Source organism: Streptomyces sp. NPDC052064, assembly GCF_055585925.1.
Map to the genome: position 1 here is coordinate 283,613 of NZ_JBVJJE010000003.1, position 227,474 is coordinate 511,086.

General features: G+C 71.2%; 205 protein-coding genes, 1 tRNA gene, 4 pseudogenes and 1 riboswitch (2 of these 211 running past the window's edge). Of the genes and pseudogenes, 126 read left to right on the forward strand and 84 right to left on the reverse strand.

The annotated features are described in order from the left end of the window. From ACZ6TU_RS09150 to ACZ6TU_RS09175, 6 genes are all read left to right on the forward strand, one after another. Window positions 1–440: the 3' portion of a metallophosphoesterase family protein gene (locus tag ACZ6TU_RS09150; protein WP_467674286.1), read on the forward strand. Its footprint begins 358 nt before the window's first position; the window shows 440 of its 798 coding nt (coding positions 359–798); the start codon falls outside the window, past its left edge; it ends in the stop codon at window positions 438–440. Between the two features lie 111 nt (window positions 441–551). Beyond that, entirely contained in the window at window positions 552–989 is a 438-nt protein-coding gene (locus ACZ6TU_RS09155) for an SRPBCC family protein (RefSeq protein WP_467674284.1), read from the forward strand. A gap of 125 nt (window positions 990–1,114) precedes the next feature. Continuing rightward, window positions 1,115–2,290, forward strand: a complete 1,176-nt coding sequence (locus tag ACZ6TU_RS09160) for an ArsA family ATPase (protein ID WP_467674282.1) — start codon at window positions 1,115–1,117, stop codon at window positions 2,288–2,290. A 44-nt stretch (window positions 2,291–2,334) separates the two neighbouring features. Then, window positions 2,335–2,835 carry a DUF5304 domain-containing protein gene (locus ACZ6TU_RS09165; RefSeq protein ID WP_469547602.1) on the forward strand — a complete coding sequence of 167 codons (501 nt, stop codon included), beginning with the start codon at window positions 2,335–2,337 and terminating at the stop codon, window positions 2,833–2,835. A gap of 133 nt (window positions 2,836–2,968) precedes the next feature. Next, window positions 2,969–3,922, forward strand: coding sequence for an ROK family glucokinase (locus ACZ6TU_RS09170; RefSeq protein ID WP_354748958.1), 954 nt, complete (start codon window positions 2,969–2,971; stop codon window positions 3,920–3,922). A gap of 106 nt (window positions 3,923–4,028) precedes the next feature. Beyond that, window positions 4,029–4,775, forward strand: a complete 747-nt coding sequence (locus tag ACZ6TU_RS09175; RefSeq protein ID WP_469547605.1) for an endonuclease/exonuclease/phosphatase family protein — start codon at window positions 4,029–4,031, stop codon at window positions 4,773–4,775. An 11-nt stretch (window positions 4,776–4,786) separates the two neighbouring features. Here ACZ6TU_RS09175 and ACZ6TU_RS09180 read toward each other — a convergent pair whose 3' ends face one another. After that, on the reverse strand, window positions 4,787–5,437 hold the full coding sequence (locus tag ACZ6TU_RS09180) for a hypothetical protein (protein ID WP_469547606.1): 651 nt from the start codon (window positions 5,435–5,437) through the stop codon (window positions 4,787–4,789). Next, window positions 5,430–6,227 (reverse strand): alpha/beta hydrolase, encoded by a 798-nt coding sequence (locus ACZ6TU_RS09185; RefSeq protein WP_467674274.1) that lies wholly within the window; start codon window positions 6,225–6,227, stop codon window positions 5,430–5,432. The genes ACZ6TU_RS09180 and ACZ6TU_RS09185 overlap by 8 nt, the downstream gene beginning before the upstream one ends. 202 nt (window positions 6,228–6,429) lie before the next feature. On the opposite strand from ACZ6TU_RS09185, the gene ACZ6TU_RS09190 reads away from it, so the two are divergent. The 4 genes from ACZ6TU_RS09190 to ACZ6TU_RS09205 are packed head-to-tail and all read left to right on the forward strand — an operon-like array spanning window position 6,430 to window position 10,243. Continuing rightward, a complete protein-coding gene (locus ACZ6TU_RS09190; protein ID WP_469547609.1) occupies window positions 6,430–7,221 on the forward strand; it encodes a lysophospholipid acyltransferase family protein in 792 nt (263 codons plus the stop codon). Window positions 7,222–7,248: 27 nt separating this feature from the next. Next, window positions 7,249–8,475, forward strand: coding sequence for a MacS family sensor histidine kinase (gene macS / locus ACZ6TU_RS09195; RefSeq protein WP_467674272.1), 1,227 nt, complete (start codon window positions 7,249–7,251; stop codon window positions 8,473–8,475). Then, entirely contained in the window at window positions 8,472–9,161 is a 690-nt protein-coding gene (locus ACZ6TU_RS09200; protein WP_467674270.1) for a response regulator, read from the forward strand. The genes macS and ACZ6TU_RS09200 overlap by 4 nt, the downstream gene beginning before the upstream one ends. Window positions 9,162–9,214: 53 nt before the next feature. Then, window positions 9,215–10,243, forward strand: coding sequence for a 6-phosphofructokinase (locus tag ACZ6TU_RS09205; protein WP_467674268.1), 1,029 nt, complete (start codon window positions 9,215–9,217; stop codon window positions 10,241–10,243). A 51-nt stretch (window positions 10,244–10,294) separates the two neighbouring features. Here ACZ6TU_RS09205 and ACZ6TU_RS09210 read toward each other — a convergent pair whose 3' ends face one another. Together ACZ6TU_RS09210 and ACZ6TU_RS09215 are read right to left on the reverse strand one after the other, a co-directional pair. Then, on the reverse strand, window positions 10,295–12,199 hold the full coding sequence (locus tag ACZ6TU_RS09210; RefSeq protein ID WP_469547612.1) for an anthranilate synthase family protein: 1,905 nt from the start codon (window positions 12,197–12,199) through the stop codon (window positions 10,295–10,297). Between the two features lie 115 nt (window positions 12,200–12,314). Next, window positions 12,315–12,371, reverse strand: coding sequence for a trp operon leader peptide (locus ACZ6TU_RS09215; RefSeq protein WP_076973970.1), 57 nt, complete (start codon window positions 12,369–12,371; stop codon window positions 12,315–12,317). Window positions 12,372–12,467: 96 nt separating this feature from the next. On the opposite strand from ACZ6TU_RS09215, the gene ACZ6TU_RS09220 reads away from it, so the two are divergent. After that, entirely contained in the window at window positions 12,468–13,820 is a 1,353-nt protein-coding gene (locus ACZ6TU_RS09220) for a class II 3-deoxy-7-phosphoheptulonate synthase (RefSeq protein WP_467674264.1), read from the forward strand. A 148-nt stretch (window positions 13,821–13,968) separates the two neighbouring features. Further along, on the forward strand, window positions 13,969–14,202 hold the full coding sequence (locus ACZ6TU_RS09225; protein ID WP_020272981.1) for a (2Fe-2S)-binding protein: 234 nt from the start codon (window positions 13,969–13,971) through the stop codon (window positions 14,200–14,202). Here the strand turns inward: ACZ6TU_RS09225 and bfr are convergent. Next, a complete protein-coding gene (bfr, locus tag ACZ6TU_RS09230; RefSeq protein WP_059423254.1) occupies window positions 14,199–14,675 on the reverse strand; it encodes a bacterioferritin in 477 nt (158 codons plus the stop codon). The genes ACZ6TU_RS09225 and bfr overlap by 4 nt on opposite strands. A gap of 175 nt (window positions 14,676–14,850) precedes the next feature. Here bfr and ACZ6TU_RS09235 point away from each other — a divergent pair, with 175 nt between their 5' ends. After that, window positions 14,851–15,501, forward strand: a complete 651-nt coding sequence (locus ACZ6TU_RS09235; protein WP_469547615.1) for a sulfite oxidase-like oxidoreductase — start codon at window positions 14,851–14,853, stop codon at window positions 15,499–15,501. A 14-nt stretch (window positions 15,502–15,515) separates the two neighbouring features. On the opposite strand, the gene ACZ6TU_RS09240 is transcribed toward ACZ6TU_RS09235, so the two are convergent. The 5 genes from ACZ6TU_RS09240 to thiO all read right to left on the reverse strand — a co-directional run bounded on the left by ACZ6TU_RS09240 (window position 15,516) and on the right by thiO (window position 20,773). Then, window positions 15,516–16,394 (reverse strand): deoxyribonuclease IV, encoded by an 879-nt coding sequence (locus tag ACZ6TU_RS09240; RefSeq protein ID WP_467674259.1) that lies wholly within the window; start codon window positions 16,392–16,394, stop codon window positions 15,516–15,518. Between the two features lie 59 nt (window positions 16,395–16,453). Further along, window positions 16,454–18,388, reverse strand: coding sequence for a Stk1 family PASTA domain-containing Ser/Thr kinase (pknB, locus tag ACZ6TU_RS09245; protein ID WP_469547617.1), 1,935 nt, complete (start codon window positions 18,386–18,388; stop codon window positions 16,454–16,456). 218 nt (window positions 18,389–18,606) lie between these two features. After that, window positions 18,607–19,404 (reverse strand): thiazole synthase, encoded by a 798-nt coding sequence (locus tag ACZ6TU_RS09250; protein ID WP_467674255.1) that lies wholly within the window; start codon window positions 19,402–19,404, stop codon window positions 18,607–18,609. 2 nt (window positions 19,405–19,406) lie between these two features. Beyond that, the gene (thiS, locus tag ACZ6TU_RS09255; RefSeq protein ID WP_467674253.1) at window positions 19,407–19,607 is read right to left on the reverse strand and encodes a sulfur carrier protein ThiS; all 201 of its coding nucleotides are present in this window, start codon (window positions 19,605–19,607) and stop codon (window positions 19,407–19,409) included. Next, on the reverse strand, window positions 19,604–20,773 hold the full coding sequence (gene thiO / locus ACZ6TU_RS09260; protein WP_467674251.1) for a glycine oxidase ThiO: 1,170 nt from the start codon (window positions 20,771–20,773) through the stop codon (window positions 19,604–19,606). The genes thiS and thiO overlap by 4 nt, the downstream gene beginning before the upstream one ends. Beyond that, a riboswitch (TPP riboswitch) is annotated at window positions 20,771–20,882 on the reverse strand. It overlaps the preceding gene by 3 nt. Window positions 20,883–20,937: 55 nt before the next feature. On the opposite strand from thiO, the gene ACZ6TU_RS09265 reads away from it, so the two are divergent. From ACZ6TU_RS09265 to ACZ6TU_RS09290, 6 genes are all read left to right on the forward strand, one after another. Continuing rightward, window positions 20,938–21,288, forward strand: coding sequence for an avidin-fold protein (locus tag ACZ6TU_RS09265; protein WP_467674249.1), 351 nt, complete (start codon window positions 20,938–20,940; stop codon window positions 21,286–21,288). Between the two features lie 32 nt (window positions 21,289–21,320). After that, window positions 21,321–22,562 carry an NAD(P)/FAD-dependent oxidoreductase gene (locus ACZ6TU_RS09270; protein WP_469547621.1) on the forward strand — a complete coding sequence of 414 codons (1,242 nt, stop codon included), beginning with the start codon at window positions 21,321–21,323 and terminating at the stop codon, window positions 22,560–22,562. Between the two features lie 77 nt (window positions 22,563–22,639). Next, entirely contained in the window at window positions 22,640–23,005 is a 366-nt protein-coding gene (locus tag ACZ6TU_RS09275) for an Rv2175c family DNA-binding protein (protein ID WP_467674245.1), read from the forward strand. A gap of 424 nt (window positions 23,006–23,429) precedes the next feature. After that, entirely contained in the window at window positions 23,430–24,086 is a 657-nt protein-coding gene (gene thiE, locus ACZ6TU_RS09280; RefSeq protein WP_469547623.1) for a thiamine phosphate synthase, read from the forward strand. Window positions 24,087–24,182: 96 nt separating this feature from the next. Next, on the forward strand, window positions 24,183–25,106 hold the full coding sequence (metF, locus tag ACZ6TU_RS09285; RefSeq protein ID WP_467674242.1) for a methylenetetrahydrofolate reductase [NAD(P)H]: 924 nt from the start codon (window positions 24,183–24,185) through the stop codon (window positions 25,104–25,106). 56 nt (window positions 25,107–25,162) lie between these two features. Next, window positions 25,163–26,113: an SCO2102 family sporulation regulator gene (locus tag ACZ6TU_RS09290; RefSeq protein ID WP_467674240.1), complete on the forward strand. Its 951-nt coding sequence runs from the start codon at window positions 25,163–25,165 to the stop codon at window positions 26,111–26,113. A gap of 27 nt (window positions 26,114–26,140) precedes the next feature. Here the strand turns inward: ACZ6TU_RS09290 and ACZ6TU_RS09295 are convergent, their stop codons facing one another. The 4 genes from ACZ6TU_RS09295 to ACZ6TU_RS09310 all read right to left on the reverse strand — a co-directional run bounded on the left by ACZ6TU_RS09295 (window position 26,141) and on the right by ACZ6TU_RS09310 (window position 31,688). Continuing rightward, on the reverse strand, window positions 26,141–27,634 hold the full coding sequence (locus ACZ6TU_RS09295; RefSeq protein WP_469547626.1) for a phytoene desaturase family protein: 1,494 nt from the start codon (window positions 27,632–27,634) through the stop codon (window positions 26,141–26,143). A gap of 514 nt (window positions 27,635–28,148) precedes the next feature. Next, window positions 28,149–28,778 (reverse strand): TetR/AcrR family transcriptional regulator, encoded by a 630-nt coding sequence (locus ACZ6TU_RS09300; RefSeq protein ID WP_467674237.1) that lies wholly within the window; start codon window positions 28,776–28,778, stop codon window positions 28,149–28,151. Between the two features lie 71 nt (window positions 28,779–28,849). Continuing rightward, window positions 28,850–30,934, reverse strand: a complete 2,085-nt coding sequence (locus tag ACZ6TU_RS09305) for a YhgE/Pip family protein (protein WP_469547628.1) — start codon at window positions 30,932–30,934, stop codon at window positions 28,850–28,852. Beyond that, a complete protein-coding gene (locus ACZ6TU_RS09310) occupies window positions 30,906–31,688 on the reverse strand; it encodes an ATP-binding cassette domain-containing protein (protein WP_469547853.1) in 783 nt (260 codons plus the stop codon). The genes ACZ6TU_RS09305 and ACZ6TU_RS09310 overlap by 29 nt, the downstream gene beginning before the upstream one ends. Window positions 31,689–31,881: 193 nt before the next feature. Between ACZ6TU_RS09310 and ACZ6TU_RS09315 the strand changes: the two genes are divergently transcribed. From ACZ6TU_RS09315 to ACZ6TU_RS09325, 3 genes are all read left to right on the forward strand, one after another. Next, a complete protein-coding gene (locus ACZ6TU_RS09315) occupies window positions 31,882–32,445 on the forward strand; it encodes an SAV_6107 family HEPN domain-containing protein (protein WP_467674233.1) in 564 nt (187 codons plus the stop codon). Window positions 32,446–32,639: 194 nt separating this feature from the next. After that, window positions 32,640–33,437, forward strand: a complete 798-nt coding sequence (locus ACZ6TU_RS09320; protein ID WP_467674231.1) for a methyltransferase — start codon at window positions 32,640–32,642, stop codon at window positions 33,435–33,437. A 279-nt stretch (window positions 33,438–33,716) separates the two neighbouring features. Beyond that, the gene (locus tag ACZ6TU_RS09325) at window positions 33,717–34,118 is read left to right on the forward strand and encodes a DUF3040 domain-containing protein (protein ID WP_010039328.1); all 402 of its coding nucleotides are present in this window, start codon (window positions 33,717–33,719) and stop codon (window positions 34,116–34,118) included. A 199-nt stretch (window positions 34,119–34,317) separates the two neighbouring features. On the opposite strand, the gene ACZ6TU_RS09330 is transcribed toward ACZ6TU_RS09325, so the two are convergent. From ACZ6TU_RS09330 to ACZ6TU_RS09345, 4 genes are all read right to left on the reverse strand, one after another. Continuing rightward, complete coding sequence (locus tag ACZ6TU_RS09330; protein WP_469547630.1) at window positions 34,318–36,711, reverse strand: transglutaminase TgpA family protein; 2,394 nt, start codon at window positions 36,709–36,711, stop codon at window positions 34,318–34,320. Beyond that, a complete protein-coding gene (locus ACZ6TU_RS09335; RefSeq protein WP_467674227.1) occupies window positions 36,711–38,072 on the reverse strand; it encodes a DUF58 domain-containing protein in 1,362 nt (453 codons plus the stop codon). Before ACZ6TU_RS09335 ends, ACZ6TU_RS09330 begins: the two co-directional genes overlap by 1 nt. Beyond that, window positions 38,072–39,100, reverse strand: a complete 1,029-nt coding sequence (locus ACZ6TU_RS09340; protein ID WP_467674225.1) for an AAA family ATPase — start codon at window positions 39,098–39,100, stop codon at window positions 38,072–38,074. The genes ACZ6TU_RS09335 and ACZ6TU_RS09340 overlap by 1 nt, the downstream gene beginning before the upstream one ends. A gap of 278 nt (window positions 39,101–39,378) precedes the next feature. After that, on the reverse strand, window positions 39,379–39,930 hold the full coding sequence (locus ACZ6TU_RS09345; protein ID WP_467674223.1) for a beta-class carbonic anhydrase: 552 nt from the start codon (window positions 39,928–39,930) through the stop codon (window positions 39,379–39,381). 375 nt (window positions 39,931–40,305) lie between these two features. Between ACZ6TU_RS09345 and rsmH the strand changes: the two genes are divergently transcribed. The 16 genes from rsmH (at window position 40,306) to ACZ6TU_RS09425 (ending at window position 58,093) form a co-directional block, all read left to right on the forward strand. Further along, entirely contained in the window at window positions 40,306–41,262 is a 957-nt protein-coding gene (gene rsmH, locus ACZ6TU_RS09350; RefSeq protein ID WP_467674221.1) for a 16S rRNA (cytosine(1402)-N(4))-methyltransferase RsmH, read from the forward strand. A 54-nt stretch (window positions 41,263–41,316) separates the two neighbouring features. Continuing rightward, a complete protein-coding gene (gene ftsL, locus ACZ6TU_RS09355) occupies window positions 41,317–41,766 on the forward strand; it encodes a cell division protein FtsL (protein ID WP_467674220.1) in 450 nt (149 codons plus the stop codon). Window positions 41,767–41,771: 5 nt separating this feature from the next. Then, window positions 41,772–43,730 carry a peptidoglycan D,D-transpeptidase FtsI family protein gene (locus tag ACZ6TU_RS09360; protein WP_467674428.1) on the forward strand — a complete coding sequence of 653 codons (1,959 nt, stop codon included), beginning with the start codon at window positions 41,772–41,774 and terminating at the stop codon, window positions 43,728–43,730. Between the two features lie 180 nt (window positions 43,731–43,910). Then, window positions 43,911–45,431, forward strand: coding sequence for a UDP-N-acetylmuramoyl-L-alanyl-D-glutamate--2,6-diaminopimelate ligase (locus ACZ6TU_RS09365; RefSeq protein ID WP_467674218.1), 1,521 nt, complete (start codon window positions 43,911–43,913; stop codon window positions 45,429–45,431). A 28-nt stretch (window positions 45,432–45,459) separates the two neighbouring features. Beyond that, window positions 45,460–46,875 (forward strand): UDP-N-acetylmuramoyl-tripeptide--D-alanyl-D-alanine ligase, encoded by a 1,416-nt coding sequence (locus tag ACZ6TU_RS09370; RefSeq protein WP_469547634.1) that lies wholly within the window; start codon window positions 45,460–45,462, stop codon window positions 46,873–46,875. Next, window positions 46,875–47,966, forward strand: coding sequence for a phospho-N-acetylmuramoyl-pentapeptide-transferase (gene mraY / locus ACZ6TU_RS09375; RefSeq protein WP_467674426.1), 1,092 nt, complete (start codon window positions 46,875–46,877; stop codon window positions 47,964–47,966). Before ACZ6TU_RS09370 ends, mraY begins: the two co-directional genes overlap by 1 nt. A gap of 8 nt (window positions 47,967–47,974) precedes the next feature. Next, window positions 47,975–49,408 carry a UDP-N-acetylmuramoyl-L-alanine--D-glutamate ligase gene (gene murD, locus ACZ6TU_RS09380; RefSeq protein ID WP_467674214.1) on the forward strand — a complete coding sequence of 478 codons (1,434 nt, stop codon included), beginning with the start codon at window positions 47,975–47,977 and terminating at the stop codon, window positions 49,406–49,408. Window positions 49,409–49,543: 135 nt separating this feature from the next. After that, window positions 49,544–50,908: a putative lipid II flippase FtsW gene (gene ftsW, locus ACZ6TU_RS09385; RefSeq protein ID WP_469547636.1), complete on the forward strand. Its 1,365-nt coding sequence runs from the start codon at window positions 49,544–49,546 to the stop codon at window positions 50,906–50,908. A 6-nt stretch (window positions 50,909–50,914) separates the two neighbouring features. After that, entirely contained in the window at window positions 50,915–52,012 is a 1,098-nt protein-coding gene (gene murG / locus ACZ6TU_RS09390; protein ID WP_467674210.1) for an undecaprenyldiphospho-muramoylpentapeptide beta-N-acetylglucosaminyltransferase, read from the forward strand. Between the two features lie 25 nt (window positions 52,013–52,037). After that, window positions 52,038–52,832 carry a cell division protein FtsQ/DivIB gene (locus ACZ6TU_RS09395; protein WP_469547637.1) on the forward strand — a complete coding sequence of 265 codons (795 nt, stop codon included), beginning with the start codon at window positions 52,038–52,040 and terminating at the stop codon, window positions 52,830–52,832. 288 nt (window positions 52,833–53,120) lie between these two features. After that, window positions 53,121–54,314: a cell division protein FtsZ gene (gene ftsZ, locus ACZ6TU_RS09400; protein WP_467674206.1), complete on the forward strand. Its 1,194-nt coding sequence runs from the start codon at window positions 53,121–53,123 to the stop codon at window positions 54,312–54,314. Window positions 54,315–54,324: 10 nt separating this feature from the next. Further along, the gene (gene pgeF / locus ACZ6TU_RS09405; RefSeq protein WP_469547639.1) at window positions 54,325–55,056 is read left to right on the forward strand and encodes a peptidoglycan editing factor PgeF; all 732 of its coding nucleotides are present in this window, start codon (window positions 54,325–54,327) and stop codon (window positions 55,054–55,056) included. A 6-nt stretch (window positions 55,057–55,062) separates the two neighbouring features. Next, a complete protein-coding gene (locus tag ACZ6TU_RS09410; RefSeq protein ID WP_467674202.1) occupies window positions 55,063–55,782 on the forward strand; it encodes a YggS family pyridoxal phosphate-dependent enzyme in 720 nt (239 codons plus the stop codon). Between the two features lie 129 nt (window positions 55,783–55,911). Beyond that, a complete protein-coding gene (locus ACZ6TU_RS09415; protein ID WP_059416514.1) occupies window positions 55,912–56,553 on the forward strand; it encodes a cell division protein SepF in 642 nt (213 codons plus the stop codon). 59 nt (window positions 56,554–56,612) lie between these two features. Continuing rightward, entirely contained in the window at window positions 56,613–56,897 is a 285-nt protein-coding gene (locus tag ACZ6TU_RS09420) for a YggT family protein (RefSeq protein ID WP_007448661.1), read from the forward strand. Window positions 56,898–56,950: 53 nt separating this feature from the next. Then, window positions 56,951–58,093, forward strand: coding sequence for a DivIVA domain-containing protein (locus ACZ6TU_RS09425; protein ID WP_467674198.1), 1,143 nt, complete (start codon window positions 56,951–56,953; stop codon window positions 58,091–58,093). A gap of 186 nt (window positions 58,094–58,279) precedes the next feature. Here the strand turns inward: ACZ6TU_RS09425 and ileS are convergent, their stop codons facing one another. Beyond that, the gene (gene ileS, locus ACZ6TU_RS09430; RefSeq protein WP_467674196.1) at window positions 58,280–61,432 is read right to left on the reverse strand and encodes an isoleucine--tRNA ligase; all 3,153 of its coding nucleotides are present in this window, start codon (window positions 61,430–61,432) and stop codon (window positions 58,280–58,282) included. Between the two features lie 643 nt (window positions 61,433–62,075). Here ileS and ACZ6TU_RS09435 point away from each other — a divergent pair. From ACZ6TU_RS09435 to ACZ6TU_RS09455, 5 genes are all read left to right on the forward strand, one after another. Then, window positions 62,076–63,422, forward strand: coding sequence for a TraR/DksA family transcriptional regulator (locus ACZ6TU_RS09435; RefSeq protein WP_469547643.1), 1,347 nt, complete (start codon window positions 62,076–62,078; stop codon window positions 63,420–63,422). A gap of 89 nt (window positions 63,423–63,511) precedes the next feature. Continuing rightward, the gene (gene lspA / locus ACZ6TU_RS09440; protein WP_467674192.1) at window positions 63,512–64,204 is read left to right on the forward strand and encodes a signal peptidase II; all 693 of its coding nucleotides are present in this window, start codon (window positions 63,512–63,514) and stop codon (window positions 64,202–64,204) included. A gap of 64 nt (window positions 64,205–64,268) precedes the next feature. Next, window positions 64,269–65,213: an RluA family pseudouridine synthase gene (locus ACZ6TU_RS09445; RefSeq protein ID WP_467674190.1), complete on the forward strand. Its 945-nt coding sequence runs from the start codon at window positions 64,269–64,271 to the stop codon at window positions 65,211–65,213. Next, window positions 65,210–65,689 (forward strand): GNAT family N-acetyltransferase, encoded by a 480-nt coding sequence (locus ACZ6TU_RS09450; RefSeq protein WP_469547646.1) that lies wholly within the window; start codon window positions 65,210–65,212, stop codon window positions 65,687–65,689. The genes ACZ6TU_RS09445 and ACZ6TU_RS09450 overlap by 4 nt, the downstream gene beginning before the upstream one ends. A gap of 95 nt (window positions 65,690–65,784) precedes the next feature. Further along, window positions 65,785–67,371, forward strand: a complete 1,587-nt coding sequence (locus tag ACZ6TU_RS09455; protein ID WP_467674186.1) for a Na+/H+ antiporter — start codon at window positions 65,785–65,787, stop codon at window positions 67,369–67,371. A 161-nt stretch (window positions 67,372–67,532) separates the two neighbouring features. Here the strand turns inward: ACZ6TU_RS09455 and ACZ6TU_RS09460 are convergent, their stop codons facing one another. Continuing rightward, on the reverse strand, window positions 67,533–68,654 hold the full coding sequence (locus ACZ6TU_RS09460; RefSeq protein WP_467674184.1) for a mechanosensitive ion channel family protein: 1,122 nt from the start codon (window positions 68,652–68,654) through the stop codon (window positions 67,533–67,535). A gap of 107 nt (window positions 68,655–68,761) precedes the next feature. Between ACZ6TU_RS09460 and ACZ6TU_RS09465 the strand changes: the two genes are divergently transcribed. Continuing rightward, window positions 68,762–69,331 carry a dienelactone hydrolase family protein gene (locus ACZ6TU_RS09465; RefSeq protein WP_467674182.1) on the forward strand — a complete coding sequence of 190 codons (570 nt, stop codon included), beginning with the start codon at window positions 68,762–68,764 and terminating at the stop codon, window positions 69,329–69,331. Between the two features lie 18 nt (window positions 69,332–69,349). Here the strand turns inward: ACZ6TU_RS09465 and ACZ6TU_RS09470 are convergent, their stop codons facing one another. The 5 genes from ACZ6TU_RS09470 to ACZ6TU_RS09490 all read right to left on the reverse strand — a co-directional run bounded on the left by ACZ6TU_RS09470 (window position 69,350) and on the right by ACZ6TU_RS09490 (window position 74,581). Continuing rightward, window positions 69,350–69,706 (reverse strand): hypothetical protein, encoded by a 357-nt coding sequence (locus ACZ6TU_RS09470; protein ID WP_467674180.1) that lies wholly within the window; start codon window positions 69,704–69,706, stop codon window positions 69,350–69,352. Between the two features lie 105 nt (window positions 69,707–69,811). Then, window positions 69,812–71,482 carry an alkaline phosphatase D family protein gene (locus tag ACZ6TU_RS09475; RefSeq protein ID WP_467674178.1) on the reverse strand — a complete coding sequence of 557 codons (1,671 nt, stop codon included), beginning with the start codon at window positions 71,480–71,482 and terminating at the stop codon, window positions 69,812–69,814. A gap of 93 nt (window positions 71,483–71,575) precedes the next feature. Further along, window positions 71,576–72,391, reverse strand: coding sequence for a thioredoxin domain-containing protein (locus tag ACZ6TU_RS09480; RefSeq protein ID WP_467674176.1), 816 nt, complete (start codon window positions 72,389–72,391; stop codon window positions 71,576–71,578). 77 nt (window positions 72,392–72,468) lie between these two features. Continuing rightward, the gene (locus tag ACZ6TU_RS09485) at window positions 72,469–73,164 is read right to left on the reverse strand and encodes a hypothetical protein (RefSeq protein ID WP_467674174.1); all 696 of its coding nucleotides are present in this window, start codon (window positions 73,162–73,164) and stop codon (window positions 72,469–72,471) included. A gap of 91 nt (window positions 73,165–73,255) precedes the next feature. Beyond that, on the reverse strand, window positions 73,256–74,581 hold the full coding sequence (locus ACZ6TU_RS09490) for a DUF2252 domain-containing protein (RefSeq protein ID WP_467674172.1): 1,326 nt from the start codon (window positions 74,579–74,581) through the stop codon (window positions 73,256–73,258). 216 nt (window positions 74,582–74,797) lie between these two features. On the opposite strand from ACZ6TU_RS09490, the gene dnaE reads away from it, so the two are divergent. Further along, window positions 74,798–78,337, forward strand: a complete 3,540-nt coding sequence (gene dnaE / locus ACZ6TU_RS09495; protein WP_467674170.1) for a DNA polymerase III subunit alpha — start codon at window positions 74,798–74,800, stop codon at window positions 78,335–78,337. Between the two features lie 100 nt (window positions 78,338–78,437). Here dnaE and ACZ6TU_RS09500 read toward each other — a convergent pair whose 3' ends face one another. After that, window positions 78,438–78,602: a hypothetical protein gene (locus ACZ6TU_RS09500; protein ID WP_467674169.1), complete on the reverse strand. Its 165-nt coding sequence runs from the start codon at window positions 78,600–78,602 to the stop codon at window positions 78,438–78,440. 222 nt (window positions 78,603–78,824) lie between these two features. Between ACZ6TU_RS09500 and ACZ6TU_RS09505 the strand changes: the two genes are divergently transcribed. The 4 genes from ACZ6TU_RS09505 (at window position 78,825) to ACZ6TU_RS09520 (ending at window position 82,880) form a co-directional block, all read left to right on the forward strand. After that, window positions 78,825–80,033 (forward strand): NYN domain-containing protein, encoded by a 1,209-nt coding sequence (locus ACZ6TU_RS09505; protein ID WP_467674167.1) that lies wholly within the window; start codon window positions 78,825–78,827, stop codon window positions 80,031–80,033. A gap of 123 nt (window positions 80,034–80,156) precedes the next feature. Continuing rightward, entirely contained in the window at window positions 80,157–81,131 is a 975-nt protein-coding gene (locus ACZ6TU_RS09510; protein WP_467674424.1) for an ABC transporter ATP-binding protein, read from the forward strand. A 151-nt stretch (window positions 81,132–81,282) separates the two neighbouring features. Continuing rightward, the gene (locus tag ACZ6TU_RS09515) at window positions 81,283–82,104 is read left to right on the forward strand and encodes an ABC transporter permease (protein WP_467674165.1); all 822 of its coding nucleotides are present in this window, start codon (window positions 81,283–81,285) and stop codon (window positions 82,102–82,104) included. 56 nt (window positions 82,105–82,160) lie between these two features. After that, window positions 82,161–82,880, forward strand: coding sequence for an AAA family ATPase (locus tag ACZ6TU_RS09520; RefSeq protein ID WP_467674163.1), 720 nt, complete (start codon window positions 82,161–82,163; stop codon window positions 82,878–82,880). 37 nt (window positions 82,881–82,917) lie between these two features. Here the strand turns inward: ACZ6TU_RS09520 and ybaK are convergent, their stop codons facing one another. The 4 genes from ybaK to ACZ6TU_RS09540 all read right to left on the reverse strand — a co-directional run bounded on the left by ybaK (window position 82,918) and on the right by ACZ6TU_RS09540 (window position 86,940). Further along, window positions 82,918–83,421 (reverse strand): Cys-tRNA(Pro) deacylase, encoded by a 504-nt coding sequence (gene ybaK / locus ACZ6TU_RS09525; RefSeq protein WP_469547652.1) that lies wholly within the window; start codon window positions 83,419–83,421, stop codon window positions 82,918–82,920. Window positions 83,422–83,432: 11 nt separating this feature from the next. Beyond that, window positions 83,433–84,173 (reverse strand): LON peptidase substrate-binding domain-containing protein, encoded by a 741-nt coding sequence (locus ACZ6TU_RS09530; protein ID WP_467674159.1) that lies wholly within the window; start codon window positions 84,171–84,173, stop codon window positions 83,433–83,435. An 11-nt stretch (window positions 84,174–84,184) separates the two neighbouring features. After that, the gene (locus tag ACZ6TU_RS09535) at window positions 84,185–85,216 is read right to left on the reverse strand and encodes a hypothetical protein (RefSeq protein WP_467674157.1); all 1,032 of its coding nucleotides are present in this window, start codon (window positions 85,214–85,216) and stop codon (window positions 84,185–84,187) included. Window positions 85,217–85,362: 146 nt separating this feature from the next. Further along, window positions 85,363–86,940 (reverse strand): oxidoreductase, encoded by a 1,578-nt coding sequence (locus ACZ6TU_RS09540; RefSeq protein ID WP_469547654.1) that lies wholly within the window; start codon window positions 86,938–86,940, stop codon window positions 85,363–85,365. 178 nt (window positions 86,941–87,118) lie between these two features. Between ACZ6TU_RS09540 and hisD the strand changes: the two genes are divergently transcribed. Genes hisD through hisF form a run of 8 tightly spaced genes read left to right on the forward strand, consistent with a single transcriptional unit; the run spans window position 87,119 to window position 92,880 of the window. Continuing rightward, the gene (hisD, locus tag ACZ6TU_RS09545) at window positions 87,119–88,444 is read left to right on the forward strand and encodes a histidinol dehydrogenase (protein WP_469547656.1); all 1,326 of its coding nucleotides are present in this window, start codon (window positions 87,119–87,121) and stop codon (window positions 88,442–88,444) included. After that, on the forward strand, window positions 88,441–89,583 hold the full coding sequence (locus ACZ6TU_RS09550; RefSeq protein WP_469547658.1) for a histidinol-phosphate transaminase: 1,143 nt from the start codon (window positions 88,441–88,443) through the stop codon (window positions 89,581–89,583). Before hisD ends, ACZ6TU_RS09550 begins: the two co-directional genes overlap by 4 nt. Continuing rightward, window positions 89,580–90,173, forward strand: coding sequence for an imidazoleglycerol-phosphate dehydratase HisB (hisB, locus tag ACZ6TU_RS09555; protein WP_059416503.1), 594 nt, complete (start codon window positions 89,580–89,582; stop codon window positions 90,171–90,173). Before ACZ6TU_RS09550 ends, hisB begins: the two co-directional genes overlap by 4 nt. Next, entirely contained in the window at window positions 90,170–90,334 is a 165-nt protein-coding gene (locus ACZ6TU_RS09560) for a hypothetical protein (protein WP_010039417.1), read from the forward strand. The genes hisB and ACZ6TU_RS09560 overlap by 4 nt, the downstream gene beginning before the upstream one ends. Further along, on the forward strand, window positions 90,331–90,984 hold the full coding sequence (gene hisH / locus ACZ6TU_RS09565; RefSeq protein WP_467674149.1) for an imidazole glycerol phosphate synthase subunit HisH: 654 nt from the start codon (window positions 90,331–90,333) through the stop codon (window positions 90,982–90,984). The genes ACZ6TU_RS09560 and hisH overlap by 4 nt, the downstream gene beginning before the upstream one ends. Further along, the gene (gene priA, locus ACZ6TU_RS09570) at window positions 90,981–91,703 is read left to right on the forward strand and encodes a bifunctional 1-(5-phosphoribosyl)-5-((5-phosphoribosylamino)methylideneamino)imidazole-4-carboxamide isomerase/phosphoribosylanthranilate isomerase PriA (RefSeq protein ID WP_467674147.1); all 723 of its coding nucleotides are present in this window, start codon (window positions 90,981–90,983) and stop codon (window positions 91,701–91,703) included. Before hisH ends, priA begins: the two co-directional genes overlap by 4 nt. A 15-nt stretch (window positions 91,704–91,718) precedes the next feature. Next, entirely contained in the window at window positions 91,719–92,111 is a 393-nt protein-coding gene (locus tag ACZ6TU_RS09575; protein ID WP_467674145.1) for a RidA family protein, read from the forward strand. Window positions 92,112–92,124: 13 nt separating this feature from the next. Next, complete coding sequence (hisF, locus tag ACZ6TU_RS09580) at window positions 92,125–92,880, forward strand: imidazole glycerol phosphate synthase subunit HisF (protein WP_467674143.1); 756 nt, start codon at window positions 92,125–92,127, stop codon at window positions 92,878–92,880. Between the two features lie 54 nt (window positions 92,881–92,934). Here the strand turns inward: hisF and ACZ6TU_RS09585 are convergent, their stop codons facing one another. After that, window positions 92,935–93,570 carry a TIGR03085 family metal-binding protein gene (locus ACZ6TU_RS09585; RefSeq protein ID WP_467674141.1) on the reverse strand — a complete coding sequence of 212 codons (636 nt, stop codon included), beginning with the start codon at window positions 93,568–93,570 and terminating at the stop codon, window positions 92,935–92,937. Window positions 93,571–93,654: 84 nt separating this feature from the next. On the opposite strand from ACZ6TU_RS09585, the gene hisI reads away from it, so the two are divergent. From hisI to lgt, 11 genes are all read left to right on the forward strand, one after another. Continuing rightward, entirely contained in the window at window positions 93,655–94,050 is a 396-nt protein-coding gene (gene hisI, locus ACZ6TU_RS09590; RefSeq protein ID WP_467674139.1) for a phosphoribosyl-AMP cyclohydrolase, read from the forward strand. Window positions 94,051–94,061: 11 nt separating this feature from the next. Further along, window positions 94,062–95,543, forward strand: coding sequence for an anthranilate synthase component I (locus ACZ6TU_RS09595; RefSeq protein ID WP_469547662.1), 1,482 nt, complete (start codon window positions 94,062–94,064; stop codon window positions 95,541–95,543). Window positions 95,544–95,584: 41 nt separating this feature from the next. Continuing rightward, complete coding sequence (locus tag ACZ6TU_RS09600) at window positions 95,585–96,226, forward strand: TIGR02234 family membrane protein (protein ID WP_467674135.1); 642 nt, start codon at window positions 95,585–95,587, stop codon at window positions 96,224–96,226. Between the two features lie 119 nt (window positions 96,227–96,345). Next, the gene (locus ACZ6TU_RS09605) at window positions 96,346–96,597 is read left to right on the forward strand and encodes an HGxxPAAW family protein (protein ID WP_467674133.1); all 252 of its coding nucleotides are present in this window, start codon (window positions 96,346–96,348) and stop codon (window positions 96,595–96,597) included. Window positions 96,598–96,689: 92 nt separating this feature from the next. Next, window positions 96,690–97,124 carry a DUF2752 domain-containing protein gene (locus ACZ6TU_RS09610; RefSeq protein WP_467674131.1) on the forward strand — a complete coding sequence of 145 codons (435 nt, stop codon included), beginning with the start codon at window positions 96,690–96,692 and terminating at the stop codon, window positions 97,122–97,124. A gap of 139 nt (window positions 97,125–97,263) precedes the next feature. After that, window positions 97,264–98,073, forward strand: a complete 810-nt coding sequence (trpC, locus tag ACZ6TU_RS09615; protein WP_467674129.1) for an indole-3-glycerol phosphate synthase TrpC — start codon at window positions 97,264–97,266, stop codon at window positions 98,071–98,073. 22 nt (window positions 98,074–98,095) lie between these two features. After that, window positions 98,096–98,263 carry a tryptophan biosynthesis modulator TrpM gene (gene trpM, locus ACZ6TU_RS09620; protein WP_467674127.1) on the forward strand — a complete coding sequence of 56 codons (168 nt, stop codon included), beginning with the start codon at window positions 98,096–98,098 and terminating at the stop codon, window positions 98,261–98,263. 108 nt (window positions 98,264–98,371) lie between these two features. Then, window positions 98,372–99,658: a tryptophan synthase subunit beta gene (gene trpB, locus ACZ6TU_RS09625; RefSeq protein WP_467674125.1), complete on the forward strand. Its 1,287-nt coding sequence runs from the start codon at window positions 98,372–98,374 to the stop codon at window positions 99,656–99,658. Further along, window positions 99,655–100,473, forward strand: coding sequence for a tryptophan synthase subunit alpha (gene trpA / locus ACZ6TU_RS09630; RefSeq protein WP_469547666.1), 819 nt, complete (start codon window positions 99,655–99,657; stop codon window positions 100,471–100,473). The genes trpB and trpA overlap by 4 nt, the downstream gene beginning before the upstream one ends. A gap of 86 nt (window positions 100,474–100,559) precedes the next feature. Next, on the forward strand, window positions 100,560–101,336 hold the full coding sequence (locus tag ACZ6TU_RS09635) for a DsbA family protein (RefSeq protein ID WP_467674121.1): 777 nt from the start codon (window positions 100,560–100,562) through the stop codon (window positions 101,334–101,336). A gap of 84 nt (window positions 101,337–101,420) precedes the next feature. Further along, window positions 101,421–102,383 carry a prolipoprotein diacylglyceryl transferase gene (gene lgt, locus ACZ6TU_RS09640; protein WP_467674119.1) on the forward strand — a complete coding sequence of 321 codons (963 nt, stop codon included), beginning with the start codon at window positions 101,421–101,423 and terminating at the stop codon, window positions 102,381–102,383. Between the two features lie 71 nt (window positions 102,384–102,454). Here lgt and ACZ6TU_RS09645 read toward each other — a convergent pair whose 3' ends face one another. The 6 genes from ACZ6TU_RS09645 to ACZ6TU_RS09670 are packed head-to-tail and all read right to left on the reverse strand — an operon-like array spanning window position 102,455 to window position 109,366. Then, on the reverse strand, window positions 102,455–103,276 hold the full coding sequence (locus ACZ6TU_RS09645) for an HpcH/HpaI aldolase/citrate lyase family protein (protein ID WP_467674117.1): 822 nt from the start codon (window positions 103,274–103,276) through the stop codon (window positions 102,455–102,457). After that, window positions 103,273–104,460, reverse strand: a complete 1,188-nt coding sequence (locus ACZ6TU_RS09650; protein ID WP_467674115.1) for a CaiB/BaiF CoA transferase family protein — start codon at window positions 104,458–104,460, stop codon at window positions 103,273–103,275. The genes ACZ6TU_RS09645 and ACZ6TU_RS09650 overlap by 4 nt, the downstream gene beginning before the upstream one ends. After that, window positions 104,457–105,953 carry an ADP-ribosylglycohydrolase family protein gene (locus ACZ6TU_RS09655; protein ID WP_469547669.1) on the reverse strand — a complete coding sequence of 499 codons (1,497 nt, stop codon included), beginning with the start codon at window positions 105,951–105,953 and terminating at the stop codon, window positions 104,457–104,459. Before ACZ6TU_RS09655 ends, ACZ6TU_RS09650 begins: the two co-directional genes overlap by 4 nt. Beyond that, window positions 105,941–107,110 (reverse strand): ADP-ribosylglycohydrolase family protein, encoded by a 1,170-nt coding sequence (locus ACZ6TU_RS09660; protein ID WP_467674112.1) that lies wholly within the window; start codon window positions 107,108–107,110, stop codon window positions 105,941–105,943. Before ACZ6TU_RS09660 ends, ACZ6TU_RS09655 begins: the two co-directional genes overlap by 13 nt. Before the next feature lie 7 nt (window positions 107,111–107,117). Further along, on the reverse strand, window positions 107,118–108,326 hold the full coding sequence (locus ACZ6TU_RS09665) for an ADP-ribosylglycohydrolase family protein (protein WP_469547671.1): 1,209 nt from the start codon (window positions 108,324–108,326) through the stop codon (window positions 107,118–107,120). Beyond that, a complete protein-coding gene (locus tag ACZ6TU_RS09670; protein ID WP_469547673.1) occupies window positions 108,323–109,366 on the reverse strand; it encodes an ADP-ribosylglycohydrolase family protein in 1,044 nt (347 codons plus the stop codon). Before ACZ6TU_RS09670 ends, ACZ6TU_RS09665 begins: the two co-directional genes overlap by 4 nt. A 228-nt stretch (window positions 109,367–109,594) precedes the next feature. Between ACZ6TU_RS09670 and ACZ6TU_RS09675 the strand changes: the two genes are divergently transcribed. The 3 genes from ACZ6TU_RS09675 to ACZ6TU_RS09685 all read left to right on the forward strand — a co-directional run bounded on the left by ACZ6TU_RS09675 (window position 109,595) and on the right by ACZ6TU_RS09685 (window position 116,780). Next, on the forward strand, window positions 109,595–110,326 hold the full coding sequence (locus ACZ6TU_RS09675) for a VIT1/CCC1 transporter family protein (RefSeq protein WP_467674106.1): 732 nt from the start codon (window positions 109,595–109,597) through the stop codon (window positions 110,324–110,326). Window positions 110,327–110,707: 381 nt separating this feature from the next. Further along, entirely contained in the window at window positions 110,708–115,324 is a 4,617-nt protein-coding gene (gene gltB / locus ACZ6TU_RS09680) for a glutamate synthase large subunit (RefSeq protein WP_467674104.1), read from the forward strand. Beyond that, window positions 115,317–116,780 (forward strand): glutamate synthase subunit beta, encoded by a 1,464-nt coding sequence (locus ACZ6TU_RS09685; protein ID WP_467674102.1) that lies wholly within the window; start codon window positions 115,317–115,319, stop codon window positions 116,778–116,780. Before gltB ends, ACZ6TU_RS09685 begins: the two co-directional genes overlap by 8 nt. Window positions 116,781–116,884: 104 nt before the next feature. Here ACZ6TU_RS09685 and ACZ6TU_RS09690 read toward each other — a convergent pair whose 3' ends face one another. From ACZ6TU_RS09690 to ACZ6TU_RS09705, 4 genes and pseudogenes are all read right to left on the reverse strand, one after another. Next, the gene (locus ACZ6TU_RS09690; RefSeq protein WP_086564554.1) at window positions 116,885–117,340 is read right to left on the reverse strand and encodes a hypothetical protein; all 456 of its coding nucleotides are present in this window, start codon (window positions 117,338–117,340) and stop codon (window positions 116,885–116,887) included. Then, window positions 117,337–117,678: a hypothetical protein gene (locus tag ACZ6TU_RS09695; protein ID WP_467674099.1), complete on the reverse strand. Its 342-nt coding sequence runs from the start codon at window positions 117,676–117,678 to the stop codon at window positions 117,337–117,339. The genes ACZ6TU_RS09690 and ACZ6TU_RS09695 overlap by 4 nt, the downstream gene beginning before the upstream one ends. Further along, window positions 117,675–122,852: an HD domain-containing protein gene (locus ACZ6TU_RS09700; protein WP_469547674.1), complete on the reverse strand. Its 5,178-nt coding sequence runs from the start codon at window positions 122,850–122,852 to the stop codon at window positions 117,675–117,677. Before ACZ6TU_RS09700 ends, ACZ6TU_RS09695 begins: the two co-directional genes overlap by 4 nt. Before the next feature lie 32 nt (window positions 122,853–122,884). Continuing rightward, window positions 122,885–123,214 (reverse strand): annotated as a pseudogene (locus ACZ6TU_RS09705) (ABC transporter ATP-binding protein); the annotation flags it as partial. A 192-nt stretch (window positions 123,215–123,406) separates the two neighbouring features. Between ACZ6TU_RS09705 and ACZ6TU_RS09710 the strand changes: the two are divergent. The 3 genes and pseudogenes from ACZ6TU_RS09710 (at window position 123,407) to qcrB (ending at window position 126,667) form a co-directional block, all read left to right on the forward strand. Continuing rightward, window positions 123,407–124,139: pseudogene (locus tag ACZ6TU_RS09710) on the forward strand (ABC transporter ATP-binding protein). 12 nt (window positions 124,140–124,151) lie between these two features. Further along, complete coding sequence (locus tag ACZ6TU_RS09715) at window positions 124,152–124,886, forward strand: vWA domain-containing protein (RefSeq protein ID WP_469547675.1); 735 nt, start codon at window positions 124,152–124,154, stop codon at window positions 124,884–124,886. 122 nt (window positions 124,887–125,008) lie between these two features. Beyond that, window positions 125,009–126,667, forward strand: coding sequence for a cytochrome bc1 complex cytochrome b subunit (gene qcrB, locus ACZ6TU_RS09720; RefSeq protein WP_469547677.1), 1,659 nt, complete (start codon window positions 125,009–125,011; stop codon window positions 126,665–126,667). Here qcrB and ACZ6TU_RS09725 read toward each other — a convergent pair. Both ACZ6TU_RS09725 and ACZ6TU_RS09730 read right to left on the reverse strand, forming a co-directional pair. Then, window positions 126,639–127,610, reverse strand: a complete 972-nt coding sequence (locus tag ACZ6TU_RS09725) for an acyl-CoA dehydrogenase family protein (protein ID WP_467674089.1) — start codon at window positions 127,608–127,610, stop codon at window positions 126,639–126,641. The two genes, qcrB and ACZ6TU_RS09725, sit on opposite strands and share 29 nt — an antisense overlap. Beyond that, complete coding sequence (locus ACZ6TU_RS09730) at window positions 127,610–128,749, reverse strand: acyl-CoA dehydrogenase family protein (protein WP_469547679.1); 1,140 nt, start codon at window positions 128,747–128,749, stop codon at window positions 127,610–127,612. The genes ACZ6TU_RS09725 and ACZ6TU_RS09730 overlap by 1 nt, the downstream gene beginning before the upstream one ends. 47 nt (window positions 128,750–128,796) lie before the next feature. Here ACZ6TU_RS09730 and ACZ6TU_RS09735 point away from each other — a divergent pair, with 47 nt between their 5' ends. Genes ACZ6TU_RS09735 through ACZ6TU_RS09745 form a run of 3 tightly spaced genes read left to right on the forward strand, consistent with a single transcriptional unit; the run spans window position 128,797 to window position 131,414 of the window. After that, window positions 128,797–129,582 (forward strand): SDR family oxidoreductase, encoded by a 786-nt coding sequence (locus ACZ6TU_RS09735; protein ID WP_467674085.1) that lies wholly within the window; start codon window positions 128,797–128,799, stop codon window positions 129,580–129,582. 12 nt (window positions 129,583–129,594) lie between these two features. Then, on the forward strand, window positions 129,595–130,239 hold the full coding sequence (locus ACZ6TU_RS09740; RefSeq protein WP_467674083.1) for a TetR/AcrR family transcriptional regulator: 645 nt from the start codon (window positions 129,595–129,597) through the stop codon (window positions 130,237–130,239). Between the two features lie 17 nt (window positions 130,240–130,256). Further along, window positions 130,257–131,414: an acetyl-CoA C-acetyltransferase gene (locus ACZ6TU_RS09745; protein WP_467674081.1), complete on the forward strand. Its 1,158-nt coding sequence runs from the start codon at window positions 130,257–130,259 to the stop codon at window positions 131,412–131,414. Here the strand turns inward: ACZ6TU_RS09745 and ACZ6TU_RS09750 are convergent. The 4 genes from ACZ6TU_RS09750 to ACZ6TU_RS09765 are packed head-to-tail and all read right to left on the reverse strand — an operon-like array spanning window position 131,398 to window position 134,847. Then, window positions 131,398–132,447 carry an NAD(P)H-dependent flavin oxidoreductase gene (locus tag ACZ6TU_RS09750; RefSeq protein WP_467674422.1) on the reverse strand — a complete coding sequence of 350 codons (1,050 nt, stop codon included), beginning with the start codon at window positions 132,445–132,447 and terminating at the stop codon, window positions 131,398–131,400. The genes ACZ6TU_RS09745 and ACZ6TU_RS09750 overlap by 17 nt on opposite strands. Then, window positions 132,447–133,166 carry a CoA-transferase subunit beta gene (locus ACZ6TU_RS09755; protein WP_467674079.1) on the reverse strand — a complete coding sequence of 240 codons (720 nt, stop codon included), beginning with the start codon at window positions 133,164–133,166 and terminating at the stop codon, window positions 132,447–132,449. The genes ACZ6TU_RS09750 and ACZ6TU_RS09755 overlap by 1 nt, the downstream gene beginning before the upstream one ends. Continuing rightward, window positions 133,163–133,999 (reverse strand): CoA transferase subunit A, encoded by an 837-nt coding sequence (locus ACZ6TU_RS09760; RefSeq protein WP_467674077.1) that lies wholly within the window; start codon window positions 133,997–133,999, stop codon window positions 133,163–133,165. Before ACZ6TU_RS09760 ends, ACZ6TU_RS09755 begins: the two co-directional genes overlap by 4 nt. Beyond that, window positions 133,999–134,847 (reverse strand): enoyl-CoA hydratase family protein, encoded by an 849-nt coding sequence (locus ACZ6TU_RS09765; protein ID WP_467674075.1) that lies wholly within the window; start codon window positions 134,845–134,847, stop codon window positions 133,999–134,001. Before ACZ6TU_RS09765 ends, ACZ6TU_RS09760 begins: the two co-directional genes overlap by 1 nt. 54 nt (window positions 134,848–134,901) lie before the next feature. Between ACZ6TU_RS09765 and ACZ6TU_RS09770 the strand changes: the two genes are divergently transcribed. Both ACZ6TU_RS09770 and ACZ6TU_RS09775 read left to right on the forward strand, forming a co-directional pair. Next, entirely contained in the window at window positions 134,902–135,642 is a 741-nt protein-coding gene (locus ACZ6TU_RS09770) for an SDR family oxidoreductase (RefSeq protein WP_467674073.1), read from the forward strand. Window positions 135,643–135,667: 25 nt separating this feature from the next. Next, on the forward strand, window positions 135,668–136,591 hold the full coding sequence (locus ACZ6TU_RS09775; RefSeq protein WP_467674071.1) for an SDR family oxidoreductase: 924 nt from the start codon (window positions 135,668–135,670) through the stop codon (window positions 136,589–136,591). 5 nt (window positions 136,592–136,596) lie between these two features. Here the strand turns inward: ACZ6TU_RS09775 and ACZ6TU_RS09780 are convergent, their stop codons facing one another. Beyond that, the gene (locus ACZ6TU_RS09780) at window positions 136,597–137,484 is read right to left on the reverse strand and encodes a hypothetical protein (RefSeq protein ID WP_467674069.1); all 888 of its coding nucleotides are present in this window, start codon (window positions 137,482–137,484) and stop codon (window positions 136,597–136,599) included. Window positions 137,485–137,606: 122 nt separating this feature from the next. Between ACZ6TU_RS09780 and ACZ6TU_RS09785 the strand changes: the two genes are divergently transcribed. From ACZ6TU_RS09785 to ACZ6TU_RS09810, 6 genes are all read left to right on the forward strand, one after another. Beyond that, complete coding sequence (locus ACZ6TU_RS09785) at window positions 137,607–138,059, forward strand: GNAT family N-acetyltransferase (protein WP_467674067.1); 453 nt, start codon at window positions 137,607–137,609, stop codon at window positions 138,057–138,059. Between the two features lie 45 nt (window positions 138,060–138,104). After that, entirely contained in the window at window positions 138,105–138,455 is a 351-nt protein-coding gene (locus ACZ6TU_RS09790) for a chorismate mutase (RefSeq protein ID WP_467674066.1), read from the forward strand. 141 nt (window positions 138,456–138,596) lie between these two features. Then, window positions 138,597–139,148: a response regulator gene (locus tag ACZ6TU_RS09795; protein WP_467674064.1), complete on the forward strand. Its 552-nt coding sequence runs from the start codon at window positions 138,597–138,599 to the stop codon at window positions 139,146–139,148. Window positions 139,149–139,215: 67 nt separating this feature from the next. Further along, window positions 139,216–141,744 carry an aminopeptidase N gene (gene pepN / locus ACZ6TU_RS09800; protein ID WP_467674062.1) on the forward strand — a complete coding sequence of 843 codons (2,529 nt, stop codon included), beginning with the start codon at window positions 139,216–139,218 and terminating at the stop codon, window positions 141,742–141,744. A gap of 185 nt (window positions 141,745–141,929) precedes the next feature. After that, window positions 141,930–143,336: a pyridoxal phosphate-dependent decarboxylase family protein gene (locus ACZ6TU_RS09805; RefSeq protein WP_467674060.1), complete on the forward strand. Its 1,407-nt coding sequence runs from the start codon at window positions 141,930–141,932 to the stop codon at window positions 143,334–143,336. After that, the gene (locus ACZ6TU_RS09810; protein WP_467674058.1) at window positions 143,333–144,799 is read left to right on the forward strand and encodes a lysine N(6)-hydroxylase/L-ornithine N(5)-oxygenase family protein; all 1,467 of its coding nucleotides are present in this window, start codon (window positions 143,333–143,335) and stop codon (window positions 144,797–144,799) included. Before ACZ6TU_RS09805 ends, ACZ6TU_RS09810 begins: the two co-directional genes overlap by 4 nt. Window positions 144,800–144,847: 48 nt before the next feature. On the opposite strand, the gene ACZ6TU_RS09815 is transcribed toward ACZ6TU_RS09810, so the two are convergent. Further along, window positions 144,848–146,653 (reverse strand): bifunctional metallophosphatase/5'-nucleotidase, encoded by a 1,806-nt coding sequence (locus ACZ6TU_RS09815; RefSeq protein WP_469547685.1) that lies wholly within the window; start codon window positions 146,651–146,653, stop codon window positions 144,848–144,850. A 161-nt stretch (window positions 146,654–146,814) separates the two neighbouring features. On the opposite strand from ACZ6TU_RS09815, the gene ACZ6TU_RS09820 reads away from it, so the two are divergent. Beyond that, window positions 146,815–147,531 (forward strand): SIMPL domain-containing protein, encoded by a 717-nt coding sequence (locus ACZ6TU_RS09820; protein WP_467674055.1) that lies wholly within the window; start codon window positions 146,815–146,817, stop codon window positions 147,529–147,531. Between the two features lie 68 nt (window positions 147,532–147,599). Here ACZ6TU_RS09820 and ACZ6TU_RS09825 read toward each other — a convergent pair whose 3' ends face one another. Beyond that, on the reverse strand, window positions 147,600–149,084 hold the full coding sequence (locus tag ACZ6TU_RS09825; RefSeq protein ID WP_467674053.1) for an alpha/beta hydrolase: 1,485 nt from the start codon (window positions 149,082–149,084) through the stop codon (window positions 147,600–147,602). A gap of 314 nt (window positions 149,085–149,398) precedes the next feature. Here ACZ6TU_RS09825 and pyk point away from each other — a divergent pair, with 314 nt between their 5' ends. Further along, window positions 149,399–150,835: a pyruvate kinase gene (gene pyk / locus ACZ6TU_RS09830; RefSeq protein WP_467674051.1), complete on the forward strand. Its 1,437-nt coding sequence runs from the start codon at window positions 149,399–149,401 to the stop codon at window positions 150,833–150,835. A gap of 7 nt (window positions 150,836–150,842) precedes the next feature. Here the strand turns inward: pyk and ACZ6TU_RS09835 are convergent. Then, a pseudogene (locus tag ACZ6TU_RS09835) lies at window positions 150,843–151,629 on the reverse strand (helix-turn-helix domain-containing protein). An 86-nt stretch (window positions 151,630–151,715) separates the two neighbouring features. Next, a tRNA-Leu gene (locus ACZ6TU_RS09840) sits at window positions 151,716–151,799 on the reverse strand. A 102-nt stretch (window positions 151,800–151,901) separates the two neighbouring features. On the opposite strand from ACZ6TU_RS09840, the gene ACZ6TU_RS09845 reads away from it, so the two are divergent. Continuing rightward, window positions 151,902–152,558, forward strand: coding sequence for an ANTAR domain-containing response regulator (locus tag ACZ6TU_RS09845; protein ID WP_467674049.1), 657 nt, complete (start codon window positions 151,902–151,904; stop codon window positions 152,556–152,558). Window positions 152,559–152,623: 65 nt separating this feature from the next. Here ACZ6TU_RS09845 and ACZ6TU_RS09850 read toward each other — a convergent pair whose 3' ends face one another. From ACZ6TU_RS09850 to ACZ6TU_RS09885, 8 genes are all read right to left on the reverse strand, one after another. Then, entirely contained in the window at window positions 152,624–153,340 is a 717-nt protein-coding gene (locus ACZ6TU_RS09850) for an ABC transporter ATP-binding protein (protein ID WP_392030901.1), read from the reverse strand. Further along, window positions 153,337–154,212 carry an ABC transporter ATP-binding protein gene (locus ACZ6TU_RS09855; protein WP_467674047.1) on the reverse strand — a complete coding sequence of 292 codons (876 nt, stop codon included), beginning with the start codon at window positions 154,210–154,212 and terminating at the stop codon, window positions 153,337–153,339. Before ACZ6TU_RS09855 ends, ACZ6TU_RS09850 begins: the two co-directional genes overlap by 4 nt. A gap of 5 nt (window positions 154,213–154,217) precedes the next feature. Then, window positions 154,218–156,005 (reverse strand): branched-chain amino acid ABC transporter permease, encoded by a 1,788-nt coding sequence (locus ACZ6TU_RS09860; RefSeq protein WP_467674045.1) that lies wholly within the window; start codon window positions 156,003–156,005, stop codon window positions 154,218–154,220. Window positions 156,006–156,010: 5 nt separating this feature from the next. Continuing rightward, window positions 156,011–156,940, reverse strand: a complete 930-nt coding sequence (locus ACZ6TU_RS09865) for a branched-chain amino acid ABC transporter permease (protein WP_351404554.1) — start codon at window positions 156,938–156,940, stop codon at window positions 156,011–156,013. Window positions 156,941–157,078: 138 nt separating this feature from the next. Next, window positions 157,079–158,311, reverse strand: coding sequence for a branched-chain amino acid ABC transporter substrate-binding protein (locus tag ACZ6TU_RS09870; protein WP_467674420.1), 1,233 nt, complete (start codon window positions 158,309–158,311; stop codon window positions 157,079–157,081). A gap of 767 nt (window positions 158,312–159,078) precedes the next feature. After that, window positions 159,079–159,951: a trypsin-like serine protease gene (locus ACZ6TU_RS09875; protein WP_467674043.1), complete on the reverse strand. Its 873-nt coding sequence runs from the start codon at window positions 159,949–159,951 to the stop codon at window positions 159,079–159,081. A gap of 196 nt (window positions 159,952–160,147) precedes the next feature. Further along, window positions 160,148–160,636 carry a PaaI family thioesterase gene (locus tag ACZ6TU_RS09880; RefSeq protein WP_467674041.1) on the reverse strand — a complete coding sequence of 163 codons (489 nt, stop codon included), beginning with the start codon at window positions 160,634–160,636 and terminating at the stop codon, window positions 160,148–160,150. Window positions 160,637–160,693: 57 nt separating this feature from the next. Next, window positions 160,694–162,985 (reverse strand): FdhF/YdeP family oxidoreductase, encoded by a 2,292-nt coding sequence (locus tag ACZ6TU_RS09885; protein ID WP_467674039.1) that lies wholly within the window; start codon window positions 162,983–162,985, stop codon window positions 160,694–160,696. A gap of 144 nt (window positions 162,986–163,129) precedes the next feature. Here ACZ6TU_RS09885 and polA point away from each other — a divergent pair, with 144 nt between their 5' ends. Continuing rightward, window positions 163,130–165,856, forward strand: a complete 2,727-nt coding sequence (gene polA / locus ACZ6TU_RS09890; RefSeq protein ID WP_467674037.1) for a DNA polymerase I — start codon at window positions 163,130–163,132, stop codon at window positions 165,854–165,856. Between the two features lie 654 nt (window positions 165,857–166,510). Here the strand turns inward: polA and ACZ6TU_RS09895 are convergent. Further along, window positions 166,511–167,368, reverse strand: coding sequence for a DUF4184 family protein (locus tag ACZ6TU_RS09895; protein ID WP_469547692.1), 858 nt, complete (start codon window positions 167,366–167,368; stop codon window positions 166,511–166,513). A gap of 315 nt (window positions 167,369–167,683) precedes the next feature. Between ACZ6TU_RS09895 and ACZ6TU_RS09900 the strand changes: the two genes are divergently transcribed. The 3 genes from ACZ6TU_RS09900 (at window position 167,684) to pgfA (ending at window position 170,757) form a co-directional block, all read left to right on the forward strand. Then, window positions 167,684–169,447, forward strand: a complete 1,764-nt coding sequence (locus tag ACZ6TU_RS09900; protein WP_467674034.1) for a lytic transglycosylase domain-containing protein — start codon at window positions 167,684–167,686, stop codon at window positions 169,445–169,447. Between the two features lie 157 nt (window positions 169,448–169,604). Beyond that, window positions 169,605–169,739, forward strand: a complete 135-nt coding sequence (locus tag ACZ6TU_RS09905; protein ID WP_010039541.1) for an SPW_0924 family protein — start codon at window positions 169,605–169,607, stop codon at window positions 169,737–169,739. A gap of 25 nt (window positions 169,740–169,764) precedes the next feature. After that, a complete protein-coding gene (pgfA, locus tag ACZ6TU_RS09910) occupies window positions 169,765–170,757 on the forward strand; it encodes a cell envelope lipid trafficking protein PgfA (protein ID WP_467674032.1) in 993 nt (330 codons plus the stop codon). Here the strand turns inward: pgfA and hrpB are convergent. Both hrpB and ACZ6TU_RS09920 read right to left on the reverse strand, forming a co-directional pair. Continuing rightward, window positions 170,747–173,287 carry an ATP-dependent helicase HrpB gene (hrpB, locus tag ACZ6TU_RS09915; RefSeq protein WP_467674030.1) on the reverse strand — a complete coding sequence of 847 codons (2,541 nt, stop codon included), beginning with the start codon at window positions 173,285–173,287 and terminating at the stop codon, window positions 170,747–170,749. The two genes, pgfA and hrpB, sit on opposite strands and share 11 nt — an antisense overlap. A 4-nt stretch (window positions 173,288–173,291) precedes the next feature. Next, window positions 173,292–174,101: a class I SAM-dependent methyltransferase gene (locus ACZ6TU_RS09920; protein ID WP_037672112.1), complete on the reverse strand. Its 810-nt coding sequence runs from the start codon at window positions 174,099–174,101 to the stop codon at window positions 173,292–173,294. A 366-nt stretch (window positions 174,102–174,467) separates the two neighbouring features. Between ACZ6TU_RS09920 and rpsA the strand changes: the two genes are divergently transcribed. From rpsA to ACZ6TU_RS09940, 4 genes are all read left to right on the forward strand, one after another. Next, on the forward strand, window positions 174,468–175,964 hold the full coding sequence (rpsA, locus tag ACZ6TU_RS09925) for a 30S ribosomal protein S1 (RefSeq protein WP_467674028.1): 1,497 nt from the start codon (window positions 174,468–174,470) through the stop codon (window positions 175,962–175,964). A gap of 156 nt (window positions 175,965–176,120) precedes the next feature. Then, entirely contained in the window at window positions 176,121–177,059 is a 939-nt protein-coding gene (locus ACZ6TU_RS09930) for a PAC2 family protein (protein ID WP_467674026.1), read from the forward strand. A 53-nt stretch (window positions 177,060–177,112) separates the two neighbouring features. After that, a complete protein-coding gene (gene coaE, locus ACZ6TU_RS09935) occupies window positions 177,113–177,733 on the forward strand; it encodes a dephospho-CoA kinase (protein WP_467674024.1) in 621 nt (206 codons plus the stop codon). A gap of 50 nt (window positions 177,734–177,783) precedes the next feature. Further along, complete coding sequence (locus tag ACZ6TU_RS09940; protein ID WP_086852684.1) at window positions 177,784–178,164, forward strand: tetratricopeptide repeat protein; 381 nt, start codon at window positions 177,784–177,786, stop codon at window positions 178,162–178,164. 19 nt (window positions 178,165–178,183) lie between these two features. Here the strand turns inward: ACZ6TU_RS09940 and ACZ6TU_RS09945 are convergent, their stop codons facing one another. After that, window positions 178,184–178,447 carry a DUF6343 family protein gene (locus ACZ6TU_RS09945; RefSeq protein WP_467674022.1) on the reverse strand — a complete coding sequence of 88 codons (264 nt, stop codon included), beginning with the start codon at window positions 178,445–178,447 and terminating at the stop codon, window positions 178,184–178,186. A 75-nt stretch (window positions 178,448–178,522) separates the two neighbouring features. On the opposite strand from ACZ6TU_RS09945, the gene ACZ6TU_RS09950 reads away from it, so the two are divergent. The 4 genes from ACZ6TU_RS09950 to ACZ6TU_RS09965 all read left to right on the forward strand — a co-directional run bounded on the left by ACZ6TU_RS09950 (window position 178,523) and on the right by ACZ6TU_RS09965 (window position 181,902). Continuing rightward, the gene (locus ACZ6TU_RS09950; protein ID WP_467674021.1) at window positions 178,523–179,434 is read left to right on the forward strand and encodes an acyltransferase domain-containing protein; all 912 of its coding nucleotides are present in this window, start codon (window positions 178,523–178,525) and stop codon (window positions 179,432–179,434) included. Window positions 179,435–179,571: 137 nt separating this feature from the next. Further along, entirely contained in the window at window positions 179,572–180,270 is a 699-nt protein-coding gene (locus ACZ6TU_RS09955) for a class I SAM-dependent methyltransferase (protein ID WP_467674019.1), read from the forward strand. Continuing rightward, the gene (locus ACZ6TU_RS09960; protein ID WP_469547696.1) at window positions 180,267–181,322 is read left to right on the forward strand and encodes a protein kinase family protein; all 1,056 of its coding nucleotides are present in this window, start codon (window positions 180,267–180,269) and stop codon (window positions 181,320–181,322) included. Before ACZ6TU_RS09955 ends, ACZ6TU_RS09960 begins: the two co-directional genes overlap by 4 nt. Before the next feature lie 115 nt (window positions 181,323–181,437). Further along, the gene (locus ACZ6TU_RS09965) at window positions 181,438–181,902 is read left to right on the forward strand and encodes a DoxX family protein (RefSeq protein WP_467674015.1); all 465 of its coding nucleotides are present in this window, start codon (window positions 181,438–181,440) and stop codon (window positions 181,900–181,902) included. Between the two features lie 18 nt (window positions 181,903–181,920). On the opposite strand, the gene ACZ6TU_RS09970 is transcribed toward ACZ6TU_RS09965, so the two are convergent. Continuing rightward, window positions 181,921–182,514: an RNA-binding S4 domain-containing protein gene (locus ACZ6TU_RS09970; protein ID WP_467674013.1), complete on the reverse strand. Its 594-nt coding sequence runs from the start codon at window positions 182,512–182,514 to the stop codon at window positions 181,921–181,923. 144 nt (window positions 182,515–182,658) lie between these two features. Between ACZ6TU_RS09970 and ACZ6TU_RS09975 the strand changes: the two genes are divergently transcribed. From ACZ6TU_RS09975 to ACZ6TU_RS09985, 3 genes are read left to right on the forward strand one after another with little or no spacing between them, the layout of a single operon-like run. Then, entirely contained in the window at window positions 182,659–183,276 is a 618-nt protein-coding gene (locus ACZ6TU_RS09975; RefSeq protein WP_467674011.1) for an ArsR/SmtB family transcription factor, read from the forward strand. Further along, a complete protein-coding gene (locus ACZ6TU_RS09980; RefSeq protein ID WP_467674009.1) occupies window positions 183,273–184,601 on the forward strand; it encodes an MFS transporter in 1,329 nt (442 codons plus the stop codon). Before ACZ6TU_RS09975 ends, ACZ6TU_RS09980 begins: the two co-directional genes overlap by 4 nt. 52 nt (window positions 184,602–184,653) lie before the next feature. After that, window positions 184,654–185,358 (forward strand): uracil-DNA glycosylase, encoded by a 705-nt coding sequence (locus tag ACZ6TU_RS09985; protein ID WP_467674007.1) that lies wholly within the window; start codon window positions 184,654–184,656, stop codon window positions 185,356–185,358. 9 nt (window positions 185,359–185,367) lie between these two features. On the opposite strand, the gene ACZ6TU_RS09990 is transcribed toward ACZ6TU_RS09985, so the two are convergent. Beyond that, complete coding sequence (locus ACZ6TU_RS09990; RefSeq protein WP_467674005.1) at window positions 185,368–186,033, reverse strand: GntR family transcriptional regulator; 666 nt, start codon at window positions 186,031–186,033, stop codon at window positions 185,368–185,370. Between the two features lie 176 nt (window positions 186,034–186,209). On the opposite strand from ACZ6TU_RS09990, the gene ACZ6TU_RS09995 reads away from it, so the two are divergent. Continuing rightward, window positions 186,210–187,673 carry an NCS1 family nucleobase:cation symporter-1 gene (locus ACZ6TU_RS09995; protein ID WP_467674003.1) on the forward strand — a complete coding sequence of 488 codons (1,464 nt, stop codon included), beginning with the start codon at window positions 186,210–186,212 and terminating at the stop codon, window positions 187,671–187,673. Window positions 187,674–187,678: 5 nt separating this feature from the next. Next, window positions 187,679–188,401 carry an aspartate/glutamate racemase family protein gene (locus ACZ6TU_RS10000; RefSeq protein ID WP_467674001.1) on the forward strand — a complete coding sequence of 241 codons (723 nt, stop codon included), beginning with the start codon at window positions 187,679–187,681 and terminating at the stop codon, window positions 188,399–188,401. Window position 188,402: 1 nt separating this feature from the next. On the opposite strand, the gene ACZ6TU_RS10005 is transcribed toward ACZ6TU_RS10000, so the two are convergent. Together ACZ6TU_RS10005 and ACZ6TU_RS10010 are read right to left on the reverse strand one after the other, a co-directional pair. Further along, window positions 188,403–189,023, reverse strand: a complete 621-nt coding sequence (locus ACZ6TU_RS10005; RefSeq protein WP_469547701.1) for a gamma carbonic anhydrase family protein — start codon at window positions 189,021–189,023, stop codon at window positions 188,403–188,405. Between the two features lie 17 nt (window positions 189,024–189,040). Further along, entirely contained in the window at window positions 189,041–189,454 is a 414-nt protein-coding gene (locus ACZ6TU_RS10010; RefSeq protein WP_467673997.1) for a RidA family protein, read from the reverse strand. A 156-nt stretch (window positions 189,455–189,610) separates the two neighbouring features. On the opposite strand from ACZ6TU_RS10010, the gene ACZ6TU_RS10015 reads away from it, so the two are divergent. Next, window positions 189,611–190,387 (forward strand): nucleotidyltransferase domain-containing protein, encoded by a 777-nt coding sequence (locus ACZ6TU_RS10015; RefSeq protein WP_467673995.1) that lies wholly within the window; start codon window positions 189,611–189,613, stop codon window positions 190,385–190,387. A gap of 87 nt (window positions 190,388–190,474) precedes the next feature. On the opposite strand, the gene ACZ6TU_RS10020 is transcribed toward ACZ6TU_RS10015, so the two are convergent. Then, window positions 190,475–190,804, reverse strand: coding sequence for an ArsR/SmtB family transcription factor (locus ACZ6TU_RS10020; RefSeq protein ID WP_467673993.1), 330 nt, complete (start codon window positions 190,802–190,804; stop codon window positions 190,475–190,477). A 177-nt stretch (window positions 190,805–190,981) separates the two neighbouring features. Here ACZ6TU_RS10020 and ACZ6TU_RS10025 point away from each other — a divergent pair, with 177 nt between their 5' ends. Then, window positions 190,982–192,598, forward strand: coding sequence for an MFS transporter (locus tag ACZ6TU_RS10025; protein WP_467673991.1), 1,617 nt, complete (start codon window positions 190,982–190,984; stop codon window positions 192,596–192,598). A gap of 320 nt (window positions 192,599–192,918) precedes the next feature. Then, window positions 192,919–194,943, forward strand: a complete 2,025-nt coding sequence (locus ACZ6TU_RS10030) for an FUSC family protein (RefSeq protein ID WP_467673989.1) — start codon at window positions 192,919–192,921, stop codon at window positions 194,941–194,943. Between the two features lie 407 nt (window positions 194,944–195,350). Here the strand turns inward: ACZ6TU_RS10030 and ACZ6TU_RS10035 are convergent, their stop codons facing one another. Further along, the gene (locus tag ACZ6TU_RS10035) at window positions 195,351–196,298 is read right to left on the reverse strand and encodes an endonuclease/exonuclease/phosphatase family protein (RefSeq protein WP_467673987.1); all 948 of its coding nucleotides are present in this window, start codon (window positions 196,296–196,298) and stop codon (window positions 195,351–195,353) included. Window positions 196,299–196,432: 134 nt separating this feature from the next. Here ACZ6TU_RS10035 and ACZ6TU_RS10040 point away from each other — a divergent pair, with 134 nt between their 5' ends. After that, window positions 196,433–197,797, forward strand: a complete 1,365-nt coding sequence (locus tag ACZ6TU_RS10040; protein ID WP_467673985.1) for an amidohydrolase — start codon at window positions 196,433–196,435, stop codon at window positions 197,795–197,797. A 265-nt stretch (window positions 197,798–198,062) separates the two neighbouring features. Next, window positions 198,063–198,245, forward strand: coding sequence for a hypothetical protein (locus ACZ6TU_RS10045; RefSeq protein ID WP_037674458.1), 183 nt, complete (start codon window positions 198,063–198,065; stop codon window positions 198,243–198,245). 24 nt (window positions 198,246–198,269) lie between these two features. Here the strand turns inward: ACZ6TU_RS10045 and ACZ6TU_RS10050 are convergent, their stop codons facing one another. From ACZ6TU_RS10050 to ACZ6TU_RS10060, 3 genes are all read right to left on the reverse strand, one after another. Further along, window positions 198,270–200,234: an ABC transporter ATP-binding protein gene (locus tag ACZ6TU_RS10050; protein WP_467673983.1), complete on the reverse strand. Its 1,965-nt coding sequence runs from the start codon at window positions 200,232–200,234 to the stop codon at window positions 198,270–198,272. A gap of 202 nt (window positions 200,235–200,436) precedes the next feature. Then, window positions 200,437–200,871 (reverse strand): hypothetical protein, encoded by a 435-nt coding sequence (locus ACZ6TU_RS10055; protein ID WP_467673981.1) that lies wholly within the window; start codon window positions 200,869–200,871, stop codon window positions 200,437–200,439. After that, entirely contained in the window at window positions 200,868–201,557 is a 690-nt protein-coding gene (locus tag ACZ6TU_RS10060; RefSeq protein ID WP_467673980.1) for an ATP-binding protein, read from the reverse strand. The genes ACZ6TU_RS10055 and ACZ6TU_RS10060 overlap by 4 nt, the downstream gene beginning before the upstream one ends. 246 nt (window positions 201,558–201,803) lie before the next feature. On the opposite strand from ACZ6TU_RS10060, the gene ACZ6TU_RS10065 reads away from it, so the two are divergent. The 3 genes from ACZ6TU_RS10065 to ACZ6TU_RS10075 all read left to right on the forward strand — a co-directional run bounded on the left by ACZ6TU_RS10065 (window position 201,804) and on the right by ACZ6TU_RS10075 (window position 203,820). Next, entirely contained in the window at window positions 201,804–202,664 is an 861-nt protein-coding gene (locus ACZ6TU_RS10065) for a helix-turn-helix domain-containing protein (RefSeq protein ID WP_467673978.1), read from the forward strand. Next, window positions 202,665–202,919: a DUF397 domain-containing protein gene (locus ACZ6TU_RS10070; RefSeq protein ID WP_057580268.1), complete on the forward strand. Its 255-nt coding sequence runs from the start codon at window positions 202,665–202,667 to the stop codon at window positions 202,917–202,919. Between the two features lie 88 nt (window positions 202,920–203,007). Continuing rightward, window positions 203,008–203,820 (forward strand): SAM-dependent methyltransferase, encoded by an 813-nt coding sequence (locus ACZ6TU_RS10075; RefSeq protein WP_467673976.1) that lies wholly within the window; start codon window positions 203,008–203,010, stop codon window positions 203,818–203,820. A gap of 43 nt (window positions 203,821–203,863) precedes the next feature. Here the strand turns inward: ACZ6TU_RS10075 and pdxR are convergent, their stop codons facing one another. After that, window positions 203,864–205,276, reverse strand: a complete 1,413-nt coding sequence (pdxR, locus tag ACZ6TU_RS10080; RefSeq protein ID WP_467673974.1) for a MocR-like pyridoxine biosynthesis transcription factor PdxR — start codon at window positions 205,274–205,276, stop codon at window positions 203,864–203,866. Between the two features lie 47 nt (window positions 205,277–205,323). On the opposite strand from pdxR, the gene ACZ6TU_RS10085 reads away from it, so the two are divergent. Further along, the gene (locus tag ACZ6TU_RS10085) at window positions 205,324–205,809 is read left to right on the forward strand and encodes a carboxymuconolactone decarboxylase family protein (protein ID WP_467673972.1); all 486 of its coding nucleotides are present in this window, start codon (window positions 205,324–205,326) and stop codon (window positions 205,807–205,809) included. A gap of 29 nt (window positions 205,810–205,838) precedes the next feature. Here ACZ6TU_RS10085 and ACZ6TU_RS10090 read toward each other — a convergent pair whose 3' ends face one another. From ACZ6TU_RS10090 to ACZ6TU_RS10100, 3 genes are all read right to left on the reverse strand, one after another. After that, window positions 205,839–207,329: a glutamate synthase subunit beta gene (locus ACZ6TU_RS10090; protein ID WP_467673970.1), complete on the reverse strand. Its 1,491-nt coding sequence runs from the start codon at window positions 207,327–207,329 to the stop codon at window positions 205,839–205,841. A 117-nt stretch (window positions 207,330–207,446) separates the two neighbouring features. Then, window positions 207,447–207,926, reverse strand: coding sequence for an anthrone oxygenase family protein (locus ACZ6TU_RS10095; RefSeq protein ID WP_467673968.1), 480 nt, complete (start codon window positions 207,924–207,926; stop codon window positions 207,447–207,449). A 185-nt stretch (window positions 207,927–208,111) separates the two neighbouring features. Next, entirely contained in the window at window positions 208,112–208,810 is a 699-nt protein-coding gene (locus tag ACZ6TU_RS10100; protein ID WP_467674418.1) for a DUF2293 domain-containing protein, read from the reverse strand. Between the two features lie 172 nt (window positions 208,811–208,982). On the opposite strand from ACZ6TU_RS10100, the gene ACZ6TU_RS10105 reads away from it, so the two are divergent. Then, entirely contained in the window at window positions 208,983–209,615 is a 633-nt protein-coding gene (locus ACZ6TU_RS10105; RefSeq protein WP_469547708.1) for a nucleoside/nucleotide kinase family protein, read from the forward strand. Window positions 209,616–209,743: 128 nt separating this feature from the next. Continuing rightward, window positions 209,744–210,172, forward strand: coding sequence for a CBS domain-containing protein (locus ACZ6TU_RS10110; protein ID WP_467673964.1), 429 nt, complete (start codon window positions 209,744–209,746; stop codon window positions 210,170–210,172). Window positions 210,173–210,211: 39 nt separating this feature from the next. Here ACZ6TU_RS10110 and corA read toward each other — a convergent pair whose 3' ends face one another. Further along, a complete protein-coding gene (corA, locus tag ACZ6TU_RS10115; protein WP_467673962.1) occupies window positions 210,212–211,339 on the reverse strand; it encodes a magnesium/cobalt transporter CorA in 1,128 nt (375 codons plus the stop codon). 286 nt (window positions 211,340–211,625) lie between these two features. Here corA and ACZ6TU_RS10120 point away from each other — a divergent pair, with 286 nt between their 5' ends. After that, window positions 211,626–212,420, forward strand: coding sequence for a methyltransferase (locus ACZ6TU_RS10120; protein ID WP_467673960.1), 795 nt, complete (start codon window positions 211,626–211,628; stop codon window positions 212,418–212,420). A 26-nt stretch (window positions 212,421–212,446) separates the two neighbouring features. On the opposite strand, the gene ACZ6TU_RS10125 is transcribed toward ACZ6TU_RS10120, so the two are convergent. Both ACZ6TU_RS10125 and ACZ6TU_RS10130 read right to left on the reverse strand, forming a co-directional pair. Beyond that, a complete protein-coding gene (locus ACZ6TU_RS10125) occupies window positions 212,447–213,391 on the reverse strand; it encodes a carbohydrate kinase family protein (RefSeq protein ID WP_469547710.1) in 945 nt (314 codons plus the stop codon). Further along, a complete protein-coding gene (locus ACZ6TU_RS10130) occupies window positions 213,388–214,293 on the reverse strand; it encodes a pseudouridine-5'-phosphate glycosidase (protein ID WP_467674416.1) in 906 nt (301 codons plus the stop codon). Before ACZ6TU_RS10130 ends, ACZ6TU_RS10125 begins: the two co-directional genes overlap by 4 nt. Before the next feature lie 102 nt (window positions 214,294–214,395). Between ACZ6TU_RS10130 and ACZ6TU_RS10135 the strand changes: the two genes are divergently transcribed. Beyond that, window positions 214,396–214,824: a VOC family protein gene (locus ACZ6TU_RS10135; RefSeq protein ID WP_467673957.1), complete on the forward strand. Its 429-nt coding sequence runs from the start codon at window positions 214,396–214,398 to the stop codon at window positions 214,822–214,824. 13 nt (window positions 214,825–214,837) lie between these two features. Here ACZ6TU_RS10135 and ACZ6TU_RS10140 read toward each other — a convergent pair whose 3' ends face one another. Both ACZ6TU_RS10140 and ACZ6TU_RS10145 read right to left on the reverse strand, forming a co-directional pair. After that, complete coding sequence (locus ACZ6TU_RS10140; protein WP_467673955.1) at window positions 214,838–215,392, reverse strand: methylated-DNA--[protein]-cysteine S-methyltransferase; 555 nt, start codon at window positions 215,390–215,392, stop codon at window positions 214,838–214,840. Window positions 215,393–215,458: 66 nt separating this feature from the next. Further along, window positions 215,459–216,328 carry a glycerophosphodiester phosphodiesterase gene (locus ACZ6TU_RS10145; protein ID WP_467673953.1) on the reverse strand — a complete coding sequence of 290 codons (870 nt, stop codon included), beginning with the start codon at window positions 216,326–216,328 and terminating at the stop codon, window positions 215,459–215,461. Between the two features lie 287 nt (window positions 216,329–216,615). On the opposite strand from ACZ6TU_RS10145, the gene ACZ6TU_RS10150 reads away from it, so the two are divergent. From ACZ6TU_RS10150 to ACZ6TU_RS10180, 7 genes and pseudogenes are all read left to right on the forward strand, one after another. Beyond that, window positions 216,616–217,482, forward strand: coding sequence for an MHYT domain-containing protein (locus ACZ6TU_RS10150; RefSeq protein WP_467673951.1), 867 nt, complete (start codon window positions 216,616–216,618; stop codon window positions 217,480–217,482). Window positions 217,483–217,522: 40 nt separating this feature from the next. Continuing rightward, on the forward strand, window positions 217,523–219,667 hold the full coding sequence (gene uvrB, locus ACZ6TU_RS10155; RefSeq protein ID WP_467673949.1) for an excinuclease ABC subunit UvrB: 2,145 nt from the start codon (window positions 217,523–217,525) through the stop codon (window positions 219,665–219,667). Window positions 219,668–219,806: 139 nt separating this feature from the next. After that, a complete protein-coding gene (locus ACZ6TU_RS10160; protein WP_467673947.1) occupies window positions 219,807–220,385 on the forward strand; it encodes a TerD family protein in 579 nt (192 codons plus the stop codon). A 76-nt stretch (window positions 220,386–220,461) separates the two neighbouring features. Next, window positions 220,462–222,480 carry a TerD family protein gene (locus ACZ6TU_RS10165; RefSeq protein WP_469547713.1) on the forward strand — a complete coding sequence of 673 codons (2,019 nt, stop codon included), beginning with the start codon at window positions 220,462–220,464 and terminating at the stop codon, window positions 222,478–222,480. Window positions 222,481–222,702: 222 nt separating this feature from the next. Next, window positions 222,703–223,692, forward strand: coding sequence for a TerC/Alx family metal homeostasis membrane protein (locus ACZ6TU_RS10170; RefSeq protein ID WP_467673943.1), 990 nt, complete (start codon window positions 222,703–222,705; stop codon window positions 223,690–223,692). Between the two features lie 129 nt (window positions 223,693–223,821). Beyond that, complete coding sequence (locus ACZ6TU_RS10175) at window positions 223,822–224,124, forward strand: hypothetical protein (protein WP_469547715.1); 303 nt, start codon at window positions 223,822–223,824, stop codon at window positions 224,122–224,124. Between the two features lie 181 nt (window positions 224,125–224,305). Next, window positions 224,306–224,585 (forward strand): annotated as a pseudogene (locus tag ACZ6TU_RS10180) (ionic transporter y4hA); the annotation flags it as partial. Between the two features lie 40 nt (window positions 224,586–224,625). On the opposite strand, the gene ACZ6TU_RS10185 reads toward ACZ6TU_RS10180, so the two are convergent. Continuing rightward, window positions 224,626–225,933: an MFS transporter gene (locus tag ACZ6TU_RS10185; protein WP_469547717.1), complete on the reverse strand. Its 1,308-nt coding sequence runs from the start codon at window positions 225,931–225,933 to the stop codon at window positions 224,626–224,628. A 60-nt stretch (window positions 225,934–225,993) separates the two neighbouring features. Further along, the gene (locus ACZ6TU_RS10190; RefSeq protein WP_467673937.1) at window positions 225,994–227,040 is read right to left on the reverse strand and encodes a S66 family peptidase; all 1,047 of its coding nucleotides are present in this window, start codon (window positions 227,038–227,040) and stop codon (window positions 225,994–225,996) included. A gap of 103 nt (window positions 227,041–227,143) precedes the next feature. On the opposite strand from ACZ6TU_RS10190, the gene aroQ reads away from it, so the two are divergent. Beyond that, window positions 227,144–227,474: the 5' portion of a type II 3-dehydroquinate dehydratase gene (gene aroQ / locus ACZ6TU_RS10195; RefSeq protein WP_467673935.1), read on the forward strand. Its footprint extends 143 nt past the window's final position; only the first 331 of its 474 coding nucleotides appear in the window; its start codon is at window positions 227,144–227,146; the stop codon falls past the right edge of the window.

Consider the following 227,474-nt stretch of genomic DNA (forward strand, 5'->3'; position numbering starts at 1 on the left):
CGACCTACGGCAACGTCGACATGCCGCCCCTGTGGCAGGAGTACGCCGGCCCCGGCACGACCGTCCTCGACGGCGAGCGCGTCGAGATAGGCGGCTGGGTCTTCGGCTTCGTCGGCGGCGGCCTGCGGACGCCGATGCGGACGCCGTACGAGATCAGCGACGAGGAGTACGCGGCCAAGATAGAGGCCGTGGGCGAGGTCGACGTGCTGTGCACGCACATCCCGCCCGAGGTCCCCGAACTGGTCTACGACACCGTCGCGCGCCGCTTCGAGCGCGGCAGCCGGGCCCTGCTGGACGCCATCCGCCGCACTCGCCCCCGCTACTCGCTCTTCGGGCATGTCCATCAGCCCCTGGTGCGGCGGATGCGGATCGGGGCGACCGAGTGTGTGAACGTGGGGCATTTCGCGGGGACCGGGACGCCGTGGGCGCTGGAATGGTGAGGACCTCCCAGGTCGGGTGAGATCGGCGGGTCCCGTGCGCGGTAGCCTTCACGCTGGACACGCTTGCGCACGACGACCTCATACCGGCCCGCATCTGGAGGAGCCACGGAGATGGCGGAACACACCAGCTCGAGCATCACCATCGAGGCGGCCCCGGCCGACGTCATGGCGGTCATCTCCGATTTCGCCCGCTACCCGGACTGGACCGGCGAGGTGAAGGAGGCCGAGGTACTCAAGACCGACGAGCAGGGCCGCGCCGAGCAGGTCCGGCTCGTCATGGACGCGGGTGCGATCAAGGACGACCAGGTCCTCGCGTACACGTGGACCGGCGAACACGAGGTGTCCTGGACCCTCGTGAAGTCCCAGATGCTCCGCTCCCTGGACGGCACGTACCTCCTCAAGCCGGCGGGCTCGGGTGGCACGGAGGTCACGTACGCGCTGACCGTGGACGTCAAGATCCCGATGCTCGGCATGATCAAGCGCAAGGCGGAGAAGGTCATCATCGACAGGGCGCTGGCAGGTCTGAAGAAGCGCGTCGAGTCCGCCTAGCCGCCGCTGGGGTTCCGTGGGGAGCCCCTCCGCGCGGGTGCGTCGTGGCTGGTCGCGCTCACGCGGCGGAGCGGCACGTCTCACAGCCCCGCGCCCCTTGGGCCGTCTGGGTTACCGTCACCCCCATGCGCACCATCCTGATCACCGGCCCCGGCGGCAGCGGCCGTACCACCCTCGCCGCCGCGACCGCCCTGGCCGCGGCGGCGGAGGGCACCAACACCCTCGTCCTCGGCACCGACCGCACGGACACCCTTGGTGCCGCCCTGGGGACCACGACGGGCCCTGAGCCGGCCGAAGCCGCACCCCGTCTCACGGCCTGGCGTCCCGACCCCGCCCAGGACTTCCGGAAGGACCTCACCGCCCTCCAGGACCGCGCATCCTCCGCCCTGGACCTCCTCGGCGCCTCCCGCCTCGACCCAGAGGAACTCACCCCCCTCCCCGGAGCTGAGGAACTCGCCCTCCTGCGCGCCCTGCGCGAGGCCGCGCTGTCGGAGTCGTACGACCTGCTCGTCGTCGACCTGCCACCGACCCCCCAGGCCCTCGCTCTCCTCGCCCTGCCCGAGGAGCTTCGCCGCTATCTGCGCCGGCTGCTCCCGCCCGAACGCCAGGCCGCCCGCGCCCTGCGCCCCGTACTGGGCCGGCTCGCCGGCGTCCCCATGCCCGCCGAGTGGCTGTACGAGACGGCCGCCCGCTGGGACCTGGAGCTGGCCGCCGTCGAGGCGATCGTCGCCGACCGCGACACTGTCGTACGACTCGTCGCCGAGCCCGGCCCGGCCGGCGCCGACGCCCTCCGCGCCGCCGGTCTGGGCCTCGCCCTGCGCGGCCTGCGCACCGACGTCGTGGTCGCCAACCGCGTCCTGCCCGAAGCGTCCCCGGACACCTGGCTGGCCGGCCCGGTCGCCCAGCAGCGCAAGACTCTGGAGGAGTGGCGGGAGTCGTACGACGTCCGGACCGTCGCCCACCTCGGACGCGACCCGATGGGCGCCGACGACCTGGGCGCCCTCGCCGTGCCCGGCGTCGACCCGGACGCCCCCGCCCCACCGGTCGAATGGCCGGTGACCGACCGGCTCGGCGAGGACGGCGTGCTCGTCTGGCACATCCCGCTGCCCGGCGCCATACGCGACGAGCTGGACCTCGTCCGGCGCGGCGACGAACTCGTCGTCACGGCGGGGCGGTTCCGCCGTATCGTTCCGCTGCCCTCCGCGCTGCGCCGCTGCACCGTCGACGGGGCCGCTCTGCGTGAGGGCGAGCTGCGCGTCCGCTTCGCACCCGACCCGAAGCTGTGGCCGCAGACACGGTGAGAGGGGGTAACGTCGTAGGGACGAACCGTAGTCAGGAGTCCGTCATGAGCGAAGAGCTCCCCCCGTCCGACGCCGCCCGTGAAGAGGCCGTGGACGAGGTGCGGGCGACCGACCCCGACGCCTGGGCGACCGCGTGTGCCGAGGACCTCGAGGCGGAGAAGGCCCGCCGCCGCGCCGAGTACGGACCACCCCCGGGCTCCGCGGCCGAGGAACTGAAGAAGCTCGTCGACGCCGTCGCGGACAAGCTGTCGGAGATCCAGTCCCCGCTGTTCGGCGCGGTCGCGGGGCCCGCCGCCGAGCAGGTCGTCCGCCAGGTCGTCCAGCAGGCCAAGGCCGCCGTGGAACCCGTCATCGAACGCAACCCGGACGTGTTCGACCACCTCGCCGCCGCCGGGAACGAACTGCTCGCCGCCTACCGCTCCGCCGTCGAGGCCCAGGAGCGGCGCTGGACCGGCCGCGACGACCAGATCGACCCGAGTGACCTGGACGAACGCCACGACCGGGGCGACGACGCCGGCCCCGGGGAGCGCATCGACCTGGACTGAGCCCCCGCCCTCGGACGAGCCGCGACCGGCGTGCCGCCGCCGGTCCTGCCCAGCGTGCGGACGACAGCGAACCCGACGGCAGTGCCTCGGGTACCGTTGGCCGTAGCGGGGCTCGACCGAAACTGAGGGATTCATGGGACTCACCATCGGCGTCGACATCGGCGGCACGAAGATCGCGGCCGGCGTGGTCGATGAGGAAGGCAACATCCTCTCGACCCACAAGGTGCCGACCCCGGGCACGCCCGAGGGCATCGTGGACGCCATCGCCTCGGCGGTGGAAGGCGCACGCGTCGGGCACGACATCGTCGGCGTGGGCATCGGCGCGGCCGGATATGTGAACCGGCAGCGTTCCGAGGTCTACTTCGCGCCCAACATCCACTGGCGCAACGAGCCGCTCAAGGAGAAGGTCGAGGCCCGCGTGGGCCTCCCGGTGGTCGTCGAGAACGACGCGAACGCCGCGGCGTGGGGCGAGTACAAGTTCGGCGCCGGCAAGGGCCACCGCAACGTCATCTGCATCACGCTCGGCACCGGCCTCGGCGGCGGCATCATCATCGGCAACAAGCTGCGCCGCGGGCACTTCGGCGTGGCCGCCGAGTTCGGCCACATCCGCATGGTGCCGGACGGCCTGCTGTGCGGCTGCGGCTCGCAGGGCTGCTGGGAGCAGTACGCCTCCGGCCGCGCCCTCGTCCGCTACGCCAAGCAGCGCGCCAACGCCACCCCCGAGAACGCCGAGATCCTCCTCGGCCTCGGCAACGGCACGCCCGAAGGCATCGAGGGCAAGCACATCTCCATGGCCGCCCGCCAGGGCGACCGCGTGGCCGTCGACTCCTACCGCGAACTGGCCCGCTGGGTCGGTGCGGGCCTCGCCGACCTCGCCTCCCTCTTCGACCCCTCCGCCTTCATCGTCGGCGGCGGCCTCTCCGACGAGGGCGAACTGGTCCTGGGCCCGATCCGCAAGTCCTACAAGCGCTGGCTGGTCGGCGGCAACTGGCGCCCGGTGGCCGAGGTCAGAGCAGCGGAACTGGGCAACAAGGCCGGCCTGGTGGGAGCGGCGGACCTGGCCAGGGAACCCGACCCGATCATGTAAACGCCTTTCCTTGTCCGGGGGCGCGGGGAACTGCGCGATCAGCCACATACGACCGGCACTCGCGCACAAACCCCGCGCCCCGAGCTGTCGGGCGTAAATTGCTCGCATGGCGTTGCTCCCCAACTCCCGTACAGAACCCGACGGTTCCACGGTCATCAGGGTCCTCAGCTACAACATCCGCTCGATGCGCGACGACACAGACGCCCTGGCCCGCGTCATCAGGGCCTGCGCCCCCGACCTGGTCCTCGTCCAAGAAGCTCCCCGCTTCTTCCGCTGGCGCAAAAAACTCGCCCGCCTGGCCCGCACCTCCGACCTGACGATCCTCACCGGCGGAGCCACCGCCGCAGGACCGGCGATCCTCTGCTCGCTGCGAGCGACCGTCGAACGCACGGAGGACGTCCTCCTGCCCCTCACCCCCGGCCTGCACCGCCGCGGCTTCGCCACGGCCGTCGTCCGGTTCGCCGGCACCCGGCTCGGCGTCCTCAGCTGTCACCTGTCGCTCCAGAAGGACGAGCGACACGAGCAGGCGGGCATACTCCTGGACCGGCTCGCCAGGATGGGCGTGGAGCACGCGATCGCGGGCGGCGACCTGAACGAACGCCCGGAGGGCCCCACCTTCCGCCGCCTCGCCGACGCCCTGCAGGACTGCCAAGCGACCGAGCCCTGGGGCGGCGAGAACACCTGGACGCCCACCGACCCCTACCAGCGCATCGACGCGATCTTCGCGACCAAGGGCATCGAGGTGCTGGGCTGCGGAGTGCCGGCCGGCCATCCCGGGGTGACCGACGCAGACCTGAGGGCGGCCACGGACCACCTCCCGGTCCTGGCCGCCCTCAGGATTCCAGCCGCCTGAAATTCAGCCGTCTAGACGACCGCACCCCGCCCCGGGTCGTCGTCGTCCTCGTCATCCGTCCGCATCCGCATCACCAGCGTCGCGAACCCACCGAGGAACCCGCCGATCCCCAGCGTGGCCAGCCACCAGGTCATGTCCCAGCCGAGCAGCACGGCGAGCATGAGCAGCACCGGCCCGCCCAGCACGCCGAGCCAGGCGAACTTCGCGGTGGGGTCGGCGGTCGGCAGCGGGGGCGGCTCGGGCGGCACGAAGTGGCCCTCGTCGTCCTCGTCGAAGTCGTCCTCGGTGGGCTCGGGCGCGGAGTAGTCGCGCGGGCCGACGCCGGGCGCGAAGGAGACGGAGCCGCCCAGAGGCTTGGCCGGCTTGTCCCCGGACCCGGACCCCGACCCGGACCCGGCCCCGGACCCCTTGGCATCCGGCCCCTCCGGCTCACCAGGCTTCGCGGCGTCCCCAGGCGTACCGGCGGTGCCCATCCGGTCGTCGTTGGTCGGAGACTCCAGCAGCGCCAGGTCCTCGATCGACTTGAACGGCTTGGCGCCCGGTGGGTCCGGCGGCTCCTCGCCGTACCCGGCGACGATCGCCGCCCAGGCGGCCTCCTCGTCGAACGGGACGCCCTTCTCGTCCGGCTCGCGGTCCTCGCGGTCGGAGTCGTGCTCAGCCACCTGCGGTCGTCCCTTCGTTGCCGAGACCGGACTCCATGAGGAGGCCGGACGCGAGCCGGCCGATGAACGCGGTGCTCTCCTCGAAGATCCGGTCCGCGTCATGGTCCAACGTGGCGACGTGGTAGCTCTGTTCCAGGAGCACCTCTTTCACGTCGGTCGACGAGATGCGGCTGAGGATACGGGCCGAGTCGGCGGGCGGCACCACATGGTCCTGCGGGCTGCGCAGCAGCAGCACCGGCTGGGTGACCTGCGGCAGCTCGCGGTCGGCCACCTGGAAGAACTGGCGCAGGGAGTGCGCGGCGTGCAGCGGAACCCGGTCGTAGCCCAGCTCCCTGCTGTCCGGCTTGGCGATGTCGCTGGCGATGCCCTTCGTCGCGGGGACGAAGTGGCGGACCACCGGCAGGGCGTGCGCGGCCAGGCCGTGCACCTTGTTCGCCGGGTTGACGACCACCACACCGCTGATGGCGTCGCCGTGCCGCGCGGCCAGCCGCAGGGCCAGGGCGCCGCCCATGGACAGACCGGCCACGAACACCCGCTCGCGGCGCTCGCACAGGAGGCGCAGCTCGCGGTCCACCTCCGCGTACCAGTCCTGCCAGCCGGTGATCCGCAGGTCCTCCCAGCGGGTGCCGTGCCCGGGCAGCAGTGGCAGCGAGACGGTCAGACCGCGTGCGGCGAGATGCTCCGCCCAGGGGCGCAGCGACTGCGGTGAACCGGTGAAGCCGTGGCAGAGGAGCACGGCGATCTCCCCGCCCTCGTGGCGAAACGGCTCGGCTCCGGCAAGGACCGGCACCTTCGGCCTCCTGGTCGTGAGAAGGGACTGACACGATCACGGATGGTCACGGAACGTCACGACAGGGGTCGTACGGCGTTCGCGGGACCTTCACCGTACGCGACGGCACTGACACCGACCAGGGCCGTCGGCGCCTTTGACAGCGCGCCGGGTTAAGGTCTGATCGACACATACAGGAGGCACTCGGTTGTTGTACGGCGCGATGAAGGTCGCTGTTGGGGGACCGCTGAAGGTCGCCTTCAGGCCCTGGGTGGAAGGCCTGGAGAACGTTCCCGCCGAGGGCTCCGCGATCCTGGCGAGCAACCATCTCTCCTTCTCGGACTCGTTCTTCCTGCCCGTGGTCCTGGACCGCAAGGTCACGTTCATCGCGAAGGCCGAGTACTTCACCACGCCCGGGGTCAAGGGCCGGCTGACGGCCGCCTTCTTCAAGGGAGTCGGCCAGCTTCCGGTGGACCGCTCCGGTGCGCGCGGCGCGGGTGAGGCGGCCATCAAGAGCGGCATCGAGGTGCTGGAGCGCGGTGAGCTGTTCGGCATCTACCCGGAGGGGACGCGTTCGCCCGACGGGCGGCTCTACCGCGGCAAGCCGGGCGGCCTCGCGCGTGTGGCCCTCGCGACCGGCGCGCCCGTCATCCCCGTCGCGATGATCGACACGGAGAAGATCCAGCCGCCCGGGAAGGTCATGCCGAAGCTGATGCGCCCCGGCATCAGGATCGGCAAGCCCCTGGACTTCAGCCGCTACCAGGGCATGGAGCACGACCGCTTCGTGCTGCGCGCGGTGACCGACGAGGTCATGTACGAGATCATGAAGCTCTCCGGCCAGGAGTACGTCGACATGTACGCGACGGCCATGAAGCGGCAGCTCACGGAGGCGGCGAAGGCGGAGAAGGAAGCCGAGAAGGCGGCGAAGGCCGCGCTCGCACGGGCGGAGAAGGAGCAGGCGGCAAAGGAAAAGTCGGAGCAGGGAAAAGCGGAGAACAGGCGGAACGAGCCCTAGTCAGGGGCGCGTCGGGGGGTGGGGGAGATGGCCAAGCGCGAGCGAGTCATGAGGATGTCGGTCGAGCAGCCGCTGTGGCGTGCGCTGACCGCCTACCGGGTGCTCACGATGCTGTACGCGGTCGGCCTGTTCGCCACCGCCTACGAGGAGTTCGCCCGGCCCTGGGTCGCCGTCGCCTACTACGCCGTGCTGGCCGTGTGGACCCTGGCCACACTGCCCCGGGTCGCGAACGCCGCCCGCTGCACCAAGCGGTTCCTCGCCGCCGACCTCACCGTCGCCATCACGGGCATCCTGCTCACGCCCGTCGCCGACGCCCACGAGCGGGTCCAGGCGGGCGGCCCGACGCTGCCGTCGATCTGGACCGCCGGCGCCGTCCTCGCCTTCGCCATCAAGGGGGGCTGGCGCTGGGCGGCCCTCGCCTCCAGCCTCGTGGCCGTCGCCAACCTGATCGAGCGCGGCAGCCCGGCCCGCGACACCGTCCACAACGTCATCCTCGTCTGCATCGCCTCGACCGCCATCGGCTACGTTGTCGAGGTCGCCCGCGCCTCCGAGCGCACCCTCGCCCGCGCCCTGGAGATCGAGGCCGCGACACGCGAGCGGGAGCGCCTCGCCCGGGACATCCACGACAGTGTGCTCCAGGTGCTGGCGATGGTGCAGCGGCGCGGCGCGGTGATCGGCGGTGAGGCGGCCGAGCTGGGCCGGATGGCCGGTGAGCAGGAGGTCGCGCTGCGCACCCTGGTCTCCGGCGGACTCGTGCCCGTCTCCCGGGTCTCGGAGGACGCCGCCGAGGGAGCCGTCGTCCGGGCCGTCGACGAGCAGCCGGAGGAGAGCGGCCCCGTCGACCTGCGCGCCCTGCTCGCGCCGTACGCCGGTGCCAAGGTCAGCCTCGCCGAGCCCGGCGCGCCCGTGCCGCTGGCGCCGGTCGCCGCCCGGGAGGTGGCCGCGGCCGTCGGGGCGGCGCTGGACAACGTCCGCAAGCACGCCGGGGAGCAGGCACGCGCGTGGATCCTCGTCGAGGACGAACCGGACGAGGTGGTCGTCACCGTACGGGACGACGGACCCGGCATCCCGGAAGGGCGGCTCGCCCAGGCCGAGGGCGAGGGGCGGCTCGGCGTCTCCCTGTCGATCCGCGGCCGGCTGCGCGACCTCGGCGGCAGCGCGGAGCTGATCTCGGTGCCGGGCCAGGGCACGGAGGTCGAGTTGAAGGTACCGAAGGACGTGACGAACGTACGGGGGAAGGCGGAGCAGCGATGACGGAGACCACGGAGGACCGGCGGGACCCGATCAAGGTCATGGTGGTCGACGACCACCCCATGTGGCGCGACGCCGTCGCCCGTGACCTGGCGGAGTCGGGCTTCGAGGTGGTCGCCACCGCGGGCGACGGCGACCAGGCCGTGCGCCGCGCCAAAGTCGCCGCGCCCGAGGTCCTCGTGCTCGACCTGAACCTCCCCGGCAAGCCCGGGGCCCAGGTCTGCAAGGAGGTCGTCGCCGCCGACCCGGCGCTGCGCGTCCTGGTGCTCTCCGCGAGCGGTGAGCACGCCGACGTCCTGGAGGCGGTGAAGTCCGGCGCGACCGGCTACCTGCTGAAGTCGGCCTCCACCGAGGAGCTCCGGGACGCGGTCCGCCGTACGGCCGTCGGCGACCCCGTCTTCACCCCCGGCCTCGCCGGGCTGGTCCTCGGCGAGTACCGCCGCCTGGCCTCCGAGCCCGCCCCCGCCCAGGACACCGACGAACCGAAGGCACCCCGGCTCACCGACCGCGAGACCGAGGTGCTGCGCCTCGTCGCCAAGGGCCTGAGCTACAAGCAGATCGCCGAACGCCTGGTCATCTCCCACCGCACGGTGCAGAACCACGTCCAGAACACCCTCGGCAAGCTCCAGTTGCACAACCGTGTGGAGCTCGTGCGGTACGCGATAGAGCGCGGCCTCGACGACGAGTGAGGCGCACGTCACACTGACCCTTCGTCAGGCACCTGCGGCGAAGGGACTGTTCCATGCGCGTCGGAGTACTGACCGGAGGCGGCGACTGCCCCGGACTCAACGCCGTCATCCGGGCCATCGTCCGCAAGGGCGTGCAGGAGTACGGCTACGACTTCACCGGCTTCCGGGACGGCTGGCGAGGGCCCTTGGAGAACGACACCGTCCGTCTCGACATCCCCGCCGTGCGCGGCATCCTGCCCCGCGGCGGCACCATCCTCGGCTCCTCGCGGACCAACCCGCTGAAGGAGCGGAACGGCATCCGCCGTATCAAGGAGAACCTCGCCGAGCTGGAGGTCGAGGCGCTCATCGCCATCGGAGGCGAGGACACCCTGGGCGTGGCCGCCCGGCTGTCCGGCGAGTACGACGTGCCCTGTGTGGGCGTCCCGAAGACGATAGACAACGACCTGTCCGCCACGGACTACACCTTCGGCTTCGACACCGCGGTCGGCATCGCGACCGAGGCCATCGACCGGCTGCACACCACCGCCGAGTCCCATATGCGGGTACTGGTCTGCGAGGTGATGGGCCGGCACGCCGGCTGGATCGCCCTGCACTCCGGCCTGGCCGGCGGCGCGAACGTCATCCTCATCCCCGAGCAGCGCTTCGACGTCGAGCAGGTGTGCGCCTGGGTGACCTCCCGCTTCAGGGCGTCGTACGCGCCGATCGTCGTCGTCGCGGAGGGGGCCGTGCCCAAGGACGGCGACATGGTCCTCAAGGACCAGTCGCTGGACTCCTTCGGGCACGTCCGCCTGTCCGGTGTCGGCGAGTGGCTCGCCAAGGAGATCGAGAAGCGCACGGGCAAGGAGGCCCGCACGACGGTCCTGGGCCACGTCCAGCGTGGCGGCACCCCCAGCGCCTTCGACCGCTGGCTCGCCACCCGCTTCGGACTGCACGCCATCGACTGCGTCCGCGACGGCGACTTCGGCACGATGGTCGCCCTGCGCGGCACGGACGTCGTCCGAGTCCCCATCGCGGACGCGACGGCCCGCCTGAAGACGGTGGACCCGAAGCTGTACGAGGAGGTCGGGGTGTTCTTCGGCTGACCGCCTTTTCCAGGTGCCGGTCGGGACCGCGCGGCCCCGACCGGCACCGGGCTACACCGAGGGCGTGCTCGTGCCCCGCAGCTGTCCCACCAGGTCCCGTACGACCGCCGCACCGCCCAGCGTGAGCACCGACTCCGGGTGGAACTGCACCCCCGCGAATCCGGGCCCCCGCAGTGCGTGCACCTCCCCGTTCGCGGCGCGGCTGATCTCCACGCCGTGCGCGGCCAGCTCCTGACGGGCGCTTTCGTCACAGCGCGCCACGAAGCTGTTGTAGAAACCGACCGTCTCCGGCCGCCCGAACAGGTCGATCGTCGTCTGGGCCCCCTGGTACGGCACTTCCTTCCGTACGATCTCCAGCCCCAGCTCGGCCGCCATCAGCTCGTGCCCGAGGCAGACGCCGAGCACGCCGTGAGGGTGGACGGGGGCCCTCCCTGCTCGAGCGGAGTCGAGAGCCTGGGGGAGGATGACCTCGGCGGTGAGGTTCCGCAGGATCCGCATCTTGGGATCGGTGAGATCGGACGGATCGCCGGGTCCCGGGCCGAGCACGACCGGGCCCTCGTGTGCGAGCACCGCCTCGCGGAGCCCGTCCTCGTCGTACCGCCGGACGGTCACCTCCAGCCCGCCCGACCGCAGCACATGCGCGAGCATCGCCGTGAAGGTGTCCTCGCCGTCGACGACCAGGGCGTGTCCGGTGAGCTCCTCGGACGGCTCCTGCATCCGCAGCCAGAACGGTGCGAGCGAGGCCCGGCGGCCGTCCAGCGCGGCCCGCACGCGCGGATCGTCGGCCAGTCGCGGCCGTACGGACTCCTCGCGCGGCCGTCCCGGCCGCACGCCCAGGGCCGTCAGCACTCCCGCCGCCTTCGCGTGCGTCTCCGCGACCTCGCCCACCGGGTCGGATCCGCGCACGAGCGTGGCGCCCACCGGCACCCGCAGCCGGCCGTCGGCGTCGATGTCGGCCGTGCGGATGAGGATGGGGGAGTCGAGGGTCTGGGCTCCGCCCGAGCCCCTCCCGAGAAGGGCCAGCGCACCGGCGTAGTACCCGCGCCCGCCGACCTCGTGCCGTTCGATCACCCGGCAGGCGTTCTGCACCGGCGACCCGGTGACGGTCGCCGCGAACATGGTCTCCTTCAACACGTCCCGCACGTCCAGCGAGGACTTGCCGCGCAGCTCGTACTCGGTGTGCGCCAGGTGCGCCATCTCCTTCAGCCGCGGCCCGACCACGACCCCGCCCATGTCGCCGACCGTGCACATCATCTTGAGCTCCTCGTCGACGACCATCGACAGCTCCTCGATCTCCTTGCCGTCGGCGAGGAAGTCCAGCAGGTGCTCCGGGGTCGGCCCGTCGGCGGGGTAGCGGTACGTGCCGCTGATCGGGTTCATCACGACCGTGCCGCCGGACATCCGCACATGCACCTCGGGGCTGGCCCCGACCAGCGTGCGCTCCCCGGTGTGCACGACGAACGTCCAGTACGCGCCCCGCTCGCCCTCCAGCAGCCGCCGGAACAGCGCGAGCGCGTCGGCCCGCCCGAACCCGGGGATCTCACCCTCGTACGTCCGCCGGATGACGAAGTTCGCGCCCTCGCCCCGCCCGATCTCCTCCCGCAGCACGCGCCCGACGATCTCCGCGTACTCCTCGTCACCGACGTCGAAGCCGCCGCCCTCGACGCGCACGTCGTGCGCCGGGAGTTGCTCCAGGGCGTCGGCGAGCGGGACTGAGTACGACTCCTCGGGCGTCAGCACCGCCAGCGGCGTGCCGTCGTCGCGGACATCGAAGCCGCGCTCGCGGATCTGCCGGAAGGGGACGAGCGCCAGGCCCTCGTCGGGGAGGTCGGCGAGGCGGTCGTACGTGGTGACCGGGCCGATGAGGACCTCGATCAGTTCGTGGTCGTGGCCCGGGGCGCGGCGGCGGAGCAGGGCGAAGGGGCGGCGCTCGTGCAGCAGCTGTTTCAGGTCCATGGTCCCTCTTCCGTGGCTGTCGATCGACGTCGATCGATGTCGGTGAGGAACGGACCCCGGGAAACGCCGAAGGCCGCCCCTCGGGCGGCCTTCGCGAAGTCTGTCGTACGCGCAGTCAGTGGGCCGCCGGATGAGCGGTCCACCACCAGTTCTGGATCGAGTGCGCGAACATGGCAGGCACCCTACCCCATGTCCGAGTCGTGTACCCCGTGTCTCAATTGCTGGGCATGGGTCAGGAGGCCCGACACGACCCCGTAATGTTGAGGTCGTGACCGTGAACGCTAAGACCAGCGCGAGTGCTGGCAACACCTGGCGAGACCTGCCCGCGGCGCAGCAGCCCGAGTACCCGGACACCGAGGCTCTGCGCGCAGTCGTTGCGGACCTCGAGTCGTATCCGCCGCTCGTCTTCGCGGGCGAGTGCGACCAGCTGCGCGCCCGGATGGCGGCCGTCGCCAAGGGAGAGGCGTTCCTCCTCCAGGGCGGCGACTGCGCCGAGGCCTTCGACGCGGTGTCCGCGGACCACATCCGCAACAAGCTCAAGACGCTGCTCCAGATGGGCGCCGTGCTGACGTACGCCGCGTCCGTGCCCGTGGTGAAGGTCGGCCGGATCGCCGGCCAGTACTCCAAGCCGCGCTCCAAGCCGACCGAGACCCGCGACGGCGTGACGCTGCCGACGTACCGGGGCGACTCTGTCAACGGCTTCGACTTCACCGAAGAGGCCCGCATCCCGGACCCCGAGCGGCTGAAGCGGATGTACCACGCCTCGGCCTCCACGCTGAACCTGGTGCGCGCCTTCACCACCGGCGGCTATGCCGACCTGCGCCAGGTGCACGCCTGGAACCAGGACTTCGTGAAGTCGTCCCCGTCGGGGCAGCGCTACGAGCAGCTGGCGCGCGAGATCGACAACGCGCTGAACTTCATGCACGCCTGCGGGGCCGACCCGGAGGAGTTCAAGACGGTCGAGTTCTACGCCTCGCACGAGGCGCTGCTGCTCGACTACGAGTCCGCCCTGACCCGGGTCGACTCGCGCACCGGGCAGCTGTACGACGTCTCCGCGCACATGGTGTGGATCGGTGAGCGCACCCGGCAGCTGGACCACGCGCACATCGAGTTCGCCTCGCGGATCAGCAACCCGATCGGCATCAAGCTGGGCCCGACGACCACGGCCGAGGACGCGCTGCAGTACATCGAGCGCCTCGACCCGGAGCGGGAGCCGGGCCGGCTGACCTTCATCGTCCGCATGGGCGCCGACAAGGTCCGCGACAAGCTTCCGGAGCTGGTCGAGAAGGTCACCGCCTCGGGCGCCACCGTCGCCTGGGTGACCGACCCGATGCACGGCAACACCTTCGAGGCGGCCTCCGGGCACAAGACCCGCCGCTTCGACGACGTGCTCGACGAGGTCAAGGGCTTCTTCGAGGTCCACAAGGCGCTCGGCACCCACCCGGGCGGCATTCACGTGGAGCTGACCGGCGACGACGTCACGGAGTGCGTGGGCGGCGGCGACGAGATCTTCGTTGACGATCTGCACCAGCGCTACGAGACGGCCTGCGACCCGCGGCTCAACCGCAGCCAGTCGCTCGACCTGGCGTTCCTCGTGGCCGAGATGTACAGGGACCAGTAACGGTTTCGCCTGTTACCCGACATCGACTGGGGCGCGGATCACATACGATCCGCGCCCCAGTCGACTTTTGTGTCTCCGACCCGGCGGGTAAGGTTAGGTTAGCCTCACCGATCAACGGGGACGGCGCTTTGGAACGACCTGTCGGGAGGTGGACCGCGTGTACGTGTGCAGTTGCTTCGGGATCACCGAGCAGCAGGTCAAGCAGCACGCGGACGGCGGCGCCTGCACCCCTCGGCAGATAGCCTCCGCCTGCAAGGCGGGCACGGACTGCGGGTCGTGCGTACGCCGCATCCAGGCGATCCTGGGCAGGGGAGCCTGCCCTCGCCGTGAGATGGCCGACCGAGGCCAGCCGGTGCTCGCGGAGCTGGAAGACGCCGCCTAGCTCGGCTGCTCGATCTGCTGCGCGAGGTACAGCGCCTCGCCGAGCTTCTCGATGAGCTCCAGCTGTGTGTCCAGGTAGTCGATGTGGTGCTCCTCGTCCTCGAGGATCGACTCGAAGAGGTTTGCGGACGTGATGTCGCCCTTGCTGCGCATCACCTCGATACCGCGCTTGAGACGGTCGATCGCCTCGACCTCGACCTGGCGGTCGGCCTGGAACATCTCGGTGACCGTCTGGCCGACCCGTACGTGGAAGAGCCGTTGGTAGTTGGGCAGGCCGTCCAGCATGAGAATGCGTTCGGTGATCTTGTCCGCGTGCTTCATCTCGTCGATGGATTCTTCACGCGTGTACTTGGCGAGTTTGGTCCAGCCTTTGTTGTCCTGGATCCGGTAGTGCAGCCAGTACTGGTTGATCGCCGTCAGCTCGCCGGTCAACTGCTCGTTCAGGAATTCGAGAACCTCGGGGTCGCCCTGCATCGCAGAGGCTCCTTCCACGCGGGGGAACTGGCAGGTTGCGCCGCATGATTCCACCGGCGACGAAGATCGTCCAGTAAGTCTTCACTTACTAAGTAAGGGCATGCTTAGTTCTCATTGCCCTGTTTTGGGGTAGCCCGGGTCGGGGGCATCACCCGGGGTCTGTCAGGATGGAGTCATGGGGCAGCCGGTGGGACACGAATCGGGAGAAGGGCGCGATCCGGCAGGAGCGACGCAGCCCGGGCTTCCGCCGGGACAGCGGTTGCAGCGCGGCTGGCCGGTCACGCACTACGGGCCCGTCCCCAAGTTCCGGGCCGAGCGCTGGGAGTTCAGGGTCTTCGGCGCCACGGCGGACGGCGGCAAGCACTGCTGGACCCACGAGGAGTTCACGGCCCTGCCCTACACCACCGTCGTGGCCGATCTGCACTGCGTCACGAAGTTCAGCATGCTGGGCGCCGAGTGGGGCGGCATCCCCGCGCGCACGATCCTCGACATCGCGCCGCCCGCGGACGACGTCACCCATGTGATGGTGTGGGCCGAGTACGGGTTCAGCTCCAACCTCCGGCTGTCCGACTTCGCCTCCGAGCACGTCCTGTTCGCCACCCACAAGGACGGCGAGCTGCTCACGGCCGAGCACGGCTTCCCGCTGCGCCTGATCGTGCCCCACCTGTACGCCTGGAAGGGCCCCAAGTGGGTGCGCGGCGTGGAGTACATGACCGCCGACCGGCGTGGTTTCTGGGAGGAGCGCGGTTACCACAACATCGGCGACCCGTGGCAGGAGCAGCGCTACTCGTACCAGGAGGAGCCCGGGGACGGCCCCGACCTCTGAGGCCTCTGCGGCCTTCAGCAGTCGCGCAGCTTCTTCAGCCGCTCCACGTCCGCCGCGTGTCCTTCCTTGCCGCCCGGTGTCTCGATGATCAGCGGCACGCCCTCGGTCGCGGGGTGCGTCATCAGGGCCCGGAACGGGTCCTCGCCGATGTGGCCCACGCCGATGTTCTCGTGCCGGTCCTTGTGCGCGCCGACCACGTCCTTGGAGTCGTTGGCGTGGATCAGCTTCAGCCGGCCCTCGCCGACCGTGTCCACCAGCAGGTCCAGCGTCTGGTGCATGCCGCTGGGGCCGGTCAGGTCGTGCCCGGCGGCGAAGATGTGGCAGGTGTCCAGACACACGCCCAGCATCGGATGGGCGTCCAGCGCCTCGAAGTACGGGCCGAAGTCCCACGTCCGCGAGCACAAGGAGGCGCCCTGGCCGGCGGTCGACTCCAGCAGCAGATACGGGTCGTCGTCGTGGGTCAGCTCGTCGAGCAGCGGCAGCAGATGCTCCCGTACCTGCTTCAGCGCCACCGACCGCTCCCGGCCGCCGGTCGCGCTGCCGGTGTGCACGACCACGCCCAGTGCCCCGATCTCCCGCCCGCGGCGCAGCGAGTGCCGCAGCGACTCCACGGACCGCTCCACGGTCGCCTCGGTGTGCGAGCCGAAGTTGATCAGGTAGGGGGCGTGGACATACGCCGGGATCGACTCGGCCTCGCACGCGGCGCGGAACGCCTCGTCCTGCTTCGGATTGCCGACTGGAGTGGCCCAGCCGCGCGGGTTGGCGACGAAGACCTGGACGGTCTCGGCCTTCAGGTCACGGGCGTAGGACAGGCCGACGGAGTGGAGCCCACCGGCCACGGGGACGTGGCCGCCCACGGGATTGCGGGAGGGGCCGGACAGCTGATCGTTCACCCGTTCAGGGTGTCATGCGTCCGGCCCTGCCCCGTCCGCGGGCTCCCTGCCCGCGTCCGTCACCTGATCTTGATGGTGATCGTCGAGCCCTTGGGCGCGGTCTCCCCGCCCGTCACGGACTGGCCCTTCACCGTGTCGCCGAACAGGCCGAGCAGTCCTCGGTCCTCATCGACCTGGAACCCGGCGCTCTCCAGCGCCCGCCTGGCGTCGTCGACGCTGTCGCCGACCACGTCCGGGACCTCGATCATCTCCGGCCCCTTGGAGAGCGTCAGCGTCACCGTGTCGCCCTCGGCCGCCTGGTTGCCGGTGCCCGGGTTCTGCTTGGCGACCTGGCCCTTGTCGAACTCGGAGGAGGTGACCCGCTCGGTGGCGACCTTCACCTTGAGGCCGGCGTCCGTCAGCTCGGCCTTGGCGTCGGCCAGGTCGTCACCGGTGACATCGGGGATGTCGATGGGGCTGCCCTTGCTGACCACCAGCGCGACGGCCGTGCCCGCGCGCACCTTCGTGCCGTCCGCCGGCCGTGCGGAGATCACCGAGCCCTTGGGCACCTCCTCGCTGAACTCCCGGGTGACCATGCCCGGCTCCAGCCCGTCCTCCTTCAGCAGGGACCGCGCCTTGTCCAGCCCCCGGCCCTCCAGGGCGGGCACGCGCACGTTCCGGGGGCCGTCGGAGATGGTGAGGGACACCGAGTCGTTGCCGCGGATGCGCGTCCCGGCCTTCGGGGCGCTGCTGATGACCGTGCCGCGCTCCACGGTGTCGCTGTAGGCGTGCTCGACCTTGCCGAGCTCCAGCCCGGCGTCCCGCAGCCGGTCCTCGGCCTGGTCCTGGGTCTTCGCCAGCAGCGGGGGCACCTCGGTGAACTGGCCGGAGTTGATGTACCAGATGCCGGTGCCGAGACCGAGCACGAGCAGGACGGCGACGACGATCGCCATCGGGCCGCGCCGGGGCCCCGAGCGGCGCCGGGACGGCGGGGGCGGCGGGGACTCGAAGCGGCTGGTGCGGTCGAGCGCGGCCGCGGAGCCCTCCTCGTCCTCGTTGACGGGCAGCAGGCGGGGCGTGGCCGACGCGCGCGGGATCACGCTCGTACGGTCGTCGGCGTTGTCGTGGTCCGCCGCGAGCGCCTGCGGTGGCACCGCGTCCAGCTGCTCCACGGTCAGCCGACCGCGCCCGTCACGGACCTGCGCGAGCAGCGCCACCGCGTCGTGCGGGCGGATGTCCGGGGTGCGGGCGGTCGCCGAGGACACCATCGCGTCCAGCTCGTACGCCAGGCCGGGCACGGCGGCCGAGGGCGGCGGGACGTCCTCGTGCAGGTGCTTGTAGAGGATCACGGCCGGGGAGTCCCCGTCGTGCGGCTTGTCCCCGGTCAGCATCTCGTACAGCATCACGCCGCACGCGTACACGTCGACGCGGGGGTCGGCGGTGCCGTTCTCTATCTGCTCGGGGGCGAGGTACGAGACCGTGCCGAGCACGGTGCCGGTGGTGTTCGTCACCGTGTCGACGGCCCGTACGAGCCCGAAGTCAGCGACCTTGACCCGGCCGTCGTCCCCTATCAGGACGTTCTCGGGCTTCATGTCCCGGTGCACGAACCCGGCGCGGTGCGCGGCGCCCAGCGCCGCCAGCACCGGCTCCAGGATGTCCAGGGCGGCACGCGGCTGAAGGGCCCCGCGCTCGCGCAGCACGTCCCGCAGGGTGCAGCCCGCGACGTACTCCATGGCGAGGTAGACGTACGAACCGTCGGTGCCCTGGTCGAAGACCTGCACCACGTTCGGGTGAGCCAGCCGGGCCACCGACTTCGCCTCGCGGATGAACCGCTCGACGAACGAGCCGTCGACCGCGAGCGAGGGGTGCATCACCTTGAGCGCGAGGACCCGGTCGAGCCGGGTGTCCACGGCCCGGTAGACCGTGGCCATCCCGCCGACCGCGATCCGCGCGTCGATGCGATACCGGCCGTCGAGCACCTGCCCGACCAAGGGGTCCTGAAGGGTCGTGTCCACGCAGGCGAGTGTACGAGCCACGACTGACAGCCCGTCGCCCCGCCCGTTTTCGGAGCGCGACTGAAGCGGACCTGTGACGTGCGTCAGACGGCCGCCGCTGCGGCAGCCGTCCCGCTGAGCTGCGGGCAGTCGTGCCGCTGGGGCGGCACCCGTCCCGAAGAGGCGGCACCCCGCTCCGCCGGGCTGCGAAACGCCCCGGCCTCAGCACCAACGCCGGGTCACTCAAAAGCAGGCCGTTCTGGATCCAGCGCAGCCATGCCCTCAGCCGGCGAAGACGCCTCCGCGAAATGCCGCCGAGGAATACGCCCCGCCCGATAAGCCAACCTCCCCGCCTCGACCGCGTGCCGCATCGCGTCAGCCATCAGCACCGGCTCCTGTGCACGCGTCACCGCCGAGGCGAGCATCACCCCCGCACACCCCAGCTCCATCGCCAACGCCGCGTCCGACGCCGTGCCGGCTCCCGCGTCCAGGATCACCGGCACGCGCGCGTGCTCGACGATCAGCTGGAAGTTGTGAGGATTGCGAATGCCCAGCCCGGAGCCGATCGGCGAGCCGAGCGGCATGATCGCCGCGCAGCCGACGTCCTCCAGCTTCCGCGCGAGCACGGGGTCGTCGTTGGTGTACGGCAGCACCGTGAACCCGTCGTCGACCAGCGTCTCGGCCGCCTCCAGCAGCTCGATCGGATCCGGCAGCAGGGTCCGCTCGTCGGCGATGACCTCCAGCTTGACCAGGTCGGTGCCGAGGGCCTCGCGCGCGAGACGGGCGGTGAGGACGGCCTCGCCGGCCGTGAAGCAACCCGCCGTGTTGGGCAGGACGCGAATGCCGAGCTTGTCCAGGACGGACAGCACCGAGCCGTGCACCGAGGCGTTCACCCGGCGCATCGCGACCGTCGTCAGCTCCGTCCCGGACGCGACCAGCGACCGCTCCAGCACGTCGAGGCTCGGTGCCCCGCCCGTACCCATGATCAGGCGGGAGGTGAAGGACGTACCACCGAGGACAAACGGATCGTCGGCCATGGTCAGCCTCCTTGGACGGCGGTGAGGACTTCCACGCGGTCCCCCTCGGCCAGGGGGGTGGACGGCCACTGCGCGCGCGGGACGACGGTTTCGTTGAGGGCGGCGGCCACGCCGGACCGCGAGGCGGTGAGCGACCTCACGACGGTGTCGAGAGCCGTACCGGGCCGGACGTCCCGGGGCTCCCCGTTGACGGAGATGTTCATGCGGGCTGCTCCGTGAGTGCGGGGACGGTGCTGAATCGCTTCGGCGTGAAGGGGCGGGCTTCCTCGGGGAGCTCACCGGTCGCCAGGACGTGCGCCATGGCGTCGCCGGTGACCGGCGTGAGCAGGACGCCGTTGCGGTAGTGCCCGGTGGCCAGCAGCAGTCCCTCCAGCCCGGTCGGGCCGAGCAGCGGGGCGTTGTCGGGGGATCCGGGCCGCAGTCCGGCCCGGGTCTCGGTGAGGGGCAGCTCGGTGATGCCCGGGACCAGCTCGTGCGCGTCGCGCAGCAGCTCGTACACGCCGCCCGCGGTCACGGTGGTGTCCCAGCCCAGCTCCTCGCTGGTCGCCCCGACGACCAGCTCGCCGCTCTCGCGCGGCACCAGGTAGACGTGGCTGCCGCGGACGACCGCGCGTACGGTCCGGCTCAGGAACGGCCCGTGCCGCTGCGGCATGGTCAGCCGTACGACCTGCCCCTTCACCGGCCGTACGGGCGGCAGCACGTCCTCCGGGACGCCCGCGAGCCGCCCGCTGAGGCTGCCCCCGGCCAGTACGACCTGCCCGGCGTCCAGCGGGGTGCCGTCGTTCATGACGACGCCCGTGGCCCGGTCCCGCCCGACGGTGAGCCGCTCCGCCCACACCCGGTGGAAGACCACACCGGCACGCTCGCACGCGGCGACCAGCGCCCCGGCCAGCCGCCGCGGGTCGATCTGGTGGTCGCCGTCGACCCGCAGCCCGCCGCGCACACCCGGCGCGAGCATCGGCTCCAGACGCCGGCACTCCCGCCCCGACAGCCACTGCGACTCCAGGCCCGACTGCTGCTGCAAGGCGTGCAGTTCGCGCAGATGGGCCCGGTCGTCGGCGTCCAGGGCCACGGCGAGCGTGCCGCACCGGCGGTAGCCGAGGTCGTGGCCGGTCTGCTCGGTGAGCTCGGCCGCGAAGTCCGGATAGCGCCGGGCGGAGGCGAGATTGAGACCGAGCAGGGTCTGCTCGCCGTAGTGCAGTTCGGTGACGGCGGCCAGCATCCCGGCCGCCACCTGTGCGGCTCCGCCGCCCGGCTCCGGGTCCACCACGGCCGTGGCGAGCCCGCGCTGCGCGGCCCGCCACGCGGTGACCAGGCCGATGATCCCGCCCCCGATGACGAGGACGTCTGACGTTCGCGTACGCGACATGGGCGTCCAGCCCCTCCCTTCGCCGGCATGACCCGGATCAGGTTCGTACGGTCGGAGGCCGCCAGCCTCCCTCTCAGCCCGGTGCGTCCGGGCTCCCGCGAGTGCCTTACGTTGGCCACCCACCCTAGCCCGATGCCGTATGCGGCAGTAAGGGAGCCACCGCCATGGCCCGATCCCTCGACGGTCTCGTCCTCGCCCCTGTCGCCGACCAGGCACCGGGTCAGGTGGGGACGCGCACCCGGTTCACGTACCACGAGAAGGACGGCGAGGTCTGGGCCGAGTACACGGGCGGCGACGTCGTGCGCGGACATCTCGTGGGTACCCGTGAGGGCGACAGGCTGGACTTCCGGTACGTACAACTCAAGGGGGACGGAACCACCTCCTCCGGGCACTGCGTGTCGACGGTCGTGGAACTGCCCGACGGGCGGGTGCGGCTGGAGGAGAGCTGGAAGTGGGAGTCCCAGGCGGGCAGCGGGACGAGCGTTGTGGAGCAGGTCACTGCGCATGAGCGCTGACTGACGGAATGTCAGTTGTCTATGGTGATCAGGTGAGCGAGCAGACGCAGGAACCAGGTTCGTCCGCGCCGCGGCGCGTGGTCGTGGCGGGCGCGGGCATGGCCGGTGTGCAGACCGCCGTCGCCCTGCGCGAGCAGGGCTTCACCGGCACGGTGAGCCTGATCGGCGCCGAACCCCACCAGCCGTACGACCGGCCCCCCTTGTCCAAGGCCGTCCTGCTCGGCAAGGCCGAGGGCTCCGCCTTCGACGTCGACTTCGAGGCCCTCGGTATCGAACTCCGGCTCGGCTGCGAGGTGCAGGGCCTGCGCCCCGGGGATCATGAGCTGGACACCGAGGACGGGCCCCTGCCGTACGACATCCTCGTCGTCGCGACCGGCGCCGAACCGATCCGGCTGACCGGGGCGGAGGGCGTGCCGGGCGTGCATCTGCTGCGCACCCTGGACGACGCCGAGCGGCTGCGGCCGGTGCTGGCCCGTCAGCACGACATCGTGGTCGTCGGCGCGGGCTGGATCGGCGCGGAGTTCGCCACGGCCGCGCGCGAGGCGGGCTGCGCGGTGACCGTCGTGGAGGCCGCCGACCGACCGCTCGCCGGGGCGCTGCCCGCCGAGGTCGCCGCGCCGATGGCCGGCTGGTACGCCGACGCGGGTGCCGTGCTGCGGACGCACGCGCGCGTGGAGCGTGTGGAACCCGGCGCTGTGGTTCTCGACGACGGCTCGCGGCTGCCCGCCGGCGCGGTCGTCGTCGGCATCGGCGCCCGTCCGGCCACGGCCTGGCTGTCCGGCTCCGGGATCGAGCTGGGCACGCACGGCGAGATCGTGGCCGACCAGCACCTGCGTTCGTCGGCACCCGACGTATACGCGGTCGGGGACTGCGCCTCCTTCCCCTCGGGCCGGTACGGCGAGCGCCTGCTGGTGCACCACTGGGACAACGCCCTCCAGGGGCCGCGCACGGTCGCCGTGAACATCGTCGGCCGGGCGTCGGGGGAGACCCCTGCGGTGTACGACCCCGTGCCGTACTTCTGGTCCGAGCAGTTCGGGCGGTTCGTGCAGTACGCCGGGCATCACGCGGCGGCCGACACGACCTTGTGGCGGGGGGACCCGGCCGGACCGGCCTGGACGGTCTGCTGGCTCCGCGGCGACCGGCTGGTCGCGCTGCTGGCGGTAGGCCGCCCCCGGGACCTGGCGCAGGGCCGCCGCCTGATCGAGTCGGGCACGCCGATGGATCCGGCGTTGCTGGCGGACCCGGCGAGGCCCTTGAAGGCGGCGACGGCGTAGCTGGAGAGGGGTGCGTGTCCGCCCAGGTGGGCGGGCCCGACTTCCGACTGTCAGTGGGGGATGGCAGGCTGGTTTCCGTGACCGAGATTGACGCAAAGATCGATGCTCTCGTCCCTGCCTGGCTCACCCTCCCCGACATCGCCGAACAGCTCGGCGTCGAGGTGACGCGCGTGCGGCAGCTGGTCAAGGAGGGCCAGCTCATCGCCGTACGCCGTGGTGAGAACCGCGCACTGCACGTCCCCGCTGCCTTCATCGACGGGGACAAGGTCCTCAAGGGCCTGGCCGGGACCCTGACGCTCCTGCGGGACGACGGTTTCACGGTCGAAGAGATGCTGGAGTGGCTCTTCACCCCCGACCCGAGCCTGCCCGGTACCCCGGCACAGGCCCTGAGCGAGAATCGCGGCACGGAGGTGAAGCGCCGAGCCCAGGCGCTCGCGGTCTGAACCGACTCCGACCGACAACCGTCCGGTGCCGTACGAGCGGGACCGGACCGAAAACCGCCCGGCGTGCGGGCCGGGGCCCGTGTGGTCCCGGCCGCGGGGTGGCCCGCGCCCGTCCGGGCGTGGGCCGCCTGGGGCGGGCCGTGCGAGACCCCCGGGCGGGGCCCGGAGGTACCGGAGCGGGGCGCTCCGGCGCCCTGGTCGCATGCCGTGCGCAGGGGTGCGGTGCCCGCCCGTCCGCCGCGGACGCGGGCGCTCTGGCGTCCCGTCCCGTAAGGCCACCGGTGCCACCGGTACGGGTGCATCTCGCGCCCGTGCGGCACCATGGGCGCACCCGCACGTCCACGCCGCCGGGTGCACCCGGATCCGTACGCCCACGGGCGCACCCGCACCCGTGCGCCACCGACAACCAGGGGGACAGACACGCATGGCCGCCACCGACACCACCGCCCGCGCCCAGCTCGCCGACGCCCGGGTCTATCTCTGCACCGACGCGCGCAAGCGGCAGGGTGATCTCGTGGAGTTCCTGGACGCCGTGCTGGCGGGCGGGGTCGACATCGTGCAGTTGCGGGACAAGGGCATGGAGGCGGCCGAGGAGCTGGAGCACCTGGCCGTCTTCGCCGACGCCTGCGCCCGGCACGGCAAGCTGCTCGCGGTCAACGACCGCGCGGACGTCGCCCACGCCGCCGGCTCCGACGTACTGCACCTCGGCCAGGGCGACCTCCCCGTCCCCGCGGCCCGCGCGATCCTCGGCGACGACGTCCTGATCGGCCGCTCCACGCACGCCGAGTCCGAGGCCGCCGCGGCCGCCGCCCAGGACGGCGTGGACTACTTCTGCACCGGCCCGTGCTGGCCGACCCCCACCAAGCCCGGCCGCCACGCCCCCGGCCTGGACCTGGTGCGGTACACCGCCGCCCTCGGCACCGACCGCCCCTGGTTCGCCATCGGCGGCATCGACCTCGGCAATCTCGACCAGGTCCTGGAAGCGGGAGCCCGGCGCGCCGTCGTCGTACGGGCGATCACCGAGGCCGACGACCCGGGCGCGGCGGCGGCCGAGTTCGCGAAGAGGCTGCGGGAGAAGTAGTACGCCGGTTGTCCAAGGGGTGGACAACAAGTGCACAAATCGGGCAAATATCCTTGCCCGGTTGGGGGACAGACCGCCCCTGGCTAACCTGCCGGTATGGCCCTCGGCACCGCATCCATCAGGTCGGACCACGCGCGCACCGTCCGCGACATGCTCGCGACCGGCAAGACGACGTACTCGTTCGAGTTCTACGCCCCGAAGACCCCGAAGGGCGAGCGGAACCTGTGGAACGCGCTGCGCCGGGTCGAGGCCGTGGCGCCCGACTTCGTCTCCGTGACCTACGGTGCGGGCGGTTCCACCCGCGCGGGCACGGTCAAGGCGACCGAGGCGATCGCCTCCGACACCACCCTCACGCCCATCGCGCACCTCACGGCGGTCGACCACTCGGTGGCCGACCTGCGCAACATCATCGGCCAGTACGCCGACGCCGGGATCCGCAACATGCTCGCCCTGCGCGGCGACCCGCCCGGCGACCCGATGGGTGAGTGGGTGCCGCACCCCCGGGGCCTGGCCTACGCCGCCGAACTCGTCGAGCTGATCAAGGCGTCCGGCGACTTCTGCGTGGGCGTCGCCGCCTTCCCGGCGATGCACCCGCGCTCCACCGACTGGGACGCCGACGTCCGCCACTTCGTCGACAAGTGCCGTGCGGGCGCGGACTACGCCATCACGCAGATGTTCTTCCACCCGGAGGACTACCTCCGGCTGCGGGACCGGGTCTCTGCCGCCGGCTGCGACACCCCGATCATTCCCGAGGTCATGCCGATCGCCAGCGTGCGGTCGCTGGAGCGGATCGGGTCCCTCACCAACGCCGCGTTCCCGGCCGCCCTGAAAGAGCGGATCCTCACAGCAAAAGACGATCCGGCCGCTGTACGCTCCATTGGTATCGAATTCGCCACGGAGTTCTGTGCGCGGCTGCTCGCCGAGGGAGTGCCCGGCTTGCACTTCATCACGCTCAACAACTCCACGGCGACGCTGGAAATCTACGAGAACCTGGGCCTGCACCGCCGACCGCAGGCCTAGACCGTTCGCACCGGTATGCGACACACTGCGTAGCGGCGACTGGGAGAGGGGCGTACATGGGCTGGGCGGTCCTCTACATCGCGTTCGGCATCGTCGCGCTGTGGCTGCTGGGCGAGGTGCTGTTGCAATACAAGGCGCGGCTGCGCTGGCGGCTGCTCGCCTTCGTCGGGTTCCTCGGTGTCGTGGTCGGTGTCCTGATCCCGTCCGTCGTCGTGATCGGACTGGGCGCGGCCGCCTTCGCGGTCGGACAGACGTACGTCACCCTGTCGTTCCGCAGCGGCTTCTCGGCCGGCTGGGCGATGAAGGCGCCGATGCTGGGCGGCGGCAAGGGCCGCCGGGGTGAGCGCGGCCGCCAGGAGCCGGCCCTCGAGGTCTCCGGCCTGGAGGCGGCCGACGGCGGCTACGGCGACGAGGGCGCCGACTACCGCCGCGACAACACCGCCCCCGCCTACGGCCAGGACGACGACTACGACCGCGACGACGTCTTCACCCCGTCGCGCCCTGTCCATCCGACGGCCGCCGAGACCACCACCGTCTACGAGCCGCAGCCCGTGCCCGACGACACCGGCTCCTACGGCGTGTACGGCGACACCGGGTACCAGGCGGGCCAGCCCCACGACCAGTACGCCGCCACAGCCCAGGGCACCGACCAGTCCTACTCCTACGACTACTCGGGCTACGGCCAGCAGCAGGGCTACGACGCCACGGACCAGCAGCAGTACGCCGCCTACTCGGACCCGTACATCGGCACGCCGACCTACGGCGGAGCCTCGTACGACACCTCCTACGGCGACCAGCAGTACTACGCCCAGCAGGGCTACGGCCAGGACCAGTACACCGGCACCTACGGGGGCGAGAGCCCGCCCGGCGGTGTGTGGGTCCCGCAGCAGCGCGACACCGACGAGTACGGCCAGGAACTGCCGCCGGAGCAGCAGCCGTACCCGTACCAGGGCAACGGGCAGCAGCAGGCGCACGGGAACGGCTTCGACGAGCAGTACCGCTTCTGAAGCCTGAACGCCGCCGGGGCGGCGCGCCTACTGGGAGCCCCGGAACTCCGGTCCCTCCACGATCAGTCCCGCCACCAGCGCGCCCGACATGCCGGCGTGCGGCAGTCCGCCACCGGGGTGCGCCCAGCCGCCGACGGTGAACAGACCGGCCACGCGCGTGCTGTTGGACCGATGCAGCAGCCGCCCGCCGTCCGCCGCCAGGGCGGGCACCGGCACCGCCCCGCCCTCCGCACCGGTCGCCTCGGCGACGTCGGCCGGGGTGCGCACCTCCTGCCAGAGGAGACGGCCGCGCAGGTCGGGTATGGCGCGCTCGGCGACCCTGATCATGTTTTCGGCGAGGTCGTCGTAGGGCTCGTCGGGCCGCGCGGGCACCGCCGTCGTGAGGGTGACCGCCTCGTGGTCCGCGTCCGGGACCAGCCCCGGGTCGTCGGGCCGCAGGACCGTGACCGTCGGGTGTGGGTTCCCCGCCGCCTCGCCGAACAAGGCGTCCAACTCGGCCTCGCGGTCCGCCGCGTGCACCACCGTGCGGTGTGCTGTGTCGTCGGGGCGGGCGCCGCGCAGGGCGAGCAGCACCGTGAGCCGGCTCGCGGTCGCGGGCTGCGGCGGCACCTCGCCGTCACCCCGCGCCACGGCTTGCGCCGACAGCCGGTCCAGTGTGCCGGGCGCGACACCGGCGACCACGAAGTCCGCCTCCGCGACCGTGCCGTCGGCGAGTTCCACCCCCGACGCCCGGCCGTCCTTCTCCAGCACCCCGGTCACGTCGGCGCCGAAACGGAACTCGACCTTTCGGGCCACACACCGCTCGTACACCGCGCGGGCCAGCTCACGCAGGCCGCCGCGCACGTACCAGGTGCCGAAGGCGTGCTCCATGTACGGCAGTACGGCCGCGCTCGCAGGGGTGGTCCGGGGGTCCAGGCCGTGCGTCAGGGCGTGGCTCTCCAGGAGCGCGGCGAGCCGGGCCTCCCGCAGCTCCCAGGCGCCGACCTCGGCGAGCGTGCCGGCCCGGCGGGTGCGCAGCAGTCGCTTGTGGGGCACCGCCGGGTACGGCTCGCGCTCGGCCAGCACCTGCCAGTTCGGCCACAGCGGCTCCTCCAGGAGAGGCCGGCGGGTCCGGTCCCAGGCCTCGCGGGCCCGCACCAGGAAGTCGCCCCACCGCTTCCCGGCCCCGGAGCCGAGCGCCTCGTCCAGAGCCGCCACGACGCCCGCGCGCGAGGCGTTCGGCAGCGACACCCGGGTGCCGTCCGCGAACACGTGCCGGGACGACGGGTCGACCTGGATCATGTCGACGCAACGCTCCAGCGGCTCCTTGCCGGTCTTGACGAACAGGTCGCGGTAGACGGCGGGCAGTGGGAGCAGGCCGGGGCCGGTGTCGAAGGAGAACCCGTCGCGCTCGAAGCGGCGCAGGGCTCCGCCGTACGTGTCCGCCCGCTCGTACACCACCACCCGGTGGCCCGCGACGGCCAGCCGGGCGGCCGCCGCCAGTGCGCCCATCCCGGCGCCGATCACCGCAATCCGTGCCATGCCAGCGACTTTATCGGCCCCCGCTGACAGCCCCCGCCGACAGTCCCCGCCGACGGCCTCCGAGTACGGGCACGGAGGCGGTCGTGACCAGTCGGCCACGGAGTGTTCTGGGGCCGCGTGCGCAGGGCTGAGTACCCGTACCTAGTGAGGGAGTTGAGTACGCGCGCGGATGGGGGAGGACCTGCGAGAACGAGAGAGTGGAGGCACGGAGAGGGGCACGGCTCCGGTACCGGCGACACGGGGCGCCGGAACGGGGTCGGGCCCACGATCCGCTCCTTCCGCCGACGGTGTCGGCGGGAGCGAGGCACGGGGGAGAACAGGGGGACGACCGAACGGGGGTCCTGCGGGGGAACGCAGGGGGGAGCAGGAAAACGGGGGAGCAAGGAAGGCGCCGGTTCGAGGTGGCCCGCGGGGGACGCGGCCACAGCGAACCGGCGCTTTCACATCTGCGCCGGGCTGCCCTCAAGGCAGCCGCGAGGGTGTGGCCTCAGCGGCAGCCGCGCAGGACGTGCCCTCAGCGGCAGCCGCTCACTCGCCCCTGGAGCAGCCGGGACAGGGCCGCGTGGACGTCGTCCAGGGAGCGCTCCGGCTGGAAGGACTTCCAGTCCAGCGCGGCCACCAGGACCATGCCGACCAGCGCGGCCGCGGTCAGCGGGACGTCGATCTCGTCGCTGAACTCGCCGCCCGCCACGCCTTCGCGCAGCACGTCCTCCACGACCGCGACGGCCTGCTGCCGGACCACCATCAGCGTGGACTGCCAGGCCCGGTTGGTACGCCACAGCTCGGCCACGTACAGCTGTGTGAAGGCCGGGTAGCGGTCGATGAAGACCAGACCCGCGCGGATCATCGCGTCCAGGGCGTCGACCTTGGTGCCGCCCTCCCGGGCGGTCCGCTCGGCCGCTTCCCGCAGGGAGGCGGTGAGCAGGCCGACCCCGTGTCGCAGCAGTTCCTCGAAGAGGACGGACTTGCTCGCGAAGTTGTAGTAGACCGTGCCCTTCGCGACTCCGGCACGCTCGGCGATCTCGTCCACGGTCGTGGCGGAGAACCCCTGCTCGGCGATGAGCGTGACGGCCGCTTCGTAGAGCTTCTGCCGGGTGGCCTCGCGGCGCGTGCTGCCGCCCGACGTGGCACTGCTGCTTTCCATGGCCCTGATTGTCACAGGAACCTTTCCGGGGGATGTCACCGCAGGGCTCACAGGGGGTGTCACCGAAGGGCTCACAGGCTCAGCTCCGGGTGCAGCCGGTCCAGCGTCCACACCTGGCGGCGGCGGGCCGCCACGGCGGTGAGCGCGAGGGCGCCGGCGGTGAACGCCGTCAGCACCACGCACGCGAGCCACACCGGTTCCAGACCACCACCCGTGATGAGCCTGCGCAGAGCCTCGACGACGTAGCTCATCGGCAGGAAGGGGTGGAGCGCGTTGAAGAAGCCGGGGCTGGTCTGCACGGGGTACGTGCCGCCCGCCGAGGTCAGCTGGAGCATCAGCAGGGCGAGGACGAGGATCCGGCCCGCCGCCCCGAAGCGCGCGTTCAGCCACTGCACGATCGCCGCGAAGCACGCCGTCACCAGGAACAGGAAGCTCACCGTCCCGGCCGCCCGCGCCATCTCAAGGCCGACCGCCCAGTGCAGCACCGACATCAGGGCGACCGTCTGGAGCACCCCGATCGCCACCACCGGCAGCCAGCCCGCCAGCGCGATCCGCCATGCCGAGGCGCCCGCGGCGAGCGCGCGCCGGTTCATCGGCGCGATCAGCATGTAGGCCACCATCGCGCCCACCCACAGCGACAGCGGGATGAAGTAGGGAGCGAAGCCGGTGCCGTAGTTGGGCGCCTTGTGCAGGTCCTGGGAGGCGAGCCGCACGGGGTCGGCCATGACCTCCGTGCGCTGGTCGCGGTCCTGTTTGCCGTAGTCGGGGATCCGCTCCGCCCCGTCGTGCAGCCCGCCGGCGAGCTTGCCGGAGCCGTCGACGAGCTTGAACAAGCCGCCGTTGAGGTCGTCCGCGCCCGTCTTCAGATCGCCTACGCCCTTGTCCAGGTCGACGGCACCGGTCTTGGCCGTGCCGAGTCCCTTGTGCAGTTTCTTCGCGCCCGCGGCGACCTCGGCCGCCCCGTTGTTCAGCTTGTTGATCTTCTTGACGGCGTCGTCGAGGTCCTCGGAGAGGTGCGGAGCGCGCTCGGCGAGGGCCTGGGACTGCTTCTGGAGGGCGGCGAGGTTCTTGTCGAGCCGGGTCAGGTCGCCGTTCTGGTCCGCGATCAGCGTGTTGACGTCGTCGGCGATGAGGGCCACGTCGGCCGCCGCGTCCTTGGCCTTCTTCAGGTCGGCACAGGCGGCGTCGGGCAGGACGGGGTCGTCGCAGCGCCTGGCGTAGACGCCGTTCAGCGTGTCCGACGCCGTACGGGCGCCCTTGGCGGCGGTCGGGGCCGTCTTCGCCAGGGTGTCCAGGTGCTTGCGGATGACACCGGAGGAGTCGGCGACGAGCTGGGCCGTGTCGCCGATGCTCTTCTCGTTGCCCTTGATGAAGGGGCCCACCTTGCCGGCGGTCGTGTTGACCCTGTCGGCGAGCTTCTGCGTGCCGTCCGCGACCCGCTTCGAGCCGTCCTCCAGGTCGCCCGCCCCCGTGTGGAGCTTCTTCAGGCCCGTGGACAGCTTGCCGCTGCCGTCCTTGGCGTCCTTCAGGCCGTCCGCGAGGTCTTTGGAGCCCTTCTCGGCCTTCCCGATGCCGCCCTTGAGCTGGTCGGCCCCCTTCGCCGCCTTCACGGTCTTGCCGTGGATGTCGGAGAACGAGACGAAGATCTTGTCCAGGAAGGACCGCGACGTCTTCGTGGACGCGGCCTGCCGCACCTCGCTGAACACCGTCCGGGAGATCTGCCCGACGATGTAGTTGTTCGCGTCGTTGGTACGCACCTGGAGGGCGCCGGTCTCCGGGGAGTTCCCGGAACTGGAGGCGATCCGTTCGCTGAAGTCGGCGGGCATGGTGAGCGACAGGTAGTAGGTGCCGTCCTCGACACCCCTGCGGGCCTCGGCGGCGCTCACCTCCTGCCAGTCGAAGGTCTTGCTGTCGTGCAGGCCCTTCGTGATGTCGTCGCCCGCCGCGATCTTCTTCCCGTCGGCGGTCGCCCCCTTGTCGTCGTTCACGAGTGCCACGGGGATACGGTCCAGACGGCCGTACGGGTCCCAGAACGACCACAGGTACAGCGCCCCGTACAGCAGCGGCAGCACCAGCAGCGCGACCAGTGCCGCGCGCGGCAGCTTGCCCCGGCCGAAGCGGCGGAGCTCAAGCGCGGCCAGTCTCGGCGAGCGCATCGGCCTTCTCCTCTCCCTGATCGGCCCCTTCGTCTTCGGTGGCCTGGTGATCCTCGCCGTCGTCCTGGTTCTCCTGGGTGGACACCCTGAGGGCACCCTCGGGGGCCTCACTGCACACCGCCACGACCGTCGTCCCGGCGTCGGCGAGTGACCTGAGCAGAGCCCAGACCTCGTCCCGCTCGCCGTCCGAGAGCTTGAGGTCGGTGTCGTCGACCCCGAGCAGCCGTGGCCGGCCGACGAGCGCGAGGGCGACCGACAGCCGCAGCGCCTCCAGACGCTCCAGATCGCGAACGGCGGTACGGGACCCCTTGGGCAGCGCCTCCAGGTCGAGACCGGCGGCGGCCAGTGCCGTGCCGACGCGCTGCCCGGCCTCGGCCGCCCGCTCGCCGCGGGGCCGCAACAGTCCGCGCAGGGAGTCGCCGAACCGCCGCTGGAGCAGCGCCCGTTCCCGCAGGTGCTCGCCGACGGTCAGGGCCGGGTCGAGGTCGGTGACCCCGGGCACATGGGCCAGGGCGCTGACGCGGCGCACCGCCGACAACTGCTTGGGGAGCCGGGCCTCGCCGACGGCGGCGGTGCCCTCCGCGATCTTCATCCGCCCGGTCAGTGCGAGCAGCAGGCACGTACGGCCGGACCCGGACGGGCCCTCGACCGCGACGAGCGATCCCGGCTCGGCGTCGACGGAGATCCCGCGGAACGCCCACCCGCGCGGCCCCTTGACCCCAAGGCCCTCGGCGGCGACCCGCACCCCTCCCACTCGTTCCCCCACGAGTCTCCTTCGATTGAGAACTGAAGTTTTTGAACTGACTGGTCAGTGCAAAAACTACTCCGAACCTACGATCGAAGCAAAAGCGCAGGTCAGAACGGATTGTCAGTGCCATACCTCACGATGGGTCACATACGGCACTCCTAGCCGGACGTGCCGTCACACAGACGACAGGAGGTTCGTCATGGCCAGCTACCACGCAGCAGCCGCCCGCCGGCGCCGCGCCACCGGCCCTGCCCCCTCACTGACCGGCCCGGCGAGCGACGTGCACCCCGTGCTGCGCCGGGCCACGGCCCCGCCCGCAGCCCTCGACCTGCTCGCCCAGGCCCGCGCCGGCCTCGACGAGGCCGCCGTCCTGGAGACACCGAACGAGCGCTACGCGACGGCCCACCTCGCCGCCCTGCGCACCGCCGCCGCCGTGCTCGCCGCCCGGGGGCGGCCGGAGACCTCGCCCCGAGCCCGGGCCAAGATCAGGAGTGCCTGGGAAGTGCTCCCCGAGATCGCGCCCGAACTGTCCGAGTGGAGCGCGCTGTTCGCCTCCGGTGCCCGGCGCCGCGCCCGGGCCGAGGCGGGCATCCAGGACGCGGCCAGCAGCCGGGACGCCGACGACCTGATACGGGACGTGGCGATGTTCCTGCGCCTCGTCGAGCGCATGCTGGTCCTCCAGCCGGTCCTCCCGCAGCCCCGCCCGGACCAGGACCGCCCGGAGGGACCGGGGGAGGGGCGGGACATGCCGGACGCGGGCTGAGCGGGCACCAGCGGCGAGCGTCCGCCCGGTCGTGCCGACGCGTGTCCAGGTGGGGACCGGCCATGCCGGGCGCCCTGCCGGAGGCAATAGGGTGGGGGGCGCCTGAAGTCTTCCCTCCCCGTCGCCGGGGCCGGGGAGGCACCCCGTTCGCTCCGCCGTACAAGAGGCGGTGCCGCGCCGAGGAGTCAACTGCCGTGTCGGACCCGATGCGCCCCCGCGCCTCACTCCGTACCGCCGTGGTCTGGGAGGTCCTCCAGGACACCCTGGACCGTCGGGTCAAGGCCACGGGTCGGGAGTCGCTGGACGTCCTCGACACCGGGGGCGGCAGCGGAAACTTCGCGGTGCCCGTCGCCCGTCTCGGTCACCGGGTCACCGTCGTCGACCCCAGCCCCAACGCGCTGTTCGCCCTGGAGCGCCGCGCCGCCGAGGCGGGCGTCGCCGACCGGGTGAAGGGCGTGCAGGGCGACGCCCACGGCCTCTTCGACGTGGCCGAGCGCGGTGGCTACGACGTGGTGCTGTGCCACGGCGTCCTGGAGTACGTGGACGACCCGGCCGAGGGCGTCCGCAACGCGGTGGCCGCCCTGCGTTCGGAGGGCGTCCTCAGCCTGCTCGCCGCCGGTCTTGGGGGTGCCGTGCTGTCGCGCGCCCTCGCGGGTCACTTCAAGGAGGCCCGGCAGGCACTCGACGACCCGAACGGGCGATGGGGCACGGGTGACCCCGTCCCGCGCCGCTTCACCGCCGACCAGCTCACGGGACTGGTCGAGGGAGCGGGCCTGCGTGTCGGCGCCGTGCACGGCGTGCGGGTCTTCGCCGACCTCGTGCCCGGCGTCCTCGTCGACACCGAGCCCGGCGCCCTGGAAGCGCTGCTGAAGCTGGAGGAGGCCGCCGCCGAGCTTCCCGCCTTCCACTCGGTGGCAACCCAGCTTCATGTGCTGGGTGAGACCACTGGGACCGGTGAGGCAATCGAGACCGGTGGGTCGGTCGAGGCCTGAGTCGCTTCGTGGGGTACCGCCGCTGATCAGCGCCTTGGCGGTGCATGGAGTACGCCACAGGCCCCCCGAATGGGGGCTTGGCGCCGTATGATCGAGGGAGACCGTTCCGGCATGACGGGTCGGCCGCCGGGGAATGGAAGCCTCAGCGAGCCGGGAAGTCCATGGCGGATTCCGGTTGGTCAATTGGCGCAGAGGGGCGGGTTTCACGGGGGCGATTCCCTGCCTATCCTGAAGAGACCCCCCGGGTCGCCCCGGCGACTGCACGATGAGGAGGACTCCGTGCCGCTCTCGGAGCACGAGCAGCGCATGCTCGAGCAGATGGAGCGAGCGCTGTACGCCGAAGATCCCAAGTTCGCGTCGGCGCTCGAGGGAAGCGGGCTGCGTACGTACACCCGGCGGCGGGTCTACCAGGCGGTCGCGGGCTTCCTCGTAGGTATTGCGCTCCTCATGGCCGGTATGGTCGCCAAGCAGGTCTGGCTCAGCGTCGTGGGCTTCCTCGTCATGCTGGGCTGTGCGGTGCTCGCCGTGACCGGCTGGCGCAAGGCCCCCAAGCCCGGCGAACAGGCGGCCGGGGCCGGCGGACAGCAGGCCGCCCGTCGTCAGGGCCGGCAGCGGCGCTCCATGATGGACCGCATCGAGCAGCGCTGGCAGAAGCGCCGCGACGAGCAGGGCGGCCATTAGCCCGGAGCGCGGATCTCCAGGGACACATGAAGACATGAGTCAGGGGGTGACCACCGACTGGGTGGTCACCCCCTGACGTATGTGTACGAGGTGCGGCTGGCTCCCGAGGGAGGGAGCTCGTGGGAGAAGGAGCTCGTGGGGGAGGGAGCGCGGCCGGCCGGGCGCACAAACCCCGACCGGCCCGAGCCACCCCCGCCTGTCAGCCCTGCTGCCCCGATGCCTTCCGCCACGTCGGCCGCAGCGCCAGGGCACGTTCCCGCACGCCCGACCACCAGGCCGACGCCGCCCACACCACGCGCACCGTGGAGCGTGGGACCAGCACCGCACGGAGCCTGGTGCCACGGCCGACCCCGGCGCTCAGGCCCGCTGCCGCACGGTGGACGTCGTCCGTGAGGCCCGCCGCCGGGCGGGGCTGTGGTGCGTACAGGACCTGCTCCACCGCGTTCGCCACCCGGTGCACCGAGGCCGCGGCCGTCGCGTCGAGGGAGCCCAGCCGGACGATACGGGCGGCCGCCTTGCGCGGCGTCTGTGACTCGTCCGGCGCGATGCCGAAGTCCCAGGCCGTGTCGGTCAGCTCCTGCCACACGGCCAGCGTGTGCGGCACCGCGTCCGCCTCGCCGCGGCCGTGCGCCCCCAGCCGGAGCGCACGGGTCCGCAGGCGCCACAGCATCGGTGCCAGCGGGAGCGCCAGGACGGCGAGGCCGGCCAGGGCCCAGGCCAGGATCGCGTACCACTTCGGGCCGTCGTCGCCCGTGGGCAGTACCGCCTGCGGGGACTCGCTCGCGCACCCGCCGTCCAGCTTCTTCTGCTCCGGGGTGCAGCTGTCGCTCGTCGAGGGCGTCGGGGACGGCGCGGCGGACGACGTCTGGGAGGGGCGCGCCACGTCCGGCACCGAGCTGCCGGGGCTCTCCGGCAGGGTGTACGGCGGCATCGAGCCGCGGTTCGGAGTCGGCTCGAAGCGGGTCCAGCCCACTCCCTCGAAGTACAGCTCGGGCCAGGCGTGCGCGTCGCGCAGCCCCACCGACACCGAACCGTCCGCCTGCGGGGAACCGGGCGCGAAGCCCACCGCGACCCGGGCCGGTATGCCCAGGGAGCGGGCCATCGCCGCCATCGCGAAGGAGAAGTGCACGCAGAAGCCCTGCTTGTCCCTCAGGAAGCGGGCGATGCCCTCCGAGCCGCTGCCGACCTGCACCCGGGTGTCGTACTCGAAGCCGCCGGTCACGGCGAACCAGTCCTGGAGCTTGACCGCCTGGTCGTAGGGGTTGGCGGCGCCCGTGGTGACCTGGCGGGCGGTGCGGGCCACTACCGACGGCAGCGAGTCGGGCAGCTTGGTGAAGTCGCGCGCGATGGCCGCCGGCGGGGCCGGCGCCGAGGCCAGCTGCTCCGCCGTCGGCTGCACGTCCAGGCTCTTGACCTGGTACGTCAGGCCTCGTGTGTTCTGGCCGTGGTCGCCGACCAGCGTCATGCCCAGGGGCTCGTAACGCCAGTTGCCCCGGATGCTGACGCCGCTCGGCGGGTACGGCATGGGCAGCCAGTCCTGGCCGTACCAGCCGGCCGCCGTGATCGTGGTGTCGACCTCCGTGCGTTTGACGTCGGGGCCGAGGCCGATCGGGGTCGGGAACGTGCCGTCGGGGACGGCGGTGATGGATCGCCGGGCCGGCTTCCAAGTGGTGCCGTCGAACTCGTCCAGGGACACGATCCGCAGATAGAGGTCCGAGACGTCGGCCATCTTCGTCTTCACGGAGAGGACCTGCCGGTCCTCGTCCACGTTCAGATTGTCGCGGAGCGAGACCAGCGGGTTCACGGCGGAGATCGTGCCGCCGCCGCCCGTGCCGCCGCCCGCACCCGTGCCCACGGAGTCCAGCAGGCCGCCGTTCATCGCGGGCAGGCCGAGGGGCACGACCAGGGCGATGCCCAGCGCGACCACGCCGATGCGCCGGCCCGTGCGGACCGGGGCGACCGCGCCGCTCGGTTCCCCTCCGGCCGTGCGCGGGGCCCCGCCGAAGACCCGGCCCCACTGGGAGAGCCGCTCCCGCCCCTCGGCCAGGAGCAGCATCAGATAGCCGGTCGCCGCCACCAGGAACCACAGCCAGTCCGTGCCCCCGTCCGACAGTCCCGCGGCCACCGAGTACAGCGCGAGCAGCGGCAGCCCGGCCGGGGCGGCGCTGCGGAAGGTCACCGCGAGGGTGTCCACCAGCAGCCCGATGATCAGGACGCCCCCGATGAGCATCAGCCGGATGCCGTCGGACTCCAGGGGCGCCGGTATCGCGTACCGCGCGATGTCGTCCCCGCCCTGCCGGAGCAGGAGCGCGAAGTGGTCGAGGGCGTCCGGCCCGGGCACCAGCCCAGCGAAGGCCTGCTCACGGGCGAACACGAACGTCAGCAGCAGCACCGTGACCACGGCCTGGGCCGCCACCGTCAGCGGGCGCGCCAGCGGCACCCTGCGGACCGCGGCACCCACGCCCGCCTGCACCGCGAGCAGGAAGGCCGCCTGCACGATCCAGGTCGCCGGTTTGACGAGGGGCAGCAGGGCGCACGCGGCCATCAGCGTGGCCGCCCACGCGCCCAGCGTCAGTCTTACCCGCCCGCTCATCACGGTCCCTCCCCGCCGCCCGCGACGGCCATCCCCCTGCGCTCCCGGTCGGCCTGCCGCCACAGCTCGTCCACGGAGGCGCCCCGCGGCACACCCAGGGCCGTCCAACCCGCCTCGCGCAGCATGCGCAGCCGCTCGCCGCTCCGGTCCAACGGACCGGACACGTCGCTCGGTTCCCGCACCCAGGTGTCGCTGTCCAGCACGAAGGCGACCGCCCCCGGGCTGCGCTGCCGCATCCGGCCCAGCACGGCCGCCTGCTCCTCGTCCAGGTCGCCGAGGAAGGCCACCAGCAGCCCTTCGTTCCCGCCGCGCAGCACGTCGTAGGCCCGGGACAGACCCGCGCCGTCGGAGTGGTCGATCACCGCGAGGGTGTCCATCATCAGCCCGGCCGCGTCCGCCGACTCCTGGCTCGCGCCCGCGAAGCCGTCTCCGCCCTCGCCGGGCACCGCGTTGCCGGTGTCCGTCAACAGCCTTACTGAGAAGCCCCGTTCGAGCATGTGCACCAGCACGGACGCGGCGCCCGCCACGGCCCACTCGAAGGCCGAGTCGGGGCCCGCGCCCTGGTAGGCGATGCCCCGGGTGTCGAGCAGCACCGTGCAGCGGGCGCGCTGCGGCTGCTCCTCGCGGCGCACCATCAGCTCGCCGTAGCGGGCGGTGGAGCGCCAGTGCACACGGCGCAGGTCGTCGCCGTGGCGGTACCCGCGCGGGATCACGTCGTCCTCGCCGGCCAGCGCGAGTGAACGCTGTCGCCCGTCGCCGTAGCCCTTCGCCTCGCCGCTGAGGCGCACCGGCGCCAGCGGCTCCACGCGCGGGATCACCGTCAGCGTGTCGAACGTCGAGAAGGACCGGGTCAGCTCGCACATGCCGAACGGGTCGGTCAGGCGCAGCTGGAGCGGGCCCAGCGGGTAGCGGCCGCGCAGGTCGGAGCGCACCCGGTAGGACACCTCGCGGCGGCCGCCCGCCTCCACCCGGTCGAGCACGAAACGGGGCCGGGGGCCGAGCACGTACGGCACCCGGTCCTGGAGCATCAGCAGGCCCGTGGGCAGCCGCGAGACGTTGTCCATCCGCAGGTGGACCCGGGCCTCGCTGCCGGCGGGCACGCGTGCGGGGGAGAGCCGGCGGCTGCCGGCGACCCGGTAGCGCGTGCGGTACAGCACCGCCGCGCACACCAGCGGCAGCACCGCCAGCAGCAGGCCCACGCGCAGCAGGTCGCTCTGTCCGAGTACGTACGAGCAGATAGCGGCCGCGACGCCGGCGGCCAGGAAGGAGCGTCCGCGGGTGGTCAGACCGGCCAGGGCGCTGCGGATGCCGCCCTTCTCGCCCCGGTCGGCCTCCGCATGCCCCGTCCCCGCGGTGGTCATCACAGCCTCCGCGGCGGCTGCTGGGGATACGCCGGCACACCCCGGCCGAGGCCGCTCTGCTGCGGCGCCGCCGGCACTGGGGTGCGCTGGAGGATCTCCTCGACGACCTGCTCGGCCGTGCGGCGGTTGAGCTGGGCCTGGGCGGTGGGCAGCAGACGGTGGGCCAGGACGGCGACGGCGAGTGCCTGCACGTCGTCCGGCAGCGCGTACTCCCGGCCGCTCAGGGCCGCGGACGCCTTCGCCGCGCGCAGCAGGTGCAGCGTCGCGCGCGGGGAGGCGCCCAGTCTCAGGTCGGGGTGCGTGCGCGTGGCGCCGACCAGGTCCACCGCGTAGCGCCGGACCGGCTCGGCGACGTGGACGCCGCGCACCGCCTCGATCAGCTTGAGGATCTCGTGCGCGTGGGCCACGGGCTGGAGGTCCTCCAGCGGCGAGACGCCGCCGTGCACGTCCAGCATCTGAAGCTCGGCCTCGGCGCTCGGGTAGCCGACCGAGACCCGGGCCATGAAGCGGTCGCGCTGGGCCTCCGGCAGCGGGTAGGTGCCCTCCATCTCGACCGGGTTCTGCGTCGCCACCACCATGAAGGGGCTGGGCAGCTCGTAGGTCTTGCCGTCGATGGTGACCTGGCGCTCCTCCATGGACTCCAGGAGCGCGGACTGCGTCTTGGGCGAGGCGCGGTTGATCTCGTCGCCGATCACGACCTGCGCGAAGATCGCGCCCGGCTTGAACTCGAAGTCGCGGCGCTGCTGGTCCCAGATGGAGACCCCGGTGATGTCCGAGGGCAGCAGGTCGGGTGTGAACTGGATGCGCCGCACCGAGCAGTCGATGGACCGCGCCAGTGCCTTGGCGAGCATCGTCTTGCCGACGCCCGGGACGTCCTCGATCAGCAGGTGTCCCTCGGCGAGCAGTACGGTCAGCGAGAGCCGTACGACCTCGGGCTTGCCCTCGATCACGCCTTCCACCGACTCCCGCACGCGTTCCACCACGGCGGTCAGATCAGTGAGGCTCGCTCGATCGTCATAGGTCGTCACCCGGCCCTCCTCGGCCTTTCCCTTGCTCCCAGGGAGCACGGGATACCCCATTTTCCCGGGCTGACGCCGCATGACGCGGGCCCGCCCACCCCGAACCACGGACACCACGCGTGAAAAGTTCCGCGTGACGCCACTCCCGCATTCTTGCTGCCGTTACCGATTCGTGTCACTCGACTGTGGATAACTGGCCGCGATATGTCGGTCTTAAGACCATTCGAACGCGTGACTGACAGGCTTTCGACAGCTGCAGCAGGTTGTGTCCGGGGCGGGCGGCCAGGTCAGGAGGCTGGGTCGATCTCCCGCAGCAGGCCGGTCTTCACGTCGAAGACAAACCCCCGCACGTCGTCCGTGTGCGGCAGGAACGGCGAGGTGCGCACGCGCTGCATCGACTGCCGTACGTCCTGGTCGACGTCCCGGAAGGACTCCACCGCCCACGCCGGGCGCTGGCCGACCTCGGTCTCCAGCTCGTTGCGGAAGTCCTCGGTGAGGCTCTCCAGACCGCAGCCCGTGTGGTGGATGAGGACGATGCTGCGCGTCCCCAGCTTGCGCTGGCTGATGGTGAGGGAGCGGATCACGTCGTCGGTGACGACGCCGCCCGCGTTGCGGATCGTGTGGCAGTCACCGAGTTCGAGACCGAGCGCCGCGTGCAGGTCGAGACGGGCGTCCATGCAGGCCACGACGGCGACGTGCAGCACGGGCCGGGCGTCCATCCCCGGGTCGGTGAACTCGGCGGCGTACCGGGCGTTGGCGTCGACGAGGCGGTCGGTGACCGTGCCGCCGCCGGCTGGGGCGTTCTCCGAGGCTGTGGGAACCGATGCAGAAGTCGTCATATCCATGACGTTACTGGTCACACCGCGTCGGAGCCTCCTGTGAGAGTGGACAAAGAATGTCAGCGAGACTGTGGTGTGAGGTAACCCACAGGGGTGGTGTGCCGCCGGTCGCGACGCGCAGGCCGGTTGATTGACCGGGAGACAGGGTGGACTAAAGTGACGCGAAGCGGGAGGCGAGACTCTCCCCGCTGGACTGTTCACCCCCGGAGACCCCGGCGACGACCGGAGATCTCCCCACGTGCGCGGCGCGTACGTACGGCTCGGCCTCCTCCCGCTCCCGGTCGGCTGACGCTTCCGGCGCCGGCAGGCCTCCCCTTCACGAGCGGGCGGGGACCCGGCGGTGCGTACGCCGCGCGCCGGATCTGAGAGGGCCCCTTGAGCCAGAGTCGACACGTCCCGGTGATGCTCCAGCGGTGCCTGGATCTGCTGGCACCCGCCCTGGAGGGCCCGGATGCCGTGGTCGTCGACTGCACCCTCGGCCTCGGCGGCCACAGCGAGGCGCTCCTGGAGAGGTTCCCCGACGTCCGCCTCGTCGCCCTCGACCGCGACAAGGAGGCCCTGCGCCTGTCCGGCGAGCGCCTCGCGCCCTACGGGGAGCGCGCCACTCTCGTCCACGCGGTGTACGACGAGCTCCCCGAGGTGCTGCACAGGCTCGGCATCGCGCGCGTGCAGGGCGTGTTGTTCGACCTCGGCGTCTCCTCCATGCAACTCGACGAGGCCGACCGCGGTTTCGCCTACGCCCAGGACGCCCCGCTCGACATGCGCATGGACCAGACGTCCGGCGTCAGCGCCGCCGAGGTCCTCAACACGTACCCGCCGGGCGAGCTGGTGCGCATCCTCAGGGCGTACGGCGAGGAGAAGCAGGCCAAGCGGATCGTGTCCGCGATCGTGCGCGAGCGCGAGAAGGAGCCGTTCAGCACCAGCGCGCGCCTGGTCGAGCTGATCCGGGACGCCCTGCCGCAGGCCGCCAAGCGCACCGGCGGCAACCCGGCCAAGCGCACCTTCCAGGCCCTGCGCATCGAGGTCAACGGCGAGCTCGCCGTCCTGGAGCGCGCCATCCCGGCCGCCGTGAAGACGCTGGGCGTCGGCGGCCGCATCGCCGTGCTGTCGTACCACTCGCTGGAGGACCGGCTGGTCAAGCAGGTGTTCGCGGCGGGTGCCGCCACCACGGCGCCGCCCGGGCTGCCCGTCGTGCCCGAGCGCTACCAGCCGCGGCTCAAGCTGCTCACGCGCGGTGCCGAACTCCCCACCGAGGAGGAGATCGCCGAGAACCGGCGGGCGGCACCGGCGCGGCTGCGCGGCGCCCAGCGCATCAGGGAGTCCATCGAATGAGGGGCGTGAGCCACGTGCAGGGCGGGCGGGTGTCCCGGACCCGAGGGGGCGTGAGTGAGCAGTAAACCCGAACTGAAGGGGAGGGCGGCACGTCTCGCCCGGCTCTTCCCGACCGGCCCCGGGCAGGCGGCCCGCACCCCCTTCGTCCTCCTCGTGGTCCTCCTCCTCGGCGGCGGCCTCATCTGCCTCCTGGTGCTGAACTCGGCCCTCAGCGAAGGCGCGTTCAAGCTCGACGACCTCCAGCGCGAGACCAAGAGCCTCACCGACGAGGAACAGGCCCTCCAGCGGGACATCGACGCCTACTCCGCTCCCGAGGCCCTTCAGCGCCGCGCCCGCGAGCTCGGCATGGTCCCCGGCGGCGACCCCGCCTTCCTCGCCCCCGACGGCACCGTCAAGGGCGTCCCGAGCCCCGCCTCCGGCGTCCGGCAGACCTCCGCCCACACCCCCCTGGTCCTGGCCCCCGAGGCCATGTCCAACGGCCCCGCCTCAACCTCCGGCAGGTGACGGAAGTGACCGACAGGGAACCCCCGCGCCGCCGCGTGCCCGGCCCCGCCAGGCCCGCTCGCCCCGACGCCCGGCGCCGCCCCGGCCCCGGTGCCCGTCCGGCCCGTCGCCCGGCCCCGGCCCGTCCGGCGGCGCCCAAGCCCCTCCGGCTGGGCAGCCCCCGCCCACGGCTGCGTCTGGTCGGGCTCGCGCTGACGCTGGTGCTGATCGCCTTCGTCGTGCGGTTGTTCCAGGTGCAGGCCGTCGACGCGAGCACGTACGCCGCCAAGGCCGAGCAGAACCGGTACGTCGGGCAGGTGCTTGCCGCGGACCGCGGGGAGATCACCGACCGGTCCGGTGTGGCCCTGGCGACCAGTGAGGACGCCTACGACATCACGGCCGACCCCACGATGTTCGCCCCCGACCACCTGAAGATCGGGGACGGGCCCGAGCAGGCGGCCGCGCTGCTCGCGCCGATCCTGGGCCAGGAGCAGGAGGCCCTGGTCAAGAAGCTGCGGCCGAAGAACAAGGCGCTGCGTTACGTCAAGCTGGCCTCCCGCCAGACCCCGCAGGTCTGGAAGCAGATCAAGGACCTGAGGTCCGCGCTCGCCAAGAAGGAGGAGACGGACAGGTCCGCGCACAACGTCCTCGCGGGCGTCTTCTCGGTCGCCACCAGCAAGCGCGTGTACCCCAACGGCGACCTCGCCGCCGGGATACTGGGCTGGGTCAACGGCGAGGGCAAGCCCGGCGGCGGCATCGAGCTCCAGCTGAACAAGCAGCTGGCCGGCAAGGACGGCAAGATCCGCTACGCCCAGTCCGGCGGCCGGCTCGTCCCCACCGCGGGTTCCACCGAGACCCCCGCCGTGCCCGGCAGCGATGTCGAGCTCACCGTCGACCGCGACATCCAGTGGGCCGCCCAGAAGGCCATCAGCGACCAGGTGAAGGAGTCCGCGGCCGACCGCGGCTACGTCATCGTCCAGGACACCCGCACCGGCCAGATCCTGGCCATGGCCAACTCACCCGGCTTCGACCCGAACGACCTGTCCGACGCCGACTCGGCCGCCCTCGGCAACGCGGCCCTCCAGGACGCCTTCGAACCCGGCTCCACCGCCAAGGTCATGTCGATGGCGGCCGTCCTCCAGGAGGGCGCCGCCACCCCGATGACCCACGTCGTCGTGCCCAACCGGCTGCACCGCGGCGACCGGCTCTTCAAGGACGACGTGAACCACCCGACCTGGTACCTGACGCTCAACGGCGTCCTCGCCAAGTCCAGCAACATCGGCACCATCCTCGCCACCGGGCAGCTCGGCAAGACCCAGGCCCAGTCCAACAAGGTCCTCTACGACTACCTGCGCAAGTTCGGCCTCGGCAGCTACACCGGCCTCGGTTTCCCCGGAGAGACCAAGGGCATCCTCGCCCCGCCCGACAAGTGGTCGACCTCGCAGCAGTACACGATCCCTTTCGGCCAGGGCGTCTCCATCAACGCCATGCAGGCGGCGTCGGTGTACTCGACCATCGCCAACGGCGGCGTCCGCGTCGACCCCACGCTCGTGCGCGGCACCAAGGGTCCCGACGGCCGCTTCACCCCGGCCCCCAAGCCCGAGAAGACCCGGGTCGTCAGTGCGAAGACGGCGAAGACCCTCGCCCAGATGCTGGAGTCGGTCGTGGACGACGAGGAGGGCACCGGCACCAAGGCGCGCATCCCCGGCTACCGCGTCGCGGGCAAGACGGGCACGGCCAACCGCGTGGATCCGGCCACCGGCAAGTACAAGGGCTACACGTCGTCGTTCGCCGGATTCGCGCCCGCGGACAAGCCCCGCGTCACCGTCTACTGCGCCATCCAGAACGCCACCAAGGGCAACTACTTCGGCGGCCAGATCTGCGGCCCCGTCTACAAGCAGGTCATGGAGTTCGCACTGAAGTCCCTCCAGGTCCCGCCGACCGGGGCCAAACCCGCGAGACTGCCGGTCACCTTCAAGCGCTGACCGGCCGCAAGCCCGGTCGGCACGGAACCAACCAGGAACCACCTCGTGACAACGATCACCCCGGACCCGGGGAACCAGAGCAGTCCCCGCCCCTCACTTCGCCCGGAGGCGGGTGCGCCCGGTACGCTCACCGCCGTGCCACACGCTGATCAGTCCCAAACCACCCAGAAGGGCCATCCCGTGACATACCCCGGGCCGCCCAGGCCGGCGCAGATCTCCGCCACACCCCTCGCGGAACTGGCCGACCAGCTGGGTGCTCCCGCGCCGGAAGGCGCCGCCGACGTCACGGGCATCACCCACGACTCGCGCGCCGTGCGCCCCGGCGACCTGTACGCCGCCCTCCCCGGCGCCCGCCTGCACGGCGCCGACTTCGTCGAACAGGCCGCCGGCCTCGGCGCGGCCGCCGTACTGACGGACCCGGCCGGCGCCGAGCGCGCCGCCGCCTCCGGGCTGCCGGTCCTGGTCGTCGACGACCCACGCGCGCAGATGGGCGAGCTGGCGGCCACGATCTACGGCCACCCCGGCCGGGACCTGCTCCAGATCGGCATCACCGGCACCTCCGGCAAGACCACCACCGCCTACCTCGTCGAGGGCGGCCTGAAGGCCGTCAGGTCCACGGGCCTGATCGGCACGGTCGAGATGCGCATCGGCGACGAGCGCATCAAGTCCGAGCGCACCACGCCCGAAGCCACCGACCTCCAGGCCCTGTTCGCCGTCATGCGCGAACGCGGCGTCGAGGCGGTCGCCATGGAGGTCTCCAGCCACGCCCTGGTCCTCGGCCGCGTCGACGGCTGCGTCTTCGACATCGGCGTCTTCACCAACCTCAGCCCGGAACACATGGAGTTCCACTCCGACATGGAGGACTACTTCCGGGCCAAGGCGCAGCTGTTCACGCCGGAACGCGGCAAACTCGGCGTGGTCAACGTCGACGACGAGTACGGCCGCAGGCTGGCGAACGAGGCCACGGTCCCGGTCGTCACCTACTCCGCCGAGGGGCACCCCGACGCCGACTGGCGCGCCGAGGACGTCGAGGTCGGCCGTCTTGACTCGACGTTCACCGTCGTCGGGCCCAAGGGCGAGCGGATCAGCGCCAAGTCGCCGCTGCCGGGCCCCTTCAACGTGGCCAACACCCTCGCCGCGATCGTCGCCCTGGCCGTCGCCGGCCTCGACCCGCAGTCCGCCGCTGACGGCGTCGCCGCCGTGCCCGGCGTGCCGGGCCGTCTGGAGCGCGTGGACGCCGGACAGCCCTACCTCGCGGTCGTCGACTACGCCCACAAGACCGACGCCGTCGAGTCCGTGCTGCGCGCCCTGCGCAAGGTCACCGAGGGCAAGGTGCACATCGTCCTCGGCTGCGGCGGAGACCGGGACAAGACCAAGAGGGAGCCGATGGGCGCCGCCGCGGCGCGGCTCGCCGACACCGCCGTACTGACCTCCGACAACCCCCGCTCCGAGGACCCCCTCGCGATCCTCGCCACGATGCTCCAGGGCGCGGCCTCCGTGCCCGCGCACGAGCGCGGCGAGGTGCAGGTCTTCGAGGACCGGGCAGCCGCGATCGCCGCCGCCGTCGCCCGTGCCGAGCCCGGCGACACCGTGCTGGTCGCGGGCAAGGGCCACGAGCAGGGCCAGCACATCGCCGGGGTGGTCCGTCCCTTCGACGACCGCCAGGTGCTTCGCGAAGCCATTCAGAAGACCCAGGGATGAAATCCCGCATGATCCAGGGGATGAACTTGTGATCGCCCTCTCCCTCGCCGAGATCGCAGAAGTCGTCGGCGGGCAGACGCACGACATACCGGATCCGACCGTCCAGGTCACCGGCCCGGTCGTCCGGGACTCCCGCGAGGCGGGGCCGGGCAGCCTGTTCGCCGCCTTCACCGGCGAGCGCGTGGACGGCCACGACTTCGCGGCGGCGGTCGTAGAGGCGGGGGCGGTGGCCGTGCTCGGCACCCGGCCCGTCGGCGTGCCCGCGATCGTCGTGGACGACGTCCAGGCCGCCCTCGGCGCCCTGGCGCGGCACGTCGTACGACGTCTCGGTGCCACGCTCGTCGCCCTCACCGGCTCGGCGGGCAAGACCAGCACCAAGGACCTCATCGCGCAGGTGCTCCAGCGCAAGGCGCCGACGGTGTTCACGCCCGGCTCGCTCAACAACGAGATCGGGCTGCCGCTGACCGCGCTAAGCGCCACCGAGGAGACCCGGTTCCTCGTCCTGGAGATGGGGGCCCGGGGCATCGGGCACATCTCCTACCTCACGGATCTGACGCCCCCGAAGATCGGCCTCGTCCTGAACGTCGGCAGCGCCCACATCGGCGAGTTCGGCGGCCGGGAGCAGATCGCGCAGGCCAAGGGCGAACTCGTCGAGTCCCTGCCGTCCGAGGCGGACGGCGGGACGGCCGTCCTCAACGCGGACGACCCCTACGTGCGGGCCATGGCCTCCCGTACGAAGGCGAAGGTGATCTTTTTCGGAGAGTCCGACGAAGCGGACGTTCGCGCCGAGAACGTGCGACTCACGGACACCGGACAGCCCGCGTTCAGGCTTCACACACCCTCCGGTGCAAGCGATGTGACTATGCGCCTGTACGGTGAGCACCACGTGTCGAACGCGCTCGCCGCGGCCGCCGTCGCCCACGAGTTGGGCATGTCCGCTGACGAGATCGCCGTCGCGCTCTCCGAGGCGGGCTCCCTCTCCCGCTGGCGGATGGAGGTCACCGAGCGCCCGGACGGCGTGACGGTCGTCAACGACGCCTACAACGCGAACCCCGAGTCCATGCGAGCCGCTCTGCGCGCGCTCGCGGCGATGGGCAAGGGGCGGCGGACGTGGGCGGTGCTCGGCAAGATGGCCGAGCTCGGGGACGAGGCTCTCGCCGAGCACGACGCGGTCGGACGGCTCGCCGTCCGGCTCAACGTCAGCAAGCTCGTCGCGGTCGGTGGCAGGGAAGCCGCCTGGCTGCAACTGGGCGCATATAACGAGGGTTCGTGGGGTGAGGAGTCGGTGCACGTGTCCGACGCACAGGCGGCGGTCGACCTGTTGCGCAGCGAGTTGCGCCCGGGGGACGTCGTACTCGTGAAGGCGTCCCGTTCGGTCGGTCTCGAGAGCGTGGCGCAGGCGCTGCTCGAGTCCGGTGCCGAGGGTGAGGTTTCCGCCCGATGATGAAGCAGATCCTGTTCGCAGGAGTCATTGGCCTCTTCCTGACCCTGGTCGGCACCCCGCTGCTGATCAAGCTGCTCGCGCGCAAGGGCTATGGCCAGTACATCCGCGACGACGGCCCGCGCGAGCACGCCAGCAAGCGCGGTACGCCGACCATGGGCGGTATCGCCTTCATCTTCGCGACGGTCGCCGCGTACTTCCTGGCCAAGGTGATCACGGGCTATCTGGACCCGGAGGCCGACGCGGCGCCGACGTTCTCGGGTCTGCTGGTGCTCGGCCTGATGGTCGGCATGGGCCTGGTCGGCTTCCTCGACGACTACATCAAGATCGTCAAGCGGCGTTCGCTGGGTCTGCGGGCCAAGGCGAAGATGGCCGGCCAGCTGATCGTCGGTATCGCCTTCGCGGTGCTCTCGCTCCAGTTCGCGGACAACCGCGGCAACACCCCGGCGTCCACGAAGCTGTCGTTCATCACGGACTTCGGCTGGACGATCGGACCCGTGCTGTTCGTGGTCTGGGCGCTGTTCATGATCCTCGCGATGTCGAACGGCGTGAACCTCACCGACGGTCTGGACGGTCTGGCCACCGGCGCCTCGGTGCTCGTCTTCGGCGCCTACACCTTCATCGGCGTCTGGCAGTTCCAGGAGTCCTGCGCCAACGCGCAGACGCTGACCAACCCGGGTGCCTGCTACGAGGTGCGGGATCCCCTCGACCTCGCGGTGGTCGCCTCCGCGCTGATGGGCGCCTGCCTGGGCTTCCTGTGGTGGAACACCTCGCCGGCCAAGATCTTCATGGGTGACACCGGTTCGCTCGCGCTCGGCGGTGTGCTCGCAGGCCTCGCGATCTGCTCCCGCACCGAGCTGCTGATGGCCATCCTCGGCGGTCTGTTCGTCCTGATCACCATGTCCGTGGTGATCCAGGTCGGTTCCTTCCGCCTCACCGGGAAGCGCGTCTTCCGGATGGCGCCACTCCAGCACCACTTCGAACTCAAGGGCTGGTCCGAAGTGCTCGTCGTGGTCCGCTTCTGGATCATTCAGGGCATTTGTGTGATCGTCGGACTGGGCCTCTTCTACGCAGGATGGGCAGCGGACAAGTGACCTCCTCGGTGTCTTCGGAACTCAAGGGCAAGCACGTCACCGTCGCCGGGCTCGGCGTCTCCGGCGTCCCGGCGGCCAAGGTGCTGCACGGCCTCGGCGCGATCGTCACAGTCGTCAACGACGGTGCCGACGAGCGCGCGCGGGCACAGGCCGCCGAACTGGAGGCGCTCGGCATCACCGTGCGCCTCGGTGACGGCGACACCCTGCCCGAAGGCACCGAGCTGATCGTCACCGCGCCCGGCTGGAAGCCGGACAAGCCGCTGTTCGCGGCGGCGGAGCAGGCGGGCGTCCCCGTCTGGGGCGACGTCGAGCTGGCCTGGCGCCTGCGCGGCCGGGACGGCAGGAAAGCAGCCCCGTGGCTCGCCGTCACGGGCACCAACGGCAAGACCACCACCGTGCAGATGCTCGCCTCGATCCTGAAGGCGGCGGGCCTGCGCACGGCCGCCGTCGGCAACATCGGCGTCTCCCTGCTGGACGCGGTGCTCGGCGAGGAGCAGTACGACGTGCTGGCCGTGGAGCTGTCCAGCTACCAGCTCCACTGGGCGCCGTCGCTGCGCGCCCACTCGGCCGCCGTGCTCAACCTCGCCCCCGACCACCTCGACTGGCACGGCTCCATGGAGGCGTACGCCGCCGACAAGGGGCACATCTACGAGGGCAATCGCGTCGCCTGCGTCTACAACGCCGATGCCACCGACAAGCCGTCCACCGAGGACCTGGTCCGCGAGGCCGACGTCGAGGAGGGCTGCCGGGCCATCGGCTTCACCCTCGGCACGCCGGGGCCCTCCCAACTCGGTGTCGTGGAGGGCATCCTGGTCGACCGTGCCTTCGTCGAGAACCGGCAGAAGAACGCCCAGGAGCTCGCCGAGGTCGCCGACGTCAACCCGCCGGCCCCGCACAACATCGCCAACGCCCTCGCGGCGGCGGCCCTCGCGCGGGCGTACGGCGTCCCCGCCAAGGCCGTACGGGACGGTCTGCGGGCGTTCACCCCGGACGCCCACCGCATCGCGCACGTGGCCGACGTGGACGGGATCGCGTACGTCGACGACTCCAAGGCCACCAACACCCACGCCGCGGAAGCCTCGTTGGCGGCCTACGAGTCGATCGTGTGGATCGCGGGCGGGCTCGCGAAGGGCGCGGCCTTCGACGAGCTGGTCACCAAGTCGGCGCCCCGGCTGCGCGGAGCCGTGCTGATCGGCGCGGACCGCGCGCTGATCCGCGAAGCCCTGGCGCGACACGCCCCGGAAGTACCCGTCGTCGACCTCGACCGGACAGACACTGGGGCGATGCACGCGGCGGTTCGGGAAGCGCGGCGGCTCGCTCAGGCCGGTGACACGGTGCTGCTGGCTCCGGCCTGCGCCTCCATGGACATGTTCACCAACTACAACAAGCGCGGGGACGCTTTCGCGGACGCCGTTCGCGAGCTCGGCTCCGTCGACGGCTGACCCGGGTCCGCCTTGCCCGGCGGCGGTGCCGGGCATATCTGGGAGGGACGCGTGACACGGATGTGGCTGGTGCCCGAGCGGCCGGGGAGCGTTCGCTGCGGAACGTTGTCTTCCGGCATGGCGGGGTGAGCGGCGATGCCCACCAGCCGCACCGGACGGCCTCCGGTCCCACGCGCTCCCAAGCGTCCCGCCGCGCCCCGGCTCGCCCGCGAGAACCGCGTCCTGGCCCTCTACACCCGTGCGCGCAGGGGCTGGGACCGGCCGCTGACCGCTTACTACCTCATCTTCGGCGGCAGCCTGCTGATCACCGTGCTGGGCCTGGTGATGGTCTACTCGGCCTCCCAGATCACCGCGCTCCAGATGTCGCTGCCGGGCTCGTACTTCTTCCGCAAACAGCTGCTGGCCGCCGTGATCGGCGCCGGGCTGCTGTTCGCCGCCTCGCGGATGCCGGTGAAGCTGCACCGGGCCCTGGCCTATCCGATCCTCGCCGGCGCCGTCTTCCTCATGGTCCTGGTGCAGATCCCCGGGATAGGAATGTCGGTCAACGGCAACCAGAACTGGATCGCGATCGGCGGTTCCTTCCAGATCCAGCCCAGCGAGTTCGGCAAGCTGGCCCTCGTCCTGTGGGGCGCGGACCTGCTCGCCCGCAAGCAGGACAAGAAGCTGCTGACCCAGTGGAAGCACATGCTCGTCCCGCTGGTCCCGGCCGCCTTCATGCTGCTCGGGCTGATCATGATCGGCGGCGACATGGGCACGGCGATCATCCTCACGGCGATCCTGTTCGGCCTGCTGTGGCTGGCGGGCGCCCCCACCCGGCTGTTCATCGGCGTCCTGTCGATCGCCGCGGTGCTCGGCACCATCCTCATCACGTCCAGCTCGAACCGCATGGCCCGCCTGCAGTGCCTCGGCGCCACCGAACCCCAGTCCGGTCCCGTCGACTGCTGGCAGGCCGTGCACGGCATCTACGCCCTCGCCTCCGGCGGAATCTTCGGCTCCGGGCTGGGTGCGAGTGTGGAGAAATGGGGCCAACTCCCAGAAGCCCACACTGACTTCATCTTCGCCGTCACCGGTGAGGAACTGGGCCTGGCGGGGACGCTGTCGGTACTCGCCCTCTTCGCGGCTCTAGGCTATGCGGGTATCCGCGTGGCCGGACGCACGGAGGACCCCTTCGTGAGGTATGCCGCGGGAGGTGTGACCACCTGGATCACGGCCCAGGCCGTGATCAACATCGGTGCGGTGCTCGGTCTGCTGCCGATCGCCGGCGTCCCCCTCCCGCTGTTCTCCTACGGGGGATCCGCCCTGCTGCCGACCATGTTCGCCATCGGGTTGCTGATCGCCTTCGCGCGCGACGAGCCCGCTGCGCGGGCGGCGCTTGCGATGCGGCAACCCCGCTTTGGTAGAAAGCGGGGGGCTGGGGGAAACGGTTCCGGTCGGAGTCCCCGGAGATGGAACACGATGCGACGGCGCGCCTCGGCGGCGCGCTCGTCCGGAGAGCGGTGAATTTCGGTGCATGTCGTACTCGCCGGCGGAGGAACCGCGGGCCACATCGAGCCCGCGCTCGCCCTCGCGGACGCCCTGCGCAGGCAGGATCCGACCGTGGGTATCACGGCCCTGGGCACGGAGCGAGGCCTGGAGACCCGTCTCGTACCCGAGCGCGGGTACGAACTCGCGCTGATCCCCGCCGTACCGCTGCCACGCAAGCCCACCCCCGAGCTGATCACCGTCCCGGGCCGGCTGCGCGGCACCATCAAGGCGACCGAGCAGATCCTGGAGCGCACCAAGGCGGACGCCGTGGTCGGCTTCGGCGGCTACGTCGCCCTGCCCGGCTACCTCGCGGCCAAGCGCCTCGGCGTGCCGATCATCATCCACGAGGCCAACGCCCGCCCGGGCCTGGCCAACAAGATCGGCTCGCGCTACGCCAGCCAGGTCGCCGTCTCCACCCCGGACAGCAAGCTGCGGGGGGCCCGCTACATCGGCATCCCGCTGCGCCGCTCCATCGCCACCCTCGACCGGGCCGCCGTGCGCCCCGAGGCCCGTGCCGCCTTCGGGCTCGACCCGAACCTGCCCACGCTGCTGGTCACCGGCGGCTCCCAGGGCGCCCGCCGCCTCAACGAGGTCGTGCAGACGGTCGCGCCCTGGCTCCAGCAGGCCGGAATCCAGATCCTGCACGCGGTCGGCCCGAAGAACGAACTGCCGCGGGTCCAGCAGATGCCGGGGATGCCCCCCTACATCCCGGTAAGTTACCTGGACCGGATGGACCTCGCGTACGCAGCGGCCGACATGATGCTGTGCCGCGCGGGCGCGATGACCGTCGCCGAGCTCTCCGCCGTCGGGCTCCCGGCCGCCTACGTCCCGCTGCCCATCGGCAACGGCGAACAGCGGCTCAACGCCCAGCCTGTGGTCAAGGCCGGCGGCGGCCTGCTGGTCGACGACGCGGAGCTGACCCCCGAGTGGGTCCAGCAGAACGTCCTGCCCGTGCTCGCCGACCCGCACCGGCTGTACCAGATGTCCCGCAGCGCCGCCGAGTTCGGCCGCCGGGACGCCGACGACCTGCTCGTCGGCATGGTGTACGAGGCGATCGCCGCCAGTCGTGCACAGCGATAGGACTGTATGACGGGAGGCAGGGAGCGTGGCCGGATCGACCACCGCCGAGCGCGGTGAACGCCAGCAGGAGTCGTCCGGCCCGCCGCCCCGCCTGCGGTCGAGGCGGGCCCGGCTTCGCGCGATCGTCATCCTGGGTCTCGTCCTGGTGTTCCTCGGTATTCCGACGGCATGGCTGTTCTACGGCTCCGACTGGCTGCGCGCCGAGCACGTCTCCGTGTCGGGGACACGGGTCCTGACGCAGGCTCAGGTCGAGGCGGCCGCGGACGTCCCCCTCGGGGAGCCGCTGATTTCCGTCGACACCGATGCGATCGAGACGAGACTGCGTCAAAAATTGCCCCGAATTGACTCGGTTGACGTGGCCCGTTCCTGGCCCCATGGAATCGACCTGAAAGTGGTCGAGCGGACTCCGGTTCTGATTGTCCAAAAGGGCCGAAAGTTCGTCGAAGTGGACGATGAAGGTGTCCGTTTCGCCACGGTTTCCAAGGCCCCGAAAGGCGTGCCCGCACTGCAATTGACGCTCTCCCGGTCCAGCTCCGCCGCCGCGAGCCTGCGCCGCTTCGGCGAGTCCCGGCTGGTGCGCGAGGCGGTCGGCGTCGCGCGTGCCGTACCGGCCGCCGTCGCACGCGAAACACGGACCGTCAAGGTCCGTTCCTACGACGACATCTCGCTGGAGTTGCGGGACGGCCGCACGGTCGCCTGGGGAAGCAGCGAGAAGGGCGCCGCGAAGGCCCGTACGCTCACCGCCCTGATGAAAGCCTCGCCCGGCGCGCGGTACTTCGACGTGACTGTTCCCACCGCGCCTGCGTCATCAGGGAGTTGACGCACATCCGCGCAGGCCAGCACCCTGGTTGGGCAGTGCTACGGCTGATCACATAGGGTGAAAAGAAAAACGGGAGGTTCGGCGTGTTCGTTGAACGTGCGCCACTTGTCGACTTAGTGTCCTGTTCAGAAGACTCCAAGGAACAGACACACTGGTAACCCTAAACTTCAGGGTTAGGGTTCGGGTCGGCGATACGGACCGTCCCATTCGGCATCAGTCGTCGGGTCGCGGGGCGCAGTGCGCCACGGTGATTCGGCGACACGTAACTCGAGGCGAGAGGCCTTCGACGTGGCAGCACCGCAGAACTACCTCGCAGTCATCAAAGTCATCGGTGTCGGCGGCGGTGGTGTCAATGCCATCAACCGGATGATCGAGGTCGGTCTCAAGGGCGTCGAGTTCATCGCCATCAACACCGACGCGCAAGCTCTGTTGATGAGCGACGCCGACGTCAAGCTGGACGTCGGCCGTGAACTCACCCGCGGACTCGGCGCCGGAGCCAACCCGGCCGTGGGCCGCAAGGCCGCCGAGGACCACCGCGAGGAGATCGAGGAGGTCCTCAAGGGGGCCGACATGGTCTTCGTGACAGCCGGTGAAGGCGGCGGCACCGGCACCGGCGGCGCGCCCGTCGTGGCCAACATCGCCCGCTCGCTCGGTGCCCTCACCATCGGTGTGGTCACGCGCCCGTTCACCTTCGAGGGACGGCGCCGCGCGAACCAGGCCGAGGACGGCATCGCCGAGCTCCGTGAAGAGGTCGACACCCTCATCGTCATCCCGAACGACCGGCTGCTGTCCATCTCGGACCGGCAGGTCTCGGTGCTGGACGCCTTCAAGTCGGCCGACCAGGTCCTGCTCTCCGGTGTCCAGGGCATCACCGACCTCATCACCACCCCGGGCCTCATCAACCTCGACTTCGCCGACGTCAAGTCGGTCATGTCCGAGGCGGGCTCGGCACTGATGGGCATCGGCTCGGCCCGCGGCGACGACCGCGCCGTGGCCGCCGCCGAGATGGCGATCTCCTCGCCGCTGCTGGAGGCGTCCATCGACGGCGCCCGCGGTGTGCTGCTCTCCATCTCCGGTGGCTCGGACCTCGGTCTGTTCGAGATCAACGAGGCGGCCCAGCTGGTGAGCGAGGCCGCCCACCCCGAGGCCAACATCATCTTCGGCGCGGTGATCGACGATGCCCTCGGCGACGAGGTCCGGGTCACCGTGATCGCCGCCGGCTTCGACGGCGGCCAGCCCCCGTCCAAGCGGGACAACGTCCTCGGCTCGTCCTCGGTCAAGCGCGAGGAGCCGGCCCCGGCACGGCAGCCCGAGAGCCGCCCGTCCTTCGGTTCCCTCGGCAGCGTGACCCCGAAGGAGGACCCGGAGCCCGTTCCGGAGCCGGTCAGCGACATCCCGGTCGCCCCGCCGGTCCCGCCGGCGCCGCGGACCTACTCGGACAGCGCGGCCGAGGAACTGGACGTACCGGACTTCCTCAAGTGATCCTTCTGACGTGACAGGACAGCGCGAAAGCGTGAGCGGCGCCCACTTCGCCTTCACCGACCGGTGGGGCGGGGTGAGCGCCGCTCCGTATGAGGAGCTCAATCTCGGCGGTGCGGTCGGTGACGACCCGGACGCCGTACGCACCAACCGCGAACTGGCCGCCAAGTCCCTGGGCGTCGAGCCGGACCGGGTGGTCTGGATGAACCAGGTGCACGGGGCCGAGGTGGCGGTGGTGGACGGGCCGTGGGGATCTTCGCTCGAGATCCCGTCGGTCGACGCGATCGTCACGACGCGGCGGGGGCTCGCCCTCGCCGTGCTCACCGCCGACTGCGTGCCCGTACTGCTCGCCGACCCCGTCGCCGGGATCGCCGCCGCGGCCCACGCGGGCCGGCCCGGCATGATCGCCGGAGTCGTCCCGGCCGCGCTACGCGCGATGACGGACCTGGGCGCCGAGCCCTCCCGGGTCGTCGCCCGCACAGGCCCCACCGTCTGCGGCCGGTGTTACGAAGTGCCCGAGGCGATGCGCGCCGAGGTGTCCGCCATCGAGCCGGCGGCGTACGCCGATACGAGCTGGGGCACGCCGGCGGTCGACGTGAGTGCCGGAGTGCACGCGCAACTGGAACGGCTCGGGGTGTGTGACCGGGCGCAGTCGCCGGTGTGCACGCTGGAGTCCGACGATCACTTCTCGTACCGCCGCGACCGCACCACCGGTCGGCTCGCGGGCTATGTGTGGCTGGACTGATAGGGCATGACGGACCGTAAGGACGAAATCGCCGGGAATCTGGCGAAAGTTGAGCGGCGCATCGCCGACGCGTGCGCGGCCGCGGGGCGGGGGCGCGAAGAGGTGACCCTGATCGTGGTCACCAAGACCTACCCCGCGACCGATGTGCGGATCCTCTCGGAACTCGGTGTGCGGCACGTCGCCGAGAACCGTGACCAGGACGCGGCACCGAAGGCCGCCTCCTGCGCGGATTTGCCCCTTACTTGGCATTTTGTCGGTCAACTCCAGACCAACAAGGTGCGATCCGTGGTCGGTTACGCGGACTTCGTGCAGTCCGTCGATCGTTCCAAGCTCGTCGCAGCTCTGTCGAAGGAGGCCGTCCGCGCCGGGCGGGAGCTGGGGTGCCTCATCCAGGTCGCACTCGACGCCGGTGAGAACGGGCGGGGTGAGCGGGGAGGCGTGGCGCCCGCGGGAATCGAAGAGTTGGCCGACCTCGTCGCGGAAGCGCCGGGGCTGTGGCTCGGCGGACTGATGACCGTCGCACCGCTCACCGGGGAGTACGCGGGACGCGAACAGGCGGCGTTCGGGCGGTTGATGGATTTGTCGACTGACCTGCGCCGGAGTCATCCGGCTGCCACCATGGTCTCGGCAGGGATGAGTGCGGACCTCGAACAGGCCGTGGCGGCCGGAGCGACACATGTACGCGTCGGCAGCGCGGTACTCGGAGTCCGCCCCGGGCTCGGGTAACGTCGCCAGGAAGTCGGACCACAGCAGAAAATATGGTCATTGCCGCCGATAGGCGGATTCAAGGACCTCGTGGATCGCGGGCACTTGGCAGTCGTCAGCCGATCCACCACAGAGCGGAGGACTCAGAGCATGGCCGGCGCGATGCGCAAGATGGCGGTCTACCTCGGCCTCGTGGAGGACGATGGGTACGACGGCCGCGGATTCGACCCCGACGACGACTTCGAACCAGAACTGGACCCGGAGCCCGAGCGGGACCACCGACGGCACGAGCCGTCCCACCAGCCGCACGGCTCACATCAGCCCCAAAGGGACGAAGAGGTACGAGTCGTACAGCCGCCCGCACCTCGTGAACCGGCCGCCCGTTCCGCTTCGCTACCCGCGGAATCCGGCCGCCCGGCGCGCATCGCGCCCGTGGCATCCATCACACAAGAACGCGCAAGTCTGGAGAAGAACGCACCGGTGATCATGCCCAAGGTCGTGTCCGAACGAGAGCCTTACCGGATCACCACGCTTCACCCACGGACCTACAACGAGGCCCGTACCATCGGGGAACACTTCCGTGAAGGCACTCCGGTGATCATGAATCTGACTGAGATGGATGACACAGATGCGAAGCGACTTGTCGACTTTGCGGCCGGTTTGGTGTTTGGTCTTCACGGCAGTATCGAGCGGGTGACGCAGAAGGTGTTCCTGTTGTCGCCTGCTAACGTCGATGTCACGGCGGAGGACAAGGCCCGCATCGCAGAGGGCGGGTTCTTCAACCAGAGCTGAGACGTAACACCGGAAGCAGCAGTAACAGCAGGGCACAGGGGAGAGGGAAGCAAGAGGTCATGAGCGTGGTTTTGGATGTCGTCTACATCGCGCTGATGTGCTTCCTCATCGTGCTCATCTTCCGGTTGGTCATGGACTACGTCTTCCAGTTCGCCCGCTCATGGCAACCAGGCAAGGCGATGGTGGTCGTTCTGGAGGCCACCTACACTGTCACGGATCCACCGCTCAAGCTTCTGCGGCGGTTCATTCCGCCGCTGCGTCTCGGGGGCGTGGCGCTCGACCTGTCCTTCTTCGTGCTGATGATCATCGTCTACATCCTGATCTCGATCGTGAGCCGGCTGTGAGCGATGTGAACTACGGTCTTGCCGAATGCCGACGACTACGTTGAGGTGAAGAGATGCCGTTGACCCCCGAGGACGTGCGGAACAAGCAGTTCACGACCGTCCGCCTCCGAGAAGGCTATGACGAGGACGAGGTCGATGCCTTCCTCGACGAGGTCGAAGCCGAACTGACCCGCCTACTCCGCGAGAACGAGGACCTGCGTGCCAAGCTGGCCGCGGCCACGCGCGCTGCTGCCCAGAACCAGCAGAACATGCGCAAGCCTCCGGAGCAGCAGCAGGATCAGCAGCAACAACAACAGCAGCAACAGCAGCAGCAGGGCATGCGCGGTCCTGGTGGTCCCGTACCCGCCGGCATATCGGGCCCGCCGCAGCAGCAGATGGGTGGCCCCATGGGTGGTCCGCCCCAGCTGCCGAGCGGTGCCCCGCAGCTGCCCGCCGGTCCCGGCGGTCAGGGTGGCCCGCAGGGTCCCGGTCCGATGGGCCAGGGTCCGGGCGGTCCCGGCCCGATGGGTCAGCCCCCCATGCAGCAGCAGATGGGTGGTCCGATGGGCGGCCCCATGGGCGGTCCGATGGGCGGCCCCGGTCAAGGAGGCCCCGGTGGCGACAGCGCCGCCCGTGTCCTCTCGCTGGCCCAGCAGACCGCCGACCAGGCGATCGCCGAGGCCCGTTCCGAAGCCAACAAGATCGTCGGCGAGGCGCGTTCGCGCGCCGAGGGTCTGGAGCGTGACGCCCGTGCCAAGGCCGATGCCCTGGAGCGGGACGCGCAGGAGAAGCACCGTGTCGCGATGGGCTCCCTGGAGTCCGCCCGCGCCACGCTGGAGCGCAAGGTCGAGGACCTGCGCGGCTTCGAGCGCGAGTACCGCACGCGCCTGAAGTCGTACCTGGAGTCGCAGCTGCGTCAGCTGGAGACCCAGGCCGACGACTCGCTGGCCCCGCCGCGTACTCCGGCGACCGCCTCCCTCCCGCCGTCCCCGGCGCCTTCCATGGCACCGGCCGGCGCGAGCGCCCCGTCGTACGGCGGTGGCAACCAGACGATGGGCGGCGGCCCCTCGCCGTCCGGTCCGTCCTACGGCGGTCAGCAGCAGATGTCCCCGGCGATGACCCAGCCCATGGCGCCGGTGCGTCCGCAGGGCCCGTCGCCGATGGGTCAGGCGCCCTCGCCCATGCGGGGCTTCCTGATCGACGAGGATGACAACTGACGGCCTGATGGCCAGTAGTACGGCGTAGACATCGGCAGCGTTCAGGGCGAGGCCCCGGGTTCCCTCCCGGGGCCTCGCCCGTTTGGTACGCGCGTTCGTGCGCACGTAACCGCGTTCGTGCGCACGCAACGCCGAAGGCCCGGACCCACCAAGATTTTTGGCGGGTCCGGGCCTTCGGCCTGAGGGTTACGCCTTGCGCAGGCGGAACGTCAGCGACAGACCCTCGTCGGTGAAGGGCGCGCCGTACGAGTCGTCCGCCTCGCCCTGGGCGAAGGCCGTCGCCAGGACCTCGTCGGCGATCAGGCCGGCGTGGTCGGTGAGCGCCGCGACCGTTGCCGGGTCCGTGGCGGTCCAGCGCAGTGCGATGCGGTCGGCCACGTCGAGGCCGCTGTTCTTGCGGGCCTCCTGGATCAGGCGGATCGCGTCACGGGCCAGGCCCGCACGGCGGAGCTCCTCCGTGATCTCCAGGTCCAGGGCGACCGTCGCGCCCGCGTCGGACGCCACCGACCAGCCCTCACGAGGCGTCTCGGTGATGATCACCTCGTCGGGGGCCAGCGTGATGGTCTCGCCGTCGACCTCCACCGACGCCGTGCCCTCGCGCAGGGCCAGGGACAGGGCGGCCGCGTCCGCGTTCGCGACGGCCTTGGCCACGTCCTGGACGCGCTTGCCGAAACGCTTGCCCAGCGCGCGGAAATTGGCCTTCGCGGTGGTGTCCACCAGGGAGCCGCCGACCTCGCTCAGCGTCGCCAGGGACTCGACGTTCAGCTCCTCCGTGATCTGCGTGCGCAGTTCCGCGTCGAGCGTCTCGAAGCCCGTCGCCGCGATCAGGGCACGGGAGAGCGGCTGACGCGTCTTGACGCCCGACTCCGCGCGCGTGGCCCGGCCCAGCTCCACGAGCCGGCGCACCAGCACCATCTGCTTCGACAGCTGCGGGTCGATGGCGGTGAGGTCCGCCTCGGGCCAGGTCGACAGGTGGACCGACTCCGGGGCGCCCGGGGTGACCGGAACGATCAGGTCCTGCCACACCCGCTCGGTGATGAACGGGGTCAGCGGGGCCATCAGCTGCGTCACCGTCTCGACGACCTCGTGCAGCGTGCGCAGCGCGGCCTTGTCGCCCTGCCAGAAGCGGCGGCGGGAGCGGCGCACGTACCAGTTCGACAGGTCGTCGACGAACGCGGACAGCAGCTTGCCGGCGCGCTGGGTGTCGTAGGCGTCGAGGGCCTGGGTGACCTGGTCGGTGAGCGCGTGCAGTTCGGACAGCAGCCAGCGGTCCAGGACCGGGCGGTCCGCCGGGGCCGGGTCGGCCTCGGACGGGGCCCAGCCCGACGTGCGGGCGTACAGGGCCTGGAAGGCGACCGTGTTCCAGTACGTGAGGAGCGTCTTGCGGACGACCTCCTGGATCGTGCCGTGGCCCACGCGGCGGGCCGCCCAGGGGGAGCCGCCGGCGGCCATGAACCAGCGGACCGCGTCCGCGCCGTGCCGGTCCATGAGCGGGATCGGCTCCAGGGTGTTGCCCAGGTGCTTGGACATCTTGCGGCCGTCCTCGGCGAGGATGTGGCCGAGGCAGACCACGTTCTCGTACGAGGACTTGTCGAAGACCAGCGTGCCGACCGCCATCAGCGTGTAGAACCAGCCGCGGGTCTGGTCGATGGCCTCGCAGATGAACTGCGCCGGGTAACGCGCCTCGAAGATCTCCTTGTTCTTGTACGGGTAGCCCCACTGCGCGAACGGCATCGAACCCGAGTCGTACCAGGCGTCGATCACCTCCGGCACGCGCGTGGCCGTCTTCCCGCAGCCCTCCTGCGGACAGGCGAAGGTGACCTCGTCGATGAACGGGCGGTGCGGGTCCAGGCCCGACTGGTCCGTGCCGGTCAGCTCGGTCAGCTCGGTGAGGGAGCCGACGCAGGTGAGGTGGTCGTCCTCGCAGCGCCAGATCGGCAGCGGCGTGCCCCAGTAGCGGTTGCGGGACAGCGCCCAGTCGATGTTGTTGTTCAGCCAGTCGCCGTACCGGCCGTTCTTGACCGTGTCCGGGAACCAGTTGGTGTTCTCGTTCTCCGCGAGGAGGCGGCCCTTGATCTCCGTGGTGCGGATGTACCAGGAGGGCTGCGCGTAGTAGAGCAGCGCGGTGTGGCAGCGCCAGCAGTGCGGGTAGCTGTGCTCGTACGGGATGTGCTTGAAGAGCAGGCCGCGCTGCTGGAGGTCCTCGGTGAGCTTTTCGTCCGCCTTCTTGAAGAAGACGCCGCCGACGAGGGGGACGTCCTCCTCGAACGTGCCGTCCGGGCGGACCGGGTTCACGACCGGCAGGCCGTACGAGCGGCAGACCTTGAGGTCGTCCTCACCGAAGGCGGGGGACTGGTGGACCAGACCCGTACCGTCCTCGGTGGTGACGTACTCGGCGTTCACGACGTAGTGCGTGCCGCCCTCGGTCTCCGGGAACTCGACCAGCTCGAACGGCCGCTGGTACGTCCAGCGCTCCAGCTCGGCGCCCGTGAACGTCTGGCCGGTGGTCTCCCAGCCCTCGCCGAGGGCCTTGGCGACGAGCGGCTCGGCGACGACGAGCTTCTCCTCGCCGTCGGTCGCCACGACGTAGGTCACCTCGGGGTGCGCGGCGACCGCCGTGTTGGAGACGAGCGTCCAGGGCGTGGTCGTCCACACCAGGAGCGCGGCCTCGCCGGCCAGCGGGCCGGAGGTGAGTGGGAAGCGGACGAAGACCGATGGGTCGACGACCGTCTCGTAGCCCTGCGCCAGCTCGTGGTCCGACAGGCCCGTGCCGCAGCGGGGGCACCAGGGGGCGACGCGGTGGTCCTGGGCCAGCAGACCCTTGTTGAAGATCTCCTTGAGCGACCACCAGACCGACTCGATGTACGCGGGGTCCATGGTGCGGTAGGGCTCGGTGAGGTCGGTCCAGTAGCCCATGCGGGTCGTGAGCTCTTCGAAGGCGTCCGTGTGCCGGGTCACCGACTCGCGGCACTTGGCGTTGAACTCGGCGATGCCGTACGCCTCGATGTCCTGCTTGCCGGAGAAGCCGAGCTCCTTCTCCACGGTGAGCTCCACCGGGAGGCCGTGGCAGTCCCAGCCGGCCTTGCGGGACACGTGGTAGCCGCGCATGGTTCGGAAGCGAGGGAAGACGTCCTTGAAGACGCGGGCCTCGATGTGGTGGGCGCCGGGCATGCCGTTGGCGGTGGGCGGGCCCTCGTAGAACACCCATTCGGGGCGGCCCTCGGACTGCTCCAGGCTCTTGGCGAAGATCTTCTGCTCGCGCCAGAAGTCGAGCACGGCGTGCTCGAGGGCGGGCAGGTCGACCTGGGCGGGTACCTGGCGATACGTCGGCGATGTCATCAGCGGGCTTCCTCCGGCGGACTTGCTGCCTTCCGTCCGGAGGGACGAGAGCTACGTCTGCCTGCGCCGCCTTCGGCGCGCTCCCGCGGTACCACCCTCCTTGGCTCTCCGGTGCGGGGTGTGCGCCGGTGAGCCCCCTCATTGGGGTCGCGATGCCGGTTCTACCGACCCTGGGTGGCCCGTGGGCGGAGCCCACTGTCCAAGGCTTTCTTCCGGCGGCTCCGGGGTGATCTTCACGTCGCGCTCGCCCCCGGGCTTCCACCGTCCCCGGGTCGCTCTGGGCTGCGTACGCCGCTACTCGTCCCCATCCACGCTTCTCGCTCCGCCCAGTGTACGGCGCCGCGCGGACCCCGGCCGACCGCTTTTTCGGGGCGGCAGGGGACAGAGAGCCGTGAGAGACGCCGTAATGGATGGCGTATGGGTTTGATGACCCGAATGGCGAGGTATGGGTGTTCGGATCCTGGGACGTCCGGCTCGGCGGATTACCGGGCGGGGAGCTGGGCACAACGGATGCAGGTTCGCCGCGCGGCGTGCGCGAGGCGGGCGAATCGGGCGGTGTGCCCCGTTGCCGCGGGACTCAAGTCGATTTATCGTCCCAGAACGATTCGCGAGCAAGATCACAATATGTGAAGGGGCCGCGGCCATGGTGGCGAAGAAGACCGCCGTACAGCAGCCGGCGTCCGGCAGGTCCGCGGAGGCCTCCGGCGGTGCGGCCAAGGACGTGGGCGGGAAGAAGACCACGCAGGGGGGCTCGGCGAGGCGGGTGGCGAAGGGGGCGGCCGGGAAGGCGACCGAGGGGACGAAGGCGGCTGTCAAGAAGACGAAGGCGGCTGTCAAGAAGGTGACGGGCAAGAAGGCCGTGGCCGAGACGGCGGTGGCCGAGGCCGAGAAAGCCGTCACCGAGAAGGTCGCGACGAAGGAGGCCGGGGCCAAGGCTCCGGCCGAGAAGACGACCGACGGGAGCTCGGCGGCCAAGAAGGCGGCAGCCAGGAAGACGGCGGCCGAGAAGGCGGCAGCCAGGAAGACGGCGGCCAAGAAGGCCACGGCCGAAAAGGCCTCGGCCAAGAAGGCGGCGGCCAAGGAGACGGCGCTCAAGGGGGCGGCAGCCAGGAAGACGGCAGCCAAGAAGGCCGCGGCCGAGAAAGACCCGGTCAGGAAGACGGCGGCCGAGAAGGCGGCGGCCGGAGAGACGGCGGCAGCCACAGGGGCGGCGGCCGAGAAGGCGGCAGTCGCGGAGGCGGCAGCCGGGAAGCCGGCGGCCAAGAAAGCGGCGGCCAAGGGGGCGGCGGAAAAGAAGGCCGCTGTCAGGAGGGCGAAGGTTGCCAAGGTCGGCGCCGTGAAGAAGGGCGCCGAGGCCGAGGGCGTTCGCGCCGGAGGCGAGAGCACCACCACGAAGGGCCGGGTCGGGAAGCGCACTGCCCGGACCGGCGCGGTCACACAGGACACGGCCGGGAGCAGCACGGCCAAGAAGGCGGGTGCGGCCGAGGCCGCGCAGCAGACGGGAGCGACGACGGTGGGTGCGAAGAAGACTCCTGGCACGGCGACGGCGGCCAAGACCGCTGTGCCGAAGGCACGGGGCACCGCGGCGGAGCCGGGCGAGCTCGCGGTACGCCCGGGCGAGGACCCCTGGACGGAGACGGAGGTCGAGGAGGCGCGTGCCGAGCTGACGTCCGAGGAGACCCGGCTGCGTGAGGAGCTCGAGTCGTCGGAGCGGTCGCTCGCCGGTCTGATGCGGGACTCCGGGGAGGGCGCCGGTCACGACGAGGCGGACACCGGCAGCAAGAACATCACCCGCGAGCACGAGCTGGCACTGGCCGCCAACGCGCGCGAGATGCTCGTCCAGACCGAGCGCGCCCTGGAACGCCTCGACGCCGGTACCTACGGCCTGTGCGAGAACTGCGGCAACCCCATCGGCAAGGCCCGCATGCAGGCCTTCCCGCGGGCCACCCTGTGCGTGGAGTGCAAGCAGAAGCAGGAGCGCCGGTACTGACCGGCCGCCGGATGCCTCCTGAGCACCTGGGACGGCCGGGGTGTGCCGTACCCTCGTCCTCAGTCAGGCACCTAGGTTGAGGGACTCACGTGGCAGAGGCGGAGCGCATCATCGGTACGCCGGACACACCGGACGCGGCCGGTAACGGGCGGGAGCGGCCAGGCGAGGACGCGGCGCCGGGCGAGCGCGCCGACTCCGAGGGCACCCTGGCCCCGGTCGGCGGGTCCGGCTCCGACGAGGCGGCGGCCGCCGGGGCGTCCGGCACGGATGGGCCGGCGACGGCCGGGCGGCCCCGGGGCAAGCGCCGGATCGCGGTCCTGTTCGCGGTCGCCACGTTCGCGTACGCCCTCGACCTGATCAGCAAGATGATCGTGGTGGCCAAGCTGGAGCACCACCCGCCGATCGAGATCATCGGGGACTGGCTGAAGTTCGAGGCGATCCGCAACGCGGGCGCGGCCTTCGGCTTCGGCGAGGCCTTCACGGTGATCTTCACCATGATCGCGGCGGCGGTGATCGTGGTGATCGCCCGGCTGGCCCGCAAGCTCTACAGCCTGCCCTGGGCGATCGCGCTCGGCCTGCTGCTCGGCGGTGCGCTGGGCAACCTCACCGACCGGATCTTCCGGGCGCCGGGCGTCTTCGAGGGCGCGGTCGTGGACTTCATCGCGCCCAAGCACTTCGCCGTCTTCAACCTGGCGGACTCGGCGATCGTGTGCGGGGGCATCCTGATCGTGCTGTTGTCGTTCAAGGGGCTCGATCCTGACGGGACCGTCCACAAGGACTGAGCCCGCGAGGGGTTGTCCACAGGCTCCGTACGGGGCTGTCGGACCCGTCCGGCATACTCGACGGGTGAGCACGATTCCCGAGATCCGTACCCTGCCCGTGCCCGACGGACTGGAGGGCGAGCGCGTCGACGCCGCCATCTCCCGTATGTTCGGCTTCTCCCGGACCAAGGCGGCCGAGCTCGCCGCCGCGGGGAAGGTCACGGTCGACGGATCGGTGGTCGGCAAGTCGGAGCGGGTCCACGGCGGCGCCTGGCTGGAGGTCGAGATGCCCCAGGCGCCCGCGCCGGTGCAGGTGGTGGCCGAGCCGGTCGAGGGCATGGAGATCGTGCACGACGACGATGACGTGGTCGTGATCGTCAAGCCGGTGGGCGTGGCCGCGCACCCGTCGCCGGGCTGGACCGGCCCGACCGTCATCGGGGGCCTCGCCGCCGCCGGGTACCGGATCTCGACGTCCGGGGCCGCGGAGCGCCAGGGCATCGTGCACCGGCTCGACGTCGGCACGTCCGGGCTGATGGTGGTCGCCAAGTCGGAGTACGCGTACACGTCGCTGAAGCGCCAGTTCAAGGAGCGCACGGTCGACAAGCGGTACCACACGCTCGTCCAGGGCCACCCCGACCCGACCAGCGGCACCATCGACGCGCCCATCGGCCGACACCCGCACCACGACTACAAGTGGGCGGTCACGGCCGAGGGCAAGCCGTCCGTCACGCACTACGACCTGATCGAGGCCTTCCGCGCGGCGTCCCTGCTCGACGTGAAGCTGGAGACCGGCCGCACCCACCAGATCCGCGTCCACATGGCCGCCCACCGGCACCCCTGCGTCGGCGACCTGACGTACGGCGCCGACCCGACGCTCGCCAAGCGGCTCCACCTGACCCGCCAGTGGCTGCACGCGGTGCGGCTCGGTTTCGAGCACCCCGGGGACGGCCAGTGGGCCGAGTTCTCCTGCGAGTACCCGGAGGACCTCCAGAAGGCCCTGGACCAGGTCCGGGAGGAGACGTACGCGTGAGCGGGAGGCCGGTGCCGTCGTACGTGGTGCGGGTCGCCGAGGACCCGGCCGACCGTGAGGCGTGCTTCGCGGTGCGCAAGGAGGTCTTCGTCGGCGAGCAGGGCGTGCCGGAGGACATCGAGTACGACGCTTACGACCCGGGGGCCGTCCATGTGCTGGCGGTCCGGGAGGACGGCGTGCCGCTCGGGACCGGGCGGCTGCTGCTCGGGGAGGCGGCCGTGGCGCAGACCGGAGCCGACTCCTCCGTGGGCTCCCTGGGCCGGCTCGCCGTAGCGGCCCACGCGCGCGGTCTCGGTGTCGGCGTCGCCCTGGTGCGGGCCATCGAGGACGCGGCACGCGCGCGTGGTCTCGCGGCCGTGGACCTGCACGCCCAGACGCACGCGCTGGGCTTCTACGAGCGGCTCGGCTACGAGGCGTACGGGCCGGAGTACTTGGAGGCAGGCATTCCGCACCAGGGGATGCGGCGTTCCCTTTAGCCCGTCATGAAGGGTGCCGAAACGGTTTGTCCCGGGAGTTGCGTGGCAGGCTTGAGGTCAGTCGTGTGAACGTTTGACCTTCCGGAGCGCTGACCGTGGATCAGTTGGCCCTGCTGTTCGTGCTGCTGCTCGGGGCCGTGATCAGCGTCCCGGTCGGGGACCGGTTCAGCGTGCCCGCGCCGGTGCTGATGACGCTCCTGGGCATAATCCTCGCGCTGCTCGACTTCGTGCCGAACGTCCAGATCCCGCCGGACCTGATCCTGCCGCTGTTGTTGCCGCCGCTGCTGTACGCCGCGGTGCGGCGCACCTCCTGGCGGCAGTTCGCGGCGAACAAGAGACCGATCTTCCTGCTGGCCGTGGCGCTGGTGTTCGTCACCATGGCCTGTGTGGCGGCCGCGGCCAACGCGATCGTGCCGGGGCTGCCGCTGGCCGCGGCGTTCGCGCTCGGCGCGCTGGTCGCCCCGCCGGACCCGGTCGCGGCGACCGCCGTCGCCGGGCAACTGGGGCTGCCGCGCCGGCTGGTGTCGATCCTGGAGGGCGAGGGGCTGTTCAACGACGTGACGGCCATCGTCCTGTACCACGTGGCGATCGCCGCCGCCGTCAGCGGGACGTTCTCACCCTGGCAGGCCGGTCTCGATCTGGTGCTGTCGGCCGTGGTCGCGGTGGCCGTGGGCCTCGTGCTGGGCTGGGGCGCGAACAAGCTGATGGAACTGCTCGGGGACGCGACCCTCCAGATCGGGCTGACCCTGCTGGTGCCGTACGCCTCGTACGTCATGGCCGAGGAACTGCACGGGTCCGGAGTGCTCGCCGTGCTCACCACCGCGCTGTTCCTCGCGGAGTACGGGTCCGACGCCGACGACGTCATGACGCGGCTGGCCGGGCACACGTTCTGGAACATCGTGGACACGCTCGTCACCGGCGTCGCGTTCGGGCTGGTCGGGCTGGAGCTGCACAACGCGATCCACACGGCGTCCGGCCGGTGGGGCGAGTTGCTCGGGTGGGCGGCGGTGGTCGTCTGCGTGGTCGTGTTCGTCCGGCTGTTGTGGCTGATGCCGGCGACCTGGCTGACGAAGCGGCTGCACGCGCGGCGGGACTACGACGAGGACATCCCGGTGAGCTGGCGCGAGACCGTGGTGATGTGGTGGTCGGGGATGCGGGGGGTGGCCTCGGTCGCGTTGGTGCTGGCCATTCCGCTGGAGACCGACGCGGGGGCGCCGTTCCCCAGCCGGGACGAGATCATCTTCATCGCGTTCGGGGTGATCGTGGTGACGCTGGTGGTGCAGGGGCTGACGTTGCCGTGGCTGGTGCGGTCGCTGGGCGTGCGGGCCGACACGGATGTCGAGAAGGAGTTCGCGAAGGCGCTGGCGATCCGGGCGTCCAAGGCGGCGAAGCGCAGGCTCCGGGAGATCGAGGAGGTCGAGGAGCTGCCGGAGGAGTTGTCCGAGCAGATGATGCGGCGGGCGTTCGACATCGCGGTGCGGATCAGCCCTGAGGTGGCCGAGGACGAGCGGCGGGAGGCTTATCAGGAGCGGGCTCGGCGGCTGAAGCGGGTGCGGCGGATCCAGCAGGAGATGCTGAGCGCGGCGCGGCATGAGGTGCTGGCGGCGCGGAGCGAGCCGGGGGCGGATCCGGAGGTGGTGGACCGGGTGCTGCGGCATCTTGATGTGCGGTCCATGCGGTGAGTTCCGGCTTTCCCCGCCTGGGGGTTGCTTGTCGGGTTGTTCCCCGCCCGCGCGCCGCCCGTAGCTGTCAGCCGAGGGGCCCTGGTTTCCCTCGGGGGTTTCGCCGCTGGCGGCTGACAGGTCGTAGGGGGGCGCGACGGGTGAGGTCCCTGATCGACCTTTTACCGCTCCGGCCTCGTCGAGCCGTGGAAGCGGCGCTGGGGCGGGACGCCGTCCTGGGACGGACGGTGGCCGTTCTGGGACGGCGGCAGGACCGCGTCCGCCGTGTTGACCCGGGGCAGGGCGTACGGATGCTTGTCGGCCAGCCAGCGGACCATCTGCTCGCGGACCGCGACTCGCACCGTCCAGAGGTCGTCCGCGTCCTTGGCGGTCACCAGGGCCCGCACCTGCATGGTGTTCGGGGTGGTGTCCGTGACGGACAGGTCGTAGGCGCGGCCGTCCCAGGCCGGGCACTCGCGCAGGAGGTCGCGGAGCTTCTCGCGCATCCCTTCCACGGGGGCCGTGTGGTCCACGTGCCAGAAGACGATGCCGGTCATCTGCGGGGTGCCGCGCGACCAGTTCTCGAACGGCTTAGACGTGAAGTACGACACCGGCATGGTGATCCGGCGTTCGTCCCAGGTGCGCACGGTCAGGAACGTCAGCGTGATCTCCTCGACCGTGCCCCACTCGCCGTCCACGACGACGGTGTCCCCGATGCGCACCATGTCGCCGAAGGCGATCTGGAACCCCGCGAACATGTTGCTCAGCGTGGACTGCGCGGCGACACCGGCGACGATGCCGAGGATGCCGGCCGAGGCCAGCAGCGAGGCACCCGCCGCGCGGAACGCCGGGAACGTCAGCAGCATGCTCGCCGCTGCCACCACGCCGACGATCGCCGACACCACCCGCATGATCAGCGTCACCTGGGTGCGCACCCGGCGGACCCTGGCCGGGTCGCGGTGGGTCCGGGCATTGGCGTACCGGCTGTACGACGTCTCGACGATCGCCGACGCGATACGGATCACCAGCCAGGCGGCCGACCCGATCAGCACCAGGGTCAGTACCCGGCCGACGGCCTCCTCACGGCTCTCCAGCAGTTGTGCCTCGTCGTACGACCCTCTCAGCAGGGCCGCGCAGAGTACGAGCTGGTAGGGGATGCGGCCACGGCGGAGCAGACCCCACAGCGGGGTCTCGTGGTGCCGTGCGTCGGCCTTGCGCAGCAGGAAGTCGGTGGCCCAGCCGATCACCAGCGTGAGCACGACCGAGCCACCGACCACGATCAGCGGTCGTAGCAGGTTCTCCATGCCTCCGAACCTAACCGGCTCGCGGGGTGCATGAACATGTGACTTCCGCGGCGTCCTGGGTAGTGCCGTGATCCCGGCCCGTCACACCCGGCTGGCACCATGGCCTCATGAACATCATGCTCTTTCACTCGACCCATGGGCTGCGGCCCGCGGTGCTCCAGGCCGCTGACCGGCTGCGTTCGGCCGGACACGAAGTGTGGACGCCCGACCTCTTCGAGGGGCGCACGTTCGAGTCGGTCGAGGAGGGCATGGAACACAAGGAGAAGATCGGCAAGGAGGAGCTGCTGAAGCGGGCCGTGCTGGCCGCCGCGCCCTACTCCGAGCGAGGGCTGGTCTACGCCGGGTTCTCGCTCGGCGCCTCCATCGCGCAGACCCTCGCCCTCGGCGACGACAAGGCGCGCGGACTACTGCTCCTGCATGGCACGTCGGACATCGCGCCGGACGTCTCGGCGTACGACCTGCCGGTCCAGCTGCACGTGGCGGAGCCGGACCCGTTCGAGACGGACGACTGGCTCAGCGCCTGGTACCTCCAGATGGGCCGGACCGGCGCCGACGTCGAGGTGTACCGGTATGCCGGGGCCGGTCACCTCTACACCGACCCCGACCTGCCGGACTACGACGAGGAGGCCGCCGAGGCCACCTGGCGGGTGGCACTCGGCTTCCTCGCATCTCTGTAGCGGTGGGTGCCCGGCACCTCAGCCCGGGAAGCACTCCTTGGGGTTCTTCACCAGCGACGGGAAGTGCCCGGACCACACCCAGGCCGTCGGCTGGGAGTCGTAGATCCGGAACCACAGGTTCCCCGAGGGGGTCTTGGTGGTCGAGCACTGGATCCGCAGCTTTGCCTTGTACGGTTCCTTGCCGTACCTGGTCGAGGAGGAAGTGGGCTTCGCGTATATGGGGGCGCCATTGGGGGACGCCACGGTCAGGTTGACGTAGGCCGGCGCGGCCGGACGGGACTCCTTCGCCTCGGCGGCGGTGGCGGTGCCTCCGGCCATGGCGAGGGCAGCCACGAGCACGGCGGACTTCTTCAACACACCTTGGGGGGTGGCCATGTGACTCCTGTTCTCCATTTGCGTTGACGATCCGTCAACGCAAATGGAGATGTGTGTTGTGGGCAGGAGGTTGCCCGTCCGGGCACGCTTCGGCAGTGACGCCGGTTACACGGGGGCGTGGACGCGCTCGACCTTCTGTGTGCCGCTGCGAGTGCGGTACGAGCGGGACCACTTGGCGGTCGCGTCGCGCTTCGTGCGGTCGGAGATGACGTAGTAGTCCATCTGCGCGTGCTCGGCCGTGATGTCCAGGACGCCGTAGCCGTGGCGGTCGGTGTCGACCCAGTGGACGTGCCGGTTGGCGGCGCGGATGACGGGGGAGGCGACTGCGGAGACCGTGCCCTCGGGGACCTTCACGATGTCGTCGAGGTTGTCCGAGGTGACCGAGGTGACGACGAACTCCGTGGCGGCCGACGGGGACAGCGGATACGTGCCGGCGTCCACCGGCACGTCGTTGGCCCAGGCCATATGGATGTCGCCGGTGAGAAAGACGGTGTTGCGGATCGCGTTCGCGCGCAGGTGGGCGAGGATCTCGCGACGGTCGTCGGTGTAGCCGTCCCACTGGTCGGTGTTGAGGGCGAGGCCCTCCTGCGGCAGGCCGAGCAGCTTGGCGAGGGGCTTCAGCAGGTCGGCGGAGAGCGAGCCGATGGCGAACGGCGAGACCATCACAGAGTTGCCGACCAGCCGCCAGGTGGTGTCGGACGACTTCAGGCCCGCCTTGAGCCAGTCGAGCTGGGGGCGGCCGGTGAGCGTGCGGTCCGGGTCGTCGACCTCGCCGTTGCCGACCTTGGCCTGCTGCGAGCGGAAGGAACGCAGGTCCAGCAGCGAGAGGTCGGCCAGCTTGCCGAAGCGCAGCCGGCGGTAGGTGGTGCCCGCGATCGCCGGGCGCACCGGCATCCACTCGAAGTAGGCCTGCTTGGCGGCGGCCTGTCGGGCGGACCAGGCGCCCTCGGCGCCCTCCGTGTGGTTCTCGGCGCCGCCCGACCAGGCGTCGTTGGCGAACTCGTGGTCGTCCCAGATCGCCACGACCGGGGCCGCCGCGTGCAGCGCCTGGAGGTCCGGGTCGGTCTTGTACCGCGCGTGCCGGACGCGGTAGTCGGCGAGGGTGACGATCTCGTGGGCCGGGGCGTGCGGGCGTACGACCGTGCCGCGCGTGCCGTACTCGCCGGTGCCGTACTCGTAGATGTAGTCGCCCAGGTGCAGCCAGGCGTCCAGGTCGCCGCGGGCCGCGAGATGGCGGTACGAGGAGAAGTAGCCGGCCTCCCAGTTGGCGCAGGAGACCACGCCGAAGCGGATGTTCGTGACGGCCGCGTCGGCCGCCGGGGCCGTGCGGGTGCGCGCGGCGGGGGAGTCGGTGCCGCCGGCGGAGAAGCGGAACCAGTAGTCGGTGGCCGGCCGCAGGCCACGGATGTCGGCCTTCACCGTGTGGTCGGAGGCGGCCGTCGCGGTGGTGGAGCCCTTGGCGACGATCGTGGTGAACGCACGGTCCTCGGCGACGACCCAGCTCACCTCGGTGTCCGGGCCCAGCCCGGAGCCGGGTATCGCCTCCGGGACCGGGGTCACGCGGGTCCACAGCAGGATGCCGTCCGGCAGCGGGTCACCGGAGGCGACGCCGTGCAGGAAGGCGGGTGCCTGGTCGACGGCGCGCGCGGGCAGGGTTGCCGCCAGCGACCCGGCCAGGACAGCGGTCGCCGCCGCGGCCTTGACGACCGTACGGCGGCGCGGGGTGAGGGAGTTGAGGCCCTCTGACGTGTTCGATGATCTGTATCGACTGGTCACGACCGATCAGGTTACTGGCCGGTATGCGCCAGAGCGGGCGAACTCCCGAAGTTCGCCCGCTCTTCATGCGGAGGGTGAAATTCCTTGTCGCGGTCAGGCCTTGAGAGCCGCGTTCACCGCCTTGTTGAACTCTGCGACCGTCCACCCCTGGTTGGGATTAGAGGGCGTGAGCTGCTTGCCGTCCATGACGAAGCCCGGAGTGCCCTGCACGCCGTCCTTGTTGTCGTCGAAGGTCTTCGACATGGCCATCGCCCAGGCGTCGTAGGTGCCCTTCTCGACCGCGTCCTGGAACTTCTTGTTGCCCTTCAGCTCCGGGACGGTGTTCGCGACCTTGATCAGGTAGCTGTCGTCCTTGAACTTGTCGGTCGTCTCCTCCGGGTGGTACTTCGCCGAGTACAGCGCGGCCTTGTAGTCGAGGAACGCGTCGTCGCTCACGTTCAGCGCGGCACCCAGGGCGCTCAGCGCGTTCTTCGAGCCCTCGCCGTTGTCCTTGTTGTCGATGAAGGTGGCGCCGATGAACTGCATCTTGAACTTGCCGTCGTCGATGTCCTTCTTCACGGTCGGACCGACGGTCTGCTCGAACTGGGCGCACACGGGGCAGCGCGGGTCCTCGTAGACCTTCAGGGTCTTCTTGGCCGAGTCCTTGCCGATGACGACCGTGGTGCCCTTGGTGCCCGTGGTGTTGGCCGGGGTGACGACCTTGGCGTCCTTCTGGGCCTCCCAGTACGTGGGCTTGTTGGCCTGGACGACCGCGTAGCCGATGCCGCCGGCTATCGCCAGGACGCCGACGATGGAGGCGGCGACGACGATCTGCCGCTTTGCCTTCGCCCGCTTCGCCTCGCGCTCGCGCTCGATGCGCAGGCGCTCGCGGGCCGCCGTCTTCGCCGCCTGGCTGTTCCGCTTGCTCATGGTGATGTTCTCCGTAGGGGGACGCGCACACGTCGTGTGCGGGATACGTAGGGGGACTGCCGGTGCTCGAAAGCGCCTCACGCGTAGGCGGGCGAGCACGGCGGTCCACGCCGTCCCAGGGAGTACGCGAGGATCCGGTCGCGGGCGGTGGGCGTGCGGTCGCCGGCGCGTGACGGCGGACGCCGCCCGGCCGGAGCCCGCTCCACCGTGACGGCGGCGACCGCCAGCAGCAGCGGCCTGAACGTCGTCGCCGTCACCGCGCGCAGCAGCTGGGCCAGGGCCCGCTCGCCCCGGCGCAGCCAGACGGCGGCGGCCAGTCCCACGCCGACGTGCGCGCCGAGCAGCAGCCAGGCGGTGGCCGGGTCGGCATGTGCGACCACGGCCGCGAGCCGGTCGGTGCCGGTGGCCCCGGCCATCCGGGCCAGCGGTGTGCCGATTTCGCCGCCCCCGCACAGCACGTCCAGGCCGACCGACCGCAGCGGGCCGGCGACCGGGCCGCCCGACCGGCCGTAACAGGCGTGCTGTCCCGTGGTGAACACCGTGTCGGCGGCCAGTTCCAGCGGGATCAGCAGGGCCGCGATCCGCCCGAAGGAGCGCTCGCGGCCCGCCAGGGCGTACGCGATCACGAACACGGTGGCGGCGACGGCGGCCACCGTGCCCATCGGGAGCGGGACCCGGGACAGCAGCACGTGTGACGCGGTGCTGAGCGTCACGACCACTGCCGTGAACAGCGCCGCGCGTACGGCTCTGAGCTGGATCCCGGATATGTCCATAGCGAAAGGAGAGTCTGTCACGGGGGCCTGTAAGGGACCCCTAAAGGATGCCTGTGAGAGAGCGGATGGCCAAAGCCCGGCTCAGGGGTCCTTACAGCCCCGGGATCCGGCCGTTGCGGAACAGGTCCACGAAGGTCTGGTGGTCGGCGCGCGCGCGTGCGCCGTAGCCGTGCGCGAAGTCGATCAGCAGTGGCGCGAAACCCTCCTCGTCGGCCGCGATCGCCGCGTCGATGGCCCGCTCCGTGGAGAACGGCACCAGGGACTCACCGGACTGGTCGTCCGCCGCCGAGTGCATCGTGGCCGTGGCCCGGCCGAGGTCGGCCACCACCTGGGCGATCTCCTCCGCGTCGTCGATGTCGCCCCAGTCGAGATCCACCGCGTATGGCGAGATCTCGGCGACCAGCTGGCCCGCGCCGTCCAGCTCGGTCCAGCCCAGCCACGGGTCGGCGTGCGCCTGGAGGGCGCGCTGGGAGATGACCGTGCGGTGCCCCTCGTGCCGGAAGTAGTCGCGGATCGCCTGGTCCGTGACGTGCCGGGAGACGGCCGGGGTCTGGGCCTGCTTGATGTAGATCACGACGTCGTTCTCCAGGGCGTCGCTGTGGCCCTCCAGGAGGATGTTGTACGACGGCAGCCCCGCCGAGCCGATGCCGATGCCGCGGCGGCCGACGACGTCCTTCACGCGGTAGGAGTCCGGGCGGGCCAGGGAGCTGTCCGGGAGCGTCTCCAGGTAGCCGTCGAAGGCGGCGAGCACCTTGTAGCGCGTGGCCGCGTCCAGCTCGACCGAGCCGCCGCCGGGCGCGAAGCGGCGCTCGAAGTCGCGGATCTCCGTCATCGACTCCAGCAGCCCGAACCGGGTCAGCGACCGGGCGTCACGCAGCGCGTCCAGCAGCGGGCCCTGCGCGGTGTCCAGCGTGAACGGTGGCACCTCGTCGCTCTTGGCGCCGGTGGCCAGGGCGTGGATCCGCTCGCGGTACGCGACCGCGTAGATCGTCACCAGCTCGGAGATCTGCTCGTCGCTGAGCGCCTTGGCGTACCCGATGAGGGCGATGGAGGCGGCGAAGCGCTTCAGGTCCCAGGTGAAGGGGCCGACGTAGGCCTCGTCGAAGTCGTTGACGTTGAAGATCAGGCGGCCGTTGGCGTCCATGTACGTGCCGAAGTTCTCCGCGTGCAGGTCGCCGTGGATCCACACGCGCGAGGTGCGCTCGTCCAGGAACGGCCCGCCCCGCTTCTCCTCGTCGAGATCGTGGTAGAAGAGGCAAGCCGTGCCCCGGTAGAACGCGAATGCCGAGGCCGCCATCTTCCGGAACTTCACGCGGAACGCGGCCGGGTCGGCGGCCAGGAGCTCGCCGAAGGCGGTGTCGAAAACGGCGAGGATCTCCTCACCGCGGTGCTCGTCGTCGAGCTGCGGGAACGACATCGCTGGGTGCCTCCTGGTGCATACGTCTCGGGGCGGCGGGTCCGCCCTCGGCCTAACGTGTGGCGGTCCGCGGGAGTGCCCGCGAGCCCCGCAAGAAGGTACGCGGGTCAGGCCTCGGAGTGTCAGTGGCGAGGCATAGACTTCGACGCTGTCCCCCAGACTGTCCGCAGCCTGTCGGGCCCCATTCGACGTATGTTTTCTCTGGAGGCCGCAGCCGTGTCAAAGCCGCCGTTCACGCACCTGCACGTCCACACCCAGTACTCGCTGCTGGACGGTGCCGCGCGGCTGAAGGACATGTTCAACGCGTGCAACGAGATGGGCATGACGCACATCGCCATGTCCGACCACGGCAACCTCCACGGGGCGTACGACTTCTTCCACTCCGCGCAGAAGGCCGGGGTCACGCCGATCATCGGGATCGAGGCGTACGTCGCGCCCGAGTCGCGCCGCAACAAGCGCAAGATCCAGTGGGGCCAGCCGCACCAGAAGCGGGACGACGTCTCCGGTTCCGGTGGTTACACCCACAAGACGATGTGGGCCGTGAACCAGACGGGCCTGCACAACCTCTTCCGGCTCTCCTCGGACGCGTACGCCGAGGGCTGGCTCCAGAAGTGGCCCCGGATGGACAAGGAGACCATCGCCCAGTGGTCCGAGGGCATCGTCGCCTCCACCGGCTGCCCCTCCGGCGAGGTCCAGACCCGGCTGCGCCTCGGCCACTTCGACGAGGCCCTCAAGGCCGCCGCCGACTACCAGGACATCTTCGGCAAGGACCGCTACTTCCTGGAACTGATGGACCACGGCATCGAGATCGAGCACCGGGTCCGCGACGGCCTGCTCGAGATCGCCAAGAAGCTCGGCATCCCCCCACTGGTCACCAACGACTCGCACTACACCTACTCGCACGAGGCGAGCGCCCACGACGCCCTGCTGTGCATCCAGACCGGCAAGAACCTCTCCGACCCGGACCGCTTCCGGTTCGACGGCACCGGCTACTACCTGAAGTCCACGGACGAGATGTACGCCATCGACTCCTCGGACGCCTGGCAGGAGGGCTGCGCCAACACCCGGCTGATCGCCGAGATGGTCGACACCACGGGCATGTTCGAGAAGCGCGACCTGATGCCGAAGTTCGACATCCCGGAGGGGTACACGGAGGTCAGCTGGTTCCGCGAGGAGACCCTGCGCGGCATGCACCGCCGCTTCCCGGACGGCATCCCGGACGACCGCATGAAGCAGGTCGAGTACGAGATGGACACCATCATCTCGATGGGCTTCCCGGGCTACTTCCTCGTGGTCGCCGACTTCATCATGTGGGCCAAGAAGCAGGGCATCGCGGTCGGCCCCGGCCGAGGCTCCGCGGCCGGCTCGATCGTCGCCTACGCCCTCGGCATCACCGACCTCGACCCCATCCCGCACGGTCTGATCTTCGAGCGGTTCCTCAACCCCGAGCGCATCTCCATGCCCGATGTCGACATCGACTTCGACGAGCGCCGGCGCGTCGAGGTGATCCGGTACGTGACGGAGAAGTACGGCGCCGACAAGGTCGCCATGATCGGCACGTACGGCACCATCAAGGCCAAGAACGCGATCAAGGACTCCGCGCGCGTGCTGGGCTACCCGTACGCGATGGGCGACCGCCTCACCAAGGCCATGCCCGCCGACGTCCTCGGCAAGGGCATCAACCTCGACGGCATCACCAATCCCGAGCACCCCCGCTACTCGGAGGCGGGCGAGATCCGGGCGATGTACGAGAACGAGCCGGACGTGAAGAAGGTCATCGACACCGCCAAGGGCGTCGAGGGCCTGGTCCGGCAGATGGGCGTGCACGCCGCCGGCGTGATCATGTCCAGCGAGACGATCACCGACCACGTCCCGGTCTGGGTCAGGCACACCGACGGCGTGACCATCACGCAGTGGGACTACCCGAGCTGTGAGTCGCTCGGCCTGCTGAAGATGGACTTCCTCGGCCTGCGCAACCTGACGATCATGGACGACGCCGTCAAGATGGTGAAGTCCAACAAGGGGATCGACATCGATCTCCTGAGCCTCCCGCTCGACGACCCCACGACCTTCGAACTGCTCCAGCGCGGCGACACCCTCGGCGTCTTCCAGTTCGACGGCGGCCCCATGCGCTCCCTGCTCCGGCTGATGAAGCCGGACAACTTCGAAGACATCTCCGCCGTGTCGGCCCTGTACCGCCCGGGCCCGATGGGAATGAACTCCCACACGAACTACGCGCTGCGCAAGAACGGCCAGCAGGACATCACGCCGATCCACCCCGAGCTGGAGGAGCCGCTCAAGGAGGTCCTGGACGTCACCCACGGCCTGATCGTCTACCAGGAGCAGGTGCAGAAGGCCGCCCAGATCATCGCCGGCTACTCGCTCGGCGAGGCCGACATCCTCCGCCGCGTGATGGGCAAGAAGAAGCCCGAGGAACTGGCGAAGAACTTCGTCCTCTTCCAGGAGGGCGCCCGCAAGAAGGGCTTCAGCGACGAAGCCATCCAGGCGCTCTGGGACGTGCTGGTCCCCTTCGCCGGCTACGCGTTCAACAAGGCGCACTCCGCCGCGTACGGACTCGTCTCGTACTGGACGGCGTACCTCAAGGCGAATCACCCCGCCGAGTACATGGCCGCGCTCCTCACGTCCGTGAAGGACGACAAGGACAAGTCGGCCGTCTACCTCAACGAGTGCCGCCGCATGGGCATCAAGGTCCTCCCGCCGGACGTCAACGAGTCGATGTCCAACTTCGCCGCCCAGGGCGACGACGTGATCCTCTTCGGCCTCTCCGCCGTCCGCAACGTCGGTACGAACGTCGTCGAGTCGATCATCAGGTGCCGCAAGGCCAAGGGGAAGTACACCTCGTTCCCGGACTACCTCGACAAGGTGGACGCGGTGGTCTGCAACAAGCGCACCACCGAGTCGCTGATCAAGGCCGGCGCCTTCGACGCCATGGGCCACACCCGCAAGGGCCTCACCGCGCATTACGAGCCGATGATCGACAACGTGGTCGCGGTCAAGCGCAAGGAGGCCGAGGGGCAGTTCGACCTCTTCGGCGGCATGGGCGAGGACGACAGCAGCGAGCCGGGCTTCGGGCTCGACGTGGAGTTCACCACCGAGGAGTGGGACAAGACCTATCTGCTCGCCCAGGAGCGGGAGATGCTCGGTCTGTACGTCTCCGACCACCCGCTGTTCGGCCTGGAGCACATCCTGTCCGACAAGGCCGACGCGGGCATCTCCCAGCTGACCGGCGGTGAGCACGCGGACGGCGCGGTCGTCACCATCGGCGGCATCATCTCCGGCCTCCAGCGCAAGATGACCAAGCAGGGAAACGCCTGGGCCATCGCCACCGTCGAGGACCTCGCCGGCTCGATCGAGTGCATGTTCTTCCCGGCGACGTACCAGCTCGTCTCGACCCAACTCGTCGAGGACGCCGTGGTGTTCGTCAAGGGCCGCCTCGACAAGCGCGAGGACGTGCCGCGGCTGGTCGCGATGGAACTGATGGTGCCGGACCTGTCCAACGCGGGCACCAACGCGCCCGTGATCCTCACCATCCCGGCCACTCGGGTCACTCCGCCGCTGGTCAGCCGGCTCGGCGAGGTCCTCAGCCACCACAAGGGCGACAGCGAGGTCCGGATCAAGCTCCAGGGACCGACCAAGACGACCGTGCTGCGTCTGGACCGGCACCGGGTGAAGCCGGACCCGGCGCTCTTCGGTGATCTGAAGGTGCTGCTCGGGCCGTCCTGCCTGGCGGGCTGACGCCGGGCTCGGGAGCGGGCTCTCGATGCGCGTGAGGGGCGTACCCGCACTGGGTACGCCCCTCGGCGCGTCCGGGTCTCAACCACCCGTTGCACACATGTCAGTTGTGGCCGAAGCTCCGCTTGCGCTTGCGGGACGCCACGTCGCCGGGGGTCACCTCGACCTCGGGCTGGGGCTCCGCCTCCGCGGCGGGACGGCGGTCCGCACGCTGACCACGCTCGGTAGGACGCTGCTGCTTACGGTCACGGTTCTTGTTCTTGGCCATGGTGATGCCTCCTGTGGGGGATCTAGGGGCCAGGGCCGGGACCAGATTCACACAGGCCGACAACGATCGCATGTCGGACAATTACCGTGCGTGACAGGGATGGTCGCGGCGAGAACCTCCGAAACGCCACGCCGAAGATCGAGTTCCGGCCGTTAACCTCCGCGCCTTCGGGCAGACTCGAAGCAAGCCCGAAGCAAACCTCCCGGGAAGAGGGTGAGTCGTGTGGACCGCTGCATCGTCCTGGTGGACGCGGGGTATCTGCTGGGGGCAGCGGCGAGTCTCCTCGCCGGGGAGCCCTCACGATCCAGTATCACCGTCGACCACACCGCCCTCATCCAGGGGCTGCGCGAGCGCGCCGAGTCCGATACGCAGCAGCCGCTGCTGCGTATCTACTGGTTCGACGGCGCCCCCGACCGCGTCCCGCAACCCGAGCACCGCAGGCTGCGCGTGATGCCCCGGGTCACCGTCCGGCTGGGCGCGCTGACCCGCAGCGACGGCCGTTGGGCGCAGAAGGGCGTGGACGCCGCGATGCACGCCGAGCTCACCGAACTGGCCCGCAACCGCGCCTGCTCCGACGTCGTCCTCGTCACCGGCGACGGCGATCTGCTGCCCGGCATGATGGCCGCCAAGGAGCACGGCGTCGCCGTTCACCTGTGGGCCGTGCAGGCCGCCGACGGCGACTACAACCAGTCCGAGGACCTGGTCGCCGAGGCCGACGAGCGGCGCGTCCTGGACCGGGCCTGGATCACCAAGGCCGTCCGCGCCAAGGAGCACACCGGCGTGTGCTCCCCGCAGCCGGCGCCCCGGCCCGAGATCGCCGCGATCCTCTCCGCCCCGCTGCCCGACTCCGCGCTCGCCGCGGCCGAGAGCCCCGCACCGCAGCCGCAGCACCCCACGGCCGACGCCGGGCAGAACGGCGCGGAGGAACGGGTGCCCGCCCCCAAAGGCGTCCCCACGCCCAAAGACCTGGCCGCCCTGCGCGCCCCCGGCCACCCGTCCGCCCAGCACCCCGCCTCCGCCACCCTCCGCTGGTCCTCCGACAAAGGCTGGGTCGACCGGCCCACGGCCGAGCCCCCCGAGGCCGCTTCGATGCCGACGCTCGCCCAGCTGACCACGGCCGAGCAGCGGTGGGCCGACCGCGAGGAGGACATCACCACCGTCGGCGGCGACCCCTTCGAGGTCGGGCAGGTCTTCGCCCGGCGCTGGGTCGAGCGCCTCGGCGACCAGAGCCACCTGCAGAAACTGTCCGGGATGTACCCGCGCGTCCCGCACCGCGTCGACGGGGAGCTGCTGCGCTACGCCGCTCGCTTCGGCCTGCTCGCCCACAAGGACGACCAGATCGACGAGCGGGACCGGTACGCCATCCGGGCGGGCTTCTGGAAGGAGATCGGCGTACGTACGGGAGTGGAACACGCGCCCGTCGGCGAGTGAGAACTTTGCCGACGGATTTCCCGTTGTGGACCGACCCGAGAGCGGGCCGGGGCAGTCGACCCCGTAGTCTCGTCCCTTGTGAGTAAGCGCGCGGCACAGGCATTTCGGCACGATGGTGACGTCGTGTGCGCGGTGCGCGGGCTGACCAAGACCTATCCGGCGGTACGCGGTCGGCGGGGCGCGCCCGGAACACCCGAGGTCCGGGCCACGGACGATGTACGGCTGGACATCCGGCGCGGCGAGATCTTCGGCCTGCTCGGGCCGAACGGCGCCGGCAAGTCCACCCTCGTACGGCAGCTCACCGGGCTGATGCGCCCCGACCGCGGCAGCGTGGAGATCCTCGGGCACGACATCGTGCGCCACCCGGAGCGGGCCGCGCGGATCCTCGCTTACCTCGGGCAGGAGTCGACCGCCCTCGACGAGCTGACCGTGTCGCTCGCCGCCGAGACCACCGGACGGCTGCGCGGCCTGGACGTACGGCGGGCCCGGGCCGAGCGGGACGACGTACTCGACGAGCTGGGGCTCGCGCCGCTCGCCGGGCGGCCGCTGAAGAAGCTGTCCGGGGGCCAGCGGCGCCTGGCGTGCTTCGCCGCTGCGCTGGTGGGGGAGCGGCCGCTGCTCGTGCTCGACGAGCCGACCACCGGCATGGACCCGGTGGCGCGGCGGGCCGTGTGGTCCGCCGTCGACCGGCGGCGGGCCGAGCGCGGGACGACCGTGCTGCTCGTCACCCACAATGTCATCGAGGCCGAGACCGTGCTGGACCGGGTGGCCGTCCTCGACCGGGGGCGGGTGATCGCCTGCGACACCCCGGCCGGGCTCAAGGAGCAGGTCGCCGGCGAGGTGCGGGTCGACCTGGTGTGGCGGGACGCGGCGCCGCTGCACGTCCCCGAGGTGGCCGCGCTGCGGGACCGCGCCGTGGAGTCGGGACGCCTGTGGACGCTCCGGCTCGGGCCCGAGGAGGCCCGGGCGGTCGTCGCCACCGTGACCGGCGGGGCCGCCTTCGCCGCCCTGGACGACTTCACGCTGGCCACGCCGAGCCTGGAGGACGTGTACCTGGCCCTGGGCGGTGCCGTGCAGCAGGGGCTGGTGAAGGCGTGAGGAGTAGCGAGGCCTTGAGTGCGGGGGCCTGGAACATGACGGCCTTGAACGTGACGGCCCGGAATGCGGCGGCCTTGAGTGCGCAGACCGCCGCGTACGTACCGAACAGGGCGACTGCCGCAGTGGACCCGACGAAGGGGAGCAGCGCGACGTGAGTGTCGTACCCGCCGATGTCCTGCCGGGCAGTGCCCTGGCCGTGGAGGAGCCCGCCGCGTGCGCGGCCGAGCTCGGACCTCGGGCGCGGCTGTGGCCGTCGCTGGCGGCCGTGTACCGGGCGCAGCTGTCCCGGGCGCGGGTGGCGCGGATCCCGCTGCTGTTCGTGGCGACCTTCCAGTCGATCGGGATCATGATCCTGATGCGCGGGGTCGTGGACGACGGGGCGGAGGCGCAGGCCGTCGTCGCCGGGTCGTCGGTCCTCGTGGTCGCCTTCGTCGCGCTGAACCTCCTCGCGCAGTACTTCGGGCAGCTGCGGGCCAGCGGCGGACTCGACCACTACGCGACGCTGCCGGTGCCGCCGGCGGCGGTGGTGCTGGGCGCGGCGGGCGCGTACGCGTCGTTCACCGTGCCCGGGACCGTCGTGACGGCGGTGTTCGGCTGTGTGCTCTTCGGGCTGCCACTGGCCCATCTGTGGATCCTCCTGGCCGTGATCCCGCTGGCGGGCGCCGCGCTCGCCGGGCTCGGGGCGGCGCTCGGGCTGCTCGCGCCCCGGCCGGAGCTGGCCACGCTGCTCGGGCAGCTGGGCATGTCGGCGGCGCTGCTGCTGGGCGTGCTGCCGGCGGACCGGATGCCGGAGGTCGTGCGGTTCGCGCGGGATCTGCTGCCGTCGACGTACGGCGTGGAGGCCTTCGCGCGCACGTTCGGGCCGAACCCCGACTGGGCCTTCGTGCTCGGTGACCTCGCCGTGTGCGGCTTCGTGGGCGTCGTCTCGCTGGCCGTGGCGACCTGGGCGTACCGCCGGGCGGCCGTCCGGTGAGCGGGGAGGGATCGTCCGGTGACGCGGGGCACAGGCGAGCCTGGCACGATGGCAGGGTGACCGCACCACTGAATCCGCCACCGCCGCCGCATGAACGTTCCGCACAGGATTCGTGGCAGCCGCCGGGCGCCGGTCCCGGGGCGCACGGGTCCCAGGCTCACGGGGCTCAGGCTCCTGGGTCTCAGCAGGCCGAGTACGCCGGGCATGACTGGTACGGGCAGGACGGGCCCGGGATGAAGACGGAAGTGCGGGAGGCCGGCGTGGTCGCCGTGGCGTTGGCGCTCGGCGGGGCGCTGCTGGGTGTGCTGTGGTGGTGGCTCGCGCCGCACGTGCCGCTGGTCGGTGACGTGGTCGAGGGGGACTGGGTCGTCTACCTCAAGGACACCGAGGGGGAGCAGGCCGTCGGGGTCGACGGCACTTTCACGCTGCTCGGGCTGGCCTTCGGGGTCGTCAGCGCCCTGATCGTGTTTTTGCTGCGGCGGCGTGGGGGTGTGCCGTTGGTGGTGGGGCTGGCCGTCGGGGGGCTGCTCGGGTCGCTGCTGGCCTGGCGGGTCGGGGTGTGGCTCGGGCCTGCGGAGGATGTGGTCGCGCATGCGCGGGAAGTGGGGCGGGGGGTGACGTTTTCCGCGCCGTTGAGGTTGGGGGCGAAGGGGGCGTTGCTGGCCTGGCCGCTTGCCGCGTTGGTGTTGCACCTCGGGTTGACGGCGTTGTTCGGGCCTCGGGATCCGGAGCCGGACTTCGGGTATGGGCCTTATGAGGCACCGCCTGCTGCGTAGGTGCCCGGCGCTCTGGCCGAGGGCGGGCGGGCGCGGGCTAGCCGCGTCCGATGGGAGCGAGTACCGCCTCCGTCAGCTTCTGCAGGTCCTCCGGGGACAGTTCCACCTCCAGGCCCCTCCTGCCCGCCGAGACGCAGATCGTCGTGTGGGATGACGCCGACGCGTCGAGGACCGTCGGGAGCTTCTTTCGCTGGCCCAGCGGGGAGATGCCGCCCCTGACATAGCCCGTCGTGCGTTCCGCCGACGTCGGGTCGGCCATCGTCGCGCGTTTGCCGCCTACCGCCGCTGCCAGGGCCTTCAGGTCCAGTTGGCCCGCCACCGGGACCACCGCGACCGTCAGCGTGCCGTCGATGTCGGCTACCAGCGTCTTGAAGACGCGGTCCGGGGAGACGCCCATCGCCTCGGCTGCCTCCTCGCCGTAGGAGGGGTGGGACGGGTCGTGGTCGTAGGAGTGGACCGTGAACTCCACGCCCGCCGCCGTGAGGGCGACCGTCGCGGGGGTGCCGCCCGGCTGTTGCTGCTTCTTCGACTTCTTCGCCATTCCGGTCCGCTTCAGTTGAGACTCGTCGGGCCGCGCGTCAGGTCCGACGACGGCAACGACGGCAGATTACGGATGATGGCCGTCTCGGAGCGAAGGAGTTTCAGCTCGTCGCGCAGGCGGGAGGCCGTGTCGGGCGCCTGGAGCAGGCGCTGCTTGGTGGGAGTGTCCAGCATCATCGCGGCGGCCACCAGGTACGACACCACGCCCGGCTCGTCGGGCAGGTCGGCGCCGGTCGTCAAGGACCGTTCCCGCGCGCCCGCCAGCCGCTTCTGGTACTGGCGGAAGGACCGCAGCACTCCCTCGGCCAACGGCGCCGCCTCGTCGCCGGGTTCCTCCGGCAGCGTCTCCAGCTCCGCCGTCAGGAAGGGACCCGACGCCTCCACCGACAGCAGCCGCACCCGGGTCGTGCCGGTCGCCAGCACCTCGAAGGAGCCGTCGGTCCGCTCCCGGATCGTCGCCGCGTCCGCGATACAGCCCACCTTGTGGAACGCCTTGGCCGGGTCCGTGCCGAAGCCGGCGGCGGGCCCCCGCTCGGGCAGGGACGTGGGGTCGGGCATGCCGGGCGCGCTCGGGGCCACCTCGTGGCCGTCGCGGATCGCCACGACGGCGAACCGGCGCGGCTCGTCCTCCGGCGACTTCAGCAGCTCGCGCATCATGGCGCGATACCGCTCCTCGAAGACGTTGAGCGGGAGCACGAGCCCCGGGAACAGCACAGAGTTCAGGGGGAAGAGGGGGAGCCGGACGGTGGTCACGACGCAAAAGCCTAATGGTCGCGGGAACGGACTCGTCCGCCCCGTTCACTCCGTGGATGCCCGGGCGGCCGGCCGGCCGCTCCGGCCCGGATGTCGTCGCGTACCCGAAGGAAGTGGCCGAGCGGGTCGTCCGACACCCGGTCCCAGGGGAACGAGGTGGCGTACGGGCCGTTCAGGCGCAGCTGTTCCTGGGCGTCCTGCCAGCGCTCCAGGTGCACCAGGACGAAGACGAGCAGGTTCCGCATCCGGGCCGGCCAGGGGTCGGCCGCCGGCAGTCGCGGGGACAGCGCGATCGCCCGCTCGGCGGCCGCGTCCAGCCGCTCGCGCGGCAACTCGGGCCCGCAGCCGTCGGTGAGGTAGCCGAAGGCCGCCCGCAGCGGGAGCGCCTGGACGAGCGCGTCGGCGGGCGCGTCCTGCGCGGCCCGGTCGGCGAAGTCGAAGCACTCCTGGTGCGAACCGTGCCAGGACGCGGCCAGATAGCGCAGGGCCGACTCGTGACAGCCGTAGTGGTGCGGGGCGCGGCGGACCGCCGCCGCCCACAGTTCCTCGAAGGAGGAGTGCCCGGCCTGGGCGCCGCGCGCGTGGTCCAGCGCGAGCCGCCAGGGCACGGGGTCGCCGTGGTCGGCCCGCGCGGCGGCCGAGATCAGCGGGCTCACCTCGTGCAGCGCCTCGGCCCGGGCCGGTGACTGCCAGGCGCGGTCCACCGCCAGCTGGGCCCCGAGCAGCAGCGCGTCCGGGTCGTGCGGGGCGGTGGCGAGCCAGGCGTCCAGCCAGTCGGGGCGCGAGCGGGCGAAGGCGGCCAGTCGGGTGACGTACCGGTCACGCCGCTCCCACTCGGCCGCCGCTCGGGTGGCGCGGAGCAGCCCGGAGGCCGGTCCGTGGTCGCCCCGGGCGGCCGCGACCAGGGCCGGGCTGAGCCGCGCGTCGGGCGCGTCGAGCAGCACCTCGTCGTCGGCGCGCGGTCCGCCGAGGAGGTGGGAGGCGGTCCTTGTCATCCGGCTCGCGCGGATGAACGGCAGCTGTATTGCCATGGTGCCGACCATTGAAAGTCTGCTGGTCACAGCGGCGCCAGATCGTTCGGGTAAGTCACGGAAAGTTGTACGCCGGATGGTCAAGAGACGGTAAAGCCGTGACAGTTCACCAACTCTGGTCACACCGGCATCATGAGTCACACGGAGTGGCCGCATCGTCAGTTGCGCCGCAGCAACCGCGTCGCCCCCGCAGCCACCGTCGTCGCCAGGATCCAGCCCAGCAGGATCATCGCCGTCGACAGCCACTGCCAGCCCCCGCGCAGCTGCCAGAAGCCCACCTGGCCGAGGTCGATGACCGGCAGCAGCAGATCGAGCGTGAACAGCGTGGGGTTCCACTCCGGATGCTCACCGCGCTTCAGCGGCGGATGCCCGGCCTGTGCGAAGGCGAGCGAGCCCGCCGCCCACAGCACCGCCATCCACACGGCGGCCCGGCCGGGCCGGTACCCGTAGGCGACCGCCCAGTCCTGCGCGTAGCCCCACAGCTTGGCGGCCGGCGGCAGGCTCTCCCGGTGCCGGCGCTGCTTGGCGAGCAGCACCTCCCGGGCGTCCTCGTCCTCCCCACCGGCCCGCAGCACGGCCGCGAGCCGCTCGTACGGCTCGGGGTTGTACTCGGCGGTCGCCGCCGCGACCCAGTCCAGCCGCTCGGCCAGCGGGAACGGCCCACGCGGCACGAGGTTCTCGTAGGTGAAACCGCCCATGTGCAGCCGCCCCGGGCCCGGCCAGGCGTCCGCCCGGTCCATCAGGTTGACGATCTTCGCCCCCGACAGCACCACACGCCCGCGCGCGGGATGCTCGCCGAGGAACCGCAGCTCCGGCGTCTGCACCCGGCGCAGCGACAGCTCCTGGTCGTCGGTGAGGGTGAATCTGGCCTGCTCGAAGTCGACCGCGTCGCCGAACCGCCCGTCGTCCAGCCGGATCCCGCCCTCGCACGCGAAGCGCTGGATCCGCGTCCCGCGCGCCGGGGTCATCCCGCTCATCGCCTGGGCGCCGACGCCTGCCGGGGTCAGATACAGGCTGCGCTCGACGGTCAGCTGCGGGGCGTTGAAGGCGAGCCGCTCGTACGGGTTGGCCAGGCGGGCGCCGCGCAGGCTCAGTGAGACGCCGATGGTCGCGGCGCGCAGGCTCAGTTCGCCGTGCGACTCCATCAGCTCGGCCTGTAAGTCCTGGCCGACGGTCAGCCCGTCCGCGGCGATCGACCGGCCGCTGCGGTCCCGGTGCACGATCGCCTGGTTGAGCATCAGGTCCGTGCCGATCTGCGCGTCCGTGAGCCGGATGCCCCGGTGGAAGCGGCAGCGCGGCAGATGCAGATCGCCCTCCGTCTGCACCCGGGCCGCCTCCAGCCGCGGCACCGAGCAGTCCACCATCCGTACGGTCGTGAAGCGTGCCTCCGGCAGCAGCACGTCCTCCTCGAACCGGCACTGGCGCATCTCGACGTACGGCACCACCGTGCCGCCCGCCAGGTCCAGTGAGCCGCTGATCAGCACGCCGGCCAGCTTCAGCGACGAGACCCGGCCGGCCAGGGCGGGCGGGCCGTCCAGGAGCAGCCAGCAGACGATACGGGCCCGCACGGTCCGGTCCTCGCCCCAGGGGTGGCCGCCGTGCGGATCGTCCACCATCGGGTCGCCGCTGCTCAGGTCGTACACGCTGCCGTTGCGGAACGCCTGCCACATTCCGGCCTCGGCCGCGGTCAGGTCGTCGGGCGGATCTCCGGCACGCACGCCGGCCCCCTCGGTCACGTCTCTTCCTTCCTCCCCAGGTACTCGCGGGTCAGGTGCTTCGTACACCTGTTCATGCCCGCTGAGTGACGCCCCGAACGCGAAACGTGAAGGAGATCCTCCGGGTTCGGGCGGTGTTCTGTATCAGCCATTGATACGAGCGAACGGCGCGTCATTCGGGTCTGAGAGAATTGAGCACGTGATCTCCCGAATCGATCTGCGTGGCGACGCCCTTCCCGAGGGCCCCGCCCTGCGCGACCTGCTGCCCCGAGCCGAGTTCGACGTACAGGCCGCCCTGGAGAAGGTGCGTCCGATCTGCGAGGACGTGCATCATCGGGGCGACGCGGCGCTGATCGAGTTCGCCGAGCGGTTCGACGGGGTCAGGCTCGACCAGGTGCGGGTGCCGGCCGCCGCGCTCACGCGCGCGCTTCAGGAGCTCGACCCGGCCGTGCGCGCGGCCCTGGAGGAGTCGATCCGGCGCGCCAGGACGGTCCACCGCGAGCAGCGCCGCAGCACGCACACCACCCAGGTCGTGCCCGGCGGCTCCGTGACCGAGAAGTGGGTTCCGGTCGAGCGGGTCGGGCTGTACGCGCCCGGCGGCCGGTCCGTGTATCCGTCCTCCGTGGTCATGAACGTCGTGCCCGCCCAGGAGGCCGGCGTCGAGTCCATCGCGCTCGCCTCGCCCGCCCAGGCCGAGTTCCGAGGCCTGCCGCACCCGACGATCCTCGCCGCCTGCGCCCTGCTCGGCGTCGACGAGGTCTACGCCGCCGGCGGCGCCACGGCCGTCGCGATGTTCGCGTACGGCACGGAGTCCTGCCCGCCCGCCAACATGGTCACCGGCCCCGGCAACATCTGGGTCGCCGCCGCCAAGCGCTACTTCACCGGCAAGATCGGCATCGACGCCGAGGCCGGACCGACCGAGATCGCGGTCCTCGCCGACGAGACGGCCGACCCGGTGCACGTCGCCTCCGATCTGATCAGCCAGGCCGAGCACGACCCGCTGGCCGCCGCCGTCCTGGTCACGGACTCCGTCGAGCTCGCGAACGCGGTCGAGAAGGAGCTGGAGCCGCAGATCGCGGCCACCAGGCACGTCGACGACCGGATCGTCCCGGCCCTGTCCGGCAAGCAGTCCGCGATCGTCCTGGTCGACGGCATCGACGAGGGCCTGAGGGTGGTCGACGCTTACGGCGCCGAGCACCTGGAGATCCAGACGGCCGACGCGGCCGCCGTGGCCGACCGCGTCAAGAACGCCGGCGCGATCTTCATCGGCCCCTGGGCCCCGGTCTCCCTCGGCGACTACGCGGCCGGCTCCAACCACGTCCTGCCCACCGGCGGCTGCGCATGCCACTCATCGGGCCTGTCCGTCCAGTCGTTCCTGCGCGGCATCCACATCGTCGACTACACGCAGGACGCGCTGGCCGAGGTCGCGCACCACGTGGTGACGCTGGCGGAGGCGGAGGACCTGCCCGCGCACGGCGCGGCGATCAAGGCCAGGTTCGGCTGGAAGGTGCCGGAGAGCAAGTGAGCGACGTACGAATCGACGATCTGCCCGTACGGGACGAGCTGCGCGGCAAGTCCCCCTACGGCGCACCCCAGCTGGACGTCCCCGTACGGCTGAACACCAACGAGAACCCCTACCCGCTGCCCGAGGCGCTGGTCGAGCGCATCGCCGAGCGGGTCCGCGAGGCTGCCAAGAACCTCAACCGCTACCCGGACCGGGACGCGGTCGAGCTGCGCACGAAGCTCGCCGAGTACCTGACGGACACATCCGGCTACGAGGTCGGTCTCGCCAACGTCTGGGCGGCCAACGGCTCCAACGAGGTCATCCAGCAGCTGCTGCAGACCTTCGGCGGGCCGGGCCGCACGGCGATCGGCTTCGAGCCGTCGTACTCGATGCACGGGCTCATCGCCCGCGGCACCGGCACCGGCTGGATCTCCGGTCCGCGCAATGACGACTTCACGATCGACCTCGCCGCCGCCGAGAAGGCGATCGCCGAACACCGGCCCGACGTCGTCTTCGTCACCACCCCCAACAACCCCACGGGCAACGCGGTCCCGCCCGAGACGGTCCTCGCCCTGTACGAGGCCGCGCAGGCGGCGAAACCGTCGATGGTCGTGGTCGACGAGGCGTACATCGAGTTCAGCCACGGCGACTCGCTGCTGCCGCTGCTCGACGGACGCCCCAACCTCGTCATCTCCCGCACGATGTCGAAGGCGTTCGGCGCGGCGGGCCTGCGCCTCGGCTACCTCGCGGCGCACCCGGCCGTCGTCGACGCCGTCCAGCTCGTCCGACTGCCCTACCACCTGTCGGCCGTCACCCAGGCGACCGCCCTGGCCGCCCTGGAGCACACCGGCACACTGCTGGGCTACGTCGAGCAGCTCAAGGCCGAGCGGGACCGCCTGGTCACCGAGCTGCGCGCCACCGGCTACGAGGTCGTCGAGTCCGATGCCAACTTCGTGCAGTTCGGCAGGTTCGAGGACTCCCACACGGCCTGGCAGAAGATCCTCGACCAGGGCGTCCTGGTCCGGGACAACGGCATCCCCGGGTGGCTGCGGGTATCGGCCGGCACCCCCGACGAGAACGACGCGTTCCTCGACGCGGTCCGTGAGCTGCAGTGTCTTGTGGGGGACACCCCCACACCCCCGAAGGAGCAGAACGTATGAGCCGCGTAGGACGCGTGGAGCGGACGACCAAGGAGACCTCGGTCCTCGTCGAGATCGACCTCGACGGCACCGGCAAGACGGAGATCTCCACCGGCGTCGGCTTCTACGACCACATGCTCGACCAGCTCGGCCGGCACGGTCTGTTCGACCTGACCGTGAAGACCGAGGGCGATCTGCACATCGACTCGCACCACACCATCGAGGACACCGCCCTCGCCCTCGGCGCCGCCTTCAAGCAGGCCCTCGGCGACAAGGTCGGCATCTACCGCTTCGGCAACTGCACGGTCCCCCTGGACGAGTCCCTCGCCCAGGTCACCGTCGACCTCTCAGGCCGCCCCTACCTCGTGCACACCGAGCCCGAGAAGATGGCGCCGATGATCGGCGAGTACGACACCACGATGACGCGGCACATCCTGGAGTCCTTCGTGGCCCAGGCCCAGATCGCGCTGCACGTGCACGTGCCCTACGGGCGCAACGCGCACCACATCGTGGAGTGCCAGTTCAAGGCGCTGGCCCGGGCTCTGCGCTACGCGTCCGAGCGCGACCCGCGCGCCGCCGGCATCCTCCCCTCCACGAAGGGCGCCCTGTGAACGGCATCTCGACCCTGCTGATCGTCGTCGGCCTGTTCCTCGTCGGCGGGATCTACTCCTTCGTCAAGCAGAAGATGCCCAAGGGCCTGATCGTGCTGCTCTCGATCGGCGCCGCGATGTGCCTGGCGGCCGGTGTCGTGAGGCTGGAGGTGTGGAATTGAGCGCTCCCCTGAAGAAGCAGAAGAAAGTGGTCGTCTTCGACTACGGCTTCGGCAACGTCCGCTCCGCCGAGCGTGCCCTCGCGCGCGCGGGAGCCGACGTCGAGATCACGCGTGACTACGACAAGGCCCTGAACGCCGACGGGCTGCTCGTGCCGGGCGTCGGCGCCTTCGCCTCCTGCATGAAGGGCCTGCTCGAGGCGCGCGGCGACTGGATCGTCGACCGCAGGCTGTCCGGCGGTCGCCCGGTCATGGGCATCTGCGTCGGCATGCAGATCCTCTTCGCCCGCGGCATCGAGCACGGCGTGGAGAGCGAGGGACTCGACGAGTGGCCCGGCTCGGTCGAGCCGCTCCAGGCCGAGATCGTCCCCCACATGGGCTGGAACACCGTCGAGGCGGCGCCCGGTTCGCAGCTGTTCGCCGGCCTCGACCCGGACGCCCGCTTCTACTTCGTGCACTCCTACGCCGTCCACGACTGGTCGCTGGAGACCCACAACCCGGCGCTGGAGGCCCCCAAGGTCACCTGGTCCACGCACGGCAAGCCGTTCGTCGCGGCCGTCGAGAACGGCGCCCTGTGGGCCACGCAGTTCCACCCCGAGAAGTCCGGCGACGCCGGAGCCCAGCTCCTCACCAACTGGATCGGAACACTGTGAGCAAGCTCGAACTCCTCCCCGCCGTCGACGTCCGTGACGGCCAGGCCGTCCGCCTGGTGCACGGCGAGTCCGGCTCGGAGACCTCGTACGGCTCCCCGCTGGAGGCCGCCCTCGCCTGGCAGCGGTCCGGCGCCGAGTGGCTGCACCTGGTCGACCTGGACGCCGCCTTCGGCACCGGGAACAACCGGGAACTGATCGCCGAGGTCGCCAAGGCGATGGACATCAAGGTGGAGCTGTCCGGCGGTATCCGCGACGACGACACCCTCGCCGCCGCCCTGGCCACCGGCTGCACCCGCGTGAACCTGGGCACGGCCGCCCTGGAGACCCCCGAGTGGGTCGCCAAGGCCATCGCCGAGCACGGCGACAAGATCGCGGTCGGTCTCGACGTCCGCGGCACGACCCTGCGCGGCCGCGGCTGGACCCGCGACGGCGGCGACCTCTACGAGACGCTGGAGCGCCTGAACAACGAGGGCTGCGCCCGTTACGTCGTCACGGACATCGCCAAGGACGGCACGCTCCAGGGCCCGAACCTGGAACTGCTGCGCAACGTGTGCGCCGCGACGGACCGCCCCGTCGTGGCCTCCGGCGGCGTGTCCTCGCTGGACGACCTCCGGGCCATCGCCGAGCTCGTGCCGCTCGGCGTAGAGGGCGCGATCGTAGGGAAGGCGCTGTACGCGAAGGCGTTCACCCTGGAAGAGGCCCTGGAGGCCACATCTTGAAAGGGATACAGGTTCATGAGTGATGCCGTACGGCGCGTGCAGAGCGGAAGTCCCTGGGAAGAGAGTTTCGGTTTCGCGCGTGCCGTGGCGGCGGGCGATCGGGTGCTGGTGGCGGGCACGACACCCTTCAAGGGCGACGTGCTGTACGGGGAGGGCGACCCGTACGAGCAGGCCAAGGCGGCCTTCACCAGCGCCCTCGAGGCGATCGGCGAGTTCGGGCTCGACATCGGGTCCGTGGTCCGTACGCGGATGTACCTGGCGCACTCGCGCGACCTCGACGAGGTGGGCCGGGCCCACAAGGAGCTGTTCGACTCCGTGCGCCCGGTCGCGACCTTCCTCGTGGTGGAGGGCTTCGTCGACCCGCGCGTCCTGGTGTCGGTGGAACTGGAAGCATTCAGAGGACAGTAGAGGAGCCTGATTCATGACCCTGGCGGTCCGAGTCATCCCCTGCCTGGACGTGGACAACGGCCGGGTCGTCAAGGGCGTCAACTTCCAGAACCTGCGCGACGCGGGCGACCCCGTCGAGATGGCCAAGGTGTATGACGCCGAGGGCGCGGACGAGCTGACGTTCCTGGACATCACCGCCTCGTCGGGCAACCGCGAGACGACGTACGACGTGGTGCGCCGCACGGCCGAGCAGGTGTTCATCCCGCTCACGGTCGGGGGCGGGGTGCGTACCGCCGAGGACGTGGACAAGCTGCTGCGGGCCGGCGCGGACAAGGTCGGCGTCAACACGGCCGCGATCGCCCGCCCGGAGCTGATCCGGGAGATCGCGGAACGCTTCGGCCGCCAGGTCCTGGTCCTCTCGGTGGACGCGCGCCGCACCGAGTCCGGCTCCTTCGAGGTGACCACCCACGGCGGTCGTCGCGGCACCGGCATCGACGCCGTCGAGTGGGCGCACCGGGCCGCTGAGCTGGGCGCCGGCGAGATCCTGCTCAACTCGATGGACGCGGACGGCACCAAGGACGGCTACGACCTGGAGATGATCGCGGCCGTGCGCAAGCACGTGACCGTCCCGGTCATCGCCTCGGGCGGCGCGGGCAAGCTGGCGGACTTCCCGCCGGCCATCGCGGCGGGCGCGGACGCGGTGCTGGCCGCGTCGGTGTTCCACTTCGGCGACCTGCGCATCGGCGAGGTCAAGGAGGCGCTGCGGGAGGCGGGTCACCCGGTGCGGTGACCCGCCTGTCGGGAGCCCCGGTCGCCTGTGCGGCCGGGGTTTCCTCATGCGCCCTCAGATCCCGAGCTGCTTCGTCTCGTGCAGCTTCGCGATCGCGTCCTCGTCGCCGTCCAGCTCGACCTTGGCCTTGCTCTGCCGGCCGTAGGAGAACAGCACCAGCTCGGAGGGCTCACCCGTCACCGTGACCACCGGCGCGCCCCGCTGGGCGACGACCGTCTGGCCGTCCGGGCGGCGCAGCACCAGGCCCGTCGGGACGCTGCGCCCCATCAGCCGGGCGGTGCGCTCCAGCCGGGACCACAGTGCGTCCTGGAAGACCGGGTCGAGCTCGCGCGGCGACCAGTCGGGCTGGGCGCGCCGCACGTCCTCCGTGTGGACGTAGAACTCGATGATGTTCGACATCTCGTCGACCGGTTTGAGTGAGAAGGGCGAGAAACGCGGCGGCCCCGTACGGATCAGCTGGATCAGCTCCTCGTACGGCTTGTCGGTGTACTCCGCCATCACCCGGTCCAGGCGTGGCGCGAGCTGCTTGATCAGTATTCCGCCGGCCGCGTCCGGGCGGCGCTCGCGCACCACCACGTGGGCGGCGAGGTCCCGCGTCGTCCAGCCCTCGCACAGGGTGGGCGCGTCCGGGCCCGCGGTCTCCAACAGATCGGCGAGGAGAAGTCGTTCACGCTTGGCATGGGTCGACATGCGGCCCAGCCTACGACCGCGTACCAGGTCCGCACAGTGGACACTCCACCTCGCCCGTCAGTGGCGCGCGGCACAATGGTCGGCATGACCAGCACGTCCCCCCGGCCCAGCCGTCTCGCCCCGGAGATCGCCGCCCGCCTCAAGCGCAGCGCCGACGGCCTCCTGCCCGCCATCGCCCAGCAGTACGACACCGGAGAGGTGCTCATGCTCGGCTGGATGGACGACGAGGCGCTGCATCGCACCCTGACCTCCGGCCGGTGCACGTACTGGTCGCGCAGCCGCCAGGAGTACTGGGTCAAGGGCGACACCTCCGGCCACTTCCAGTGGGTGAAGTCCGTCGCCCTCGACTGCGACGCCGACACCGTGCTCGTCAAGGTCGACCAGGTCGGCGCCGCCTGCCACACCGGCGAGCGCACCTGCTTCGACGTCGACGTGCTGTTCAAGAACGGCGGTTCCGACGACTCCGCGACGGATCAGTAAGGTCAGTCGCCATGGACCTCGAGACGTTCCGCAAGCTCGCCGGCGACCGGCGGGTCATCCCGGTCACCCGCAAGCTCCTCGCCGACGGCGACACCCCCGTGGCGCTCTACCGCAAGCTCGCCGCCGAGCGCCCGGGCACCTTCCTGCTGGAGTCCGCGGAGAACGGCCGCTCGTGGTCCCGCTACTCGTTCGTGGGCGTCCGCAGCGCCGCCACGCTGACCGAGCGCGACGGGCAGGCCCACTGGCACGGCTCCCCGCCCGTCGGGGTCCCCGTCGACGGTGACCCCCTCGCCGCGCTGCGCGCCACCATCCAGGCGCTGCACACCCCCCACCAGGAGGGCATGCCGCCCTTCACCGGCGGCATGGTCGGCTACCTCGGCTACGACATCGTCCGCCGCCTGGAGAAGATCGGCCCCGGCGAGCGCGACGACCTGAAGCTGCCCGAGCTGACCATGCTCCTCACCAGCGACCTCGCCGTCATGGACCACTGGGAGGGATCGGTCCTGCTGATCGCCAACGCGATCAACCACAACGACCTGGAGACGGGTGTCGACGAGGCCTACGCCGACGCCGTCGCCCGCCTCGACGCCATGGAGGCCGACCTCTCCCGCGCGGTCGCCCAGCCCCCGGCCGTCCTGCCGCCCTCCGAGCTCCCCGAGTACTCCGCGCTGTGGGGCGGCCCCGACTTCCAGGAGGCCGTCGAGGACATCAAGGAGCGCATCCGGGCCGGCGAGGCCTTCCAGGTCGTCCCCTCCCAGCGCTTCGAGACGCCTTGCACCGCGAGCGCGCTGGACGTGTACCGGGTCCTGAGGGCCACCAACCCGTCCCCGTACATGTACCTGTTCCGCTTCGACGGGTTCGACGTCGTCGGCTCGTCCCCCGAGGCCCTGGTCAAGGTCGAGGACGGACGCGCCATGGTCCACCCCATCGCCGGCACCCGCTGGCGCGGCGCCACCCCGCAGGAGGACCAGACCCTCGCCGACGAGCTGCTCGCCGACCCCAAGGAGCGCGCCGAGCACCTCATGCTCGTCGACCTGGGGCGCAACGACCTGGGGCGGGTGTGCGAGCCCGGCTCGGTCGAGGTCGTCGACTTCATGTCCGTCGAGCGGTACTCGCACGTCATGCACATCGTCTCGACGGTGACGGGCCGTGTCGCCCCGGGCCGCACGGCCTTCGACGTCCTCACCGCCTGCTTCCCGGCCGGCACCCTCTCAGGCGCCCCGAAGCCCCGCGCCATGCAGATCATCGACGAACTCGAACCGTCCCGGCGCGGGCTGTACGGCGGCTGCGTCGGCTACCTGGACTTCGCGGGCGACTCCGACACCGCCATCGCCATCCGCACGGCCCTTCTCCGCGACGGCACCGCCTACGTCCAGGCGGGCGCCGGCATCGTCGCCGACTCGGACCCGGTCGCCGAGGACACCGAGTGCCGCAACAAGGCGGCGGCGGTCCTCAGGGCCGTACACACGGCGAACCGGCTGGGAAACGCCTGAGATGAACCCCGGGTGACGGTTCGCCCGGGGTGCAGGCGATAGTGGGGTACGTGACTGCTGTACCTCACCCCCGTTCCGAAGCCGCCGGATCCGCCCGGGCCGGCCGCCGAAGCCTCGCCGTCGCGCTGCTGTGCGGCGCGCTCGGCGCGGCCGTGGCGCTGCTCGCCTCCCGGCAGCGCTGGGCGGAGGGCACCGCGTCGGTGGCCGGCGGAGCCTTCCCCCTGACCGCCAAGGGCAGCGACGTCACGGGCGTCCCCGCGGCGCTCGCCGTAGTGGGCCTCGCCGCGCTCGTCGCCGTCTTCGCCGTCCGCCGGGCCGGCCGCCTCGTCGTGGCCGCGCTGCTGGCGCTCTCCGGCGCCGGCATCGTCGCCGCCGCCCTGCTCGGCGCCTCCGACGGCTCCGCGCTCGACGAGCAGGCCGCCCAGGCCTCCGGCGACACCTCCGCCTCCGTGGACACCCTCAGCCACACCGCCTGGCCGTACGTCGCGGCCGTCGGCGGCGTCCTGCTCCTCCTGGCCGGACTGCTCGCCCTGCGCTACGGCCGGCTGTGGCCCGCGATGTCCGGCCGCTACGAGCGCAATGGCACACCCCAGCCGCGCCGCAAGGCCCCCGCCGTCGACCCCGACCGGCCCGAGGACCTGTGGAAGGCACTCGACCGGGGCGAGGACCCGACCGGCGCCTGAGCCACACGGGGGAGCGGGGCGTATCCCAGGAGCACCCCCGCTCACCGCCCACGCGCGGGTGCGGGACAATGGGCCCGAGCGTCCTGCTCAGACACGCACACAGCAACGAGGAGCAAGCAATGGCGGGCAGCAGCCACGGTCACACCCCGGCCGCCTGGACCGGTGTCACGATCGCCTTCATCGGTTTCTGCGTCGCGGGCGCGTTCATGGTGATGGACCAGCCGGCGGGCTTCTGGGCCGGCATGGTGGTCGTGCTGCTCGGCGGTGTCGTCGGCGCCATCATGCGGATGATGGGCCTCGGCCAGCCCAAGGAACTGCACCAGCCGCACCGGATGACGGGCGACCGCGAGCCGGCGCGCGCCGAGGGCTGATCCCCGGCGCACACCGCGTTGTCGCGAGAGGGGCGGCCGGCACTCGGGTGCCGGGACCGCCCCTCACGCGTGTGCGGGGCAGGCGGGGCACAATGCATACCGTGAACGCCGACAGCCGAAGGGTGACGCCCAGCGTCCCGGGCCGCCTGGCCGTCCCCGCCGGGGTGTTCGCGGCCGTCGCCGCCGCCTTCGCCTACGTGGGCGCGGTCGACCCCAACGAACCCGGCCACTACCCCGTCTGCCCGCTGCTGCACTACACGGGCCTGTACTGCCCCGGCTGCGGCGGACTGCGCAGCGCGCACGCCTTCGTCCACGGCGACTTCCCGGCGGCACTGCACGCCAACGCGCTCGCCGTACTCGGCTATCTGGCCTTCGCCGTGCTGTGGACCGTATGGGTGGTCCACGCCGCACGCGGGCGCCCGCTGCGGATCGACCCCCGCCCGGGGCTGGTGTGGAGCCTCGGCGCGTTGCTGCTGGTCTTCACAGTTGCCCGGAACCTGCCCTTCGGTGGCTGGCTCCATCCTTGATCAACTGGCGGATGTCCAGGTGGTGGGACCGGCGTCAACCGGATGCGAGGCCTACGCCCGGCTGCGGATACCATCACAGTGACCATCGGTTTTCGACTGGCCGCTGGAACTGTCAAGAGTCTGGAAGGGGGCCGCTCGCGTGAGTGTGCTCGACGAGATCATCGACGGAGTCCGTGCCGACCTCGCGGAGCGGCAGGCGCGCGTCAGCCTCGACGAGCTCAAGGAGCGCGCGGCGAAGGCTCCCGCCGCCAAGGACGGCGCGGCCGCACTGCGCGGCGACGGCGTCAAGGTCATCTGCGAGGTCAAGCGCTCCAGCCCGTCCAAGGGCGCGCTGGCCGCGATCGCCGACCCGGCCGGACTCGCCGCGGACTACGAGGCGGGCGGCGCGGCCGTCATCTCCGTCCTCACCGAACAGCGCCGCTTCGGTGGCTCGCTCGCCGACCTCGAAGCGGTCCGCGCCCGCGTGGACATCCCGGTCCTCCGCAAGGACTTCATCGTCACGTCGTACCAGCTGTGGGAGGCCCGCGCCTACGGCGCCGACGTCATCCTGCTGATCGTCGCCGCCCTCGACCAGCCCGCCCTGGAGTCCCTCATCGAGCGCGCCGAGTCCATCGGGCTCACGCCGCTCGTCGAGGTGCACGACGAGGACGAGGTCGAGCGCGCGGTCGACGCCGGCGCCCGCGTCATCGGCGTCAACGCGCGCAACCTCAAGACCCTCGAGGTCGACCGCGGCACCTTCGAGCGCGTGGCACCGGAGATCCCCGACCACATCATCAAGATCGCCGAGTCCGGCGTCCGCGGCCCGCACGACCTCATCGCCTACGCCAACGCCGGCGCCGACGCGGTCCTGGTCGGCGAGTCCCTCGTCACCGGCAAGGACCCCAGGACGGCGGTCTCCGACCTGGTGGCGGCTGGCGAACATCCCGCACTCCGGCACGGCCGGAGCTGATCTCCCGCTAGGCTTGCCCCCGATGACTCTCACCATGACGACCGTGGACCGGTACGCCCGCCTCGCGCGCGGCTGCCGCCCCCGCGGCTGCCGTGCGCCCGCGCGACGCGTGCACGGCCGCCGAGTCCGCTACGTCATCGGTGACGAACCCGGGCAGGTCAACGGCATGCGATGGCACCGCGCCCTTTAGGGGCGCGGGGAACTGCGCGACCAGCCACAGCCGGTCCGCAGCCAACTGAGACTCCCTGCCCCCACGGCGATCAGTGCATTCCCACACACTCACCGTGAAGGTTTCCGCATGCCCAGTCAGTTCTTCATCCCCGACCCCGAGGGTCAAACCCCCAACCCCGAAGGCTACTTCGGGGTGTTCGGCGGCAAGTTCATCCCGGAGGCCCTCGTCGCCGCAGTCGACGAGGTGGCCGTCGAGTACGACAAGGCCAAGCACGACCCCGAGTTCGCCCGAGAGCTCGACGACCTCCTGGTCAACTACACCGGCCGCCCGTCGGCGCTCACCGAGGTCCCTCGTTTCGCCGCGGAAGCGGGTGGCGCCCGCGTCTTCCTCAAGCGCGAGGACCTCAACCACACCGGCTCCCACAAGATCAACAACGTTCTCGGCCAGGCCCTGCTCACCAGGCGTATGGGCAAGACCCGCGTCATCGCCGAGACGGGCGCCGGCCAGCACGGCGTCGCCACGGCCACGGCCTGCGCGCTCTTCGGCCTCGACTGCACGATCTACATGGGCGAGATCGACACCAAGCGGCAGGCACTCAACGTCGCCCGGATGCGCATGCTCGGCGCCGAGGTCATCGCCGTGAAGTCCGGCAGCCGCACGCTGAAGGACGCGATCAACGAGGCGTTCCGGGACTGGGTCGCCAACGTCGAGCACACGCACTACCTCTTCGGTACGGTCGCCGGTCCCCACCCCTTCCCCGCCATGGTCCGCGACTTCCACCGGGTCATCGGCGTGGAGACTCGCCGCCAGCTCCTGGAGCGCGCGGGCCGGCTCCCCGACGCGGCCGTCGCCTGCGTCGGCGGCGGCTCCAACGCCATCGGCCTCTTCCACGCCTTCATCCCGGACGAGTCCGTCCGGCTCATCGGCTGCGAGCCGGCAGGCCACGGCGTCGACACCGGCGAGCACGCGGCGACCCTGACCGCCGGCGAGCCCGGCATCCTGCACGGCTCCCGCAGTTACGTCCTCCAGGACGACGAGGGCCAGATCACCGAGCCGTACTCGATCTCGGCCGGTCTGGACTACCCGGGCATCGGTCCGGAGCACTCCTACCTCAAGGACTCCGGCCGCGGTGAGTACCGCGCGGTCACGGACGACGCGGCCATGCAGGCCCTGCGCCTGCTGTCCCGCACCGAGGGCATCATCCCGGCCATCGAGAGCGCCCACGCGCTGGCCGGCGCCCTGGAGGTCGGCAGGGAGCTGGGCAAGGACGGGCTGATCGTGGTCAACCTGTCCGGCCGCGGCGACAAGGACATGGACACCGCCGCCCGCTACTTCGGCCTCTACGACACCGACGCCGAAGTCGCCGCCGACGCGGACACCGACACCGCCGAGATCGAGGGGGACGCCAAGTGAGCGGCAACATCCAGCTGTTGAGCGACACCCTCGCCGCAGCGAAGTCCGAGGGCCGGTCCGCCCTCATCGCCTACCTCCCGGCCGGGTTCCCGACCGTGGACGGCGGCATCGAGGCGATCAAGGCCGTCCTGGACGGCGGCGCCGACGTCGTCGAGGTCGGTCTGCCGCACAGCGACCCCGTCCTCGACGGGCCCGTCATCCAGACCGCCGACGACATCGCCCTGCGCGGCGGCGTGAAGATCGCCGACGTGATGCGCACGGTCCGCGAGGCCCACGCTGCCACCGGCAAGCCTGTGCTCGTCATGACGTACTGGAACCCCATCGACCGCTACGGCGTCGAGCGGTTCACCGCAGAGCTCGCCGAGGCGGGCGGCGCCGGGTGCATCCTGCCCGACCTGCCCGTGCAGGAGTCGGCGCTGTGGAGGGAGCACGCCGAGAAGCACGGTCTCGCCACCGTCTTCGTCGTCGCCCCCAGCAGCAAGGGCCAGCGGCTCGCGCAGATCACCGCTGCGGGCAGCGGTTTCGTCTACGCCGCCTCCCTCATGGGCGTCACCGGCACCCGCGAGTCGGTCAGCTCGCAGGCCGAGGACCTGGTGGCACGCACCCGGGCCACCGGTACGGACCTGCCGGTCTGCGTCGGGCTCGGCGTGTCCAACGCCACCCAGGCCGCCGAGGTCGCCGGCTTCGCCGACGGCGTGATCGTCGGCTCGGCCTTCGTCAAGGCCATGCTCGACGCCCCGGACGACGCGGCCGGTGTCGAGGCCGTCCGCACCCTGGCGGCAGGCCTCGCGAAGGGCGTGCGCGGACAGGCGTAAGAAACCGGGTAGTCACACAGGTCCCTCGTACGGGTGGACCTGGGGCCGGGGAGGCGCGGTGCGTCTCCCCGGTTCGTTTCCGGGGTGTGAGCGAGAAGAACCGTGAGGGAAAGCGCACCGCCCGGGAGAAGTTGGCGGTGGAGCGCGAGAAGCACAGGGCCTCGGAGAAGCGCCGGCGCGCGCTGATCGTGGGCGGGGCCGTCGTGGCCGTCCTGGGACTCGCGGCGGTGATCGGCGTCGTCGCCGCCAACGCCGGGAAGGACGACGACGGCGAGGCGGCGGGCCCGGTCGTGGCGCCCTCGGGAGCCCAGGGCAAGGACGGCCTGGCCATCCCGGTCGGCAAGGACAGCGCCAAGTCCACGCTCACGGTGTGGGAGGACTTCCGCTGCCCGGCCTGCAAGTCCTTCGAGACGGCGTACCGGCCGGTGATCCACGAGCTGACGAACGCCGGCCAGCTCAAGTCCGAGTACCACCTGGTCACCCTCATCGACGGCAACATGCGCGGCAGTGGCTCCCGCAACGCGGCCAACGCCGCGGCCTGCGCCCAGGACGCCGGGAAGTTCCCCGCGTACCACGACGTGCTCTTCGACAACCAGCCCCCGGAGTCCGACGACGCCTACGCCAGGAAGGACAAGCTGATCGAGCTGGCCGGCAAGGTCGACGGCCTGGACACCCCCGCCTTCCGCAAGTGCGTCGAGGACGGGACGCACAACAGCTGGGTCGCCAAGTCCCACCAGGCGTTCAACAAGGGCGGCTTCTCGGGCACGCCGACCGTGCTGTTCGACGGCAAGAACATCTACCAGGACCGGACGATGACCCCGGCGAAGCTGAAGCAGATGGTGCAGGAGCGGAACAAGGGGTAAGGGCTTTTCTCACGCGCCTGTTATGGACCCGTAGCCGGGCTGCCTGCCGCGGCCCCGGTCCGGCACGGTAGCGTCGACCTTGCCATGGAACTTGCCTTCATTCCCAGCCCGTCACGCGGGGTGCTGTACCTCGGCCCCATTCCGCTGCGCGGCTACGCGTTCTGCATCATCATCGGCGTCTTCGTTGCCGTCTGGCTCGGCAACAAGCGCTGGATCGCCCGGGGCGGGCGGGCCGGCACGGTGGCCGACATCGCTGTCTGGGCGGTGCCCTTCGGCCTGGTGGGCGGCCGGCTCTACCACGTGATCACGGACTACGAGCTGTACTTCAGCGAGGGCCGTGACTGGGTGGACGCCTTCAAGATCTGGGAGGGCGGCCTCGGCATCTGGGGCGCGATCGCGCTGGGCGCACTGGGCGCCTGGATCGGCTGCCGGCGCCGGGGCATCCCGATGCCGGCGTACGCCGACGCCGTCGCGCCGGGCATCGCCCTCGCCCAGGCGATCGGCCGCTGGGGCAACTGGTTCAACCAGGAGCTGTACGGCAAGCCCACCGACCTGCCCTGGGCCCTGGAGATCACGTCCTCCGCGGACGGCCGGGTACCGGGCACGTACCACCCGACGTTCCTGTACGAGTCGCTGTGGTGCATCGGCGTCGCGGTCCTGGTGATCTGGGCCGACCGCCGCTTCCGGCTGGGGCACGGCCGGGCGTTCGCGCTGTACGTCGCCGCGTACTGCACGGGCCGGGCGTGGATCGAGTACATGCGGGTCGACGACGCTCACCACATCCTGGGTCTCCGGCTGAACGTGTGGACCGCGATGCTCGTGTTCCTGCTCGCGGTCGTGTACCTCGTGGTGTCGTCGAAGAAGCGGCCGGGCCGGGAAGCCGTGGTGGAGCCGGGGGCGGAGGCCTCCGGCGACGAAGCCGACGGGGACGACACGTCCGACAGCGAGGGCAAGGGCGACGACGCCAAGGGCGAGGCCGACGACGAGGCCGAGAGCGACGCCAAGGACGACGCCAAGGACGACGCCGAGTCGGCGAAGAAGATCTGACAGTCGGTCGTACGACACAGGGGGCGCCTGGAGGTTCCGGGCGCCCTCGGCGTTTTCCGGGTGGGGGAGTGTCAGCGGCGGCGTGCCAGGGACAGGGTGCGCTGGGCCGCCGTCACCACCGCCGTGTCGATGAAGCGGCCGTCCGGGAGGGCCTGGGCGCCCTGTTCCGTAGCCGCTGCCTTGACGATCGTCTCCGCTTGCTCGATCTCCTCCTCGGTCGGGAGGAAGGCCCGCTTGATGACCGGGAGCTGGCGGGGGTGGATCGCGGCCCGGCCCAGGAAGCCCAGGGCGCGGCCATGAGCGCAGGAGGCGGCCAGGCCCTCCAGATCGCGGACGTCCGGGTAAACCGACTGCGCCGGCGGGGGCAGGCCCGCGGCCCGGGCGGCCACGATCACCCGGGAGCGGGACCAGTCGAGCCCCGCGTCGTCCCATACGCCCAGGTCGGTCCGTAGGTCCGCCTCCCCGAGCGCGATGCCCCGCAGGGACGGGTGGGCCGTGGCGACGGCGTACGCCTGTTCCACGCCCAGGGCCGTCTCCAGGAGGGCGTACAGGGGCAGCCCGGTGGGGGCGGCGTGCTGTGCGATCCGGACGACCTCGGCGGGCGAGGTGACCTTGGGAAGCCGCAGGGCGCAGAGGCCGGGAGCCGGGGCCACGGCGGCGAGGTCCGGCTCGGCCCAGGGGCTCTCCAGGGCGTTGACGCGGACGTGGATCGGGATGGGCGGCAGGTCGGCGAGCAGCTCGGCGGTGGCGGCACGGGCGTACTCCTTGCGGTCGGGGGCCACCGCGTCCTCCAGGTCGACGACGACGATGTCGGCGTCGGAGGTGAGAGCCCTGGCCACCACATGGGGTCGGTCTCCCGGGGCGTAGAGCCAGGTGAGCGGGAACGCCGTCACAGGGCGCCCTCCGCGCGCAGCGCCGTGAGGTCGGCCGGGGACAGGCCCAGTTCGGTGAGGACCTCGTCCGTGTCCGCGCCGTGGGGGCGGCCGGCCCAGCGGATCGCGCCGGGCGTGGCGGAGAGCCGGAAGAGCACGTTCTGCATGCGCAGAGGGCCCAGCTCAGGGTCGTCGACGGTGGTGATGGTGTTCAGGGCCTGGTACTGCGGGTCCGCCATCACGTCGCGGACGTCCTGAACCGGGGCCACGGCCGCCTCGGCCTTCTCGAAGGCCGCCAGGACGTCCGTGCGGGTGCGTGCGGCGATCCAGGAGCCGACCGCCTCGTCCAGGACATCGGCGTGGCGGGCGCGGTCGGCGCCCGTGGCGAACCACGGCTCATCGATCAGTTCCGGGCGGCCCACCAGGTGCATCACGCGTTCCGCGACCGACTGGGCCGATGTCGAGACGGCGACCCAGGTGCCGTCCGCGGTGCGGTAGACGCCGCGCGGGGCGTTGTTGGGGGAGCGGTTGCCGGTGCGGGGCTGGACGTGGCCGAGCTGGTCGTACCAGAGGGGCTGAGGGCCGAGCGCGGCCAGGATCGGTTCGATCAGGGCCATGTCGACGACCTGGCCCTTGCCGGTGCGGTCACGGGCGGCGAGCGCCGTCATCACCGCGTACGCCGTCGTCAGGCCCGCGATGGAGTCGGCCAGGCCGAACGGCGGGAGCGTCGGGGGCGCGTCCGGTTCACCGGTGATCGCGGCGAAGCCGCTCATCGCCTCGGCGAGGGTGCCGAAGCCGGGGCGGTGCGCGTAGGGGCCGAACTGGCCGAAGGCGGTGACGCGGGCCAGGACCAGGCGGGGGTTGGCCGCCGACAGCTCCGGCCAGCCCAGGTCCCACTTCTCCAGGGTGCCGGGGCGGAAGTTCTCGATGATCACGTCGGCGCCGGCGGCGAGGCGCAGCAGGGTGGTGCGCCCGCCGGGCTTCGACAGGTCGAGGGTGATGGTGCGCTTGTTGCGGCCGAGCATCTTCCACCACAGGCCCACGCCGTCCTTCGACGGGCCGTGGCCGCGGGACGGGTCCGGTTTCGCCGGGTGCTCGACCTTGACGACCTCCGCGCCGAAGTCGCCGAGCAGGGTGGCGGCGAGCGGGCCGGCGAAGAGGGTGGCGAGGTCCAGGACGCGGAGGCCGGTGAGGGGCGCGGTCATGAGCGGTGGGTCTCCCGGTGTGTGAGGTGGGCGAGTGCGTCGAAGCCGATGCCGTTGAAGTCGCCGATGGAGGTGGTGAGCCGGTTCTTCAACGGAGCCGTCCAGCGGTCGGGGAGCGCCGCGGGGTCGCCGGCCAGCAGGCCGGCGACGCTGCCGGCGGTCGCGCCGTTGGAGTCGGTGTCCCAGCCGCCGCTCACCGCGCGGCAGACGGAGCCGGAGAATTCGCCGTTCGCGTGGGTGAGGGCAGCGGCGATGAGGGCGGTGTTGGGGACGGCGTGCACCCAGTGGTGGGTGGCGGCGTGGGTGGCGTGCAGTGCGTCGACGACCGTGTCGAAGTCGTCGTGTTCCTGGGCCAGTTGGATGGCGTGGCGGACGGCTCGGGCGAGACGGGAGCGTGGCGGGACGACGGTGAGGCCGGTGCGCAGGCAGACGTGGACGTCGTGTTCGCCTGTCGCGGCCTGCGCGATGGTGGCCGCCGTGAACATCGCCGCGTAGACGCCGTTGGCGGTGTGGGTGAGGGTGGCGTCGCGGTGGGCCTGTTCCGCGGCGGCGGCCGGGTCGCCGGGGTTGGTCCAGCCGTGGACGTCGGCGCGGATCAGGGCGCCGATCCATTCGCGGAACGGGTTGCGGTGGCGGGCGGTGCGCGGGGGTTCCAGGCCGGTGAGGAGGTTGCGGTAGGCGATGCGTTCGGCGGTGAAGGTGCGGCCGGCGGGGAGTTCGTCCAGCCAGGTGCGGGCCACGTCCGTGGTGGTGAAGGTGCTGCCGTGGCGTTGGAGGACGAGGAGGTTGAGGAGGGGGTAGTTGAGGTCGTCGTCCTCGGGCATGCCGTCGATGTTCTCGGCGAGGGAGGTTTGTGCCGAGCGGCGGTTCCAGGGGTGCGCGGCGAGGAGGTCTTGGGGGACGCCTCGTTCGGTGAACCAGGTTGTGAGGGGCCAATTGCCTGTGGACTTGGCCAGTTGGCGGATGGCGTCGAGGGGGAGTTTTTCGACGGGTTTGCCCAGGAGGCAGCCGGCGGCTCGGCCGAGCCAGGCGGATTCCAGGTGCGACTGCGTTGTGGCTGGGCGCGGGTGGGGCGCGCAGCCCGGCGCTGACGGGGTGCTGTCCGCGCCTACCCTCCCCCGAGCTGTCGGCTCCGCTCGAGCAGGGGGGACCCCCATCGCCCCGGCGGCACGACTGCCCGCGGGGTACGGACTTCGCCTGCCAGCAGGCTGTGGCCAGTTCGGGCAGGCCGACCTGATCTTCTCCAGGTCCGTCGGTTCGTCGTCCGACAACCTGCTGGGGAGGTCGGCCAGTTCGTCCAGGAGGTCTTCTGCCAGTTGGCGTAGGTAGCGGGACGCGGGAGTCGGGGACGCTCCCGCTGTGAGGGGGGCCTCTGGGCCGCCTGCCGATCGCCAGCGGGCCGCGATCGCTTTTGGTTCGCGGCCGTCCTGGGTCGCCTGGTGGAGTTCGTGGCCGATCAGGTCCTCCGGCTGGACCCAGGTCAGGCGGAGCATTCCGGGCCTCCGAGGGATGCGAAGGCCTGTTCGTGGGCACGGCGGCGGGATGCGTCTCGGGTGAAGATCTCGCGGGCTACGGCCGTGAGGGTCGTGGCCGGTTCCCAGAGGTCCAGGCGGCTGGCCTCCGCGACGGTCTTGGCCCAGTCCTCCGGGGCAGGGGAGCCCAGGGCGCCGGCCAGGGCGCCGGCCATCGTGGCGATGGAGTCGCAGTCGCGGCCGTAGTTCACCGCGCCGAGCACCGCGTGGCGGTAGTCGCCCTGCGCCACGAGCAACATGCCCAGTGCGACGGGGAGTTCCTCGATCGCGTGCAGGCGGGAGGGGCGGCGGGCGCCGAGGGAAGGGGAGCGGTAGTCGGGGCCGACCGTGTCGTAGGGGGCGACCGTCTCGCGCAGGGGGCCCAGCGCCGACTCGAAGTCCGTGTGGCGGGAGGCCTCCTCGCAGACCCGCTCGATGGCGGTGCGCGTGCCGTCCTTCGCCAGGGACAGGCAGGCCGATACGACCGAGTCCGGGGTGGCTCCCGGGGTGCACGCCGCCGCGACCGCCGCCGCCAGGACGCCCGCCGCCTCACGGCCGTACGACGACTGGTGCGCGCCGGCGATGTCGAGGGCCTCGACGTAGGCCGCCCGCGGGTTGGCGGCGTTGACCAGGCCGACCGGGGGCATGTACATCGCCGCACCGCAGTTGACGATGTTGCCGGTGCCGGCCTCGCGCGGGTCGGCATGGCCGTAGTGGATCCTCGTGACCAGCCATTTCTCCGCCAGGAAGATGCGGTGCAGGGGGAGTGCCTCGGTCTCCAGTTCCGGGATCCAGCGGGGCTCGGTCATCAGGTCGGGGACGAGGTGGTCGGCGATCGCGTAGGCGTCGAGGTGGTCGCGGACCCGGGCGTAGACCCGGATCAGGGCGTGGGCCATCAAGGTGTCGTCGGTGACGTGGCCGTCGCCCTTGTGGTACGGGGCGAGGGGGCGGGCGGTGCGCCAGGCCCCGCCGTGCCAGGGGCCGACGATGCCGTGGACGCGGCCGCCGTGGCGTTCCAGGATCTGCTCGGGTGAGTAGCCCTCGACAGGGCCGCCGAGGGCATCGCCCACGGCGGCTCCGACCAGGGCTCCGGTGATCCGCTCGTCCAGTGTGGCGTTTTGGTGCGGTTTGGGCTGCATGGCCGCATCATCCACCCGGGCGGGCCGGTTGTGCGGCTTCCAGCAGTTCGGCGAGTTCCACGAGGTCCGTGCCGGTCAGGCGGGGGAGGACGCAGCCGGAGAGCGTGCGGCAGGTCTCCCGCCAGGAGGCAGGGATCGAGGCGCCGCCTCCCAGCGCGCCGGTGAGGGCGCCCGCCAGGGCCGGGGCGGAGTCGGCGACGCGGGACAGGCAGGCCGCGGCGGGGACCGCCTCCGCGATGCGGCCGCGGGCCGCGGTGGCCAGGGCGAGGGCGACCGGGACCGTTTCGGCGGCGGCGATGCCGTAGCTGTAGACGTGGTCGACGATCTGGTGTTCCAGGGGCGGGACCAGGGCGAAGGCGCTGTCCGCGGCGGCGGCGAGGCGCAGTGCGTGCCGGGCGTTGCGGCCGATCTCCGTCTCCTCGGGGAGTTCGGCGAGGGCCGCCGTGACGCAGGCGTCGACGTTCGCGCCGGCGAGGGCGAGGGCGAGCGCCGCCGCCATCGCACGGGCGCCGTGGACGCCGTCGCCGTCCTGGGTGTAGCGGGCGTCGAACTCGGCGAGGTCGGCGGCGCGCCGGGGGTCGCCAGGGTGGGCCACGGCGAGGACGCACGCCCGTACGCACGCCGCGTCGTCGAAGTAGTGGGGGTTGTCGTGGCCGGTGGCGGGCGGGCGCAGGCCGGTGGCGAGGTTGCCGAGGCCGGCGCGGACGGAGATGCGGGCGCGCAGGGGGAGGACGGCGGACTCGATCTCCGGAGCGCGGTCTGCTGCCGCGGCCACCTCGTCGGCGACGGCGCTCCAGGTCAGGTCGATCGCGGCTCGGGTGCGGCGTTCTCGGCTGAGATCGCCCAGGACGGTGTCGTCGCCGGCGCGGAGGAGGGCTTCCGCGGCGAAGGCTGCCCATTCGGCGTCGTCGGAGGGGCCCAGGCGGAGGGGTTCCGGGGGCTGGTTCAGGGCGATGGGGACGGGGAGGGTGGTTGTGGCGTTGTGTTCGGCGAAGGTGTCCAGTTCGCGGGTGAGGCGGCGGGTCCAGTCGGGCATGCGGGCGGCTCTGTGGCGGGCGGCGGGCCAGCCTGCGGCGTCGCCTGCGGCGAGTCCGAGCAGGAGGCCTTCGGACCTTTTGTCTCCCACCGGCGCACCGCCCGTAACTGTCACCTGAGGGGTCCTGGTCTCCCGTGGGGCACCTTCGCCGTCGGCGGCTGCGGGTGCCAGCGGGGTCATGCGGGTACCTCCCTCTCCCTGTCCGCTGCCAGTGCACAGGCGGTTGCCGTCGGCGTCAGCAGGTCCGCCACGTCCAGTACGTGGTAGCCCGCCATCGCCGGGAGGCATCTGCCGCGGACCGGGCCGATGGGGGTCGTCCAGGCCTTCGGAATCGCCGAGACCCCCCGCGTCGCGCCGGCCAGGGCGCCCGCGACCGCTGCCGTCGTGTCCGCGTCGCGGCCCATGTTCACCGCCGTCAGGACGGACTGTTCGAAGTCGCCGTCGGCCGCCGCGTACGCGCCGAAGGCGAGGGCGACCGCCTCGGGGGCCAGGTCGGTCCAGGGGTAGCCGCCGATGACGACCGCGGAGCGGACCGCGCGTTCGCCGCGGTGGGCCACCGCCACCGCGCGGCGCAGGCAGCGGGCCGTCCAGGAGTCGTCGGGCACGACCGCGAGGGCGGCGGCCACGACCGCGATCGGCTGGGCGCCCGCTATCGCCGCCGCCACGCCCGCCGCCACCGCCTGGCCGCCGTAGATGCCCTCGCCGTCGTGGCTCACCGAGCCGTCGATCGCCACCAGCCGGGCCGCCTCCGCCGGGCGGCCCGGCGCGAACACCCCGAAGGGGGCCGCGCGCATGGCCAGACCGTCGCTCCAGGCGTGGCGGTGCTGGGCGGAGATGGGGGCCGCCAGGCCCCGGCGGAGGTTCTCCAGCGTGCCGCGTTCGCTGAAGCCGGCGCCCCGGAAGGGGCCCTCGTCGCGGTCGGCGATCCATTCGTGCCAGGCCGCCTCCACGTGCGCGGGGGTGAGTGCCGAGCCGTGCCGGGCCAGGAGGAGGCCGGAGAAGATCGCGTACTCGGTGTCGTCCGTGCCGGCGGGGTTCTCCGCGACGTAGCCGGTGATGCGGCCCCATCGAGCGCGGATCTCGGAGGGCTTCATGTTCTCGGCCGGGGCCCCGAGCGCGTCACCGACGGCCAGGCCCAGCAGTGCGCCGCGTGCCCGTGCGCGGAGTCCGGCGGCGTCCCCGGGCGCCGGGGCGGAGGGGATGCAGGCGATCGATGCCATACCGGATGTGTCCCACTCCGGCGACCGCCCCGAGCCTCGGGGGCCGCAGCATCACCCGGTCGACATCTGTGCAAGATCATAATCAAGTGAGCGCTGAAGGGTAAAACCGCAGGTTAGCCCAGCCTTTCCTTGCTGGCGGCGCCGGAATTCACGGCGTACTTTGGTTGTTGTAAAAACCTGGAACGTGTCCAGAGAAGCCTGTTTCAGCATGGGAATCGGGGATTGTTCATGGCCATCATCGAGACCGAGGCGGCGCTGCACGAGGCGCACCGGGACAACCACACCCACCGGGACGTGAACGGCGGCTGGCTGCGTCCCGCGGTGTTCGGCGCGATGGACGGCCTCGTCTCCAACCTGGCCCTGATGACCGGTGTCGCGGGCGGCTCGGTCAGCCAGCACACCGTCGTCCTCACCGGACTCGCGGGTCTGGCCGCCGGTGCCTTCTCCATGGCCGCCGGCGAGTACACCTCCGTCGCCTCGCAGCGCGAGCTCGTCGAGGCCGAGCTGGACGTGGAGCGGCGAGAGCTGCGCAAGCACCCGAAGGACGAGGAGGCCGAGCTCGCCGCGCTCTACCGGGCGAGAGGGGTCGAGCCGCGGCTGGCCGACGAGGTCGCCCGGCAGCTGTCGAAGGACCCCGAGCAGGCGCTGGAGATCCATGCCCGGGAGGAGCTGGGCATCGATCCCGGCGATCTGCCCTCGCCCACCGTGGCCGCGGTGTCGAGCTTCGGCTCCTTCGCGCTGGGAGCCCTGATCCCCGTACTGCCGTACCTGCTGGGTGCGAGCAGCCTCTTGCCGGCCGTGCTGCTGGCGCTGCTCGGGCTCTTCCTGTGCGGCGCTGTGGTGGCCAGGGTGACGGCACGCACCTGGTGGTACAGCGGTCTGCGGCAGCTGTTCCTGGGAGGTGCGGCGGCCGGTGTGACGTACGCCCTGGGCACCTTGTTCGGAACGGCCGTAGGATAGCTCGGCTCGGACTTATGCGTTGGGCCGCATAAGTAGCCGTTACTTGCTGGTTTCGAATGCGCAATCACCGGGCATGAGCCGTAAGCGCTGCGGGCAACGAGGCTCGTGGGCGCGATCAGCGGGGTGGGCGAAGACGCCCGTCCCGCCCTCGGGCCCGACGGGCATCGATCTCACCCGGTCGTTCCGTACTGGCCCCCCATAGCTTCCACCGTCGGCGCGGTACCCCCGCCGCGAGCCGCCGGTGTCCGCATGTTGGAACGGATTATCCCGGTTCCCGAGAACCGCTCCATCATGTAACCTGCACGAAATTTTGCGATCACGCGAGGGCCAACGTCGTCCCTCGGCACTTGCACATGCCACATGACGACGACGGGAGAGCCGATGCGTACGCCGCGCCAGCCGTCCCAGCATTCCGCGAATGGCCAGAACTGGTCCTTCATGGATGCTCGCCCTGCTGCGCAGGGTATGTACGACCCCCGCAACGAGCACGACGCCTGTGGCGTCGGCTTCGTCGCCACCCTCACCGGCGAGGCGTCCCACACCCTGGTCGAGCAGGCTCTGACCGTCCTGCGCAACCTCGAACACCGCGGCGCCACCGGCTCCGAGCCGGACTCCGGTGACGGCGCCGGCATCCTGTCGCAGGTCCCAGACGCCTTCTTCCGTGACGTGGCCGGATTCGAACTGCCCGCGGCCGGCGGATACGCCGTCGGTATCGCCTTCCTGCCGGAGGACTCCACCGCCGACGCTGTCTCGCAGATCGAGACGATCGCGTCCGAGGAGGGCCTGACCGTCCTCGGCTGGCGCGAGGTGCCGGTCGCTCCCCAGCTGCTGGGTGCCACCGCCCGGTCGACCATGCCGGTCTTCCGCCAGATCTTCGTCAGCGACGGCGCGGCCGTGCCCGCGACGGGTATCGACCTCGACCGCAAGGCCTTCGTGCTGCGCAAGCGCGCCGAGCGCGAGGCCGGCGTGTACTTCCCGTCGCTGTCCGCGCGGACCATCGTCTACAAGGGCATGCTGACCACCGGCCAGCTGGAGCCCTTCTTCCCGGACCTGTCCGACCGCCGGTTCGCCTCCGCGATCGCGCTCGTGCACTCCCGGTTCTCGACGAACACGTTCCCGTCGTGGCCGCTGGCCCACCCGTACCGCTTCGTCGCGCACAACGGTGAGATCAACACCGTCAAGGGCAACCGCAACTGGATGGTGGCCCGCGAGTCGCAGCTCGTCTCGGACCTGTTCGGTTCCGACGACAAGGCCATAGAGCGGATCTTCCCGGTCTGTACGCCGGACGCCTCCGACTCCGCCTCCTTCGACGAGGTGCTTGAGCTGCTGCACCTGGGCGGCCGTTCGCTGCCGCACTCCGTGCTGATGATGATCCCGGAGGCGTGGGAGAACCACGACTCCATGGACCCGGCCCGGCGTGCCTTCTACCAGTTCCACTCCACGATGATGGAGCCCTGGGACGGCCCGGCCTGTGTCACCTTCACCGACGGCACCCAGGTCGGCGCCGTGCTCGACCGCAACGGTCTGCGCCCCGGCCGCTACTGGGTCACCGACGACGGCCTCGTCGTCCTCGGCTCCGAGGTCGGCGTCCTCGACATCGACCCCTCCAAGGTCGTCCGCAAGGGCCGCCTCCAGCCCGGCCGGATGTTCCTCGTCGACACCGCCGAGCACCGCATCATCGAGGACGACGAGATCAAGGCCGAACTCGCCGCCGAGAAGCCGTACGCCGAGTGGATCGAGGCCGGTGAGATCGAGCTCTCCGACCTGCCCGAGCGCGAGCACATCGTCCACACCCACGCCTCGGTCACCCGCCGCCAGCAGACCTTCGGCTACACCGAGGAGGAGCTGCGCGTCCTCCTCGCGCCGATGGCCAAGGCCGGTGCCGAGCCGATCGGCTCGATGGGCACCGACTCACCGATCGCCGCGCTGTCGGACCGCCCGCGCCTGCTCTTCGACTACTTCACCCAGCTGTTCGCGCAGGTGACCAACCCGCCGCTGGACGCCATCCGCGAGGAGCTCGTCACCTCGCTGCGCTCCGCGCTGGGCCCGCAGGGCAACCTGCTCGACCCGAGCGCGGCCTCCTGCCGCAGCGTGCTGCTGCCCTTCCCGGTCATCGACAACGACGAGCTGGCCAAGCTCATCCACATCAACGCCGACGGCGACATGCCCGGCTTCAAGGCCGCGACCCTGTCCGGCCTGTACCGGGTGCACGGCGGCGGTGACGCGCTGGCCGCGCGGATCGACGAGATCTGCGCCGAGGCCGACGCCGCGATCGAGAACGGCGCCCGGCTGATCGTCCTGTCGGACCGCCACTCGGACGCCGAGCACGCGCCGATCCCGTCGCTGCTGCTCACCGCGGCCGTCCACCACCACCTCATCCGCACCAAGCAGCGCACCCAGGTGGGCCTGCTGGTCGAGGCCGGTGACGTCCGCGAGGTGCACCACGTCGCCCTGCTCATCGGCTACGGCGCCGCCGCCGTCAACCCGTACCTGGCGATGGAGTCCGTCGAGGACCTGGTCCGCGCCGGCACCTTCCTGCCCGGCATCGAGCCCGAGCAAGCCATCCGCAACCTCATCTACGCCCTCGGCAAGGGCGTGCTGAAGGTCATGTCCAAGATGGGCATCTCGACCGTCGCCTCCTACCGCGGCGCCCAGGTCTTCGAGGCCGTCGGTCTCGACGAGACCTTCGTGGAGAAGTACTTCAACGGCACGGCCACCAAGATCGGCGGTGTCGGCATCGACGTCGTCGCCAAGGAGGTCGCCGCCCGCCACGCCAAGGCCTACCCGGCCTCCGGCATCGCCCCGGCGCACCGCGCGCTGGACATAGGCGGCGAGTACCAGTGGCGCCGCGAGGGCGAGCCGCACCTGTTCGACCCGGACACGGTCTTCCGCCTCCAGCACTCCACGCGCTCCGGCCGCTACGACATCTTCAAGAAGTACACCGAGCGCGTGAACGAGCAGTCCGAGCGGCTGATGACGCTGCGCGGTCTCTTCGGCTTCAAGTCGGACCGTCAGCCGATCCCGATCGACGAGGTCGAGCCGGTCTCCGAGATCGTCAAGCGGTTCTCGACGGGCGCCATGTCGTACGGCTCCATCTCCCAGGAGGCGCACGAGACCCTCGCCATCGCCATGAACCAGCTGGGCGGCAAGTCCAACACCGGTGAGGGCGGCGAGGACCCGGAGCGGCTGTACGACCCGGCCCGCCGGTCGTCCATCAAGCAGGTCGCCTCCGGCCGCTTCGGTGTGACCTCCGAGTACCTGGTCAACTCCGACGACATCCAGATCAAGATGGCCCAGGGCGCCAAGCCCGGCGAGGGCGGCCAGCTGCCCGGCCACAAGGTCTACCCGTGGGTCGCCAAGACGCGTCACTCGACGCCGGGCGTCGGCCTCATCTCGCCGCCCCCGCACCACGACATCTACTCCATCGAGGACCTGGCCCAGCTGATCCACGACCTGAAGAACGCGAACCCACAGGCGCGGATTCACGTCAAGCTGGTCTCCGAGGTCGGCGTCGGCACGGTCGCCGCGGGTGTCTCCAAGGCGCACGCGGACGTCGTCCTCATCTCCGGCCACGACGGCGGTACGGGTGCCTCGCCGCTGACGTCGCTCAAGCACGCCGGTGGCCCCTGGGAGCTCGGCCTCGCCGAGACCCAGCAGACGCTGCTGCTCAACGGCCTGCGCGACCGCATCGTCGTACAGACCGACGGCCAGCTGAAGACCGGCCGTGACGTGGTCATCGCCGCGCTGCTCGGCGCCGAGGAGTTCGGTTTCGCGACCGCGCCGCTCGTCGTCTCCGGCTGCGTCATGATGCGCGTCTGCCACCTGGACACCTGCCCGGTCGGCATCGCCACGCAGAACCCGACCCTGCGCGAGCGGTACTCCGGCAAGGCCGAGTACGTCGTGAACTTCTTCAAGTACATCGCCGAAGAGGTCCGCGAGATCCTCGCCGAGCTGGGCTTCCGCTCCATCGAGGAGGCCGTCGGTCACGCCGAGACCCTCGACGTCACGCGTGCCGTCGACCACTGGAAGGCGCAGGGCCTGGACCTGGCACCGCTGTTCCACGTGCCCGAGCTGCCCGAGGGCGCGGTCCGCCACCAGCTGATCGCCCAGGACCACGGTCTGGAGAAGGCACTCGACAACCAGCTGATCAAGCTGGCCGCCGACGCCCTGTCCGCCTCGGACGCCACCGAGGCCCAGCCGGTCCGCGCCCAGGTGCAGATCCGCAACATCAACCGCACGGTCGGCACCATGCTCGGCCACGAGGTGACGAAGAAGTTCGGTGGCGCGGGCCTGCCCGACGACACCATCGACATCACCTTCACCGGCTCCGCCGGCCAGTCCTTCGGCGCGTTCGTGCCGCGCGGTGTCACGCTGCGCCTGGAGGGCGACGCCAACGACTACGTCGGCAAGGGCCTCTCGGGAGGCCGGATCGTGGTCCGCCCGGACCGCGCGGCCGACCACCTCGCCGAGTACAGCGTCATCGCCGGCAACACCATCGGCTACGGCGCGACCGGCGGCGAGATGTTCCTGCGCGGCAAGGTCGGCGAGCGGTTCTGTGTCCGCAACTCCGGTGCGACGGTCGTCTCCGAAGGCGTGGGCGACCACGGCTGCGAGTACATGACCGGCGGTCACGCGGTGGTGCTCGGCGAGACGGGCCGCAACTTCGCGGCCGGCATGTCCGGCGGTATCGCGTACGTCATCGACCTGGACCGCGACAACGTCAACGTCGGCAACCTGGACGCAGTCGAGGCGCTGGACGACACCGACAAGCAGTGGCTGCACGACGTGGTCCGCCGCCACCAGGAGGAGACGGGCTCGACCGTCGCCGAGAAGCTCCTGGCAGAGTGGGACGACCCCACGGGAGGCGCGGCGCGCTTCAGCAGGATCATCCCCAGCACGTACAAGGCAGTGCTCGCCGCCAAGGACGCCGCCGAGCGAGCCGGTCTCTCCGAGACCGAGACCCACGAGAAGATGATGGAGGCGGCGATCAATGGCTGACCCGAAGGGCTTCCTGAACCACGGGCGCGAGGTCGCCAGGTCCCGCCCCGTCGAGGAGCGCGTCAAGGACTGGAACGAGGTCTACGTCCCCGGCTCCCTGCTGCCCATCATCAGCAAGCAGGCCAGCCGCTGCATGGACTGCGGCATCCCGTTCTGCCACAACGGCTGCCCGCTCGGGAACCTGATCCCCGAGTGGAACGACTACGCCTACCGCGAGGACTGGGCGGCTGCTTCGGAGCGTCTGCACGCGACGAACAACTTCCCGGAGTTCACGGGCCGCCTGTGCCCCGCTCCCTGTGAGTCGGCGTGTGTGCTCGGCATCAACCAGCCGCCGGTCACCATCAAGAACGTCGAGGTCTCGATCATCGACAAGGCGTGGGAGACCGGGGACGTCGCCCCGCAGATCCCGGAGCGCCTGTCCGGCAAGACCGTCGCCGTCATCGGCTCCGGCCCCGCGGGCCTGGCCGCCGCCCAGCAGCTGACCCGGGCCGGCCACACGGTTGCCGTCTACGAGCGCGCGGACCGCATCGGAGGCCTCCTCCGCTACGGCATCCCCGAGTTCAAGATGGAGAAGCGGCACATCAACCGCCGTATCGAGCAGATGCGCGCGGAGGGCACCCGCTTCCGCACGGGCATCGAGATCGGCCGCGACCTGAAGGCGACGGACCTGAAGAAGCGGTACGACGCGGTGGTCCTGGCCGTCGGCGCGACCACGGCCCGTGACCTGTCGGTGCCCGGCCGCGAGCTCAAGGGCATCTACCAGGCCATGGAGTACCTGCCGCTGGCCAACAAGGTGCAGGAGGGCGACTTCGTGGCGCCCCCGATCTCGGCCGAGGGCAAGCACGTCGTGGTCATCGGCGGCGGCGACACCGGCGCCGACTGCGTCGGTACCGCCCACCGCCAGGGCGCGGCCTCCGTCACGCAGCTGGAGATCATGCCCCGCCCGAACGACGAGCGGCACCCGGTCAACCAGCCCTGGCCGACCTTCCCGATGCTCTACAAGGTCACATCGGCCCACGAGGAGGGCGGCGAGCGCGTCTACTCGGTGTCGACGACGCACTTCGAGGGCGACGAGGACGGCAACGTGCAGTGGCTGCACCTCACCGAGGTGGAGTTCATCGACGGCCGGCTGACCCCGAAGCCGGGCACCGAGCGCAAGATCCCCGCCCAGCTGGTCACCCTCGCCATGGGCTTCACCGGCACCGACCGGGAGAACGGCCTGGTCGACCAGTTCGGCCTGGAGCTCGACGAGCGCGGCAACATCGCCCGCGACGACGACTACCAGACCAACGTGCCGGGCGTGTTCGTCGCCGGTGACGCGGGCCGCGGCCAGTCGCTCATCGTGTGGGCGATCGCCGAGGGCCGCTCGGCGGCGCGCGGGGTGGACCGCCACCTCACGGGTGCCAGCGAGCTGCACGCGCCGATCCGCCCGACGGACCGTGCCCTGATGGTCTGACGGATCACCGAAGAGACGTCCCGTACAAAGGCGTGCGGAACACTGACGGCGCCTGCCCCTTGTCCCCGACCGGACGAACGGGCAGGCGCTGTCGCCTTTCCCCGCTACTTTCCGCCGGGCACGACCCACGTGACGATCACCGCGGCGGCGACGCACAGGACACCGGCCAGGGCGAGCCAGCGCGCGCACTCCACCAGCAGCCAGATGGTTTTCGTCCGCTTCTTCTCGTACCGCAGCAGCCTGCCCGCCTCCAGCAGGATCTCCTCACCGGGCCGTCCGTGCACGGCCAGAACGCCCAGCCAGGAAGCGGCGATCAGGGCGAGGAACCCGGCGATCAGCAGCCCGGTCACCCACCAGCGCGGCGTGTCCGCCAGCTTGCTCAGATCCTCCTGGCCCTTCAGCACGAACACCGCCGCGAGCAGGCCGGTGAGCGAGGCGAGGAAGTTGCGGTACCCCTCGGCCTGATGCAGCGCCGCCTGCAACTGCCGATCCGGGGAGGCCATCTCGCGACAGCGGCGGTCCGCGTCGCGGAGCTGCTGCGGCGTGGGCGTGAAGGTCATGGCGTCGCCCCGGGCTGCCCGGGCGAGGGCGGCGCCGCGATGGTCAGCAGGGCGCCGCAGCCCCGCGGCTCGCTCGCGGGGCGGTTCATGTGCAGGGTGCGGCACTGGCACAGGGTGTGGAACGGCTCGGGCCCCGCTTCCTCGCGCCTGCCGAGGAAGCCGCCCTTGGCGACCGGGGGCTGCCCGAAGGGCCACGTCCTCGTCATCGGGCAGGTGCAGACCGGGCAGGTCCCGGAGGCTTCGTACTGGGCGTCGTCGCCGTTCCTGCGCACGATCCACCGGAAGGTGAGGACGGGGGTGTGGACGGCGTCGGGGTCGTACTCGATCGGGGGCGTCACTCGGCGGTGCCTTCCAGGTGAGGGACTTCGGCGGGGAGTTCGAGGGAGAAGAGGGCCGCGTACCGGGCCAGCCGCTCGCGCACCTGGCTCTCGGACAGGTCCGTCTCCTCCTCGCAGAGCGTGATGTGGTCCTCGGAGACGACACCGGCCAGGGTGGGGGCCCGGCCGGTGAGCTGCTCGGTGAGGATGATCAGGTCCTGCCAGTCGGGGACCCTGTCGGCCACCTCGCCCTCGGGCCTGCGGACGGTGACGTCCAGACCGAGGCAGGCGAAGGGGGCGTAGCGGTCGTACGTCGTGCCGAGGGTCCAGTCGAAGCGGCCGGCTGTGCGGACGAGTTCGAGGGGGCCGAGGACACAGGACTCGTCGCCGATGCCGAGGAGACCCGGGCTGAAGGCGGCGAGGTCAAACAGGTCCGGTGTGTGGTCCCGCACGGCCGCGAACTCGGGGCTGTCGGGGGCGCAGAGGGCTGGGGGCGCGCCGAGCGGGACGAAGCGGGCCAGATGCTCGAGGGATGCGGCGAGGGTGCGGCGCATGCTGTACGCGTGGTGCAGCAGTCGCGGGAGCCGGAGGTCCGGCAGGAATCCGCTCGACGAGTGCCGCAGGAGTGCGGTGACGTCCTGGGACGTCGCTTGCAGGTCCAGGACGGCGGGGTCCGGCTGGGTGACGGAGACGGGCAGGATCTGGTCCTGTCCTGTCAGCCGCTGCACGATGTCGCCGATGGGGCGCCGCTCCGAGGCGCTGAGCTGGACGAGGACCAGGGGTGTCACGCCCTGCTCGTCCAGATGTCTGCCGGACGCGCCGATCGGGTGTCCACGTGTGAGGGGGTGGTCCCAGATCTCCAGTTGCCGCATCGTCTCGTCGATGCGGTCCTCGAAGCCCGGGGCGAGCAGGCCCGCCGTGCTCAGGCGCCGCAGGACCTGGTCGATCTCCTCCAAGTGGAGGTCCTGGCGAGCCACCAGGCCCGTGGGGCGAGCGGTCCTGCGCATGACGACCGTGATGAAGGCCCACGGAGAAATACCGCCGCCACGGCGACGGATCGTGGTGAGCACCTCGGTGGCGAGTGCCGAGGGAATCCAGTCGGCCACCTCGACGGGCGGCTGGTCGGCGCGTATCCCGGTCACCGGCGTGAGGCTGTTCACGCGTGCGGCCACGTCGATGGGCGACGTCTGCAAGTCGGCGGCCAGCAAGAGCAGGTCGGCGATCCCGAGGTCGCCGCCACGCCGTGATCCGTCAACGCGGCGGACGCCGACCGACCGGGAGAACAGGGGGCGTTCCAGCTCCGAGAGCGGACCGTGCTCGTAGGCCTCCGGCGAAGGGTCGTCCCGCAGGGAGAAGCCGAGCGGTTCAAAACGCCGGACGCGGGCCACCAGGTCGCTGAGGGGTACACCTGGGTCCGCGCGGACGAGAAGATCGATGACGCCCAGCTCGCCGGGCCACAGGTGCAGGTCCTCGTCAAGCTCCTTGCTCACCAACAGTGCGGCGTCCCCGCGGGAGGGAACCTCGGCGGCCAGATCGGCGTCCAGTTCCGGTGGGGGCGGCAGCTCCGGTTGCCAGGCACGGAGCTGCTCCAGGAGGGCGACCGCGTCCGCGAGGCGCATGCGGTGCCGCGCTGCGACCAGCAGCAGCGGAGCGTACGGTGCCGGATCGTTCCAGGCCCCTACGGCAAGTGTCGACCTGAACATGTCGGACAGCTCGACCAGCTCCGTCGTCGGCCGCACCGTCCGAAGTCCGCGGAGCCCCACCGCGGCCGGTACCGTCAGCCCCATGATCGCGTAGCGGCGGAAGGCCTTGAGAGGCTCCGACAGCGGCGTGTGCGTCAGGTGTGCCGCGCGCAGCACCGTGCCCCATCCGCGCGGGGAGCTCTCCTTCGGGAACAGAAACGCGTCCATGCCGGCGGGTGCCGGATATCCGGGCGGCCGGAAGGGCTTGCCCTCCTGGTGGAGGGCAAGCCGTGTCTTCTGCCACTGCTTGGCGAGGGCGCCCTGGTATTGGCCGAGCAGCCTGCGCCAAGGGCCTCGGTTCCCGGCACCCTCGTCCATCGGAAGGCACCCCGCGCTGGCCAGAGGCACCGTGTGAGGCAAGGCCTGACGGCGAGGTCCGGCCTGGGGGACGACCATTGCCATGGTGTCGCCCGGCAGTGAGTCGAGCACCGCGAAAGCCAACCGGGGAGACTTGTCGGCGAGTTCCCACAGCCGCGACAGGTCGACCTCGTGCCATCGCGCGGCGGCCCTCGGCGCGGCCTCCAGCAGCTCGGACGCCACTGCCTCCTCGTCGTACGAGATAAGGCTGTTGCGATCCACGCTGGGCTCCGGCCGATGCCGTTCCCGCAGATTGACGATATGGCCGTACGACTCCGGCGCGTCCTTGATGACGACTCCGTCCAGCAGCCACCCTCCTGGCCCCTGCACCAGCCAGATGTCGCGGGAGCCCTGAACCGCGTCGCCGAACCAGGGCTTGGGGGTGGGAGGCATGAGCGCTCCGGGCTCCCAGCGCCGGTGCCGTACGACCGTCCGGGTGTCGTCCTTGGTGAGCTCCCGTGCCTCCACCTCGAAGTCCGCCACCCACAGGAAGGACTCCAGCGTGTCCACCAACGACGGCGGGACGGTGGAGTCCTCGCCCAGATAGAGCCGCACCCGTGTCCCGCCGTCCAGCGCCACATGCGGATCCTCGCCGATCTGCAGTAACCCCGAACCCGACTGGATGTCGGCGCGCAGCGGCTCCAGTTGGAGCGCGCGGCCGTAGTGGTCCACCGGGCTCGTCCAGACGACGACTTCCTCGGCCAGCATGAAGTAGCTGAACACGCCGATGCCGAAACGGGAGTTGAGAGGCATCTCGCCGAGTTCGGCGCGGCGCCAGTTGCGGCGCTCCTGGACGAACTCCGGGTCCTGCTCGTACCGCTTGCCGGCACGGGCGAACATCGAGGTCAGCTTGGCGCGGTTCATGCCGGAACCGTTGTCGGTGCACTCGATGTACGGCCTGCCGTCGGCGTCCCAGCCCTGCGTGAACGTGATCCTCGGCTGCCAGTCGGGCCCGGGCCGCCCCTGCGCGGCGCCGTACTGCCGGCGCATGTCGCGGTAGCGGCAGGCGTCCAGGGCGTTCTGGTACAGCTCGCGCACCGCCAGCATGGGATCGCCGTAGAGCTGGGTGCCCATCAGCAGGGGCCGGATCTCGTCCTCGGCCAGCCGGAAGCGTTCCAGCGGCTGCTTGTACCGCTCGGCCACGGGGACGAGCTGGTCGGTGGTGACGCGCTCGGGGAATCCGCGCAGCAGGGCCGGCGGGTTCGTCCGGGCCTTCTGGCACTCCTGGTGCAGCAGGCTCACGGTCGCGTTCGTCCGCGCGGCGAGCTCCTCGACAGCCACGTGCAGCGCCGGATGGGGGCAGGCGAACCGGACGGTGAGTTCGTAGGGGCCGTCGTCCTGTTCGGCCAGGGGCGTCACGTCGTAGCCGAAGTCGGCGGACAGGGCGGCCACCACGTCGTCCGGGTCCAGGGGCTCGTGGGCGCCGAGGTGGTCGACGAGGACACTCGACATCCGGCGTGGGTCGGCGGCCTGGAGGCCGGCCGTCCACAGCAGACGGGCGAGGTCCGAGGCGCGCCACTGGTTCCCGGGCACCGGCGGGTAGGTGCTCCAGTCGTCACCGCCGCGCGCGTCGTTGATGCGCGGGCTGGTACTCGGATGGACCGTCAGATGGCCGAGGACCTGGCGCACCTGGCCGTCGATGGTGAGCCTGGTCGCCTCTCTGACCGGTGTTCCCGTGGGGTCGGCGGCCGCGTCGAGGATGGCGCTCACCAGCAGGTCGAGGATCGTGTCCACGGCCGAGTAGTCGCCCGTGCGCTCCCACAGCAGGTCCCAGTCGGTGATGAAGCGGTGCCGCAGCCAGTGGTCGGCGGCGGCCGTCTGTTCCTTGAGGCCGCGGCGGCGCAGGGTCGCCACGGTGCGCCGGACCTGGGAGTGCGCACGGGCCACGTCGTGGGCGGCGTCCCGGACCAGGCGGTCGTGGCCTTCGAGGGCGTCGTCCGTGGCGCTCTTGACGTCCATTCCCTCGGGCATCGTCCTGCGCAACTCCTCCAGCGCGATGGCGACGACGCCCTCCTGCACGACGGGCGCGGCGAGCAGCGCCGCCGTCTCGGCGGGCGAGAGCTGGTCGCGGCCCTCCAGACGGGCCCGCTTGACCAGGGTCTCCGTCCGGTCGACCACCCGGACCGGATAGGTGGGGTCGGTCCACGGGTCGTCGCGGTGCGCGCCCTCGGTGGAGAGGGAGTCCACGATGTGCTCGACCAGCTCGCCGAGCCGCTTCTTGACCTGCTCGTGCACGGCCGGGGTGCCCGACGTGTACTCCCACAGGGACGACTGCTCGATCATCGTGGTCCACCGGTACGCCTCCTGCGCGCCTTCGCACAGCACGGGGCCGGGGTCGTCGGCGTCGAGGCCGTGCGGGACGTACCGGTCGACGGCGGGCGGCATGACCCCCGCGTCGGAGGCGTTCCGGCGCACCGCCGTGCGGGTGTAGCGGACGAGGTCGGCGAAGGTGGTCGGCTGGGTCGTCGGAGCCAGCGCCTTGGCGAGCGCCCGGCCGAACCAACTGCCGTCCTGGGGGTCGGCGTAGGAGCGTTCGCCCCGGCTGCAGCTGTACAGCCAGTACACGTCCTCGGTGGCCGAGAGCACGGTCTTCCTGCTCTGCTCGGCCAGCGGTGTGGGCTCCTCGGTGCGGCAGATGTCCAGGCAGACGACCGTCGTCACGCCGGCGGGCAGTCCGTCGAGCAGTCCCTCGGGGTCGGCGGCTATGAGCGTGCGGTCGAGGAGCGCCCGGCCACCGGCCGGGTCCGTTCGGCCCGGCTGTACGTCGGCGGGCAGGAGGTGGTCCCGCTTGCCCACGGTCGTACCGTGACAGGACACGTAGAGGAACGCCGTGTCGCCGGGGGAGCACTCGTCGAAGAACTCCTGGAGGGCGCCGAGCAGTTGGAAGCCGCCCGGGTCGAGCAGCGGCGGCCGTACCTCGTAGTGTGACTGGCGCAGCGCACGGCTCACCAGTTCGACGTCCTCGACGGCGCTCTGCAGCGCGGGGAAGCGCCGGGCCAGATGCTCGTCCCGCTCCAGCGCGGGGGTCCGCCCCACCCCGACGACCAAAGCCAGTCGTCTGCCCGCTCCAGGGGCCTTGGCCTGTCCCGGTTTCACTCGTCCCCCTCATGCAATTCACGAGTAGGACATCATCGCAGAGCACGGGGGCCGTTGTTCTCGTCCGGCCACACCTGGATGTGGTCCTCCTCCAGCTCCAGCAGCACCCGGTCCGCCATGCCCAGGGCCGTCGTGTGCTCGGCCGGGAGCTGAAGACGGCCCGCGCGGTCGAGCATCGCGTACTCACGGGCCACCAGCGACTCCCGGCCCGCCTCGTCGACCTCCGTGCGGCGCAGTACCTCCGTGGAGGTGCGGCCGTCGCGGATCGCGACCGTGCGGCGGACCTCGCCGGCGACCGCCTGGTCGTGCGTGACGATGACGACCGTCGTGCCCAGCTCCTCGTTGGCCCGGCGGAACGCCGCGGCCGTGAGGAGCAGCCGATGCGCGCGCAGGCGCAGCAGCAGTAAGCCCGTCACTCTTCCCCCACCCGATGGCCGAACCGCTGTTCTCCCAACTCGGCATGCGTATCACGGAGTTACCTGTCTGACACGTGTGTTCGAACGCCGGTTGTTCCGCTCTTGACCGTCCGGACCGGTTCCGTATGGGATGCGGTGATGACCGAGAACACCAGTCCGGGGCCCGGTGCCGCCCTCGCCGACGACGTGTCCGGCGAGCCGATGCTGCGGGTGGAGGACCTGCACCACTCCTACGGCACGGGTGCCGCGGCCGTGCACGCGTTGCGCGGGGTCTCCTTCGCCGTCCGGCGCGGTGAACTGGTCGCCCTCAAAGGCCGTTCGGGCTCCGGCAAGACGACGCTGCTCCATATGATCGGCGGCCTCGACTCGCCGCGGAGCGGCCGTGTCGTCGTGGGCGGCACCGACCTGTCGGCGCTGAGCGGCAGCGAGCTGCTGGAGCTGCGCCGCGACCGGATCGGTTTCGTCTTCCAGTCCTTCGGGCTCATCCCCATCCTCACCGCCGCCGAGAACGTCGGCGTGCCGCTGCGACTGCGCCGGGCCGAGCCGCGCGCACTCGAGGAGCGGGTGGCGCTGCTGCTGGCCCTGGTGGGCCTCGCCGGCCACGAGACGCGGCGGCCCGCCGAGCTCTCCCGGCGGGCAGTAGCAGCGGGTCGCCATCGCACGGGCCCTCGCCAACCGCCCGGCCCTGCCGCTCGCCGACGAGCCGACCGGCCAGCTCGACGCCGCCACCGGCCTGGCGGTGATGGAACTGCTGCGGGCCGTGGTCCGCAGCGAGGGCGTCACCGCCCTCGTCGCCACGCACGACCCCCAACTCCTCGGCCTGGCCGACAGGGTGCTGGAACTGAGTGACGGAGTGGTCGTCGAGGAGTGAGAGGGTGAGGCCATGGTCGCGATCAGTCTGAGCAAGGTCCAGGAGACCGCTCCCGCGCTGGTGAGCCTCTACAAGAGCGCCGGAGTCTCCCTCACGAAGCACGGCCTCGACGGGCTGCGGGCCGCGGTGTACCTCGTGGTCGACTACTCCGGCTCGATGAGGCCGTACTACCAGGACGGCAGTGTGCAGGCGTTGGCCGACCGGGTGCTCGGGCTGTCGGCGCATCTCGATGACGACGGAACCGTGCCGGTGGTGTTCTTCTCCACGGATGTCGACGCCGAGACCGAGATCGCCCTGGTCGGCCACCAGGGGTGGATCGACCGGATCGTGGCGGGGCTCGGGCACATGGGGAAGACCAGCTACCACCTGGCGATGGACGCCGTCATCGACCACTACGTCGACAGCGGGTCGCGGGATCCCGCCCTGGTCGTGTTCCAGACCGACGGCGGGCCCCTCAGCAAACCGGCCGCGGAACGGTATCTGTGCAAGGCGGCGAAGCTGCCGCTGTTCTGGCAGTTCATCGGCTTCGGCGACCCGGGCAGCAAGCAGTTCGACTTCCTGCGCAAGCTCGACGAGCTGGCCGTGCCGGGCAAGCGGGTCGTCGACAACGCCGGGTTCTTCCACGCGGGTGAGGATCCGCGGAAGGTGCCGGACGCCGAGCTGTACGACCGGCTGGTGGGTGAGTTCCCGAAGTGGCTCGTGGCCGCCAGGGCCCAGGGGATCGTGCGGGATCCCGGCAGCCGCTGAGCCGCCTGCTCGCCCCCTTGGCCCAACCGACCCGCCCCTTGGCCTATCCGCCCATACGCCCCATTTGCGTGGCCGTCATGCCGTGCCACGCTGGGAAGGATCCGACGGGGAGGCGACGACGGATGGGCGACGACGGCGCACGACGGGTGTACGGGACGGCTTCCGCCCGAAGGAGACCTCCTGCGGGCAAGGGCGAGAGGCTCGCCGACTGGGCGGACGGGCGGCTCGGACTCTACGGGCTGGCCAAGGCCAACATGCGCAAGGTCTTTCCGGACCACTGGTCCTTCATGCTGGGCGAGGTCACCCTCTACAGCTTCGTCGTGCTGATCCTCACCGGCGTCTACCTCACCCTGTTCTTCGAGCCGAGCATGCAGGAGGTCGCCTACCAGGGGTCCTACACGGAGCTCAACGGCGTGCTCATGTCCAGGGCGTTCGAGTCCACGCTGGACATCAGCTTCGACGTGCGCGGCGGGCTGCTGATGCGGCAGATCCACCACTGGGCGGCGCTGGTCTTCATCACCGGCATGATGGTGCACATGATGCGGGTGTTCTTCACCGGCGCCTTCCGCAAGCCCCGCGAGCTCAACTGGGTCTTCGGCTGGACCCTGCTGATGCTCGGCATCATCACCGGCCTGACCGGTTACTCCCTCCCCGACGACCTGCTGTCCGGCACCGGAATCCGCTTCGCGCAGGGCGCGATCCTGTCGATCCCGATCGTCGGGACGTACCTGTCGTTCTTCCTCTTCGGCGGGGAGTTCCCGGGGGACGACATCATCTCGCGGCTGTTCCCGGTCCATGTGCTGCTGCTGCCGGGGATCATGCTGGGCCTGGTGACCGCCCATCTGATCCTGGTCTTCTACCACAAGCACACGCAGTACCCGGGCCCCGGACGCAAGGAGCGGTCGGTCGTCGGGATGCCCTTCCTGCCGGTCTACATGGCCAAGGCGGGCGGCTTCTTCTTCCTCGTCTTCGGCGTCCTGACGGTCATGGGAGGGATCGCCCAGATCAACCCCGTGTGGGCCTTCGGCCCCTACCGCCCCGACCTGGTCACCACGGGCGCCCAGCCCGACTGGTACCTCGGGTTCTCCGAGGGGCTGATCCGGGTGATGCCGGGATGGGAGATCAACCTCTGGGGCCACACGCTCATCCTCGGCGTGTTCATCCCCTTCTCGCTCTTCCCGCTGATCCTGCTCGCCCTCGGCGCCTATCCCTTCATCGAGGCGTGGATCACCGGCGACAAACGCGAGCACCACATCCTGGACCGGCCGCGCAACGCGCCCGTGCGCACCGGCCTGGGCGTGGCCTGGCTGACCCTGTACGCGGTGCTGCTGATCGGCGGCGGCAACGACATCGTGGCCACGCATCTGCATCTGTCCATCAACGTGATCACCTGGTTCGTGCGGATCGGCGCCTTCGTGTTGCCGGTGGGCGCCTTCATCGTCACGAAGAAGATCTGCATGGGCCTCCAGCGCCGCGACCGCGCCAAGGTGCTGCACGGCAGGGAGACCGGCACCATCAAACGGCTGCCGAACGGCGAGTACATCGAGGTGCACGAGTCTCTCTCGCAGGCGGAGCTGTTCACCCTCACCCAGCACGAGCAGAACCCGCCCTACGAGATGGGGCCCGTGGTCGACGCGGGAGGTGTGCGCCGCAAGGCCAAGCGGTCCGAGCGGCTGCGCGCCCGTCTCGCGAAGGCGATGTTCGGGCCGGACGCGCGGATCGAGAAGCCGACGGTGGAGGAGTACCGGGAGATCACCAGCGGCGATCACCAGCCGCACTGACGACCAGGGCCCGGCACTCGTGGGGATCGCCCCAGGCCGTGCGTAGGGCCCGGGCCTTGGTCAGCCACAGCGACAGGCCGTACTCCGCCGTGTAGCCGATCGCGCCGTGCAGTTGCAGCGCGGTGCGGGCGGTGGTGTACGCCGCCTCGCACGCGGCGACCTTGGCGGCGGCGACCTCGGCCGGCCGCATGGTCAGCGCGGCACCGAAGACCAGCGGGCGCGCGAACTCCAGGGCGATCTTCGCGTCGGCCAGCCGGTGCTTGACCGCCTGGAACGACCCGACGGGCACCCCGAACTGGCAGCGCCGCCTGACGTGGGCGACGGTCTTGTCGAGGAGCGCGAGGCCCACGCCCAGGGCCTGGGCGGCGGTGGCGAGGCGGGCCCAGGCGAGGGCCTGCTCCGTGAGGGGCTCGGGGACGAGGAGTTCGCCGCCGGGGATGACGGGCGTGAGGCGGCGGGCCGGGTCGAGGGAGGGGCGGACGGGGCCGTGGCCGGGGGAGAGACGTATGCCGTCGGGGGAGCAGGAGAGGCGCAGGGTGGCGGCGTCACCGTCCAGGGCGTACGACTTCTCGAAACCAACCGTCGCCATCGCCCCGCCCGACGCCAGCGCCGGCAGCAGCCGCTTGGCGGTGCCCGGTTCCGCACCGCTGAGGAGCACCGCCGCCGTGACCGTCTCGACCAGCGGGCCCGGTACCGCGTGGCGGCCCAGCTCGACGAAGGCCACGGCCAGTTCGACCGGACGCGGCCCCAGGCCGCCGTCGTACGTCTCCGGAACCGCCAGCGCGAGCACGCCCGCCTCGGCGACACGGGACCACAGCGCCCGCCCGCTCGCATGGTCGCCCCGGCTCCAGTCCCGCACCACCGCCGGTGTGCCCGCCGCCGTCAGCAGGGCGTCCAGCGAGGCGGCGAAGGCCCGCTGCTCGGCGTCGAGGAGGAAACGCATCAGCGGCGTCCCTTCGGCAGGCCGAGCAGGCGCTCGGCGATGATGTCGCGCTGGATCTCGTTCGTGCCCGCGTAGATCGGACCGGCGAGTGCGAAGACGTACCGCTCCGCCCAGTCGGTGTCCGCCGGCTCGCCCTCCGGGCCGAGGAGATCGAGGGCCGTCTCGTGCAGCGCGATGTCCAGTTCGGACCAGAACACCTTGTTCAGGCTCGACTCCGGGCCTACGGTTTCGCCCTCCAGGAAGCGCGAGGCGGCCGCGTAGGTGAAGAGCTGGTAGGCGCGGGCGCCGATGAGGGCGTCGGCCACCCGGTCCCGCTCGGACGCCGGGCCGCCCCGCTCCCGCCACAGTTCGCCCAGTCGGTGCGCGGCGACGAGGAAACGGCCGGGGGAGCGGAGCATCAGCCCGCGTTCGTCGCCCGCCGTCGCCATCGCGATCCGCCAGCCCCGGCCGGGTTCGCCGATCACGTCCTCGTCGGGCACGAAGACCTCGTCCAGGAACAGCTCCGCGAACGCCGGTTTGCCGTCGAGGCGGGTGATCGGGCGGACCGTGACACCGGGTGCGCGCAGGTCGAACATGAGGTACGTCAGGCCCTGGTGGGGCTTCGCCGTGTCCGGGGCGCTGCGGAACAGGCCGAACGCGCGGTCGGCGAACGCGGCACGCGAGGACCACGTCTTCTGGCCGCTCAGGAGCCACCCGCCGTCCGTGTGCACGGCCCTCGCTCGCAGGGACGCCAGATCCGAACCGGCCTCGGGCTCCGACCAGGCCTGCGCCCAGATCACCTCTCCGGAGGCCATCGGGGGCAGCACCCGGGCCCGCTGCTCCTCCGTGCCGTGCGCGAAGAGGGTCGGGGCGAGCAGATGGATGCCGTTCTGCCCGACGCGTCCCGGGGCGCCCGCCGCCCAGTACTCCTCCTCGAAGAGCAGCCACCGCAGGAGACCCACGTCCCGTCCGCCGTACCGCGACGGCCAGTCGACCACCGACCAGCGGTCCGCGGCCAGCTCCGCCTCCCAGGCGCGGTGGGCTTCGAAGCCCTCCGCCGTCTCCAGAGAGGGCAGGGGTTCGCGCGGCACGCGCGCGCGCAGCCACTCCCGCACCTCGGTGCGGAACTCCTCGTCCGCCGGCGAGAACGCGAGATCCACGACCGTCCTCCTTCCCTAACAAGTGTTTGGTAGGTTAGCGTGAGCCCATGACAGACGTCGAGAGTCCGTCGTACGTGCCCGGCCACGGCATGCTGGAGGGGCGGACCGCCGTCATCACCGCCGCGGCAGGCGCGGGGATCGGCGGGGCCACGGCGCGCCGCTTCCTGGAGGAGGGCGCGCGCGTCCTGATCAGCGACGCGCACGTGCGGCGGCTCAAGGAGCACGAGGCGGAGCTGGCCGGCGAGTTCGGCGCGGCATCGGTCGCCGCGGTGCCCTGCGACGTCACCGACGAGACGCAGGTGCGCGCCCTCTTCGACACGGCCGTACGGGAACACGGACGCCTCGACGTCGTGGTCAACAACGCCGGTCTCGGCGGCACCGCGGACCTCGTCGACATGACCGACGACCAGTGGTCCCGCGTCCTGGACGTCACGCTGAACGGCACGTTCCGGTGCGTGCGGGCCGCGCTCCGTCACATGAGGGAGGGCGGCGGGGTGATCGTCAACAACGCCTCCGTCGTCGGCTGGCGCGCCCAGGCCGGGCAGGCTCACTACGCCGCCGCGAAGGCGGGCGTGATGGCGCTGACCCGGTGCGCGGCGGTCGAGGCGGCCGGGTACGGGGTGCGGGTCAATGCCGTCGCGCCCAGCCTCGCCATGCATCCGCACCTGGTGAAGGTGACCACGCCCGAGCTGCTCGCCGAGCTGACCGCCCGCGAGGCCTACGGGCGGCACGCCGAGCCCTGGGAGGTGGCCAACGTGATCGTGTTCCTGGCCTCCGGCTACTCCTCGTACATGACCGGGGAAGTGGTGTCCGTCAGCAGCAGGCACCCCTAGGACAATGGACCCGTGCCCCCTACGAAGAAGAAGCCCCAGGTGACCGCCACAGAGCCCCCCGCGGCTGCCGCCGCTCGCGACCGCCGCGGCGAACTCCTCGGCACCGCCGCCGAGGTATTCGCCGAACAGGGCTACAACGCCACCACCGTCCGCAAGATCGCGGACCACGCGGGGATGCTCGCGGGCAGCCTCTACTACCACTTCGACTCCAAGGAGTCGATGCTGGAGGAGATCCTGCGCACCTTCCTCGACGAGCTCTGGGACGGCTACGACGCCGTCCTGGGCGCCGGACTCGGTCCGCGCGAGACGTTGGAGGCCCTGGTCACCGAGTCGTTCCGCGAGATCGACCGGCACCGCGCGGCCGTCGCGATCTACCAGAAGGAGAGCAAGCAGCTCGTGGCGCAGGAGCGGTTCGCGTTCCTCGCCGAGTCGCAGCGCAGGTTCGAGAAGGCGTGGCTGTCCACGCTGGAGCGCGGCGTCGCCGAGGGGGCCTTCCGGGGCGACCTCGACGTCCGGCTCACCTACCGGTTCGTGCGCGACACCGTGTGGGTGGCCGCGTCCTGGTACCGGCCGGGCGGCCAGCACAGCCCGGACGAGATCGCCCGGCAGTACCTGTCGATGGTGCTGGACGGGATCGCCGTACGCGAACAGCCCTGATCCGTGAGGGAGTTGCCATGGCCGAGGCCTACATCGTCGAAGCGGTCCGCACGCCCGTCGGGCGGCGCGGGGGAGGGCTGAGCGCGGTCCATCCGGCCGACCTCGGCGCCCATGTGCTCAAGGAGTTGATGACCCGCTCCGGCGTCGACCCGGCCGCCGTCGAGGACGTCGTCCTCGGCTGTCTGGACGCCGTGGGGCCGCAGGCCGGGGACATCGCGCGGACCTGCTGGCTGGCGGCCGGGCTGCCCGAGGAGGTGCCGGGCGTGACCGTCGACCGGCAGTGCGGTTCCTCGCAGCAGGCCGTGCACTTCGCGGCGCAGGCCGTGCTGTCCGGCACCCAGGACCTGGTGGTCGCCGGCGGTGTGCAGAACATGTCGATGATCCCCATCGCCTTCGCCACCCGGCAGGCCGCCGAGCCGCTCGGGCTGACCCAGGGCCCGTTCGCGGGCAGCGCGGGCTGGCGGGCGCGGTACGGGGACAAGCCCGTGAACCAGTTCGCGGGCGCCGAGATGATCGCCGCGAAGTGGGGGATCGGCCGACGCGACCAGGAGGAGTTCGCCCTGCGGTCGCATCAGCGGGCGGTGCGGGCGATCGACGAGGGCCGCTTCGACCGCGAGACCGTGCCGTACGGGGAGGTCACGGCCGACGAGGGCCCGCGCCGGGACACCTCCCTGGAGAAGATGGCCGGGCTCAAGCCGGTCCTCGACGGCGGCACGATCACCGCCGCCTGCTCCTCGCAGGTCTCCGACGGCGCGGCGGCGATGCTGCTGGCCTCCGAGCGGGCGGTGCGCGAACACGGGCTCACCCCCCGCGCGCGTGTGCACCATCTCTCGGTGCGCGGCGAGGATCCGATCCGCATGCTCACCGCCCCGATCCCGGCCACCGCCCACGCCCTGAAGAAGACCGGCATGACCATCGGCGACATCGACCTCGTCGAGATCAACGAGGCCTTCGCCCCGGTCGTCCTGGCCTGGCTGAAGGAGACGGGTGCGGACCCGGAGAAGGTCAACGTCAACGGCGGTGCCATCGCCCTGGGCCACCCGCTCGGCGCGACCGGCGTGAAGCTGATGACGACCCTGCTGCGCGAACTGGAGCGCACCGGCGGGCGGTTCGGCCTGCAGACCATGTGCGAGGGCGGCGGACAGGCCAATGTGACGATCATCGAGAGGCTGTGAGACGCCGGCGGGCGTCCTCGGCCTCCTTCATGATCCGCTCCACCAGCTCCGCGCACGAGGGCAGGTCGTCGATCACCCCGGCGACCTGCCCGGACGCCATCACCCCCAGATCCGTACGGCCGTCCACCATGGACGCCTTGAGCAGCATCGGCGTGTTCGCGGCGAGCAGGACCTGGCTCCAGGTCAGGTCCTTGCCGTGCCTGAGGGCGAGGCCGTCGCGGACCATGCGACGCCAGGTGAGGCCGGAGAGCCGCCGGAAACGGGACGCCCTGCGCGCCGCGTGGAACAGGGTTCTCACACGGCCCGCGTTCTCCAGCGCGTCCACCAGGTCCGTCCGCAGCATGCGGTGCGGAAGCCCGTCCACCGCCCTGGTGACCGTCACGTCCCGCACCGTTGCCGCCAGATACCGCGCCTTCACCGCCTCCGGCACGGTCGAGTCCGAGGTGAGCAGGAACCGCGTACCCATGGCGACGCCCGCCGCCCCGTAGGCCAGCGCCGCGACCAGTCCCCGCCCGTCGAAGAACCCGCCCGCCGCCACGACCGGCAGGTCCACGGCGTCGACCACCTGCGGCAGCAGCACCGTCGTGGCCACGTCACCGGTGTGCCCGCCGCCCTCCGTGCCCTGCACGAGTACCGCGTCCGCCCCCCATGCGGCGACTTTCTCGGCGTGCCGCCGCGCTCCCACGGTCGGCATGACGACCACACCGGCCTCCTTGAGCTCGCCGATCAGTTCCCGGGAGGGGGCCAGGGCGAAGGAGGCGACCCGGACGCCCTCGTCGATCAGGATCCGCACACGGTCGCCGGCGTCCGCCGCGTCGGCGCGCAGGTTCACACCGAACGGCGCGTCGGTACGGGCCCGGACCTCCCGGACGGCCGCCCGCAACTGGTCGAGCGTCATCGTCGCCGAGGCCAGGATGCCGAGAGCGCCGGCGTTCGCCGTGGCGGAGACCAGGCGCGGGCCCGCAACCCAGCCCATCCCGGTCTGCACGACCGGATGGCGGACACCGGTCAGCCGGGTCAGCGCCGTCTCCATCACGAGGCGACCTCCCCGCTACGAGTGCCGGCCGGGTCGACGACCTCGCGGATCAGCCGCAGCTCCTCGGCGGTCGGCTCGCGGGTCGGCGGCACCTCGTCCGAAACGTTCAGCTCGAAGCCCGTCGCCGCCCTGACCTGCTCCACCGTGACACCCGGGTGCAGCGAGGCCGGCCGCATCGAGTGGTCGGGGGTGGCGAAGTCGAAGACACCCAGGTCGGAGACGACCCGCGGGATGCGGTGGTGCCGCGCGCCGGCCGCGTGGTCGTACCCGACCCCGCAGACCATGTCGACCCGCTCGACGAAGACCCGCCGGGAGTGCCTCGGGATCCAGTAACTGGTCGGGTGGTTGAGGGTGTTGACCGGCGCGCCGCGCACCCCGAGCAGCTGCCGCCTCGGCCGCTCCCAGTCGCCGATGCACGAGATGTTCTGGTTGCCGAACCGGTCGATCTGGCTCGCGCCCATCATCACGTGCCGTCGGCCTCCGGTGACCAGGGCCAGGTGCTGCCGGTACGGCAGCCAGCCCTCCGTCGTCCCGTCCGGGCGGACCAGCATCGCCTCGCCGTCGGTCAGCAGCAGATCCGGCGCGAAGGTGAGCCGGGCGAGCCGGGCGCCGATGGAGGGGATCAGTCCCATGGGACTGGCGAGCACCTCACCGTCGCCCCGCCAGGCCTCGGCGCACGCGATCACGCAGTACTCGGCGCGGGTGACGCCCGTCATGTCCCCTCCCTGACGGCCGACTGGTACGCCCGCTCGTCCCCGGCGAGGAACCGGGCCGCGAACTGGGGCCAGGGTGTCGTCGCGTACGTCTTCTGGAAGGTCTCGTCCCGGCCGTAGTCGGGCGCGCAGGACGTGAAGTGCGCCCCGCTCGGGGCCTCCACGACGCCCGTCACCGTGTGCCGCTTGACCAGCAGGGTCTGGGGTGCCGCCCCCTTCGTCAACTCGGCCGTGTCGACGATCCGTTCACAGCTGACGTACGCCGTGTCCGCCGCCTCGCAGAACAGGTCGTCGAAGTACGGGTCGGGGCCCAGGTACTGCCCGTTGCCCAGCCGGTCGGCGCGGTTCATGTGCACCAGGGCCGCGTCGAGCCGCAGGGCGGGCGTCGCCACGAACGTCTCCCCGTCCTCGTACGGTGAAGTGACCGTCCGCAGACCGGGGTTGACCCGCATCACGTCCGAGCCGGTGCCGGCCCGCACCGGCAGGAACGGCAGCCGGTTCGCCGCCGCGTGCAGGCCCCACATGAACATCGCCTCGTCGATCTCGGTCAGTGCGAAGGCGCCACGCTCGCGGGCCGCGCGGTAGTGCGGCTCCAGGGGGATCGAATCGAGGGTGACGAACGCCGTGACCAGCTTGCGGATCCGCCCGGCGGCGGCCAGCATGCCCACGTCCGGGCCGCCGTACGAGACGACGGTGAGATCAGTGACCTCCGACCTGAGCAGTGCTCTCACCAGGGCCATCGGCTTGCGGCGCGAGCCCCAGCCGCCGATGCCGAGGGTCATGCCGCTGGACAGGCGGGACACGGCCTCGTCGGCCGTCATCGTCTTGTCCCTCATCACGCCTCCTCCCCCGAACTCCTGGAGCTTCCGAAGGTGCCGCGCACCCGCGCGCCCACCCCGCTGAGGGCCGCCTCGTAGGTGAAGCCCTGCTCGAAGCGGTAGCTGCGGCGCACGTCGACCGGGTCGATGCCGTTGAGGGCGGCCTTGGCCAGGCGGAGCAGCCGGCCGTCCTTGGCGGCGATCTCCCGGGCCAGTTCGAGGGCCGCCGCGCGCAGCGCGTCACGCGGCACCACGCGCCACACCGAGCCGTGCGCGTGCAGTTCGGCCGCGCTCGCCGTGCGCGCGGTGTAGTACAGCGCCCGCATCAGGTGCTGGGGGACCAGACGGGCCAGATGCGTGGCCGCGCCCAGCGCTCCGCGGTCCAGCTCGGGCAGCCCGAACACCGCGTCGTCGCTCGCCACGATCGCGTCCGCGTTCCCCACCAGGCCGATGCCGCCGCCCAGGCAGAAGCCCTGCACGGCCGCGACAATCGGCACCTCGCACTCGTACACCGCCGCGAAGGCCTCCGCGCAACCGCTGTTCGCGCCGATCAGCGCCCCGTGTGCCCCATAGGCCTCATAAGCCCCATGCTTACCATGATGCGGCCTATGGGTCCCGTGGGCCTCGTGCGCCCAGCGGGTGCCGTGTGCCTCGTCGTCCGCCTGTAACTCCTTGATGTCCACGCCCGCGTTGAACCCGCGCCCCTCGGCCGTCAGCACCACGCACCGGACCTCCGGGTCGCGCCCGGCCGCGCGCACGGCGTCGGCCAGGGCGAACCAGCCGGCCACCGGCAGGGCGTTCACCGGCGGGAAGTCGACCGTGACGACGGCTATTCCCTTTTCCACGCACGAGGTGGAGACACCCATGGCCGCATCAGCTACCTTTCCACCAAACGTTTGTTAGGTGAAAGGTAGCAGCGGATGGAGCTGGACGGGAAGGTCGCCGTCGTCACGGGCGGGACCCGGGGCGTCGGTGCCGGCATCGCGCGTGCCTTCGTACGGGCGGGCGCCGAGGTCGTGGTCTGTGCCCGCCGCCCGCCGGAAGTCCCGGTGTCCGGGACGGAGTTCGTGCCGCTGGACGTCCGGGACGCCGAGGCCGTCCGGCGCCTGTGCGGCGAGCTGCCCCGGCTGGACGTCCTCGTCAACAACGCGGGCGGCAGCCCCCACCGCCCGCTCACCCACGCCGACGCCGGCCGGCACGCGCGCGTGGTGGAGCTCAACCTCGTCGCTCCGCTGACCGTGTCCCTCGCCGCGTACGAGCACCTCCGGCGGGCCAGGGGCTCGATCGTCATGATCGGCAGCGTCAGCGGAGGCCGTGCCTCACCGGGCACCGCCGCCTACGGCGCCGCCAAGGCGGGCCTGGAGAACCTCGCCCGCTCGATGGCCGTGGAGTGGGCGCCCGACATCCGGGTCAACACCCTCGTCGTCGGCATGGTCCGCACAGAGCTGTCCCACCTCCACTACGGCGACCAGGACGGCGTCGCCGCCGTCTCCCGCACCGTCCCGCTCGGCCGTCTCGCCGAGCCGTCCGACATCGGACGGGCCGCCGTCTTCCTCGCCTCGGACGCCGCCGCCTACATCAGCGGGGCGAGCCTGCTCGTCCACGGGGGCGGGGAGCGCCCCGCGTTCCTGGACGCCTCGACCGCGAACAAGGAGACCTGAGATGACGCGAACAAGGAGGCCCGAGGTGAGCGGAATCTGCGACGGTCGGGTCGTCGTCGTCACCGGCGCGGGCCGGGGACTCGGCCGCGCCCACGCCCTCGCGTTCGCCGCCGAGGGCGCGCGGCTCGTCGTCAACGACCTCGGCGTCGGTCTCGACGGCACACCCGGAGCCGACGGGATGCCCGGCCCCGGCAGCCCGGCCGCCCGCGTCGCCGAGGAGATCCGCGCGGCGGGCGGCGAGGCGGTGCCGCACGGCGGTGACATCGCCACGACCGAGGGCGCCGCCTCCCTCGTCCGGACGGCACTGGAGACGTACGGCCGGCTCGACACACTCGTCAACAACGCGGGCTTCCTGCGTGACCGGATGCTGGTCAACCTCGACGAGGACGACTTCGACGCCGTCGTACGCGTCCACCTCAAGGGCCACTTCCTGCCCCTGCGGCACGCCGCCGCACACTGGCGGTCCGAGGCCAAGGCGGGCCGCCGGCCCGAGGCCCGGGTCGTCAACACCGGCAGCGGCGCGGGCCTGCTGGGCTCGGTCGGACAGGGCAACTACAGCGCCGCCAAGGCCGGGATCGTCGCCCTGACCCTGGTCGCGGCGGCCGAACTGCGCCGCTACGGCGTCCAGGTCAACGCGATCGCCCCCGCCGCCCGGACCCGCATGACGGAGCGCACCTTCGCCGAAACCATGGCGGCGCCCGACTCCGGCTTCGACGCGATGGCCCCGGAGAACGTCTCCCCCCTGGTCGTCTGGCTCGGCTCGGCCGCGAGCGCCGGGGTGACGGGCCGGGTCTTCGAGGCGGAGGGCGGCCGGATCACGGTGATGGAGGGCTGGCGCCCGGGCCCTGGCGTGGACAAGGGCGAGCGGTGGTCTCCGGGGGAGGCGGGGGAGGCGGCGCGCGAACTGCTGGCGGAAGCGGGCGAGCCCAGGCCGGTGTACGGGGCTTAGAAGGTCTACGTGTCGCACTCCAGCACGCTCCGGCACAACGCACACCGCGCCCGAACCCGCCCCCGCACCGGCACCCTGATCCGCTGATGACAGGTCGGACAGGGAAACGACACCCGCAACCGCCCACCCCCGTCGGGAGTGAACGAGTACCGCACACCCGGCTGCGGCGGCCCGGCCGGCGCATGCCGCCGATCGCGCGCGTACCGCCGCCGCCCCGCCCACCCCGCCGCGGTCAACGGCGGTTGCTGCTCATCGCGACGGGCCAGCTCCATCCCCTTCACGTACGCCGTGTACGCCTGCGGACTGGTGAACCACACCGACGGGTCCTCGCCGAAGACGAGCGCGCGCTTGGCCAGCACGTACCCGAACTCCTCCGGCGTGAGATATCCCAGCTTCTGGGACGACGCCCGGTCCTCCCGGTACGCGTCCAGCAGCAGCCAGCCCGCGCCCAGATACGTCGTCGCCGTGTCCGTCAGGATCTCGTTGTCCCGGACGCCCGGGAAGGACAGGTCGAGGCGGTGCAGGTACACATGCATCACCTCGTGCGCCAGGGCCGCCCCGATGTCCCGCCGATGCGTACGGAACCGGTCGTTCAGCTCCACGAAGTACTCCGGCCCGGCCGCGAGCTCGACGTTCGCCGCGTGCCGCATCTCCCGGAAGCTCACGATCAGCCGGGCGTCCGGCAGCCGGTAGTGCCGCACCAGCTCGCGCGCCACCCGCTGCGCCCCCAGATACAGGTCGTCGGTGTCGCAGAACGCCACGTCGGCGGGGACCACACTGGTCGCGAACGTCTGGATCGTGTCGTACGACAGTCGCTTGTACAGCGCCGTGACGGCGGCCCGCACCGTCTCCAGATGCGGGTAGCCGTGCTCGACCGGCCCGTCGTTCGCCACGCCTCACCCCCAAGACGCCCCTGAACCCGGTTCCACTGTACGGAAGTCTGACGGCCACGGGGCCGTGCGGCCGCCGCGAAAAGCGGTCGTCGCCGCCCCCGGCCGCTGGCAGAATCCGGGCCGTGACCAGCGAACAGCGCTCCGTCGCCGCCACGCTCCGGGTGGGCGGCCAGGACGACGAACTCGAGAAGCGGCTCGACGAGGAGCTGACCGCCTTCAACACGGCCGCCGCCGACGGCGCCACGACCGAGCCCCTCTCCGTCCGCGTCGCCGACGAGGCCGGCGACCTGATCGGCGGACTCACCGCCTGGACCTGGGGCAGCCTGGCTTCCGTGGACATGCTCTGGGTGCGCGCGGACCAGCGGCACGCCGGCTGGGGCGGCCGCCTGATGCGCGCCGCGGAGGACGAGGCCGTCCGGCGCGGCTGCACGGACATGATCGTCTCCACGTACAGCTTCCAGGCGCCCGGCTTCTACCCGCGGCTCGGCTTCCGGGAACGGGCCCGCATCGAGGGCGTGCCCGGCGGACACGAGGACGTCTGCTTCCACAAGCGGCTGCGCACCGCCGAGTCGTGAGACGGCCCGCGTCCGCCGGGCGTGCGCCCCTTAGGCTGATCTGTCATGACCACCAGCAACACCGGCACCGGTGACGTCGACCCTGCCGTCCGTGAGGAACTCGCCCGGCTGCGCGACAGCATCGACAACATCGACGCGGCCGTCGTTCACATGCTCGCCGAGCGCTTCAAGTGCACTCAGCAGGTCGGCCTCCTCAAGGCCCGGCACCAGCTGCCGCCCGCCGACCCGGCGCGTGAGTCTCGCCAGATTTCCCGGCTGCGCGCGCTCGCCGAGAACGCCAAACTGGACCCGGCCTTCGCGGAGAAGTTCCTGAACTTCATCGTCGCCGAGGTCATCCGCCACCACGAGCGCATCGCAGACGAGGCGCTCAACGGCTCGGCGCCCGGCCGTAACTGACCTCGTGCGACCGCCCCAGGGGGAGTGACACGGCGGCCCGCGCGGGGCATGCTGCGCTGTGCACAGCATGTCAGCTGACGAGCACTGCGCGTCAGTGTCCCTGGCTTACTCTGGTCCTCCACGAGGGAGGGGCGTCGGGCCATGCCGTCGGATACCAGGATCCTCATCGTCGACGATCACGAGGACACGCTGTACGCACTGGAGAGCGCCCTGGCCCCGCTGGGCTATCTGCTCGGCCGGGCCACCAGCGGCGACGAGGCGCTCAAGCAGGTGCTGCGCGGCCAGGTCGGCCTGCTCCTGCTCGACGTGCGCATGCCCGGCGTCAGCGGGCTGGAGGTCGTGCGCTACATGCGGCGCGTGGAACAGACCCAGCACATCCCGGTGATCCTGCTCACCGGCTTCGGCCCCGACCAGGAACTCACCACCGCGGCCTTCGGCCTCGGCGTCGCCGACCTCGTCATGAAACCCGTGGACCCCTGGGCCCTGCGCACCAAGGTCCGCTACCTCTACGACGCCCACCAGCACCACCTCGCCCTGGAGCAGGAGGTGCGCCGGCTGCGCGCGGAGGTCCGGGAGCACACCGAGACCGCCGCGCACATCCAACGGCCCGCCCTGCCCCACCCCGACATGCGTGTGCCGCCCCAGCGGCCCATGGGGGCGCACGCCGGGGAGCTCGAAAAAGACCGCACCTAGACCGGACATCGGTCGCATACCGATCCGCCTCTGTGCCATGCCAGTGCCATCAGGCAGCATGTCCTGCATGTCCGTACTGACGCGCGACGAAGCGCAGACCCGAGCAGGGCTCCTCGACGTCCACCGCTACACGATCGAACTCGACCTGACCACCGGCGACGAGATCTTCGACTCCCGCACCCTGATCAGGTTCAGCGCCCGCGCGGACGGGGACACCTTCGTCGAGGTCAGGCCTGCCGAGCTGCGCTCCGTCACCCTCGACGGACAACCCCTGGACCCGGAAGCCCTGGACGGCAACCGGCTGCCCCTGAAGAACCTCACCGCCGGCGAGCACGAACTGCGGGTGCACGCGCGCATGCGCTACTCCCGCACCGGCGAGGGCATGCACCGCTTCACCGACCCCACCGACGGCGAGACCTACGTCTACACCCAGCTGTTCATGGAGGACGTCCAGCGCGTCTTCGCCGCCTTCGACCAGCCCGACCTGAAAGCCGTCTTCGAGCTGTCGGTGAAGGCCCCGGAGGGCTGGACCGTCCTCGCCAACGGCGTCACCGAGCACACCGGCGACGGCCTCTGGAACGCCGCCGCCACCCCGCTGATCTCCACCTACCTGGTCGCCGTCGCCGCAGGCCCCTGGCACTCCGTGCGCACCGAGCACCGCGGCCTGCCCTTCGGCCTGCACTGCCGCCGCTCCCTCGCCCCCTACCTGGACACCGACGCCGACGAACTTCTCGACGTCACGCGCGCGTGCTTCGACCGCTACCACGAGAAGTTCGACGAGCCCTACCCCTTCGACTCCTACGACCAGGCCTTCGTCCCCGAGTTCAACGCGGGCGCCATGGAGAACCCCGGACTGGTCACCTTCCGCGACGAGTTCGTCTACCGCTCCGCCGTCACCGACACCGAACGGCAGACCCGCGCCATGGTCGTCGCCCACGAGATGGCCCACATGTGGTTCGGCGACCTCGTCACCCTCAAGTGGTGGGACGACATCTGGCTGAACGAGTCCTTCGCCGAGTACATGGGCTACCAGACCCTCACCGAGGCGACCCTCGGGGGATCTGGGAGGACTCCCCCCAGGAAGTGGGGCACCGACACGTGGACGGACTTCGGCGTCAACCGCAAGGCCTGGGGCTACGACGCCGACCAGCGACCCTCCACCCACCCCGTCGCCCCCGAAGCCGTCGACGACACCGCCTCCGCGCTGCTCAACTTCGACGGCATCTCCTACGCCAAGGGCGCCAGCGCGCTGCGGCAGCTGGTCGCCTGGCTCGGCGAGGAGGACTTCCTGGCCGGCATCAACACCCACTTCACCCGGCACAGGTTCGGCAACGCCACCCTGGCCGACTTCACCGACTCCCTCGCCGACGCCACCGACCGCGACGTCCACGCCTGGGCCGACGCCTGGCTGCGCACCACCGGCGTCGACACCCTCACCCCGCACCTCGCCCCCGGTGAGAACGGCACCTGCGCCCTCACAGTCGACCGCACCGGCAGCCGCCCGCACCGCATCGCCGTCGGCCTGTACGACCGGGACCTCGGCGACGACGGCAGGAACCTCGTCCTGCGCGAACGCCTCCACCTGGACCTGCCGCAGACCGGCGCCCACCCCATCGGCAAGCGCCCCGCGCTGCTCCTCCTCAACGACGGCGACCTCAGCTACGCCAAGGTCCGCTTCGACCCCGAGTCCTTCGAGACCATCCGTAAGGAGCTGTCCGGCCTGCCCGAACCGCTCACCCGCGCGGTCGTCTGGAACGCCCTGCGCGACGCCGTCCGCGACGGCGAACTGGCGCCCGCCGCCTACCTGGAGACCGCCCGGGCCCATCTCCCGCTGGAGACCGACCTCGCGATCGTCCAGGGCGTGCTCGCCTTCGCGTCCACGTACATCACCGACCGCTACGTCGCGCCCGAGGAGCGGCCCGCCGCGCTCGCCACACTGTCCGAGCTGTGCCGCGACCTCATCCGCCGCACCGAGGACGGCGACAACCCCGGCCTGCGCCTGATCGCCGTACGCCACCGCATCGACGTCGCCGCCCACCCGGACGCCATCGCCGCCTGGCTCGCCGACGGCACCGTGCCCGGCGGCCCGGAGCTCGACCCCGAGCTGCGCTGGCGCGTCCTGGGCCGGCTCGCCGTCCTCGGCGCCACCGACGAGGCCGCCCTCGCCGCCGAACTGGAACGCGACCCGAGCGCCACCGGCCTGGAGGGCGCCGCCCGCTGCCGGGCAGCCCTGCCCGACCCGGACGCCAAGGCCCGCGCCTGGGAGGCGATGTTCGGCTCCGACGAGCTGTCCAACTACCTGTTCACCGCCACCGCCCAGGGTTTCTGGCAGCCCGAACAGGCCGACCTGGTACGCGCGTACGTGCCGCGCTACTACACGGACGCGGTCGACGTCGCCGACCGCCGCGGCCCCGCCATCGCCGAAGCCGCCGGCCGCTGGGCCTTTCCCGCCCACGCCGTCGACCCCGAGAACCTCCGCCTCGGCGAGGAGTGCCTGCGCGACGCCGCGCCGATCCCGGCGCTGCGCCGCAAGCTCGCCGACCAACTCGACGATCTGGCACGGGCCCTGCGGGTCCAGCAGGGGCAGAACGGCTAGGACCGGCTACGCGGGGCGCGGGCGGTCGCCCGTTCGCGCTCCTGGCGCAGGACCACGCGGACGACTTCAGGGGCCGAGCCCGGGCCGGGCGGTTCCGGCGGGTTTCCCCGTACGGAAGTACCTCCTCCCGCATCCGGTCGTTGGGCTATTCGGGCGCGCCCGTCCCGCGCCCCGGAGGACAGCCCATGAGCACGCCGCCCCTCGCCTCAGGCCCCGAAGGCCCGCTCGCCCTGCGGCCGTTGCTCGACACCGTGCTCCAAGCGCTGGACGACGGCACCCGGGCCCGAGGCGGGCCGCTGCCGGCGGGCGGGCCGGACGCGGTCGCGGCGCGGCTGCGGGAGGCGGTGGGGGAGGCCCTGCCCGACCAGGGCGACCCGCACGCGCTGCGCACCCTGGTCCGCGCGTTCGCCGAGGGCGCCGCCGACCCGGCACACCCCCTGTGCGCCGCCCACCTCCACTGCCCGCCCCTCGCCCTCGCCACAGCCGCCGACCTCGCGGCCTCGGCCCTCAACCCCTCCCTGGACTCCTGGGACCAGGCCCCGGCGGCGTCGGAACTGGAACGGCTGGTCGCGGGGGCGCTGGCCGCGGAGATCTACGGGGCCGGGGGAGAGGTGGGCACGGACCCCGACTCCCTGATCACCACCGGCGGAACCGAGTCCAACCAGCTCGCCCTCCTCCTCGCACGGGAGGCGTACGGCGGGTCCGTACGGCTCGTGTGCGGGGCGAACGCCCACCACTCGCTGGCGCGGGCCGCCTGGCTGCTCGGGCTGCCCGAGCCCGTCGTCGTACCCGCCCCGGCCGGCACGCTCCACCCCGCCGCGCTCGACGAGGCCCTCTCCCACCTGCCCGGCCCGCTGCTCGTCGCCGCCACCGCCGGCACCACCGACGCCGGACTCGTCGACCCCCTGCCCGAGATCGCCGCCCGCTGCGCGGCCCACGGCGCCCGGCTGCACATCGACGCCGCCTACGGCGCAGGCCTCCTCTTCAGCGACCGCCACCGCGCCCGGCTCGCCGGGCTCGACGCCGCCGCCACCGTCACCCTCGACCTGCACAAACTCGGCTGGCAGCCGATCGCCGCGGGCCTCCTGGCCGTCAAGGACCCCCGCGACCTCACCGCCCTGAGGCACCGCGCCCCCTACCTCAACGCCGCCGACGACACCGAGGCCGGCCTGCCGGACCTGCTCGGCCGGTCCCTGCGCACCACCCGCCGCCCCGACGTCCTCAAGCTCGCCGTCACCCTCAAGACCCTCGGCCGCAGCGGCCTCGGCGCACTCGTCGACCAGGTCTGCGCCCGGGCCCGGGAGTTCGCCGCCCTCGTCGACGAGCACCCCGGCCTCGAACTCCACGCCCGGCCCGTCATCAGCACGGTCCTGTTCCGGCCCGCGGGCGCCACCGACGACACCGTGGCCGCCGTACGCCGCGCGCTCCTCACCGACGGCCGTGCCGTCCTCGGCCGGGCCCGTCTCGACGGCCGGCTCTGGCTCAAGGCCACCCTCCTCAACCCCGCCACCGGGCCCGACGACCTGGCCGCGCTGCTCCACCTCGTCGCAGCGCGGCAAGCGACACTCGTGGAAGGACACACCCCCCGATGAACCCCGTGCCGAGTCCCCAGCCGCACGACGGGCCGAACCCCGCCCCGGCCTCCCCGTCCCAGCACCCGCACCACGAGCCCGACGCGCCCCGCGACCTGGTCGGCATCGGCATCGGCCCGTTCAACCTGTCCCTCGCCGCGCTCGCCCACCCGCTCGGCGAACTCGACACCGCCTTCTACGAGCAGCGCCCCGCCTTCAGCTGGCACTCCGGCCTGCTCATCGACGGCGCGACCATCCAGGTGCCGTTCCTCGCCGACCTGGTGAGCCTCGCCGACCCCACCAGCCCCTGGACGTTCCTCAACTACCTCAGGTCCCGCGAGCGGCTCTTCCCCTTCTACTTCGCCGAGCGCTTCCACATCCAGCGCGCCGAGTACGACGCCTACTGCCGCTGGGTCTGCGAGAACCTCCCGGCGCTGCACTTCGGCCACCAGGTCGACGCCGTCCGCTGGAACCCCGAACGGGACGTCTTCGAGGTCGACTTCACCCAGCTCGACGCCGACGGAGAAGCGGAGGCCCTCGGCCGCACGTACGCGAGGAACGTCGTCCTCGGCATCGGCACCGAGCCCTGCGTCCCCGAACCACTCAAGCCGCTCGTCGAGGCCCCCGGCGTGCCCGTCGTACACGCCGCCGACTACCTCGACCACCGCGCGGCCCTGCTCGCCGCCGAGCACGTCACGGTCGTGGGCATCGGACAGTCCGGCGCCGAGATCTTCCTCGACCTGCTGCGCAACAGGCCCGCCGGGCGCGAGAAGATCCACTGGCTGGGCCGCACCGAGGCCTTCGCACCGATGGAGTACTCCAAGCTCGGCCTGGAGCACTTCACCCCCGACCACACCCGCTACTTCCACGCCCTGCCCGATGCCGCCCGCGACCGGCTCGTCGCCGGACAGTGGCAGCTGCACCAGGGCATCGACGCCGCCACCATCGCCGCCATCCACGACGAGCTGTACCGCCGCACGCTGCACGGCGGCTGGCCCGACGCCGTCCTCACCCCCGGCGTCCGGGTCCGCACCGCCGGCCGCGTCGCCACGACCAGGGTGGAACTGCATCTGGAGCACGGCCGGCAGGACAGCCGCTCCCGCCTCATCACCGACGCCGTCGTCCTCGCCACCGGCTACCGCGAACGCCCCCTCGACCGGATCCTCGCCGGCCTCGACCCCTACATGCGCCGCGACGGCCGGCAGCGCCCGCGCATCGACGAGGACTACCGCCTCGTCCTCGATCCGTCCGTCACCGGCTCGGTATACGTCCAGAACGCCGACACCCACACGCACGGCGTCGGCGCCCCGGACCTCGGCCTCGCCGCCTGGCGCAGCGCGATCATCCTCAACTCCCTGACGGGCGGGGAGGCGTACGCGCTCCCGCGCCGCACCGCCTTCACCACCTTCGGCCTCACGCAGCGGCAGCAGGTCCCGCCGCCCCGTGAGGCACCGTCGCTGACCCCGCTCGTGGACCGAAGGTGACGCGGCCCCGGACGGCTTCCCAACGGGACGGCTCCCCAGGGACTGCTTCTAGAAGACGGGCGTGCCGTTCCGCGTGAGCCTCCAGTCCACCGCCGCGAACTCGGCCGGGTCGATGGACCCCTTCGCCTTCACCCAGGCGATCATGGTGTTGCGGATCTCCTCCGAGTTCGACCACAGCAGCTGGGCAGCGGCGACATGCGGGAAGTTGCCGCCGCCGTTGGCCCGGTAGTTGTTCACCGCGAACACGAACTTCGCGTCGTCCGCGAGCGGCTGCCCCTCGAACCGCACGTTCGTCACCCGCGAACCGGCCGGCTTCGCGATGTCGATCTCGTACGCCAGACCGCTCACCACGTCGTAGTTGTAGTCCGGCGTGCCGTTCGCGTTCGTCAGCTTCGCCGGATCCACCTCCGCACCCGGCGCCGTCTGCGCGAAGTAGTTCGCCGAGAACTCCAGGTACGCCTTCATCTGCGCACCCGTCATCAGACGCGCCTCCAGCGTGTTCTCGAAGACGTACAGACCCGCCACGTCCCGGATCGTCACCTCGCCCGCCGGGATCCGGGCGGACCGCGAGAAGCACGCCGCCTGCGACAGCACGGGCAGCGCGGCGTGCTCCGTGCCCGCCAGCGCCTGCTTCACCGTGTCCGCCTGGATGTGGTTGATCAGATCGATGATCGGCACGTCCTTGTACGGCGCCTCGGCCGACGTCATCTCCGCCGCGTTCGTGCCGATGACCTGGTTGACGTACGCCACGACCTTCTCGTGCTCGTCGGACAGCAGCCGGACGATCTTCGGGTCCTCCTCCACGGTGTTGGAGTTCAGGACCTGTGCGCCCACCTTCTCGACCGCCCAGCGGCCCTTGTCCCACACCAGCTCGAAGTCGAAGAGCGTGAGCCGCTGACCCCACTTGAGGGGCTCGGACAGCACGACCTGCTTGCCGGTCTTCTTGTTGGTGACGAAGTACTCGGGAATCTCCGTGTGGGCGTGCCCGACCAGGATCGCGTCGATGCCCGGCACCTGCTCGGCCACCAGCCCGGCCGCGTTCTCGATGTACGGCAACTGGTCACCGTAGGACGACGTCCCCGACGAACCGCTGTGCGCCGACACGATGACGACGTCCGCGCCCATCGACCGCAGCTTCGGCACCCACTTCGCCGCCTGCTCCTCCAGACCCGGGAACGTCATCTTCCCCTGCACGTTCGCCTTGTCCCAGATCGCGATCCCCGGGTTGGTCAGACCCAGCACCGCCACCTTCACGTCCCGCCCGCACGGCGTGCGCAGCCGGTGCATGCTGTACGGCGCGAAGGCCGGCCGCAGCGTCTTCGCGTCCAGCGCGTTCGCGCCCAGCAGCGGGAAACGGCACTGCTGCTCGAACTTCCGCAGCACCGGGATGCCGTAGTTGAACTCGTGGTTGCCGAGCGCCGCCGCGTCATAGCCCATCGCGTTCATGGCCTGCGCCATCGGGTGCACGGGGCCGCCCTCGGCCGTGATCGGGTCGACCTTCGCGTAGTAGTACGACAACTGCGTGCCCTGGATGGTGTCGCCCGCGTCGATCAGCAGCGTGTTGCGGCGGCCCTTCTCCTCGCGGACGCGGTTCACCAGGGTCGAGACCTTGGCGAGACCGACGTCGTTGTGGTTCTTGTCGTCGAACTCCTGGTCCGTGAAGTAGTCCCAGTTGAAGACGTTGCCGTGCAGGTCCGTCGTCCCGAGCACGGTGAAGGCGTACCGCTTCACGCCCCGCTCGCCCCCGCGCGCCTCGGCCGCCTGCGCACCCGGCGCCCCGACCGCACCGGCCAGCGCCACCCCCGCCCCGGTCACGGCGGACTTCTCCAGGAACTTCCGGCGGTTCAACGGCATGTCTGGCTCCTCGCGGAATCTGTGAACGACGCGCGTAGATAACGCGCGTAGATTCTGACCCGGTCATGACCGGCAGCAACAGACCCGCCAGGTTGCGATCTGATGACTCGACCCACCGGCTCCACGCCTTTGGCCAGCCAAGACATGACAGAGTGGGGCGTATGACCGCGCCCACGTCAGACGCCTCCCAGCCCGCCGTCCCCTACGGCACACCCGACGCCCCCCGCATCGCCGTCCGCGGCGAGGCCCGCCTCGAAGTCGACCCCGAGATCGCCCGCATAGGCATCACCGTCGCCGCCCGCGGTCGCGACCGCCGCTCCGCCCTCGACGACCTCACCCGCCGCAACGCCGGCGTCCTCGACCTCGTCAAGTCCTACGGCGACGCCGTCGAACGCCTGGAGACCGGCGCCTTCTCCATCACCCCCGAACTCACCAAGCACGGCCGCGGCGAACGCGTCCGCACCTACCACGGCAGCGTTCACGTCACCGCCGAACTCACCGACTTCACCGCCCTCGGCGAACTCACCACCCGCCTCGCCGACCTGGAACTCACCCGCGTGGACGGCCCCTGGTGGGCCCTGCGCCCCGACTCGCCCGCCCACCGCGAAGCCCGCAAGAAGGCCGTACGGGAAGCCGTCCAGCGCGCCCGCGAGTACGCCGAGGCGCTCGGCACCACCCTCTCCGCCCTGGTCGAACTCGCCGACATCGGCGCCGAGAACGCCCCGCCGCCCTACCCCCAGGCTCCCGGCCGCGCGCGCTCCGCCACCTTCGGCGGCGCCGAGAACGCCCCGGCGGCCCCCCTCGACCTCGAACCCCAGCGCCAGCGTGTCCACGCCCAGATCAACGCCCGCTTCACGATGGTGCCGCCGCAGCTCTAGGGGCTGTCCTTCGTCTCCGGGGCAACCGCCTTGATCCGCCTGCCAGGCGGATCCGGATCGGCAAGCTCTCAGGAAGGCACGGCGGGGCAGCGGGTGCCCCGTGGTGGGACTGCCAGGTCGGTGAGGTAGCTGTCCACGGCGTCCTCCATGCACGGGCCGCTGGTGACGCTGCCGTGCCCCCGGCCCTCATAGGTGAGGAGCACGCCGCTGCGGCCGAGTTGCCGGGCCACCGAGACCGCCCACGGGTAGCCGGTGGCGGGGTCGTGCAGCGCGTTGGACACCAGGATCGGCGGGGCACCGTGTGCGTCCAGGCGGTGCTGCGGGTTGGCGGTCGGCGCGCCCAGACACGCCGCTGCCATGTGGATCGGCAGCAGGTAAGGCAGGTCAGGCGCGGTCATGTCCATCATGGCGACGAGCGAGGCATACTCCTGGTAATCGCGCACTGGCAGGTGCCAGTCCGAGCAGAAGACCGGGGTGGCCGGAGGCAGCGGCGCTATCGAGGTGGGCGACGCGGGCAGCGGCTCCCTCGCGTCCATCCCCGCGATCGCCGTGGCAAGGCCCGCGTAGTCGGCCTCGTAGAACTTCCGGAACGCGATCTTGTTGACCAGGTCCGCAGACGACAGCGAGGTGCCCGGCTTCGCCGGGTCCTCCAGCTCGCCGCGCCCGGCCTGAGTCAACAGGCCCCGCCAGACGGCGCGGACGTCGCGGCCGTGCAGCGCGCAGTCCGCGGCACCGTCGCACCACTTCACGAACTCCTGGAATGAATCCTCTGCCGTGGCCGCCTCGGACCGCAGGAAGTCACGGGTGGTCGGGACGCTGTGGTCCATGACGCTCTCCAGCACCATCGCGCGCACGCGGCGCGGGTAGGTCTCGGCGTACTGCGCGCCGAGCACCGTGCCGTACGAGCTGCCGTGGAAGGTCAGTTTCCGCTCGCCGAGGGCGGCCCGGAGAGCGTCCAGGTCCCGTACCGTCTGGGCGGTGTCAAGGTGGTCGAACACCGGGCCGGTACGGGCCCGGCAGTCGGCACGGAGCCGCCGGTTGTACGCCATGGTGGCGTCGAAGTCCGCCTGGCTCTTCAGCTCCGGTGACGGCCGCTCGGCAAGCAGGTCGCCGGAGCAGGTCACCGGGTTGCTGCCGCCCACGCCGCGCGGGTCGAAGCTGACGATGTCGAACCTGCGGCGGACCTCGGGGCTGAACCGGCTGATACGGCGCACCACCATCTCCACACCCGAGTCGCCCGGCCCGCCGGGGCCGAACACCATCGAGCCGACGCGTGCGCCGGGGTCGGTGGCCTTGCGGCGGGCCACGGCCAGGTCGAGTCTCGGCCCGTCCGGGTGGGCCCAGTCGGCCGGCACCGAAAGAGTGGCGCACTCGGCTCCCGGCTTCGCCGGGTCGTCACACGGTGCCCACCGCAGGGCCCCGGTGGCGGACGGCGACGCGTGGACCGCGGGAGCGGCGGCGAGGCCGGTGATGACGGCCATGGCGGCTCCCACGGCCATGGCCGTGCCCCGGGCGGCGATGCGCCGCAGTGCGGATCTGCCCCTTGACGGCATGGATCCTCCTCGTGAAAGAGAGCGGTTGTGTCAGGGCGTGCGGACCCGGCCGGGGCACGTCGTCACGTTAGGTGCCCTGTCGCCCATGTGGTGCCCCTGTCAGGGGCTTTTCCGGGTCGGGTCGGGGACCGCTCAGGGTCGATCGGGGCGCAGGGAGAAAAGCCCATTCCGAAAACCCGACCGAATTCCTCGGGGTGCTCATCGGAGCACCCCGTCGCACAATTCAACACTTGTCAATAACGTTTCATGCAAAGTCTGTTGAGTAGTCACTCACGACCAATTCTCTACCAGTCGGTAACTCATAGGCTCAGACCATGCGCCGAGTAAAGATCGTCTGCACACTGGGGCCCGCCACCGACTCGTACGACCAGATCAAAGCCCTGGTCGACGCCGGAATGGACGTAGCCCGCTTCAACCTCAGCCACGGCGGACACGCCGAACACGAGGAGCGCTACCACCGGGTACGCAAGGCCGCCGACGAGACCGGCCGCAGCGTGGGTATCCTCGCCGACCTTCAAGGACCGAAGATCCGGCTCGGCCGCTTCACCGAAGGCCCCGTACTCCTTGAACGCGGCGACACCTTCACCATCACCGTCGAAGAAGGCGTCGAAGGCGACCGCAACATCTGCGGCACCACCTACGCCGGCCTCGCGGACGACGTCACCACCGGCGAACGCATCCTCGTCGACGACGGCAAGGTCTGCCTGGAAGTCACCGAGGTCGACGGCCCCCGCGTCCACACCACGGTCGTCGAGGGCGGCGTCATCTCCGACCACAAGGGCCTCAACCTCCCCGGCGTCGCCGTCTCCGTCCCCGCCCTCTCCAAGAAGGACGAGGAGGACCTCCGCTGGGCCCTGCGCACCGGCGCCGACGTCATCGCCCTCTCCTTCGTCCGCACCGGCCGCGACATCCATGACGTCCACCGCATCATGGACGAGGAAGGCCGCCGACTCCCCGTCATCGCCAAGGTCGAAAAACCCCAGGCGGTGGAGAACATCGAGGAAATCGTCGCGGCGTTCGACGGCATCATGGTCGCGCGCGGAGATCTCGGCGTCGAAATGCCGCTGGAACAGGTCCCGATCGTCCAGAAACGCGCCATCAAACTGGCGAAGCGCAACGCCAAACCCGTCATCGTCGCCACACAGATGCTCGACTCGATGATCGACAACGCCCGCCCGACGCGTGCGGAGGCCTCCGACGTCGCCAACGCGGTCATCGACGGCACCGATGCCGTCATGCTCTCCGGCGAAACGAGCGTCGGCAAACACGCGATCGAAACAGTCAGGACGATGGCCCGCATCGTCGAAGCGGCGGAGGAGGACATCCTGGCCAAGGGCCTCCCGCCGCTCACCGAACGCAACAAGCCCCGCACCCAGGGCGGCGCCGTAGCCCGGGCAGCGGCGGAAATGGGCGACTTCCTGGGCGCGCGATTCCTGGTCGCCTTCACCCAGTCCGGCGACACGGCCCGCCGCCTCTCCCGCTACCGCTCCCCGATCCCCCTCCTCGCCTTCACCCCCGACCAGGCCACCCGCTCCCAACTCAGCCTGACCTGGGGCGTCGAGACGTTCCTCGGTCCCTGCGTGGACTCCACGGACGCGATGGTCGACCAGGTCGACGAGCTCCTCCTGCGCTATGGCCGCTGCCAGAAGGGCGACACGGTCGTCATCACGGCGGGCTCGCCCCCCGGCGTCTCCGGCTCGACGAACATGGTCCGCGTCCACCACATCGGCGAGGACGACAGCCCGAAGTAGGGTGCCGTCAGTACTTGGGTCCTACGTGGGCGTCCATGAGGGCTACTGAGGCTTTGCGGGCGACGGAGATGTTGAACGGATCGCTCCCGCGGGCCAACGTGGTCCACTCGACGCCCACCGTGTCGAGGGCATCCGTGAAGAGCTTCCGGATGTCGTCCGACTTGTTGGAAGAAGTAGCGCGGGTATTCGTAGCGCTTGCGCTCCCCGGCGACCATGCGGGTCGTCCAGTTGGTGATCCGGCAACCGTCGGAGTGGATGAGACCCCGGATGAATTCCCAGGGGTGGGCTTCGACGATGGCCTGCTGCCACGGTTCAAGGGCAATGGGACGATCGTGCTTCCTGCCGGGGCCGTGCTGCGGGAAGAGGCAGTGCAGGTGCTTCGAGTAGACCTTCACGTTGCGACAGCCGGTCTTGCGGACACGGCAGACCGAGTTCTCCGGGAAGACCGCACGCATGGCCCGTTCGCAGTCGTCCATGAGGCCGGGCCACGATTCCGTGCAGGTGATCATGAGGTTGGGCACGCGGTGCTCGGAGTAGTGGCTGATATGACCGTCGCCGAGATACAGGCCGAGCAGATAGGCGTAGGCGGCCTCGTCGAGTTCCCGTCCATCACATCGGGGGCACTTCGGGTCGTGGCGGCCTGGGCACTCGCCGCGTGTGGCCCGGTCCATGTGCTTCCGGTAGCCGACCGTGCCCAGCGGCACGTTCAGGCTGCGGGCCACGTCCGCGTTCTTCGCGCCGCCGCGCAGCAGTGCAAGGGCCCTCTGTCGCACTTCAGTGCCATGAAAGGTCATTCGACTACCGTGCGTCACTGATCGTGACCATGGGCAGCAAAAAGCGGAGAACCACGCGACGTGATCCTCCGCTTTCGACCTCGTTGTGCCCGGTGTGGGATTCGAACCCACATGCCCAATGGGCACGGCATTTTGAGTGCCGCGAGTCTGACCAGTTCCTCCAACCGGGCAAGTCAGGGGACCGATGAGCAGTGTACCGGTTCACTGTGTGGCCTTGCTGCTAGGTACGCTCTTGGGAGCAGTACCGGCCTGCCCCGTACCAAGGAGCCCACGTGAGCGCCCCCGAGTCGCCCCAGCCCGTTGACGTGCCTGATGAGGACAACTCGCACGTGCCTCCGATGACGACCCGGGTCGTCATCGCCGAGGACGAGGCCCTGATCCGGCTCGATCTCAAAGAGATGCTGGAGGAGGAGGGCTACACCGTCGTAGGTGAGGCCGGGGACGGGGAGCAGGCCGTGGAGCTGGCCCGTGAGCACCGGCCGGACCTGGTGATCCTGGACGTGAAGATGCCGAAGCTGGACGGTATCTCCGCGGCCGAGAAGATCGCCGAGGAGAGCATCGCGCCGGTGCTGATGCTGACCGCCTTCTCGCAGCGCGACCTCGTGGAGCGGGCCCGGGACGCCGGTGCCATGGCCTACCTGGTGAAGCCGTTCAGCAAGACCGACGTCGTGCCGGCGATCGAGATGGCCGTCTCGCGGTTCACGGAGCTGAAGGAGCTGGAGAAGGAGGTCGCGGACCTCACGCTGCGGCTGGAGACGCGGAAGCTGGTGGACCGGGCCAAGTCGGTCCTCCAGACGGAGTACGGGCTGACCGAGCCCGCCGCGTTCCGGTGGATCCAGAAGACGTCGATGGACCGGCGGATGTCGATGCAGCAGGTCGCGGAGGCCGTCATCCAGGACGCGGAGGAGAAGAAGGCCGGCAAGGGCTGAGAAGAGCGGAACAAGAGGCCCGCCCCTTTCGATGGGGGCGGGCCTCTTCGTGTGCGGGCCGGACCTCAGTCCTCGCCGAGGTACGCCTTGCGGACCGACTCGTCGTGCAGCAGGTCCTGCCCCGTCCCGGAGAGGACGACGTTGCCGACCTCCATGACGTGGCCCTGGTCGGCGAGCGAGAGCGCCGCCTGGGCGTTCTGTTCGACGAGCAGGATGGTCGTGCCCTGGGACTTCAGCTCCGAGATCGTCGCCATGATCTTCTGCATCATGATCGGGGAGAGGCCCATGGAGGGCTCGTCGAGCATGAGGAGCTTGGGCTGGGACATCAGGGCGCGGCCCATGGCGAGCATCTGCTGTTCGCCGCCGGAGAGGGTTCCCGCGGCCTGCTTCCTGCGTTCCCCGAGGATGGGGAAGAGGTCGTAGGCCCGTTGGATGTCCTTCTCGATGCCTTCCTTGTCCTTGCGGAGGAACGCGCCGAGCTGGAGGTTCTCCGCGATGGTGAGGCGGGGGAAGATGTGCCGGCCTTCGGGGGAGTGGGCGAGGCCGAGGGCGACGATCTTGTGGGCGGGGACCCCGCTCAGCGGCTTGCCGTCGAAGACGATCTTCCCGGAGGTGGGCTTCAGCAGACCCGACAGCGTGCGCAGGGTCGTGGTCTTGCCGGCGCCGTTGGTGCCGATGAGGGTGACGACCTGGCCGGCCTCGACGCTGAAGGAGATGCCTTTGACGGCTTCGATCTTGCCGTAGGAGACCCGGAGGTCCTCGACCTCGAGGAGTGCGGTCACTTGGCTTCTCCCTTGGTGCTGCTGGCGGTGCTGGGCGCGTCGGCGGCGGCTTCGGCTGCTGCCTCGGCTGCTTCGACCTCCGCGGCTTCGGCCTCTCCGGGGTCGCCTTCGAACGGCTCTCCGAGGTAGGCGGCGATGACGCGCTCGTCGGCCTGGACGACTTCGGAGGTGCCCTCGACGAGCTTCTCGCCCTGGACGAGGACGGCGACGCGGTCGCTGAGGTTGAAGACGAAGCGCATGTCGTGCTCGATGAGGAGGACGGCGATGCCCTTGTCGCGGATGGCGAAGACGAGTTCCTCGGTGGCCCGCGTCTCCTGGGGGTTCATGCCGGCGGTGGGCTCGTCGAGGAGGAGCAGGCCGGGCTCGGAGGCCATGGCGCGTGCGATCTCCAGCTTGCGCTGCTCGCCGTAGGGGAGGTTGCGGGCGAGGTGGTCGCGCTTGTGGGCGAGGCCGATGAACTCGAGGAGTTCCATGGCGCGTTCCTCGCTGGCGCGTTCGGCCTTCTTGAAGCCGGGGCCGCGCAGGAGGGCCGACCAGAGGCCTTCCTTGGTCCGTGTGTGGCGGCCGACGAGGACGTTTTCCAGGACCGTCATGTTGGCGAACAGGCGGATGTTCTGGAAGGTCCGGGCGATGCCGGCCTGGGTGACCAGGTGGGGCTTGGGCGGGAGGACGGTGCCCTTGTAGGAGACGGTGCCCTCGGTGGGGACGTACAGGCCGGTGAGGCAGTTGAAGAAGGTGGTCTTGCCGGCGCCGTTGGGGCCGATGAGGCCGACGATCTCGCCGGCGTTGACCGTGAAGTCGACGGAGCGGACGGCGGTGAGGCCGCCGAAGCGCATTGTGACGCCGCGGGCTTCGAGTACAGGTGTCGTCATGATGGTTACGCCCCCGCCTTGGTGACGGCCGGTTCGTCGGTCAGCGTGGTCTGTTTGGGTACGTCGAGTTGGCCGGTCTCGTGGAATTCGAGCTGGCGCCGGCGGTTGGCGATGATGCCTTCGGGGCGGAAGCGCATCAGCAGGATGAGTGCGATGCCGAAGGCGAGGAGCGACTTGTCCTGGAGGAAGACGAGCTTCTCGGGGAGCAGGTAGAGCAGGGCCGCGCCGAGGAGCGGTCCGGCGACCGTGCCCATGCCGCCGAGGACGACCGCGGCCAGGAGGAACGCGGAGTTGGGCGGGGTGGAGCCGGCGAACTGGTACGGCGTGGGGACCACGCTGTAGGTGACGTGGGCGCTGACGGTGCCGGCGAGGCCGGCAAGGGCGGCGCCGAGGGCGAAGGCGACGAGCTTGACGCGGAAGCCGTTGATGCCCATGGCGGTGGCGGCGGTCTCGTCCTCGCGGATGGCGATCCAGGAGCGGCCGATACGGGAGTCGGCGGCGCGGGTGTAGACGAGGACCACGATGGCCATGATGAGGACCATCAGCAGGTAGTAGTTGGCGAAGCGGCCCAGGGTGAATCCGCCGATGTCGTGGGTCTGGCCGAAGTTGAACCCGAACATGTTCAGGTCGGGGATGGACGGGATGCCGTTGGGCCCGTTGGTGACGTCGGGTCCGGAGTCGCCGTCCATGTTGTTGACGGCGATGCGGAAGATCTCTCCGAAGCCGAGGGTGACGATGGCGAGGTAGTCGCCGCGCAGCCGCAGGGTCGGGGCGCCGATGAGGACGCCGAAGATCAGGGAGGCGGCGGCGCCGGTGAGGGCGGCGGCCCAGAAGGGGAATTGGACGCCGGAGAAGGTGGAGAACTCGGAGCCGGAGACGAGGGCGGCGGTGTAGGCGCCGACGCCGAGGAAGGCGACGTATCCGAGGTCGAGGAGGCCGGCGAGGCCGACGACGATGTTGAGGCCGAGGGCGACGGTTCCGAAGATCAGGATGTTGACGCCGATGTTGGCGTAGTGGTCGTCGGTCTGGGTGAAGGGGAACGCTATCGCCGCGAGGAAGCCCATGGCGAGCGTGAAGCTGCGGTTGCGGGCGACGAGGCGGGAGAAGCGGTCCATGAGGCCGGCGGTGTGCATGGCCCAGACGAAGAAGACGACGACGATGAGGTAGCCGATGAAGAGTTCGCCGTACGCGGTGTCGATGCCGTAGGTGAAGACGGCGAGGCCGAGGATGGTGGCGAGGGTGATGGCGGCGCGTTCCAGCCAGGGGGTGAGGGGCTGGGGTGCGGGGATCGCGTCGGGCTTGGCGATGTACGCCTTCAGGCTTTCCCTGGTGCTGTCCTGGACGGTGCCCTGTTGGGGGAGGGCGAAGGCGCCGAGGACGGGCAGCAGGGAGGCGATGGCCGCTGTCCAGGCGCCGGGTTCGAGGTTGACGACGCCGCCGAGTTCGACGCTGATGGCGATGATGGTGAACCAGGTGGTGCCGAAGCTGCCGAGCGCCGCGAGGGTGAGGGGGGCGTTGTTGCGGGCGGGCAGGAGCCAGCCGAGGCCGCGGACGCCGTAGAGGGCGAGGGTGAAGAGGGAGGTGAGGAGGCCGGCGGCGAAGGTGAGCCATTGCAGGCCGCCGGGGTAGCCGTTGATGGTGAGGTCGCCGGGGAACTCGTCGGTCCAGGTCCAGGCGAGGAAGGCGGTGGCGGCGGTGGCGATGCCTCCGGCGAGGAGGAGCGCGCGGGCCGCGGCGCGGGGGAGCGGGACGAGTCCGCGGGCGGCGGGGGTGGTTTTGGTGGTGTCGGTCATCGAGATCACGCCCTGTCCGCGACGCGTTCGCCGAGCAGGCCCTGGGGCCTGACGAGAAGGACGATGATGAGCAGGCAGAAGGCCCAGACGTCCTTCCAGGAGCCGCCGCCGAAGAGGTGCATGCCGGGGATCTCGTCGATGTAGGCGGAGGCGAGGGTCTCGGCGATGCCGAGGACGACGCCGCCGAGCATGGCGCCGTAGATGTTGCCGATGCCGCCGAGGACGGCCGCGGTGAACGCCTTGAGGCCCATGAGGAAGCCCATGCGGTAGTCGACGTTGCCGTACTTGAGTCCGTAGGCGACGGCCGCGACGGCGGCGAAGAAGCCGCCGATGGCGAAGGCGATGACGATGATGCGGTTGGTGTCGATGCCCATCAGCTGCGCGGTGTCGGGGTCCTGCGCTGTGGCCTGCATGGCGCGGCCGGTGCGGCTGCGGCGCACGAAGAAGGCGAGGGCGGCCATGCAGAGGACGGCGGCGAGGATGAGGAAGATGTCGGCGTCCTTGATGGTGACGGAGCCGATGTCGTGGGTGGCGTCGAGGCCGGGGAAGGCGCGGGCGCGGTCGGCTCCGGGGTAGAAGTTGCGGACGACCTCCTGGAGCGCCAGGGAGAGGCCGATGGCCGTGATGAGCGGTGCCAGTCGTGGTGCTCCGCGCAGTGGCCGGTAGGCGAACCGTTCCGCTCCGACGGCGATGAGGATGGCCACGAGGGCGCCGCCGAGAAGCATCAGGGGTACGGCGAGGGCCATCGAGGTGCCGTCAGGGAGTATGTAGAAGTAGACCGTGAGGGCGCCGAACGCTCCGGTCATGAAGATCTCGCCGTGCGCGAAGTTGATGAGCTGGACGATGCCGTACACCATCGTGTAGCCGATGGCTATCAGCCCGTACATCGAGCCGAGAAGCAGCCCGTTGGCCAGCTGCTGCGGCAGGGTGTTCACCGCGTGGCCTCCATGTCGCTGGTGGTCGTGTGCACTGGATGCGTGCGTGGTCGCGTGCTGTGTGGGGGTGTGAAAACGGGCCGCGCGGTCGGGGTCCTCCTCCCGCGCGGCCCGTGGTGCGGCTAGTGGGGGCCGGAACTACTGGAGGTCGTCGGGAGTGCCTGTCTCCACGGCCTTCCAGGCGCCCTTCTCGACCTGGTACACCGTCAGCTGCTTGTTGGTGGTGTCGCCGTACTGGTCGAAGGAGACCTTGCCGGTGAGGCCTTCGAAGTCGGACTTCTGGACTCCGTCGACGACCTTGGAGCGCAGGTCGTTGATGTCGGTGGGCACCTTGCCGCCGTTGGCGTCGGCCGCGGCCTTGACGGCCTTGATGATGGCGGTGGTGGCGTCGTAGGCGTAGGCGCCGTAGGCGCCGTAGTCGCCCTTGTACCCCTTGTCCTTGTACGTCTGGATGAACTGCTTGGCCGCGGGCAGCGTGTCGGCGGGGACACCGATGGCGGTGACGAGGTCGCCCTCGGCGGCCTTGCCGGCGGCCTCGATGTAGGTGGAGGCGTACATGCCGTCGCCGCCGAACAGCGGGATCTTGACGCCGGCGTCCTTGAGCTGCTTGGTGATCAGCGCGGACTCGTCGTACTGGCCGCCGTAGTAGAGCAGGTCGGCACCGGAGTTCTTGATCTTCGTGACGAGGGAGCCGAAGTCCTTGTCGCCGGTGTTGACGTGGTCGGTGGCGACGACCTTGCCGCCGAGCTTCTTGAACTGCTCGTTGAAGATCTTCGCGAGGCCGGCGCCGTAGGTCTGCTTGTCGTCGACGACGAAGGCCTTCTTCTTCTTGAGGCCGTTGTACGCGTAGCCGGCGGCGAAGCTGCCCTGGAGTTCGTCGGTGGTGGCGGTACGGAAGTACGTCTTGAACGGACGCTTCTTGTCCGTCTGCCAGTTCTTGCCCTGGGTCAGCTCAGGGGCGGTGTTCGCCGGGGAGATCTGGACCATGTTGGCCGAGGCGAAGACCTGCTGCATCGTCTGGGCGACGCCGGAGTTCAGCGGGCCGACGGCGCCGACGGCGGTCTTGTCGCCGGTGAAGGTGGTGGCGTTGGACTGGCCGGTGGCGGGCTGCGCCTTGTCGTCCAGGGCCTTGAGCTTGAATTTCACGCCCGGGACCCAGTTGTTCTTGTTGGCGTCGTCGACGGCGATCTGAGCGCCGTACTGGATGCCGAGGCCGGTGGTGGAGTTCTCACCCGACAGGGGGGCGTCGACGCCGATGGTCAGCGTGGTGCCGTCGCCGCTGTCTCCGCTCTTGTCACCGCTGTCGTCTCGGGAGCCGCAGGCGGTGAGAGTCAGAGCTCCGGTCGTCAGAACGGAGGTAAGAATCACCAAGGAACGCTGTCGCACGATCAGTCCTTTCACAGGCAGGCCCGCCCTGGTCGGGGGGTGAGTGCCGCGCTGATACCGAACTCCCGATGGAGCGGTGACTGGCCGTGACTCTAAGCCCGTGTGGAGGCGGGGTCAGCGGCGTGGGCTGGCTTGTGACTTTCTTGTTATGACGCGATGGATGCCCGGCTTCGGCGGAGGTCCCTCTCGGCGGGTTTGGTGGGCTTTCTCCGAAGTCCGCATTCTGAGAACCCGCACTTCCGGTTGGCCGTGGCCTGGCTCGTCGTGGTTGCCGGGGTACGGGCGGCTCGGACCAGATCGAAAAGGTCCCGGGAGGAGATGCGGCCGAAGACGAAACTGTGGTGCTGTATTGCGCGCGCGTTACGGAGCGTTACGGAGAGATAAGGGTCGTCCGCGGGCAGGGGAGTTCCGAACAATCGGTAACGGCTGTTTCGCCGGTGACACCTCGGGTTTTCGCGGGGGGAACCGAGGGGTTCGGCGAGGCCGAGCCAGGCGGTGGCGTTCGCGTGCCAGGGCGCGGGCGTCGGCTCGGGCGGTCGGGGAGGCGGTCGGTCAGGCGTGGCGCGTCGGTGCCGGTGACATCGTAACTCGGCACCTGATGCGTCGAGTTGACGGGTTCGACGGCCCGTGCCGCTCATGGCCCCGGCCTCATGGGGAAACGGCAAGGGGGGAGGCGGGGACGGGGAAGGCCGGCGGTGCCCCGCCGCTCCGGGCGGTGCGCGATGCGGCGGGGCGGTCGGTGTCGCCCGGGGTTACGGGAGCTTGACGAACGGCGCCAGGAAGGCGCGGGCGCCGGGGGTGTCCAGGCGGTACGTCACGTTGGTCGCGTAGCAGGGGGTGTCGCCGGTGATGGTGGTGGCGGCGAGGATGTTCCGCCCGCCGATGACGGCGAAGTTGGGGCCGCCCGAGTCGCCGTAGCAGGCACCTCCGTTGCCCTGCGGGGCGGTCATCGCCAGACGGGCCCAGGAGTCGTTGAGAGCGTTGAAGGTGACGGGCGCCTTCATGCGGACGCCGCCGCCGGGGTGGGTCTGGCCGCCGGGGCCGTTGACGGCTTCCTGGGTGCCGTAGCCGGCGACGAGCCAGTCGGTGCTGTTCAGGCCCTGCGGGCCGAGTCTGCCGAGCTGGTTCGCGGTGGGCAGGGTGGCCGGCGTGAAGCTCCAGCGGGCCTTGAGCTGGGCGGCGGGCAGTTCGACCACCGCGATGTCGTGGGTGTCCGAGGCGGGCCCCGGGTAGCCGGGGTGCGAGTGGGCGGTGCCCTGGACGGCGACGGCGGCGGCCTGCGCGGCCGGGTCGCCCGGATACTTCTTCGCCGCCGCGTCGAGACCGGACTGCACGTCCTGGTTCAGGGAGACGTAGAACCGCACGTTGTCGGGCCAGTCGGTGGTGCAGTGCGCGGCGGTGAGGAAGGTGTCCGCGTCGATCATGGTGCCGGAGCAGACCCAGTCGACCCGGTCGGGGGTCGCGGGGTTGTCGTCGTCGTCCCAGGTGGCCACGAGCGCGCCGACCTCGGTGCGTTCGGGTGCGGGGGTGGCGTTGTAGGAGTTGATGGCGGACGACGGCAGCGCGGTGGCGAGCACGGCGGCACCGGCCGCGGCTGTGACGGCGAGGGCGCGTACGGAGGTCAAGAGAAACCCTTCTAGGGGTGGGACGGGTCTTCTCCTGTGGGGGTGGGGCGTCGTCAGTGAAGCGCCCGGGGGCGGCCGCGACAAGAGCGCGCCCGCCCCTCCAGGGTTTTCCCTACGTCGGCCGGCCCTACGTCGGCGGGCTCGGCGCCGGTCGGCCCGACGCCGGTCGGCTCGGCACCGGTCGACTCGACGTCCGTCAGCTCGCGGCGCGGATGAGTTCCTCGTCGCCCGGGTTCACATCGCGCAGCAGGCAGGTCAGCCGGGCCGTGCATACCCTTTTTCCGTTTTCGTCCGTGATGACGATTTCGTACGTGGCGGTCGAGCGCCCCCGGTGCACGGGCGTGGCCACACCGGTGACGAGGCCGGAGCGCACTCCGCGGTGGTGGGTGCAGTTCAGGTCGACGCCCACGGCGATCTTGGAGCTGCCGCCGTGCAGCATCGAGCCGACCGAGCCGAGTGTCTCGGCCAGCACCGCGGAGGCCCCGCCGTGCAGCAGTCCGTAGGGCTGGGTGTTGCCCTCGACCGGCATCGTCCCGACGACCCGGTCCGCCGACGCCTCGACGATCTGGACGCCCATCCGGGTCCCGAGGTGGCCCGCGGAGAACAGGGCCAAGAGGTCCACACCGAGAGCGGCGTACTCGTCGATGACCTCTTGCGGGAACTTCACATGCTGCTGTTCACCCATGGGGCCCGGTCTCCGTTCGTCCAGATCATGCGGTTACCTCTGTGGCTGAGCAAACGCTCAGTCGGTCGCCGATTGTTCCAGACGCACCACGACGGACTTGCTGGCCGGGGTGTTGCTGGTGTCCGCGGTGGCGTCCAGCGGCACCAGCACGTTGGTCTCCGGGTAGTACGCGGCGGCACATCCCCGGGCCGTCGGGTAGTGCACGACCCGGAAACCCGGCGCCCTGCGCTCCACACCGTCCTTCCACTCGCCGACCAGGTCGACGTACGAACCGTCCGCCAGCTTCAGGGCACGCGCGTCCTCGGGGTTGACCAGCACCACTCGGCGGCCGTTCCTGATGCCCCGGTAGCGGTCGTCGAGGCCGTAGACCGTGGTGTTGTACTGGTCGTGCGAGCGCAGTGTCTGGAGGAGCAGGCGGCCCTCGGGCAGCTCCGGGTACTCCACGGGCGCGGCGGTGAAGTTGGCCTTGCCGGTGGCCGTGGGGAAGCGGCGTTCGTCCCGCGGGGCGTGCGGGAGCGTGAAGCCGCCAGGGCGACCAGCAGAATCCGTCACGCGCGCGTTGAAGTCCTCGAAGCCGGGGATCACGCGCGCGATACGGTCCCGGATGGTCGCGTAGTCCTTCTCGAACTCCTCCCAGGGCGTGGCGCTGTTCTCGCCCAGCACGCGGCGGGCCAGGCGGCAGACGATGGCCGGCTCGGACAGCAGGTGCCGGCTCGCGGGCTCCAGCCGGCCCCGGGAGGCGTGCACCATGCCCATCGAGTCCTCGACCGTCACGAACTGCTCGCCGCTGCCCTGGAGATCGCGCTCGGTACGGCCGAGCGTCGGGAGAATCAGGGCACGCGCGCCCGTGACCGCGTGCGAGCGGTTCAGCTTCGTCGACACGTGCACGGTCAGCCGGGCCCGCCGCATGGCCGCCTCGGTGACCTCCGTGTCCGGGGATGCGGAGACGAAGTTGCCGCCCATGGCGAAGAAGACCTTCGCCTCGCCGTCGCGCAGCGCGCGGATGGCCCGTACGACGTCGTAGCCGTGCTCGCGCGGCGGGGCGAATCCGAACTCCTTCTCCAGGGCGTCCAGGAACGCCGGGGCGGGGCGCTCGAAGATGCCCATCGTGCGGTCGCCCTGCACGTTCGAGTGGCCGCGGACCGGGCACACGCCCGCGCCCGGGCGGCCGATGTTCCCGCGCAGGAGAAGGAAGTTGACCACTTCCCTGATCGTGGGGACGGAGTGCTTGTGCTGGGTGAGGCCCATCGCCCAGCACACGATGGTCCGCTCGGAGGCCAGGACCATACCGAGGGCCTTCTCGATGTCCTCCTGGGTCAGGCCGGTCGCCCTGAGCGTCTCGTCCCAGTCGGCGGCGCGGGCGGCCTCCGCGAACTCCTCGAAGCCGTGCGTGTGCTCCCGGACGAACGCCTCGTCGACCGCGCCCTCCCGCTCGAGGATCAGCTTGTTGAGGAGCCGGAACAGGGCCTGGTCGCCGCCGATGCGGATCTGGAGGAACAGGTCGGTCAGCGCGGCGCCCTTGAGCATGCCCTGCGGGGTCTGCGGGTTCTTGAAGCGCTCCAGGCCTGCCTCGGGCAGCGGGTTGACGCTGATGATCTTCGCCCCGTTGTCCTTGGCCTTCTCCAGGGCGGACAGCATGCGCGGGTGGTTCGTCCCCGGGTTCTGGCCGGCGACGATGATCAGGTCGGCCTTGTACAGATCCTCCAGCAGGACGCTGCCCTTGCCGATGCCGATGGTCTCCGACAGGGCCGAACCGGACGACTCGTGGCACATGTTCGAGCAGTCGGGCAGGTTGTTCGTACCGAGTTCGCGGGCGAACAGCTGGTAGAGGAACGCGGCCTCGTTGCTGGTGCGGCCGGAGGTGTAGAAGACGGCCTCGTCCGGGGAGCCGAGGGCGGCGATCTCCTCGGCGATGATGTCGAATGCGCGCTCCCAGGTGACCGGCTCGTAGTGCTCGCCGCCCTCCGGCAGGTACACGGGGTGGGTGAGGCGCCCCTGCTGTCCCAGCCAGTAGCCGCTGCGGCCGGCCAGGTCGGCGACCGGGTGCGCGGCGAAGAACTCGGGCGTGACCCGGCGCAGCGTGGCCTCTTCGGCGACGGCCTTCGCACCGTTCTCGCAGAACTCCGCCTTGTGCCGGTGCTCCGGCTCCGGCCAGGCACAGCCCGGGCAGTCGAAGCCGTCCTTCTGGTTCACGCTCAGCAGCGTCAGCGCGGTGCGCTTCACACCCATCTGCCGCTGGGCGACGCGCAGCGTGTGCCCGATCGCGGGGAGCCCCGCTGCCGCGTGCTTAGGCCCGGCGACCTGCGGCGCGTCTTGAACCGGATCACTCTTGGGCGGCTTCGACGCCATCGCACGCTCCCCTTCGGCTGCGCTGTGAGGTACGTCTCCGATCCTCGCACGCGGCGGTGACATCGGGTGGGGGCGGGCTGGGGTCGGTGCCCGTGCGGTCGGGGCCGGGGCCGAGTGTCAGTGGGGCGTGGCAGGATCGGGGGCGTGGCAGAGACAGCATCGAAGACGACCGACAAGACCTCCGGCGGCAGCCGTCCGCGACTGATGCTCATGGACGGGCACTCGCTGGCCTACCGCGCGTTCTTCGCGCTGCCCGCGGAGAACTTCACCACCGCGACGGGCCAGCCGACGAACGCGATCTACGGCTTCGCGTCGATGCTGGCCAACACGCTGCGCGACGAGGCGCCCACGCACTTCGCGGTCGCCTTCGACGTCTCCCGCAAGACCTGGCGCTCCCAGGAGTTCACGGAGTACAAGGCGAACCGCTCCAAGACCCCGGACGAGTTCAAGGGCCAGGTCGAGCTGATCGGCGAGCTCCTCGACGCGATGGGCGCCGTCCGCTTCGCGGTGGACGGCTTCGAGGCGGACGACGTCATCGCCACGCTCGCCACGCAGGCCGAGGCCGAGGGCTTCGAGGTGCTGATCGTCACCGGCGACCGGGACTCCTTCCAGCTGGTCAGCGAGCACACCACGGTGCTGTACCCGACCAAGGGCGTCTCCGAGCTGACCCGCTTCACCCCCGAGAAGGTATTCGAGAAGTACGGGCTGACGCCCGCGCAGTACCCCGACTTCGCGGCCCTGCGCGGCGACCCCTCCGACAACCTCCCCGGCATCCCCGGCGTCGGCGAGAAGACGGCCGCGAAGTGGATCAACCAGTTCGGTTCCTTCGCGGAGCTCGTCGAGCGCGTGGAAGAGGTCAAGGGCAAGGCCGGGCAGAACCTCCGCGACCACCTGGAAGCGGTCAAGCTCAACCGCCGGCTCACGGAGCTGGAGCGCCAGGTCGAGCTCCCCAAGGGCGTCACCGAGCTGGAGCGGGCCGCGTACGACCGCACTGCCGTCGCGATGGTCCTGGACACCCTGGAGATCCGCAACCCCTCCCTGCGCGAGCGGCTCTTCGCCGTCGACCCCGGCGCCGAGGAGGCCGAGACCACCCCGATCAGCACGGACGGCGTGCAACTGGACGGCACGGTGCTCGGCACCGGCGAGCTGACCGGCTGGCTCACCGAGCACGGCACCCAGCCGCTCGGCATCGCCACGGTCGACGCCTGGGCGCTCGGCACGGGCTCGGTCGCCGAGGTCGCGCTCGCCGCGCCCGGCGGGGCAGCCGCCTGGTTCGACCCCTCCCAGCTGGACGAGGCCGACGAGACGGCCTTCGCGGCCTGGCTCGCCGACGCCGGCCGGCCCAAGATCTTCCACAACGCCAAGGGCGCCATGCGCGTCTTCGCCGAGCACGGCTGGAGCGTCGAGGGCGTCACCATGGACACCGCTCTCGCCGCCTACCTGGTCAAGCCGGGCCGCCGCTCCTTCGACCTGGACGCGCTGTCCCTGGAGTACCTGCACCGCGAGCTGGCCCCCGCCGCCGCGGCCGACGGCCAGCTCGCCTTCGGCGCGGACGACGGTGCCGAGGCCGAGGCCCTGATGATCCAGGCCCGCGCCATCCTCGACCTGGGCGAGGCCTTCGAGAGCCGCCTGGAGGACGTCGGCGCCGCCGACCTGCTGCGCGACATGGAGCTGCCCACGTCCGCGCTGCTCGCCCGCATGGAGCGGCACGGCATCGCGGCCGACCGGCCCCACCTGGAGGCCATGGAGCAGATGTTCGCCGGCGCCGTCCAGCAGGCGGTGAAGGAGGCCCACGCGGCAGCCGGGCACGAGTTCAACCTGGGCTCGCCCAAGCAGCTCCAGGAGGTCCTCTTCGGCGAGCTGGCCCTGCCCAAGACGAAGCGGACGAAGACCGGCTACACCACGGACGCCGACGCGCTGGCCTGGCTCGCCACGCAGACGGACAACGAGCTGCCGGTGATCATGCTCCGCCACCGCGAGCAGGCCAAGCTCCGCGTCACCGTCGAGGGCCTGATCAAGACGATCGCCGCGGACGGCCGTATCCACACCACGTTCAACCAGACGGTCGCCGCCACCGGCCGCCTGTCCTCGACGGACCCGAACCTCCAGAACATCCCGGTCCGCACCGACGAGGGACGCGCGATCCGCCGCGGCTTCGTCGTCGGTGAGGGCTTCGAGTCCCTGATGACGGCCGACTACAGCCAGATCGAACTGCGCGTGATGGCCCACCTGTCCGAGGACGAGGGCCTGATCGAGGCCTTCACCTCCGGTGAGGACCTGCACACCACAGCCGCTTCACAGGTCTTCGCGGTCGAGCCGACCGCGGTGGACGCCGAGATGCGCCGCAAGATCAAGGCCATGTCGTACGGCCTGGCCTACGGTCTGTCGGCCTTCGGCCTCTCCCAGCAGCTGAACATCGAGGCGGCGGAGGCCCGCGCCCTGATGGACGCGTACTTCGAGCGGTTCGGCGGCGTACGGGACTATCTGCGCCGGGCGGTCGACGAGGCCCGGGCGACGGGCTACACGGCGACGCTCTTCGGGCGCCGCCGCTACCTCCCCGACCTCAACAGCGACAACCGCCAGCGTCGCGAGGCGGCCGAGCGGATGGCTCTCAACGCGCCCATCCAGGGCACGGCGGCCGACATCGTCAAGATCGCCATGCTCAAGGTGGACAGCGCGCTCAAGGACGCCGGGCTCGCCTCCCGCATGCTGCTCCAGGTCCACGACGAAATCGTGCTGGAGATCGCTCCCGGTGAGCGGGCTGCCGCCGAGGAACTCGTCCGCCGTGAGATGGCGAACGCCGTGCACCTCCGTGTCCCGCTGGGCGTCTCGGTGGGCGCGGGCTCGGACTGGGAGTCGGCGGCGCACTAGGCCGGTGCGCTGCGCGAGCAGTCCCGGAGCGGATGACGCGGGTATGCCCTCGGCCAAGCGCTGAGCCGGGGGCACCCGCCACCCCGCCCCCGCCGGAACGTCACTCGCGTGGCCCCCGAGAAAGGGCCCGTGCCCCCGGCGGTCGCAAAGATGCGGGCATGGGTATACGCACGCTCCTCCGCCGCACGGTCCCAGGCGTGGCACTCCCGCCGGTCCCGCCCTTCGCGGCCGCCGCAAGCACGATCCGCGTCCCCGCCGCTCTCACCACGGCCATGCGCCACACGACGGCGGACCTCCGGCAGCGCCTGGCCGGCGCTCGGCGGCCGATCGATCCCACGCGCGCAGGCGCGGTGTCCGCCGCGACTGGCCGCACTGGCGCCGGTGACGTGATGGCCGTTCCGGGTCTCGCCGGCGCCCGCGCTGTGTCCGCTGCCGCGGGCCTCACCAGCCCTGGAGACGTGTCCGCCATGCTTGGTCTCACCGGCGGCCGAGCCACTACCGCCCCGCACCCAGGCAATGCCGATCGCCCCGGCAGGACCTGCCGCCCCTGGGCGGATCTGGCCCGCAACTGTCTGACGCTCGTCCTCACCCTGCTCCCGCGGCCCCGCCCCGCGCACACCACCATCACCGTGTACATCGTGACCACCGAGCCCCTCAGTGAGCGGCCGGCCGGCTCGGCTCCGCGTCAGCGACCCGGTCAGGACCGCCCGGGCCCGGAACCGGACGCCACGCCCTGACCCCCACGGCGTACAGCAGCAGCGCCGGCACGAGCCCCGCGCCCGCCCCGAAGCACACCGTCGGAATGATCTCCCACGGTTTCGCGCTCGAACCCCAGTAGGCCCACCACCGCGACGCCCGCTGCACCGCCCCCACCAGTGCGAAGCCGCCGATCACCGCACCGGCCAGCCACCGGTCCCGTACCGACAGCGCCGGGACCCCCACCGTCTCGCGCACAGGCGCCCGCCGCACGGCCTGCGCCACGAACACGGCGATCACGACCGCGGCCACCGCCGAACCGCCGTACTGCAAGTACCAGTACAGCGGCGAGCCCGCCACCTCCCGGCCCAGTACCGGAAACAGCCGCATACCCCACCGGTCGAGATGCGTGAACGCGTCCCACACGACGTGCGTCAACGCGCCGAGCACCGCGGACACGTACCACCGCAGCACCAAGGGCGGCCGCACACGCGTGCGGGGCACCCCGCACCGCACCAGCACGGAAACCCGCCCCTGCCGGGCCCGCGGCAGCAGCGCCACCAGCGGTTCGCGCACCAGCAGCCACAGCCCCACCAGCGCCCAGGCGACGAGCACATCGACCGTGAGCACACCCGGGAACGAGTGCGTCACGTCACCGAACTCCATCGCCCCGGACACCACACTCGCCGCGTAATAGGTCATGTCGGGCGCGAAGGAACCCGCCACGAGCACGGCGGGCACCAGCGGGCCCCGTCCGGTGCCGTCGGTGCGTACGGCGGGCAGTACGGCTGCCGCATGGCTCAGCGTGAACGGCAACTCGGCTCCTCGTGACGGTCGTTGCCAGGGCGATCGGAGGGCTCAGTATGCGGGATGCCGAACACCGTCCGCCCAGCGCGCTCGCCGCATGACCAACTGGTGAAAAACGGGCACGAACGGGTGCCCGAGCAAAGGAAGTTGCCGTAGGGTCGCCAGGGTCACCGTGCCGGAGCCAGGAGACAGGCCTGCGGAGGGCAACCACTCGGGCCGGTCGATCGTCACAACAGAGCGAGCGCAACAGAAGTACGCGCACGCAACAGAAGCGCGCGACAGGCAGAGACGGGCGCTCGGGCGTCCACGGGAGGGGTTCACTCTATGGCGGCGCAATTCGGCAGGAGGCTGCGCAAGGGGGCGGCGACCACCGCCGTGGCCGCGGTAGCGGTCGCGGCCCTGTCCGCCTCCCAGGCTCCGGGCGTGAATGATCACGGCAGACAGACCGCCGCGGACGCCACCCCCTCACCCGACGCGAGTGCCTCCGACGGCAGCGCCACCGGCAACTCGCCGTACTACACGGACCTGCCGCCGCTCAACAGCCCGAGCCCGTCACCGAGCACCGGGCCGGGCCCCACCCCCTCCGGCACGTCCGAGGCGGGCATCCCCGCGACCGTCCTCGACGCCTACAAGAAGGCCGAGGCCTCGCTGCGCGACTCCAAGCCCGGCTGCAACCTGCCGTGGCAACTCCTCGCGGCCATCGGCCGGGTGGAGTCGGGGCAGGCCCGCGGCGGCCGTGTCACCGCCGACGGCACCACCGTCTCGTCGATCCTCGGCCCGCAGCTCGACGGCAACGGCTTCGCCCTCATCAAAGACACCGACAACGGCGCGTACGACGGCAACAGCAGCTACGACCAGGCCGTCGGCCCCATGCAGTTCATCCCGTCCACCTGGCGGTGGGCGGGCCGCGACGGCAACGACGACGGCAAGAAGGACCCCAACAACATCTACGACGCCGCGCTCGCCGCCGGGCACTACCTGTGCCGCAACAACTGGGACCTGTCCGACCAGAACGACCTCGACCGCGCGATCCTCAGCTACAACAACTCGCGGGAGTACCTGAACCTGGTCATGCGGTGGCTGGAGTACTACCGCAAGGGCACGCACCAGGTCCCCGACGGCACCGGCACGCTGCCCGACAACCGCAGCGACAACGGAGCGGGGGCGAGTCCCTCACCCTCCACGCCGGGCACGCCGGCTGCCGGGGGCTCGAAGCCCAAGCCCAGCCCCCGTCCCGACAAGCCCGACAAGCCCGGCACTCCCGACGGCGGCACGACGACCCCGAAGCCGCCCAACTCGCCCGAAAAGCCGACCACGCCGACCACGCCGCCCTCGACGTCCCCCACGCCCACCGACACGGTGCACCACCTGGAGGACGCCGGGACCGGGAAGCTCACCGCGATGGCGGGCGACACGTTCACCAAGCGGATCAGCACCCGCGCCGAGACGAAGGCCGGAAAGGCCGTCGGCAAGGTCAGGATCCGCTTCACCATCGTCGGCGACACGGACACCACGTTCACGGGTGGCGAGAGTGTGGCCACGGTCGCCACCAACAGCTCCGGAGTGGCCGTCGCGCCCGCACTTCAGGCGGGGGAGAAGACGGGCGACGTCACCGTCCGCGCCACCGTCGTGGGCCGTGTGGTCGCGGGCCTCGACTACACGGCCACCGTCACCGAGCGCGCCGCCGACGCCCTCGCCCGCACCGGTGACGCCGCGCTGACCTGCACCCCGGGCGGCGAGTTCGCGAACCAGGTCGAGGTGAAGGCCACCTACAAGGGCGCGGTCGCCGACGGCGTCGCGGCCACCGCCACGCTGATCAAGTCGGCGGACGACCCGACCGTCAACGACAAGGGCCCTTACTTCAAGAACGCCGACGGCAAGGCCGTCCGCACCCTGACGGGCCTGAAGACGGACGCGAAGGGCCTGCTGAAGCTGCCGAAGCTCTACGCGGACGACACCACCGGCACGTTCCTGCTCCGCGTCAACACCGAGGGCGGAGCGACCCTCACCGTCGAACTGACCGTGGCGGCTGCCGAGACGTCCTCGCCGAGCCCGTCCACGAGCCCGTCGGCCAGTCCCGGCGCGTAGCTCCCGAGTAGCACTCACGGCGCCCCTCTTTTGAGAGGGGCGCCGGTTTTTCAGGAGGCGCGTCGTTGTGTGTGCGACGTGTTCTCATCTCCGCCGCGCGTTGCTACGGTGCCGAGAAACCTGACGGTGTATCAGATCGCCCGTGAGGAGGCCCCGTATGCGCGCTCTCGTCGCCGCCGCCACCGGTCTCGCCGTCGCGTTCGCCGTGGTCCTCACGCTGACCGCCCTCGGCTCCCCCTCGGGCGGGACGTCCCCGAAGCCGCTGCTCACGACGGTGCCCGCACACCCCTGACCGCCCGCCCGGGAGGGAGGCCGAGATGCGCCGCAAGGCCGGCCTGGTCCTGCTCGCCCTAGCCGTGTTCTTCGCGGCGCTGTCCCCGCTGCTGCGCTGGTACGCCTTCCCGCGCCTCGCCAAGGTCCCCGCGAACCAGTACCAGGACATGGTCCTGGTGGCGCAGAACGCCACCCTCCTCGACTACGGCACGATGCGGGCCCGCAAGGTCCCCGAGGTCACGATCGTGCAGACCCTCAAGGGCGACGTCGAGGCCTCCGAGCGGATCGAGGAGTCGGCGGGCCGGGACGTCGTCGTCTGGGACGGCCTGTCCTACGTCGTCGGCCCCGACGGCGAGATGGTGTCGAAGATCCCCGAGCGCTACATCTTCGACGCCCACACCCAGGAACCCGTCCACGCCACCGGCGAGATGGTCGACGGCGACCCGGTGCGCCGCGAGGGCATCGAGTTCAAATGGCCGTTCCTCACGGAGAGACGGGACTACGAGTACTTCGACGCCCAGGCCCGCGTCACCGCCCCCATCCACTACAAGGGCACACAGGACTTCCGCGGCCTGGAGGTCTACTACTTCGAGCAGACCATCCCCTGGACCGAGGTGAGGATCCCGAAGACGCTGCCCGTGAAGGGCCTCACCCCCGAGTCGGTCGCCGAGACCGGCACGACCCGCTGGTACACCACGGTCCGCAAGTTCTGGGTCGAACCCCTCACCGGCGCCCCCGTCTACGGCGAGGAACTCCACCAGGAGGAACTGCGCGGCGGCACCCTCCTCGGCGACCGCGACAAGGTGACCGCGTTCGCCGGGCACGTGAAGATGCGCGAGGACTACATCACGCACACGGTCGACCTGGTGAAGTCCCAGCGCCTGCTCATCCTGCTGCTGACGTCCTACCTGCCGTGGGGCTCCCTGACCCTCGGCGTCCTCCTGCTGGCCCTCGCGCTGTACCTGGAGGCCCGCAGGCGCCGCCCGTCCGGCCCGGCTCCCACGGAGGCCGGGGAACCGTCACCGGTCAGCGCCTGAGCCGGGCGCTGGTGTGCCGCGTCGGCTCGGCCCCGGCCGGGTCCTCGGGCCACGGATGCTTCGGATACCGCCCGCGCAGCTCCGCCCGTACGCCCTTGTAACCGTCCTTCCAGAACGAGGCGAGGTCGGCGGTGACGGCGGCCGGCCGCCCGGCCGGGGACAGCAGATGGACGAGCAGCGGCACCCCCGCGACCCGCGGCGACTCATGGAGCCCGAACATCTCCTGCAACTTCACCGCCAGCACGGGCTGCTCGGGCCGGGAGTAGTCGATGCGGATCCTCGACCCGCTCGGCACGGTGATCCGCTCCGGGGCGAGCTCGTCGAGCCGCCCGGCCTCCCCGGAGGCCCAGGGCAGCAGCCGCGCGAGCGCCTCCCCGGCGTCGATCCGCGCCAGATCGGCCCGCCGCCGGGCCCGGCTCAGCTCCGGTTCCAGCCACTCGTCCACGCGCGCGTGCAGCGCGTCGTCGGAGACGTCGGGCCACGGTTCACCGAGGTGCAGCCGCAGAAACGCGAGCCGCTGCCGCAGAACGCCGGCCTCCGGAGACCACCGCAGCACCCCGAACCCCTCCCGCCGCAGCCCGTCGAGCAGCGCACCGCGTACGAGCACGGGATCGGTGTCCTTCAGCGGCCGCACCGCCAACTCCACGGCCCCCAGCCGCTCCACCCGCCGCGCCACGACGTCCCCACCGTCCCAGCGCACCTCGTCCCGCTCCTCGAGCAGCGCCCCCGCGGCGAGCCGGGCGACCCCTTCGTCGACGACGGCCCCCGACTGCACGCGCGCGTGCCCCTTGCCGACGGGCCGGTCCGCCACGGCGACGGCGACCCAGTCGGCCCCCCGCAGCCCGCTCCCCTCGCCGATCTCGGCACGCGTCCCGGACACCATCAGGCACGCCCCGCCGTCGACCCTGCCGACGCGCTCGGGAAAGGCGAGCGCGGCAACGAGCCCCACCTGCCGATCCTCCGAGGCGTCGTCCCACTTCCCGACCTCGACCTCTGGAGGTGAGATACGGGTGGGCGGGTGGGAGACCCCCGAAACGACGGCCCGCAGCCGCCGAACCTCGCTCCGCCACCGCGAGGCATAGGCGTCACCCCCACGCCGAGCACGACGCAACGCACCCGCGAGATCATCGCCGTACTCCCGAGGCGCCTCCTCGCTCAACAGGGCGACGATTTCCGAGGCGCGCTCGGCCCCCACGAACGGAACGGAATCCACCAATGCCCGCCCCAGCCGCGGATGAAGCCCCAGCCGAGCCAGCGCAGCACCCCGCTCCGTGGCCCGCCCGGCGGAGTCGACGGCCCCGACCGCCGCCAGGACATCCCGCGCCGCCGCCATCGCCCCACTCGGCGGCGGATCCAGCAGCGCCAGCCCGGACGCGTCCGGATCCCCCCAGCACGCCACCTGAAGCGCGAACGCCGTCAGGTCCGCCACCTTGATCTCCGGCGAGGGAAAGCGCGGCAGCCGCGCATCCTCGGCCTCCGCCCAGCACCGGTACACCGCCCCCGGCGCCTCACGCCCGGCCCGCCCCGCCCGCTGCCGCCCGGCCGCCTGCGACGCCCGTACGGTCGTCAGCGCGCTCAACCCGCGCGCGTGGTCGACGCGAGGCTCCCGCGCCAGCCCGGAGTCGACGACCACACGCACACCGGGAACCGTCAGCGACGACTCCGCCACCGACGTGGCCAGCACCACCCGGCGCCGTTCCCCACCGGCCAGCACGGCGTCCTGCACGGCCGCGGGCGCCCGCCCGTGCACCTGAAGCACCTCGGCGTCCCCGAGTTCCCCGAGCTGCCCGGCGACCCGGGCGATCTCGCCCACGCCCGGCAGGAAACACAGCACGTCCCCGTCCCGCTCGGCCAGTGCCCGCCGCACCACCGACGCCACATGCGTCAGCAGCGCCGGATCGACACGCATCCCGTGCGGCGGCCGTACCGGCCGTACCGACGGCGCCCACACGACCTCCACCGGATACGCCGTCCCCTGGGCCTCGACCACCGGAGCACCGCCCAGCAGCGCGGCCCACCCCTGCGCGTCGGTCGTCGCAGAGGCGGCCACCAGCCGCAGCTCCGGGCGCAGCGTCTGCCGCACGTCCCACAGGAACGCCGCCGCCGTGTCCGCGTCCAGATGCCGCTCGTGGCACTCGTCGAGCACCACCACGTCCGTACCGGCCAGCTCCTGGTCCCGCTGCACCCGCTGCACCAGCACACCGGTCGTGACGACCTCCACGCGCGTGTGCCGCCCGACGACGCGTTCCCCGCGCACGGTGTAGCCGACGCTCCCGCCCACCTTCTCGCCCAGCAGCCACGCCATCCTCCGCGCCGCCGCCCGTGCCGCGATCCGCCGCGGCTCGGCGACGATCACCCGCCGCCGAGGCCCTTCCCCGAGCAGCCCCGCCAGAGCCAGGGGCACCAGGGTCGTCTTTCCCGTGCCGGGCGGCGCCACGAGGACGGCGGTGCCGTGCCCCTCCAGGGCGTCGTCCAGGGCGGGCAGGGCACCGCGTACGGGCAGGGCGTCCAGGGCGTCGTAACGGATCACGCACTCAGTCTCGTACGCACACGAAGATCGCAGTCCCCGGGATCAGGTTCCCGCGCAGTGGCGACCAGCCGCCCCACTCGGAGGTGTTCCAGGCCGGCCACTCCGGCTCCACCAGGTCCACCAGCCGAAACCCCGAGGCCACCACGTCCCGGACACGGTCGCCGAGCGTGCGGTGGTGCTCGACGTAGACCGCGCGGCCCTCCTCGTCCTGCTCGACGTAGGGCGTGCGGTCGAAGTACGAACCCGACACCGACAGCCCTTCCGGTCCCGGCTCGTCCGGGAAGGCCCAGCGGATCGGGTGCGTCACCGAGAAGACCAGACGGCCCCCGGGCCGCAGCACCCGGCGCACCTCCCGCAGCACCAGGCGCGGGTCGGCGACGAAGGGCAGCGCCCCGTACGCCGAGCAGACCAGGTCGAACGAGCCGTCCGCGAAGGGCAGCGCACCGGCGTCGGCGCACACCAGGGGGAACGGTCCGCCGATGCGCAGCGCGTGCTGCAGCTGCCGGTGCGAGATGTCCAGGGCCACGGGGCGGGCGCCCTGGCCGGCCAGCCAGCGCGAGCACTGGGCCGCGCCCGCGCCGATCTCCAGGACGTCCTTGCCCTTCAGCTCCTCCGGTGGGCCGAGCAGCTCGGCCTCCACCTCGTCCAGGCCCTCGGGGCCCCACACGAAGCGGTCGTCGCCGAGGAAGGTGCCGTGCTCGGTCTGGTACTCGTCCGCGTTGCGGTCCCACCAGCCCCGGTTGGCCCGGGAGCTCTCCGTGACATCTGCGTCACGCCGGGTCGCCTCCGGTTCGGACGCTTCGGGCTCTTGGATGATCGGCTCCCTCGTCGTACTCTTCCGTCCAGCCGGTCCCGGAGGTGTCCCGAAGGGGGCGTCACACGCCCTGCGTGGCCTCGGACGACACGACTTGTGCCGGGTATGCGGTGTTCCGCCCCGGGTGGGCGGCTTCGCGCATTGACCCTGCCCGGCTGCCCCCGTATGCTACAAGTTGCGCTGCGGGCCTGCGCACCTCAGACGTAGCAGGCTGCGCTCGCATCTGTATGTATGTCCCCTCGGTTGTCGAGGCGCCACTTTCGTTTCTGTGGCGCTTCCTTGGCTGTCCGGCTTCTGCAGAGCGAAACGGGCTCCCGGCGTAGCAGTACCTACGACTTCAATGTCCGTACCGGAGCCCTTTCCCACATGACGAGCAGCACCGAGACCACCGCCACCACCCCGCAGGTAGCGGTCAACGACATCGGTAACGAGGAAGCCTTCCTCGCCGCGATCGACGAGACGATCAAGTACTTCAACGACGGCGACATCGTCGACGGCGTCATCGTGAAGGTCGACCGGGACGAGGTCCTGCTCGACATCGGTTACAAGACCGAAGGTGTGATCCCGAGCCGCGAGCTCTCGATCAAGCACGACGTCGACCCCAACGAGGTCGTCGCCGTCGGTGACGAGATCGAGGCCCTTGTTCTCCAGAAGGAGGACAAGGAAGGCCGCCTGATCCTCTCGAAGAAGCGCGCCCAGTACGAGCGTGCCTGGGGCACCATCGAGAAGATCAAGGAAGAGGACGGGATCGTCACCGGTACCGTCATCGAGGTCGTCAAGGGTGGTCTCATCCTCGACATCGGCCTCCGTGGCTTCCTCCCGGCCTCCCTGGTCGAGATGCGCCGCGTTCGCGACCTCCAGCCCTACGTGGGCAAGGAGCTCGAGGCCAAGATCATCGAGCTGGACAAGAACCGCAACAACGTGGTCCTGTCCCGCCGTGCCTGGCTGGAGCAGACCCAGTCCGAGGTCCGCCAGACGTTCCTCACCACCCTCCAGAAGGGTCAGGTCCGTTCCGGCGTCGTCTCCTCGATCGTCAACTTCGGTGCCTTCGTGGACCTGGGTGGCGTCGACGGCCTGGTTCACGTCTCCGAGCTGTCCTGGAAGCACATCGACCACCCGTCCGAGGTTGTCGAGGTCGGCCAGGAGGTCACCGTCGAGGTCCTCGACGTCGACATGGACCGCGAGCGCGTCTCCCTGTCGCTGAAGGCGACCCAGGAAGACCCGTGGCAGCAGTTCGCCCGCACCCACCAGATCGGCCAGGTCGTGCCCGGCAAGGTCACGAAGCTGGTTCCGTTCGGTGCGTTCGTCCGCGTGGACGAGGGCATCGAGGGTCTGGTCCACATCTCCGAGCTGGCCGAGCGCCACGTGGAGATCCCGGAGCAGGTCGTCCAGGTCAACGACGAGATCTTCGTCAAGGTCATCGACATCGACCTCGAGCGCCGTCGCATCAGCCTCTCGCTGAAGCAGGCCAACGAGGCCTTCGGTGCCGACCCGTCGGCGGTCGAGTTCGACCCGACCCTCTACGGCATGGCCGCGTCCTACGACGACCAGGGCAACTACATCTACCCCGAGGGCTTCGACCCCGAGACCAACGACTGGCTCGAGGGCTACGAGACCCAGCGCGAGGCCTGGGAGACCCAGTACGCCGAGGCGCAGCAGCGCTTCGAGCAGCACCAGGCGCAGGTCATCAAGTCCCGCGAGGCGGACGAGAAGGCCGCTGCCGAGGGTGGCGAGCCTGCCGCTCCGGCCGCGTCCGGTGGTGGCGGTTCGTACTCCTCCGAGGGTGCGGACAACTCCGGCGCGCTGGCCTCGGACGAGGCGCTTGCCGCGCTTCGCGAGAAGCTGGCCGGCGGCCAGAGCTGATCGCTGCCGCTGAGGCTTAGCAGCTGACTGAGGGGCCGTACCTTTCGAGGTGCGGCCCCTCAGTGCTGCCTCCGGAAAGATCATGTACTCCTTCTTCGGGAATGCCCACGCCCGCAAGGACGTTGTGCAGTACGGACACGAGGAGGAGCGGTCACTGTGCTTGATCCGCAGGGTTTGTACGCATGGGAGCCGAAGGGGCTGGCTGTCGTCGACATGGCGTTGGCCCAGGAGTCGGCCGGACTTGTCATGCTCTACCACTTCGACGGATACATCGACGCGGGCGAGACCGGCGACCAGATCGTCGACCGGCTGCTCGACTCGCTGCCCCACCAGGTCGTCGCCCGCTTCGACCACGACCGGCTCGTGGACTACCGCGCCCGCCGCCCGTTGCTGACGTTCAAGCGCGACCGCTGGAGCGACTACGAGGATCCCGCCATCGAGGTGCGGCTGGTGCAGGACGCCACCGGAGCGCCGTTCCTGCTGCTGTCCGGCCCTGAGCCGGACGTGGAGTGGGAGCGCTTCGGCGCGGCCGTGAAGCAGATCGTGGAGCGGCTCGGCGTCCGTCTGTCGGTGAACTTCCACGGCATTCCCATGGGCGTCCCGCACACCCGGCCCGTCGGCCTGACCCCGCACGGCAACCGCACCGACCTCGTCCCGGGCCACCGCAGCCCGTTCGAGGAGGCGCAGGTACCGGGCAGCGCCGAGTCGCTCGTCGAGTACCGCCTGCTCCAGGCCGGGCACGACGTCCTGGGCGTCGCCGCCCACGTCCCGCACTACATCGCCCGCTCTCCGTACCCGGACGCGGCCCTGACGGTCCTGGAGGCCATCACGGCGGCCACCGGACTGGTGCTGCCCGGCATCGCCCACGCCCTGCGCTCGGACGCCCACCGCACCCAGACGGAGATCGACCGGCAGATCCGCGAGGGCGACGAGGACCTCACCGCGCTCGTCGAGGGCCTGGAACACCAGTACGACGCCGTCGCGGGCGCCGAGACCCGGGGCAACATGCTCGCCGAGCCGGTGGACATCCCCTCGGCGGACGAGATCGGCCGGGAGTTCGAGAAGTTCCTGGCCGAGAGAGAAGGCGACAGCTGAGCCCGGGGAGACCTGGACAGGGCCCTGCCTCCGGCAGGGCCTAAGCTCGGCTCATGCTGAAGGTGGGCCTGACCGGCGGTATCGGTGCCGGCAAGAGTGAGGTGTCACGGCTGCTCGTCGAGTGCGGTGCCGTGCTGATCGACGCGGACCGCATCGCGCGGGAGGTCGTCGCGCCGGGGACGCCGGGGCTCGCCGCGGTCGTGGAGGCCTTCGGCGAGGAGATACTCGCGGCCGACGGCAGCCTGGACCGCCCCAGGCTCGGCTCCATCGTCTTCGCCGACGCGGCGAAGCTCGCCACGCTCAACTCGATCGTGCACCCCCTCGTGGGTGCCCGCTCCCGCGAGCTCGAAGAGGCCGCCGCCGAGGACGCGGTCGTCGTGCACGACGTCCCGCTCCTCACGGAGAACGGCCTGGCGTCGCTGTACGACGTCGTGATCGTCGTCGACGCGAGCCCAGAGACCCAGTTCGACCGGCTCGTACGGCTGCGCGGCATGACCGAGGAGGACGCCCGCGCGCGGATGGCCGCCCAGGCGGCACGCGAGCAGCGCCGGGAGATCGCGGACATCGTCATCGACAACGACGTTCCGCTGGAGGACCTGGAGCGCCGCGTGAAGGACGTGTGGGCCGAACTGGAACGCAGGTCGCAGGCGCTCCGGCCGTCCCCTCAGGAATAGCGGCATCTCGCGGGTGCGTTGAACCCTTGCAGTGAGGGAAGGACTCTGCCGTGCCCGAGACCAGCGGTTCCACCGGACGTACTCCGGAGACGCACGTCATCGACTTCCGTGCCGCCGAGCAACTGCTCGCGGCGCGGGACCCGCGGGGCGCGGTGAAGCTGCTCGACGGAGTCATCGCCGCGCACCCGGAGAACACCGCCGCCCGGCTGCTGCGGGCGCGTGCCTTTTTCGCGGCGGCGCAGCTGAGGCCGGCTGAGCTGGAGTTCTCGATCGTCCTGGAGCGCGAGCCGGACAACGCGTTCGCGCACTTCGCGCTCGCCCGCACGTATGAGCGGCAGAACCGCCCCGACCAGGCCAAGCGCCACTTCCGCCTGGCCGCCGCGCTGGATCCGAACCCGCGGTTCCTGAAGGCGGCGGGCTTCGACTCGTGAGCGCCGGTCCCCGTCCGCCTCAGGGGCGGTCGTCCGGTGGACGGTAGGGCGGGATGTCGGGGCCCGGCTGGTAGTGCGGACCCTGGCGGATGTGCCTGAGGACGACGACGAGGTCGATCGTGACGACCAGCAGCAGCGCGCCACAGGCGATGGCCCAGCCGGTCCGCCCGGCGAGCGTGAACGCGACCGTCCCGAAGAGCGCCCAGACCAGCCCCCACACGCTCAGCCAGAAGCGCGCCCGCAGGGCACTGCGCGCGGTCCGCGGTTCACTGCCTGTACGCATCGCTCGATCACCACTCCTGCTTGCAACGTACTCTTCGTGGCGAGAGTTCACCAAGGCAGACGGAGGGGGCCGTGCATGCTGCCGGACGCCGACGCGTTACCCGAGATCCTGCTCGACCTCGCGGTGCCGCACGAGGACATCAACGACCTGGTCGCCCTACGGCGGACGCTCACCGCGGACGCCGGGGCCATGAGGCTCCTGGAGGAGTGCGTCGACGACCTGGTGCGGGACATCGGGGAGATCGGGGTCGCGGTACCGCTCGCTGAGCGCGTCGAGGAGGTCCCGGCGGCGCTGGGCCCGTACTTCGCCGTGTACGTGTTCGTCGCGGCGCTGCCGTACACGCGCGCATATCACCAGGAGCGGGGTGTCACCACCGAGGTCAGCCGCCGCACTCTCGCCGACCTCGGGCGGAACATGGCGCACCATCGACGGCAGCACGGCAGGGGAGGGGTGAAGGTCCCCCAGTGGCTCACGCCCCACTTCCGAGGTGAGCTGTACCAGCTGGGGCGGCTGCAGTTCGAGCGGGCGCGCCTCGGGCAGCGGACGGGGCGGGCGGTGTCGGCGGCCGGGCTGGACGTGACGCCGGGGGAGCCCTGTCTGAACCTGCACATCCCGGACTTCCGCGGGCCGCTGTCCCCGGCGGCCTGCGACCGTTCCCTGGAACTGGCGCGGGATTTCTTCGCCCGCCACTTTCCGCAGGAGCGGTACCAGGTCGCGGTGTGCCACTCCTGGCTCCTTGACCCGCAGTTGAGGCGGTACCTCGCCCCGGATTCCAACATCGTCCGCTTCCAGGAACGCTTCGAGGCCGGCCGTGACCCCGGTGAAGAGCCGGAACCGGCGGACACCGAGCCCGTCCGGTTCGTCTTCGGCGACCCGGACCTGCCGGTGGCGAGCCTGCCGAGGCGGACGTCGGTGGAGCGGGCGGTGGGGGATCACCTGAGGGCGGGCGGCCACTGGTACGTGGGGCACGGCTGGTTCCCGCTGTAGGCGTCTGGGTTCCGCTGTCGGCGCCCGTGGCCCTCGGCTTCCGGAAGTCGGGCGGCCCGTTCACTCGGTCGGGTGAAGGCAGCCAGGGCGGGAACGGGCGTGCGGTTGTGGCCCGTTGGACGGGCATGGAGCTGAAAATGCGTGAGGGATACGAGGGGACGGGACCCGGGGCCATCACCCCGGACGGCTGCGCGGTGGAGTTCTACTCGCGGCTGCCCGTCGGGGACGAACCGGACGTCATCGCAGCGGCGGTGCCTGCGGGCGCGCGCATCCTGGAACTGGGCAGCGGCGTCGGGCGCATGACCCATGCGTTACTGGAGCGCGGGTTCGAGGTCACGGCGGTGGACGAGTCCCCCGAGATGCTGGAGCGCGTACGCGGGGCGCGGACGATATGCAGCCCGATCGAGGACCTGGACCTGGGCGAGAGGTTCGACGTGGTGCTGCTCGCGTCGTTCCTCGTACACGCCGGGGATGCCGAGGTGCGGCGGGGCCTGCTGCGCACGTGCGTGCGGCATGTCGCGGAGGGCGGCTCCGTGCTGATCCAGCGGGAGGGCGAGGACTACCACACGAACGTGCCGCGCGAGCGTGTGGCTCCCAGCGGCTTCACCGTGCGGATCGTGTCGTCGGATCCGGTCGGCGACGGGGTCAACGCGGTGCGCGCCGAGTACGAGTTCCCGGACGCGGTCTGGACTCAGACGTTCCGGGCACGACCGTTGACCAGGGAACAGTTCGAGGAGGCGCTGGGGGAGACGGGCCTGAGAGTGGACCAGTACCTGACGGAGGATCGGATATGGGTGAGGGCGGTGCCCGACGGTCTGGACGGCGGGAGTGCGTGAGGGATCGTACGGGGTGGGAGAGCGGGCGGCTGACCGGCTACGACACGGTTTCGACGTCCTTGGCACTGTGCGGGGACGCCGAGCTGCGTGAGCTGGTGGACGCGGCCGTGCCGTTGGGGACGGGCATTGGCGGGAAGCCGGCCCGGATGGACGTGGCCGGCTCGCCGGTCTTCGTGAAGCGGGTGCCCCTGACGGACCTGGAGCGGCGGCCGGAACACCTCCGGTCCACGGCCAACGTGTTCGGGCTCCCCACCTTCTGCCAGTACGGCGTCGGCGGGCCCGGGTTCGGGGCGTGGCGCGAGGTCGCCGCTCACACGATGACGACGAACTGGGTGCTTTCCGGGCAGTTCCACGGCTTTCCGCTGATGTACCACTGGCGCGTCCTGCCGGACGAGGCCCCCACGCTGGCGGAGGAACTGGCCGATGTGGAACGGGCGGTGGCCTACTGGGAAGGCAGCGCGGAAGTGCGGCGTCGTATCGAGGCGCTGCGGCAGTCCTCGGCGAGCGTAGCGCTGTTCCTGGAGTACATACCCCAGACGTTGCACGCGTGGCTCACGGCGCGGGTACGAACGGGCGGCGAGGCTCTCGACTGGGCGTGCTCGCTGGTGGAGAGGGAACTGCGGGCCGGCACGTCCTTCATGAACAGCCGGGGGCTGCTCCACTTCGACGCCCACTTCGAGAACGTCCTGACCGACGGCCGGCGCCTGTACTTCGCCGACTACGGCCTCGCCCTGTCCAGCCGCTTCGACCTCTCACCCGCTGAGACCGACTTCTACGACCGGCACGCCACCTACGACCGTTGCTACACGGCCAGTTACCTAGTGAACTGGCTGGTCACCGCCCTGCATGGCGCGGACTGGGAGATACGTGGAGAACTGATACGGGCATGGGCCGAAGGACAACAGCCCAACGGGGTGCCGCCCGGGACGGCGGCGATCCTCACCCGCAATGCGCCGGTCGCGGCCGTGATGACGGACTTCTACCGAACGATCCAGGAGGTGAGCAGGACAGCTCCGTACCCGTTGGAAAGACTCCGGCGGCTCTGCCCGTGACAGGCGCGGGCGCGGCGATTCGGGGTGAAAATCTGCCGGGCGGCGATGAGTTCGTTGGTGAGGGACGGTCTATCCCTGCGACATCACCACGGACCGCATCCCACAGGAGACCTCCATGCCCGAGACCACCGCTCCCGTCACCGCCGCCTCCTCCGCCCCGGCCGGTGTCGTCGTCGCCGAGTCCGCGACCGCTCGCGGGCGGCGGGCCCGGATCGCACTGCGCGGTCTCCAGGTGCTGCTCGCCCTCTTCTACGGGATCGCGAGCGCCCTGCCCAAGCTCATCGCGCACTCGTCCGCCGCCGAGTCGTTCGAGGAGCTCGGCTGGGGCAGCGCGGGGATGTACACCATCGGTGCGCTCGAACTGGCCGGAGCGGTCGCTCTGTTGATCCCGGTGCTCCAGTCGGTGGCGGCGATGGCGCTGGGCGCGCTGATGGTGGGCGCGTTCGTCGTCCAGATCGCTGTCTTCGACGGGCAGTACGCGGCGACGCCGGTCATCCTGATCGTGCCGCTCGCCCTCATCGCCTGGGCGAGGCGGGGGCACAACGCCGATCTACTGCGCCTGCTGCGGCTCCGGGCCTGACCGTGCCGCGTGCGCTGCTCACGGCCTCGGTTTGCCCGACCCTCCACCGGGACCGGGACCGGGGCTGAAGCCGCTGCCGGGGCCCGGGCCGGGCACGGGGCCCGGGCCGGCCAGGCCGCGCAGGCGTTCCATGTCGCGGCGGTCCCGTTTCGTCGGGCGGCCCGCGCCGCGGTCGCGGATGCCGGCCGGGGCGACGGCCTCGCGGGGCGGGGGCGGCGGGGAGTTGTCGATGTAGCACTGGGCGGCCACGGGGGCGCCGACCCGCTTGCGGATCAGCCGGGTGACGACGACGATCCGCTCCCGGCCCTCGTGCCGCAGGCGCACCTCGTCGCCGACGCGTACGGCGTGGGCGGGCTTCACGCGCTCGCCGTTGACGCGGACGTGTCCGCCGCGGCAGGCGGTGGCGCCCAGGGAACGGGTCTTGACGAGGCGTACGGCCCAGATCCAGCTGTCGACGCGGACGGTCTCGCCGCTCTGCGGCCCGGCGGCTTCGGCAGCGGCGATCGCCGCCGCGACCTTCGGGTCCACGGCCTTCGTGTCGCCCGCCGCGACCTTAGGGTCCACGGCCTTCGTTTCGCCCGCCCCGTCGTACTCCGCTCCTTCAGAAGCCATGTCCCCGACCTTAGTCCTCCGAGCCAGCTGTCCGGGGCGTCCGGGCATGGAAACCGCCCTCAGGACCGTCCTCCGCCCAACTCTACAAAACAAGTTTTGCAAAAACTCTTTTGGTAACCGCTCGCGGTGGCCTACCCTCCCGGCATGGACAGCGACGAGCACAAGCGCGTACTCGACCCCGAGCACGACACCGGCGCCCTGAAGGCCCTCACCCACCCCCTGCGCATCCAGCTGCTCGGGCTGCTGCGGCAGGACGGGCCCGCCACGGCCAGTGAGCTCGCAGCGCGGACGGGGGAGTCGTCGGCGTCGACCAGTTACCACCTGCGGGTGCTGGCGAAGTACGCGTTCATCGCCGAGGCCGAACACCGTGACGGGCGGGAGCGGCGCTGGCGGGCGCTGCACACCGTGACGTCCTGGAGCAACGAGGCGATGGAGTCGTCCGAGGCGGGCCGTGCCTTCGTCAGCCTGTCGCGGCGGCGGCAGTTGGAGCACCTGGAGATGTCCCTCGCCCGGCACGAGGCGGACATGTCCGCCGGGCGGTTCGGCCAGGAGTGGGTGGAGCCGTCCGGGATCAGCGACCTCATGCCCCGGCTGACGGCCGAGTCGCTCACCGAGCTCTGGGAGACGATCGCCCGGAAGCTGGAGGAGCTGACCGCCCGGGATGCGGAGGACCCGAGCGCCGAGCATGTCATGCTCCTCACCGCCGGCCTGCCGCTCGCCCCGCACGACCGTGGGGACGCGGGCCGCGAGGACGCCTCGTGACCGAGCTGACCCAGTTGCGGACCGTCCGCCGCCGTTACGTCACCGTCTGCGCGCTCTTATGGCTGCCGTCGGGCCTCGGCTTGGCCTCGATGGTCCTGCTGTTCAGCGAGCGCGGCATGTCCCTGGCCGCGGTCGCGGGGCTCTTCGCCGTCCACTCGCTGACCGTGGCCGCGCTGGAGCTGCCCACAGGCGGGCTCTCCGACGTCCTCGGGCGCCGGCCGGTCCTGGCCACGGCCGGTGTACTCAACGTGGTCGCCTGCGTGCTGGTCGGCCTCGGCACCACCGCGTGGGTGCTCACCGCCGGCATGGTGCTCATGGGTGCGGCCCGGGCCCTGTCCAGCGGTACCGCCGAGGCCTGGTACGTCGACACCGTTCAGGGGTGCTCCGGCCCCGACGCCGAGCTGCGCACAGGCCTGGCCCGAGGCGGCTCCGCGACCTCCGCCGCACTCGCGGCCGGCCTGCTGCTCGGCGGTGCGCTGCCCTGGCTGCTCGGCACGGGGCCCGGTCTCGGTACCAGGCTGAGCGAGGCGACGGCCGGGGCGGTGCTGCCCTTGTCCGTCCCCATGCTGCTGGGAGCCGTGGTCAGGGTCGTCCTCGTCTGCTACGTGCTGGCCGTGCTGCGGGAGCCGCCGCGACCGACGGCCACCCTGCGTTCGGTGCTGCGCGGCGTCCCGGTCACCGTCCTGGACGGGCTGCGGCTGGGCGGCCGGGACGCGCTGGTCCGCCGGGTCCTGCTCACCGCCGCGGTCGTCGGCGGCGCCCTGGCCGCCGTCGAACTGCTCATCCCGGGCCGCACCGTCGAGCTGACCGGAGCGCCCGGCTCCGGAGCGATGGTGTACGCCGCGCTCGCCTGCGCGGGCTTCGTCTGCAACGGTGTCGGCAGCCACCTCGCGCCGCTCGCCGCCCGGATCGCGGGCAGTGGCGAGCGGGCCGTGCTGGTCTGTCTCGTGACGGGCGCGGGCGGCATGCTGCTGCTCGGTCTCACCGCGACCACCACGCACCCGCTCGCCACGGCCCTCGCGGTCGTCGGCTTCTGCTTGCTCTACCTCGCCATCGGCGCCGCGTCCCCGAACCAGAACGACCTGCTGCACCGCCGCGTCACCAGCGCCGGCCGCGCCACCGCCCTGTCCGTCCAGTCCCTCGCCCTGCAACTGGTCGGCGCGCTCGCCGGCCTCGTCGCCGGCGCGTTGCGGCCGGGCCCGCTGCCGTGGCTGCTGACCGGTGCGGTGCTGTTGTCCGGGGCCCTGCTCTGGCTACGCCGAGTCGAGACACGGTCCGCGCCGGACACGACCATCACCCCGGGCTCACGTGCCGGCATGTCCTGAGCTTTCCGCCTCCCGGTGAGGAGGCCGCCCCACCGCCGCCTACGGTGGAGTCATGGACACCAGCGGTCTCCCCCTCCTCGACCGGCGCATCACGGACTGCCGGGCCTGCCCGCGGCTGGTCTCCTGGCGTGAGGAGGTGGCCCGGGCCAAGCGAGCCGCCTATGCGGACTGGACGTACTGGGGGCGGCCGGTGCCCGGGTTCGGGCCGGCGGACGCCCGGCTGCTGATCGTCGGACTCGCCCCCGCCGCCCACGGCGGCAACCGCACCGGCCGGATGTTCACCGGCGACCGCTCCGGGGACGTCCTGTACGAGGCGCTGTACGACGTCGGCCTCGCCTCCCGGCCCACGGCCGAGCACGCCCACGACGGCCTGGAGCTGTACGGCGTACGCGTCACCTCGCCCGTGCACTGCGCCCCGCCCGCGAACAAACCCACCCCGCAGGAGCGGGACACCTGCCGCCCCTGGCTCGTGCAGGAACTGGGGCTGCTGCGTCCGACGCTGCGGGCCGTGGTCGTGCTCGGCGCCTTCGGCTGGCAGGCCGCGCTGCCCGCGTTCGCGGAGGCGGGCTGGTCCGTGCCCCGGCCCCGGCCGGCCTTCGGCCACGGGGCCCGGTTCCACTTGGACGGCCTGGAGCTCTTCGGCTGCTTCCACGTCAGCCAGCGCAACACCTTCACCGGACGGCTCACCCCGGCGATGCTCCGCGACGTCCTGCGGACGGCCGCGCGGGCGGCGGAACTGCCGACGACCGCCGACTGAACGGCACAGCTAGGGCGCTTCCTCCTCCCCGAACAAGTGCCGCACCGTGGAGCGGTAGTTGGTCCGTACGTGTATGAGCGCGTGCGTGCGGGCCCTGTCCGGGTCGCCCGAGGCGATCGCCTCGTACAGCTCGCGGTGTTCCACGAGGAGCTGGGGCCACTCCTCGTTGCGCCGGGTCATCCAGCGCAGCCGTCCGGCGACCGGTTCCAGGGCCTCGGTCAGCAGGCTGTTGCCGGCCATCGCCACGATGCGGTCGTGCAGGCGGCTGTTGAGGTCCGTGATCAGCTCGGCGTCCCCGGCCTCGGTGGCGGTGGCCGCGTGGTCCAGGAGCTCCTTGACCTCGGCAAGGTCCTGCGGTGTCGCGCGGGACGCGGCGAGTCCGGCGGCGTAGACCTCCAGGGCCTCGCGCAGTTCGAACAGTTCCTTGACGTCGTTCGGGGTGAGACGGCGTACGACCGTGCGGCGGGGCGTCTCGAAGTGGACGAAGCCCTCGGCGACGAGCGCCCGGATCGCCTCCCGGACCGGAACGCGTGAGACGCCGAAGCGCTCCGCCAGCTCGCGTTCGACCAGGCGATCACCGGGACGGAGGCTGCCCGCGATGATCTCCTGCCGCAGCTCGGCCGTGACGCGTTCGCGCACCGCTCCAAGAGGTTCGATCTTCGTCATGGATACCATCCTCGCCGAGGCGAGGTGTCTTTTACGCAGCGTTAACAAGAGCGACATCGGTCAGAACTGTTGACGGCGAGACCATGACCGCAGTTTGGTATACCAAAGCCCCCCGCAGAGCGGCCCCCCGCACAGCAGTCCCTCACAGAGCAGTCCTCCGTCGTCCCCTCGCTCATGGAGGCCCCGTGTCCCTCGCCGACCGTGCCCCAGCCACCGGCACCCCAGCGTTCGTCCCCGATCCCCGGCTCACCAACGAAGACCTCGCGCCCGCGAAGAAGCGCAACTGGAAGGTCTTCGACCTCTTCGCCATGTGGATGTCCGACGTCCACAACCTCGGCAACTACACCTTCGCCGCCGGGCTGCTCTTCCTGGGCATGAACGTCTGGCAGATCTTCACGTCCCTGCTCGTCGGCTTCGTGATCATCTACATCGGCATGAACTGGATGGGGAAGATCGGGCAGCGCCACGGCGTCCCCTTCCCGGTCGTCAGCCGTATCGCCTTCGGTGTCTGGGGCGCCAACATCCCGGCGCTGATCAGGGCCGTGATCGCCATCATGTGGTACGGCATCCAGACCTACCTGGCCTCCGTCGCCGTCAACGTGATGCTGCTCGCGGCCTGGCCGAGCCTGGAGTCGTGGACGCACAACTCCTTCCTCGGGCTGGACGCGCTCGGCTGGGTCTCCTTCATCGCGCTGTGGCTGGTCCAGGCGGCGATCATCAGCCGGGGCATGGAATCGGTCCGCAAGTTCCAGGACTTCTGCGGTCCGGCGATCTGGCTGGTGATGATCGCGCTGGCCGTGTGGATCCTCGCCAAGGCCGGCTGGACGATCTCGCTCACCTCCACCCCGCACCCGGTCTCCGTGGGCGAGCAGTGGCGCCAGTGGTTCGGCGCGATCGGGCTGGTCCTCGCCACGTACGGCACCCTGATGCTCAACTTCTGCGACTTCTCCCGCTTCGCGCCCGACTACAAGTCGGTCAAGCGCGGCAACTTCTGGGGCCTGCCCATCAACTCCACGGCCTTCGTGATCGTGTCGGTCATCGTCACCGCGGGCGCCTTCGAGGTGTTCGGCAAGGAGATCACCGACCCGGCCTACCTCGTCGCCGAGATCGGAAACACCTGGGTGCTGGTGCTGGGCGCGCTGACCTTCGCCATCGCCACCATGGGCGTCAACATCGTCGCCAACTTCGTCTCGCCGGCGTACGACCTCGCCAACGTCTGGCCGCAGAAGATCACCTTCAAGGTCGGCGGCATGATCAGCACGGTCGCGGCCCTGCTCGTCACGCCCTGGAACCTCTTCTCCAACCCGACCGTCGTGAACTACTTCCTCGGCGGCCTCGGTGCCTTCCTCGGCCCGCTGTTCGGCGTGATCATGCTCGACTACTACTGGGTCAAGCGCGGCCGAGTGAACGTGGACGAACTCTTCGACGCCACCCCCGGCTCCCGCTACCACTACCGCAAGGGCGTCAACCCCAAGGCACTGTGGGCCTTCCTGCCGGCGGCGGGCGTCGCGGCGGTGCTCGCGCTGGTGAAGGACTTCAGCGACGTGGCGCCGTACTCCTGGTTCATCGGCACGGCCCTCGCGGCCGGACTGTACGCGGTCCTGTGCCGCAGCGAACGTGCCGCCGAGCGCCCTGCCGTGGAGGTCTGAGAGACGTGCGGATCGTCGTCACCAACTGCAACACCACGCAGGAGATGACCGAGGAGATCGTACGAGGTGCCCGGGCCGCCGCAGGCCCGGGCACCACCGTGACCGGACTGACCCCCGCGTGGGGGCCGGAGTCCGCGGAGGGCTGGCTCGACAGCTATCTGTCCGCCGCGGCCGTCCTGGACACGCTGCGGACGTACGACGGACCGCCGTACGACGCCGTCGTCATGGCCGGCTTCGGGGAACACGGGCGCGAGGGCGTCCGGGAACTGGTGGGCGTACCGGTCGTCGACATCACCGAGGCGGCGGCACATCTGGCCTGTCTGCTGGGCCGCCGCTACGGCGTCGTCACCACGCTGGAGAGGTCCGTCGGCCAGATCGAGGACAGCCTGGAGACGGCGGGCGTGGCCCGCAACTGCGCCGCGATCGTCGGCACGGGCCTGAACGTGCTGGACCTCGGCGACGACGAGCGCACCGAGACGGCGTTCCTGGCCGCCGCCGAGCGGGCGTGCGCGGCCGGGGCCGAGGTGCTGGTGCTGGGCTGTGCCGGCATGACGGGGTTGCAGCGGGTGGTCGGGGAGAAGCTGGGCCTGCCGGTCGTCGACGGGGTCGCCGCGGCGGTCAAACTGGCGGAGTCGCTGGTGGCGCTGGGGCTGACGACGAGCCGGGTGGGGAGCTACGCCGAGCCGCTGGCGAAACGGAGGGTGTGGGGGCGGCCCACGGGTCGGTAGCTCACGGCTGTCCGCCGGGGGAGGGGCCGTCGAGTGCGAGGTCGTCTCGATGGGCCCCGTAGAACGCCACCTGGCGGGCCATGACCTCCCGCATCGAGGTGCCGCGCGGGATGCCGTAGACCGTGCCGGGGAAGTCCAGCGCCTCCTGCACCTGCCACAGCTCGTCGTGCTCGCCGGGGGCGAAGAGCCGGGCCCGGGGCGCTCCCGCCGCGATCCAGCCGATGGGCAGGACAGTGCCGGGCGGCAGCACGGAGTTGACGTGCAGGACGCTGTGGATCCGCAGTTCGGACCCGGCGCTCGCGACGGCGCCCGGGAAGACGCAGGCGCCGGTGGCCACGAAGACCTCGTCCTCCAGTGTCGCCCCGTTGACATGGGCGTGCGGGCCGACGAGCACGGCGTCACCGATCACGGCGGGGTGCCGGGCCCGCCCCCGCACCAGCGCGTTCTCCATGACGACGACGTCCGAGCCCACCCGCACCTCCCCGTCCTCGGCGGTGAGCACGGCCCCGTGCAGCACCCTGCTGCGCTCACCGAGGACCACGGCCCCGCACAGCACGGCCGTCGGGGCGACGTACGCGGACTCGGGGACGACGGGGCGCCGCCCTCGGTGCTCGATCAACATGGCGTTCTCCTCAGGCCTCAGGCCGGCGGCTCGCCGGGCACGACCGCTGTCGCCGTAATCTCCACCAACTGCCCCGTGTACCCGAGGCACGCCACGCCGATCAGAGTCGAGGAGTGCGGGCCGGCACTGAGCCCGGACGCCTCGACGACGTCCCAGACGGCCGACAGCACGGCCGGCTCACTGCTCACGACGTACACGTCGGTCGCCACGACGTGCGCCAGGCCGCTGCCGACGGCGCGCAGTTGCTCGCGAAGGTTGTCGATCACCTGCTCGGCCTGCCGCACGGGATCCCCGGGGCCGACGAGCTCGCCGTCGGCGTCCAGAGGAACGGACCCGGCGAGGAACGCGAGTTTCGCGCCGGCCTCCACGACGGAGGCGTGGGAGTAAGTGGGCGGCGGAAACAGGCTCGGGACAGTGACTCGCTGGATCACGGGGGGTCTCCGATCTCTACGGGCGGCAGCCGAGGACAGCCCACCGATCATGCAGGCCCCGGTGCGCGGACGCACCCGTATTTCGGTTCACCCCGACCGGGCCGTCCCCCTACGCTTCACCGGACCCCGCCACCCGCCCGCCCAGGAGAAGCACCCGTGCCCAGCCTCCCGGACCAGACCTTCCTCGACACCACCGCCGACCGTCTCGCTTCCCTCCCCGCCGTCCAGGCGGTCACCCTCGGCGGCTCCCGGGCCCAGGGCACCGAACGCCCGGACAGCGACTGGGACCTGGCGATCTACTACCGGGGCGAATTCGCCCCGGACGACCTCCGTGCGGTCGGCTGGGAGGGCGAGGTCTCCGAGCTCGGCGCGTGGGGCGGCGGCGTCTTCAACGGCGGCGCCTGGCTGACGATCGAGGGCAGGAGGGTGGACGTCCACTACCGCGACCTGGACGTCGTCGAACACGAGTGGGCGGAGGCGCAGGCAGGCCGTTTCCGCGTCGAGCCGCTGATGTTCCACCTGGCGGGAATCCCGACGTACCTGCTCGTCGCCGAACTCGCGATCAACAAGGTGCTGCGGGGCGAACTGCCACGTCCGGACACCTACCCGCGGGCCCTGCGCGAGACCGCCCCAGCACACTGGCACGGCATGGCCGCCGCGACTCTGGCCTACGCGAAGGCAGGCCATGCCCCGAAGGGCGCCCTCACCCAGGTCGCCGGCGCGATCGCCCTCGCGGCGACACAGACGGCGCACGCGGTGCTGGCGGCACGGGGGGAGTGGGTGACCAACGAGAAGGGGCTCGTCGAGCGGGCCGGACTGCGCGAGATCGACGTGCTTTCACAGAATCTGACGGAGGGCCCGGAAGCGCTCACCCGGTCGGTCACCACTGCCGAGACGCTCCTCGCCCGGGCCGTCGAGGCGGCCCGCCGGTGACGGATTCGCCGGCCGGGTCGGTCAATCCTCGCGGATGTGCTGTTCCGCAGGTTCAAGTGACCGTGAGCAACGCTGTGTGAGGGGGAGTCAGTGTCCGCGGGGAGGCGCCGGGTTCTTCCTGATGAGGTCGAGGAGACCGGGGAAGCGGGTGTCGATATCGGCTTTCCGGAGTTGTGCCATCCGGCTGTTGCCTCGGTCGACCTGTCGGATCAGGCCGGCTTCCCGCAGGATGCGGAAATGATGGCTGCGGGTGGACTTGGTGACCGGCAGACCGAAGGAACTGCAGTGCCGCTCCGTGCCCTCCGGCTCCCAGGCGAGGGTCGAGATCACCTCGTATCGCAGGCGGTCGGACAGGGCGTGCAGGACGGTGCGCAGGTCCAGTTCCTCGCATGAGGGGTGCCCCTCGGCGTCGGGCATCGCGTGAACTCCTTCGGTCACGATACGAGGGCGCTGCAGGTCGGGCTCAGGATCGCGCCTGCGGCAGCCCGGAAGCCTTAGGTTCTAGTTGCATCGTACCTCGGGGTCATGGCAGCGTGAGGTTCGATAAAAAGCGAACCTGCTGGTTCGTCCCTCCGAACGCTACGGAGCGATCCGTTGTCCACACAGACCGAACGCCTGCCCACCGAGGGCCGCACTCCCGTCGTCGGCGAGCCCGGCGGGGCCGCGGCGCCCCGCCGGACGCTGACGCTGCCAGCCGTCCTGCTCGCCGTCTTCGTCGTACCGACGTCCATCTCCGGCACGGCAGTGGCCCTGCCCGACATCGGCGCGGACACGCACGCGACCCTGGTCCCTCTGCAGTGGGTGGTCAACGCGTTCAACGTTGCCTTCGCCTGCTTCACGCTCGCGTGGGGCTCGGTCGCCGACATCATCGGGCGGGTGCGAGCCTTCGGCCTGGGGGCGGGGATCTACGCCGTGGCCTCACTGGGCAGCGCCCTCGCCGGCAACGTGATCATGCTGGACGTCGCCCGGGCCCTGGCCGGGCTCGGTGGTGCGGCGATCTTCTCCTGCGGCAGTGCCATTCTGTCGACCGTCTTCGACGGCCCGGCGCGCGGGAAAGCGTTTGCGCTCTTCGGCACCGTGGCCGGCATCGGGGTCGGGATCGGGCCGTCGCTCTCCGGTGCGCTGGTGCAGGCTGTGGGCTGGCGCTGGGTCTTCGCGCTGCACACCGTCGCTCTGGGGCTGGTGCTGCTCGCCGTGCCGTCCATCGCCCGTCGGACGGCCGAGCGGCGCCGCGAGGGCGCACGCATCGACGTGCTCGGCAGCGTGTTGTTCATCCTCGCGATGCTGCTGCTCACCACGGCCATCGTGCAGGGGTCCCAGTGGGGTTGGGCCAGCACCGGCGTGCTGTCCTTGTTCGCCGGGACCGTGGTGGCCCTCGCCCTCTTCACCGCCGTCGAGAAGCGCCGCGACCACCCCATGCTCGACCTGAGCGTGCTCGGCAACCGCCGCTACCTCGCACTGTGCCTCGTCCCGGTCGCCGCGTCCTTCGGCTTCGTGACGATGCTGACCTACCTGCCGAGCTACCTGACCACGGTGAGCGGCTACGGCAGCGGCACCGCCGGACTGATCATGGTCCTGCTCACCCTGCCGGTTCTCGCATGTCCGATGCTCGCGGCCAAGCTGGTCGCCCGCGGTGTATCGGCACTCACGCTGATCTACGTCAGCCTGGGCTGCCTCGTGCTGGGAGACGCCACGCTCACCCTCTTCGGTGAGCACGTGGCCCTCATGGTCGTCGCGGTGCCGATGCTCGTCACCGGGGCCGGGATGGGGCTGTCCGCAGGGCTGGTGGACGGCCAGGCGCTGGAGATCGTCGCACCGGAGAAGGCCGGCATGGCGGCTGGCTTCCTCAACACGCTCCGCCTGGGCAGCGAGGCGATCGCCGTCGCGATCTACGGCTCGCTTCTGGCCACGGTCCTGGCGTCGCGGATGCGCGAGGGTATCGGCGACTTCCCCGGCGCCGGAGAACCGGCGACAGTGGCGAACGAGGTGGCCGGCGGCGACCTCACCGGTCCCGCCGCCGCAGTGGGCGCCTCGGCGCGCACCGACTTCACCGACTTCCTGGTGCGGTCCTACGACTCGGCGTTCCACACCGTCCTGTGGGTCCTCACCGGTATCTGCCTCGTCCTCTTCGTGGTCATCGGCGGTCTGCTACGCGCCGGTCGGAACCGCCGCGGGCCGGCGACCGCGACCGGACCGCGGGCAGCGGGCTGACCGGCGGCGTCGAGCGCCACGCTCGGCCGCCGCCCGTGGACGGGGCTCGGGGCTCGGCGGAGCCGCGTTCAACCTCTGTATGTCAGCAGTCGCAACCGTGGTCCGAGAGAGGAACGCCCGCGCTGGTCCTGGTTGACCGGCCCGCACGCTCTGGCTCGGGGCGCCGGATTGCGTTCATAAAGAACCCGGCTTTCCCGCACTCCGTCACGTTCCGGAAACCTTTCCTCCAGGAACCCCGCCTACTGTGGGCACCCACACCCCAGCCCGGCCACCGTCGCCCGAAGGCCCACCCCTGCCCTCGACGAGTCGACAGGAGCCCTGTGTCCCGGTCCCGCCGTGTCCTTCTCAAGTTGCCGCCCTGGCTCGCGCATGCCCTGCGCGCTCAGCGGGGTCCGGTGCCCTGGAGCGCGGTCACGCGAGGGGCTCTGTCCGCGGGGCCGCTGCTGCTGGTGGCCGTGCAGGTCGGCCGTACCTCGCTCGGCGTCGTCGCCGCCATCGCCGCCATGCTGGCCGGGATCAACGACCGGCCCGGGAGCCGGCGGGTCTCGGTCAAGCGGATCGGGGTGCCCGCGCTGGGCGGTGCCCTGGGGCTGGTGGTCGGGACGTACTCCGGGCAGCAGGCCGGCGCGGTCGTGCTGACCGTGATCCTCACGTTCATCGGACTCGTCGCCGGGAGTATCAGCGCGATCGGGCCCGTCGCGTCCGCCGTCGGGACGCAGTTGCTCGTCGCTTCGGCGATCGGGGCCGGGATGCCCCTGCCGGAGGCGGGGTGGGAGCGTGCGCTCGCCTACGTCGCGGGCGCCGGGTGGCTGCTCGTGCTCCGGCTCGTGCTGCCCACGCCCGGCTCCCTCGCCGGGGATTTCCGGTTCGACGGGGAGCGGAAGGCCGTCGCCGGGGTGTACGACGCCGTCGCCGAGCTGCTCGACGCCGTCGGCGGGCCCGAGGCCATGCGCCGACGGGCCGCGCTCACCGCCGCCCTCGACCACGCGCAGGACGCCCTCGCCGGGCCCCGGCTGCGGCGGTACGCCTCCTCCTCCACCGAGCGGCGGCTGCACGCGCAGTACGCCGCCGCCCTGCCCCTCGCCGAGGCCGCCACCGCGCTGGCGTGGGCCGGAGAGGCCGTCGCCGAGCGGGCCTCTGAAGGGCCCCGGCGGCTCGCCGCCGCCGTACGCGGCAACAGCCACACCGGGCCGCTGCCCGCACCCTCCCGCTCGGCGCCCGCCCTGCGCGCCCTCGACGACGCCCTCCTGCACGCCGCCGAGGTGTTCGACCAGGGCAGGGGCGGCGATCTGCACACCCGGCCCCGTACGCCCAGGGACCGGCTGCGGGCCGCCTTCGGCAGCGCCGGACGCGAGTACGGGCTGCGTGTCGCCCTCTGCTTCGGGGCCAGTTCGGCGGCCGCCCAGGCCCTGCACCAGGGCCAGTGGTACGGGCAGCACGAGCACTGGTACTGGCTGCCGGCCACCGCCGTCTTCCTCGTCAAGCCCGACCTGGGACCGCTGGCCTCGCGGGTACTGAACCGGGCCGCCGGCACCGTGCTCGGCGCCGTCCTCTTCGCCGGATTCGCCGCCGTCCTGCCCCGGCCCGAAGGGCTCATCGCGCTCGTCGCCCTCAGCGGAGCGCTCATACCCGTTGCCACCCGGCACTTCGCCGCCCAGACCGCCGTCGTCACCGTCCTCGTCCTCGCCCTGGTCATGGTCGGCGGCGAGCCGCAGGCCTCCATGGGGCGGATCGGCGAGACGCTGCTGGCCTGCGCCATCGTGCTGATCGTCGGGCACCTGCCGATGCCCGGGCAGCGGGGCGGGGGAGTGCGCGCCCGGCTCGCGGCGGCGAGCGGGGCCGCGTACGCCTACCTCACCCACGTCCTCGCCGAGGCCGACGCCCCGCGCATCGGCACCTCCGGTACACCCGCCGAGCGCCGCGGCACACCCGCCGAGCGCCGCGGTACACCCGCCGAGCGCCGCGGCACGCCCTCCGAGCGCCCCGCCACCCCCACCGACGGCCGCGTCACCTCCACCGACGACCGCGTCACCCCCTCCGACCACCGCGCCATCCGCTGGACCCTGCGCCGCGAGGCCTACCGCACCCTCGCCGAGGCCCGAACGGCCATCTCCCTGTCCGCGCACGAACTGCCCGCCCTCGCCCGGCACACCGAGGGCGCGGACGAGGTGGCCGACCTCCTCGAACGCCTCGTCGACACCACCACCGCCTGCGCCGTCCACCTCGACGACACGGGACGGATCGGTCCCGAGCACACCGCGCGGCTCACCGCCCTCCTCGACGAACTCGCCGGACCGGTGGAGCGGGTGGGGCTACGACCTCTCCGGACTCCCCGCGCCGGATAGCCGCCCCGGCCCGTCCGCCGTGCCCAACACCCCCACCGGGCCGGCACCCTGCGCGGTCGCCGCCCGGCGCACCTCGGTCGCGAACCCGTGCCCCGCGACCGCCGGCTCCACCTTCGCGGCGATCTCCCCCGCTTCCCGGCCGGCAGTTCCCAGCACAGACACCGCAGGCCTCCCCGGCGCCGGCCAGCGCCTCAGCGCGGTCAGTTCCGGGGGCGTCGCTGTTGCGGTGGCGTGCCGCCTCGACGGCCTTGGCGGCGGTCGATGCCGGTGACGGTGCCCGTGACGAGGCGGTCGCGGATCAGCGTGACGGCGCCCCCGGCCGTAGCCGATCTCCAGCACCCGGTCGTCGGGTGCCGGGTCGAGGGTCTGCACCGCCCAGGTCAGGCGCTCCGGGACGTCGACGGTGCTCAGCCTCCGATCCGCACCCACACCGGCGCGTGGTCCGACCCGGGCGCGCCGCGCCGCTCCGCCGGGTCGGGGCCGACCGACGGCAAACCGGGCGGGCCCCCGCCGGGCAGCCCCGTGCCCGCCGCCGTCACCCGGTGCACCAGGCGGTGGCTCACCAGCACATGGTCGATCAGCTCGCGCCGCCCGGAGTTCACGCGGGAGTAGCGCTGTCCGGGCGGGATGAGCGGGGCCACGTCCCACAGCCGGGTGGCGTCGCCCTTGTCGGCCTTCTCGTACCCCGGCGTGCCGATCTGCGAGCCGGGCGGGCCGAGCAGGATCTGTGTGGTCGCGGCCTGCACCTCGTCGTTGAGGTCGCCCAGTACGGCCACGTCCCTGGCCCGCCCGTCGCCGTCCAGGAGCTCGTCCGCGAGGGCGCGCAGGGCCGTCGCCTCGGCGGCCCGCCGGTACAGGGCATAGGCGCCGTACCGAGCCCGTTCGCCCTCGTCGCGCGGCTGGAACCGGCCGTTCGGGTACGACAGCAGCTTGGACTTCAGGTGGCAGACGGCCACCCGCAGAGGTCCGTCCTCCACCTCCACGGCAAGAAAGCCCCGCCCCGCCCGCGTCACCGTCACTCCCGAGTCGTCCACCTGCACGGGACGCAGCTCCGCCGGGAACGCCGTCGTGTCGGCCAGCACCGTCACGGCCGTACGGCTCAGGAAGCCGACCCGTATGCCCCGGCTGTCCGCATGCTCGGACAGGGCGAGATGCCAGTCGTCGTCGAGCATTCGGGCCAGGTCCTCAAAGGCACCGGAGTCCCCGACCTCCTGCACGCCGAGCAGCGTCGGGTCGAGTTCCGTGATCACGGCGGCGAGCGCGGCGAGCTTCGCCTCGTACGCGGCCCGGGTCTCGGGGCCGTAGGGGCCGCCGGGCCGGTAGAGGTTCTCCAGGTTCCAGGTGCCGAGGAGCATGCCGGGCTCCTTTCAGAAGCCGACAGGCGGGGTGGTGAGACCAGGGTGCTCGCCCGGCCCGCCCCGCGACAGAGCCGCGACGGGATGTGCGGTTCGGCTCATGCCGCCCTACGACCTCGTCGTACGTTGGCGCGATGACGCCTGCTGACGCGGACAGTCCCGCCGACCTCATCATCAGCGCATGTACCGTCCTCGTGCACGACGATCAAGAGCGCATCGGGTTCGAGGAGGACGCCGCGATCGTCGTACGGAACGGCGTCGTCGAGGCCGTGACGACCACCGCCGCGGTCGCTGACCTGCCCGCCGCCGAGCGCCTCGACGTCCGGGGCCAGGTCGCCCTGCCGGGTCTGATCAACTGTCACACGCACGCGCCGATGGTCGCGCTGCGCGGTCTCGCCGAGGACCTGCCCACGGAGGAGTGGTTCAACGACATCGTCTGGCCCGTGGAGTCCAACCTCACGGAGAGGGACGTCGAGTTGGGGGCGCGGCTCGCCTGCGCCGAGATGATCCGCGCCGGCGTGACCTGTTTCGCCGACCACTACTTCGCCATGGACGCGGTGGCGCGAGTGGTCGCGGAATGCGGCATGCGGGCGCTGCTGGGGGAGGCTTACTTCTCCTCGCCGGGCCCCGAAGGCCGGGAGCGGTCACTGGAGTTCGCGCTCCGGCACCGTGGCTCCGCCGACGGCCGCATCACCACCGCCCTCGCCCCGCACTCCCCCTACACGGTCGACGACACCGACCTCGCCGCCACCGCCCGGCTCGCCGGCGACCACGGCCTGCCCGTGCACCTCCACGCCGCCGAGAACCGCGACCAGACCGAGACCAGCCTCGCCCGCCACGGCGTCACCCCGATCGAGGTACTGGAACGCACCGGCGTCCTCGACACGGACGTGCTCCTCGCCCACGGCACCGGCATCGCCGACCGCGACCTGCCCGTCCTGGAGCGGGCGGCCGGTCGCACGGCCGTCGCCACCGCGCCCCGCGGCTACCTCAAGTTCGCCTGGCCCGACACCACACCGGTCCGCGCCCTGCGCGACATCGGCGTCGACGTCGGGCTCGCCACCGACGGCGCCGCCTCCAACAATTCCCTCGACGTATGGGAGTCGATGGCCCTCACCTCCCTGGTCCAGAAGTCCTCCGCGGGCGACCCCCGCTGGCTGACCTCCCGCCAGGCCCTGCACCATGCCACCCTCCAGAGCGCCCGTGCGGTGGGACTGGGGGACAGCGTCGGCAGCATCGCGCCGGGGCGGCGGGCGGACATCGTCCTGGTCGACCTCACCGGACCGCACACCCGGCCCGTCCACGACCTCGCCGCCACCCTCGTGCACAGCGCCCGCTCCGCCGACGTCCGCACCACGATCGTCGACGGACGGATCCTGATGCGGGACCGGACGCTGCTGACGATCGACGTGCCGACGGTGGTACGGGAACTGGAGGAGCGCCTGCCCGCCCTCGTCGACCGCAGCCACGGCCGGCGCATCCAGGACTACGACACCTGACGTTCCGGTTCGACCACGACTTGCTTCCCGGGCCCCGAGGGGCGCGTGTCGGCTTTGGGGCACCTGTGGGAAGTGAGTGCATCCGAGATCACGACGAGTTTGGCGACTGATACGCAAAGTGAACACATAGGCCAAGAGGCTGAGAGGTTGGTCACACTTGGCGGTGAACGAGTGTCAACTACGTCTCAGAACCGTCACTTCGCGAGCCGTTCACCCCATGGTTGGCGTTTAACTCTACGAGTACAGCGCGACATGGAGGTGCAGGGTGAACGGGCGAACGGTGCTCGAGAGCTTTCCCGCCGGTGGGCCGCGTGGCTCCTGGCCGGCGGAGGAGTTCGCGCAGGCGCGGCGTCTGGAGGGCCTGCCTGCCGAGGTTGTCATGGACCTCGCGACGGACATGTTCCTGGTGATCGTGCGCAGCGGGGACGGTGCCGACGCCGCGGCCTGACGTGTGCCCCGAGTCAGGCGTGGCTCAGCCCGCCTTCGGCGCCGGCACCTCCGGGACCGGCGCGACCGTGGCGGGTGACTTGGCGAACTGCTCCGCCTGGAGGGTGTACAGCTCGGCATAGAGACCGCCGGTCGCCAGCAGCTCGTCCGGAGTCCCGGACTCCACAAGCCGCCCCTGGTCCAGGACGTGCACGAGATCCGCGCGGCGCACGGACGCCAGCCGGTGCGTGATCAGTACGACCGTCTGGCCGCTGTCGGCCAGGGCGCGGATCCGCTCGAAGACCTCCAGCTCGGCCCGGGCGTCCAGGGCCGCCGTCGGCTCGTCCACGATCAGGATGCGGCCCCTGCGGTAGGCCGCCCGCGCGATGCCCAGCCGCTGCCACTGGCCGCCCGACAGTTCGTGCCCGCCGCTGAAGTTGCGGGCGAGCAGCGTGTCCAGCCCGCGCGGCAGGTCCGCGATCACCGTCTCCGCCCCGGCCTCGGCGATCGACGTGGCCAGCCGCTGCTCGCACAGCGGCGCCGACGTGCGCCCCAGGGCGACGTTCACCCGGGCTGTGAACGGCCACCGCTTGAAGTCCTGCGCCACCATCGCGATCCGCTCGGCCAGCAGGTGCCGGTCGGCGGTCGCCGCGTCCACGCCGTCCCAGAGGATCCGCCCCTTCTCCGGCGTGTAGAGCCCGGCGAGCAGCTTGACCAGGGTCGTCTTGCCGGAGCCGTTCTCGCCGACCAGCGCCACGATCCGGCCCAGCGGGAGGGTGAGCGACACGTCGTCGAGGGCGGGGCGGGCGGAGTCGCCCGGGTAACGGAACGTGACGTTCTCGAAGCGGATCTCGCGCGGGTTCTCCGGCAGTGACCGGCCGCCCACCGGGATGGCCCGCTCTGCCGCCTCCGTGTACAGCCGTTGCAGGTCGCCGACGAAGAGGGCCTCCTCGTGCAGCGCGTTGACCTCCACGACGAGCGTGTCGAGGCTCTGCGAGCCGGTCCGGATCGCGATCACGGCCGTACCCGCCACCGACAGCGCCATCGCGCCCGCCAGCAGCAGCCCGCCGAGCGTCGCGTACGTCGCCACCGTCGCCAGGCCCGTCCACGCCGCCGCGATCAGGCCGGTACGGGCGGCGAGCCGGGCCAGACGGGCCTGCTCCGCCTCTGCCGTCTCCGACATCGCACGGAAGTGCCGCAGCAGGAACGCGCCCACCCCGTGCACCCGGATCTCGGGGGCCGCCTCGGGCTCGATCAGCAGATTGCCGAGCAGCCGGCCCGCACGGGCGTGCTGCACCCAGGCGTGAAAGGACTCGTAGCGCCGCCGGGCCACGGTCAGCGCGCTCCAGGCGCTCGGCAGCGTCATCGTCACCAGCAGTGGCAGAAGTGCCGGGTGCAGCACGGTCAGGACACCGGCCGCCGCGACCAGCGAGATCATCGCGTTGATCACACGCGTCCCGTACATGATCATCCGGCGGGCGGAGGCGGCGCCGTACTGCGCGGTGTCCAGCAGCTTGTGGAAGGCGTGGTCCTCGATCGCGGACAGTTCGACGCCCGCGGCCCGCTCCAGGTACTGCTCGGTGGCCACCCGCTCCACCTTGGGCTCCAGCCGTCCGGTGGCGTAGGTGCTCGCGGCCCGCAGCAGCGCGGCGAGCAGCATCACGGTGGCCACCGTGACCAGTGCGGGGACGGCGCCGCGCAGCCGGTCCTCGATCGGACCACCGCCCATCAGCCGCGCCAGCACGCTGTTGACCGCGAGCAGTGCCACCGCCTGTGCCAGGCCCCGGCCCGCCTCGGCGGCCAGTACGACCCGAGCGGCGCCCCGGTCGGCCTGCCGGGCGAGCCGGAGGCTGGACGCCAGCAGGGACGGCAGCCGGCTGATCATGGCGCGGAAGTTCAGCTCCAGGAACGCGTCGGCGTGCTGGTTCCAGCCCATGTCGTAGCGCAGCGGTCCGCCGAAGAGCAGCCGCTCCGACTCGGACACCTCCGGCGCGGTCCGCTTCTTGGCCACCGTCGACCGACCTCCCTGTTCGTGCCCCGCTCGTGGACGAACGGTCACTATTGCGGGGCGGAGCCCGCCCGGGCAGGGCGCAGCCCGGGGCGCCGGAGGCGCGCGGGCGCACGACCCGACCGGGGGAAGCGCGGGACGGCGCGGAGTCGTAAGGGTGGTGCGTATGCCTGGACCGAGCCGTGTTCGACGAGCTCGACGAGCCCTACGCGCTGACCGGCCGCGACCAGGCCGGATCGGTCCCCGTCACGCGGCACAGGGCGAGATACAGCGGTATCGGCGGGGTGTACGGCAGCGTGCCGTCCGGGCGGTGGATCAGTTCGGGCAGCTCAGGGGCGTCCGGGGCGACCGCGCCGGTGGCGTAGTGCGCCGGGGCGGGCCACTCCAGGGCGTGGTCGGAGTCGGACGGAACCAGCCACCACCAGTGCGTCTCGTCGGCGTAGACGCAGCCCACACGGGGCAGCCGGGGCATGAGCAGCGGGCCGAAACGGGCGGGTACCGCGACCGCGTCGTAACCGAGCGGGGCGGTCATGCCGTCGGGGACGGGCAGCCGCAGAGTCGGGCCCGTCGTCCGCAGCTCGCGCCGGAGCCGGGTCAGGGTGTTCAGGTTCAGGACGCGGCCACCGTGCCCGGGGCTCATGCCGGTCCCCGTTCTCGGCGTTCTTGGCGTCCTCGGCGTTCGCGGCGTCGCTGCTGCGGGGGAACCTTCTGATCGCCTTTCGCATGGCGCGCGCGGTGTGCTTCGTCCCCGTCGCCCGAGTCGCCGGACGGCCCCGGCTTCGGACGGGCGCCCCAGCCCAGGTCGCTCCGGGGCTCCGCCGGGTCGCCCGGGGTGTCCGTCGTGCGCGGCAGCTCGGCCCAGACCAGCAGCCCGGGGCCGTGCTCATGGGCACCCCAGGCGTCGCAGAGGGCGTCGACGAGAAGCAGTCCCCTCCCGTGCTCCTCCTCGGGCCGGGTGCGGCTGGCCGCGCGGGGCTGGCCCGGGGCGCAGCCCTCGTCACGCACGGCTATCCGTACCAGGTCGTCGCCGTCGTGCAGCTCGCACACTATGTGCGTGCTCGCCGTGTGCACGAGGGCGTTGGTGACCAGCTCGGAAACCACCAGGGCCGCGCTGTCGCACGTGTCCTCGCACACCGACCAGCCGGTCAGCCGGGCCCGCGTCAGGCGTCTGGCCTGTGCGGGAGAACCCGGATGTGCGGCCAGCTCGAAACGGAACCGGCGCTCGGCAGCGGCCCCGACGGGGCTTGCTCCCGAGGTGGCACCCAGGCCGAGAGGGCCTGCGGCGGCGTCTGTTCCTAAGGGCGCGGACGGAATCACGCTTGCCACTATCGCCCCGCCATGAACACTTGGCAAGTGTCACTCTGAAAATTGCAGAGTGCTGTGTGACGTCCCGGAAGGCCGTGGCACACTGCTCGCAACAGCACCCCACGCGGCGCCAGTTGAGATCATCGAAGATCTGTTCGGAACGTGCGTTCGGATACTCGGCTCTTCGGAAAGGTCTTCGAATGGCGCCGTCGGGCTGTCAGCGTTCTTTTGTGGCCGGCTCGTCAGAACTCTTCGTGGAGGTGGAGCGTGAGCGAACCGCGGTCCGCGCCGACGGTGGGTCAGGTCGTCCTCGGTCGGCGCCTGCTGGACCTGCGGGAACGCGCCGGGATGAAGCGCGAGCAGGCCGCCCGCATCCTCCGCGTCGCCCCCGCCACGGTCCGCCGTATGGAGATGGCCGAGGTCGCGCTCAAAATCCCGTACCTGCAACTGCTCCTGAAGGCCTACGGAATCTCCGACGAGGAGGCCGACGCCTTCGTTCTGCTGGCCGAGGAAGCGAACAAGCCCGGCTGGTGGCAGCGTTTCCACGACATCCTGCCCGGCTGGTTCTCGATGTACGTGAGCCTGGAGGGTGCGGCCGGAGTCATCCGCAGTTACGAGCCCCATTTCGTCCCCGGACTCTTGCAGACGGAGGACTACGCGCGCGGAGTGCTCCGGTCGGGCGCCATCGGCCAGACCCGGCCCGACGACATCGAGCGCCATGTCGCCCTGCGGATGCAGCGCCAGGAACTGCTCACCCGCAAGGACGCGCCCCGGCTGTGGGTCGTGATGGACGAGACCGCGCTGCGGCGCCCGGTCGGCGGCCCGGAGGTGATGCGTGCCCAGATCGACAGACTGCTCGAGGCCACGAAGCTGCCCAACGTGACGTTGCAGGTGGCCTCGTTCGCCAGTGGGCCGCACCCGGGCACGTACGGGCCGTTCGTGCTGTTCCGATTTGCCATGCCCGAACTGCCGGACATGGTCTACAGCGAGTACCTGACCGGCGCGGTCTACCTCGACGCGCGCGCCGAGGTGGCGACCCACCTCGAGGTCATGGACCGCATGGCGGCGCAGGCCGCTACGGCACATCGCACGAAGGAGATCCTCCGGGATCTCCGCAAGGAGCTGTAAATGGATCGCATCAAGCCGCGCAAACGCGTCTACAACGGCATGCCCGCGCGCGACTTGGGCAGCGAAGGCTGGCACAAGCCGTGGAGCGGCGGGAACGGCGGGAACTGCCTGGAGGCGATGAAGCTCGCGGACGGCCGGATCGCCGTCCGGCAGTCCACCGATCCGGACGGTCCGGCGCTGATCTACACCACGGACGAGATGACGGCCTTCATCGAAGGGGCGAAGGCGGGGGAGGCGGACTTCCTGCTGTCCTGATGTGATGGCCCTTTCTACCGCTTTCTGTCGCTCAACTTCCTTACTCTGGTGCTGAATTGATTACCTTTTGCGTCTTACGGAGTGCCTCATGACCGGGCAGGATCCCACCTCGGCCGTCGCGATCGACACGAGCAGACCGCATCCGGCGCGGATGTACGACTGGTACCTCGGCGGCAAGGACAACTACCCGGTCGACGAGGAGATGGGCCGGCAGATGCTCACCCTCGACCCGAGGGTGCCGGTCATGGCGCGGGTCAACCGCGCGTTCATGCACCGGGCCACACGCTGGCTGGCAGGGAACGGCGTACGGCAGTTCCTGGACATCGGAACCGGCATCCCGACCGAGCCCAACCTCCACCAGGTCGCCCAGGAGATCGCCCCCGACGCTCGGGTCGTCTACTGCGACAACGACCCCATCGTGCTCGCCCACGCGGCGGCCCTGCTGCGCGGCACGGACGAGGGGGCGACCGAGTACCTCCAGGCCGACGTGCGCGACCCGGACGCCATCATGGAGGGCGCTAGGAAGGTCCTGGACTTCACCCGGCCCGTCGCGCTGTCGCTCATCGCGCTGCTGCACTTCGTCTCCGACGAGGACGGCGCGCACGATCTGGTCCGCCGGCTGATCGCCGAACTGCCCTCCGGCAGCTACCTGGTCATCACCCACGCCACGGCCGACTTCACGCCGGAGGAGTCGAAGGCGGCCACCGAGAAGCTCCGCGCCGCCGGTGTCACCCTGGCCCTGCGCTCCCGCGAGGAGTTCACCCGCTTCTTCGCCGGCCTCGACCTCGTCGAGCCCGGCGTCGAGGTGGCCCACCGCTGGCACCCCGAGCTGGGCGAGCCCGTGCCAGGGCAGGACGACGGGGTGATTCCGGGGTACGGGGCGGTGGGACGCAAGGCCTAGGCCCGCTCCGGGGCTCCGGCTCCCGGGTTCCGCTTCGGGCCGGTCACGGCGGCGGCAGCGCACGGCACAGCGCCTCCAGGGCCGGCCCGTACGCATGCTCGGAGGGAGTCGCGTATCCCACGACGAGGCCGTCGCCCGCCGCCATGTCCGTGTCCGGGTGCCGGAACGCGGCGAGACCGTCGAGGGCGATGCCCTGCCAGGCGGCGGCCTTGACCGTGGACGCCTCGGTGCCGGGCGGCAGCCGCAGCACCGCGTGCAGCCCGGCCGCGATACCGGTGGCCTCGATGTGCGGCGCGTGCTCGGCGAGCGCCGCGACGAGCCGGTCCCGGCGGCCGCGGTACCGCTGCCGCATGCGCCGTACGTGACGGTCGTACGCCCCGGAGACGACGAAGTCCGCGAGGCACAACTGGTCGAGGACGCTCGCCCACGCCTCCCGGTCCCCCTTGGCGGCCAGCACGGCGTCGACGTACCGCTCCGGGAGCACCATCCAGCCCAGCCGCACCGCCGGTGACAGGCTCTTGCTGACCGAGCCGATGTGGATCACGCGCTCGGGGTCGAGGCCCTGGACGGCGCCGACCGGCTTGCGGTCGTAGCGGAACTCCCCGTCGTAGTCGTCCTCCAGAACCAGCCCGCCACGCGCGCGTGCCCAGTCGATCACGACGGCCCGGCGGGTGGGGTGCAGTGGACCGCCGGTCGGGAACTGGTGCGCCGGCGTGAGCAGCACGGCACGCTCGCGCCCCAACCGGTCGACCCGGGCACCGTGATCGTCGAGGGGGAGCGGCACGGTCCGCACACCGGCCGCTGCGAGGACCTCCCGGTGGAATCCGAGCCCGTACGCCTCCACCGCCAGGGGCCCGCGCAGGACGCCCCCGCCGAACAGCAGCCGCAGCGCGTGCGCGAAGCCGGAGCAGATCACGATCCTGCCCGGCTCGGTGCGCACACCACGCGCGCGTGCCAGATACTCCGTGAGCGCCTCCCGCAGTTCGATCCGGCCGGCCGGGTCACCCGGGCCGAACACCTCGTTGGGTGCCTGCTGGAGAGCCCTCCGGTAGGAGGCCAGCCACGCGGTGCGCGGGAACGCCGAGGCGTCCGGCGTGCCCTGCGTCAGGTCGTGCCGGGGTCCACGCGCGCGTGGAGGTGCCTTTCGGGGCACGCGGGCGGCGGGCCGCAGCGGCTCCGCACGCTCCGCGACCCGAGTGCCCGAGCCCTGACGGGCGGTGAGCCAGCCCTCCGCGACGAGTTCCGCGTACGCGTCGGCCACCGTGTTGCGTGCGACCCCGAGATCGGCCGCGAGCGAGCGGTACGGCGGCAGCCGCGTGCCCGGAGCGAGCCGACCGCTGCGCACGGCGTCCCGCAGGGCCCGGATCAGCGCCGCGCGCCGGCCGCCCGGCCCGGTCAGCTCCAGATGCAGGTCGGACCCGATCCGTTCCGCGGAATTGACCCACGAAGTCACCATGGAAATGCACCCTACAACGGGTCTTTCCGGCTCGTAGGTTGAGGGACATGACGACGCACACGAGCACGAACAGCACGCAGGTGAAGGCGGAGCGGCTGGAGTTCGCCAAGTCCGCCCCGAAGGCCTTCCGGACCCTCATCGCCTTCGACGCCGCCGCCCGCGAGGGCCTCGACCCGGCCCTCGTCGAGCTGATCCAGATCCGCGCCTCGCACCTCAACCACTGCGCGTACTGCCTGCACATGCACACCAACGACGCCCGCAAGGCCGGCGAGAGCGAGGACCGGCTGCACATGGTCGCCGTGTGGCGCGAGGCCCGGCACTTCTTCACCGAGCGGGAACAGGCGGCCCTCGCCCTCACGGAGGCGATGACGCTCGTCGCCGACGCGGGCGTCCCGGACGAGGTCTACGCACAGGCCGCGACCCACTTCGACGAGCGGGAACTGGCCCAGGTCCTCGCCCTGATCTGCACGATCAACACCTGGAACCGGGTGGCGCTCTCGACGGGGAAGGTGGCGGGGACGGACGAGCGGTGACACTCCGGCGTCTCCGGGGCGCGACGTTGCTACACGGCCATGGGCCGGTCGAACGGCCCGATCGGTGACGGCAGCCTCGAACTGCCCGTCATATGGCGGTCGACCGCCGCCGCCACGGACCGCCCCTCGGCGATCGCCCAGACGATGAGCGACTGGCCCCGGGCGGCATCCCCCGCGGCGAACACGCCGGGCACGTTCGTGGCGAAACCGGCGTCTCGCGCGATCGTGCCGCGGGGCTCCAGTTCCAGCCCCAGCTGGTCGACGAGCCCGTCCTTCCGGTCGGGTCCGGAGAAGCCGAGGGCGAGCAGCACGAGGTCGGCGGGGAGCGTCCGCCCGGTGCCGTCCACCGGGCGGCGCCGCGCGTCCACCTCGACCAGGTGCAGCGACCGCACCTGGCCCGCCGCGTCGCCGTCGAAGCGCAGCGTGGACGCCGCGAACAGCCGCGCGTCCGCGTCGGCCACCGGGGCCGTCCGCAGGTCACGGGCCTCCTCATGCGCGGCGGACAGCCGGTAGACCCGCACCGGGTACGTCGGCCAGGGCTCGGTGTCCTCGTCGCGCTCGCTGTCCGGCAGGGCGTAGATGTCCAGCTGCGTCACGGACGCGGCGCCCTCCCGGACGGCCGTGCCCAGGCAGTCGGCCCCGGTGTCACCGCCGCCGACGATGACGACGTGCTTCCCGGCGGCCGACAGAGGGGACGTCTCCAGATCGCCCTCGCATACCCGGTTGGCCAGCGGGAGGTACTCCATCGCCTGATGAATGCCCGTCAGCTCCCGCCCCGGCACGTCGAGTTCACGCCACGCCGTCGCTCCCGTGGCGAGCACCACGGCGTCGTAGCGAGTCCGCAGGTCATCGCCCCTGATGTCCCGCCCGGCCGTCGTCGACGTGCGGAACTTGGTCCCCTCGGCCCGCATCTGCTCCAGCCGCCGCTCCAGATGGTGCTTCTCCATCTTGAACGCGGGGATGCCGTACCGCATCAGCCCGCCGAGCCGGTCGTCCCTCTCGTACACGGCGACCGTGTGACCGGCCCGGGTCAGCTGCTGGGCTGCGGCCAGCCCGGTGGGCCCGGAACCGATCACCGCGACCGTCTTGCCGGACAGCCGCTCCGGCGGCCTCGACGGCGCGAAGCCCTCCTCCCACGCCCGGTCGGCGATCGCGCACTCGACGTTCTTGATGGTGACGGCCGGCTGGTTGATCGCCAGCACACACCCCGCCTCGCACGGTGCCGGGCACAACCGGCCGGTGAACTCCGGGAAGTTGTTCGTGGCGTGCAGCCGGTCGGCGGCCGCCCGCCAGTCCTCCCTCGACACCAGGTCGTTCCACTCGGGGATCAGGTTGCCCAGCGGGCAGGCCTCGTGGCAGAAGGGGATGCCGCAGTCCATGCAGCGGTCGGCCTGCTTGCTGATGATCGGCAGCAGCGCCCCGGGGACATAGACCTCGTCCCAGTCCCGGACCCGCTCCTCGACGGGCCTGCGCGGCCAGTCCTGGCGGGGGGTGGTCATGAAACCCTTGGGGTCGGCCATGGCCGTCTTCCTTGCGTGCGCGTGTGACAGGCCGTGCGTCGTCGGGCGGCACTCCTTCCGGCCACGATACGTCCGCGGCGGCACACCCGCAGGGGACGGGACGGTGTGCCGGCGTGCTCAGGTGAGTGCCAGCATGTACGCCACCGCCGCCCCGGCCGAGGCGACGGTGCGGACGTGGTTCCACATCGTCCATTCGCGCACATACGCCGGCCAGTACGCGGCCGCCTCCGACGTGTCCGGCTCCAGCCTGGCCAGCGCGTCGTTGCGCGGCACGTTCGCGACCATGGTGAGCCCGAACGAGCCGAACAGGTACAGCGCGCTGCCCACCAGCAGCTCCACCGTCCCCTCGTCCGGCCACAGCACGAACGTCACCACGGCGATCACCGCGCACAGCACGGCCGACCCGAGGAACACGACCATGAAGGGCGGCGTCACCGCGGCCACGTTGATCGCGTTCATCGCGGCGACCCCCTGCGCGGGCGGCAGTGTGGCCAGGCCCCGCATGACGAAGGTCGAGAAGCCACAGAACACCCCGGCCACCAGGCCGGTCCCGAGCACACCCAGCACCGTCAGCACGAAGTACGGTCCGTCGATCATGTCAGCCTCTCCCGCCCGTTGAGCCGGGATCCTGCCCCGGCACCCTTCCTCACCACAAGTGCAATTCCGTACGAGAACAGTGACCGTGCCCCGAGCGGCGCGGGGCCGTACACGTACGTCCACGGTCCACCGATGGGCCGGGGCCAGGACTCGGCGGCCGCTCGGCACGCCGACCTCGAACACGGTCACCCGGCGGAACCGAGCCCTGCCTCGGTCCACCCCCTCAGCACCGTCTCCACCACCGCCGCGATCCGCCGGCGCGCCTCGTGCCGCGGAACCCCGCTCATCAGCAGCCGGTCGTACGGCGTGTCCAGATGCCGTACGGACGCCACGACCGCCGAGGTCACCGCCCCCTGCGTCAGCGCCCGCCCGGCCGCGCTGCGGCCCACCCGCCCGCTGCCCCGCTCCGAGGCATGCGCGGCGATGGCCCGCGCACGGTCGGCCGGACATCCGGGAAACAGCCGCCGTATCTCCGCCGCGAACGCCTGAGCGAACAGGGCGTCCTGAGCCGCCCGCCGCCGCGCGTCCCGCACCCGGCGCCGCCGTCGCGCCTCGGCGTCCGCGAGGCACCGCTGCTCGGCCCTCGCGAGCGCCGCCTCCTCGACCAGAACGCCCTGCCGCTCGTAACGGCTCTTGCGCCGGTTGAACCGCACCACCACCGCCGACAGCGCGCTCTCCTCCCGCGATCTGCGCGTCAGCGCGGTGTCGCCGCTCGGCAGGAACACCAGATGCCCGAGGTCGGCACAGTCGAGGCAGCGCGGGGCACCGTCCTCCAGGACGAGCAGAGGCAGCGGCCCTCGTCGGCAGTCGGCGCAGTGCCGCCGCTTGAGGGGATGGAAGACGAGAAGTCCGGTGTGGGGCGGGAGCGTCGCGCGCGGGACCATTCCGGGTTCCGGGACCATAGCGGGTTCATTCCCGCCGACGGCGGTGCGCACTGCATCCGCCGGAGGAGTCCACGGTGATCGTGGCGCCTCTCGTTCTGCGCCCTCCCCCCCGGTGTCTGCGGCGCTCGCGGGCCTGGCACGTCCTGCCGCGGCCTGGCGCATCATGGGCCGTGTGCGACTCGAAGCGATCACCTGGGACCGGCTCGGCGACCTGCTCGCCGAGCGCCTGCTCGACCTGAAGCCCGCCGACGGCAGTCCCTGGCCGCGCATCGCCTTCGACGGCGCCCCGGCCGCCCGCCCCGGAGACCTCGCCCGGCGTGTCTCCGAGGCGCTGCGCATACGCGGCCGCTCCTCGCTCGTCGTGGGCACGGAGGGCTTTCTGCGCCCGGCCTCCGTGCGACTGGAGTACGGCCACCGGGACGTGGAGTCCTACTACAGCGGCTGGTACGACACCAACGCCCTGTGGCGCGAGGTGTTCGGCCCCCTCGAAGCCGACGGCGACGGCCGTGTCCTGCCGGATCTGTGGGACCCGGACGCCGACCGGGCAACCCGCAGCCCCTACGTCCAACTCCCGCCCGGTGGTGTGCTGTTGCTGCACGGGCCCTTCCTCCTTCGGCACTGGTTCCCCTTCGATCTGAGCGTCCACGTCCTGCTCTCCCCGGGCGCCCTGCGCCGCCGCACGCCCGAGGCCGAGCACTGGACCCTGCCGGCTTTCGAGCGCTACGAGCAGGAGACCGGCCCGGCGGGCACGGCCGACGTCCTGGTACGGGCCGATGATCCGCGTCATCCGGCGTGGGGCGGCTGAGCCGCTGCCGGGTCGGCTCGGGGCGCTGTTCCGTGTGCGGGCGCCGGGTGACGCGGCGAGAATGAAGGACGCCGGGACTCGCGGTGCCTCCCGCACCGCGCCGGCCGTCCGGCACCGGGAGGTACTTCATGACCACCGCCGGAGACATCATGCACCGCGGCGCCCAGTGGATCCCCGCCCACGAAACCCTCGACCGCGCGGCCCAGCTCATGCGCGAACTGAACGTCGGCGCCCTGCCCATCAGCGACGAGAACGAGCGGCTCTGCGGCATCCTCACCGACCGCGACATCGTCGTCGGCTGCGTCGCCATGGGCCACGACCCCGCCGAGGTCACCGCGGGGGACATGGCCAAGGGCACCCCTCGCTGGATCGACGCGGACGCCGATGTCGGCGAGGTGCTCCGTGAGATGCAGGACCACCAGATCCGCCGGCTGCCCGTCATCCGGGACAAGCGCCTGGTCGGCATGATCAGCGAAGCCGACCTGGCCCGGCATCTGGCGGGCGACCAGATCGCCTCCTGGGCCGAGAGCGTCTACGCCAGGACCACCCCGCGCTGACCGCGCATCACCCCACCATGCCCCCGCGGGTCACGGCCGTCAGAGCCAGCCGCTGCGCCGGAACCCCCGGTACAGCGTCAGGCACGCGACGGATATGACGCCGATGACCATGCCGTAGCCGTATCGCCAGTGCAGCTCCGGCATGTGGTCGAAGTTCATGCCGTACACCCCGCAGACCATCGTCGGCACGGCGATGATCGCGGCCCACGCCGTGATCTTCCGCATGTCCTCGTTCTGCGCGACCGTGACCTGCGCGAGGTGTGCCTGGAGGATGGAGTTGAGCAGTTCGTCGAAGGCGGCGATCTGCTCCTTCGCCCGCAGCAGGTGGTCCGAGACATCGCGGAAGTACGCCTGTATCTCCGGGTCGACCGCCCGGATCGGCCGGGTGGCGAGATCCTCCAGCGGCCGGCTGAGCGGCACCACCGCCCGCTTCAGCTCCAGGAGTTCACGCTTGAGCTGGTAGATGCGCCCCGGGTCCACCCGCGCGCCGGTCTCCGCGAAGACTTCCGTCTCGACCTGGTCGATGTCCGCGTGCACCGAGTCCGTGACGGTCAGGTAGTCGTCCACCACATGGTCCGCGATCGCGTGCAGCACCGCGGACGGGCCTTTCGCCAATTGGTGGGGATCGGACTCCAGCTCCTCGCGCAGCGGGCCCAGCGAGCCGTGCCGGCCGTGCCGCACCGTGATCACGAAGTCCTTGCCGACGAAGACCATGATCTCGCCGGTGTTCACCACCTCGCTGGTGGCCGTGAGTTCCTCGTGCTCGACGTAACAGACCGTTTTGAACACAGCGAAGAGCGTCTCGTCGTAGCGCTCCAGTTTGGGGCGCTGGTGGGCCTCGACGGCGTCCTCCACGGCCAGGGGGTGCAGGTCGAAGAGCTCGGCGATGCCCGCGAACTCCTGGTCGGTCGGCTCGTGCAGGCCGAGCCAGACGAAGCCCTCGCCCTTCTTGCGCACCGACTCCACGGCGTCCACCAGATCGCCGCGCGCAGCGGTGCGGACGCCGTCCCGGTACGTCACGCAGTTCACCACCGAGGAGCCCAGCGGGGAGCGGGCCGGGTGGCTCAGGTCGACGCGCGGGCGCCGCCGAGCCAGCCGCGCCACCTTGCGGAGGCCGCCGACCCCGCCGAGGCTCGTGACCTTCCGCAGATTCCCTGCCATGGACATCTGCATCTCCTTGCGTGGAGCTCCGCGCGCCGTTCCCGCGCCTTGGCTCGTCAGTCTGCCAGGCCGACGTGAGCTGCGAGTAAGCCTGTGGAAACGGCTCATTCCGCTTTGTTCCCGGCTGTGGACGAGGCCGTTCCCGGCCGTGCCCGAAGGGTTCCCGCCGGGTCCAGCGCCCCGAGACATCGACGCGTGCCGGGGCCGTGCGGTTCTCCGTACGGGAGCGTCGACGCTCCGCACCGGAGCGTCGACCGTCACGGACAAGTCGGGCAACTGGGATGATCGGCGCATGATGCGAACCGATGGGTACCTCCTCGACAACCGGCAGACCGAGGCGGCAGAGCACTTCAGCGCCTTCGCCGCTCTCTTCGACCCCACGACGTTCCGGCATCTCGAAGAGCTCGGTGTCGGATCAGGCTGGCGATGCTGGGAGGTCGTTGCCGGCGGCACCTCCGTGGTGTCCTGGCTGGCCAAGAAGGTCGGTCCGACAGGACGCGTCGTCGCGACCGCCGCCGACACCTCACGGCTGGCCCCCGCTGCCCGGCCGCCCGTCGAGCTGCGCGTGCACGACCTCGGCGCCCAGGAGCCGCCCGGGGAGGGCTTCGACCTGGTGCACGCCCGTCTCGCCCTCGTTCACGTGACCGACCGGGCACAGGCGTTGCGGTCCATGGTCCAGGCGCTGCGCCCCGGCGGGCGCATCCTCGTCGAGGACGCCGACCCCGCCCTTCAGCCGCTGCTCTGCCCCGACGAGTACGGCCCCGAGCAGCAGCTCGCGAACCGGCTGCGGCACGGCTTCCGCAGACTGCTCGCCGACTGCGGAACCGACCTCCCCTGCGGCCGCATCCTCCCGCGGCTGCTCCGGGAGGCCGGCCTGACCCGCGTGCATGCCGACGCCTACTTCCCCGTCGGCTCGCCGGCCTGCGCCGCCCTGGAGTCCGTCACGATCCGTCAGATCCGCGACCAGTTGGTCACCGCGGGCCTCGCCACGGACCAGGACATCGACCGGCATCTCGCGAATGTCACCTCCGGCGCCCTGGACCTGACGACGGCTCCGATGATCTCTGCCTGGGGGCGCAAACAGTAGTCAGGAGTGGTGCGGGGCGGCGGGCATCAGCCGGGCAGGGGCGGTCTGCCGCCCACCCGTTCCACCGCCCTCGCACCCGCCCGGCAGCCCGCCGCCGCCGCCTCCTCCGGCCCGGCACCCTCGAGCAGGGCGGCGAGGAACGCGCCGGTGAAGGCGTCACCGGCGCCCGTGGTGTCCCGTGGCGCCGCCGGTACGGCGGGGACGCGGGCGCACACGTTCCCCGAGCGGGCCACGAGCGCGCCCTCGTGCCCCTGCTTGGCGACCACCAGTGGAACGCGCAGGCTCAGCTCGGCCGCCGCGTCGGCCGCGTCGGTCAGCCCCGTCAGCAGACACGCCTCGTCACGGCTGGGCAGCAGCACGTCCACGCCCTCGACGAGTGCCAGGAACCGCCCGGCGCCCAGCTCCCCGAGGAAACCGGCCGACGCGGGGTCCAGACTCACCGGCACGCCACGCGCGCGTGCGGCTTTCAGAGCCATCGTCACCAGGGCGCGACCCGGCTCGGAGAACAGGAGGTAGCCCGACAGATGCAGCCGGGCCACGCCGTCGAGCAGCGCGTCCGACCAGTCGGCGGGTTCGAGCCGCAACGACGCGCCGCTGTCGGTGAGGAACGTCCGTTCCGCCGAAGCGCCCCCGTCCACCAGGCAGATCACCGTGCCGGTCGGTGCCTGCGGGTCGACGACGAGCTGCGGACGCACGCCCTGGGCCACCAGCTCACGCTCATGCCAGGCAGCGGCCTCCGCCCCCACCCGCCCGAGCAGCCGCACCTCCGCCGCGCCCCCGTGTGCGGCCCAGCACGCAACGTTGGCACCCGCCCCGCCCGGCACCGTCCGGATCGAGGCGGCCGTGTCCGTACCGGCAGCGAGCGGCCCCTCGTGCCGCGCGACGACGTCCGTGATGACGTCCCCGACGACCAGCAGCGCGCCGCCGTCCGCCGAGTGTGCAGCGACCTCCGCCGGGGCGGTTCCACTCATCCCCGTGCCCAGGCCGCCGCGATCCGCGCCGCGAGGCGTACGTTGCCGCGGACCGCCGCCAGGTTGGCGCTCAGGGAGGCGCCGTCGGTGTGCCGTACGAGGTAGTCGAGGAGGAACGGCGTGACCGCCTGGCCGGTGACTCCCTCCTCCTCGCACGCGTGCAGCGCGTCCGCGAGCACGCGCGCGTGCAGCTCCGGATCGAGCTGCTCCGTCTCGGGGACGGGGTTGGCGACGATCAGCGCCGACTCCGGCCCGGCGAGGGCGTCCTGGGCCCGCATGACGCCCGCCACCTGCTCCGGCGTCCGCAGGGTCCAGTCCACCGGATGTCCCGAGTCGGAGAGATAGAAGCCGGGGAACCGGTCGGTGCCGTAACCGGCCACCGCGACACCCAGCGTCTCCAGCCGCTGCAAGGTCGCCGGGACGTCCAGGATCGACTTCACCCCGGCACACACCACGGTGATCCGCGTCCGCGCCAGCAGCCCTATGTCGGCCGACTCGTCCTGCGTCGCCGTCCACTCCCGGTGCACCCCGCCGAGCCCACCCGTCGCGAACACGCGTACGCCCGCCAGCGCCGCCAGCAGCGCCGTCGCCGACACCGTGGTCGCCCCGCTCGCCCCGGAGGCCGTCGCGAGCGGCAGGTCGCGGTGGCCCAGCTTGCGGATGCCGTCCTCGTTCGCGACCCGCTCCAGCTGCTCCTTGTCCAGCCCGACATGGGGCCGCCCGTCCAGCACGGCGATCGTCGCGGGCACCGCGCCCTCCTGCCGCACGGACGTCTCCAGCTCCAGCGCCACCTGGAGGTTGCGCGGCCGCGGCAGCCCGTGGGCGATGATCGTGGACTCCAGGGCCACCACGGGCCGACGCGCGTCGATCGCCTCCCGCACTTCTTCTGACACCACCAGCACCACGCGCCTGCCTCCTGTCGGTCGGTCTTCCCTCATCCCTGGCGGGCGGCACGCCGGGCCAAACCCTTGCGGGCTGTCGGCGACGTCACCAGCCTGGGATGCATGACGGACAACACACCACGACTCGACCACGTCGTCCTCTGGGTGCGCGACCCGGTCGCGGCCGCCGACTTCTACGAGAAGGCCGTCGGCCTGGAGACGATCAGGCTCACCGAGTTCACCGCCGGTGAGGTGCCGTTCCCCTCCGTACGCGTCAACGACGAGACCATCCTCGACCTCATGCCGCTGACCTTCGCGGAACGCATGACGATGCTGCCCGGCGCCGCCGACAGCGCGGGGCACCCCGTCAACCACGTCTGCCTGTCACTGCCCCGGGGCGACTTCGACGCCCTTCTCAGCCGCCTGGAGGAACGCTCGGTACCGATGTCGGACCTCTCGTACGACTCCTTCGGGGCCCGGGGCAAGGCCACGCGCAGCTTCTACTTCCGCGACCCGGACGGAAACGTCTTCGAGGCGCGGCACTACGACTGACCAGCCCAGGGACTCAGAACAGCGGCTCGGGCAGCACCCCTTCGAGGGCGAGCAGCTTCCGCTTGGTCTCCAGCCCGCCCCCGAAGCCCCCGATACCGCCGCCGCTCTCGACGACCCGGTGACAGGGCACCACCACCGGCAGCGGGTTGGCTCCCATCGCCATGCCCACGGCCTGCGCAGCGCCCGGCTGGCCGACCCGCCCGGCCAGATCGCCGTACCCGACGACCGTGCCGTACGGCACACCGGCCGCCAGCTCGCGCAGGACCTCCCGGTTGAAGCCGGAGATCAGTGACCAGTCCAGCGGCAGGTCGAAGTCCCGGCGCTCACCCGCGAAGTACGCCTCGACCTGACGTATCGCCTCGGCCAGCAGCGGGGAGCCGGGCGCCTCGACGGGCTCGGTGCCGAGCCGTGACGCCAGACGCTCGACCGCCCGGCCCCGCACCGCGCCCGTGGCATGGAACACGACGTTCACCAGGCCCTCGCCGGTCGCCGCCAGCAACAGCGGGCCGATGCCGCTGTCGACGACGCCCCACACGACCCGCTGCTCCACCTGTCCATGGCTGTCCATGCGCCCACCGTACGACCCACCACTGACAACGCCGCCCCGGCCGGACGAACCGCCCACCGGCCTGCCTCACCCGCCCACGGCCTCCCGCACCACATCCGGCTTGTTCGTGATGATCCCGTCGACCCCGTACCCGGCGACCCGCTGGGCCGTCACCGCGTCGTCGACCGTCCATGTGAAGACCTCCAGCGGCCTGCCGTGCGGGCCGGTGAACGTCTGGACGGAGGAGACGTACGCCGTGGAGAGCGAGCCGTACGACGGGTTGATCTGGTCGGCGAAGCCGGCGTAGACCGGCAGGTCCGACACGGGCGGCGTGCCCAGGAGGCCGGTCTTCACGGCGGGCTTCAGCTCGTGCACCGTCCGCACACTGTCCGCGCTGAAGCTCTGCACGATCAGCCGGCCCGCCAGATGCGACCGGTCCAGCCAGCCCTCGTTGCTGAGGGCCTTGAGCGTCTGCCGCTCGATGCCCGGATACAACTCCGGGTTCTTGATCTCCAGGAGAAGCTTCTGGTGATGACGCTCGACACGGTGCACGAACTGCTCCAGGGTCGGCACGCGCGCGCCCGCGTAGGCGGGGCCGAACCAGCTGCCCGCGTCGAGACGGGCGATCTCGGCGGCGGTGAAGTCCTTCACCTTCCAGGGAGCCCGGTCGGGAAAGACCTCCTCGACGTCGGTGGTGCGCCGCAGGTTGTCGTCGTGGAGGACGACGAGCTCACCGTCCCTGGTCCGCTGCACGTCGTTCTCCACCCAGCGGATGCCCAGCTCGGCCGCCTTGTCCACGGCGGCGAGGGTGTTCTCGGGTGCGTACGCGGACGCCCCCCGGTGTGCGATGACCAGCGGCCGCCCGCTGCCGGCGGCCCGAGCCGGGGAGACCGGGAACAGGAGGGCGGCGGTCCCCAGGAGCGCGGTGGTCGAGGCGGCAACAGCGCGCGCGTGCATACGTACTCCTCGCGTCGAGCGATCACGGCATCACAGTCAGCTCAACTGTGACAGCAGAGGGTCAACGCGGGAGGGGTACAGGATGACCACAGATTGAATGGAGATGACCCAACTCCGCTCACTGGTACCGCACAACTGGGGCAAGGGCGTGTTTCTTTGCCGGAAAGTCGTTCGACCATTCCGGTGGGGGTCATACTCTCTGCGTCAACCCTGACCGCTGCCTGCGGTCCTGTGAGGGGCGCACATCAGGAATTCCGGGACGCAAAGGGCGGGAAGGGCAGCCGCGCATGCAGGGCACGGTCGACGGATTCAGCTACGGCCTGGTCACACCCCTGGTGGCCTACCTCATGGCCTGCCTCGGCGGCGCCCTGGGCCTGCGCTGCACCACCAGATCCATGATCGTCGCCCAGTCCTGGCGCCCCGGCTGGCTCGCCCTCGGCTCGGCCGTCATCGGCTCCGGCATATGGACCATGCACTTCATCGCGATGATGGGCTTCACGATCCGCGGGACCCCGATCCACTACGACAAGCCGATGACCTTCGCGAGCCTGGCCGTCGCGATCGTGATGGTGGGCATCGGGATCTTCATCGTCGGCTACAAGGGAGCCCGCGGAACGGCCCTGTTCACCGGCGGCACCATCACCGGCCTGGGCATCGCGTCGATGCACTACCTCGGCATGGCCAGCATGCGCCTGGACGGGAAGCTGGAGTACAACACGCTCACCGTCGGCCTCTCCGTCGCGATCGCCATGGCCGCCGCCACCGCCGCCCTGTGGGCGGCCGGCCAGGTCAGGGGCTTCCTGTGGAGCGTGGGCGCCAGCCTTGTCATGGGACTCGCCGTCAGTGGCATGCACTACACCGGCATGGCCGCCCTCAGCGTCCACCTGCACGGCACGGCCGAACCCACCACGGGGGAGTCGCCCGCGGCCCTGCTCGCGCCCATGCTGATCGGCCCGCTCGCCTTCCTCCTCCTCGCGGGTGTCGTGGTGATGTTCGACCCGCTGATCGTCATGGGGAAGCCCGCGGTCGTCCCCGTCGAGCAGAGGCCCGGCATCCCCGCCCACACCCACACCGTCCACCGCCCGCAGCGCCTGCGGTTCCGCCCCCACCGCACGGTGGAGCACCGAGGCTCCCGAACCCCGCAGAACCGCTGATCGGAGCCCGTTGTCAGTGCGGGGTCGTACGGTGGATCCCATGCGGCCCGTTTCCCACATCGAACGCACGGTGGCGCCCTTCGAGGTCGTCAGTCCCTACCAGCCGAGCGGCGACCAGCCGACGGCCATCGCCGAGCTCGCGCAACGCATCCAGGCGGGCGAGAAGGACGTCGTCCTGCTGGGCGCGACCGGCACCGGCAAGTCCGCCACCACCGCGTGGATGATCGAGAAGCTCCAGCGCCCCACACTCGTGATGGCGCCGAACAAGACGTTGGCCGCCCAGCTGGCGAACGAGTTCCGCGAGCTGCTCCCGAACAACGCGGTCGAGTACTTCGTCTCGTACTACGACTACTACCAGCCCGAGGCCTACGTCCCGCAGTCGGACACCTACATCGAGAAGGACTCCTCGATCAACGAGGAGGTCGAGCGCCTGCGGCACTCGGCGACCAACTCGCTGCTCACCCGCCGCGACGTCGTCGTGGTCGCCTCGGTCTCCTGCATCTACGGCCTCGGGACGCCGCAGGAGTACGTGGACCGCATGGTCCCCCTCCGCGTCGGCGAGGAGCACGACCGCGACGAGCTGCTGCGCCGCTTCGTGGACATCCAGTACACGCGCAACGACATGGCCTTCACCCGCGGCACCTTCCGCGTCCGGGGCGACACCATCGAGATCTTCCCGGTCTACGAGGAGCTGGCCGTCCGTATCGAGATGTTCGGTGACGAGATCGAGGCGCTGTCCACGCTGCACCCGGTCACCGGCGAGATCATCAGCGACGACCAGCAGCTGTACGTCTTCCCGGCCTCCCACTACGTCGCAGGGCCCGAGCGCCTGGAGCGGGCCATCAACGACATCGAGAAGGAGCTGGGCGAGCGCCTCGCCGAGCTGGAGAAGCAGGGCAAGCTCCTGGAGGCCCAGCGCCTCAGGATGCGCACGACGTACGACATCGAGATGCTCCGCCAGATCGGCTCCTGCTCCGGCGTGGAGAACTACTCGATGCACTTCGACGGCCGCCTGCCCGGCTCCCCGCCGAACACCCTGCTGGACTACTTCCCGGACGACTTCCTCCTCGTCATCGACGAGTCGCACGTCACGGTCCCGCAGATCGGCGCCATGTACGAGGGCGACGCCTCCCGCAAGCGCACCCTCGTCGACCACGGCTTCCGGCTGCCCTCCGCCCTGGACAACCGCCCCCTGAAGTGGGAGGAGTTCCAGGAGCGCATCGGTCAGACGGTCTACCTGTCGGCGACCCCGGGCACCTACGAGCTCTCCCGCTCGGACGGAGTCGTGGAGCAGATCATCCGCCCCACCGGCCTCGTCGACCCGGAAGTCGTCGTCAAGCCCACCGAGGGCCAGATCGACGACCTGGTGCACGAGATCCGGCAGCGCACCGAGAAGGACGAGCGCGTCCTGGTCACCACGCTCACCAAGAAGATGGCCGAGGACCTCACGGACTACTTCCTGGAACTGGGTATCCAGGTGCGCTATCTGCACAGCGACGTCGACACCCTGCGCCGCGTCGAACTCCTGCGTGAGCTGCGCGCCGGCGAGTACGACGTGCTGGTCGGCATCAACCTCCTGCGGGAGGGCCTCGACCTGCCCGAGGTCTCCCTGGTGGCGATCCTGGACGCCGACAAGGAGGGCTTCCTGCGCTCCGGCACCTCGCTGATCCAGACCATCGGCCGCGCCGCGCGCAACGTCTCCGGTCAGGTCCACATGTACGCCGACAAGATCACCCCGGCGATGGCGAAGGCCATCGACGAGACCAACCGGCGCCGGGAGAAGCAGGTCGCGTACAACAAGGAGCGGGGCATCGACCCCCAGCCCCTCCGCAAGAAGATCAACGACATCGTCGCCCAGATCGCCCGCGAGGACATCGACACCGAGCAGCTGCTCGGCTCGGGCTTCCGCAATGCGAAGAAGGACGGCGGGGGCACCAAGGCGCCCGTGCCCTCCCTGGGCAGGGCGGCCGAGGGCGCCAAGCCGGCCAAGAGCAGGGGCAAGGCCAAGGAGACCGTGCCGACCGACCGCCCCGCGGCCGAACTCAGCGAGCAGATCGAGGAGCTCACCGCACGCATGCGGGCCGCCGCCGCGGACCTCCAGTTCGAGATCGCGGCCCGGCTGCGCGACGAGGTCTCCGAGATGAAGAAGGAACTGCGCCAGATGAAGGAGGCGGGCCTGGCCTGACAGCGGACCGCGTACGCGCAGTGTTGCAAGACCGACACAAAGTGCGGACCGGGGTACGTCACTGTCAGTGCCCCTGCGTAGTGTTCCGATCAACCGCGACTTCGCGGCAACAGGGGACGTCCGAGAGGGGAATCAGCGCGTGACCGTCAACATGACCAAGGGTCAGGCCATCAGTCTGCAGAAGAACGACGGTGGCAGCCTGGCCGCGGTGCGCATGGGTCTCGGCTGGCAGGCGGCTCCCCGGCGCGGCCTGTTCGGCTCGCGTACGCGAGAGGTCGACCTCGACGCCTCGGCCGTCCTGTTCGCCGACAAGCAGCCGGTCGACGTCGTCTTCTTCCGCCACCTGGTGAGCGACGACGGCTCGGTGCGCCACACCGGTGACAACCTCGTCGGCGGTGTCGGCCAGGGCGGCGACGACGAGGCGATCCTCGTCGACCTGTCCCGCGTCCCGGTCCACATCGACCAGATCGTCTTCACCGTGAACTCCTTCACGGGCCAGACGTTCCAGGAGGTGCAGAACGCGTTCTGCCGCCTGGTCGATGAGACCAACGGCCAGGAGCTCGCCCGCTACACCCTGGCCGGCGGCGGCCAGTACACGGCCCAGATCATGGCCAAGGTGCACCGTTCGGGCCCGGGCTGGACGATGACGGCCCTCGGTAACCCGGCCAACGGCCGTACCTTCCAGGACCTGATGCCGGCGATCCTGCCCGTCCTCTGAGGCCCCGGGGGCAACCGGCCGGGGCAGGCCGGTGAGCGGCACACGACACCACACAACGACACAGGGGGAGAAGGCGATGACGGCCGAGCTGGTGCGGGGGCAGAACCACCCGCTCTCCCGGGCCCGTCTCGAGATCCGGGTCTCGGCCGGCACGCCGATCGTGGCCGCGGCCGCGCTCAGCGACGAGAACGGCCGGATCCACGGCGTGGAGTGGGTCGCCCACCCGGGCGCACCCACCCAGCCGGGCCTCGAGGTCTCCCGGCAGGCCGCCGCCGACCATCGCCTCGCGGTGGATCTGGACGCCGTGCCGGAGGCCGTCCACCGCGTCGGCGTGCTGCTCGCCCTGCCCGCCGCCGGGGCGGGCCCGGTCCGCTTCGGCGCCGTGGCCGCCCCGTTCGTCGCCGTCACCGGCCTCGACGGTGCCGAGATCGCCAGCTACACCATCACCGGCCTGGAGGCCGAGTCGGCGGTCGTCGCCCTGGAGCTCTACCGCAGGCAGGGAGCCTGGAAGGTGCGAGCCGTCGGCCAGGGCTACGCGGGCGGCCTTGCCGAACTCCTCACCGACCAAGGTCTGCCCCAGGCCCATCAGCTCGCCGGCGGCATCGACGACGCGGTGGCCCAGGGACTGGCCCGCTCGGTGCAGGTGCCCCCGCCGCGCACGGCGGACGGCGACCGCTCCCGGCAGGCGGCGGCCCCGGCCCTCGGCCCGGACCAGGGCGGCACCGCGCCTCAGCCGGGCCAGACACCCCCGATGTCGCCGTACGGCGGTCAGACACCCGGCGGGCCGGGGCAGCCCGTGCCGCAGACGCCGTCGTATCCCGGCCCGGCGCCGGACCCCGACGCCGTCACCCAGCCGTCCACGCCCACCGCGGGCGGCCCGATCGACTACAGTCACCCACGCCGGCAGAACGCCGCTCCGCCCCCGCCACCGCCCACCGCACCCCCGGCCGCACCGGGGCAGCCCGCACAGCCCGTCGCGGGCGACGCGACCGGCTGGTCCATGGACGAGCGGCTCTACAACCAGGTGTGGGGCATGTTCGAGGACCTGGCCCGCAGCACCGCCGCCTACCGCAGCGCCGTCGACTTCGCCGAGTCGCGCATGGACAAGGAACTGGAGCAGGCCCTGTCCGACCCGCGCAGCCGGATCGGCGGGCAGGGCGACGCAGCCCGCGAGGCGGCCCGCGCCCGGCACGACCAGCTCGTCGCCAAGGCCGGCGAGGCCCTCGACCGGGATCTCACCCAGCTCACGGCCGAGGCCGAGGTCGTCGAACCGGCCCTCCCACCGGCGTACGCCCGCTGGGACAGCCCCGTATGGCACGCCTACCGGGTACCGATGGAGGTCCCCATGGCCCTGCGCCTGGGCGACCTCCATCGCCCCGAGGCCGACCGGATCCGGATCCCGATGCTGGTCCGGCTGCCGCTGGAGCGTGGCCTGTGGATCGACAGCGGCCGGACGGGATCGTCCGACGGTTCGTTCGCGGACTCGCACGCCCTGGGGCGTCTCGCCATGGAGACGGCGGTCGCGCACGCGGCCCGGCTGCTTGCCGTCCACCCGGCGGGGGAGTTCACCGTCCACGTCATCGACCCGGCCGGCTCGGGCGCGCAGCCGCTCGCACCCCTCGTGCGGACCGGTGTGCTCGCGGCCCCGCCCGCGCTCGGTGCCGCAGGGGTGGCGGACGTGCTGGCCCGGCTCACGCAGAGGGTCGACCTGGTGCAGATGGCGGTGCGGGGAGGCGCCGCCGACTCCCTGCCGCCCGGGTTCGACGCCTCACAGCAACTGCTGATCGTCAACGACTTCCCGCACGGCTTCGACGACCGGGCCGTGAACCAGCTGCGCTACCTCGCCGACGAGGGTCCCGCCTTCGGCGTCCATCTGATGATGGTGGCCGACCGCGAGGAGTCGTCCGGGTACGGTCCTTTGCTCGACCCCCTGTGGCGTTCGCTGCTGCGACTGACCCCGGTGCCCGACGATCATCTCGCCGACCCCTGGGTCGGTCATGCCTGGACGTACGAGCCCCCGCTCGTGCCGCCGGGCAGTCAGGTCCTCCAGCAGGTGCTCACCCAGGTCGCGGCCGCCCGCACCAAGTATACGTAAAGCCCTCTGATCAGGGGTTTTGGCCTTTCTTTTGCCAAGTGCTTTACCTGTTCTTGGTGATTGGGTACTGTTGACGGCACGGAGGGGAGTACTCCCTGTCTGCTGCGGCGTACCCGTCAATACGGATCAGGCCAGATCCCGGGGCGTCGGCCCATCCTTGGGTGGAAGAGACCTCCGGCAGCGACGACGCTGACATTTGCCGTTACGACTGCCGGAGGCGCAGTGGATGTTTCCGTGACCCTATGGGTCCTGACGATCGTGGGGCTCGCCGCCCTGATCGCGGTCGACTTCTTCATCGGCCGCAAGCCGCACGACGTATCGATCAAGGAAGCCGGGATCTGGACGGTCGTCTGGATCGTCCTCGCCGCGCTCTTCGGGCTCGGCCTGCTGGTGTTCGGCGGCGGCCAGCCCGCCGGCGAGTTCTTCGCGGGCTTCATCACCGAGAAGTCGTTGAGCGTCGACAACCTCTTCGTCTTCGTCCTGATCATGGCGAAGTTCGCGGTGCCCTCGCAGTACCAGCAGCGCGTGCTCCTGATCGGTGTCCTCATAGCCCTGGTCCTGCGGGCCATCTTCATCGCCGCGGGCGCCGCGATCCTCGCCAGCTTCTCCTGGGTCTTCTACATCTTCGGCGCCTTCCTGATCTGGACCGCCTGGAAGCTCATCCAGGAGGCCCGGACGGACGAGGAGGATGAGGACTGGGAGGAGAACAAGCTGCTCAAGGCCGCCGAGCGCCGCTTCGGTGTGGCCGACCGCTACCACGGCACCAAGCTGTGGATCCAGGAGAACGGCAAGCGGGTCATGACCCCGATGCTGGTCGTGATGCTCGCGATCGGCACCACGGACGTGCTGTTCGCGCTCGACTCCATCCCCGCGATCTTCGGCCTGACGCAGGACCCGTACATCGTGTTCACCGCCAACGCGTTCGCCCTGATGGGCCTGCGCCAGCTGTACTTCCTCATCGGCGGCCTGCTGCGGAAGCTGGTCCACCTCAGCTACGGCCTGTCGATCATCCTCGGCTTCATCGGCGTGAAGCTGGTGCTGCACGCGCTGCACGAGTCCGGGGTGCACGTCCCCGAGATCAGCATTCCGGTCTCGCTCGGCGTGATCTGCGCCGTCCTGATCGTCACCACGATCACCAGCCTGCGGGCTTCGAAGAAGCAGGCGACGCAGGCGCAGAGCGGAGGCGCTCCGAAGGACAGCATCGACGTCTGACCACGTCGGGCGTAGGAGCAACCAGCACCGGGGCCGGTGGTCGGCGAATTGCCGACCACCGGCCCCGGTGTTTGCCTGTTCTTGAGCGCGTACCCCGGCCCGGGGACGCCGTGGCCGGCTGGAGGTGCCATGAAGTTCGTACAGATCATCGACTTCGAGACCGAGCGCTGGGACGAGATGGAACGGGTATTCGAAGAGGCGTGGAGGCGCTTCGCCGACCGGCCGGGCGGCCCCACGCAGCGCATGCTTCTGAAGGACCGCGACAACCCGCGCCGTTATCTGGCGCTGATCGAGTTCGATTCCTACGAGGAGGCCATGCGCAACAGCAACGACCCCGAGACCAGCAGGATGGCGGAGCAACTGGGCGCGCTCTGCATCGGCGAGCGGGTGTACACCAACTGCGACCTCGTGGACGAGCGCGAGCTCGCGTAGCTCCGCGGCCGTGCTGCTGATCTTCACCTGGGGGCGCGATCTGCGGCCGCGGTCGTCGCGCTGCTGACGCCGGTCCTCGCAGGAGCTGTCCTGGCCGCCGTGCACCAGGCCGAGGTGGTGGCGAGGTCGCCTTCATCACCGGCCCGCGACACGGTCCTCGCAGCCATGGTGATCACCGGACATCGTCGCGCCGCGCTCCGCGCACCGTGACCGAGTGCAGACCCGCCTGAACCTCGCCCTCGGCTCGGCCATGGCCGGCATCGGCCTGGCCATCCCGGCGCCCGCGTCCGTCTGGCTGTCCGGCCCGCTGGTGCTCGGCCTGGGTGCCACGCGCATGGTGCTGCTCCCCCCGGCCGCGGTGGTGGCCTCGCTGCCCGTGGTACCGGGCCGGGCCACTCCGCTCCGGGGCGGGGGCCCATCGGGTGCTGTTCGCGGCGTATCCCGAGCTGGTGATCAACCCGCAGACGCTCGCGCAAGCCATTACGCGCACCACCACCAAGGTCACCCCGAAGCAGGCTCCGCAGCCGCCGCCACAGGCACCGGACGCGTCTCCGGCAGCAGCGCGAAGCACCCCAGACTGAACAGCGCGATCGCCGTCAGATACGCGGCCACCGCCCAGGGCACCCGCCCGCCCTGTTCGGCCAGCGCCGTCGCCACGATCGGCGTGAGCGCGCCCCCGAGGACCCCGCCGAGGTTGTAACCGACCGCGGCGCCCGTGCAGCGCACCCGCGGCTCGTACAGCTCCGGCAGATACGCGGCGATCACGGCGAACATCGTGATGAACGCGAGCATCGCCCCGAGGAAGCCGAGGAACATCGGCAGCGGCGCGCCGGTGGCGAGGAGCGCGACCATCGGGAACATCCACAGGGCGGCGGCCGCGCAGCCGGCCAGGCACAGGGGGCGCCGGCCGTACCGGTCCCCGAGCAGCGCCACCAGCGGCGTGAGCGCGCCCTTCACGACCACCGCGCCCATGATGCAGATCAGCATGACGGTGCGGCTCACCCCGAGCCGTTCCGTCCCATAGGCGAGCGACCAGGTCGTCACGGCGTAGAAGATCGCGTAGCCGATCGCGAGCCCCCCGCCGGTCAGCAGGAGGAGGCGCCAGTGGTCGCGCAGGACCTCGACGAGCGGCACGCGGGCGTGGTCGTCGATCTCGAGGAAACTCGGGCTCTCGGCGAGCGAGGAACGCAGCCACAGCCCCACCACGGCCAGCACCCCCGCCGCCCAGAACGGAACCCGCCACCCCCACGAGGCGAACTGCGCCTCGGACAGCGTCGCCGACAGCCCCAGCACCACACCGTTGGCGAGCAGGAACCCCAGCGCGGGCCCGACCTGCGGGAAGCTCGACCACAGCCCGCGCCGCCCGGCGGGCGCGTGCTCCACCGTCAGCAGCACCGCCCCGCCCCACTCACCCCCGAGCCCCAGCCCTTGAAGGAAGCGCAGGACCAGGAGCAGCAGGGGAGCGGCCACGCCGATCGTCTGGTAGGTCGGCACACAGCCGACCGCGACCGTGGAGGCACCGGTCAACAGCAGGGAGGCGACGAGGACCGGCCGCCGCCCCCGCCGGTCACCGATGTGCCCGAACAGCACGGACCCCAGCGGCCGCGCGATGAAGCCCACGCCGAAGGTGGCGAAGGCGGCCAGGGTCCCCGCCACCGGCGAGAAGGTCGGGAAGAACAGCGGCCCCAGGATCAGGGCCGCCGCGGTGCCGTAGACGAAGAAGTCGTAGAACTCGATGGCCGTGCCGGCGAGCGAGGCTGCCGCGAGGCGCGGCATCGAGGGGGCCTTTACGGTGCGTACGTCGTGCATGCCGCGTCAACTACCCACGGTGACGGCGGGTTACGGGGGCGCGCGGAGGCCCCGGGGTACTCAGTACGTGACCGTGATGCGCCGGGCCGGTCCGTCCACGCGCACGGTGCCGCCGTACGGGATCACCAGCTGCGGATCCGTGTGCCCGAAGTCCACGTCGAAGACGATCGTGGCGTCGGGGGCGTAGGTCCGCATGGCGCTGAGGACGGCCTCACGCTGGTCGGACGCGTGACGAGCGGCCTCCTCCGGTCCGTTGGGCCGCTCGAAGGACCAGGTCTTCGGGCGGCCCATGAGGAGGGCCGGAAAGCGCTGGAGTAGCCCGCGTTCGCCCATGTTGCGCAGGGTGCGGAAGACCTCCGTGGCGCTCGGCATGTCCTCCGAGGTTTCCAGGAGCAGCACGCCGCCGTCGTACTCGGACAGGTCGTGTGCGATCTCGCGGTCGGCCATCAGCAGCCAGCCGATGATCTCCAGGCAGCCGCCCCAACTGCGGCCCTCGACCACCCGGTCGGCGTTGACCCAGGTCCAGCCGGTCCCGGGCCGGGTCTCCGGCTCCGCGTCGAAAGTCGCCGGGTCCGCCCAGTCCCGGTCGATGTCACGCCACCGCTCGGCGGGCCGCAGCTCGTACGGGCCGGAGGTGAACAGGGCGGCGCGCAGGGACTCGGCGGTCTGCGGGTGCATGGCCCCCGGGCGGCCCAGTTCGCACATCACAGTCGCCCCGTGAAAGGCGACGATGCCGCTGTTGCGGAGGTAGGCGAGCAGGTTCGTGTTGTCGCTCATCCCGAAGAACGGCTTCGGGTTGTCCCGGATCAACTCCCGGTCCAGCAGCGGCAGCACGGTGATCTGGTCATCCCCGCCGATCGACGCGATGACCGCCTTGATGTCCGGGTCGCAGAAGGCCGCGTGGATGTCGTCGGCCCGCTCCTGGGGCGTGGAGCCCATCTTGCGGGTCGCCGGATACTCGACCGGCTCCAGCCCGTACTCCTTGCGCAGCCGCTCCAGGCCGAGCTCGTAGGGGAGCGGTAAGAGCCCCGGCAGGCCGGAGGAGGGCGAGAGCACGGCGATGCGGTCACCGGGGGACGGCTTGGGCGGGTAGGAAAGGCTTGCCATGCCGGGAGGCTATGGCCCGGCGGGCTCTCGGCGCACCGTGATAAACCGGGTCCGAGCGGCGGTCCGCCACGGGCCGCCCGACCCCGAACGGACCGGAGGAACCGTGCCCCGCACCTTGGCCAACGCCCCGATCATGATCCTCAACGGCCCCAACCTGAACCTGCTCGGCCAGCGCCAGCCGGAGATCTACGGCTCCGACACCCTCGCCGACGTCGAGGCCCTGTGCGCCAAAGCGGCGGCCGCGCACGGCGGCACGGTCGACTTCCGCCAGTCCAACCACGAGGGGGAGCTGGTGGACTGGGTCCACGAGGCACGGCTGAACCACTGCGGCATCGTGATCAACCCGGGCGCCTACTCGCACACCTCCGTCGCCATTCTGGACGCCCTCAACACCTGTGACGGCATGCCGGTGTTGGAGGTCCACATCTCCAACA

What these genes read in the sequence shown, in the direction of transcription:
- thiS (WP_467674253.1), bottom strand. Translation starts at nt 19,607, where the DNA reads ATGAACATCTCCGTCAACGGGGAGCCCCGGGACGTCCGGCCCGGTACG.
- gltB (WP_467674104.1), top strand. Translation starts at nt 110,708, where the DNA reads ATGCGTACGCCGCGCCAGCCGTCCCAGCATTCCGCGAATGGCCAGAAC.
- hisI (WP_467674139.1), top strand. Translation starts at nt 93,655, where the DNA reads ATGACCAGCACGTCCCCCCGGCCCAGCCGTCTCGCCCCGGAGATCGCC.
- ACZ6TU_RS09755 (WP_467674079.1), bottom strand. Translation starts at nt 133,166, where the DNA reads ATGACGGGCGTCACCCGCGCCGAGTACTGCGTGATCGCGTGCGCCGAG.
- ACZ6TU_RS09480 (WP_467674176.1), bottom strand. Translation starts at nt 72,391, where the DNA reads ATGAGCAAGCGGAACAGCCAGGCGGCGAAGACGGCGGCCCGCGAGCGC.
- ACZ6TU_RS09205 (WP_467674268.1), top strand. Translation starts at nt 9,215, where the DNA reads ATGCGCGTCGGAGTACTGACCGGAGGCGGCGACTGCCCCGGACTCAAC.
- ybaK (WP_469547652.1), bottom strand. Translation starts at nt 83,421, where the DNA reads ATGGCGAAGAAGTCGAAGAAGCAGCAACAGCCGGGCGGCACCCCCGCG.
- ACZ6TU_RS09410 (WP_467674202.1), top strand. Translation starts at nt 55,063, where the DNA reads ATGACGGACCGTAAGGACGAAATCGCCGGGAATCTGGCGAAAGTTGAG.
- ileS (WP_467674196.1), bottom strand. Translation starts at nt 61,432, where the DNA reads ATGACATCGCCGACGTATCGCCAGGTACCCGCCCAGGTCGACCTGCCC.
- ACZ6TU_RS10110 (WP_467673964.1), top strand. Translation starts at nt 209,744, where the DNA reads ATGACCACCGCCGGAGACATCATGCACCGCGGCGCCCAGTGGATCCCC.
- hisF (WP_467674143.1), top strand. Translation starts at nt 92,125, where the DNA reads ATGACCCTGGCGGTCCGAGTCATCCCCTGCCTGGACGTGGACAACGGC.
- ACZ6TU_RS09575 (WP_467674145.1), top strand. Translation starts at nt 91,719, where the DNA reads ATGAGTGATGCCGTACGGCGCGTGCAGAGCGGAAGTCCCTGGGAAGAG.
- pepN (WP_467674062.1), top strand. Translation starts at nt 139,216, where the DNA reads ATGTCCGTACTGACGCGCGACGAAGCGCAGACCCGAGCAGGGCTCCTC.
- ACZ6TU_RS09235 (WP_469547615.1), top strand. Translation starts at nt 14,851, where the DNA reads ATGGGGCAGCCGGTGGGACACGAATCGGGAGAAGGGCGCGATCCGGCA.
- ACZ6TU_RS09675 (WP_467674106.1), top strand. Translation starts at nt 109,595, where the DNA reads ATGGCCATCATCGAGACCGAGGCGGCGCTGCACGAGGCGCACCGGGAC.
- ACZ6TU_RS09855 (WP_467674047.1), bottom strand. Translation starts at nt 154,212, where the DNA reads ATGACGACACCTGTACTCGAAGCCCGCGGCGTCACAATGCGCTTCGGC.
- ACZ6TU_RS09305 (WP_469547628.1), bottom strand. Translation starts at nt 30,934, where the DNA reads ATGCGCTCGCCGAGACTGGCCGCGCTTGAGCTCCGCCGCTTCGGCCGG.
- ACZ6TU_RS09745 (WP_467674081.1), top strand. Translation starts at nt 130,257, where the DNA reads ATGGCCGAGGCCTACATCGTCGAAGCGGTCCGCACGCCCGTCGGGCGG.
- ACZ6TU_RS09435 (WP_469547643.1), top strand. Translation starts at nt 62,076, where the DNA reads ATGGTGGCGAAGAAGACCGCCGTACAGCAGCCGGCGTCCGGCAGGTCC.
- thiE (WP_469547623.1), top strand. Translation starts at nt 23,430, where the DNA reads ATGGCCGCCACCGACACCACCGCCCGCGCCCAGCTCGCCGACGCCCGG.
- ACZ6TU_RS10020 (WP_467673993.1), bottom strand. Translation starts at nt 190,804, where the DNA reads ATGCCCGACGCCGAGGGGCACCCCTCATGCGAGGAACTGGACCTGCGC.
- ACZ6TU_RS09950 (WP_467674021.1), top strand. Translation starts at nt 178,523, where the DNA reads ATGCTGCCGGACGCCGACGCGTTACCCGAGATCCTGCTCGACCTCGCG.
- ACZ6TU_RS09945 (WP_467674022.1), bottom strand. Translation starts at nt 178,447, where the DNA reads ATGCGTACAGGCAGTGAACCGCGGACCGCGCGCAGTGCCCTGCGGGCG.
- ACZ6TU_RS09900 (WP_467674034.1), top strand. Translation starts at nt 167,684, where the DNA reads ATGGCGGCGCAATTCGGCAGGAGGCTGCGCAAGGGGGCGGCGACCACC.
- ACZ6TU_RS09685 (WP_467674102.1), top strand. Translation starts at nt 115,317, where the DNA reads ATGGCTGACCCGAAGGGCTTCCTGAACCACGGGCGCGAGGTCGCCAGG.
- ACZ6TU_RS09165 (WP_469547602.1), top strand. Translation starts at nt 2,335, where the DNA reads ATGAGCGAAGAGCTCCCCCCGTCCGACGCCGCCCGTGAAGAGGCCGTG.
- ACZ6TU_RS09820 (WP_467674055.1), top strand. Translation starts at nt 146,815, where the DNA reads ATGACCGCGCCCACGTCAGACGCCTCCCAGCCCGCCGTCCCCTACGGC.
- ACZ6TU_RS09750 (WP_467674422.1), bottom strand. Translation starts at nt 132,447, where the DNA reads ATGGAGACGGCGCTGACCCGGCTGACCGGTGTCCGCCATCCGGTCGTG.
- thiO (WP_467674251.1), bottom strand. Translation starts at nt 20,773, where the DNA reads ATGTCGCGTACGCGAACGTCAGACGTCCTCGTCATCGGGGGCGGGATC.
- ACZ6TU_RS09585 (WP_467674141.1), bottom strand. Translation starts at nt 93,570, where the DNA reads ATGTCGACCCATGCCAAGCGTGAACGACTTCTCCTCGCCGATCTGTTG.
- ACZ6TU_RS09860 (WP_467674045.1), bottom strand. Translation starts at nt 156,005, where the DNA reads ATGACCGACACCACCAAAACCACCCCCGCCGCCCGCGGACTCGTCCCG.
- ACZ6TU_RS09420 (WP_007448661.1), top strand. Translation starts at nt 56,613, where the DNA reads ATGAGCGTGGTTTTGGATGTCGTCTACATCGCGCTGATGTGCTTCCTC.
- ACZ6TU_RS10055 (WP_467673981.1), bottom strand. Translation starts at nt 200,871, where the DNA reads ATGAGCCCCGGGCACGGTGGCCGCGTCCTGAACCTGAACACCCTGACC.
- ACZ6TU_RS10035 (WP_467673987.1), bottom strand. Translation starts at nt 196,298, where the DNA reads ATGCTCCTCGGCACCTGGAACCTGGAGAACCTCTACCGGCCCGGCGGC.
- ACZ6TU_RS09345 (WP_467674223.1), bottom strand. Translation starts at nt 39,930, where the DNA reads ATGACGACTTCTGCATCGGTTCCCACAGCCTCGGAGAACGCCCCAGCC.
- pdxR (WP_467673974.1), bottom strand. Translation starts at nt 205,276, where the DNA reads ATGGTGACTTCGTGGGTCAATTCCGCGGAACGGATCGGGTCCGACCTG.
- ACZ6TU_RS09970 (WP_467674013.1), bottom strand. Translation starts at nt 182,514, where the DNA reads ATGGCTTCTGAAGGAGCGGAGTACGACGGGGCGGGCGAAACGAAGGCC.
- ACZ6TU_RS09295 (WP_469547626.1), bottom strand. Translation starts at nt 27,634, where the DNA reads ATGGCACGGATTGCGGTGATCGGCGCCGGGATGGGCGCACTGGCGGCG.
- ACZ6TU_RS10040 (WP_467673985.1), top strand. Translation starts at nt 196,433, where the DNA reads ATGACGCCTGCTGACGCGGACAGTCCCGCCGACCTCATCATCAGCGCA.
- trpM (WP_467674127.1), top strand. Translation starts at nt 98,096, where the DNA reads ATGACTCTCACCATGACGACCGTGGACCGGTACGCCCGCCTCGCGCGC.
- ACZ6TU_RS10125 (WP_469547710.1), bottom strand. Translation starts at nt 213,391, where the DNA reads ATGAGTGGAACCGCCCCGGCGGAGGTCGCTGCACACTCGGCGGACGGC.
- ACZ6TU_RS09810 (WP_467674058.1), top strand. Translation starts at nt 143,333, where the DNA reads ATGAACCCCGTGCCGAGTCCCCAGCCGCACGACGGGCCGAACCCCGCC.
- ACZ6TU_RS09770 (WP_467674073.1), top strand. Translation starts at nt 134,902, where the DNA reads ATGGAGCTGGACGGGAAGGTCGCCGTCGTCACGGGCGGGACCCGGGGC.
- ACZ6TU_RS10120 (WP_467673960.1), top strand. Translation starts at nt 211,626, where the DNA reads ATGATGCGAACCGATGGGTACCTCCTCGACAACCGGCAGACCGAGGCG.
- pgfA (WP_467674032.1), top strand. Translation starts at nt 169,765, where the DNA reads ATGCGCCGCAAGGCCGGCCTGGTCCTGCTCGCCCTAGCCGTGTTCTTC.
- ACZ6TU_RS09200 (WP_467674270.1), top strand. Translation starts at nt 8,472, where the DNA reads ATGACGGAGACCACGGAGGACCGGCGGGACCCGATCAAGGTCATGGTG.
- corA (WP_467673962.1), bottom strand. Translation starts at nt 211,339, where the DNA reads ATGTCCATGGCAGGGAATCTGCGGAAGGTCACGAGCCTCGGCGGGGTC.
- ACZ6TU_RS10140 (WP_467673955.1), bottom strand. Translation starts at nt 215,392, where the DNA reads ATGGACAGCCATGGACAGGTGGAGCAGCGGGTCGTGTGGGGCGTCGTC.
- ACZ6TU_RS09660 (WP_467674112.1), bottom strand. Translation starts at nt 107,110, where the DNA reads ATGCAGCCCAAACCGCACCAAAACGCCACACTGGACGAGCGGATCACC.
- ACZ6TU_RS09955 (WP_467674019.1), top strand. Translation starts at nt 179,572, where the DNA reads ATGCGTGAGGGATACGAGGGGACGGGACCCGGGGCCATCACCCCGGAC.
- ACZ6TU_RS09535 (WP_467674157.1), bottom strand. Translation starts at nt 85,216, where the DNA reads ATGGTCGGCACCATGGCAATACAGCTGCCGTTCATCCGCGCGAGCCGG.
- ACZ6TU_RS10135 (WP_467673957.1), top strand. Translation starts at nt 214,396, where the DNA reads ATGACGGACAACACACCACGACTCGACCACGTCGTCCTCTGGGTGCGC.
- ftsW (WP_469547636.1), top strand. Translation starts at nt 49,544, where the DNA reads ATGCCCACCAGCCGCACCGGACGGCCTCCGGTCCCACGCGCTCCCAAG.
- ACZ6TU_RS09690 (WP_086564554.1), bottom strand. Translation starts at nt 117,340, where the DNA reads ATGACCTTCACGCCCACGCCGCAGCAGCTCCGCGACGCGGACCGCCGC.
- ACZ6TU_RS09290 (WP_467674240.1), top strand. Translation starts at nt 25,163, where the DNA reads ATGGGCTGGGCGGTCCTCTACATCGCGTTCGGCATCGTCGCGCTGTGG.
- ACZ6TU_RS10145 (WP_467673953.1), bottom strand. Translation starts at nt 216,328, where the DNA reads ATGCACGCGCGCGCTGTTGCCGCCTCGACCACCGCGCTCCTGGGGACC.
- ACZ6TU_RS09655 (WP_469547669.1), bottom strand. Translation starts at nt 105,953, where the DNA reads ATGCTCCGCCTGACCTGGGTCCAGCCGGAGGACCTGATCGGCCACGAA.
- ACZ6TU_RS09470 (WP_467674180.1), bottom strand. Translation starts at nt 69,706, where the DNA reads ATGGCCACCCCCCAAGGTGTGTTGAAGAAGTCCGCCGTGCTCGTGGCT.
- ACZ6TU_RS09715 (WP_469547675.1), top strand. Translation starts at nt 124,152, where the DNA reads ATGGTCGCGATCAGTCTGAGCAAGGTCCAGGAGACCGCTCCCGCGCTG.
- ACZ6TU_RS09665 (WP_469547671.1), bottom strand. Translation starts at nt 108,326, where the DNA reads ATGACCCCGCTGGCACCCGCAGCCGCCGACGGCGAAGGTGCCCCACGG.
- ACZ6TU_RS10085 (WP_467673972.1), top strand. Translation starts at nt 205,324, where the DNA reads ATGACGACGCACACGAGCACGAACAGCACGCAGGTGAAGGCGGAGCGG.
- ACZ6TU_RS09265 (WP_467674249.1), top strand. Translation starts at nt 20,938, where the DNA reads ATGGCCCGATCCCTCGACGGTCTCGTCCTCGCCCCTGTCGCCGACCAG.
- ACZ6TU_RS09805 (WP_467674060.1), top strand. Translation starts at nt 141,930, where the DNA reads ATGAGCACGCCGCCCCTCGCCTCAGGCCCCGAAGGCCCGCTCGCCCTG.
- ACZ6TU_RS10100 (WP_467674418.1), bottom strand. Translation starts at nt 208,810, where the DNA reads ATGGTCCCGCGCGCGACGCTCCCGCCCCACACCGGACTTCTCGTCTTC.
- qcrB (WP_469547677.1), top strand. Translation starts at nt 125,009, where the DNA reads ATGGGCGACGACGGCGCACGACGGGTGTACGGGACGGCTTCCGCCCGA.
- mraY (WP_467674426.1), top strand. Translation starts at nt 46,875, where the DNA reads ATGAAGCAGATCCTGTTCGCAGGAGTCATTGGCCTCTTCCTGACCCTG.
- coaE (WP_467674024.1), top strand. Translation starts at nt 177,113, where the DNA reads ATGCTGAAGGTGGGCCTGACCGGCGGTATCGGTGCCGGCAAGAGTGAG.
- ACZ6TU_RS09315 (WP_467674233.1), top strand. Translation starts at nt 31,882, where the DNA reads ATGGCCAGCTACCACGCAGCAGCCGCCCGCCGGCGCCGCGCCACCGGC.
- pyk (WP_467674051.1), top strand. Translation starts at nt 149,399, where the DNA reads ATGCGCCGAGTAAAGATCGTCTGCACACTGGGGCCCGCCACCGACTCG.
- ACZ6TU_RS09490 (WP_467674172.1), bottom strand. Translation starts at nt 74,581, where the DNA reads ATGTCGTTCCCGCAGCTCGACGACGAGCACCGCGGTGAGGAGATCCTC.
- ACZ6TU_RS09990 (WP_467674005.1), bottom strand. Translation starts at nt 186,033, where the DNA reads ATGGTATCCATGACGAAGATCGAACCTCTTGGAGCGGTGCGCGAACGC.
- ACZ6TU_RS09610 (WP_467674131.1), top strand. Translation starts at nt 96,690, where the DNA reads ATGCATACCGTGAACGCCGACAGCCGAAGGGTGACGCCCAGCGTCCCG.
- ACZ6TU_RS09460 (WP_467674184.1), bottom strand. Translation starts at nt 68,654, where the DNA reads ATGGAGAACCTGCTACGACCGCTGATCGTGGTCGGTGGCTCGGTCGTG.
- ACZ6TU_RS10005 (WP_469547701.1), bottom strand. Translation starts at nt 189,023, where the DNA reads ATGTTGATCGAGCACCGAGGGCGGCGCCCCGTCGTCCCCGAGTCCGCG.
- ACZ6TU_RS09760 (WP_467674077.1), bottom strand. Translation starts at nt 133,999, where the DNA reads ATGAGGGACAAGACGATGACGGCCGACGAGGCCGTGTCCCGCCTGTCC.
- ACZ6TU_RS09335 (WP_467674227.1), bottom strand. Translation starts at nt 38,072, where the DNA reads ATGACCACCGCGGGGACGGGGCATGCGGAGGCCGACCGGGGCGAGAAG.
- ACZ6TU_RS09765 (WP_467674075.1), bottom strand. Translation starts at nt 134,847, where the DNA reads ATGGGTGTCTCCACCTCGTGCGTGGAAAAGGGAATAGCCGTCGTCACG.
- ACZ6TU_RS09210 (WP_469547612.1), bottom strand. Translation starts at nt 12,199, where the DNA reads ATGGACCTGAAACAGCTGCTGCACGAGCGCCGCCCCTTCGCCCTGCTC.
- ACZ6TU_RS09465 (WP_467674182.1), top strand. Translation starts at nt 68,762, where the DNA reads ATGAACATCATGCTCTTTCACTCGACCCATGGGCTGCGGCCCGCGGTG.
- ACZ6TU_RS09795 (WP_467674064.1), top strand. Translation starts at nt 138,597, where the DNA reads ATGCCGTCGGATACCAGGATCCTCATCGTCGACGATCACGAGGACACG.
- ACZ6TU_RS09670 (WP_469547673.1), bottom strand. Translation starts at nt 109,366, where the DNA reads ATGGCATCGATCGCCTGCATCCCCTCCGCCCCGGCGCCCGGGGACGCC.
- metF (WP_467674242.1), top strand. Translation starts at nt 24,183, where the DNA reads ATGGCCCTCGGCACCGCATCCATCAGGTCGGACCACGCGCGCACCGTC.
- ACZ6TU_RS10165 (WP_469547713.1), top strand. Translation starts at nt 220,462, where the DNA reads ATGACGGCCGAGCTGGTGCGGGGGCAGAACCACCCGCTCTCCCGGGCC.
- ACZ6TU_RS09905 (WP_010039541.1), top strand. Translation starts at nt 169,605, where the DNA reads ATGCGCGCTCTCGTCGCCGCCGCCACCGGTCTCGCCGTCGCGTTCGCC.
- rpsA (WP_467674028.1), top strand. Translation starts at nt 174,468, where the DNA reads ATGACGAGCAGCACCGAGACCACCGCCACCACCCCGCAGGTAGCGGTC.
- ACZ6TU_RS09595 (WP_469547662.1), top strand. Translation starts at nt 94,062, where the DNA reads ATGGACCTCGAGACGTTCCGCAAGCTCGCCGGCGACCGGCGGGTCATC.
- trpB (WP_467674125.1), top strand. Translation starts at nt 98,372, where the DNA reads ATGCCCAGTCAGTTCTTCATCCCCGACCCCGAGGGTCAAACCCCCAAC.
- macS (WP_467674272.1), top strand. Translation starts at nt 7,249, where the DNA reads ATGGCCAAGCGCGAGCGAGTCATGAGGATGTCGGTCGAGCAGCCGCTG.
- ACZ6TU_RS09415 (WP_059416514.1), top strand. Translation starts at nt 55,912, where the DNA reads ATGGCCGGCGCGATGCGCAAGATGGCGGTCTACCTCGGCCTCGTGGAG.
- ACZ6TU_RS09790 (WP_467674066.1), top strand. Translation starts at nt 138,105, where the DNA reads ATGACCACCAGCAACACCGGCACCGGTGACGTCGACCCTGCCGTCCGT.
- ACZ6TU_RS09815 (WP_469547685.1), bottom strand. Translation starts at nt 146,653, where the DNA reads ATGCCGTTGAACCGCCGGAAGTTCCTGGAGAAGTCCGCCGTGACCGGG.
- bfr (WP_059423254.1), bottom strand. Translation starts at nt 14,675, where the DNA reads ATGCAGGGCGACCCCGAGGTTCTCGAATTCCTGAACGAGCAGTTGACC.
- ACZ6TU_RS09500 (WP_467674169.1), bottom strand. Translation starts at nt 78,602, where the DNA reads ATGGCCAAGAACAAGAACCGTGACCGTAAGCAGCAGCGTCCTACCGAG.
- ACZ6TU_RS09425 (WP_467674198.1), top strand. Translation starts at nt 56,951, where the DNA reads ATGCCGTTGACCCCCGAGGACGTGCGGAACAAGCAGTTCACGACCGTC.
- ACZ6TU_RS09330 (WP_469547630.1), bottom strand. Translation starts at nt 36,711, where the DNA reads ATGAGCGGGCGGGTAAGACTGACGCTGGGCGCGTGGGCGGCCACGCTG.
- ACZ6TU_RS09485 (WP_467674174.1), bottom strand. Translation starts at nt 73,164, where the DNA reads ATGGACATATCCGGGATCCAGCTCAGAGCCGTACGCGCGGCGCTGTTC.
- ACZ6TU_RS09160 (WP_467674282.1), top strand. Translation starts at nt 1,115, where the DNA reads ATGCGCACCATCCTGATCACCGGCCCCGGCGGCAGCGGCCGTACCACC.
- ACZ6TU_RS10150 (WP_467673951.1), top strand. Translation starts at nt 216,616, where the DNA reads ATGCAGGGCACGGTCGACGGATTCAGCTACGGCCTGGTCACACCCCTG.
- ACZ6TU_RS09975 (WP_467674011.1), top strand. Translation starts at nt 182,659, where the DNA reads ATGGACAGCGACGAGCACAAGCGCGTACTCGACCCCGAGCACGACACC.
- ACZ6TU_RS09650 (WP_467674115.1), bottom strand. Translation starts at nt 104,460, where the DNA reads ATGACCGCGCCCCTCACCGGCCTCCGCGTCCTGGACCTCGCCACCCTC.
- ACZ6TU_RS09880 (WP_467674041.1), bottom strand. Translation starts at nt 160,636, where the DNA reads ATGGGTGAACAGCAGCATGTGAAGTTCCCGCAAGAGGTCATCGACGAG.
- ACZ6TU_RS09155 (WP_467674284.1), top strand. Translation starts at nt 552, where the DNA reads ATGGCGGAACACACCAGCTCGAGCATCACCATCGAGGCGGCCCCGGCC.
- ACZ6TU_RS09965 (WP_467674015.1), top strand. Translation starts at nt 181,438, where the DNA reads ATGCCCGAGACCACCGCTCCCGTCACCGCCGCCTCCTCCGCCCCGGCC.
- ACZ6TU_RS09725 (WP_467674089.1), bottom strand. Translation starts at nt 127,610, where the DNA reads ATGCGTTTCCTCCTCGACGCCGAGCAGCGGGCCTTCGCCGCCTCGCTG.
- hisB (WP_059416503.1), top strand. Translation starts at nt 89,580, where the DNA reads ATGAGCCGCGTAGGACGCGTGGAGCGGACGACCAAGGAGACCTCGGTC.
- ACZ6TU_RS09605 (WP_467674133.1), top strand. Translation starts at nt 96,346, where the DNA reads ATGGCGGGCAGCAGCCACGGTCACACCCCGGCCGCCTGGACCGGTGTC.
- ACZ6TU_RS10090 (WP_467673970.1), bottom strand. Translation starts at nt 207,329, where the DNA reads ATGGCCGACCCCAAGGGTTTCATGACCACCCCCCGCCAGGACTGGCCG.
- ACZ6TU_RS10075 (WP_467673976.1), top strand. Translation starts at nt 203,008, where the DNA reads ATGACCGGGCAGGATCCCACCTCGGCCGTCGCGATCGACACGAGCAGA.
- ACZ6TU_RS09250 (WP_467674255.1), bottom strand. Translation starts at nt 19,404, where the DNA reads ATGGCCGACGATCCGTTTGTCCTCGGTGGTACGTCCTTCACCTCCCGC.
- lgt (WP_467674119.1), top strand. Translation starts at nt 101,421, where the DNA reads ATGGAACTTGCCTTCATTCCCAGCCCGTCACGCGGGGTGCTGTACCTC.
- ACZ6TU_RS10070 (WP_057580268.1), top strand. Translation starts at nt 202,665, where the DNA reads ATGGATCGCATCAAGCCGCGCAAACGCGTCTACAACGGCATGCCCGCG.
- uvrB (WP_467673949.1), top strand. Translation starts at nt 217,523, where the DNA reads ATGCGGCCCGTTTCCCACATCGAACGCACGGTGGCGCCCTTCGAGGTC.
- ACZ6TU_RS10095 (WP_467673968.1), bottom strand. Translation starts at nt 207,926, where the DNA reads ATGATCGACGGACCGTACTTCGTGCTGACGGTGCTGGGTGTGCTCGGG.
- ACZ6TU_RS10175 (WP_469547715.1), top strand. Translation starts at nt 223,822, where the DNA reads ATGAAGTTCGTACAGATCATCGACTTCGAGACCGAGCGCTGGGACGAG.
- ACZ6TU_RS09190 (WP_469547609.1), top strand. Translation starts at nt 6,430, where the DNA reads ATGAAGGTCGCTGTTGGGGGACCGCTGAAGGTCGCCTTCAGGCCCTGG.
- ACZ6TU_RS10190 (WP_467673937.1), bottom strand. Translation starts at nt 227,040, where the DNA reads ATGGCAAGCCTTTCCTACCCGCCCAAGCCGTCCCCCGGTGACCGCATC.
- ACZ6TU_RS09735 (WP_467674085.1), top strand. Translation starts at nt 128,797, where the DNA reads ATGACAGACGTCGAGAGTCCGTCGTACGTGCCCGGCCACGGCATGCTG.
- ACZ6TU_RS09170 (WP_354748958.1), top strand. Translation starts at nt 2,969, where the DNA reads ATGGGACTCACCATCGGCGTCGACATCGGCGGCACGAAGATCGCGGCC.
- ACZ6TU_RS10185 (WP_469547717.1), bottom strand. Translation starts at nt 225,933, where the DNA reads ATGCACGACGTACGCACCGTAAAGGCCCCCTCGATGCCGCGCCTCGCG.
- ACZ6TU_RS09885 (WP_467674039.1), bottom strand. Translation starts at nt 162,985, where the DNA reads ATGGCGTCGAAGCCGCCCAAGAGTGATCCGGTTCAAGACGCGCCGCAG.
- ACZ6TU_RS09985 (WP_467674007.1), top strand. Translation starts at nt 184,654, where the DNA reads ATGGACACCAGCGGTCTCCCCCTCCTCGACCGGCGCATCACGGACTGC.
- ACZ6TU_RS09825 (WP_467674053.1), bottom strand. Translation starts at nt 149,084, where the DNA reads ATGCCGTCAAGGGGCAGATCCGCACTGCGGCGCATCGCCGCCCGGGGC.
- ACZ6TU_RS09175 (WP_469547605.1), top strand. Translation starts at nt 4,029, where the DNA reads ATGGCGTTGCTCCCCAACTCCCGTACAGAACCCGACGGTTCCACGGTC.
- ACZ6TU_RS09300 (WP_467674237.1), bottom strand. Translation starts at nt 28,778, where the DNA reads ATGGAAAGCAGCAGTGCCACGTCGGGCGGCAGCACGCGCCGCGAGGCC.